At 57.1% G+C, this 230,686-nt stretch carries 196 protein-coding genes and 1 tRNA gene (1 of these 197 running past the window's edge); 105 read left to right on the top strand and 92 right to left on the bottom strand.

All coding sequences use genetic code 11. The features are described 5' to 3' along the window. The 5 genes in view from ACR0AG_RS09175 to ACR0AG_RS09155 are tightly spaced (at most 21 nt apart) and all read right to left on the bottom strand, a layout consistent with a single transcriptional unit that may run on beyond the window. On the bottom strand, window positions 1–582 hold the 5' portion of the coding sequence (locus tag ACR0AG_RS09175; RefSeq protein ID WP_480838011.1) for an HlyD family secretion protein. It extends 402 nt beyond the left edge of the window; only the first 582 of its 984 coding nucleotides appear in the window; its start codon is at window positions 580–582; the stop codon falls past the left edge of the window. Window positions 583–603: 21 nt separating this feature from the next. Then, window positions 604–930, bottom strand: coding sequence for a cytochrome o ubiquinol oxidase subunit IV (locus ACR0AG_RS09170; protein WP_480838009.1), 327 nt, complete (start codon window positions 928–930; stop codon window positions 604–606). Further along, window positions 923–1,555: a cytochrome c oxidase subunit 3 gene (locus ACR0AG_RS09165; protein WP_480838007.1), complete on the bottom strand. Its 633-nt coding sequence runs from the start codon at window positions 1,553–1,555 to the stop codon at window positions 923–925. The genes ACR0AG_RS09170 and ACR0AG_RS09165 overlap by 8 nt, the downstream gene beginning before the upstream one ends. Continuing rightward, on the bottom strand, window positions 1,552–3,642 hold the full coding sequence (locus ACR0AG_RS09160) for a cbb3-type cytochrome c oxidase subunit I (protein ID WP_480838005.1): 2,091 nt from the start codon (window positions 3,640–3,642) through the stop codon (window positions 1,552–1,554). Before ACR0AG_RS09160 ends, ACR0AG_RS09165 begins: the two co-directional genes overlap by 4 nt. Continuing rightward, window positions 3,639–4,502 (bottom strand): cytochrome ubiquinol oxidase subunit II, encoded by an 864-nt coding sequence (locus ACR0AG_RS09155; protein ID WP_480838003.1) that lies wholly within the window; start codon window positions 4,500–4,502, stop codon window positions 3,639–3,641. The genes ACR0AG_RS09160 and ACR0AG_RS09155 overlap by 4 nt, the downstream gene beginning before the upstream one ends. Here ACR0AG_RS09155 and ACR0AG_RS09150 point away from each other — a divergent pair. The 9 genes from ACR0AG_RS09150 to ACR0AG_RS09110 all read left to right on the top strand — a co-directional run bounded on the left by ACR0AG_RS09150 (window position 4,501) and on the right by ACR0AG_RS09110 (window position 15,607). Then, window positions 4,501–4,722 carry a hypothetical protein gene (locus ACR0AG_RS09150; protein ID WP_480838001.1) on the top strand — a complete coding sequence of 74 codons (222 nt, stop codon included), beginning with the start codon at window positions 4,501–4,503 and terminating at the stop codon, window positions 4,720–4,722. The two genes, ACR0AG_RS09155 and ACR0AG_RS09150, sit on opposite strands and share 2 nt — an antisense overlap. Before the next feature lie 33 nt (window positions 4,723–4,755). Beyond that, on the top strand, window positions 4,756–5,991 hold the full coding sequence (locus ACR0AG_RS09145) for a lytic murein transglycosylase (protein ID WP_480838157.1): 1,236 nt from the start codon (window positions 4,756–4,758) through the stop codon (window positions 5,989–5,991). A gap of 366 nt (window positions 5,992–6,357) precedes the next feature. Then, entirely contained in the window at window positions 6,358–7,986 is a 1,629-nt protein-coding gene (locus tag ACR0AG_RS09140; protein WP_480837999.1) for a peptide ABC transporter substrate-binding protein, read from the top strand. A gap of 66 nt (window positions 7,987–8,052) precedes the next feature. Next, window positions 8,053–8,976: an oligopeptide ABC transporter permease OppB gene (oppB, locus tag ACR0AG_RS09135; protein WP_480837997.1), complete on the top strand. Its 924-nt coding sequence runs from the start codon at window positions 8,053–8,055 to the stop codon at window positions 8,974–8,976. Between the two features lie 13 nt (window positions 8,977–8,989). Next, the gene (locus ACR0AG_RS09130) at window positions 8,990–9,919 is read left to right on the top strand and encodes an ABC transporter permease subunit (protein WP_480837995.1); all 930 of its coding nucleotides are present in this window, start codon (window positions 8,990–8,992) and stop codon (window positions 9,917–9,919) included. 1 nt (window position 9,920) lies between these two features. After that, window positions 9,921–11,726 carry an ABC transporter ATP-binding protein gene (locus ACR0AG_RS09125; protein ID WP_480837993.1) on the top strand — a complete coding sequence of 602 codons (1,806 nt, stop codon included), beginning with the start codon at window positions 9,921–9,923 and terminating at the stop codon, window positions 11,724–11,726. Window positions 11,727–11,994: 268 nt separating this feature from the next. Next, the gene (galU, locus tag ACR0AG_RS09120) at window positions 11,995–12,888 is read left to right on the top strand and encodes a UTP--glucose-1-phosphate uridylyltransferase GalU (protein WP_480837991.1); all 894 of its coding nucleotides are present in this window, start codon (window positions 11,995–11,997) and stop codon (window positions 12,886–12,888) included. A 59-nt stretch (window positions 12,889–12,947) separates the two neighbouring features. Next, window positions 12,948–14,384: a mannose-1-phosphate guanylyltransferase/mannose-6-phosphate isomerase gene (locus ACR0AG_RS09115; protein ID WP_480837989.1), complete on the top strand. Its 1,437-nt coding sequence runs from the start codon at window positions 12,948–12,950 to the stop codon at window positions 14,382–14,384. 146 nt (window positions 14,385–14,530) lie between these two features. Further along, window positions 14,531–15,607: a DUF2793 domain-containing protein gene (locus ACR0AG_RS09110; protein ID WP_480837987.1), complete on the top strand. Its 1,077-nt coding sequence runs from the start codon at window positions 14,531–14,533 to the stop codon at window positions 15,605–15,607. A 34-nt stretch (window positions 15,608–15,641) separates the two neighbouring features. Here ACR0AG_RS09110 and ACR0AG_RS09105 read toward each other — a convergent pair whose 3' ends face one another. The 3 genes from ACR0AG_RS09105 to ACR0AG_RS09095 are packed head-to-tail and all read right to left on the bottom strand — an operon-like array spanning window position 15,642 to window position 18,051. After that, window positions 15,642–16,721 (bottom strand): helix-turn-helix domain-containing protein, encoded by a 1,080-nt coding sequence (locus ACR0AG_RS09105; protein WP_480837985.1) that lies wholly within the window; start codon window positions 16,719–16,721, stop codon window positions 15,642–15,644. Window positions 16,722–16,780: 59 nt separating this feature from the next. Continuing rightward, window positions 16,781–17,518: a hypothetical protein gene (locus ACR0AG_RS09100; protein ID WP_480837983.1), complete on the bottom strand. Its 738-nt coding sequence runs from the start codon at window positions 17,516–17,518 to the stop codon at window positions 16,781–16,783. After that, window positions 17,515–18,051, bottom strand: a complete 537-nt coding sequence (locus ACR0AG_RS09095) for an RNA polymerase sigma factor (protein ID WP_480837981.1) — start codon at window positions 18,049–18,051, stop codon at window positions 17,515–17,517. Before ACR0AG_RS09095 ends, ACR0AG_RS09100 begins: the two co-directional genes overlap by 4 nt. 86 nt (window positions 18,052–18,137) lie before the next feature. Between ACR0AG_RS09095 and ACR0AG_RS09090 the strand changes: the two genes are divergently transcribed. Continuing rightward, window positions 18,138–18,716 (top strand): YceI family protein, encoded by a 579-nt coding sequence (locus ACR0AG_RS09090; protein ID WP_480837978.1) that lies wholly within the window; start codon window positions 18,138–18,140, stop codon window positions 18,714–18,716. Here the strand turns inward: ACR0AG_RS09090 and ACR0AG_RS09085 are convergent. From ACR0AG_RS09085 to ACR0AG_RS09075, 3 genes are all read right to left on the bottom strand, one after another. Continuing rightward, window positions 18,713–19,375 carry a GntR family transcriptional regulator gene (locus ACR0AG_RS09085; RefSeq protein WP_480837976.1) on the bottom strand — a complete coding sequence of 221 codons (663 nt, stop codon included), beginning with the start codon at window positions 19,373–19,375 and terminating at the stop codon, window positions 18,713–18,715. The two genes, ACR0AG_RS09090 and ACR0AG_RS09085, sit on opposite strands and share 4 nt — an antisense overlap. A 1-nt stretch (window position 19,376) precedes the next feature. Then, the gene (locus tag ACR0AG_RS09080) at window positions 19,377–20,399 is read right to left on the bottom strand and encodes a trans-3-hydroxy-L-proline dehydratase (RefSeq protein ID WP_480837974.1); all 1,023 of its coding nucleotides are present in this window, start codon (window positions 20,397–20,399) and stop codon (window positions 19,377–19,379) included. 73 nt (window positions 20,400–20,472) lie between these two features. Beyond that, window positions 20,473–21,444 (bottom strand): dihydrodipicolinate synthase family protein, encoded by a 972-nt coding sequence (locus tag ACR0AG_RS09075; RefSeq protein WP_480837973.1) that lies wholly within the window; start codon window positions 21,442–21,444, stop codon window positions 20,473–20,475. Window positions 21,445–21,586: 142 nt separating this feature from the next. Between ACR0AG_RS09075 and ACR0AG_RS09070 the strand changes: the two genes are divergently transcribed. The 4 genes from ACR0AG_RS09070 (at window position 21,587) to ACR0AG_RS09055 (ending at window position 26,142) form a co-directional block, all read left to right on the top strand. Next, entirely contained in the window at window positions 21,587–22,486 is a 900-nt protein-coding gene (locus tag ACR0AG_RS09070; protein ID WP_480837972.1) for a haloalkane dehalogenase, read from the top strand. Between the two features lie 176 nt (window positions 22,487–22,662). Beyond that, a complete protein-coding gene (locus ACR0AG_RS09065; protein WP_480837971.1) occupies window positions 22,663–24,507 on the top strand; it encodes a family 1 glycosylhydrolase in 1,845 nt (614 codons plus the stop codon). Between the two features lie 26 nt (window positions 24,508–24,533). After that, a complete protein-coding gene (locus tag ACR0AG_RS09060) occupies window positions 24,534–25,460 on the top strand; it encodes a carbohydrate kinase family protein (protein ID WP_480837970.1) in 927 nt (308 codons plus the stop codon). 16 nt (window positions 25,461–25,476) lie between these two features. Continuing rightward, window positions 25,477–26,142: a D-lyxose/D-mannose family sugar isomerase gene (locus ACR0AG_RS09055; protein ID WP_480837969.1), complete on the top strand. Its 666-nt coding sequence runs from the start codon at window positions 25,477–25,479 to the stop codon at window positions 26,140–26,142. Window positions 26,143–26,316: 174 nt separating this feature from the next. Here the strand turns inward: ACR0AG_RS09055 and ACR0AG_RS09050 are convergent. Next, a tRNA-Leu gene (locus tag ACR0AG_RS09050) sits at window positions 26,317–26,401 on the bottom strand. Window positions 26,402–27,138: 737 nt separating this feature from the next. On the opposite strand from ACR0AG_RS09050, the gene ACR0AG_RS09045 reads away from it, so the two are divergent. The 12 genes from ACR0AG_RS09045 to ACR0AG_RS08990 all read left to right on the top strand — a co-directional run bounded on the left by ACR0AG_RS09045 (window position 27,139) and on the right by ACR0AG_RS08990 (window position 43,030). After that, complete coding sequence (locus ACR0AG_RS09045) at window positions 27,139–27,558, top strand: hypothetical protein (RefSeq protein WP_480838155.1); 420 nt, start codon at window positions 27,139–27,141, stop codon at window positions 27,556–27,558. Between the two features lie 3 nt (window positions 27,559–27,561). Further along, a complete protein-coding gene (locus ACR0AG_RS09040; RefSeq protein WP_480837968.1) occupies window positions 27,562–29,574 on the top strand; it encodes a dynamin family protein in 2,013 nt (670 codons plus the stop codon). 7 nt (window positions 29,575–29,581) lie between these two features. After that, entirely contained in the window at window positions 29,582–31,228 is a 1,647-nt protein-coding gene (locus tag ACR0AG_RS09035) for a dynamin family protein (protein WP_480837967.1), read from the top strand. A 53-nt stretch (window positions 31,229–31,281) separates the two neighbouring features. Beyond that, window positions 31,282–31,683: a hypothetical protein gene (locus ACR0AG_RS09030; RefSeq protein ID WP_480837966.1), complete on the top strand. Its 402-nt coding sequence runs from the start codon at window positions 31,282–31,284 to the stop codon at window positions 31,681–31,683. A 26-nt stretch (window positions 31,684–31,709) separates the two neighbouring features. Continuing rightward, the gene (locus tag ACR0AG_RS09025; RefSeq protein ID WP_480837965.1) at window positions 31,710–32,576 is read left to right on the top strand and encodes a hypothetical protein; all 867 of its coding nucleotides are present in this window, start codon (window positions 31,710–31,712) and stop codon (window positions 32,574–32,576) included. 69 nt (window positions 32,577–32,645) lie between these two features. Then, window positions 32,646–34,688 carry a dynamin family protein gene (locus tag ACR0AG_RS09020; protein ID WP_480837964.1) on the top strand — a complete coding sequence of 681 codons (2,043 nt, stop codon included), beginning with the start codon at window positions 32,646–32,648 and terminating at the stop codon, window positions 34,686–34,688. Beyond that, window positions 34,685–35,968, top strand: coding sequence for a dynamin family protein (locus tag ACR0AG_RS09015; RefSeq protein ID WP_480837963.1), 1,284 nt, complete (start codon window positions 34,685–34,687; stop codon window positions 35,966–35,968). The genes ACR0AG_RS09020 and ACR0AG_RS09015 overlap by 4 nt, the downstream gene beginning before the upstream one ends. A 340-nt stretch (window positions 35,969–36,308) precedes the next feature. Further along, a complete protein-coding gene (locus tag ACR0AG_RS09010; RefSeq protein ID WP_480837962.1) occupies window positions 36,309–38,540 on the top strand; it encodes a serine/threonine protein kinase in 2,232 nt (743 codons plus the stop codon). Between the two features lie 201 nt (window positions 38,541–38,741). Continuing rightward, window positions 38,742–39,815, top strand: coding sequence for an FHA domain-containing protein (locus ACR0AG_RS09005; RefSeq protein WP_480837961.1), 1,074 nt, complete (start codon window positions 38,742–38,744; stop codon window positions 39,813–39,815). After that, window positions 39,815–40,594: a PP2C family protein-serine/threonine phosphatase gene (locus ACR0AG_RS09000; RefSeq protein ID WP_480837960.1), complete on the top strand. Its 780-nt coding sequence runs from the start codon at window positions 39,815–39,817 to the stop codon at window positions 40,592–40,594. The genes ACR0AG_RS09005 and ACR0AG_RS09000 overlap by 1 nt, the downstream gene beginning before the upstream one ends. Before the next feature lie 22 nt (window positions 40,595–40,616). After that, entirely contained in the window at window positions 40,617–41,879 is a 1,263-nt protein-coding gene (locus tag ACR0AG_RS08995; protein ID WP_480837959.1) for a type 2 periplasmic-binding domain-containing protein, read from the top strand. A gap of 47 nt (window positions 41,880–41,926) precedes the next feature. Further along, window positions 41,927–43,030, top strand: a complete 1,104-nt coding sequence (locus ACR0AG_RS08990; protein WP_480837958.1) for a LysM peptidoglycan-binding domain-containing protein — start codon at window positions 41,927–41,929, stop codon at window positions 43,028–43,030. Between the two features lie 360 nt (window positions 43,031–43,390). Here the strand turns inward: ACR0AG_RS08990 and ACR0AG_RS08985 are convergent, their stop codons facing one another. The 16 genes from ACR0AG_RS08985 to ACR0AG_RS08910 all read right to left on the bottom strand — a co-directional run bounded on the left by ACR0AG_RS08985 (window position 43,391) and on the right by ACR0AG_RS08910 (window position 59,948). Further along, a complete protein-coding gene (locus ACR0AG_RS08985) occupies window positions 43,391–45,604 on the bottom strand; it encodes an NADP-dependent isocitrate dehydrogenase (RefSeq protein ID WP_480837957.1) in 2,214 nt (737 codons plus the stop codon). Between the two features lie 241 nt (window positions 45,605–45,845). Further along, the gene (locus tag ACR0AG_RS08980) at window positions 45,846–46,985 is read right to left on the bottom strand and encodes a tetratricopeptide repeat protein (RefSeq protein ID WP_480837956.1); all 1,140 of its coding nucleotides are present in this window, start codon (window positions 46,983–46,985) and stop codon (window positions 45,846–45,848) included. 62 nt (window positions 46,986–47,047) lie between these two features. Continuing rightward, window positions 47,048–48,025: a sensor histidine kinase gene (locus ACR0AG_RS08975; RefSeq protein WP_480837955.1), complete on the bottom strand. Its 978-nt coding sequence runs from the start codon at window positions 48,023–48,025 to the stop codon at window positions 47,048–47,050. Continuing rightward, window positions 48,013–48,690, bottom strand: coding sequence for a response regulator transcription factor (locus ACR0AG_RS08970; RefSeq protein WP_480837954.1), 678 nt, complete (start codon window positions 48,688–48,690; stop codon window positions 48,013–48,015). Before ACR0AG_RS08970 ends, ACR0AG_RS08975 begins: the two co-directional genes overlap by 13 nt. Next, on the bottom strand, window positions 48,671–50,137 hold the full coding sequence (locus tag ACR0AG_RS08965; RefSeq protein ID WP_480837953.1) for a DUF4153 domain-containing protein: 1,467 nt from the start codon (window positions 50,135–50,137) through the stop codon (window positions 48,671–48,673). The genes ACR0AG_RS08970 and ACR0AG_RS08965 overlap by 20 nt, the downstream gene beginning before the upstream one ends. Before the next feature lie 101 nt (window positions 50,138–50,238). Then, a complete protein-coding gene (locus ACR0AG_RS08960) occupies window positions 50,239–50,493 on the bottom strand; it encodes a hypothetical protein (protein ID WP_480837952.1) in 255 nt (84 codons plus the stop codon). A 177-nt stretch (window positions 50,494–50,670) separates the two neighbouring features. Next, window positions 50,671–50,880, bottom strand: a complete 210-nt coding sequence (locus tag ACR0AG_RS08955) for a hypothetical protein (protein WP_480837951.1) — start codon at window positions 50,878–50,880, stop codon at window positions 50,671–50,673. Between the two features lie 200 nt (window positions 50,881–51,080). After that, a complete protein-coding gene (galE, locus tag ACR0AG_RS08950) occupies window positions 51,081–52,106 on the bottom strand; it encodes a UDP-glucose 4-epimerase GalE (protein ID WP_480837950.1) in 1,026 nt (341 codons plus the stop codon). A gap of 100 nt (window positions 52,107–52,206) precedes the next feature. Beyond that, complete coding sequence (locus ACR0AG_RS08945) at window positions 52,207–52,947, bottom strand: proteasome-type protease (protein ID WP_480837949.1); 741 nt, start codon at window positions 52,945–52,947, stop codon at window positions 52,207–52,209. An 11-nt stretch (window positions 52,948–52,958) separates the two neighbouring features. Next, window positions 52,959–53,756: a transglutaminase family protein gene (locus ACR0AG_RS08940; protein ID WP_480837948.1), complete on the bottom strand. Its 798-nt coding sequence runs from the start codon at window positions 53,754–53,756 to the stop codon at window positions 52,959–52,961. Window positions 53,757–53,759: 3 nt separating this feature from the next. Beyond that, window positions 53,760–54,701, bottom strand: coding sequence for an alpha-E domain-containing protein (locus ACR0AG_RS08935; RefSeq protein WP_480837947.1), 942 nt, complete (start codon window positions 54,699–54,701; stop codon window positions 53,760–53,762). A 3-nt stretch (window positions 54,702–54,704) separates the two neighbouring features. Beyond that, on the bottom strand, window positions 54,705–56,123 hold the full coding sequence (locus ACR0AG_RS08930; RefSeq protein WP_480837946.1) for a circularly permuted type 2 ATP-grasp protein: 1,419 nt from the start codon (window positions 56,121–56,123) through the stop codon (window positions 54,705–54,707). 146 nt (window positions 56,124–56,269) lie between these two features. Further along, window positions 56,270–56,674, bottom strand: a complete 405-nt coding sequence (locus ACR0AG_RS08925) for a hypothetical protein (RefSeq protein ID WP_480837945.1) — start codon at window positions 56,672–56,674, stop codon at window positions 56,270–56,272. A gap of 11 nt (window positions 56,675–56,685) precedes the next feature. Beyond that, on the bottom strand, window positions 56,686–57,387 hold the full coding sequence (locus ACR0AG_RS08920) for a hypothetical protein (protein ID WP_480837944.1): 702 nt from the start codon (window positions 57,385–57,387) through the stop codon (window positions 56,686–56,688). Then, window positions 57,357–58,928 (bottom strand): caspase family protein, encoded by a 1,572-nt coding sequence (locus ACR0AG_RS08915; protein ID WP_480837943.1) that lies wholly within the window; start codon window positions 58,926–58,928, stop codon window positions 57,357–57,359. Before ACR0AG_RS08915 ends, ACR0AG_RS08920 begins: the two co-directional genes overlap by 31 nt. A gap of 66 nt (window positions 58,929–58,994) precedes the next feature. Next, window positions 58,995–59,948, bottom strand: coding sequence for a dihydrodipicolinate synthase family protein (locus ACR0AG_RS08910; RefSeq protein ID WP_480837942.1), 954 nt, complete (start codon window positions 59,946–59,948; stop codon window positions 58,995–58,997). A 161-nt stretch (window positions 59,949–60,109) separates the two neighbouring features. Between ACR0AG_RS08910 and ACR0AG_RS08905 the strand changes: the two genes are divergently transcribed. The 3 genes from ACR0AG_RS08905 to ACR0AG_RS08895 all read left to right on the top strand — a co-directional run bounded on the left by ACR0AG_RS08905 (window position 60,110) and on the right by ACR0AG_RS08895 (window position 63,402). Then, window positions 60,110–60,889, top strand: a complete 780-nt coding sequence (locus ACR0AG_RS08905; protein ID WP_480837941.1) for an aspartate dehydrogenase — start codon at window positions 60,110–60,112, stop codon at window positions 60,887–60,889. Window positions 60,890–60,900: 11 nt separating this feature from the next. Further along, window positions 60,901–61,848 (top strand): LysR substrate-binding domain-containing protein, encoded by a 948-nt coding sequence (locus ACR0AG_RS08900; RefSeq protein WP_480837940.1) that lies wholly within the window; start codon window positions 60,901–60,903, stop codon window positions 61,846–61,848. 123 nt (window positions 61,849–61,971) lie between these two features. After that, window positions 61,972–63,402 carry an NAD-dependent succinate-semialdehyde dehydrogenase gene (locus ACR0AG_RS08895; protein ID WP_480837939.1) on the top strand — a complete coding sequence of 477 codons (1,431 nt, stop codon included), beginning with the start codon at window positions 61,972–61,974 and terminating at the stop codon, window positions 63,400–63,402. An 11-nt stretch (window positions 63,403–63,413) separates the two neighbouring features. Here ACR0AG_RS08895 and ACR0AG_RS08890 read toward each other — a convergent pair whose 3' ends face one another. The 10 genes from ACR0AG_RS08890 to ACR0AG_RS08845 form a co-directional block, all read right to left on the bottom strand. Beyond that, window positions 63,414–63,821, bottom strand: a complete 408-nt coding sequence (locus ACR0AG_RS08890) for a universal stress protein (RefSeq protein ID WP_480837938.1) — start codon at window positions 63,819–63,821, stop codon at window positions 63,414–63,416. Between the two features lie 107 nt (window positions 63,822–63,928). Beyond that, complete coding sequence (locus ACR0AG_RS08885) at window positions 63,929–65,110, bottom strand: UxaA family hydrolase (protein WP_480837937.1); 1,182 nt, start codon at window positions 65,108–65,110, stop codon at window positions 63,929–63,931. A 12-nt stretch (window positions 65,111–65,122) separates the two neighbouring features. After that, a complete protein-coding gene (locus ACR0AG_RS08880) occupies window positions 65,123–65,413 on the bottom strand; it encodes a UxaA family hydrolase (protein WP_480837936.1) in 291 nt (96 codons plus the stop codon). An 18-nt stretch (window positions 65,414–65,431) separates the two neighbouring features. Next, window positions 65,432–66,412 (bottom strand): zinc-dependent alcohol dehydrogenase, encoded by a 981-nt coding sequence (locus ACR0AG_RS08875; protein ID WP_480837935.1) that lies wholly within the window; start codon window positions 66,410–66,412, stop codon window positions 65,432–65,434. Next, complete coding sequence (locus ACR0AG_RS08870; protein ID WP_480837934.1) at window positions 66,409–67,173, bottom strand: SDR family NAD(P)-dependent oxidoreductase; 765 nt, start codon at window positions 67,171–67,173, stop codon at window positions 66,409–66,411. Before ACR0AG_RS08870 ends, ACR0AG_RS08875 begins: the two co-directional genes overlap by 4 nt. Further along, entirely contained in the window at window positions 67,166–68,473 is a 1,308-nt protein-coding gene (gene hisD, locus ACR0AG_RS08865; protein ID WP_480837933.1) for a histidinol dehydrogenase, read from the bottom strand. Before hisD ends, ACR0AG_RS08870 begins: the two co-directional genes overlap by 8 nt. An 8-nt stretch (window positions 68,474–68,481) precedes the next feature. Continuing rightward, window positions 68,482–69,810: a TRAP transporter large permease gene (locus ACR0AG_RS08860; protein WP_480837932.1), complete on the bottom strand. Its 1,329-nt coding sequence runs from the start codon at window positions 69,808–69,810 to the stop codon at window positions 68,482–68,484. A 10-nt stretch (window positions 69,811–69,820) separates the two neighbouring features. Further along, the gene (locus tag ACR0AG_RS08855) at window positions 69,821–70,336 is read right to left on the bottom strand and encodes a TRAP transporter small permease (protein WP_480837931.1); all 516 of its coding nucleotides are present in this window, start codon (window positions 70,334–70,336) and stop codon (window positions 69,821–69,823) included. Window positions 70,337–70,434: 98 nt separating this feature from the next. After that, a complete protein-coding gene (locus ACR0AG_RS08850) occupies window positions 70,435–71,580 on the bottom strand; it encodes a TRAP transporter substrate-binding protein (RefSeq protein WP_480837930.1) in 1,146 nt (381 codons plus the stop codon). Window positions 71,581–71,610: 30 nt separating this feature from the next. Further along, on the bottom strand, window positions 71,611–71,790 hold the full coding sequence (locus ACR0AG_RS08845; RefSeq protein ID WP_480837929.1) for a hypothetical protein: 180 nt from the start codon (window positions 71,788–71,790) through the stop codon (window positions 71,611–71,613). Between the two features lie 147 nt (window positions 71,791–71,937). Between ACR0AG_RS08845 and ACR0AG_RS08840 the strand changes: the two genes are divergently transcribed. From ACR0AG_RS08840 to ACR0AG_RS08820, 5 genes are all read left to right on the top strand, one after another. Further along, window positions 71,938–73,002, top strand: a complete 1,065-nt coding sequence (locus tag ACR0AG_RS08840; RefSeq protein WP_480837928.1) for a LacI family DNA-binding transcriptional regulator — start codon at window positions 71,938–71,940, stop codon at window positions 73,000–73,002. A gap of 192 nt (window positions 73,003–73,194) precedes the next feature. Continuing rightward, complete coding sequence (locus tag ACR0AG_RS08835) at window positions 73,195–75,291, top strand: hydantoinase/oxoprolinase family protein (protein ID WP_480837927.1); 2,097 nt, start codon at window positions 73,195–73,197, stop codon at window positions 75,289–75,291. Further along, a complete protein-coding gene (locus tag ACR0AG_RS08830; protein ID WP_480837926.1) occupies window positions 75,291–76,946 on the top strand; it encodes a hydantoinase B/oxoprolinase family protein in 1,656 nt (551 codons plus the stop codon). Before ACR0AG_RS08835 ends, ACR0AG_RS08830 begins: the two co-directional genes overlap by 1 nt. Next, on the top strand, window positions 76,943–78,010 hold the full coding sequence (locus ACR0AG_RS08825) for a pyridoxal phosphate-dependent aminotransferase (protein WP_480837925.1): 1,068 nt from the start codon (window positions 76,943–76,945) through the stop codon (window positions 78,008–78,010). Before ACR0AG_RS08830 ends, ACR0AG_RS08825 begins: the two co-directional genes overlap by 4 nt. Then, window positions 78,007–78,744 carry a maleate cis-trans isomerase family protein gene (locus ACR0AG_RS08820; protein ID WP_480837924.1) on the top strand — a complete coding sequence of 246 codons (738 nt, stop codon included), beginning with the start codon at window positions 78,007–78,009 and terminating at the stop codon, window positions 78,742–78,744. Before ACR0AG_RS08825 ends, ACR0AG_RS08820 begins: the two co-directional genes overlap by 4 nt. Window positions 78,745–78,768: 24 nt before the next feature. Here ACR0AG_RS08820 and ACR0AG_RS08815 read toward each other — a convergent pair whose 3' ends face one another. The 8 genes from ACR0AG_RS08815 to ACR0AG_RS08780 form a co-directional block, all read right to left on the bottom strand. Then, window positions 78,769–79,827, bottom strand: a complete 1,059-nt coding sequence (locus ACR0AG_RS08815) for an ABC transporter ATP-binding protein (RefSeq protein ID WP_480837923.1) — start codon at window positions 79,825–79,827, stop codon at window positions 78,769–78,771. After that, complete coding sequence (locus ACR0AG_RS08810) at window positions 79,827–81,074, bottom strand: MGH1-like glycoside hydrolase domain-containing protein (protein WP_480837922.1); 1,248 nt, start codon at window positions 81,072–81,074, stop codon at window positions 79,827–79,829. The genes ACR0AG_RS08815 and ACR0AG_RS08810 overlap by 1 nt, the downstream gene beginning before the upstream one ends. A gap of 5 nt (window positions 81,075–81,079) precedes the next feature. After that, a complete protein-coding gene (locus ACR0AG_RS08805; protein ID WP_480837921.1) occupies window positions 81,080–82,288 on the bottom strand; it encodes a carbohydrate ABC transporter permease in 1,209 nt (402 codons plus the stop codon). Beyond that, window positions 82,288–83,520, bottom strand: coding sequence for a carbohydrate ABC transporter permease (locus ACR0AG_RS08800; protein ID WP_480837920.1), 1,233 nt, complete (start codon window positions 83,518–83,520; stop codon window positions 82,288–82,290). The genes ACR0AG_RS08805 and ACR0AG_RS08800 overlap by 1 nt, the downstream gene beginning before the upstream one ends. 66 nt (window positions 83,521–83,586) lie before the next feature. Beyond that, window positions 83,587–84,912 carry an ABC transporter substrate-binding protein gene (locus tag ACR0AG_RS08795; RefSeq protein WP_480838153.1) on the bottom strand — a complete coding sequence of 442 codons (1,326 nt, stop codon included), beginning with the start codon at window positions 84,910–84,912 and terminating at the stop codon, window positions 83,587–83,589. A 48-nt stretch (window positions 84,913–84,960) separates the two neighbouring features. Then, window positions 84,961–86,091 carry a LacI family DNA-binding transcriptional regulator gene (locus ACR0AG_RS08790; protein WP_480837919.1) on the bottom strand — a complete coding sequence of 377 codons (1,131 nt, stop codon included), beginning with the start codon at window positions 86,089–86,091 and terminating at the stop codon, window positions 84,961–84,963. Window positions 86,092–86,238: 147 nt separating this feature from the next. Next, a complete protein-coding gene (locus ACR0AG_RS08785) occupies window positions 86,239–86,781 on the bottom strand; it encodes a hypothetical protein (RefSeq protein ID WP_480837918.1) in 543 nt (180 codons plus the stop codon). Window positions 86,782–86,801: 20 nt separating this feature from the next. Then, on the bottom strand, window positions 86,802–87,710 hold the full coding sequence (locus tag ACR0AG_RS08780) for a LysR family transcriptional regulator (protein ID WP_480837917.1): 909 nt from the start codon (window positions 87,708–87,710) through the stop codon (window positions 86,802–86,804). Between the two features lie 90 nt (window positions 87,711–87,800). On the opposite strand from ACR0AG_RS08780, the gene pobA reads away from it, so the two are divergent. From pobA to ACR0AG_RS08765, 3 genes are all read left to right on the top strand, one after another. Then, entirely contained in the window at window positions 87,801–88,970 is a 1,170-nt protein-coding gene (gene pobA, locus ACR0AG_RS08775) for a 4-hydroxybenzoate 3-monooxygenase (protein ID WP_480838151.1), read from the top strand. 221 nt (window positions 88,971–89,191) lie between these two features. Next, complete coding sequence (locus tag ACR0AG_RS08770; protein ID WP_480837916.1) at window positions 89,192–90,976, top strand: vanadium-dependent haloperoxidase; 1,785 nt, start codon at window positions 89,192–89,194, stop codon at window positions 90,974–90,976. A 236-nt stretch (window positions 90,977–91,212) separates the two neighbouring features. Continuing rightward, complete coding sequence (locus ACR0AG_RS08765) at window positions 91,213–92,355, top strand: Hint domain-containing protein (RefSeq protein WP_480837915.1); 1,143 nt, start codon at window positions 91,213–91,215, stop codon at window positions 92,353–92,355. A gap of 30 nt (window positions 92,356–92,385) precedes the next feature. Here the strand turns inward: ACR0AG_RS08765 and ACR0AG_RS08760 are convergent, their stop codons facing one another. Further along, window positions 92,386–92,922, bottom strand: coding sequence for a winged helix-turn-helix transcriptional regulator (locus ACR0AG_RS08760; protein WP_480837914.1), 537 nt, complete (start codon window positions 92,920–92,922; stop codon window positions 92,386–92,388). A 39-nt stretch (window positions 92,923–92,961) separates the two neighbouring features. Between ACR0AG_RS08760 and ACR0AG_RS08755 the strand changes: the two genes are divergently transcribed. Beyond that, window positions 92,962–93,339, top strand: coding sequence for a VOC family protein (locus ACR0AG_RS08755; protein ID WP_480837913.1), 378 nt, complete (start codon window positions 92,962–92,964; stop codon window positions 93,337–93,339). 60 nt (window positions 93,340–93,399) lie between these two features. Here the strand turns inward: ACR0AG_RS08755 and ACR0AG_RS08750 are convergent, their stop codons facing one another. The 4 genes from ACR0AG_RS08750 to ACR0AG_RS08735 form a co-directional block, all read right to left on the bottom strand. Next, window positions 93,400–95,322, bottom strand: a complete 1,923-nt coding sequence (locus ACR0AG_RS08750; RefSeq protein ID WP_480837912.1) for a reverse transcriptase family protein — start codon at window positions 95,320–95,322, stop codon at window positions 93,400–93,402. A gap of 316 nt (window positions 95,323–95,638) precedes the next feature. Continuing rightward, complete coding sequence (locus tag ACR0AG_RS08745) at window positions 95,639–97,291, bottom strand: hypothetical protein (protein WP_480837911.1); 1,653 nt, start codon at window positions 97,289–97,291, stop codon at window positions 95,639–95,641. Beyond that, the gene (locus ACR0AG_RS08740) at window positions 97,288–100,128 is read right to left on the bottom strand and encodes a hypothetical protein (RefSeq protein ID WP_480837910.1); all 2,841 of its coding nucleotides are present in this window, start codon (window positions 100,126–100,128) and stop codon (window positions 97,288–97,290) included. Before ACR0AG_RS08740 ends, ACR0AG_RS08745 begins: the two co-directional genes overlap by 4 nt. 427 nt (window positions 100,129–100,555) lie before the next feature. Continuing rightward, window positions 100,556–101,815 carry a replication initiation protein gene (locus tag ACR0AG_RS08735; RefSeq protein WP_480837909.1) on the bottom strand — a complete coding sequence of 420 codons (1,260 nt, stop codon included), beginning with the start codon at window positions 101,813–101,815 and terminating at the stop codon, window positions 100,556–100,558. A gap of 580 nt (window positions 101,816–102,395) precedes the next feature. On the opposite strand from ACR0AG_RS08735, the gene ACR0AG_RS08730 reads away from it, so the two are divergent. The 6 genes from ACR0AG_RS08730 to ACR0AG_RS08705 all read left to right on the top strand — a co-directional run bounded on the left by ACR0AG_RS08730 (window position 102,396) and on the right by ACR0AG_RS08705 (window position 110,060). After that, window positions 102,396–103,781 carry an AAA family ATPase gene (locus ACR0AG_RS08730; protein WP_480837908.1) on the top strand — a complete coding sequence of 462 codons (1,386 nt, stop codon included), beginning with the start codon at window positions 102,396–102,398 and terminating at the stop codon, window positions 103,779–103,781. Further along, window positions 103,774–104,835 (top strand): ParB/RepB/Spo0J family partition protein, encoded by a 1,062-nt coding sequence (locus tag ACR0AG_RS08725; RefSeq protein ID WP_480837907.1) that lies wholly within the window; start codon window positions 103,774–103,776, stop codon window positions 104,833–104,835. The genes ACR0AG_RS08730 and ACR0AG_RS08725 overlap by 8 nt, the downstream gene beginning before the upstream one ends. Window positions 104,836–105,414: 579 nt before the next feature. Next, window positions 105,415–106,767 (top strand): oligosaccharide flippase family protein, encoded by a 1,353-nt coding sequence (locus tag ACR0AG_RS08720; RefSeq protein WP_480837906.1) that lies wholly within the window; start codon window positions 105,415–105,417, stop codon window positions 106,765–106,767. 14 nt (window positions 106,768–106,781) lie between these two features. Next, window positions 106,782–107,762, top strand: a complete 981-nt coding sequence (locus ACR0AG_RS08715; RefSeq protein ID WP_480837905.1) for a glycosyltransferase family 2 protein — start codon at window positions 106,782–106,784, stop codon at window positions 107,760–107,762. Window positions 107,763–107,862: 100 nt separating this feature from the next. Then, the gene (locus ACR0AG_RS08710; RefSeq protein WP_480837904.1) at window positions 107,863–109,068 is read left to right on the top strand and encodes a glycosyltransferase family 4 protein; all 1,206 of its coding nucleotides are present in this window, start codon (window positions 107,863–107,865) and stop codon (window positions 109,066–109,068) included. A gap of 134 nt (window positions 109,069–109,202) precedes the next feature. Further along, on the top strand, window positions 109,203–110,060 hold the full coding sequence (locus tag ACR0AG_RS08705) for a polysaccharide deacetylase family protein (RefSeq protein WP_480837903.1): 858 nt from the start codon (window positions 109,203–109,205) through the stop codon (window positions 110,058–110,060). 123 nt (window positions 110,061–110,183) lie between these two features. Here ACR0AG_RS08705 and ACR0AG_RS08700 read toward each other — a convergent pair whose 3' ends face one another. Together ACR0AG_RS08700 and ACR0AG_RS08695 are read right to left on the bottom strand one after the other, a co-directional pair. Next, on the bottom strand, window positions 110,184–111,080 hold the full coding sequence (locus ACR0AG_RS08700; protein ID WP_480837902.1) for a glycosyltransferase family 2 protein: 897 nt from the start codon (window positions 111,078–111,080) through the stop codon (window positions 110,184–110,186). A gap of 137 nt (window positions 111,081–111,217) precedes the next feature. Continuing rightward, entirely contained in the window at window positions 111,218–111,955 is a 738-nt protein-coding gene (locus tag ACR0AG_RS08695) for a hypothetical protein (protein WP_480837901.1), read from the bottom strand. 411 nt (window positions 111,956–112,366) lie between these two features. Here ACR0AG_RS08695 and ACR0AG_RS08690 point away from each other — a divergent pair, with 411 nt between their 5' ends. Next, window positions 112,367–113,713 (top strand): hypothetical protein, encoded by a 1,347-nt coding sequence (locus ACR0AG_RS08690; RefSeq protein WP_480837900.1) that lies wholly within the window; start codon window positions 112,367–112,369, stop codon window positions 113,711–113,713. Window positions 113,714–113,847: 134 nt separating this feature from the next. Here the strand turns inward: ACR0AG_RS08690 and ACR0AG_RS08685 are convergent, their stop codons facing one another. The 3 genes from ACR0AG_RS08685 to ACR0AG_RS08675 are packed head-to-tail and all read right to left on the bottom strand — an operon-like array spanning window position 113,848 to window position 117,360. Continuing rightward, the gene (locus ACR0AG_RS08685; RefSeq protein WP_480837899.1) at window positions 113,848–114,672 is read right to left on the bottom strand and encodes a CpsD/CapB family tyrosine-protein kinase; all 825 of its coding nucleotides are present in this window, start codon (window positions 114,670–114,672) and stop codon (window positions 113,848–113,850) included. 13 nt (window positions 114,673–114,685) lie between these two features. Further along, the gene (locus ACR0AG_RS08680) at window positions 114,686–116,242 is read right to left on the bottom strand and encodes a GumC family protein (protein ID WP_480837898.1); all 1,557 of its coding nucleotides are present in this window, start codon (window positions 116,240–116,242) and stop codon (window positions 114,686–114,688) included. After that, window positions 116,239–117,360 (bottom strand): ExeA family protein, encoded by a 1,122-nt coding sequence (locus tag ACR0AG_RS08675; RefSeq protein WP_480837897.1) that lies wholly within the window; start codon window positions 117,358–117,360, stop codon window positions 116,239–116,241. Before ACR0AG_RS08675 ends, ACR0AG_RS08680 begins: the two co-directional genes overlap by 4 nt. 867 nt (window positions 117,361–118,227) lie before the next feature. Here ACR0AG_RS08675 and ACR0AG_RS08670 point away from each other — a divergent pair. From ACR0AG_RS08670 to ACR0AG_RS08655, 4 genes are all read left to right on the top strand, one after another. Next, window positions 118,228–118,824: a polysaccharide biosynthesis/export family protein gene (locus ACR0AG_RS08670; RefSeq protein ID WP_480837896.1), complete on the top strand. Its 597-nt coding sequence runs from the start codon at window positions 118,228–118,230 to the stop codon at window positions 118,822–118,824. Window positions 118,825–118,844: 20 nt separating this feature from the next. Next, window positions 118,845–120,257: a porin family protein gene (locus ACR0AG_RS08665; RefSeq protein WP_480837895.1), complete on the top strand. Its 1,413-nt coding sequence runs from the start codon at window positions 118,845–118,847 to the stop codon at window positions 120,255–120,257. A 144-nt stretch (window positions 120,258–120,401) separates the two neighbouring features. After that, window positions 120,402–121,835, top strand: coding sequence for a hypothetical protein (locus ACR0AG_RS08660; protein ID WP_480837894.1), 1,434 nt, complete (start codon window positions 120,402–120,404; stop codon window positions 121,833–121,835). Window positions 121,836–122,106: 271 nt separating this feature from the next. Then, entirely contained in the window at window positions 122,107–122,367 is a 261-nt protein-coding gene (locus ACR0AG_RS08655; RefSeq protein WP_480837893.1) for a glycosyltransferase, read from the top strand. Between the two features lie 47 nt (window positions 122,368–122,414). Here ACR0AG_RS08655 and ACR0AG_RS08650 read toward each other — a convergent pair whose 3' ends face one another. Continuing rightward, on the bottom strand, window positions 122,415–123,446 hold the full coding sequence (locus tag ACR0AG_RS08650; RefSeq protein WP_480837892.1) for an endonuclease/exonuclease/phosphatase family protein: 1,032 nt from the start codon (window positions 123,444–123,446) through the stop codon (window positions 122,415–122,417). A gap of 257 nt (window positions 123,447–123,703) precedes the next feature. On the opposite strand from ACR0AG_RS08650, the gene ACR0AG_RS08645 reads away from it, so the two are divergent. The 7 genes from ACR0AG_RS08645 (at window position 123,704) to ACR0AG_RS08615 (ending at window position 133,091) form a co-directional block, all read left to right on the top strand. Next, entirely contained in the window at window positions 123,704–126,493 is a 2,790-nt protein-coding gene (locus tag ACR0AG_RS08645) for a bifunctional aconitate hydratase 2/2-methylisocitrate dehydratase (RefSeq protein WP_480837891.1), read from the top strand. Between the two features lie 197 nt (window positions 126,494–126,690). Beyond that, entirely contained in the window at window positions 126,691–127,704 is a 1,014-nt protein-coding gene (locus ACR0AG_RS08640; RefSeq protein ID WP_480837890.1) for a GlxA family transcriptional regulator, read from the top strand. A 100-nt stretch (window positions 127,705–127,804) separates the two neighbouring features. Next, window positions 127,805–128,947 carry an aromatic ring-hydroxylating oxygenase subunit alpha gene (locus ACR0AG_RS08635; protein WP_480837889.1) on the top strand — a complete coding sequence of 381 codons (1,143 nt, stop codon included), beginning with the start codon at window positions 127,805–127,807 and terminating at the stop codon, window positions 128,945–128,947. Window positions 128,948–129,027: 80 nt separating this feature from the next. Continuing rightward, window positions 129,028–130,569 (top strand): choline-sulfatase, encoded by a 1,542-nt coding sequence (betC, locus tag ACR0AG_RS08630; protein ID WP_480837888.1) that lies wholly within the window; start codon window positions 129,028–129,030, stop codon window positions 130,567–130,569. Next, the gene (locus tag ACR0AG_RS08625; protein ID WP_480837887.1) at window positions 130,566–131,360 is read left to right on the top strand and encodes an SDR family NAD(P)-dependent oxidoreductase; all 795 of its coding nucleotides are present in this window, start codon (window positions 130,566–130,568) and stop codon (window positions 131,358–131,360) included. Before betC ends, ACR0AG_RS08625 begins: the two co-directional genes overlap by 4 nt. Window positions 131,361–131,373: 13 nt before the next feature. After that, a complete protein-coding gene (locus ACR0AG_RS08620; RefSeq protein WP_480837886.1) occupies window positions 131,374–132,153 on the top strand; it encodes an SDR family NAD(P)-dependent oxidoreductase in 780 nt (259 codons plus the stop codon). Continuing rightward, window positions 132,153–133,091, top strand: coding sequence for a 3-hydroxyacyl-CoA dehydrogenase NAD-binding domain-containing protein (locus ACR0AG_RS08615; protein WP_480837885.1), 939 nt, complete (start codon window positions 132,153–132,155; stop codon window positions 133,089–133,091). Before ACR0AG_RS08620 ends, ACR0AG_RS08615 begins: the two co-directional genes overlap by 1 nt. 9 nt (window positions 133,092–133,100) lie before the next feature. Here the strand turns inward: ACR0AG_RS08615 and ACR0AG_RS08610 are convergent, their stop codons facing one another. The 5 genes from ACR0AG_RS08610 to ACR0AG_RS08590 are packed head-to-tail and all read right to left on the bottom strand — an operon-like array spanning window position 133,101 to window position 136,361. Next, window positions 133,101–134,474 (bottom strand): DUF4384 domain-containing protein, encoded by a 1,374-nt coding sequence (locus ACR0AG_RS08610; protein WP_480837884.1) that lies wholly within the window; start codon window positions 134,472–134,474, stop codon window positions 133,101–133,103. Further along, entirely contained in the window at window positions 134,474–134,884 is a 411-nt protein-coding gene (locus tag ACR0AG_RS08605) for an ExbD/TolR family protein (RefSeq protein WP_480837883.1), read from the bottom strand. Before ACR0AG_RS08605 ends, ACR0AG_RS08610 begins: the two co-directional genes overlap by 1 nt. Beyond that, a complete protein-coding gene (locus ACR0AG_RS08600; RefSeq protein ID WP_480837882.1) occupies window positions 134,881–135,309 on the bottom strand; it encodes an ExbD/TolR family protein in 429 nt (142 codons plus the stop codon). Before ACR0AG_RS08600 ends, ACR0AG_RS08605 begins: the two co-directional genes overlap by 4 nt. A gap of 11 nt (window positions 135,310–135,320) precedes the next feature. After that, a complete protein-coding gene (locus ACR0AG_RS08595; RefSeq protein WP_480837881.1) occupies window positions 135,321–135,941 on the bottom strand; it encodes a MotA/TolQ/ExbB proton channel family protein in 621 nt (206 codons plus the stop codon). 3 nt (window positions 135,942–135,944) lie between these two features. Then, on the bottom strand, window positions 135,945–136,361 hold the full coding sequence (locus ACR0AG_RS08590; RefSeq protein ID WP_480837880.1) for a hypothetical protein: 417 nt from the start codon (window positions 136,359–136,361) through the stop codon (window positions 135,945–135,947). A 122-nt stretch (window positions 136,362–136,483) separates the two neighbouring features. Between ACR0AG_RS08590 and ACR0AG_RS08585 the strand changes: the two genes are divergently transcribed. The 22 genes from ACR0AG_RS08585 (at window position 136,484) to ACR0AG_RS08480 (ending at window position 163,718) form a co-directional block, all read left to right on the top strand. Then, a complete protein-coding gene (locus tag ACR0AG_RS08585) occupies window positions 136,484–136,729 on the top strand; it encodes a hypothetical protein (RefSeq protein WP_480837879.1) in 246 nt (81 codons plus the stop codon). Window positions 136,730–136,785: 56 nt separating this feature from the next. Further along, window positions 136,786–137,817 (top strand): type VI secretion system protein TssA, encoded by a 1,032-nt coding sequence (gene tssA / locus ACR0AG_RS08580; protein ID WP_480837878.1) that lies wholly within the window; start codon window positions 136,786–136,788, stop codon window positions 137,815–137,817. A 66-nt stretch (window positions 137,818–137,883) separates the two neighbouring features. Then, window positions 137,884–138,399: a type VI secretion system contractile sheath small subunit gene (tssB, locus tag ACR0AG_RS08575; protein ID WP_170574844.1), complete on the top strand. Its 516-nt coding sequence runs from the start codon at window positions 137,884–137,886 to the stop codon at window positions 138,397–138,399. A gap of 3 nt (window positions 138,400–138,402) precedes the next feature. Beyond that, complete coding sequence (tssC, locus tag ACR0AG_RS08570; protein WP_170574843.1) at window positions 138,403–139,899, top strand: type VI secretion system contractile sheath large subunit; 1,497 nt, start codon at window positions 138,403–138,405, stop codon at window positions 139,897–139,899. Window positions 139,900–139,993: 94 nt separating this feature from the next. Next, window positions 139,994–140,488 carry an Hcp family type VI secretion system effector gene (locus ACR0AG_RS08565; RefSeq protein ID WP_480837877.1) on the top strand — a complete coding sequence of 165 codons (495 nt, stop codon included), beginning with the start codon at window positions 139,994–139,996 and terminating at the stop codon, window positions 140,486–140,488. A gap of 78 nt (window positions 140,489–140,566) precedes the next feature. Continuing rightward, window positions 140,567–141,388 carry a type VI secretion system accessory protein TagJ gene (locus tag ACR0AG_RS08560; RefSeq protein ID WP_480837876.1) on the top strand — a complete coding sequence of 274 codons (822 nt, stop codon included), beginning with the start codon at window positions 140,567–140,569 and terminating at the stop codon, window positions 141,386–141,388. Then, window positions 141,381–141,875: a type VI secretion system baseplate subunit TssE gene (gene tssE, locus ACR0AG_RS08555; protein ID WP_480837875.1), complete on the top strand. Its 495-nt coding sequence runs from the start codon at window positions 141,381–141,383 to the stop codon at window positions 141,873–141,875. The genes ACR0AG_RS08560 and tssE overlap by 8 nt, the downstream gene beginning before the upstream one ends. A gap of 5 nt (window positions 141,876–141,880) precedes the next feature. Next, window positions 141,881–143,758, top strand: a complete 1,878-nt coding sequence (gene tssF, locus ACR0AG_RS08550) for a type VI secretion system baseplate subunit TssF (protein ID WP_480837874.1) — start codon at window positions 141,881–141,883, stop codon at window positions 143,756–143,758. After that, window positions 143,722–144,792 carry a type VI secretion system baseplate subunit TssG gene (gene tssG / locus ACR0AG_RS08545; protein WP_480837873.1) on the top strand — a complete coding sequence of 357 codons (1,071 nt, stop codon included), beginning with the start codon at window positions 143,722–143,724 and terminating at the stop codon, window positions 144,790–144,792. The genes tssF and tssG overlap by 37 nt, the downstream gene beginning before the upstream one ends. A 2-nt stretch (window positions 144,793–144,794) precedes the next feature. Continuing rightward, a complete protein-coding gene (gene tssH, locus ACR0AG_RS08540; RefSeq protein WP_480837872.1) occupies window positions 144,795–147,512 on the top strand; it encodes a type VI secretion system ATPase TssH in 2,718 nt (905 codons plus the stop codon). A 63-nt stretch (window positions 147,513–147,575) separates the two neighbouring features. Continuing rightward, window positions 147,576–148,823 (top strand): hypothetical protein, encoded by a 1,248-nt coding sequence (locus ACR0AG_RS08535; protein ID WP_480837871.1) that lies wholly within the window; start codon window positions 147,576–147,578, stop codon window positions 148,821–148,823. 29 nt (window positions 148,824–148,852) lie between these two features. Beyond that, on the top strand, window positions 148,853–149,707 hold the full coding sequence (locus ACR0AG_RS08530) for an ion transporter (protein WP_480837870.1): 855 nt from the start codon (window positions 148,853–148,855) through the stop codon (window positions 149,705–149,707). Beyond that, on the top strand, window positions 149,700–151,313 hold the full coding sequence (locus ACR0AG_RS08525; protein WP_480837869.1) for a type VI secretion system contractile sheath domain-containing protein: 1,614 nt from the start codon (window positions 149,700–149,702) through the stop codon (window positions 151,311–151,313). The genes ACR0AG_RS08530 and ACR0AG_RS08525 overlap by 8 nt, the downstream gene beginning before the upstream one ends. Window positions 151,314–151,347: 34 nt before the next feature. Further along, entirely contained in the window at window positions 151,348–153,483 is a 2,136-nt protein-coding gene (locus ACR0AG_RS08520) for a type VI secretion system Vgr family protein (protein ID WP_480837868.1), read from the top strand. A gap of 12 nt (window positions 153,484–153,495) precedes the next feature. After that, window positions 153,496–154,107: a DUF6931 family protein gene (locus ACR0AG_RS08515; protein ID WP_480837867.1), complete on the top strand. Its 612-nt coding sequence runs from the start codon at window positions 153,496–153,498 to the stop codon at window positions 154,105–154,107. A gap of 2 nt (window positions 154,108–154,109) precedes the next feature. Beyond that, complete coding sequence (locus ACR0AG_RS08510; protein ID WP_480837866.1) at window positions 154,110–154,415, top strand: PAAR domain-containing protein; 306 nt, start codon at window positions 154,110–154,112, stop codon at window positions 154,413–154,415. Between the two features lie 10 nt (window positions 154,416–154,425). Continuing rightward, window positions 154,426–155,859: a type VI secretion system-associated FHA domain protein TagH gene (tagH, locus tag ACR0AG_RS08505; protein WP_480837865.1), complete on the top strand. Its 1,434-nt coding sequence runs from the start codon at window positions 154,426–154,428 to the stop codon at window positions 155,857–155,859. Between the two features lie 38 nt (window positions 155,860–155,897). Further along, window positions 155,898–157,238: a type VI secretion system baseplate subunit TssK gene (gene tssK, locus ACR0AG_RS08500; protein WP_480837864.1), complete on the top strand. Its 1,341-nt coding sequence runs from the start codon at window positions 155,898–155,900 to the stop codon at window positions 157,236–157,238. A gap of 78 nt (window positions 157,239–157,316) precedes the next feature. Further along, window positions 157,317–158,744 (top strand): type VI secretion system protein TssL, long form, encoded by a 1,428-nt coding sequence (gene tssL, locus ACR0AG_RS08495; protein ID WP_480837863.1) that lies wholly within the window; start codon window positions 157,317–157,319, stop codon window positions 158,742–158,744. Continuing rightward, entirely contained in the window at window positions 158,744–162,313 is a 3,570-nt protein-coding gene (gene tssM, locus ACR0AG_RS08490) for a type VI secretion system membrane subunit TssM (RefSeq protein WP_480837862.1), read from the top strand. Before tssL ends, tssM begins: the two co-directional genes overlap by 1 nt. Beyond that, window positions 162,313–162,999 (top strand): type VI secretion system-associated protein TagF, encoded by a 687-nt coding sequence (gene tagF / locus ACR0AG_RS08485; RefSeq protein ID WP_480837861.1) that lies wholly within the window; start codon window positions 162,313–162,315, stop codon window positions 162,997–162,999. Before tssM ends, tagF begins: the two co-directional genes overlap by 1 nt. Then, window positions 162,996–163,718: a PP2C family protein-serine/threonine phosphatase gene (locus ACR0AG_RS08480; RefSeq protein WP_480837860.1), complete on the top strand. Its 723-nt coding sequence runs from the start codon at window positions 162,996–162,998 to the stop codon at window positions 163,716–163,718. Before tagF ends, ACR0AG_RS08480 begins: the two co-directional genes overlap by 4 nt. An 18-nt stretch (window positions 163,719–163,736) precedes the next feature. On the opposite strand, the gene ACR0AG_RS08475 is transcribed toward ACR0AG_RS08480, so the two are convergent. Continuing rightward, the gene (locus tag ACR0AG_RS08475) at window positions 163,737–165,938 is read right to left on the bottom strand and encodes a serine/threonine protein kinase (RefSeq protein WP_480837859.1); all 2,202 of its coding nucleotides are present in this window, start codon (window positions 165,936–165,938) and stop codon (window positions 163,737–163,739) included. A gap of 36 nt (window positions 165,939–165,974) precedes the next feature. Further along, window positions 165,975–166,544, bottom strand: a complete 570-nt coding sequence (locus ACR0AG_RS08470) for an OmpA family protein (RefSeq protein WP_480837858.1) — start codon at window positions 166,542–166,544, stop codon at window positions 165,975–165,977. 175 nt (window positions 166,545–166,719) lie between these two features. Here ACR0AG_RS08470 and ACR0AG_RS08465 point away from each other — a divergent pair, with 175 nt between their 5' ends. From ACR0AG_RS08465 to ACR0AG_RS08450, 4 genes are all read left to right on the top strand, one after another. Then, window positions 166,720–167,556: a M15 family metallopeptidase gene (locus ACR0AG_RS08465; protein WP_480837857.1), complete on the top strand. Its 837-nt coding sequence runs from the start codon at window positions 166,720–166,722 to the stop codon at window positions 167,554–167,556. Between the two features lie 161 nt (window positions 167,557–167,717). Then, complete coding sequence (locus ACR0AG_RS08460) at window positions 167,718–169,433, top strand: ShlB/FhaC/HecB family hemolysin secretion/activation protein (protein WP_480837856.1); 1,716 nt, start codon at window positions 167,718–167,720, stop codon at window positions 169,431–169,433. 37 nt (window positions 169,434–169,470) lie between these two features. Beyond that, window positions 169,471–173,022 (top strand): two-partner secretion domain-containing protein, encoded by a 3,552-nt coding sequence (locus ACR0AG_RS08455; RefSeq protein WP_480837855.1) that lies wholly within the window; start codon window positions 169,471–169,473, stop codon window positions 173,020–173,022. A gap of 54 nt (window positions 173,023–173,076) precedes the next feature. After that, entirely contained in the window at window positions 173,077–174,978 is a 1,902-nt protein-coding gene (locus ACR0AG_RS08450; protein ID WP_480837854.1) for a caspase family protein, read from the top strand. A 1-nt stretch (window position 174,979) separates the two neighbouring features. Here the strand turns inward: ACR0AG_RS08450 and ACR0AG_RS08445 are convergent, their stop codons facing one another. After that, on the bottom strand, window positions 174,980–176,035 hold the full coding sequence (locus ACR0AG_RS08445; protein ID WP_480837853.1) for an OmpA family protein: 1,056 nt from the start codon (window positions 176,033–176,035) through the stop codon (window positions 174,980–174,982). A 205-nt stretch (window positions 176,036–176,240) separates the two neighbouring features. On the opposite strand from ACR0AG_RS08445, the gene ACR0AG_RS08440 reads away from it, so the two are divergent. Further along, entirely contained in the window at window positions 176,241–177,659 is a 1,419-nt protein-coding gene (locus ACR0AG_RS08440) for a caspase family protein (protein ID WP_480837852.1), read from the top strand. Between the two features lie 28 nt (window positions 177,660–177,687). Here ACR0AG_RS08440 and ACR0AG_RS08435 read toward each other — a convergent pair whose 3' ends face one another. Continuing rightward, window positions 177,688–179,097: a pyridoxal phosphate-dependent decarboxylase family protein gene (locus ACR0AG_RS08435; protein WP_480838149.1), complete on the bottom strand. Its 1,410-nt coding sequence runs from the start codon at window positions 179,095–179,097 to the stop codon at window positions 177,688–177,690. Between the two features lie 96 nt (window positions 179,098–179,193). Further along, window positions 179,194–180,087 (bottom strand): GlxA family transcriptional regulator, encoded by an 894-nt coding sequence (locus tag ACR0AG_RS08430; protein WP_480837851.1) that lies wholly within the window; start codon window positions 180,085–180,087, stop codon window positions 179,194–179,196. 122 nt (window positions 180,088–180,209) lie between these two features. Here ACR0AG_RS08430 and ACR0AG_RS08425 point away from each other — a divergent pair, with 122 nt between their 5' ends. Genes ACR0AG_RS08425 through ACR0AG_RS08415 form a run of 3 tightly spaced genes read left to right on the top strand, consistent with a single transcriptional unit; the run spans window position 180,210 to window position 184,171 of the window. Further along, window positions 180,210–181,370, top strand: coding sequence for an acyl-CoA dehydrogenase family protein (locus ACR0AG_RS08425; RefSeq protein WP_480837850.1), 1,161 nt, complete (start codon window positions 180,210–180,212; stop codon window positions 181,368–181,370). Between the two features lie 2 nt (window positions 181,371–181,372). Then, window positions 181,373–183,388, top strand: coding sequence for an acetate--CoA ligase family protein (locus tag ACR0AG_RS08420; RefSeq protein ID WP_480837849.1), 2,016 nt, complete (start codon window positions 181,373–181,375; stop codon window positions 183,386–183,388). A 3-nt stretch (window positions 183,389–183,391) separates the two neighbouring features. Further along, window positions 183,392–184,171 (top strand): carnitinyl-CoA dehydratase, encoded by a 780-nt coding sequence (locus ACR0AG_RS08415; protein WP_480837848.1) that lies wholly within the window; start codon window positions 183,392–183,394, stop codon window positions 184,169–184,171. A gap of 5 nt (window positions 184,172–184,176) precedes the next feature. Here ACR0AG_RS08415 and arsB read toward each other — a convergent pair whose 3' ends face one another. Genes arsB through ACR0AG_RS08395 form a run of 4 tightly spaced genes read right to left on the bottom strand, consistent with a single transcriptional unit; the run spans window position 184,177 to window position 188,283 of the window. After that, a complete protein-coding gene (arsB, locus tag ACR0AG_RS08410) occupies window positions 184,177–185,196 on the bottom strand; it encodes an ACR3 family arsenite efflux transporter (protein WP_480837847.1) in 1,020 nt (339 codons plus the stop codon). Continuing rightward, complete coding sequence (arsJ, locus tag ACR0AG_RS08405) at window positions 185,193–186,458, bottom strand: organoarsenical effux MFS transporter ArsJ (protein ID WP_480837846.1); 1,266 nt, start codon at window positions 186,456–186,458, stop codon at window positions 185,193–185,195. Before arsJ ends, arsB begins: the two co-directional genes overlap by 4 nt. Beyond that, a complete protein-coding gene (locus ACR0AG_RS08400) occupies window positions 186,455–187,453 on the bottom strand; it encodes an ArsJ-associated glyceraldehyde-3-phosphate dehydrogenase (protein WP_480837845.1) in 999 nt (332 codons plus the stop codon). The genes arsJ and ACR0AG_RS08400 overlap by 4 nt, the downstream gene beginning before the upstream one ends. Beyond that, complete coding sequence (locus ACR0AG_RS08395) at window positions 187,450–188,283, bottom strand: arsenate reductase/protein-tyrosine-phosphatase family protein (RefSeq protein WP_480837844.1); 834 nt, start codon at window positions 188,281–188,283, stop codon at window positions 187,450–187,452. Before ACR0AG_RS08395 ends, ACR0AG_RS08400 begins: the two co-directional genes overlap by 4 nt. 273 nt (window positions 188,284–188,556) lie before the next feature. Between ACR0AG_RS08395 and ACR0AG_RS08390 the strand changes: the two genes are divergently transcribed. Further along, window positions 188,557–189,843, top strand: coding sequence for a TolC family protein (locus ACR0AG_RS08390; RefSeq protein WP_480837843.1), 1,287 nt, complete (start codon window positions 188,557–188,559; stop codon window positions 189,841–189,843). A gap of 175 nt (window positions 189,844–190,018) precedes the next feature. Beyond that, the gene (locus tag ACR0AG_RS08385; RefSeq protein ID WP_480837842.1) at window positions 190,019–191,275 is read left to right on the top strand and encodes a glycerate kinase type-2 family protein; all 1,257 of its coding nucleotides are present in this window, start codon (window positions 190,019–190,021) and stop codon (window positions 191,273–191,275) included. 7 nt (window positions 191,276–191,282) lie between these two features. Here the strand turns inward: ACR0AG_RS08385 and ACR0AG_RS08380 are convergent, their stop codons facing one another. The 14 genes from ACR0AG_RS08380 to ACR0AG_RS08315 all read right to left on the bottom strand — a co-directional run bounded on the left by ACR0AG_RS08380 (window position 191,283) and on the right by ACR0AG_RS08315 (window position 205,216). Beyond that, window positions 191,283–191,705, bottom strand: a complete 423-nt coding sequence (locus ACR0AG_RS08380; protein ID WP_480837841.1) for a MarR family winged helix-turn-helix transcriptional regulator — start codon at window positions 191,703–191,705, stop codon at window positions 191,283–191,285. Window positions 191,706–191,722: 17 nt separating this feature from the next. Then, the gene (locus tag ACR0AG_RS08375; protein ID WP_480837840.1) at window positions 191,723–192,307 is read right to left on the bottom strand and encodes an amino acid synthesis family protein; all 585 of its coding nucleotides are present in this window, start codon (window positions 192,305–192,307) and stop codon (window positions 191,723–191,725) included. Continuing rightward, window positions 192,304–192,885 carry an amino acid synthesis family protein gene (locus tag ACR0AG_RS08370; protein WP_480837839.1) on the bottom strand — a complete coding sequence of 194 codons (582 nt, stop codon included), beginning with the start codon at window positions 192,883–192,885 and terminating at the stop codon, window positions 192,304–192,306. The genes ACR0AG_RS08375 and ACR0AG_RS08370 overlap by 4 nt, the downstream gene beginning before the upstream one ends. Continuing rightward, entirely contained in the window at window positions 192,872–193,735 is an 864-nt protein-coding gene (locus ACR0AG_RS08365; RefSeq protein ID WP_480837838.1) for a UPF0280 family protein, read from the bottom strand. Before ACR0AG_RS08365 ends, ACR0AG_RS08370 begins: the two co-directional genes overlap by 14 nt. Beyond that, window positions 193,732–195,216, bottom strand: a complete 1,485-nt coding sequence (locus ACR0AG_RS08360) for a 6-hydroxynicotinate reductase (RefSeq protein WP_480837837.1) — start codon at window positions 195,214–195,216, stop codon at window positions 193,732–193,734. Before ACR0AG_RS08360 ends, ACR0AG_RS08365 begins: the two co-directional genes overlap by 4 nt. Beyond that, window positions 195,213–197,948 (bottom strand): molybdopterin-dependent oxidoreductase, encoded by a 2,736-nt coding sequence (locus ACR0AG_RS08355; RefSeq protein WP_480837836.1) that lies wholly within the window; start codon window positions 197,946–197,948, stop codon window positions 195,213–195,215. Before ACR0AG_RS08355 ends, ACR0AG_RS08360 begins: the two co-directional genes overlap by 4 nt. Beyond that, on the bottom strand, window positions 197,945–198,775 hold the full coding sequence (locus ACR0AG_RS08350) for an FAD binding domain-containing protein (RefSeq protein ID WP_480837835.1): 831 nt from the start codon (window positions 198,773–198,775) through the stop codon (window positions 197,945–197,947). The genes ACR0AG_RS08355 and ACR0AG_RS08350 overlap by 4 nt, the downstream gene beginning before the upstream one ends. A 144-nt stretch (window positions 198,776–198,919) precedes the next feature. Beyond that, the gene (locus ACR0AG_RS08345; RefSeq protein ID WP_480837834.1) at window positions 198,920–199,981 is read right to left on the bottom strand and encodes a 3-carboxy-cis,cis-muconate cycloisomerase; all 1,062 of its coding nucleotides are present in this window, start codon (window positions 199,979–199,981) and stop codon (window positions 198,920–198,922) included. A 9-nt stretch (window positions 199,982–199,990) separates the two neighbouring features. Further along, complete coding sequence (locus ACR0AG_RS08340) at window positions 199,991–200,833, bottom strand: 3-oxoadipate:acetyl-CoA acetyltransferase (protein ID WP_480837833.1); 843 nt, start codon at window positions 200,831–200,833, stop codon at window positions 199,991–199,993. Between the two features lie 7 nt (window positions 200,834–200,840). Continuing rightward, window positions 200,841–201,461: a protocatechuate 3,4-dioxygenase subunit alpha gene (gene pcaG, locus ACR0AG_RS08335; protein WP_480837832.1), complete on the bottom strand. Its 621-nt coding sequence runs from the start codon at window positions 201,459–201,461 to the stop codon at window positions 200,841–200,843. Then, a complete protein-coding gene (gene pcaH, locus ACR0AG_RS08330; RefSeq protein WP_480837831.1) occupies window positions 201,461–202,189 on the bottom strand; it encodes a protocatechuate 3,4-dioxygenase subunit beta in 729 nt (242 codons plus the stop codon). Before pcaH ends, pcaG begins: the two co-directional genes overlap by 1 nt. A 30-nt stretch (window positions 202,190–202,219) precedes the next feature. After that, complete coding sequence (gene pcaC / locus ACR0AG_RS08325) at window positions 202,220–202,597, bottom strand: 4-carboxymuconolactone decarboxylase (RefSeq protein ID WP_480837830.1); 378 nt, start codon at window positions 202,595–202,597, stop codon at window positions 202,220–202,222. A gap of 57 nt (window positions 202,598–202,654) precedes the next feature. Beyond that, window positions 202,655–203,425 (bottom strand): DeoR/GlpR family DNA-binding transcription regulator, encoded by a 771-nt coding sequence (locus ACR0AG_RS08320; protein WP_480837829.1) that lies wholly within the window; start codon window positions 203,423–203,425, stop codon window positions 202,655–202,657. 168 nt (window positions 203,426–203,593) lie between these two features. Further along, window positions 203,594–205,216 carry a thiamine pyrophosphate-binding protein gene (locus ACR0AG_RS08315; protein WP_480837828.1) on the bottom strand — a complete coding sequence of 541 codons (1,623 nt, stop codon included), beginning with the start codon at window positions 205,214–205,216 and terminating at the stop codon, window positions 203,594–203,596. A 339-nt stretch (window positions 205,217–205,555) separates the two neighbouring features. Here ACR0AG_RS08315 and ACR0AG_RS08310 point away from each other — a divergent pair, with 339 nt between their 5' ends. From ACR0AG_RS08310 to ACR0AG_RS08280, 7 genes are all read left to right on the top strand, one after another. Beyond that, window positions 205,556–206,725: a M24 family metallopeptidase gene (locus tag ACR0AG_RS08310; RefSeq protein WP_480837827.1), complete on the top strand. Its 1,170-nt coding sequence runs from the start codon at window positions 205,556–205,558 to the stop codon at window positions 206,723–206,725. After that, a complete protein-coding gene (locus ACR0AG_RS08305; protein WP_480837826.1) occupies window positions 206,722–207,435 on the top strand; it encodes a maleate cis-trans isomerase family protein in 714 nt (237 codons plus the stop codon). Before ACR0AG_RS08310 ends, ACR0AG_RS08305 begins: the two co-directional genes overlap by 4 nt. 132 nt (window positions 207,436–207,567) lie before the next feature. Then, window positions 207,568–208,668 carry an ABC transporter ATP-binding protein gene (locus tag ACR0AG_RS08300; protein WP_480837825.1) on the top strand — a complete coding sequence of 367 codons (1,101 nt, stop codon included), beginning with the start codon at window positions 207,568–207,570 and terminating at the stop codon, window positions 208,666–208,668. Window positions 208,669–208,770: 102 nt separating this feature from the next. Continuing rightward, the gene (locus ACR0AG_RS08295; RefSeq protein WP_480837824.1) at window positions 208,771–209,862 is read left to right on the top strand and encodes an extracellular solute-binding protein; all 1,092 of its coding nucleotides are present in this window, start codon (window positions 208,771–208,773) and stop codon (window positions 209,860–209,862) included. A gap of 71 nt (window positions 209,863–209,933) precedes the next feature. Beyond that, window positions 209,934–211,208: an ABC transporter permease gene (locus ACR0AG_RS08290; protein ID WP_480837823.1), complete on the top strand. Its 1,275-nt coding sequence runs from the start codon at window positions 209,934–209,936 to the stop codon at window positions 211,206–211,208. Window positions 211,209–211,213: 5 nt separating this feature from the next. Further along, entirely contained in the window at window positions 211,214–212,425 is a 1,212-nt protein-coding gene (locus ACR0AG_RS08285) for an ABC transporter permease (protein ID WP_480837822.1), read from the top strand. A gap of 160 nt (window positions 212,426–212,585) precedes the next feature. After that, window positions 212,586–213,797 (top strand): aminopeptidase P family protein, encoded by a 1,212-nt coding sequence (locus ACR0AG_RS08280; RefSeq protein WP_480837821.1) that lies wholly within the window; start codon window positions 212,586–212,588, stop codon window positions 213,795–213,797. A 26-nt stretch (window positions 213,798–213,823) separates the two neighbouring features. On the opposite strand, the gene speB is transcribed toward ACR0AG_RS08280, so the two are convergent. Next, window positions 213,824–214,798: an agmatinase gene (speB, locus tag ACR0AG_RS08275; RefSeq protein ID WP_480837820.1), complete on the bottom strand. Its 975-nt coding sequence runs from the start codon at window positions 214,796–214,798 to the stop codon at window positions 213,824–213,826. Window positions 214,799–215,068: 270 nt separating this feature from the next. Here speB and ACR0AG_RS08270 point away from each other — a divergent pair, with 270 nt between their 5' ends. The 4 genes from ACR0AG_RS08270 to ACR0AG_RS08255 all read left to right on the top strand — a co-directional run bounded on the left by ACR0AG_RS08270 (window position 215,069) and on the right by ACR0AG_RS08255 (window position 219,335). Further along, the gene (locus ACR0AG_RS08270; protein WP_480837819.1) at window positions 215,069–216,616 is read left to right on the top strand and encodes an alkaline phosphatase family protein; all 1,548 of its coding nucleotides are present in this window, start codon (window positions 215,069–215,071) and stop codon (window positions 216,614–216,616) included. 215 nt (window positions 216,617–216,831) lie between these two features. Then, on the top strand, window positions 216,832–217,737 hold the full coding sequence (locus ACR0AG_RS08265) for a LysR substrate-binding domain-containing protein (protein WP_480837818.1): 906 nt from the start codon (window positions 216,832–216,834) through the stop codon (window positions 217,735–217,737). 99 nt (window positions 217,738–217,836) lie between these two features. Beyond that, complete coding sequence (locus tag ACR0AG_RS08260; protein ID WP_480837817.1) at window positions 217,837–218,994, top strand: aromatic ring-hydroxylating oxygenase subunit alpha; 1,158 nt, start codon at window positions 217,837–217,839, stop codon at window positions 218,992–218,994. Window positions 218,995–219,095: 101 nt separating this feature from the next. Next, entirely contained in the window at window positions 219,096–219,335 is a 240-nt protein-coding gene (locus tag ACR0AG_RS08255; protein ID WP_480837816.1) for a hypothetical protein, read from the top strand. Between the two features lie 120 nt (window positions 219,336–219,455). Here the strand turns inward: ACR0AG_RS08255 and ACR0AG_RS08250 are convergent, their stop codons facing one another. Together ACR0AG_RS08250 and ACR0AG_RS08245 are read right to left on the bottom strand one after the other, a co-directional pair. Then, a complete protein-coding gene (locus ACR0AG_RS08250; RefSeq protein WP_480837815.1) occupies window positions 219,456–220,208 on the bottom strand; it encodes a sulfite exporter TauE/SafE family protein in 753 nt (250 codons plus the stop codon). Window positions 220,209–220,256: 48 nt separating this feature from the next. Further along, entirely contained in the window at window positions 220,257–221,093 is an 837-nt protein-coding gene (locus ACR0AG_RS08245) for a nitroreductase family protein (RefSeq protein ID WP_480837814.1), read from the bottom strand. A gap of 192 nt (window positions 221,094–221,285) precedes the next feature. Between ACR0AG_RS08245 and ACR0AG_RS08240 the strand changes: the two genes are divergently transcribed. The 6 genes from ACR0AG_RS08240 to ACR0AG_RS08215 are packed head-to-tail and all read left to right on the top strand — an operon-like array spanning window position 221,286 to window position 226,056. Next, window positions 221,286–222,005, top strand: a complete 720-nt coding sequence (locus ACR0AG_RS08240) for a succinate dehydrogenase/fumarate reductase iron-sulfur subunit (RefSeq protein ID WP_480837813.1) — start codon at window positions 221,286–221,288, stop codon at window positions 222,003–222,005. Further along, window positions 221,998–222,330, top strand: a complete 333-nt coding sequence (locus ACR0AG_RS08235; RefSeq protein ID WP_480837812.1) for a succinate dehydrogenase — start codon at window positions 221,998–222,000, stop codon at window positions 222,328–222,330. Before ACR0AG_RS08240 ends, ACR0AG_RS08235 begins: the two co-directional genes overlap by 8 nt. Next, a complete protein-coding gene (gene sdhC / locus ACR0AG_RS08230; RefSeq protein ID WP_480837811.1) occupies window positions 222,327–222,668 on the top strand; it encodes a succinate dehydrogenase, cytochrome b556 subunit in 342 nt (113 codons plus the stop codon). The genes ACR0AG_RS08235 and sdhC overlap by 4 nt, the downstream gene beginning before the upstream one ends. Before the next feature lie 3 nt (window positions 222,669–222,671). Next, window positions 222,672–224,435: an L-aspartate oxidase gene (locus tag ACR0AG_RS08225; RefSeq protein WP_480837810.1), complete on the top strand. Its 1,764-nt coding sequence runs from the start codon at window positions 222,672–222,674 to the stop codon at window positions 224,433–224,435. After that, window positions 224,432–225,391 (top strand): fumarate hydratase, encoded by a 960-nt coding sequence (locus ACR0AG_RS08220; protein WP_480837809.1) that lies wholly within the window; start codon window positions 224,432–224,434, stop codon window positions 225,389–225,391. Before ACR0AG_RS08225 ends, ACR0AG_RS08220 begins: the two co-directional genes overlap by 4 nt. After that, entirely contained in the window at window positions 225,388–226,056 is a 669-nt protein-coding gene (locus ACR0AG_RS08215) for a fumarate hydratase C-terminal domain-containing protein (protein WP_480837808.1), read from the top strand. The genes ACR0AG_RS08220 and ACR0AG_RS08215 overlap by 4 nt, the downstream gene beginning before the upstream one ends. 13 nt (window positions 226,057–226,069) lie before the next feature. On the opposite strand, the gene ACR0AG_RS08210 is transcribed toward ACR0AG_RS08215, so the two are convergent. The 4 genes from ACR0AG_RS08210 to ACR0AG_RS08195 form a co-directional block, all read right to left on the bottom strand. After that, window positions 226,070–226,813: a sulfite exporter TauE/SafE family protein gene (locus ACR0AG_RS08210; RefSeq protein ID WP_480837807.1), complete on the bottom strand. Its 744-nt coding sequence runs from the start codon at window positions 226,811–226,813 to the stop codon at window positions 226,070–226,072. A gap of 4 nt (window positions 226,814–226,817) precedes the next feature. Next, window positions 226,818–227,711 (bottom strand): LysR family transcriptional regulator, encoded by an 894-nt coding sequence (locus ACR0AG_RS08205; RefSeq protein ID WP_480837806.1) that lies wholly within the window; start codon window positions 227,709–227,711, stop codon window positions 226,818–226,820. A 455-nt stretch (window positions 227,712–228,166) separates the two neighbouring features. Then, complete coding sequence (locus ACR0AG_RS08200; protein ID WP_480837805.1) at window positions 228,167–229,552, bottom strand: zinc metalloprotease; 1,386 nt, start codon at window positions 229,550–229,552, stop codon at window positions 228,167–228,169. 130 nt (window positions 229,553–229,682) lie between these two features. Then, window positions 229,683–230,645 carry an ATP-grasp domain-containing protein gene (locus tag ACR0AG_RS08195; RefSeq protein WP_480837804.1) on the bottom strand — a complete coding sequence of 321 codons (963 nt, stop codon included), beginning with the start codon at window positions 230,643–230,645 and terminating at the stop codon, window positions 229,683–229,685. Between the last annotated feature and the right edge of the window lie 41 nt (window positions 230,646–230,686).

Raw genomic sequence — 230,686 nt, 5'->3', positions numbered from 1 at the left:
TTTGGCCCACGCAAGATCCGCCTTGGCAATCTCAAGCTGCGCCTTTGAGGACAAAACGTTGTCCTCTCTGGCTTCAAGCCCGCTTTGCAGGGCTGAAAGCTCGGCGCGGCTGGTCGTCAGGCGAGCCGTGGCCTGCGCAAATTCAGAGGTGGTCTGGTCCAATGATGCCTGCGCTAAGTCGCCATTGGAGAACAGCGCCTTGGCCCGTTCCAGATTTTTCTGCGCTGTTTCAAAGGATGACTGACTGCTGTCCACTGCGGCTTGAGCGGCTGTGATCTGACGCGAAAAGGCCTTGGCCTGCTGCGTAGCGCTGTCCATATTGGCTTGCGCCTGATCGACGGCTGCTTTGAATTGTGTCGGATCAATCAAAAACAGCAGATCACCTGCTTTGACGTATTGATTTTCAGCCACCAAGACCTCGGACACCTGTCCGGTGACCTGAGCGGCCACGTAGATGATATTGGCCCCGACATACGCGTCGCGGGTCGACGGATACCGCTCCTCATGCCGCCAATATAATGTAAGCCCAACCGCGATGGCGGCCAGCAGGCCGATGGCGGCGACCAGTTTCAGAGATTTCATAGCGATCTCCTTCTTTGGCGATCACATTGCGTGCATATGCATCCGAATGGCCAGATTGCCCAAGATCCAAACGGTACCAAGGATGATGATCAGCAGCACAAGCGTTGAAAACAGGACCAGATCCAGATCTTCGCGGCTGCTGCGTCGCCGATCGATATGCAGAAAGTAAACCAATTGCACGATCAACTGCGCCAGCCCCAAAAGGCCGATGGTCAGATAAACGCCGGGTGTTTCGATCCCCCATCGATGGGCGATGAAGAACACGCACAGCGTCAAAAACAGGGAACCGCCGTACCCGATGATGTATCGGCGCCGTTCGCGGCGGTGCATCTCGGTCCGTCTATCCATAGGCAAGCCCTCCGAAATAAACGATGGTGATGATGCCGATCCAAATCAGGTCGAGAAAGTGCCAAAACAGAGCCAAACGCACTACGCGTGAGATAACCAGGTCCGTCATGCCCATGACACGCAGCTGAATGCCCAGAACGATCAGCCACAGACACCCGGCGGCGACGTGCAGCCCATGCAAGGGCACAAGACCGTAATAGGCCGATAAAAAGCCGCTGCGCTGGGGAACACCACCTTGTGCCGCCATGTTCATGAAATCCCGGATTTCGAGCACCAGGAAACAGATGCCCAAAACAAGCGTAACCCCGAACCACAAAATGATCCGGGCACGTGGCAGGTTGTATTTAAGCGCCAGCATGGCCAGACCAACCGTCAGGCTGCTGGTCAACAGGATCATTGTCTGGGCAAAGATACTTTTCAGATCGAACAGCTCATGGGGGCCTGGGCCGCCCGCCTGTGCATCGATCATGGTGATATAGATGGCAAACATCAGCCCGAAATAGACCAGATCGCTCATCAAAAAGACCCAAAAGCCAAAGGTCACAACCTCGGACACTTTGTGGGCACTGGCGTGGCCTTCACCCAGATTGATGCCGGGATAGCTGTGGGTCGGCGCGCGTTTCATGTCACAACCTCCATATCCGGGCGGGCGAGGCCGACATTTTCCGGCGCCTCTTCGTGATCACGGTCAACAGCCCGAGCCGCGTGCACAAGGGCTAACCAGGCCTCGTGTTCTTTTCGGACATCCTCGGCCGGGATGATGATTTCGTTGCTGGTGTCAAAACTCCACACGATGATCGACAGAATGATCAACACGGTCATCAACGCGGCCAACCACCAGATCCACCAGACCAGCGCAAACATCCAGACACCGCTGAGGACACACAGGATGAAGCCAATCCCGGTGTTGCGCGGCATTTCGATATCTTCGTAGGCATCGGGGGTCGGGTAAGCGTCACCGCGTTCCTTGGCGGCAGCAAAGTCATCGCGATCCGTCACCTTGGGAATGATGGCAAAATTATAGGGTGGCGGCGGCGCTGGGATCGACCATTCCAAAGTGCGCGCATCCCACGGGTCGCCCACAGGGACGCGGGTCTTCTCGCGGTCTCGAATGCTGACCCAAAGCTGTACCAGCACAGACAAAAGCGCCGACAGAATGACCAGCGCACCCAGCATCGCAACGATCATGAAGGGGTGGAAGCTTGGATCCTCCCAGCTAAACGACCGACGCGGCATCCCCATGAGGCCGACGAAATACAAGGGCAGGAAGGTCAGCATGAAACCAACCGTCCACAAACCGACGCTGACGCGACCCCAGAACTCGTTCAGGCGGAAGCCGAATGCCTTAGGGAACCAGTAGTTGTATCCAGCCAGCAAGCCAAACAGCACACCCGGCAGCAACACATTATGGAAATGGGCCACAAGGAACAGGGTGTTGTGGACCTGATAGTCGACGGTCGGGTTTGCCAGGATCACACCGGACAAGCCGCCAATGACGAACAACATCAAAAAGGCAAGACCATACAGCATCGGAACCGTGAACCTGATCCGCCCGCGCCACAGGGTCGCCATCCAGTCATAGACCTTCACACCGGTCGGGATCGCAATCAGCATCGTTGCAATCCCGAACACCGCATTGATCAGGGCGCTTTGACCCATCGTGAAGAAATGGTGCAGCCAAACCGTAAAGGACATCACCGCAATCGACATGGTCGCGATGACCAGCGAATTGTAACCGTAGAGCCGCTTGGCCGAGAAGGTCGCGAATATCTCGGAATAGATCCCATAGGCGGGCAGGACCAACAGATAGACCTCGGGGTGACCGAAGAGCCAGAACAGGTTGGCATAGTTCATCATGTTGCCGCCAAGGTCATTGGTGAAGAAGTGGAAATCCAGATAGCGGTCGGCGGCCAGTAACAGGGCCGCAACGCCCAAGGGCGGCATTGCGAACACGATCAGGATCGAACTGCAGATGATCGTCCAGCAATACATCGGCAGCCGCATGAATTTCATGCCCGGTGCCCGCATCTTGTAGATCGTGACCGCAAAATTGATCCCTGTCAGTGACGTGCCAACACCGGATACCACGATAGCCCAAATCCAGTAATCCGGCCCGACACCCGGGTTGAATGCGGCACCGGTATAGGGCGGGTAAGCTGTCCACCCGCCGGTCGAGAACCGCCCTACGACCAATGACACCATCAACATCATCCCCGCCGACACCGTCAGGCCCAGGCTGATCTGGTTCAAGCGTGGAAAGGCCACGTCGCGGGCGCCGATCATCAACGGAACAAGAAAATTGGCCACTCCAAAGACAAAGGGAACAGCCACGAAAAATATCATGATCGTGCCATGGGTGCTGAACAGCTCAGCGAAGTGTTCAGCTTCAAGAAAACCATCACCGGGACCGGCGGCTTGCTGGGCGCGCATGACCACGCCCTCCAGCACTCCACGGGCCAGCATGACGATCGCAAATACGACATACATGATGCCGATCTTCTTGTGGTCGACGCTGGTCAGCCAATCACGCCAGAGCGGCCCCCAAAGCCGAAACCAGCTGAGCAGCCCGACAACGACAACAACGCCGACGATCACAATACTGGCCGCCACATTGGCGACGATCTCATTGGCGTTGGGGTCCTGGATCAGCCCCGCCATCGGGAACGCATCCCATGTCAGGCGACCAAAGATCCCGCTATCTGTGGATGTCATTGGCTGACTTCCTTCCCGAATTCAGGGGTTCCTGGCTGTTCGTTCAGAGGCAACGGTGTTCCGCTGTGATATCTGTGAAGAATGCTGTGAAACAAATCGCTGTCGTCCAGTTTGAAATACAAGGCGTTATCCGGCATTTGCGCGGTTCCCAATGCGGCTTGAACCTCATCCTGGTCGCTGCGCATGGCCAGCGTGCGATAGGTTGCGTCGTCCAGCGCGATGGCGTTGGCACGCACCTTTTCAACCCATGCCTCAAAATCCGCGCCGGTCATGGCCAGGGTCTGGAATTTCTGCTTGGTGAACCCACGCCCGTTATATTGCGTGTTTTCGCCCTGCATTGTGCCGGTCTCATCCGCAACCAGATGCAGCTGCGTGGTCATGCCGGGCATCGCATAGATCTGCCCTGCCAATGCCGGGATCATGAACGATTGCATCACCGTGTCCGTGGTCAGCGTCATTGCCACCTGCCGTTGGGTGGGAATGCCCAGTTCTCCGACACTGGCAATGCCCAATTCGGGATAGATAAACAACCATTTCCAATCCAGTCCGACAACCTGCACCTGCAAGGCAGGGCCTTCACCGAAGGATGTGGAATAGGGATCCAATCGGTGCGTCGACTTCCACAGGTAAAACGACAAGATCGCAACGATAAGAACCGGCACGCCCCACATTAGAAACTCCAGAGGTGCGGAAAAATCCCACCTTGGCGTGTATGCGGCGGAACTGCCGGTCCGTCGCCGATACCTTATGGCAAGCAACGGGACCAGAACCAACACAGGAACCACAGCCAACAGAATCAAGAAAGTCGCCCGGATCAGGTGCGACTTCTGGACAGCCGCAATCGGCCCTTGTGGGTCCATGAAACTGTCGCTGGCAAATGCGAACTGCGTCGTTGCAAAAAGAGTTAAGAGCACTGCCCCCACGACTTTAGATACAGGACCTATCCTGAATGCGATCACGCCTGCTCATCCTCTTGTCTGGTCGGTTCAGGTCAACTATCGGCAGAGTCATACAAATTCTCAAGGAGTTTTGCGACAGGTCATGTTTTCTGCAGTCACAACCGGCACCAAAGATGGTTGACTTGCCAAAGCTTGCAACCGAATGCTGAAGTTGATGATCAAAGCCCTGCTCACCTTCCTGTTCTGCGCGTTCGCAACAACCACCTGGGCGCAAAACCGCGCGGCGGTCGAACAACAGTTTCGGCAATGGCTGGAACAGACGGTCTGGCCCATGGCCCAAGCCCATGGCGTGTCGCGGCAGACGATGGATCAAGCCTTAGCCGGCGCTTCACTAAATTGGGACCTTCCGGGGTTGGTGCCCCCCGGGACCAAAGGCAAGACGCCCAAAAAGCAGAAACAAGCCGAATTCGGCGCGCCCGAACGGTATTTCAATAAGGGATCGGTTCAAGGCGCGACCTCTGTCGGGCGCAAAATGGCCAATCGCCACAAAAATGTGCTTGCTCAGGTCGAGGCAAAAACTGGCGTGCCCGCACGCATTCTTCTGGCTATTTGGGGCCGGGAAAGCGGCTACGGCCAGGTGCCGATCCGCCACGATGCGTTCGAAGTTCTTGCAACCAAGGGGTTTATGAGCACCCGTTCGGCATATTTTACCGAAGAACTGGTCGCCGCCCTGCAGATCGTGCAGGCGGGCCATATATCTAACACAAGGATGAAAAGCAGTTGGGCGGGCGCTTTGGGTCAGCCTCAGTTCATGCCGTCCAGCTTTCTCACCTATGCTGCGGACGGGAATGGCGATGGCCGGGCCGATATCTGGGCCTCGCCCGAAGACACACTGGCGTCCATCGGCAATTACCTGGCTCAACACGGATGGGTTGAAGGCCGCGATTGGGGATTTGAGGTCCGTGTCCCCGACACGATCTCATGTGCCTTGGAGGGCCCTGATCAGGGCCGAGCGATCCGCGATTGGGTCGACATGGGCATTGAACGGGTTTCCGGCCGTCCCTTCCCGGATCACGAATTCAACGCCGAAGGGTATCTTTTGATGCCGGCAGGTCGGCATGGACCCGCCTTTATAGTGACGCCAAACTTCTATGTGTTGAAAGACTACAACACCAGCGACCTTTACGCGCTGTTCGTCGGTCACGTAGGGGACCGAATCCAATACGGTGTTGACGACTTTGCCGAACGATGGGGCGAAATTGACGCTCTCTACCGGTCTGACATTGCCAGCATGCAGCGCGCCCTTGAACAACAAGGGCACGATGTCGGAGGAGCGGATGGTCTGCCGGGGTTCAAGACCCGCCGTTCGATCGGCAGGTGGCAAGAGGCCAGCGGCCTCGCACCAACCTGCTTTCCCAAAGCCTCGATGAAGACGCAATTGATACCGTAAGCAAGGTTGATTCGGTCCCGGCGACCAAATCCGCTCAACCCTGGCATGTGGGCCCGCTTGGCAATCATGATGCCTGCGCCAAAGGTTTCACAACTTTGTTTCATAGAAAAACGCCGTTACGTTTTTTCTGGCAACCGACCAATATTCTTGCGTCGAACGCTTCCCCAAGTCTCAAAAAGATGCAAACTTTGCGACAGTGAAAGCTAAATTTCGCAATTGGTTCTCCGTTTCAGTGCCGAGTGTTCGCGGCCTCAAATGATCTGTCTGCCGTGATCCTGATCAATAAAACGACCCTAATTTTGTCTTAAGCACAAAAGCGGTTTTTTTGCTGCAATGGCCAGAACCTACAACTTTGGGAGATCAAAAATGAACAGAACAATCCGAACATCGCTGGCAGGGCTCTTGTGCTCGACCTTTATTGCTGGTGCAGGCTTTGCGGCGGGCACGCATCCGAAAACGGGCGAAGCCCTGGCTGACGACCAGACCTTCACCTACCGAATTCTTGACGAACATACGTCGGTCGATCCACAGGTTGTCGAAGACGTTTCCGGTGCCGAAATCGTACGCGACCTGTTTGAAGGTCTGATGAACCAGGATGAGAACGGAAACCTGGTTCCTGGTGTTGCCACCGAATACACCGCCAACGATACCAAAGACGTTTACACCTTTACTTTGCGCGACAACGCCAAATGGTCAAACGGCGATCCGGTGACCGCGGGCGATTTCGTCTATGCCTGGAAACGTGCCGTCGATCCTGAATTATCTTCGCCCTACGCCTGGTTCATGGAACTGATGTCGATCGAAAACGCCGCCGACATCATTGCTGGCGACAAACCGATTGATGAGCTGGGCGTCAAAGCGATTGATGACCACACCTTGGAAGTCCGCCTGAGCGCGCCGCTGCCGTACTTCCCGCAGATGACCACTCATTCGACCACCTTCCCTGCACCGCAGAAAGTGATTGAGGCGCATGGTGATGCCTGGACCCGTCCCGAAAACATCGTCTCGAACGGTGCCTATGTCCTGACCGAACATCTGCCGCAGGAACGCTCGGTTCGTGAACGCAATGAGATGTACTGGGACAACGACAACACCATCATCGACAAAGTTGTTTCTCTGGTCATCAACGACGAAAACGTGGCTTTGACACGGTATTTGGCGGGTGAGTTGGACCGCACAGAGATACCAGCAGGTCAGTACCCACGGCTCAAGCAGGAACACCCGGAAGAAGCAATCAGCTTCCCGCGTCTGTGCAACTATTATTACACCTTCAACCTGACCGAAGACGGCCCCGAAGCCTTTAAGGATCCGAATATTCGCCAAGCTTTGTCGCTTGCCGTGGACCGGGCCATCATCACCGAGAAAGTGATGGCCGGCGGGCAACCCCAAGCCTACACGTTTGCGCCCGAAGCAACAGCTGGCTTTACCGTGCCGGATGTTGAAATGGCGTCGATGTCTCAGGCCGAGCGGGACGAGTTGGCCAAAGAACTATTGGCCGCTGCAGGGTACGGCCCGGATAACCCGCTGAGCTTTGAGATGGTGTACAACACCTCCGAGAACCACAAGAAGGTCGCCGTAGCGCTGAGCCAGATGTGGAAACAGAAACTGGGCGTGAATGCAGAACTGGCCAATATGGAATGGAAAGTGTTCCTGGAAGAGCGCGGCAATCAGAACTTTGATCTGGCCCGCGGCGCATGGTGTGGCGATTACAACGAAGCGTCCACCTTCCTTGACCTGCTTCAATCCGATTCCGGATATAACGACGGCAAATACAACAACGCCCGCGTGGACGAGCTGTTGGCCGAGGCCAAAACCTCGGACGATCCGGCGCCTCTTTACACCGAGGTTGAGCGGATCATCGCACAGGAAACCCCTGTTATCCCGATCTACCACTATGCCGGTGTCTATATGATGGACAGTGATGTCGGGAACTGGCCAGTCAACAATGTCGAGCAGAACTGGTACTCAAAAAACCTCTACAAGCTCGCCGAATAATCGTCATTGGACCACGCTCTGTCCCGGATCTTACCGGGGCAGAGCCAATAAATATGGGGGCATGAAATGCTTGCCTACAGTATCCGGCGATTGTTTGTTGCCGTTCCGACGATCCTTTTGCTGATCATCGCCTGTTTTTTTCTGATGCATGTCGCGCCTGGCGGCCCTTTCACCTCGGAGCGACCCCTGCCGCCGCAGGTTCTTGCCAATATCGAGGCGCGTTATGGGCTGGACCAACCGCTGTGGAAACAGCTTTGGGACTATCTCTACAATATCGTCGTGCATTTTGATTTTGGCCCGTCCTTCAAGTTCAAGGACCGGGATGTGAATGACATCATCGTGCAGGGCTTCCCGATCTCGCTGACCTATGGCTCGCTTTCGTTTCTGTTTGCGACCGCCGTTGGCGTCGCGCTGGGGATTGCCGCAGCAATCAAGCACAACAGCTGGATTGACTATTTTGCCGTGGGTCTGGGGATCGCGGCACAGGCGCTGCCGAACTTCATCATGGGCCCAATCCTGATCCTGACCTTCACGCTTTGGCTTGGATGGCTGCCGGGCGGGGGCTGGCATGGCGGACAATGGCAATATCTGGTCATGCCGGTCATCGCTCTTGCAACTTCTTACATGGGGTCGATCGCACGTATAACGCGGTCTTCAATGTTGGAGGTTCTGAACTCGAACTTCATCCGCACGGCACGCGCCAAGGGTCTGCCGACCAGAACCGTGATCTGGCGCCACGCACTCAAACCGACGCTGTTGCCGGTTGTGTCCTATCTTGGACCGGTCTTTGTCTATGTCCTGACCGGCTCGGTCTTTGTTGACATCTATTTTTCGACCGGCGGGTTGGGGCAGGCCTATGTGAACTCGGCGCTGTCGCGGGACTATTCGGTGCTGCTGGGGGTTACGATCCTTTATGGAGCACTGACCGTCATCGTGAACCTGCTGACCGACCTGGCCTATGCCTGGTTCGATCCGAAAATCCGGTACTGAAGGGAGGCTGATCATGCTTGGAAGATCTCAAAAAGCCGCTCATCTGGCCGAAGACGTCACCGACTATACCGTCATTCAGGGCCGTTCGCTGTGGCAGGACGCGCGGATGCGGTTTGTCCGCAACAAGGCCGCCATGGCCAGCGTGTTCATTCTGGGGGCGATCGTTCTGTTTACGATCATCGGCCCCTACTTTGCTGTCTGGAACAACGAAGAGATTGACTGGAACGTCATGGGTGACGTGCGCGGCATGGGCATGCCCTCGATCGAGACTGGACACTATTTCGGCGTCGATGATCTGGGGCGTGACCTTTACAGCCGCGTCATTCAGGCGACGACGACATCGCTGTTGGTGGGGCTGATCGGGGCGGCAACGGCGCTGATCGTGGGCACCTGCTATGGCATTGCCGCCGGTTACATTGGCGGGCGCACAGACAGCGTCATGATGAGGTTTGTCGATATTCTGCTGGCGATCCCCGCGACGTTGGTCATCATCCTGTTGCTGGTGGTCGCCGGGCGATCCTTTTTCATGCTGTTCATCGCGCTTGGCGCGGTGGGCTGGCTGACAATGGCTCGGATCGTGCGCGGCCAGACCCTGACCCTGAAAAACCGCGAGTTCATCGAAGCCGCCCGTGCCGCCGGTGTCAGCGAATTCACCATCATGTACCGCCATATATTACCGAACCTGCTGGGGGTGGTGATCGTCTATGCCTCGCTTCTGGTGCCCGAGATGATCCTGACTGAAAGCTTCATTTCGTTCCTGGGGCTTGGCATTTCGGAACCCTACACCTCACTCGGTCGTCTGATCGCCGAGGGGGCCGGCACCATGAGCTACGGCACCCTGTGGCAATTGCTGTACCCCCTGACCTTCTACGTCGCGATCATCATTTCCATGTTCTTCATCGGTGATGGTTTGCGCGACGCCCTGGACCCGAAGGATCGCTGACATGAGTTTGTTTTCCGTAAAAGACCTACATGTTCAGTTCGACACTCCGGATGGTGTGATCGAGGCGGTCAAAGGCACCAGTTTTGACATTAATCCCGGTGAATGCCTGGGCATCGTGGGCGAAAGCGGGTCAGGCAAAAGCCAGACCTTCATGGCGGCGATGGGATTGCTGCCGCCAGCCGGGTACGCATCCGGTTCGGTCCTGTTGAATGGGCATGAGATTCTGAATCTGCCGGTGAACAAGCTGAACCAGATCCGCGGCAGCGACGTTGGTATGATCTTTCAGGATCCCTTGACGGCGTTGACGCCTCATCTGCGGATCGGCCAGCAAATGCGAGAGGTGCTGCAGGTTCACGAGGGGCTGCAAGGCAATGCGGCCCGCGCGCGGTGTCTGGACTGGCTCAACCGTGTCCGCATCCCCGAAGCCGCGCGTCGGCTGGATCAGTACCCGCATGAGCTGTCGGGCGGGATGCGTCAGCGGGTGATGATCGCCATGTCGATGCTGTGCAATCCCAAACTGCTCATCGCGGATGAACCGACCACAGCGCTGGATGTGACGGTTCAGGCCGATATCCTCGACTTGATGGTGCGTCTGCAAAAAGACGAGGGGACAGCGATTGCCCTGATCACCCATGACATGGGCGTTGTTGCCCGCATGTGCGACCGCATTCAGGTAATGCGCATGGGAGAGTTTGTGGAGGCCGGAGATACCAGCGACATCTTCCGCGCGCCCAAACATGACTATACGCGGGCACTGCTTGAGGCGATGCCCCGCATTGATGCGGGTGATGCACCGAAGGCCTTGCAACAGGATGACGCTCCTCTGTTGAAGGTGGACGATGTCAAAGTGCACTTCCCCATCCATATCTCTGGAGGTTTGTTTGGCCGCAAAGTGCCGTTGAAGGCCGTCGATGGTGTCAGTTTCGAGATCCAAAAGGGGGAAACCCTTGGTGTGGTCGGCGAATCCGGGTGCGGCAAATCCACTTTGGCGCGGGCGGTTCTGCAACTGATCGAACCCAGCGCCGGGAATGTAAGCTGGCTGGGCAATCCTATCGTTGGACTTGGACGATCCGAGTTGAACAAGTACCGCAAGGACTTGCAGATCGTGTTTCAAGACCCCCTGGCCAGTCTTGATCCGCGTATGACGATTTCTGCGTCGATTGCCGAGCCGCTAAAGACCTACCGCCCCGATCTGACGGATCGGGAGCGCAAGGCTCTGGTGTCGGAAATGATGGAGCGGGTAGGCCTGAGCGCCAACATGATCAACCGCTACCCGCATGAGCTGTCCGGCGGTCAGAACCAACGCGTCGGCATCGCGCGGGCCATGATCAACAAACCAAAGCTGATCATCTGCGACGAGGCTGTCTCGGCCCTGGACGTGTCCATTCAGGCGCAGATCGTCGAATTGTTGCGAGAATTGCAACAAGAATTTGGCCTGTCGATGATATTTATCAGCCATGATTTGTCCGTCGTGCGCGCCATTTCGAACCGCATCATGGTGTTGTATCTGGGCCGTATCGTCGAGCTTGGCGATGGCGAGGTCATCTGCTCGGACCCGGTGCATCCCTATACGCAATCGCTGATCTCGGCAGTTCCGATACCGGACCCCGAAGTTGAGCGCAGCCGAACGCGGATAAAACTGCCCGGAGAGCTGCCCTCGCCCATGGATCCAAAGGCAGCACTTCGCTTTCTTCCCAGTCGCTTGTCGGCGGGGCAGACGGACTATGTTCCCAAGCTGAACGAGGTGGCGCCAGCGCATTTCGTGGCCGAGCATGATCCGCTGGAAAAAATCATGGCAAGCGCGTGAGGCAGGCATATGCAAAACGGGCAGCGGGCAAGTGTCGTTCAGGGTCGGCCTAGGTGGCTCAGTGGAGCTGTTCACAGACATTGCCGTCCCAGCTTGTTAACCGGGTGCATGTCACTTGTGCTTTTTTGACTCTGGCATCCGGGGGTGGCATTTTTATTCCTGAACTTGTCGCGCCCCACAGGAGCGGTTGATTGCCCGGGATTCGCGCCGTAAGACACGAGCGCCAAAGGCTGCGACTTGTTCCAGCACGATTGAATTGAGAGGTCACATGACACGCAAGGTCACCAAGGCGATTTTCCCCGTAGCGGGGCTGGGCACACGGTTTTTGCCGGCCACCAAATCGGTTCCGAAGGAAATCATGACATTGGTCGACCGTCCTCTGGTTCAGTACGCCATTGACGAAGCCCGCGCGGCAGGCATCAAAGAGTTCATCTTTGTCACCTCGCGCGGGAAATCGGCGTTGGAAGACTATTTTGACCACAACCTTGTGCTTGAGCAGGAGTTGAAGGCCAAAGGTAAGGACGAGTTGCTGGAAACGCTGAACGCGACAAATATGGAAAGCGGCGCGATCGCCTATATTCGCCAGCACAAAGCCCTTGGCCTTGGCCACGCGGTCTGGTGTGCGCGGCGTCTGATCGGAGATGAGCCCTTTGCGGTCATGCTGCCCGACGATGTGATTGCTGCCGATACTCCGTGCCTGCAACAGATGGTCGAAGCCTATCAGCAAACCGGCGGCAACATGGTCGCTGCGATGGAGGTTTCACCTGAGCGCACAAGCTCTTACGGCGTTCTGGACGTCGATCAGGACATGGGCGCAGTCGTGACCGCCAAAGGCATGGTCGAAAAGCCAAAACCGGAAGAGGCCCCATCAAATCTGGCCGTGATCGGGCGCTACATTCTGGAACCTTCCGTGCTGGAAAACCTGAACCAGATCAAAGAAGGCAGCGGTGGTGAGATTCAGCTGACCGATGCCATTGCCGAAGACATCAACGGGGGCAAACCGGTTTTTGGATACCGTTTCAAGGGCGAGCGTTTTGATTGCGGTTCAAAATCCGGGTTTTTGCAAGCCACCGTGGCCTTTGCCTTGGCACGTAATGATCTGCGCGATGATTTGAACCAGTTCCTGCACGACATTGTCGCCTCGGATCGGGCCGCCCAATAGGCCAGAGGTCCTTTCGTGGAGCACGGGAAATTTGATAGCGGTCACAAGGGTAAGGCAGGATGAGCAAAGTCTACCCGGTCATTCTGTGCGGCGGATCCGGTACCCGTCTGTGGCCTCTCTCTCGCAAGAGCTACCCCAAGCAATTTGTACCACTGATTGGTCAGACAAGCCTGCTGCAGCAATGCGCGCAGCGACTGGTCGGGCCGAAATCCGCCCCCTATGCCAAACCACTGGTTCTGACCAATGAGGCGTTCCGCTTTATCGTCCCGGAACAACTGACTGCTGTTGGAATCGATCCCGGCCCGGTGCTGATCGAACCCGAAGGCCTCAACACTGCGCCTGCCGTGTTGGCCGCAGCGCTTTATCTGCAAAAGCAGGATCCTGATGCTCTCATGCTGGTCGCGCCTTCGGATCACGTTCTGCCAGACACAGACGCCTTTCACGACGCCGTCACCAAAGGCTTGCGAACAATCGAGGAACGCGGTGATCTGATTACCTTTGGCATCACACCTGACCGCCCCGAAACGGGATACGGGTATCTGAAACTGGAACGATCCCCGGACACGGCGGGAAATGCCGTGCCCTTGGAGCGGTTTGTCGAAAAACCCGATCTGGAAAGCGCCAAGGACATGATCGCCCAGGGCAGCTATCTTTGGAATTCCGGCATTTTCCTTTTCGCTGTTCGGGACATCATCGCCGCTTTCGAAACCCACGCCGCCTCGCTGATAGAGCCTGTCGCACAAGCTGTTCAGGAGGCCAAGTCTGATCTGGGCTTCCTGCGTTTGGATGCTGCGGCTTGGGGAACGGTCGAGGATATCTCGATTGACTACGCTGTGATGGAAAAAGCAAGCAACCTCAGCGTGATACCCTATGGTGCCGGATGGTCGGATGTTGGCAGTTGGTCGGCAGTGCAGGAACTCAGCCAACCGAATGCCGATGGTGTCGCGACCGCTGGCGAAGTGACGGCGATTGACTGTCATAATGTGTTGGTGCGTTCGGAATCCCCTGCTCAGGAAGTGGTTGCAATGGGTTTGGAGAACGTGATCGCCGTGGCCATGCCCGACGCGGTTCTGGTCGCCAGCATGGACCGCGCGCAGGACGTCAAACAGGCGGTCACTGCGCTGAAGGCGAAAGGTGCGCTGCAGGCCGAGGCTCTGCCCGTAGACCATCGCCCGTGGGGATGGTTCGAAAGTCTTGTCATCGGGGAACGGTTTCAGGTCAAACGCATCCACGTGCATCCCGGCGCGTCGCTGAGCCTGCAATCCCATCACCACCGGGCCGAGCATTGGATTGTTGTCGAAGGCACCGCCGAGGTGACAATCGGCGACAAAACGCAATTGGTGTCGGAAAACCAGTCTGTATATGTCCCGTTGGGCGCGGTGCACCGCATGGTGAACCCCGGTAAAGTTCCTATGGTGCTGATCGAGGTGCAAACCGGCAGCTACTTGGGCGAAGACGACATCATTCGTTACGAAGATGTCTATGCCCGGGATTGACGCCTCAACAGGCCGCCTCAGGACACAGCCAAAAAGTTAACAACCTTTCCCCCGGGGCGTCCGGTCCGGTCAGCAGAGATTTACCCAAAAGGATACAGGGTGGCGCTCAATCTCAGTCTGACCAACGATCACATGAGGATGCCCCTGTGTCACAGAATTCACCCCGTCTGAACCTGCCCTATCTGCAACCTGCTCAGGCGCAGAAACATGTCACCCATAACGAAGCGTTGCGTCAGCTGGATCTGACTGTGCAGCTAAGCCTCGCTTCGGTTGACGCAACAACCCCGCCTGCCGTGCCTGCACAGGGTGAGGTTCACGCGCTTGGTGCGTCTCCGTCAGGGGATTGGAGCGGTCAGGCCGGTATGTTGGCAGCGTGGCTGGACAATGGTTGGCACTTTTTTGCACCGCAACCGGGTTGGCGCGGGTGGGACATCGAAAATGCAAGATTGAAAGTTTGGGACGGGTCGGATTGGATCGACCCCCCGGTCGAGCTCAGCAATGTGGATGGCGTTGGGATCGCGACGGGATATGACGCGACCAATCGGCTGGCGGTGCGTGGACCTGCCACTTTGTTGACGCATGAGGGCAACGGGCATCAGTTGAAAATCAACAAGGCAGACGCCGGGGATACGGCCTCGGTCTTGTTTCAATCCAACTGGACCGGACATGCCGAGATGGGCCTGTCGGGCAGCACAGGGTTTACTGTCAAAGTCTCACCAGATGGGGGAAGCTGGACCGAGGCGCTCAGCATTGACCCGGTGACAGGAATGGCGGGGGGCGCAGCCGTTCAGGACAGTGCGACGGACACAACCACCGGTCGCTTGATGCGCGCAGATTATGGCTATGGGCCGGGCAACCTGATCGGCGCTGTCGCAGAAAGCGGCGGTACGCCAACCGGCGCCGTGATCGAGCGGGGCAGCAACGCCAATGGCGAATACGTCAAATTCGCGGATGGCACCCTGATCTGCCAAGCCGCGCTAAGTGCAACGGCCTGCACCACTGCCGAGGGCGCGCTGTTTGCCAGTGCGGACCAGACCTGGACGTTTCCGGCTGCTTTTGCTTCGGGCACAGTGCCATCGGTCAGCGGATCCGGTGGAGCTGTATCGCGTTTTCTGGGGTTGGGAACCGCAACGGACAGTGATGTGACGGTCAGAGCTTTGTCCACACTATCGGACAGTTCTACCAACGCGCCCACTGTTTGCGCGGTCGGGCGCTGGTTCTAAACTCCCCCGGTTGCCTTCATGGGGGATGGCGGGTCTACAGATCCGCTGTCCAAACCCGGTAACGCCCCTGCCCCGTCACCTCGCGGATCAACCCGCGCTGCGTGAAGGTAATCAGGTTCCGCTGAACCGTCGCACGGGATGCCTCGGTCAATTCTTCGGCCAAGGGGGCGGAAACCATCGGCCACGCCGTCAGGACATCGATCAACAAAGGCGGCGTGCGACCGGACAGGTCCTGCGTCTTTTCGCGCGCACGATTTTCCCAGGCGCTGACCCGATCAAGATGCAGCAATGCCGCAAGCGAGGCCTGCCCTGCCCCCTGAATCCAGGCTGCCAGCTTTTCCTCCGGCTCCCCCGATCCTCTGAGCGCGCCCGGTCCCGATAAAGCGAGCGGCATAAACAACGCCCCACCGCGGCCCATCGATGCGGCGTGCCGAGCGGCGATCACAGCCGCCTCGGTATCGTGGCCAACCCCCTCGGACAGAGCACGCCAGGCGTGAAACGCGATTGCAGCCTGTGTCACCGGATGCTCGCCTGCGGCGTTCCGCATTACTTCGGCCAGATCGGCAACAGCTTCGGGGACGTCTTCGCCACCTTGCGCCTGACGATCCAGAAATGCCGTCAATCCGATATCCCACCCACCGTCGGAGGGCACAGCACCACCGGTCAGACGCCGCACCGCCCAACCGGCCCGAAACAAGGCCTGAACATCATCGCTAGTGGACCCAATTCTAAGGCCCGTCCAAAGGGCAAGACGATCAACACCAATGCGATCCCCGGTCCACCATCCCAAATCCGAGACATCCATCAAGGCCAGCCGATGGCCCCAGCCTTTTGGCCCTGCCCGCAATCTTTCGTCCAAAGCCCCGAATGTCAGCGTCAAATCGGCCAATTCTGACGACAAATCGGCCTGCGCCCGACGCCAATCACGCGGATCGAACAACAATTGCCGGTCAACCCGAGGCCCCGGTGGCAGAAAATCATCCTGATTGCCCGCGTCTTCGGGAGGCATGAACCACAGATCGTCATCGTCCGCAGGGTCGACATCATAGATGCTGCGTTGCCCCAGATCGAGGTCTTCGGCGTCCGGATCAGAAGTGGCAGTTTTTGGCTTCATGCGGTGCATTCTTCGGCCAAATGCATCGGTTCACAAGCTATTTCCGATGCTCTGCCCCGTCAGCTGGTGAATGCACCCTGCAGAATTTCCAGTTCACTGTTCAAATCGGTCTGATCATCGCCACCCAGAACCATATAGCCATAGCCATCCTGCGCCCAGGTTGCCGTGGCCAAGCCACTGAGCACGGCTTGCTTGACGTCCTTTGCCGGGGCTCCTGCGCCTTGGCGGATGACACAGAATGCAAAGGGCTGGCCCATTTCATCTGCAAAAACGACCTGAATCAGCGGCTTGCCCTTGAATGACAGAACCTGCGCACGTTTCAGCTCTAACCCTGGAAGATTTGCCAGTACGTCACGGTTCAGAGACCGGCCCAGGCTTTCTTCGGCCATGGCAAATTGCTTGTCCAGCGATTGCGGTGACGAATCCAGTGAAGCAATAGTGTCCGGCACGTAAAGCGACTGGTAAATCGCCGCCTGCTCGGCCCAGCCCATTTCGGCAGGGCGCGTTGCCCAGAAGGTCGCGGAAACCGCAAGCACCGCGACCGAGGCTGCCACGGCAAACAAACGCCCAAGTCCCATGGATGACTGCACAGGTTCAGCTGCCGGCAGTTCCACCTTTGGCTCATCCGCCGGAATGGTCTGAAAAACCTTCTGTACCATTGGCGCAAACGGATCGAGCGCCATCATGCGGCTTTCCAAAGCGGAATCCTCGGCCACCGCGTCTTCGAGAGCGCGGGCCGCTGCCTCGTCCAAGGTGCCTTCCAGATAGGCCAGAAGCGTATCGTCAGAATACTTCATTTGCCACTCCGTTGCGCGGGGTCAGCCGCGTTTTCCTGCATCAGGGTCTTCAGTTTCTGCCGGGCATTGGAAAGCCGGCTCATGATCGTGCCGATGGGAACGTCCAGCATATCAGCAGCTTCGCGGTAACTGTAGCCTTCGACAAAGACAAGCATCACCGTTTCGCGCTGCGCTTCTGGCAGTTCCATCACTTGTTTAAACACCTGAGTGGCGAAAATATTCGTTTCTGAATCGGTTCCGGGTGCAATTAATTCTGCTTCGGGCGTCACCGACAGGGCCTGCGCCTTTCGAACTGATCGCGAACGCACCTCGTTCAGCCAGATCGACCGGCAAATTGTCATCAGCCAACTGTCCAGCCGTTCATGCGACGTAACCTGATGATGACGTTCAAGTGCGCGCAGGCATGTCGCTTGTAACAGATCGTCTGCAATATCGGACGCCCCGGACAGGCCCAGACCAAACCGCCAGACCCGCCGCGAGTGGGTTTGGATTGCGCCGCGCACGGCCTGTTCAGAGTTCATTTCGGCAGCCATCGAATAAAAAGCGACCCCTGTGTGTTTGTCATCCAGCGGGACCAAGTCCGCCTGGTCTGAAATGACATAGCCTTAGGAGGAAAGAAATGAAAATGCTACGAGCAATCACAATTGCGTCGGCTTTGATTGCATCGCCGGTGCTGGCGGCTGAGTGGACGCTGGAGTCCGATGCCTCGCATCTGGCCTACGGAACGGTCAAAATCGGTGACATTGGTGAGGTGAATTCTTTCAAATCGCTGTCCGGTCACGTCAGCAAAGACGGCAAGGTCGAGATCGATATCGACCTGTCTTCGGTCGAAACGAATATCGACATCCGGAACGAGCGCATGATCGAATACGTCTTTCGTAAGGCACCTTCTGCCACTTTGACCGCGCAGATCGACATGGCCGCGCTGTCTGGGCTGGAAGTCGGGGCATCGTCCGTGATGGAAGTGGACGCAGCAGTGTCTTTTGTCGGGACCGACATTGAGTTTTACACAGATATGTTCGTGTTGCGTGTGGCCGAGGATGTCGTGATGGTGTCCACCAACGACATGGTCTTTGTCAGCACCGAGGACGCGGGCGTCTCAGACGGTGTCGACAAGCTGATGGAACTGGCGCAACTGCCCGAGATTACGCGCACCGTGCCCGTGACGGCCCGGCTGATGTTCCGGCACGAGGGTTAACGCGCGGCCATGAACCCCATTAATTCCTGTTTGGTTCGGCCGATATGGTCCGCCAACAGCGCACAGGCCTGGTCGACCTGCCCGGCCTGTGCAAGGTTCAACAGCTCTCGGTGTTCGTGCCTGGCAACATCGCGCTGATGCATGACACTCAGGTGAATGCGCACATAGCGATCTGATTGCAGCGACACCCGATGCAGTAGATCGTTGGTCAGGCTGCGATCGGCAGCGGCATAGAGCGCTGCGTGAAACTGATGGTTCAATGCCCCCCACTGGCCCACGTCATTCGCATCATATGAAATCTCCATCCGGGTCAGAATATCCTGGCAGAGCGACAGGTGATCCGGGGTCATGGCAGGGATCGCTCGCCGAAACAAATCGACCTCCAATAGGGTGCGCAGGTCGAAAATTTCGGCGATTTCTTCGGCCGAGTGCTGCGTGACCGTTGCACCGCGATTGTTGGTCAATTGAACCAGCCCTTCGGATTCCAGCTGTTTCAGCGCGTCACGTATCGGCATGCGCGAGACATCATAATCTGCGGCCAGCGCCTCTTGCCGAATGGTTTCCCCTTCGGCCAGATCACCGCTGAGGATGCGTTCACGCAGATCATTTGCGATGACGTCTGGCAGGCTTTGCCGAACTATGGCGCGCTGGGGGGACACCTCAGGCGCCCCAGGTGTCGCTTAGGCGATAACCACCGGGCCATGGATCGTCCGGGTCCAACATGTGTTGATGCGTGCCGGTGATCCAGCCGCGCCCGGATAGCTCTGGCATGATCATGGCGCAGCCATTCACCGTCTCTTCGCTGACAATGCGGCAGCGGAATTCGCTGCCGATTACCGAGCGTGCATGATAGCGATCAGACAGGCTCATGACGCCTTTTGCATGCAGGACCGCCATCCGGGCCGAAGCGCCGGTGCCACAGGGTGATCTGTCCAGCTTGCCGGGTTTGATGGCCACTGTGTTGCGCCCGGTCAGTATGTCGCCCTGCCGTTCAAGAGGGCCTGCAATCTGACAGAAAGTGATTTTGTTCCAGCCATTGGCAGGGTGACTAAAGCCAAGCTGTTCGTTGGCCGCGTCGGTTATGCGCGCGCCGGTTCTGGCCAGATCCGCCCCTTCATCCGGCGTGATCGCAAACCCCAGATCTTCGGCGTCGACGATGACAAAACTATCCCCGCCATAGGCCGTGTCCACACGCAGGGTTCCCAGACCCTCGACCTCGATCCGGGCATCCAGCCGATCGGCAAAGCTTGGAACGTTTTGAACAAAGACCCTCTGCGCTTTCCCGTTGCTACATTCGACCCTGACGCGCACCAGCCCTCCGGGGGCTTCGAGTGTCAGATGCGTTTCCGGCTCGCTCATCGGAAGGATGCCGCTGTCCAACAGCACGGTTGTCACACAGATCGAGTTCGACCCGGACATGGGTGGCGTATCTTCCGGCTCCATAATGATAAAAGCGGCGTCCGCCTCTGGGTTTTTCGGGGGGACCAGCAGATTGATGTGGCGAAACACACCGCCGCGCGGTTCGTTCAGCACAAAATTTCGCAGGGTTTGGTCCTGATCGATGAAACTGCGCTGCTCCCAAACTGTCTCACCGGGCGGAGGGGCAACACCCCCGACGATAACGTCGCCCACCTCACCTTCAGCGTGGGCCGAAACGACGTGAATTACCTTACTGCTGCGCATGGGATCCCCTGTAGTGCTAGGTGCCGCAAAAAGCTGTTGGAAGAGTGTATTTGTGTGCAATCTCCGAAAGGCATCACACTTGGCCCGCCAGGCAATCGGCTATGACACCGCCCTTGCGTGACCAATCGGCAAACCAGTTACGGAAAAGGTCATATTGCTGCTCGCAATAGACCCGCTGCGCATCCGTTAAAGCGTCTGTTTCATTGAAATGCCGCTCATACTCGGCCTCGCCGTTCTGTACCAACAGATGCTTGTAAAATAGGACCAGGTCAGGCCCTTCATCGAAGCTGGACAGGACATGCAACGCCTCGGTCAGCTCAACGGCACGCGCACGGGCTTCGGCATGCCCCTCTGCCGCCTTTTGCGACAGCGCCGCCAGCAACAAGGCCTCTTGAGGTAATGCGGTTCCAATCCCGGTGATGGATCCGGTGGCACCGCAATTGACGATGCCATGATAGACCTCGGTATCGACGCCCACCATCAAGGTCACCTGATCGTCCTGGCTGGTGATGTGTTCGGCGGCATATCGCAGGGCGTCCCTGCCTCCGAATTCCTTGAAACCGACGAGGTTTGGATGTTCGGCGCGCAAGGCAAAGAACAAATCCGCGCGGGTTTCAAAGCCATAATGCGGGCTGTTATAGATGATGGCCGGAATGTCTGGCGCGGCGGACAGGATCGCCTTGAAGTGATGCCGCTGGGCCGTCGCAGAGCTGCCGCGTGACAGGACCCGCGGGATGACCATCAAACCCGTGGCCCCCATCCGTTGCGCATGGTCCGCCAGCGCCACCGCTGATTTCGTGTTGATTGCCCCCGTTCCGACCACAACCGGCACACCTGCCTCGATCAGGCGTTCAACACCCTTCATCCGCTGCGCGTCCGTCAACAGCGGCCAATCCCCCATCGAGCCGCAATAGACCACCGCCGACATACCCGCCGCGATCATTTCCTGGCCCTTGCGCACAAGGGCCGGGAAATCCGGCTCTCGGCTCTCGGTGCAGGGCGTCATCAAGGCTGGCATTGTCCCATGAAACACAGTCGCCGACATATCTTGGTTCTCCGATGAAGTGATCTGAATCGTAGTTATCGGATATTGGATCCAAAATCCACACCGAAATTCGATCTCATCTGTTGCCAGATTGTGATGTTGGGGCCATGGTTGCACAGCCGCCAGCCGGAAGGGTCTGAAAATGGATACGCTCAGAACGCCTGATGATCGCTTTGCCGACCTGCCGGGGTACGATTTCACACCCCACTACATTGACGATCTCAAAGGGTACGAGGGGCTGCGTGTGCACTATCTCGACGAAGGCCCCAAAGACCGGCAGCGCACTTTCCTGTGTCTGCCGGGAGAACCGACATGGGCGTATCTATACCGGCACATGATACCTGTTTTTACACGATCCGGCGCGCGCGTGGTCGTGCCAGACTGGTTGGGTTTTGGCAGGTCTGACAAGCCGGTCGACGACGCAGTCTATACCTTCGATTTCCACCGCGACATGATGATCGCCCTCATCGAACGGCTGGACCTGCGCAACATCACACTGGTGGTTCAGGATTGGGGCGGCATTTTGGGCCTGACGCTTCCCATGGACATGGCCGAGCGGTTTTCGCGACTTATCGTGATGAACACAGCAATCCCCATTGGCGAAAGCGTGGGCAAAGGGTTTCAGGGCTGGAAGGACTATGTAGCGGCCAACCCCGACCTGGATTGCGGCGCCCTTCTGAAACGCGCCTGCCCACATTTGAGCGGCGACGAAGCCCAAGCTTATGAGGCCCCGTTTCCCGATCAAAACTACAAGGCGGGTGTGCGCAGGTTCCCTCAGCTGGTCATGATCGAGCCGGGGATGGACGGCGTGGAAACTGCAAAACGAGCCCGGGCGTTCTGGCAAAACGATTGGCGTGGCGAAAGCTTTATGGCGATCGGCGCGCAGGACCCGGTGCTGGGCGTGCCGGTCATGAACGCGTTGCGGACCACGATCAAGAATTGCCCCGAACCGATGATCATCGCCGAGGCCGGCCATTTCGTGCAGGAATGGGGCGAGCAGGTGGCCAAGCAGGCCCTGCTGCATTTCGGCGATTTGAAATAGGTGAATTCAGGAATTCGATGGTCGGATCGAGCTATCTGGGGGCACGGCGCGACAATTCTGACCATAAGAAAATAGTTGAGATCGCCGCATTCTGGGCTCGTGATCAAATAAATTGATAACGCTAACATAAACTGCTAGGTGGCGGGCGGCAGGTCTCGCCGCAAACAGGTAGCAACATGAACTTCACCCGCACGGATTTTCCACCTCTGTTTCAATTCGGCCTTTCATCCACTGATGCCAAAGCTGAATTGGACGTAGGAGGATTCGACTGCTACCGGGTTCTGATACCATGGCGCGATGACGCCTCGTTGGATTTGTGCAAGACACAGATAGACTCTATGCTGAAACAGGGCGCGCGGCCCTGCGCGGTTCTGGATCAATCCACCCTCCCCCAACACGCAATCGATTGCGGCGGGTGGAGCAACCGGGACACCGCAACACAATTTGCCGCGTTTTCCGAAACTGTCATGGAGCAATTGGGCGACCGCCTGTTTTCGGTGGCCGCTTCGCCGGGTTACCCGGAACCCCATCCGCCAACGACGCGCGCAGCGGTGCGCGGGCTGCATCACCAACTGCTTGCGCACGGTATGGCCGTCCATGCCATGCGTGGTTTCGGGATGGCCAATATCGGGGTCGAACTGAAACCCGAAAGCGCCACCCTTGTGTCGCACGCTCTGTTCCAGAATTCCTATCCGGCAAGCTGGCTGGAAGAGCATCTGCCACACCTACCGGATCGGTGGGATGAAGATCTGAAAACGACCGCAGCGCCTCTGGACTGGTGCGGTGTGTCAGCGGTTGACCCAAACGGGTTGGACCTATTGACGAGCTTACCACAGAGCATGTCCGCTCAGATAACTGTCGAGGCAGCGGATAAAGCTGACTTTGCCGCTCAACTGACGCATGTGAGATCCGCGGTTGGGCAAGGCCTGCCAATCCGGGCGCTGTTTCTGAAATCCCAAGATCGTGCGTTGATCAAAGGGCTTCGGGAAAAGCTCAAAAGTTCGGGCATGGCCTCCGCCTGGACGCGGCCGGCTGCAACGGTTCGCGCGCATTGGAACCTTGTTGCGGATATCGGCGGCACCAATACGCGGCTTGGCGTGATTGTCGATGGCGAGCTGACAAGCCTGCACAAACATCCAACCGGAACCCTGGCGGATCTGCACGCCGCGTTACATGACTTGCGAGTGACCCAGGGTACACCTCCGCGCGCGGTCGTTGCGGCAGGCGCAGGGCCGGTTCGCGACGGGACAATTCACCTTACCAACGCGCATCTCAAACTGTCCGAAACCGAATTGGCCGAGGCAACGGACTCTGAACATACCTATGTGATCAACGATTTCACGGCCGCCGCCTGGTCAGTCGCTGAAGTGACCGACAAAGATGTCGAACCGCTGCAGGGGGCATCTTCGCCGCCAAACGGCACACGTCTGGTGGTGGGTCCGGGAACCGGTCTTGGCGTCGGTGCGCTGATTTATTCCGAGGGGCATTTTCACACCGCATCCGGCGAAGGCGGGCATATGGGCCTCGCCCCGCGCCACAAGGATGAGGTTGAAGTCTTCGCCGCCACAAAAGATCTCGCGCCTGAGTGTTTCTTTGGTGACAGCCTTGCACTTGAGGCGGAGATGTTTCTCAGCGGCACGGGCCTGCCGATCCTGTACCAGGCCATCGGTCTTGCCTCGGGTCAGACCAAACCGCAGGTTAAAACCGCCAAAGACATCTTGCAGGCAGCGCAGGACGGCACGGACGCCTGTGCCGTCAGAGCCGCGCGAATGTTCACCGAACACCTGGGGGCGATCATGGGTGATTTGGCAGTGGCGCTGGTGCCCAGAGGCGGCGTATTTCTGGTTGGCGGGGTTGCGGAAAAGAACCGCTGGCTCTTTGGTCAGGACTTTCTGGATGCATTCAATGCGGGCGGACGGTTCAGTGAGTTGCGCCAGGAGATGAACCTTTACATCTCACAACAGGATGAGTTCGGCATCGTAGGAGCCAACAATTTCTGCAAGAACGCCCTTGCCCATTGAGGCAGCTATAGGAAAGGAAAACTGGGATGATCCTGTGCTGCGGTGAGGCGCTGATCGATATGATACCCGAGGCAACCGTTTCGGGCAAAGACGGTTTTGTTCCCCATTCCGGTGGTGCGATCTTCAACACGGCCATCGCCCTGGGGCGTCTGGGCACCCCCGTGGGGCTGCTGAGCGGTGTTTCAACGGATATGTTCGGCCAACAACTGATCGCCGACCTGCAGGCCAGCCATGTCGATACAAAACAGATCGTTACCAATGACAGACCCACAACACTGGCTTTTGTAAAACTGGCGGACGGGCACGCCACCTATACCTTCATTGACGAAAACTCCGCCGGGCGCATGTTGACACCAGACGACATGCCAAAGCAGCTTTCAGGGATTTCAGCGCTGTATTTCGGCGGGATCAGTCTGGCCTGCGAGCCCTGCGCAGATGCCTATGCTGATATGCTGGACCAACACGGCTCGGACCGCGCGGTTATGATCGACCCCAATATCCGGCCTAATTTTATTCAGGACCAGACCCGCTATCGCGCGCGTTTGAACCGCATGCTGGCACAGGCGGATATCCTCAAAGTTTCGGACGAAGATCTGGATTGGATCATTCCCGGGCCAGAGCCGATGGACCAGAAACTGCCCCTGTTGCTGCAGGCCGGACCCTCTGTGGTCATCGTGACACGCGGTGCCGACGGTGCGACTGGCTATCTGGCCGATGGCTCAAGCGTCTCGGTTCCTGTACAGCCGGTCGAGGTTGTGGATACCGTCGGTGCCGGTGATACATTTAATGCGGGCGTTCTTGCGAGCCTTGAAACCACTGGATGCCTGAACAAAACGGGCTTGCGCAATCTATCCGCCGACACGCTGCAATCCGCCTTGAGTTTTGGCAGCAAGGTCGCAGCAATCACCGTATCACGGGCCGGGGCAAACCCGCCGTGGAAAGATGAGCTTTGAAAATAAGGGACAGAGCATGAAGAGATCCGAAATCAACCAGATCAAAGCCGACGCACAGTCCTTTATCCGATCTTTCGGTGCAGTTTTGCCACCTTTTGCGGATTGGTCTGCCGACCAGATGCGCGGACCGGATGCGGCAGGCATCCGCGAACGCGGCCTTGGCTGGGACATCACCGACTATGGTCAGGAAAAATTTGATGAGCTTGGACTGTTTCTGTTCACCCTGCGCAACGGCAATTTTGACGATCTGAGCAAGGGTCGCGGGATGCTTTATGCCGAAAAACTGCTGATTTCACGCGACAAACAGCTTTCGCCCATGCACCGCCATATCCTGAAAGCCGAAGACATCATCAACCGCGGCGGCGGCGATCTTGTGATGGAGATTTATGCCTCGGACCCTGACGGTGGGATTGACCGCGACACCGCGGTCACGGTTCCCAGCGATGGATGCCCCGTGACGATCAAACCGGGTGAATTGCTGCGTCTGAAACCAGGTCAAAGCGTCACCCTGATGCCCGGCATCTGGCACGCCTTCTGGGCCGAGCAAGGCGATTGTATGATTGGCGAGGTATCCACCGTCAACGATGACCGCACCGACAACGTCTTCGAAGATCCCATCCCACGTTTCGCGACGATCGAAGAAGACGCAGATCCAGAGTTTTTGCTGGTTGCGGACTATTAACAACTGTTTTGGACCGCGAGCTTTGCGGAAAGATGTACTGGGTGCGGCGCAATAAAAACCGAAGACACCGGGTACAAAATTGGTGCGTTTCGATAAAGGGTTAACCGTCGAATTTTGATTGTTCGGGGCAGTTCCCAAAGACCAAAAGGGAACGACTTTCATTGACGATTGGAATGGTGCGGGTGGAGGGACTTGAACCCCCACGCCTTGCGGCGCCAGAACCTAAATCTGGTGCGTCTACCAATTTCGCCACACCCGCGTCCCGGGATCAATCTCCGGAATGTCGCGCTCAATACCAAAGCTTCCGAACAAGCGCGAGGGGTAAATTCGACGAAACGACAAGAAATTTGCGGACGATCAGACGCAGTGTTGCGCCTCTTTGCGTCGGGTTATGTCAAAGTCGTGGCGTTACGCTTTTAATATGGCCGCGGCACTTATCAATCAGGGCGACTGACATGCTCCGCTCTATTTATCTTGCTCTTTGATGCCCCATTTTTGTTTCTCATGACGCTACAATATACCCTAAATGTTGCTGAAAATAGAACTCTTATAGGTTGTGTCTCGTTATGCTCAAGGTAACGTCGTTTCTTGGTCGGTTGCGTGGCGCAATATTCGAACCGTAATATCTCTACTAAATTCGGTTCAATAAGTGACGTTGGAGAGAAAATTTTTCCGCTCATTTTCAATACCCTATTAGAAGTTCTAGCCCTATTTCTCCCAAACTCCGCCCTGGCCAGTCCCGAAGGATAGCAGCGTCAGGGCCGGTCAAAATCCTTGGCAGACCTCTGAATTTCACCTATAGGTTGAGGCAATAATGCGAATATGCCTCCACAATTGCGCCACAATTCAACCGCCAAAAAATCTTATTCGCGTCAAAATAACACCGCGGTGATCGTAATTTATTGGGGGCCAAGGAGTTAATGAGTCTTTTTTGCCATCCGGCACATTTCTGAGTTCCTGCTCAACTCCAGAACGAGGGTCTTTGTCGTGACCAATATGATAAATATCGCTGCCTGCGAACAAGACGCTGTCGGTCTTGCGCGTGAAAGCTTTATCGGCGAGCTGAAAACTCTGAACAGTCAGCATCCCGGCACCGGGTTCGGGATCGCTTTGAAAACACATTCTGGCAACCGCTATCTGCTGGCCAATGCGCGGATGCCGCTGCCCGAACATAAATCACAGGATTTCCCGACCGGTCGCCGCGTTGCGTGCCTGGAAAATGGCGAGCATTTCCGCTCGATCGAAATCCTCGCCGACTCAATGGCTTACGAATCGATCACGCCCGGAAATGAGGCGGCGATTCTGGGGAATGCGCTGGATCTGATCGCACGCATTGACACCCTTGCTGGCGAAACGGCTGATGCTTTGTCACGCGGGGCGCAATCGCAGATCGCCGCAACCGGTACCGGAGGTTAATCCATGGCGCGTAACGACCACCTTCTGTCAGTAGGAAATGAAGCCCTGGCCCCGATGACCGAGGCGATGGCTTCTCTGACGACTCAGATCGATCAATTGACAGAGGTGGCGGATGCGCGCTCGACCGCACGTCTGGCCACGCTCAAGACCAAAATGGAAAACTTCTCGGCAAGCGTAACGCTGGTGGGGCAGGTCAAGGCGGGCAAATCGTCCATCGTGAACATACTGGCAGGCCGCCCGAATCTGCTGCCGTCAGATGTGAACCCGTGGACTTCGGTGGTCACGACGTTGAACATCAACGCCCGGACTGAGGGCGATACCCGTTCAAAATTCACCTTCTTCGAGCAGGAAGAATGGGACAATCTGATGGTCGGCGGCGGCCGCCTTGGCGAATTGGCCAACCGCGCAGGTGCTGACGACGAGATGGAAGATATCCGCATGCAAATTGCGGAAATGAAGGCTAAATCCGAAGGACGTCTTGGCCAGCATTTTGACCTGATCCTGGGTCAAAGCCACCAGTACGACTATTTCGACGAAGAGCTGATCCAGCGCTATGTCTGTCTGGGGGATGAGGATGATCCCGACATCAACCCCAAGACAGGGCGCTTTGCGGATGTCACAAAATCCGCAGAGCTGTACATGGACATCCCGCAATACCCGATTGCGTTGAAACTCTGCGACACGCCCGGTGTGAACGATACATTCATGGTGCGCGAGCAGATCACACTTCGCAGCCTGCGGGGATCTGAGGTTTGCGTTGTCGTGCTGGCCGCAAGTCAGGCCTTGACCACGATGGACATGGCGCTGATGCGGATCATCGCGCAGTTCGAGAACCGTCAGATCATCCTGTTTGTAAACCGCATCGACGAACTGTCCGATCCGGTCAATCAGGTCCCTGAAATTCGCGACCGGATTCAGGACACGCTCAAACAGAACAACATCGATACGGAAACCAGCATCGTGTTTGGCAGTGCCCAATGGGCCGAGGCTGCTCTGACCGGCAACCCCGATATTCTGACTGAAGAATCGCGTGAAGCGCTGAACACATTCTATCTGGCCGCCGGTTTTGGAGATCAGGCCGCGTCTCTGGACAAGATCTGGGCGCTGTCCGGGCTTCCTGATCTGCTGTTGGCAATGAACGAACGCATCGCGGAAGGTGCAGGAAATCGCCTGCTGGACAAAGTACGCCACCGCGCCCGCAATATCGCCAGCCAAATTCGCGCAACCTCTGTCGCCAAAACGCTGTCTGGCAACGAAGGCGTTGTTCGCGATCTGGATGGCGTATCACCCGAAGATGCCATCGCCACGGTATCTGCGGAATATGAAAAGAAAGTTGCAGAGCTGACGGCCCGGTTGCGCGAAAAGGTCCTGGACCGGCTTGCGGCGGCCGAGGGCAATTTTGTCAAACGCGCGACGGATTCCCTGATCGCGCATCTGGAACAAAGCGGTGAGCAAGGCACATGGCAATATGACCCTGCCGGACTACGCACTTTGCAAAAGGCCGCCTATTTCAGCTTTGGCCGTGCGATGCGCAAAGAAGCGGGTGAACTTTATGGTGCAGCGGCGGCGGATATCGGTGCCCTGTATCACAAACTGCTTGGCAACCATCTGGGTGAGTTCAACATCGAAGCCCCCATCGTGCCGCGGGTTCCGCCGCCGCTGGGCATCGGCCGCACCATCGCGCTGGACCTGCAAAGCACCTGGTGGAAGCGTTGGTGGCACAAGCGCAAAGGGTTTGAGGCCTATGCCGCCGACTACACCCGTCTGATCGCGTCCGAGGCAAACTCGATCACCAAGGATATCGAGGAAAACCAGATTGCGGCCGTATTGGAAAACGTGCGGGCCGGAATGGCAGATTTCCTGTCCGAACAAAGGGATACCCTGCTGAATATCGCCCAATCTGCGGAAAGCGATCCGTCGCGGAACGCAGCACTTATGGCTGGCCTCCAACCACAGAAGTCGCGTGACGACATCCTGGGCGACATCCTCAAAGACCTTAGCAACGAAGCAGCATAAGAGAACCATGGCAAAAGATTCACATACCCGCTTCGTCTCTCCCAAAGCATTGGACCGCATCGAGCAGTGGTCTCGCCGCAAACCCGTTTTTGCGCTTATGGGAGAATTCAGTGCCGGCAAATCGACGCTGATCAACTTTCTTCTGCGCACACAGGCTTTGCCGACGCAGGTAACGGCAACGCAGCTGCCGCCTGTCTGGTTCAGCTGGGGCAATCGCTCGGCCTATGTGAAAGGCCACGATGGCAGCACGCAGGACATAACGCTGGACCAATTGGAACAGGTTGGTGTCAATGACGCGCAATTCATTCGAATTTTCCTAAAGGCTGACATTCTGGAAGCAGTCGATCTGATCGACACACCCGGTATTTCGGACCCAAAAATTTCGACGGACGTGTGGCAACGCGCTGTGGGCCAGGCCAATGGTGTCTTGTGGTGTACTCATTCCACCCAAGCCTGGCGCGAGACCGAACGCGCCACCTGGGTTTCGCTGCCAGAACGTCTCCAGACCAATTCTCTGTTGCTGGTCACCCGCGCAGATGCGCTGGGTCAGAAGGATCGCCAGAAGGTACTGCGCCGGGTCAACCGCGAGGCAGGCCATCTGTTCAACCGGTCCATTCTGTTTTCAGCGCGCGACGCCATTGAGGCACGGGACACAACCGGAGATGCCGAGCTTTGGGCCCGCAGTGGCGGTGGCAAGATGGTCGACAGTTTCCTTGAAATTACGGAACAGATCATGGCCAACCGCAAAACCCAGTTGGCCAGGTATCAGGTCGACCGTGCGATGTCCGGTGAACCCAAGATTTTGCCCAAACGCGTCAAGTCAAAAACGGAAACCGCTGAGCCGACACCGCTTCAGCTGGTCAACCCGATGGATGATGCGGTCGATGACGTTGTCACGAGCTTTCCTATTCGTCCCACACGCGTTGAACCCAGTGTCGAAGACAGGGATCGCCCCCGGATCGAGGCCGACGAGGCGGACCGCCTGCGCACGGAAATGACCCCCGAGGCAGACAATTCCGAAGAGGAGTTGCGTGCCTTTTTCCGTGATACTCAGGAAGACTCGCTGAAACTCGCGTCTGTGCCGGATGCACCGGAACAGGTGAAGGACGTCGATTTTGACGATTTCGCCGATGACGACACCAGCGAGGCTGAGCTGATCGTTCTGGGCGTCGAAGAGGACATGCCGCAGGATGAGGTCGAAGATATCTTCGCCGAAGACAACAGCACCGCCAACAATATCGAGCAGTCGGTTTCCTCGATCACGGCCCTGTTGTCCGAACAGTCGGACGGGTCGGATGACGATTACGAGCCCGAACCGGAATCCAATGCGCTGACCGCTGCAAGCGTCACAACGATTGATGATGTGGAAGAGGCCGACATTGAGGAAGAGGTCGACGATCTGTCTGCCTCAACGCTCGAACACCTGCTGAACGTACCCATGGGATCCCCGCTGAGTGCATCGGCCCTGTGGCGCGAAATCGTCGCGACCGAGAACCTGCCCGACGACGCCACAGGCCTTCAAAACGCCTTCGCCGCTTTCTTGAACGAGTTCGACCAGATTGCCCTGGAACATAGTGCACGTGCCGATAAAGAGGCCATGCAACCATTTCCAAACGCCAACAAAAACGGCGGGGCAGAACGACATGCATTGTAGCCTGATCCCGGATATGCGACGGCCTGAGTATTTCGAAAGAGACAGGTCGCCGAATGTCGATTGAAACCGCGATCCGCACTGCAATGAGTGCCATACCCGACTGCATCGCAGCCGGGTATGTCGATATGGAAACGGGAATGTTGCTGAGCGTGGATGCAGCGGACCCTGACGACGCAGAGGCGTTGGAAAACCTGGCTTTGGCTGTTTCAAACCTGTTTCAGGGGCGCGGCATCAAGGCATTTGAAGACCTGTTGCGGACGGCGGGTCTGGAAGATTCGGATCATCCGGGATTTGGGGAAATCGCGGTGTTCTCGAAAGACCGGCTGTATATCTTTCTGCGGACGCGGGAATATCCCGATCACGTAGTTTGTTATATTTGTCGCGACAGTGCCAATATCGGCCTGGCTCTGACCAAATCACATCTGAGCCTGGGTTCGGTGGCAGCAGCAGTTTAGACGGGACCAGAGGGGGTCACGGAGATATGGAAACAGAAGTCATTGAGATGCTGGGCAATATCAGCCGCAGCTCGGCAGCGCGCCTGTCTCCGGCGATTGATCTGGACGGTGACACTCCCGGTGATCGCCGGGCATCGGTGCTGTCCTCCATTCGCGGAACCATCCTGCCGCGCAGGCTTGAATTCACCGCCGCCAACGGGGCGAGCCTTGCCATCGAGGTCTCCAGTTCGCGGATTACAGACGTCTTCCGTTGCGTCGAGGGCCCGGTGCCTGATTTTGAAACGGAAACCCGAGAAGACCTGACAGAAAAGATGGCGCGGCTGCTAACCGATATCGCGGCAGCGCCCGGGCCATTGACCCTCGCCTCGCTCCGCCCCGACGTTGTTCTGGAAGCTGACGATGTGGGCCTGACCTTTTCCGAGGTTGAAACGGCCTGCAACCAGATCGAAGTTTCCGATGCCCCGTCAATCGCGATTGTGCCTGATCAGCCAGACCCATCCGATGCTGTCGAGCCCGAGGATGAGAAACAGCCCGCCCTTGCTGCAGGACCCGCGACCTTGTTCTTCGGAGGTTCTGAAAAGGTCGCTCTTGGGCGATTGCTGATGGGGGAACAGGGCGCGGCAACGGTCGAGCCCGAAGGTCTTTTCGCCGCCGGGCAACCGGTGCAGGTGGATGATGCGCTGCTCAAGCAATTCGCCCGTGATCTTTCCGGATGGCATGCCGAAAGCGGGACCGATCTGCCTCAGCTCATCGTCGTGCGGCCCTCTGAAGGTCAGGGGTCGGGGCTTGCCGTTCTGAGCGATGGCGCGCAGACAGCCACCGTTCTGCATGAAAGCCGCAAGCTTGGGGCCATCGTCAGCCTGTGGAAATCCCTGAAGAAAGCCGTCGAATAACCCTTTTCCTGCCCGATAGTGTCCATTTTGCATAGTTAACGAAAAAGACGAGTTACCAAGGTACATCTAATGAGTGAACTGAATCGCCACGAACTTATTCGCATCGCCGAAGATATGAATGAGATGAGCAATGACGAAACCCGTCATTTCCTCTCTCGTATTGTCGACGACCTGTCGAACCTCAAGCCCTCCATTGCTTTCGTCGGCCAGATCAAGGCGGGTAAATCGCGCCTGATCAACGGGTTCACCGGCCAGGCCGAATTTCTGCCCTCTGACGTAAACCCTTGGACAACCGTTATCACCGATATGCATTTCGGCCATCCCAATGGCCGGACTTCGGGGGCTGAATTTCACTTCTTCGACAACCGCCAGTGGCAAGCGCTGATCGCCGAAGGCGAAGAGCTGCGCAACATGTTCCCCGATGATGAGGACAGCTATAAGCGCGAAATGATCGAAGAGCAGGTCGAAGCGATGAAAACCCGCGCGAAACTGCGCTTGGGTGAAAGCTACAAACACCTGCTGGGTCAGCACCACGATCTGGACGAGTTGAATTCCGAAGATCTGGCCCGGTATGTCTGCGCGGGCGACGATCCCACCGAAGAAAGCGAACACGATCCCGGATCAGATCGTGGGCTCTACAGCGATATTACCCGGAAGGCCGAAGTCTATTTCGACATCGGCCATTTCCCGTATCCGATCACCGTCACTGACACACCCGGTGTGAATGACCCGCTTTTGATCCGCGAAGAAATCTCGCGCCAGTACCTCAAGGAATCCGACTTTTTCGTCGTTGTCCTGTCAGCCCATCAGGCGCTGTCACGCGCCGATCTGAAACTGTTCCGCCTGATGCAGGCCCTGGAACTGGGACAGATCGTTGTGTTCATCAACCGTGTCGACGAGCTGGGTGGTGGCGCTGAAGATGCGGGAAAGGTTCGTGCAGACGTGCTGCACGGACTGGAAAATGCGCTTGGCAATTCGGACGTGGACGTTCTGATGGGCAGCGCTCAATGGGCGCATTATGCCCTGACCGGTGATGAAACCGGCGTGGACCACGATCAGGTTCTGGCCTGGCTGCGGGCACATCCCGAGCAGATGAAGCAGTATCTGGAAGGCGTGGAAGAGATCAAACAGGGCCCCGGCCCGATCAGCCGCGAGGCCGTTCTGCGCTTTGCTGCGATGATTGCCTCCGGCCTGCCCGATTTGCGTCGTCACGTCACCCGCGCCCTGACCGAGGGCCCACGCCGCGAACAGCTGCAAATGGCATGGCAGCACCTCAACAGCTTTGCACAAGGTGAGCTGGATCGCAGCACGGCGCGTCTGCGGGCACTGGATGAACAGGCCGGCCCGAACGAAGAAGACACGGACGTCAACAACAAGACACTTGCAGACCTGCGCGCCCTGATTGCCGAAAAGACCGATGCCATCACCAATGACATGGATGACGTTCTGGCCAATCTGCGCGGTGTCATGGATGACACAGTTGCCGAGGCGGTGTCGATCGTTGTGCGCGGTCCGGACAAGCAGTCTCCGTTATTGGCGAAAGGTGGCGAAACCGAGCTGAACTTTACACCTCTGCGCGAACGCATGCGCGAGCTGGTTCAGGGCGCAACACAGGTCATCCGTCAACGCATGCTGAGCGAGCTCTATGCTGTCGACATGCAAAGCAACGCGGCGCTGCGTGCCCTTCCGGGTTGGCGGGAACCGGCGGACAATCGCATGAACACAAGCGCTGTACGCTGGTTTCGGCCGAATACAAGCGCTCTGACACGCGGTATCACGGTCGAATTGCGCGTGACATGGTTGTCACGGCTGATCTCGCGCCGTAGCGTTGTAAACAGAGCCGAGCGTATGATCGTTCAGGAATTCGAGATGATCGGGGACGACCTGATTGATACGGCCCGCAACGATCTGTCCGAAAGGATGCAGACCGTCGTGGACCACTATCTTGCATTGCTGACCGGCCATCTGGAACATCGCGTGGGCACATCGGGTTCCAACCCGCGAACCCAGGCACAACAAGACGTTGATCGCGCCCGGCGCATCACTGACGAGCTGAGCTCGGTCCTTGGCCCGGCACAGGCGCATGATCTACAAGCAGAGGCTGCAGAATGATTGAATTCCCCGGAACCGAGCAGGAAGTGCGAGAACTGGAGCGCTTTCTGACGGCAACCGAAAATGCGGACCCTTCGCCGGAATTGGGCGCGCTGCGTACACGTGCGCTGGCCCATGCCGAGCGGTTGTCCAATGCGGTGTCGATCGGATTTGCCGGGGAATTTGGTGCAGGCAAATCAAGCCTCGCGAACATGCTGGCGGGCGCCGATATTCTGCCAACGGGCCCTCAGCATCTAAAACTGCCTCTGGTCATTGTCGCCTGTGCGGATGAGCCCGAGACAACTGTCGGCTGGTGGAACAAAGACCCTAAGGTCTATTCCGGCATTGCGCTGGAAAAAGCCGCCGCGGATGAGCCGGATTTCATTTCGGTTGGGCTGAACACCCCTGCCCTGCGCGAGATTTCCTTGTTCGATCTGCCGGGATCGGGTGCGCTGGATGACACCTACAAAGAAACGCTTGATCTGCTGGACTATGTCGATTGCGCGATCTGGTGCACCAACGGCACCAATGCATGGCGCGAGACCGAGCGCCATCTGTGGCGCCAGGTGCCCGAAAAGCTACGCGGCAACGCTTTGTTGGCCGTTACACACGCAGATCTATTGCCGGATCAAGACGCTTTGAACCGTGTGGTTAAACGTTTGGACAAGGAAAAGGACGGGCTGTTTCAGGCCGTAGTCCCAATCGGTACGCCGGTCGCGGTGCGAGCGATGGCACAGGAGCCTGAACCGGATTTCGATCTGTGGGAATCCTGTGGGGGCCAGAACCTGGCGGAGCAGGTTCTGCGTGCTGCCGCCGAACACCGCCGCAAAGATCTGGAAGCTGCAAGGCAGGACTTGTCCGACAACCTGCTTCCGTATCTCGCAACCATCTCGGCAGATGAGCCGGCCAGCCCCGCCGATGAGACGCCCGTTCAATCTGGCCTGACTGCCGCACTGCCCGAGCTGAACAACCCTATTCTCGAAGACTGGCTGGCCGCGATTGCCAGCATTTACGACGATCTGCGGGCGTCGTCCGATATGGACCCCGCCACCTTCCTGCAAAACTGCCAGGAAATTGTCGAAGACTTTGCAGAAAGATTGGAGTCCGGTGCGGAAATCGATCCCAGTGCCGATTGGATTCCAGCCGAGTTTGAGAAGGCCACGGATCTGCTGCTGCTCTTGCAGTTTGAAAGCGGTGACACCCCTTTGAAAGACGCTGTCAGCATACTGGCGCAACTCAGTGACAACCTTGCATGGGCCGGAAGCACGGTGGCTGATGCGCCGTCCAAAACCGGCACCTGATCTTTTCCCGCTAAAATTGAGTCACATTTCTCCGAATCGGCGTGTCAAGAATCATGCACCGATTGTTTCGATTCCGTTGACCAAGCGCTAAAAACCAGAGAATAAGACTCCGGTCAATTGACCCCATAACACAATATATTGTGGTTCATACCACCCAATGATCAATATGTTCGATTTTAGAAAAATTGATCCATAGTGAAGCCATGCGGCGGCCCCATTAAAGTCAAATTTGAACCGTCTAACCGTTCTTAAGTGTCCTGCGGTTGTGTTTGGTTGTGAGTTCGTAGGCTTTGAGCCGTGTTATCCATGCCGCAAAAACGAGTAGAATGGGCGGGAAGAAATGAGCCACAACCAGGCTGTCGGCACTACGCACGACGAACCTCAGATTGAAGGACTACAATCCGGCGCAAAGCTTTTGCGCGGGCAGTATGAGATCCTTCGTTTCCTCAGCAATGGCGGTTTTGGCATCACGTATCTGGCGCGTGACAGCCTGGATCGTGACGTGGTGATCAAAGAGTGTTTTCCTGGCGCGCTTTGCCAGCGCAATGGCGACCTTGTCGAGGCGGCCAACCCCGATCACAAGGACGATCTGCGGGCAATCATCAACCTGTTCATTCAGGAAGCCCGCAATCACGCGCGACTGGTCCATCCCAATATCGTAGATGTTCATCAGGTATTCGAAGACAACAATACCGCCTATATCGCAATGGATCTGATCCGTGGTTGCGATCTGCTGGATTATATCGAAAACCCGGATAACAACGCCGGCCCTGACTTTATCGTTCAGGTCACCGAAAAGATGTTGTCTGCTGTGTCATTCATTCACCAAAGCGGAATGCTGCACCGGGACATTTCACCCGACAACATTCTGATCGATGAAAACGGCGAGCCGGTCCTGATCGATTTTGGCGCGGCGCGCGAGCAAGCGGCAAACAAATCGGCCGCGCTGCTGACGTTGCGCGTGATCAAGGACGGCTATTCCCCGCACGAGTTCTATGTTCGCGGCGCCGAACAGGGCCCAAGCAGTGACCTCTATGTTCTGGCGGCAACCCTGTATCATGCGATCAGCGGCGAACGCCCGATTGATGGGCAGTCGAGGCTGAACGCATTCAACAACGGTCAGCCTGATCCCTACACACCACTGACAGGTCGGTTCAAAGGCTATCCCGAGGATTTTCTGGAATCGATCGACAAAGCGATGGAGGTGCATGCCACCGACCGTCTGCAGTCTGCGCTGGATTTGTTGCGCATGTTCCGTGGCCCGGATGTGATGTTCGACACGTTTGAACACCGCCCGATCTCGGTGATTGTCGGAATGGACCGCAAGGACAAGAAGGCCGAGAAAGAGCGTATCAAAGCAGAAAGTGAAAACGCCGAAGCGGTCGTGACCGCGCTGTTGGCAGGAAACGCCGATCTTGCGCTTGGGAACGAAGAAAAGACCGACCGCGAACTGGCAAAATTCGCACCGGAAGATGAATTGCCAGCCGCCAAGGACACCGTTGTCAAAAGCGGTTCAGGCGGCAGCAGCAAAGCTATTGTACTGGGGCTTGTCGCTGTGGCGGCATTGGCCGCAGGTGGTTATTTTGTAATGTCGGGCAACACCACTTCGCCCGAAACGGCACCGGTAACGGCGCAAGTTCCGGAAGCTTCGGATACAGTCGTGCCAGCACCGGAACCCATCGAGCAAACCGCAGAGGCACTAACAGAGCCGGAACAGGCCGAGCCGATTGCGGTCACAGAAACGGACGTGGCAGACACGCAACCTGTCGAGCAGACATCAGCAGAGCCACAAGACCCGATTGTTGCAGAGGCAAATGAAGACGTTCTTCCTGTTGAAACAGAAGCGGTAGAGACGCCCGCAGAAGAAGCTGTTGCCGAACTTGCACCGGTCGAAGAAGCTGAACCCATTGCAGAGGTGGAAACACCTGTCGAAGCCGTCGAACCTGTTACAGCAACGCCTGTGAATCTTATGGACAACCAGGTGGCGTTTGCACATTGGGACATTGGTATGCCGTTCACCGTCTCACAACGGCGGACCTCGACCGGCAGCACATTTGTGGTCCAAAGGGTCTATGACGGACAGGACCTGTCAGTCATCGGCGACTGGGTCAAGCGCGATACTTCGATCTTTACACTCAATGGCTCGCCTGTGCGGTCCGACGCCACATTTGCCAGCCAGGTTCTGAACAATTTCTCGGTCGATCCGGATGGGTTCATCCGCGTCGCCGTCCGCTATCGTCCGATGGGCGAAACGCGCCCCCAAAATGGGCTCCTGGCGCTTCCTGCCAAACGCATGTTCGGGCTGGAAAACGGTGTGATGCTGGATGCCCAACATGTGGGTGACGCGGGATGGCAGACCGTGGTGGCTTCGGTCCCCGAAGGCGGCGCAGGTGACCTGCGGCCAGGCGATATCCTGTTGCGCGAAACACAGACGGAAACAGCGATCAGCGAAAGCGAAAGCCTGGATCAGGCTCTTACGGCATTGGTCTCAGAGAACCTGCCAGAGGCACGTTTCACAGTGCTGCGCAACGGCAGTGAGACATCTGCGGTTCTGCCGCTGGCACAGGAGTAAGTTTTACCGGTCGTATCAAAACCGCCAGCGGGTATGTGCTGGGATCGGTGAGAGCATCACCTTTCTGACGGGGGCCGGCCCGTTGCGGAGAAAATCAGTGGCCAACCCGGCCCGTCATCAGTTTCGCTGTGAAGAACACACGGTGAATTTTAGCAGCCCCGCGGGACGTTCCCCGCACCAGAATGAAAAGGTGTCGACACCATGTTTAAATATAAAAGCCCTCTCAGCCGGCTTCTCGAAGGTGCCGGCAAAACCAAAGAAGATGAGTCTGCCGAACTGGCCGCAGACACCGTTGCAGAGGCGGAACAGGATACGCAGCCAGAACCCATTGCCGACTTTAACGCCCTGCGTCAGGCTTTGGCCGGTGGCAACATGGCGTCCGAGACCTATGAGGAAGAAGAGACCGACGATCTGACCTCGGATGAGGCGATGCCAGGCTTCGAGGATGAGGTTCGGGAAGAGGTTTCCGCAACCGAAGAGCTTGAACAGCCCGAGGTCGAAGAGACCGCACCCGAAGCGTCGCAGGATGCGGACGAACAAATCGTAACCCTGCACCTGACACCAGCGGATTATGTTGATCCCGATATTCGCATGATGTCCGCGGTTGCGCACTCGGTCGAAGAAGAGATCAACGAAGAAGCTGCAGCCGAGATTGAGGCCCCCGAGCCTGAGGCCGTCGCTGAACCTGAAATCGTTGCGGTCGAAGAGACGCCCGCTGTGACCGAGCCTGAGCCGGTCGTGACCGAAGAACCGGTCGCCGAGACCCCGGTGGTGGTGGAACCAGCACCCGAGCCGACGCCCGCCCCTGCAGCAGCGCGCAGCTCGCGTGTGAAAACAACCTTCCTGGGCTTTGAACGTGCGGATACGCATGTTCAGGACATGATTGAGACCGCCGAGCCTGTGGCGAAAACCGAAACCGCCCAGCAGACCTTCCCGGTTGGCTGGCTGGTTGTAACATCTGGCCCCGGTCGCGGATCCTCGATCACGTTGACCGAAGGGTTGATGCAGATCGGTCGCAACGACGATCAGGCCATTCAGCTCGACTTCGGTGACACCGGAATTTCGCGCAGCAACCATGCCGTGATCGCTTATGACCCCGAAGACCGCAAGTGTTACCTGGGTCATGGTGGCAAAGCCAACCTAGTCCGCCTGAATGGCAAGCCTGTGCTCAGCACGGTGCCTTTGACCAGCGGCGACCTGATCCGCATCAGCGAAACCTCGCTGCGGTTTGCAGGCTTCTGCGATGATGGCTTTGACTGGAGGGATGCCGACTAATGCTGGCGACCCCTGCATATGATATCGCTCTGATCCTGGATCAGGGTCAGCGCGACACGCAGGAAGATGCGATTGCGGCGCGTGTCTCTGACACAGCCAACGCAGGCTATGTCGTCGTGGCAGACGGAATGGGCGGTCACGATGCAGGGGAAATTGCATCGGAACTGGTCGTCTCGGCCTGGCGCGACGCAATGGATACCCAGCTGGATGGTCCCGAGCTCAGCAAAGCCGGTCTGCTCGACGCTTTGCCAATGGCAGCAATGCAAGCCAATGCAGCCATAGCCACCCATGGAGAAGACCATGGGGTCAAGCTCGGCTCCACCTTGCTGGGTATGCTGATGCTGGACCAGCAGGTGTTCTGGATTTCGATTGGCGACAGCCCATTGTTCCTGTTTCGGGACGGCAAGCTTTCGCAGATCAACGAAGATCACTCAATGGCGCCCGCATTGCAGGCACAGGTCGAAGAAGGAACACTGAGCGCGCAAGAGGCCAAGACACATCCCGACAGAAACCAGCTGACATCAGTCATTATGGGTGCACAAATCCCCATGGTCGATTGCCCGGAAACGCCGCTCGATCTGACATCATCGGACATTCTGGTGCTTGGCAGCGACGGGTTACAATACCTGGAAAACACCGAAATCGAAGACCTCCTGACCACCCACGCGGCGGCACCGGCACGCGACATTTCTGATGCGCTGCTTCGGGCGCTGATCGCCAAGGGTGACCTTGATCAGGACAATATTTCTATCGCCGTCGTTAAGCCGGCTCACACATAAAATAGGCAGAGAAACAGGACCAATGAGAACCCATCTGATCATTTCCAGCCTGGCCTTAGCGGCAGCAACAGGTGCGGCTTCTGCGCAAGAAGCATGCTCAACCTACGAGATCCAGCGTGGCGACAGCCTGCGGGAACTGGCAATTGCCGCTTATTCCACGGAAAACTACAGCTTTTTGTACGACGCCAACCGAGAGATTATCGGCTCGAACCCGAATATCATCCGCGTCGGCGACGTTCTGACCTTCCCGTGTCTTGAGGATGTAGGCCGGGCAGCGCCGGAACCGGAGACCGAAGCCGAACGCATCGCTGTGGAAATGGCCTCGGAGCTTGTGAAAGCTGCGGAAGAGCGGGCCGAAAAGGCAATTGCTGCAGCCGAAGAACGGGTTGCCGCGGCCGAAGCCGAGGCGAAGAAAGCAAGCGAAGACGCTGTTATCGCCGCCCGTGCCGACGCACAGAAAGAGATCGAAGCCGCGCGCGCAGAGGGTGCCGCTCTGATCCGGAATGCGGCAAGCAGCGAACGGCCTGAAATTCGTGATCGGCAGCTGTTGCTGATTACAGGCGGAAACTACGCACCGTTTACCGACGAAGCACTGCCAAACCGCGGTCTTTATACGGCTTTGGTGGAAACAGCGTTTCTGCGCGCGGCCCCCGAACAAGGCTACAAGATTCAGTTCGTCAACGATTGGTCGTCACACCTGGACCTGTTGATGCCAACTCTGGCTTTCGACGGTACATTCCCGTGGTCGCGCCCGGATTGTGAGGTTGCGGATACACTGTCGGAAAGCGACCGCAACCGTTGCGAAACCTACAACTTCTCAAACCCGTTTTACGAGGTTGTCGATACCTTCTTCTCAAAAGAGGGATCGGGATACGAAACCTCGCTCAGCTATGCTGATTTTGTGGGTACAACCATCTGCCGCCCTGAAGGTTGGTCATTGTCCCACATGGATGCGGTCAACCTTTACGAGCCTGTCGTTACCCTGATGAGACCAGTGTCACCTGATGACTGCTTCCACGCCGTCATGAATGGTGAGGCTGACCTCGTGGCGATCGAGGCCCACCTGGCGGAAGACGCCATCACGCGGCTCGGGTATCAGCATCAGATCATCGAAAACCCCAACCTGGCGGCCATCAAACCGCTTAACGTCATGACCCACAAAGACAATCCGGATGGGGAAGCGATCCTTGAGACGCTCAACCAGGGTCTGGCGATCATGCAGCAATCCGGCGAATGGCGCGACATCGTTTCGACCGCCCTGCGCTATCAAATGGAAAACGGATAAGGTCCGAACAGGCCTGAAAACAAAATCTTCTGGAGGAAGTGGACATGATGAATAACAAACTGAAGAAAGCAGTACTGTCAGCCAGCGCAATCACGGGCCTTAGTGCAGGTGCCGCCGCAGCGCAAGAAGCGTGTAGCAATTATACAGTTACCGACGGTGACACATTGGCTACCATCGCAATCGCGGCCTATGGCACCTCGAACTATCAGCCTATCTTTAACGCAAACCGCAACGAAATCACCAACCCGGGCAACCTGCAGCCCGGCCTTGTTCTGGCCCTGCCCTGCGAAGATGGCAGCCTGCCCAACGGTCAAAGCGCGCAAGAACTGATTGCCGCTGAAGAACAGCGTGCAGCAAGCGTCAAGCGTTCGAATGTTTACGCTCCTCCGATCAAGATGGTCGCAGGCAATGGATGGGAGCCCTTTACGACCGAAGCATTGAACGGTGGCGGCATCATGACGCGCCTTGCGACAACCAGCCTACAGCGCGCAGGCAACAGCCGCGACTACTCTGTCAGCTTTGTCGACGACTGGAGCTCGCACCTGGACACATTGTTGCCGCTCGGCGCATTCGACATCTCGATCGCATGGACGGTTCCTGACTGTACCAACCGTTCGTATGAGTGGTCTTCGGAAACCGAAGCCCGCTGCACACAGTTCGTGGCTTCCGTGCCGGTTTATGACATCGTCGGTGGTTTCTTTACTCTGCCGGAAAGCGAATATGCCAACGCAACCGATTTTTCGGATTTTGAAGGCTCAACCATTTGCCGCATGGCCGGTTGGAGCATGGTGGTTCTTGAAGAGGTTGGCCTGAACCGAAAAAATACTTCGGTGGTTCAACCGAACACAGCCCGTGAATGCCTGGACGCAGTTTTGACAGGAACGGCAGATGTTGCAGCTTTTGAAGTCGAACTCTTTGCGTCGAACATGAAAGAAATGGGCCTGACATCCTCGGACATCGTCGAGAACCCATATGTCTCGACTCTGTCGTCGATGAGCTTCCTGGCACATCGCACCAATCCGTTTGCGCGCGAGTATATTGCGATGATGAACAAGGGCCTGAACGAAATGCGCGAGTCGGGTGAGTGGTACGCCATCATCTCAGACACCCTGCGTGAACAGAATGAAAAACTGAACGCCGCGTCGAACTGATCCCTCGGTTCACGACGTATCTATGGGCTGGTCTTCGGACCGGCCCATTTTATTGCGCCGGTATAGAGATTCGAAAACGGGCGGTTCTGCCGTTTCCCCGGTTTTGTATGCATAAAAGGCCCATAAACTACCGTTCAATGACAACAAATCGGGCCCGACTACGGGAATCCCCTAATATCCAAAGCGAGCACTGGGAGTAAGATGAAATTAACTACACCGGTAGGGCGTATGCCCCGCCACTCACTCAGAAAAAGGCTGGCTATGGGGGTCAGCCTTTTTCTAATTCCAAAGACCAAAAAAGCCGGCCCTTTCAGGCCGGCTTTCGTTTTTCAAAACTCACTTGAAGCGCTGGATCAGACGCTAGTCGATAATCGCATTCAGCGTTGCACTTGGACGCATGACCGCAGCAGCCTTTGCGGGGTCAGTATGGTAGTACCCCCCCAGATCTGCGGCCGCGCCTTGCGCCGCTGCCAGCTCCGACAAAATCTGCGCTTCGCCGTCGGCAAGCGTTTGGGCCAAGGGTGCGAACTCGGCAGCCAGATCGGCATCATCTGTCTGCGCGGCTAGGGCTTCGGCCCAGTAACGGGCAAACCAGTAGTGGCTGTCGCGGTTGTCGGGTTGCCCGACCTTACGGCTGGGTGAGCGGTTGTTGTCCAGAATGCCCTGAGTTGCCGCTTCGGCTGCGGCACCGAGAACCCCCGCCTTGGCATTGCCTTTGCTATCGGCAAGGAAGCTCAGCGACTCGCCCAATGCGCAGAATTCACCCATGGAATCCCAGCGCAGGTGGTTTTCTTCCACCAGTTGTTGGACGTGTTTCGGGGCAGATCCGCCCGCCCCGGTTTCAAACAAACCGCCACCCTTCATCAGCTTGACGATGGACAGCATCTTGGCCGATGTCCCCAATTCGAGGATCGGGAACAGGTCGGTCAGATAGTCACGCAGCACGTTACCGGTGATCGCGATGCTGTCCTTGCCCGCTGTGATCGTCTCCAGCGATTGACGGGTCGCCTCGCGCGGGGCAATGATCTGGAACTTGTCGGCCACACCCGCCGCCTCAAGCGCAGGTTTGACGTATTTGATCAGCTCGGCGTCATGCGCGCGGTTCGCATCCAGCCAAAAGATCGCCTCGGACCCTGTCAGGCGCTGACGATCCATCGCCAACTGGATCCAGTTCTCGATCGGCGCCTTCTTGACCGTACAAGCGCGCCAGATGTCATCTTTCTCGACCTCATGCGCGTGCAGCACGTCGCCATTGGCCAGAACGATGCGGATGGTCCCATCAGCAGGTGCTTGGAAGGTTGTCGGGTGCGAGCCATATTCTTCGGCCTTCTGCGCCATCAGGCCCACATTCGCCACGGCACCTGCGGTGGCCGGGTCCAACGCCCCGTTGGCTTTGAAGAAATTGACCGCCTCGTCATAAACCGACGCATAGCAGCGGTCCGGGATCACGCAATTGGTGTCACCCTTCGCACCTGTTTCGTCCCAACCCTTGCCACCAGCGCGGATCACCGCAGGCATCGAGGCGTCGATGATCACATCCGACGGCACGTGCAGGTTGGTGATGCCCTTGTCGCTGTCGACCATATACATGGACGGACGGTCACCCTTCAGCGCATTGATGGCGGCGACGATATCGGCGTTGTCCTTCACCCGCTCAAGCAGATCACCCAGGCCAGAGTTTGGGTTCACACCCAACGCATCTAGCTCGGCACCGAAAGCTTCGAACACGGGCGCCAACCAGGCCCGCACGGCATAACCAAAGATGATCGGGTCGCTGACCTTCATCATCGTGGCTTTCAAATGCAGCGAGAACATGGTGCCGTCTTTTTTGGTATCCTCAATGGCTTCCGCCAGGAACTTGGACAGCGCCTTTACAGACATGAATGTCGCGTCGGCTACAGTGCCTTCTTCCAACGGCCAGCCGTCTTTCAGAACCGTGACACTGCCGTCTTTACCCACAAATTCGATCTTTGCATCCCCGGCCTGCGCCGCGGTGATGGTGGCCGATTTCTCATTGGCGTAGAAGTCGTTGCCCGGCATGGACGAGACTTTGGTTTTGCTGTCCGAGGCCCACGCACCCATCGAATGAGGGTTCTTCTGGGCATAGTTTTTCACGGCTTTGGCAGCGCGCCGGTCACTGTTACCCTCACGCAGAACCGGGTTCACGGCCGAGCCTTTGATGGCATCGTAGCGTGCACGCACGGCTTTCTCTTCGTCTGTCGAAGGCTCTTCGGGATAGTTCGGAATGTCATAGCCCTGGCTTTGCAGCTCTTCGATGGCCGCGACAAGTTGCGGGACCGAGGCCGAGATGTTCGGCAGCTTGATCACATTGGCATCCGGCGTCTTCACCAACTGGCCCAGGGCGGCCAGATCATCGGTGATACGCTGCGCTTCGGTCAGCTTTTCCGGGAAGGTGGCAATGATGCGCCCGGCCAGCGAAATATCCTTGGTGCCAACGCTGACACCCGCGGCCGAGGCGAACTTGCGGATGATGGGCAGGAAGGACGCGCTCGCCAGCTCCGGCGCTTCGTCTACAATGGTATACAATATATCGAAGTTCGATTTTTCTGCCATATTCCCTTACCTTTTTTAAGCCTTTCGGGGCGTGCGATCCAAGAGTACGTGCCACATGCAATTCGGGCACCGAGCCGTAACGGAGCAATAACGCCCCACCGGAGACTCTGATTTGACAGGGCCTCCCTTAAATCAGGATGCGCCCGGGATCAATCATCATTCGGGGCGCATTTTGACACGGGGGACGGGACGTACACGATTGATGTTTCCATAGTGAGATAAAACCTAACCTTCCAAAACGTCAGGAGTCCGACAGCTGTGGAAGTGAATACAGTGTACCGAAGTCTGTTTTTTTAAACATATGGTTCACATAGTCTGAAATAGCTTGGTTCAGATGCTCCTCTGATCCGGTGTCTGCTAGTTGGCTAACGGTGACGCCTTCTTTGCGAACGATGTGTAGCAGAAACTTTCTGCCATTTGTGCCAGCGGTTCGCAGAAAGTTATGCATTTCATTCCGCGCGAGCTCCTTTTGGCCGAACTTCGAAAGTAATATTGCCCGCACAATCCATTCCGAGTTTTGACCGACGACTACCCAATTCGAAAATCGTTCGAACCACCCGTCTACAAAGGCCATTTCGGAGTACCTCTTTGCCAAATTCAGCTTGGCGTAAAAACCAACATTCTCTATTCCTCTTTCGTCGTCCCCCAAAGCGAAGTGAATAAGCGCGAGAAACAAACGCCCATCCTGAGAGGAAGGCATTTTCTCGACATATGCTTCAGCGATTTGTAAGGCTACAGGAAGATCTTGGTCGCCTTTGAGAAAGGAGATTATGCTGTATTCGTATACCCAATCACTGTCGGGCCACCTTGTCCGCGCGACAACCAACATCTCGCGAACACTCTCGTAGTCTTCCTGCCCGTAGCGTAGGTTCACCAGATCATCAAAAGCATCCTGGTGGTCTGGGTCAATCTCCAGAGTTTTCTCATAGTCCGCTATCGACGCATCAAAATTCCCTTGAATGCGGTGCAACTTGGCCTTGTTATAGAGGACGTAAGTGTTGTCATCATCAATCTGCAGCGCCCGCTCGACGTCTTCCAGAGTAGCGGTCTGATTATCCAGCGCATTGTTCGAATAAGCGCGCCAAACTAGTGTTCGAGTACGCTCTGGGTAAAATGTTAACGCAAGGTCCGCATCCTCAACAGCACGAGCGTATTGGTTATTTCGATGAAGCGCTTCAGCGCGTGTCGCATAGAACAAGAAACGAAGGTTTTGTGGCGTCTCGCTGGCATTGATCAGAGTTGTGCAAGCAGCAATTGCATCCGCCGAATCTGATTTTTCGCTTATACACACACCCGCCAAATCCTCAGACTTGAGCGGCTCTGTGTACCAGAGCAACGCGGCGGCACATATGGTAATCAAAGCGGCAAGGCGGATCTTCATTCAAACTCCTGAAACTAAAAAATACTCATCTATAGGTAGTGATGCGCGAGGTTGTTTACAAGTTAACTGCCTCCCGGCCCCATCGGAAAGCGAATCTCAAAACGTGCCCCGACATCCGACTGCGCCAGCGAAATACTTGCGCCATGGGCACTCAGAAGATTGGCCGCAATGGTCAGGCCCATCCCGGTGCCGCCCGTCTCGCGCGTTGTGGTGAAGAACGGGTTGAAAATGCGGTCGCGATTGCCCTCGGTCACGCCCGAACCGTCATCGTGAACGATCAGCACGCCGGGCAAGGCGGTCAGTGTCACATGGCGCGCACCATGACGACCGGCGTTGTCCAAGAGATGCTGCAGCACCAAACGCAGACCCGTGGCCGCAAGTGGCAAAGCCTGGTCCGGATGCTCGACGTGCAAATCCAGATCCGGAAACCCGTCGCGCAACTCATCGGTCAGTGCCGATAGGCGGGTTTGGCCATGATGCTCTGGCGCGCGGGCCGCTGCGACATGGTTCAGCGCACTCAATTGGGCCTGCATCTGGGCATTTGCGCCTAGGATTTCCGTTAGCAACTTACTGTCTTGCCAGGACAGAGAGCCCGCATCCTGCAACAATTCCCCAGCCGCCTGAATGGCCGTGACCGGTGTCTTAAGCTCATGCGTAACATGGTCGGCAAATGTACGGATGGATGCCTCGCGCCGTTGCAATGTGTCGGCCATCTCCAGAACCGAACCCGCCAATTGCGACAGCTCTTGTGTGCCATATTGGTCCGGCGGATCAGCCGGTTCTCCGTGCTGCACCGACGCCGAATACCGCGCCAGCGCTTTGATCGGGCGCAGCAGCAAACGGACAAGCAGATAGCCCAGGACACATGTCGCAAGCCCTATGCCTACAGCCAGCAGGGCTGCGGCATTTCGAAAGCCGACCTCGGGGGCGAGATATCGCAATGCGATCAGTCCCAACAGAGACAAGGCCAAGGTTCCGGCCAAACCGCCGCCCAGAACGAACCCCAGGGTCGGGCGCCATTTGCCTTTCACGTTGGCCATTCGCCCATCCGCAAACCGATGCCGTGTATGGTTTCAATCGCGCCAGACCATCCGCTGTCTCCCAGCTTGCGGCGCAGATTTCTGAGATGGCTGTCAAGCGTGCGATCCGCAACGGCGCTCCCTGCGCCGTAAATCGCATCCAGCAATTGCGGGCGCGAAACGATGGCCTCGGGCGTTTGCATCAGGCGGCGCAGGATGGAAAGTTCTGTCGCGGTCAAGGCCAAAGCCGCACCGTTCACGCGCACGGAATGCCCGGCGACATCCAGTTCAAGCGGCCCGTGACGCAGTTGGATCGCCGCCCCGCGAGAGGTGCTGCGTTTGAGGATCGCCTTGATCCGTGCCACCAACTCACGCGGGCTGAAAGGTTTGGTGACGTAGTCATCGGCCCCCAGTTCGAGCCCCAGAATTCGGTCGATCTCATCATCTCGGGCCGTTAGAAACAGGATCGGCACATCTGATCGGGCCCGGATACGGCGGCAGACCTCAAGCCCGTCGAGTTCGGGAAGACCGACGTCCAATACGATCAAGCCCGGGTTGTCGCGCATTGCGCAGGTCAGTGCCATCTGCCCATCCCGGGCTGTGATCACATGATATCCCGCACGGTCCAGAGTGATGGCAACCAGTTCGCGCAGGCGGGGGTCGTCATCAACGACGAGAATTTTCATGACCTGTCTCCGCATTGCGCACTGCCTGCAGATTACGAAGGACGCGATCCGCACGAAACCCCCATTCCCGCCAGTTTTCGACCTTTGGAGCCTCGATCCGGCACCCGACCGAACGGGGCGAGGTGGCAATCTGGGCTGCAGCCATCGGGCCAAGCTGGCACACATAATATTCATCATATCGCGCTGTGTGACGCAGGTTCTCGCGCGCAATCAATGCTGCAAAATTGATGAAACAACAGGCATAGAGAACGCCGACCCCAAGTCCGGCTGACCAGATCATCAGCCAGCGGTTCGATTTTCGCCGCACGATTTGCCACCCGGTCAGGCACAGCCCGGCGGCCACCAGCCCCATCCAAATCGCAGCATGGACCCGCAGATAGGTCAGCCCATAGGCCTCGACATACAAAGACAGACGCAACAGGGACGAGATAACCAGAAGGACATTCTGCGCCAACCATGCCGCCATCCACAGTTTCAACCCTCTGCGCTGGTCCAGATAGGGACGTGCGGCCAAGGCAAATGCCCCCGCCAGCAGCGCCGTGACAACCAGCGGGTAGGCCCCGCGATGCGCGTATTCCGCATGGCTCATGCCATCGGGCAACTCGGCATTGCCCCACAGGTAGAGGACGTCCAGAACCGTCTGCGTGCCAAGCAGCAGGTTAAACAGGACCAACGCATTGGCGACAGATTGAGCGTTCAACCCGAAACGAGGGATCATGCCTGGCAGGCGCGGCCCTTGTTTTGCGGCAAGCAGGTCGGGCCGCATCGAAACGGCCAGAACCGGCCAAATCAGCAAGGCGGTTCCGATCCAAAACAGAACACGCTCGAACCGGAAATCGAAAGTCCAGATCTGGTCAATCAACTCGGACAGGATCGGGTTTGCGGAAATCAACAGGCTGGCGAGAACCAATGCTCCACCTGCCGGAAAAGCCCAACTGCGCCAAAAGCGGGTTTTCTCTTCTTTCTGGTCCGCAAAAGCAGGCGCATTCTGCGCGGCCCAAAGGATGTACCGGATCCCCAGCTGCGGCACCAACGCCAGAAACCGCCTGACCGTCGACCCATCACGATATCCACTCGCGGCCCAGCATAAGGCGGTGACAGCGCCGGCAAGCAGGATGAGGACGGACAAGGTTTGCACATAGTCCATAACCGGCAGCAGGCTGAGGAACACCAGGCCGGCTGGTCCGGTCAACTTTGAAGGTTCAGGCACCAACAAGACCACAGCACCTGCGACCGCTGCTGTATAGATCGCCAGCGACACGCCGACCGAATGGCCAAAGAACAAGAAATCCGCCAAAAGCACCAAAGCCAGCAACAAGCCTGCGGCTTTACCAGTGGCTCGGCGCGAGGTTTTCTTTTCTCGTGGTTCAGGCTCGTCGCTGGCGCCAATCCACCAGCTGTCCTGCAAGATCGAGGTGGGAACACCCCGTACTACAAACTGTCCCATGTACTGCTCCTTCATTATGTCCGAGCAGTTTTTGGCGACAGAAGATGCAGATCGTTACACAGGAGTTGTGCAGGTTTTGTGCAGTCCGAGGATTTAAGGCGTCAGATCCGGCTGTCTGTTTCCGATCCACCGGAAGAGCGTTTGGGATCAATCCCGAACATCGACACGCGGGATCCGTCAGCTTCCGCTTTTCTGCGAGAAATAAGAAAATACAGCAGGCTGACAGCCAGAACAGAGATAGATCCGACAACGCAATAGGCCAGCAAAGCAAGCAGCAGCCCATACCCGAAGATGAATACCGCAGCACCCGCAAGCGCGCCCAGAATGACACCTACGATGATCGCTCCAACGAACATTATGCTCCTGACCTGCACTCAACCCAGACGAAACCGGGTGCGATGCCCTACACCTCAATCTAGATCATGCACCAGTTAATTCGAGCTTGCACATAGAAACAGGCAATTGCCTGCTTAGAACGGGCAGAAACTTGCCAAAAACACCCAAAAATAGTCCGGTTTTTGCCGGTCTGAGGTTCAACCGTCTTGCGACGTGGTCAGCAAACGCGCGTTGGGGTGCTGTCTGGCGCTACTGCGAACGGCAACCGCGCCAGCGGCCGCCAGGATCCAGACCGTGCCAACCGTTGCATAAAGAGCAAGTGCAGCCAAAAATGACGCGCCCGAAACCATCCCGATGACAGCGGCCAAAGTCGCGGCAAGAATTCCCGAAAAAACCAGACAAACCATAAACTCGCTGCATCCCTGTATGCGTGACAATGAGGCCATTTTGACCCGTAAGCGTTAACCAAAAGAAAACGCGCAAAAATGGCGAAAATTGGTCTGTGTTTATGGCTTTTTTGGACTGAGCGACGTCAAAACCGGGCGGCTCTTGTGTATTTGGTCAAATATCGAAGAACTTCTATTGGCACGCAATAACCGAGCCAGTCTCAGCCCTGATCTTGGGATTTCGCGCTGCCGGTCTGAATCCAGTGCCAACTGGATTCGCACATGTCATCAAGATCGCGCTTTGCTTCGAAGCCCAGCACAGTACGGGCTTTTTCCGGGTCAGCATAAGAGGCGGCAGGATCACCGGGTCGACGTGGTGAAATGCGATGCGGGATGGCGTGACCACAGGCCTTGGAATAAGCGTTCAGCATCTCAAGTACCGAACATCCCCGCCCTGTTCCCAGGTTGACAAGATGGCCCGCATCATCCCGGAACAGCGCCGCAAGGGACAGCACATGCCCTTCGGCCAAATCGCAAACATGGATGTAGTCACGGACACCCGTGCCATCCGGCGTCGGATAGTCATTGCCAAAAACTGAAAGTTCAGCCAACTCGCCCACGGCGACTTTGGCAATATATGGCATCAGGTTATTGGGAATGTCCCGGGGATCCTCACCAATCAACCCCGAAGCATGCGCGCCAACGGGATTGAAATAGCGCAACACACCGATCGACCAGCGCGGATCGGACGCGCAAACCTGTTCAATGATATCTTCGCCAACAATCTTGGAATACCCATAGGGGTTTGTGTGGCTCCGCGGTGCTGTTTCCGGGATCGGCAGTATGTCGGATGCGCCATACACGGCGGCCGAGGATGAAAATACCAGCTTGTAGACACCGGCTGACTTCATCGCCTGCAACAGGCTCAGCAATCCGCCGATATTGTTTTGCGCATAGTCCAAAGGGTTCTCGACGCTTTCGGCCACCGCCTTATGCGCCGCAAAGTGGATGACGCCGTCAAACTGATATTGCGCGAACAGGGCTTGCAGTTGCTTTTGATCCTGAACGTCCATCTCGACCACGTTGGCGGGACCGCCGGTGATGTCCTCAAGCGCCTTTGGAACACGGCGGAGGGCGTTCTGGAAATTGTCGAGGATGACAACCTCATACCCGGCCTCGATGAGCGCCACATAGGTATGAGATCCGATATACCCGGCACCGCCGGTCAAAAGAATGCGTTTGGCCATGCGCCCAACTTCTAGAGGCTTGGCCCGCCAAGCTCAAACCGAAAGGTGAATCGCACGCTTGAGCTTTGCGAATGTCGGGGCGATGCCCGGGGATGGGCCCTCAGTCACCACTCGCGTCATATTCCGGCAGCTTGGCCAGGGCGGATTTCAGCGCGTCACCCCACCCTTCGGATATGGTACGAAAATAGGGATCATCACCCTCAAACCGGGTGCGGGTTCCCGGTTGCAGGCTGTCTTCGTCGTAAAGGAACAGGTCCAGCGGCGTTCCAACCGACAGGTTCGCCTTGATCGTCGAATCAAAACTGACCAGCAGCAGCTTGACGGTCTCGGGAAAGCTCATGTCAGGGTCGTAGGCGCGCACCAGAATGGGGCGGCCATATTTCGTTTCACCAATTTGAAAGAACGGCGTGTCGTCCCCCGCTTCGATGAAGTTGCCCTCGGGATAGATCAGGAACAATCGCGATGGCCCGCCCGCGATCTGCCCCCCAAGGATCAGGGTCGCGTGAAAGGCGCTGTCGGCTTGCTGACCCGAGCGCGCGTGTTGTTCGATGACATCGTTGAGCGTCTCGGCCACCAATTGGGCGACCTGAAACATGGTCGGTGCCTCATGGATGGACGGAGCGCGATCCGCCGGGGCTTTGGTGCGTTCTTCCAGCAGGCTGATCGTGGCCTGCGTTGTTGCCAGGTTGCCCGCGGTCAAGATGGTGATCGAACGATCCCCTTCGACCGTCCAGTTGAACATCTTGTTAAAGGTAGAGACATTGTCGACCCCCGCATTGGTGCGCGTGTCAGACATGAAAACCAGCCCGCGATTCAGCCGCATCCCCACAGCGTAGGTCATTTATCTCTCCGTTATTGCTGTGCGACCTGCAATTGCACCGTCAACTGCTCGCCCGCGGCCCCTATTCGGCTTCCTATTACCGGTGCAGCCTGCGCATAGTCCAGACCGGTGGCGACGCGAACGTAACGATCATCCGGAGAAATTCCGTTTGAGACGTCGAACCCAACCCACCCGAGCCCGTCCAGATGCACTTCGGCCCACGCATGCGTGGCGTCCTGCAGCTCGGTTTCGTTCATCATCAGATAGCCCGAGACATACCGCGCCGGCAGACCCATCTGGCGCGCCGCCGCAAGGAACACATGCGCGTGGTCCTGACATACCCCGCAGCCGGCATCGATGGCGTCTTCGGCGCTCCAATCCGGGCGCGAGCTGCCAATTTGGTAGGTCACGCGTGCCCGAATGGCACCGGACAAGGCATGCAATTGCGACAAGTGATCGTCATGGGGAAGGGACTTGACCAAATCGGTCACGCCTTTTCCGGGCTTGGTCTGGCCAGTGCTGCGCTGAAACAGCCAAAGCGGCGTCGACCCTGCGTGTCGCCCAAGAACGCCGTTCGCATCTGTGACGTCAACAACGCCTTCAGAGGTCAGAGAGACCGATTGAGTGTTGGTCTTGAAACTGATCAGCTCAACCGTGTTACGGTGATAATCCTCAAAGCTCAGCTCTTTCTGGCCGCCCGTGACTGTAGTGGTCCAGCTTAGGATCTTTTGGTTGCGAAAGGACTTGGGCGTCTTTCTCAGCTGCTGCAGGCCAAAAGCGACAGGGGCGTCGAAATCATATCGGGTTTCGTGTTTGATGTGCAGTTTCATGGGCTACTCATAAAACCGATAATCAATTTCTATCTGACGGCTCAGATCGCCAAGGTCATTCAGAAACTCTTGGATATACTCGTGCAGGCCAAATTCGAATATGTCCGAAATCGACCGTTCAAGATATTTCTCGTACAAGACACCGGAAGCCTCGCAGGATGGACCAGAGAACCCGTAGTCTTTTTTCAGATAGGCCAGGTTTTCCTGAATTTTCCGACAACAGAAATGCAGACTGCGCGGCATCCGCTGATCCAGGATCAAAAACTCGGCAATGTCTGAGGGCGATGTTTTCTGTCCATAAGTCAGACGGTACCCGCCGCCCGCGCCGACAGACCGCAGGATGCTTTCCCATTGGATGTTGTCCAGCGAGGATCCAACCGAAAACGCCGTGGGCAGCAGCACATAATATTTGACGTCCAGAATGCGCCCGGTGCTGTCGGCGCGTTCGACAAACGTACCAATCCGGGTGAAATCAAAGATCTCGTTGCGCAGCATTGTGCCCAGATTTGCCCCACGCACCAGCGCCGCCTGATGGCGGACGAGTTCCAGCATACCGGGCAAGTCTCGCTCGTTCACGCGGCGTTTGAGGGCCTCGTCAACCTGCATCCAGGTGGCGTTCACCGCGCTCCAGACGTCATGCGTCAGCGCGGTGCGCACCAGACGTGCGTTATCCCGGGCCTGTTTGATCACCGACCTGACCGAAGACGGGTTATCTGAATCCCGCAAAAGCCAATCAATCGCGTCGTCTTTGGTGACCTCTTCAAACTTGGCAAGGTAACCATCAAACACGCCGGCGGTTTTCAGAACCGATGACCATTCCTCGACCGAGTTCTTGGTTCGGGTCAGCGCCATACGCTGACCGGTTTCCAGCAATCTGGCCGTGTTTTCTGCCCTTTCCAGATAGCGGGACATCCAGAACAATCCGCCAGCAGTTTTTCCCAGCATGGATCAGTCCTCCAGAACCCAGGTGTCTTTGGTGCCGCCACCCTGGCTTGAGTTCACCACAAGGGATCCCTTTTTCAGCGCCACGCGGGTCAGACCACCCGGCGTGATCTTGATCCCCTCGGGAGACACAAGAACAAAAGGGCGCAAATCGACATGTCTGGGGGCCAGCCCGGACCGCGCAAAGATGGGAACCGTCGACAGAGACAGGGTCGGCTGGGCAATGTAATTCGCCGGTCGCGATTTGAGCTTGGCGCGGAAGGCCGTGATTTCCTTTTTGCTTGCTGTAGGCCCGATCAACATCCCATAGCCGCCGGAGCCGTGCACCTCTTTCACTACAAGATCGTGCAGGTTATCCAGAACATAGGCCAGAGACTCCGGGTCGCTGCACCGCCATGTCGGCACGTTCTGCAACAGGGGTTTCTCGCCCGTGTAGAATTCGACAATTTCGGGCATGTAAGAATAGATGGCCTTGTCATCAGCAATACCGGTTCCAGGCGCATTGGCGATTGTGATGCCTCCGGCTCGATAAACATCCAATATCCCCGGCACGCCAAGGGCGCTGTCGGGGTTGAAGTTCAACGGGTCCAGAAACTCGTCATCCACACGGCGATAGAGCACATCGATCGGGCGGTACCCCCGGGTCGTCCGCATGCATACGCGCCCATCAACAACGCGCAGATCATGCCCTTCAACCAGTTCGACCGCCATCTGATCCGCCAGAAAGGCATGTTCATAATAAGCCGAGTTGTAAATCCCCGGCGTCAGAACCGCGACGGTTGGCTCACCTTCGGTCCGGTCAGGCGCGCAAGCCGCCAGAGACCGTCTGAGGTTGCGCGGATAGTCCGAGACATTACGCACATTTGTGGCGCTGAACAGCTCGGGGAACATCTTCAGCATCGTCTCGCGGTTTTCGAGCATATAGCTCACGCCCGACGGCGTGCGCGCGTTGTCTTCCAGAACGTAGAATTCGTCAGGACCCGTGCGCACAAGGTCTATCCCAACGATATGGGTATAGACCTGACCCGGCGGCGAAACGCCCAGCATCTGCGGCAGGAACGCTTCGTTGTTCGAGATCATTTCGACGGGCACGCGGCCCGCGCGGATAATCTCTTGCCGGTGATAGATGTCGTGCAAAAAGGCGTTGATCGCCCGGACACGCTGATCGATGCCACGCTCCAGCCGCTGCCATTCGCGGGCCGAAATAACGCGCGGCACGATGTCAAACGGAATCAGCCGCTCTTCAGCTTCGGATTTGCCATAGACGTTGAATGTGATGCCGGTCAGCCTGAATACTTCTTCGGCTTCTCGCTGCTTGGCCCTGAGTCTGGAAACATCTTCTGCGTTCACCCATCGGCCGATTTCTTCGTAGGGGCCCCGAAGTGATCCGTCGCCGTGGAACATTTCGTCAAAATACTCACTCATTCAGAAAGTTTGACGAAGACGTCAGACTTTGCAAGGGAATGGCGCAAAGAAAACCGGCAACGCGCCAGTCGCTGCCGGTTTTTGAGGCGAATGTATGAAACCCACTAGGTCGGCCACCCGTTTCAATTGGCACGCAGTGGGGTGCTCTAGCCAGAGAGCTTTGCCAGATCGGCGCTTAGGGCGCGGGCCTCGGATATGCTGCGTTGCAGGGCCGCCAGTTTGGCCTCGGGTGTCGCACCGGCGGGGGATGCGTTCAGCACCTTGTCGATCCGAGCCGCCGTGGCGGCATCGCCGCCTCCGATCGCGTCCCTCTGCTGCAGAATTTTCAGCTTGAGCTGCGCCAGTTCGGATTCCGAATTTCGCAACTGAGCGGCCAATGCATCATTGCGGGCCTGAGCGGTTGCAACATCCGCCTCAGCCGTTTCAATCCGCTGATCATACGCCCCTGTGGCGATGCCCGAAACGCCCGAAAAGAACCCGCCTTCCGCCGGGTCCGTCGTTGTCTGACAGGCGGTCAGCGCGACGCAAGGCAATAGAAAAAACCGTTTCATGATCCACCTCGTCACAGCGAAGACGCAAGATCACCCGCGATCCCGCGCATCTGCGAAATCTGGTTCGACAGGGCCGCTAGATCACCGTCGATGGGCGAGGCCGTTTGGCCACGCGCAATGGTCAGGTTTCTGGCTTCGTTGAACTCGGCCTGCCGCTTGGTCGCGCCGTCAATTGCCAGCTCCATCTGCGCGAGGTTTCCATTCGCCTCGGACAGTTCCCGCTCGAACGCAACGGGGTCAACCGTTCCCGCGGCCACTTGGGATTTGAGCGCATCAAGCTCGGCCTTTTGTGCGGCAAGAACCTGGTTCATCACATTGATGGTCGTCTGCATTTCGGCCGCGTTTTGATCCAGATCCTTGCGGACCTGACGCAGCCGCGCCTCGCGCCCCGCATAGTTGCGCTGCACAAACGCAACGTAGGTTCCAGCCAAGGCCCCGGCCCCCAGCCCCAGCGAAATGCCCGTTCCGATATCATCGCTTCCGCCCAGGCCAAACCCGATGGCGCCGCCCGTGACGCCACCCGCGATCGCGCCCTGCAGAATGGTCTTTTGCATGGCCGCTGCTTGTTTCGCCAAATCAGCTTCGGCCTGCGACGATCCACCGGTCGCTGCAGGTGGCGCGGCCTCCTGACTGGTGTCACCGCAAGCCGCAAGCGCCAGTGCAGCCGAGAGCATGAGCGCGCTCAGCTTGGAGGAATGAGGTCGGTTAGCCATTGGTAACTTCCTTTTTTGCTATCATCCGCCTCTTCCACATGGCGCAGAAACAAGGCGGCATCTTCGGTCAATTGTGCACTGGCAAAGCCAAGGTCGCGCGGCTGGCTTGCGCCGCTGATGATCGACACGTCAACATCCGGCGGAAAGAATATCACCGCGCGGCCCAATAACTCATCGTAGTAGCTGCGGCTTTGATCCAACCGGCGCAGGATGACCCCGCGTGAGCCGTAAATGTCATAGACATCATTTCGCGCCTGCTGCAGCACGGGCAGCGCATCTGCGTTTTCACGGGCGATCTCTTCGATCTGGGCCAATGCGTCTTCGGCGATGTCCAAGGTCCGCTCGACACTACGCAAGGCAACAATATCGGTCCGAACGCGTTGCAAAGTCGTTGCCGCCAAAAACACCGAAACCTGTGCTGCGTCCTCATAAAGCTGCTGGGCGGTGGCGGCGCTGCCGCTGGGCAGTCCACGGCTGTACTGGGCCAGAGCGCCATCAAGATCACGGGTCGGGCCAGCGCCCATAAACCCCAATGCCGTCAAAGCCGCAGCCACCCTGTCGGGTTGCGCCTCACTCAGCGAAGGTGCCAGCTGCTCTGCGCTGCCGGTACCCACACCACCCAGCGCCTTCAACCGGTCGCGTGCAAAAGGCGCGAACAGCCCGTCGGGATGAATTTGAAGATAAGTTTCAAAATCATGTGCAGCCGCGCTGGAGGAAATCCTGCGCCAATGCGCCATATCCGCGGCCGTTTCGTCCTGTTCGGTAGCCGGTTTCAGACCCGGCGCGAAACTGTGTTCGTCCAGCACAGATTCCTCGACCCACGGCACTTGCCGCCCGCCCGTATCCAGCACCACCTGCTGGCGGACCCGCCCCAGCATCAGGCGTATGTCCAGATCCGGGGTAGCAATATGGTCCAGCAAACTGGCGGTGAAGGCGCTATTGTCGCCCACACCATCATACGCAACGTTCCCGGGATCCGTGGCATACGCGATCAAAAGACCCGCGCCACCCCGGGTTCGCACCAACCCCTGTGCAACCATCCCGGTTTCGGAAAACGGATTGTTTCGGCATGCATCCAGCAACAGGACCCCAACCTTTGGCCCGGCCTTAGACATCACGTCCCGCACACGGTCCATGGTCAACGAATTGCTGCGCAATGCGTCAAGGTTATTGCCCTGAAACTCCGTGCCGATCAGGTGGTTTTGTCCACCAATCTGAACGCCGTGTCCGGCATAGAAAAAGACAGCCATTTCGGCGCCGGTCGCAGCTTCTCCGAAGCTTGAAACCGCCCGATCCATAGCGGCTGCGTTTTGGTCCAGAACCTCAGTGACCATAAACCCCAATTCGCGCAGGGCCGCGCCAAGGGCTGTGACATCGTTGACCGGGTTGCGCAGGGCCATATCGGGCTGAGCATAGGCGGAGTTTCCGATCAACAAAGCAACGCGATTTTGCGCCGCCACATGACCCGGCATCAGGGACAGGGCCAGCAGCGCTCCGACAATGATACCCACACAACGTTGAATGAAACCGGGACAACTCATGGGCGCAGTCTAAGACGAACCCGGGCGGTTACACAATTGATGCTGTCGGACGACCGGAGAATTCGATTAAAGCTTTAGACCACAGCTTTCAAAGGCCGCGCGCGTGGCGGCCTTTTCAGCGTCGGTGAGTTCCAGCATGGGGTGGCGCACCGAACCACCGACCTGCCCCAGCAGCTCCTGCCAGTATTTTCCATGTGCGGTCGGCTTTCCCGCCGGTTTTGTGCGCTTTATCGCATCCCGCACCGGGTCTAGACTGTCGCGCACCTTGCGTGCCTCGGCAAACCGGCCCGCAAAAGCCAGCTGAGTGTATTCATGCATCCGCTTGTCGTTGCGCGTCTGCAGCTGGTAGGGCGGCGAAGAACACAGGTAGAGTTTCCAGTTCAGCTCTTCGATATTGTCCAGCCAATCATCTTCAAGCGAGGTCGAGACATGGATCTTGTCCCCAACCAAGTGGCTGAGACGCACATACATCTCGCGCGGGACCGAGTACTTTATAGCGACGATATTGGGTAAGTCCGCGATCCGGGCGCATGTTTCGGGCTCCATCAGGTAACCGCTGTCAGGATGCGACCACATTGCAATGCCGATATCCAAGCGGTCACACAGGTGCTTGTAATAGTTGTACAACAGCGCGTCGCGATCGTGGCAAAAGCTGAGCATGGGCGCGTGAACGACAACGTAGTCAGCACCGCACTCCTGCGCGTGCCTTCCCAGTTCCAGAACCGTATCCACATTCTGATCCGAGATGGACATGATCGTGCCAGCCGTGCCCCGGCATTCATCAGCCGCAACGGTCATGTTGTGTTTGCGTTCGTCCAGAGACATGGCCCAGAACTCACCCTGTTTTCCCGCAATGAACAGGCCCTGAATGTCCAAATCGTCGACCCAGTGTCGAATGTTGCGACGCAGGCCTTGTACGTCAAACGCGCCGGACGCATCAAACGGGTTCAGGGCCGCGGCCCAAATCCCTTGCATGTTTTCCCGCGCATATTCCTTGGCTTCGTGTTTGGAATAGTGCAACCGACCGCTCCTCATGCCTTTGGGCCATTCATCTGTTCAGCAAATCTCAGCAGGAATTGCGGAAGAAGATCAAATTCAATCTTCGCAATCAGATATCACGAAAGCGAATGGCGGCGCAGGATCAATTCGATTATCAATAAGGCAATCGACGTGAGGCACCCATGAACATCGCTTTCATCGGCAAAGGCGCCATGGCAGGTTTTGCCACCCGGCACCTGGAAAACCTTGGACACAAAGTTGTGGCCTATATCGTGCGCCCCGGCAAAAGTGCCGGCCCAGACGGGGCGCTTTGCGTGACAAATATTGCCGATCTGCCCGCTGGTATCGATCTGGTTGTCGATTGTGCCGGGCATCAGGCGCTGGCCACCCATGGTGTCGAGGCTTTGCAGGAAGGGCTGGACGTGATCACCGTTTCACTGGGCGCATTGGCGGACGCAGAACTTGAGGCGCAGCTTTTTAAGGCCACGCAGCTCAGTGGCGCCACGCTGACACTGGTACCCGGAGCGATTGGCGGGTTGGATGCTTTGCGTTCGGCACGCGTTGGGGGCCTGAAACGCGTCCGCTATGTCGGGCGGAAACCGCCCAAAGGTTGGAAAGGCAGCCCGGCTGAAAACACGCTGGATCTGGAGGCAATGACAGACCGGCCGATGACCCATTTCAAAGGTACAGCGCGCGAGGCCGCCAAGGCCTATCCCAAAAATGCAAATGTCGCCGCAGCGGTGGCTTTGGCCGGGATCGGAATGGATGACACACAGGCCGAACTGATTGCTGATCCGACCGTGACATCAAACATTCACGAGGTGATTGCCGAGGGTGACTTTGGCCAGTTCACATTTCGGATCGAAGGCGCGCCCTTGCCGGATAACCTAAAAACATCTGCTCTTGCCGCCATGAGTGTCGTCAGCGCTATCTGCGACGGCGAAAACCTGATCCGGTTCTAAGGAGGTTCCGCGTGATTTCCGGCCATGCCCGCATTGTTGACCGCGTCACATCGCGGCTAAAGCTCAAGCAGTTGCGCCTCTTGGTGGCGGTTGGCAAACATGGCAACATTCAGAACGCCGCGCGCGAGCTGAACATCTCTCAGCCGTCGGCCACCAAGATGATCCAGGATCTGGAACTGGATTTTGAGGTTCAACTGTTCGACCGAACCAATCGCGGCGTTGTGCCCACGCCCTTTGGAGAGGCTTTGATCCGGCATGGCAAGCTGATCTTTGCCCAAATCTCAAACGCCGCGCAGGAACTGGACGACCTGAACGAAGGCAGCAGCGGGCGGGTTGTGATCGGAACGCTTCTGGCGGCCTCCTCTCATTTGCTGCCCATGGCGATCGAGCGTGTTCTGGATGAACGCCCGAAACTGTCGATCAAGGTTGTCGATGGCACCAACGAGGTGCTCATGCCCGAGTTGCGTTCGGGCGAAATAGATCTTGTGGTCGGGCGATTGCCCACGCACCGGCACCGAAACGAATTGGTGCAGGAAAAACTGTTCAGCGAACAGACCCTGATTGTGGTCGGCAAACAGCATCCTCTGGCAGGGCAATCCTCGATCACGTTCGAGGACTTGAAGGATTTCGGATGGATTCTTCCCCCTGTGGAAACCACTTTGCGGCGGCAACTGGATCAGTTCTTCCTCAAACAAGACCACTATCTGCCGCCGGTCGCGATGGAATCTGTTTCGTATCTGACCAACCGCAGCCTGCTGCAATCGCGCGACTTTATCGGCCTGATGCCTGCGCATGTTGCAATGCAGGATTTGTCCCTTGGCATTCTGGAAAGAATTGACCTTGAACTGCCTTTTGCCGCAGGGCCGGTCGGGGTGAGCTATCGCAAGCAAGGCCCGTTGTCGCCCGCCGGAATGGCCATGCTGGACGCGCTGCGTGAGGCGGCGAAACACATGAACTGACCAGATGGCCCGGACCATTGGATATTCAGATTCGAGATAACGGCATTCCTCCAATTCACTTGAACGGGTATGCTCCCGCACGCGATGTTTCCTGAAACGGTGGCAAATTCGGGAAATGCGCAAATGTATCCAGACCTGAGACTGTTCATTGATGGCGCGTGGCGAACCACATCTGAAACCATTCCCGTCACCAACCCCGCCACGGATGAAGTGATCGGCAGGCTTCCCAAAGCCACACGTAACGATCTGGACGACGCGCTTGCCGCCGCTGTCAAAGGGTTTGAAACCTGGCGCAAGACCGCGCCAAGGGACCGCGCCAATCTGATCCGCCGCGCCGCCGCCCTGATGCGGGAACGCCAGGAAGAGATCGCATATGCGATCACGCTGGAACATGGCAAAACTCTGAACGAAGCGCGGCTTGAGGTCATTCGCGGGGCCGAATTCTTTGAATGGGACGCAGGCGAAGCGATGCGGACCTATGGCCGCGTCATCCCCTCAAAACCGGGTGATACGTTCACGGTTCACCACCAGCCAATTGGCGTGGTGGCGGCTTTTTCGCCCTGGAATTTCCCGATGAGCCAGCCTGCGCGCAAAATTGCCGGGGCGCTTGCCTCGGGCTGTGCGGTCATCATCAAGGCGGCAGAAGAAACCCCCGCCGGGGCAATTCATATCGCCAAAGCCTTCGAAGACGTCGGGTTGCCGCCCGGTGTTCTGAACCTCGTCTTCGGAGATCCGGCAGAGATCTCATCCTATCTGATCCCGCAGGACGCAATCCGATTGGTCGCTTTCACCGGGTCCACCGCTGTCGGGCGTCATCTAACAACGCTGGCCTCGGAGTATATGACCTCGGTTCTGATGGAATTGGGCGGGCATGCGCCGGTCATTGTGTGCGAGGATGCCGACCCGCGCCGCGCCGCTGTCATCAGCGCGACCCGCAAGTTCCGCAGCGCGGGGCAAGTTTGCACTTCGCCCACCCGTTTCTTTGTCCACGACAATATATTCGATGAATTCCTGGATACATTTGTTGCTACAACAAAAGGCATCATCGTGGGCAATGGTCTGGAAGACGGCGTGCAAATGGGGCCGACGGCCAATCCGCGCCGCTTGGAAACGCTGACGCGGATGGTAAAGGACGCCTGCGCAAAAGGTGCAAAACTGATGACAGGCGGGGATCGCATCGGCGACACGGGCTGTTTCTTTCAGCCCACAGTCCTTGCATCTGTGCCCGATGATGCGGTCGTCATGTCCGAGGAACCCTTCGGCCCGCTGGCAATCGTCAACCCCGTCACTTCGCTGGACGAGGCTATCATGCGGGCGAATTCGGTAGAATATGGTTTGGCAGGCTACGCGTTTACCAACCGCGCCGACTATATCGCGCGCCTGACGGATGAGATCCAAGTTGGGAATTTCTCGGTCAATACGCTTGAGGCCTCGATGCCCGAAACACCGTTTGGTGGCGTTAAATCCAGCGGTTACGGGCGTGAAGGCGGCAGCGAAGGGCTGCATCATTACCTAACGGTCAAGAATGTGTGGCACGCCCATTCAATGACTTAACGGGTAAAGCCTTACCTCACGATATAGACGGAACAATCCGCCCGCCGTGCGATCCTTGATGCGGTCGAACCCAAAAGGTACCCCGTCGCCCCCGGCTTTTGCGACCCTACGATGATCAGGTCAACACCCGCCCGTTCGGCATATTCAGGCACGCGAACACCCGCCTTGCCCGAGATGACGTCGATCGAAATTTCCGGCGCGTCGGCGGCAATCTCGGTCAGTTTTACCTTGATACTTTCCGTCAGGTGGTTGGTCTCTTTTACGGTTACGAACTCCGCGACAAACCCGGGCACGTCCTCAAGAACAGTCAACAAAGTAATCCGACCGCCGTCTGCCAGCAGCTGGCGTGCAACCTCAAGCTTTTGCTGCGCCATGTTTTCATGATCCAGCGCGACGGGGATTAGGATATGATTGGGCATGTTCGGTTCCTTCTTGTAGGGGCCGATTTTATGAATAGGCCCTGAAGCGGATCATCCATCGACCCGGAGGTTGTGCCGGGCGCCCATTGGAACGCCCGGCAAGTTCATCACGCACTGCGATAAAGCTTGGTCATCGAGAACTCGCGATGCCCAAGCGCTTCGGCAGCGGTGTTCCGGCCGTTTGCCGTGCGGCAGATCATGTCGATCAAGGCATCCCCGGCCTCATCAATTGTCATGTCGCGACGCAGGATGCCCGAAACATCAACATCGATATGCTCGCTCATGGTGCGCACGGTACGGGGGTTGGCGGTGATCTTGATGACCGGCACAATCGGGTTGCCCACAACGTTACCCTGCCCTGTCGGGAAGGTGTGGATCACCGCGCCACCTGCCGCCATCAGCGTCACGCATTCCGCCGCGGCAGAGGAGGAATCCATGAAATACAGTCCCTTGCCCGATTGCGGGGCTTCGGCCGGTTCAAGGATGTCGATGTATTGCGAGGTACGCCCGATCTTTTCGAGGTTGCCCAATGCCTTTTCTTCGATGGTGGTCAGACCGCCTTCGATATTGCCTTTGGTTGGCTGGCTGTCGGACAGGTCATCGGTCTGATGGGCAAAAATCACATCGTCCTGATAGGCTTTCCACATCTTGTACCACCGCTCGCCGACCTCTTCGTTCACGGCGCGTTTCTGACAGATATGTTCTGCCCCTGTGATCTCGGAGGTTTCGCCAAAAAAGCCGGTGATCCCTTCGGGTAGAAGTTTGTCATACATGTTGCCCACGGTTGGGCAGGACCCCAGTCCGGTGGTCGTGTCGCTTTCGCCGCATTTCGTTGAGACCCAGAGCTCGGAGATGTTGCATTCTTCCCGCTGCAGTTCCGTGGCCCAGTGGACAAATTCCTTGGCCTTCCAGCTTGCGGCACGGATTGTTTCAAAATCGCCGTTCTGTTCAATGGAAAACTCGGCCACAGGTTTGCCGGTCTCGCGAATGCCGTCCGCGATACGTTTGGTCCAGCCCGGTTCGATCCCGATCACCACGACGGCGGCAACGTTGGGGTTGGCCCCGGTGCCAATCATGGTGCGGAAATGCAGTTCAAGGTCTTCGCCGAACTGCAACCGGCCATAAGCGTGCGGCAAAGCCATTGTGCCCTTGACGTTGTTCGAGACCGCTTCGCAGGCCGCGTTCGAGATATCGTCGACTGGCAGAATGACCACGTGATTGCGCACGCCGACGCGGCCGTTTTCCCGCCGGTAGCCCTTGACGGTCATGTTGGAATATTTCGATGCCATCTTGCGCGCTCCTTACCAGCGTTTGGTTTTGCAGTTGTGGGTGTGCACGTGACCGCCTTTGGGGATGTCGGCGATGATTTTGCCGATGTCCTCGCCATATTTGGTCGCCGTGTCGCCGGTCTTCAGATCCGCCAGTGCGATCTTGTGGCCGATGGGTACATCTGCGCCTGCGGTCATGCGGAAGGTCGAGTTGTCATGGGTTATACAACACAACATGTCGGTGCCAGCGGTCAGCCCTTCGACCACCACCACACCGACATTGTCGTTGTGTTCATGCACAAGAAGGTGCGGGATTTCTGCCATTGGAGGTCTCCTTAAAGCTCAGTCATTTGGAAAAAGTATGATCTTGGGCGCGGCGATGGCGCCGGATCTGATGTGCTGGAACGCCGACGCGCCCTCGGACAGGGGGCGGTGTTCGACCCAGTCCAGCGGCCCGAGATGGCCGTCAAAAAGCGCCGCACATGTGTCGCGAAAATCCTGCACCGTATAGGTATAGGTGCCGATAAACGTGATCTCTTGCAGGGTCATGCGTCGGATGTCCAAACCGCCCGTGTCTTCGCCCAAACCGATATGGACAATGACCCCACCCGGAGAGGTCATGGCCGAAGCCACCGCGCGGGTAGCAGCATAGCCCACCGCATCTACGACCAAAGGCGCGGCCTCAGTCGCCTGCTCCACGGCATCGACACCGCAATGATCGATCAGATACCGACAGCGCGTTTCGTTGGGTTCGACAACAGTCACGTCTGCGCACCCCATGGCCCGCAAAGCCAACGCCGCGGCAAGCCCGATCGCGCCCCCGCCGATGATCACGGCGCGCCGCTCGGACGCAGGGTGCAGCACCTGCAAGCCCAGCCGCGCGGCGTGCCAGCTGACGGCAAGCGGCTCGGCCAGTGCCGCCTTGGCCAAAGGCACATGATCCGGCACCGGGATCAGATTGTCGTCGGGCATCTTCACAAATTGCGCAAAAGCCCCCTCTCGGGGCGGCATGGAAATGATCTGGCGGTGCGGGCACAGGTTCTCGCGGCTGGCCTGACAGGCAGGGCATTTGCCACAACTGACCAGCGGATTGATCGTCACCCGCGCCCCATCGCGCACGCCTCCGATGATCACGCCCGCGGCCTCGTGCCCCAGAATCAGCGGGGCCGGACGGCGATCATCGTGACCCAGATAGGCATGCATGTCCGATCCGCAGATGCCAACCGCATCGACGCGAATAAGCTGCTCACCTATGTCCGGAACAGGATCCGGGGCATCTTGGAACCCCAGTTTTTCGGGGCCTTCATACACAAGCGCCTTCATTTCGCAGTATACCCCCCGTCCAACATCAGCACCTGCCCGGTCACGAATCGCGATGCGTCCGAGCACAGGAACAGCAAGGGACCATCCAGATCTTCCGGCTCACCATTTCTGCCGATGCAGGTTTGCGCCGCATTACGCGCCGCGCGCTCCGCATCTGCAAACACCGCAGCCGTCAGTTCGGTTTCAAAAAACCCAGGTGCCAGTGCGTTGACGTTGATGCCTTGCGCAGACCAAGCCTGCGCCATCGCGCGTGTCAGTTGCGCGACACCCCCTTTGCTTGCGCCATAGGCCAAGCCCCCTGGGAACGCGCGAAAGGATTGAAGAGAGGCAAAATTGACGATCCTCCCCCAACCTTTCCGCTGCATCGCGGGCGCAAACATTTGGCTCAGAAAGAATGGTGCAGTCAGGTTCACGGCTATGGTGGCGTCCCACCCTTGCGGGGTCACGTCATCCGCAAACTCGCGCGTATTCAGACCGGCAGCGTGCACCAGAATATCCGGAGGACCGAACGGCGCGGAAACCCGCTCCGCCAACCCTTCGATCTTGTCTCGATCAGACACGTCGGCCTGCACCGTCGCGCAGTCACCTTTCATTTCGTCCTTCAACGTTTCCAGCGCATCGGCACGGCGGGCGACGCCTACGACCGACGCTCCGCCCTTGGCCAGAACCTGTGCGGCGCGGCGTCCCAGGCCCGAGCTTGCGCCAGTTACACAGGCAACGCGTCCGGCCACACTGAAACGATCAGAAGGCTCGCTAGCCATCGGCTGACAGGTCAAAGTTTTCTCCGGGGAAGTATTTCTTCAGCCGGATATCGGCGGTGCGCGCATGGCCTTCCATCCCCTCAAGCCGGGCGATCCGGGCGGTTGCCTCGGCCACCGGCTTGGCACCTTCGCGCGTTGCACGCTGCCAGGTCACGATCTTCATGTACTTGTGCACACTCAATCCGCCGGTATAGCTGGCTGCACCCGAGGTCGGCAGCACATGGTTGGTGCCGGACGCCTTGTCACCAAAGGCAACGGTTGTCTCTTCACCCAGAAACAACGAGCCATAGCAGGACAGCCTGTCCAGCCACCAGTCCAGATCTGCGGCCTGAACCGTCAGGTGTTCCGGGGCATAGTCATCCGAACAGGCGGCCATCTCTTCGCGGTCGCCACACAGGATAACCTCGGCATAGTCCCGCCATGCCGCGGCAGCGTTGTCACGGTTGACCTCTGGCAGATCATCGATCAGCACCGGAACCAGACGCATCACCTCTTCGGCGAGATCGCGATCATCGGTTACCAGCCAAACGGGCGAATTGTACCCATGCTCGGCCTGCCCGACGAGGTCAGTTGCAACGATCATCGCATCTGCTGTGCCATCCGCAAGGATCAAGCTGTCGGTCGGGCCCGCGATCATGTCGATACCCACGCGTCCGAACAGCATCCGCTTGGCCTCGGCCACGAACTGATTGCCGGGGCCCACGAGGATATTTGCCTTGGGCAGCCCGAACAGGCCAAAGGTCATCGCGGCGACGCCCTGAACACCGCCCATGGCCAGGATTTTGTCCGCCCCGCAGACATGCGCGGCATAGATAATCGCGGGCGCAACCCCGACACCGGGCCGAGGCGGAGAGCAGGCGACAATGTTCTGACACCCAGCGACCTTGGCTGTGGTCACCGTCATGATCGCGCTGGCGATATGGCTATAGCGTCCACCGGGCACATAACACCCGGCTCCCGCGACGGGGATCGCCTTTTGCCCGGCGATCAGACCGGGGACGACCTCGATCTCGAAATCAGCAACGGTTCCCAACTGCGCTTGCGCGAACTTCTTCACGTTTTGATGCGCGAATTCAATGTCACGACGCAGCTTGTCCGGCACCTGAGCTGCAGCGGCCGCTATCGCCTCGGGCGATAGTATGATCTCGCCGTCATATTGGTCGAATTTCGCCGCGTATTCCAACGCTTTGGCATCACCTCCGGCCTCGATATCATCAAGGATCTCGCGAACGATTTTCTTGGTTTCCGAGGCATCGCTTTTGGACGTCAGCGTCGCTTTCTTGAGGTACTCTCTCGGCATGGGCGGACCTATTTATAGATGTCAGGAAGGAAGACGGTTGAAATCGTGGGCACATAGGCGATGAACAGCGTCACGATCAGCATGAACAGCACGAACGGGATGGCCCTGTAGGCGATCTTTAGGATGGATTCGCCCGTAAGCCCCGACACCACGAACAGGTTGAGCCCTAGGGGTGGCGTGATGAACCCGACACCCAGCGCAGTGATCATCATGATGCAGAACTGAATTTCGTTCATTCCGACATTGTCGGCCAACGGCTTGAGGATCGGTGCGAGGATCACGATGTTCGGCGTCGTCTCCATCACGCATCCCGCGGCGATCAGGATGAGGATCATCATTAGGATCAGCACCCAAGGCTCTTCGCTGACGGACGTTGCGGCGGCGACAAAGCCTTGGGGAACACCCAGAATGGCCAGCGCCTGCGCCAAAGGCAGCGAGAATGCGATGATCGGCAGGATCACCCCGTTCACCTTGGCGGAGCTCACCAGCATTGACGGGAAATCGCTGAGTTTCAACGTGCCCAGAATGAACCCCATGATGATGGTCACGACCACAGCGGTCGCACCAGCCTCAGTCGGGGTCAAACGGCCCGAGAAGATGCCGTAGAAGATGATCCCGGGAACGATAAAGGCGTACCAGCCGGATTTCAAAGCCTTACCGAGACGCGATAGGTACTCAGACATTCCGATATTGCCGCCACCTTCCCAACCATAAAGCCGGTTCATGATGATGTTGGTCACAAGGATCGAGATCAGAATGGCAAGGCCGGGAATGACAGCCGCCAGGAACAGGGTCGAGGCGGAAATACCCAACACAAGGCCGATGATGATGTAGGCGATCGAGGGTGGGATCAGGATGCCGGTACAGGCACCGGCTGCGACCAGCGCACAGGCATAGGGGCGTGGATAGCCCGACTCGACCAGTCGGTCGATGGTCATACGACCCACGGCCGCAGCACCCGCCGCGTCCGAGCCCGAGATCGCAGCGAACATGCCGCAGACCAGCACGGTGGCCGAACCAAATCCGCCCTTGGCGAATTGCGTCAAGGCTTCGGCCACATCCAGAAACTTGCGGCTAAGCCCGGTGCGCACCAGCACGTCACCGGTCAAGATGAAAAGCGGAACAGCTGTCAGCGCGAAGTGGTCGATGCCATGGAACAGGCTTTCACCGACCAAAGAGAGCGGCAACGCGCCCGACAGGATTAGCATTGCGATGGCCGCCGACCCGATGGCCGCCCAAACGGGCACGGCCAGAGCGACAAGGACAACGAAAATCAGAACCGGGCCGTAAAAGTCCCAGCCGAGTTCGACCGTTTGATTGAGTTGATTCCAGAGCATTGCGATCTCCTCAATCGAACAGCTTGTCGCCTTCGTAGACGGGGCGTCCGTTACGAAGATCGTTGAAATCGCGGATGAAGGATTGGATCAGCCTGACGATGACCAGACCAAACCCAATTGGAACGGCAGACAGGAACCAGACCTGGCTGATCCGCAGACCATGGGTAACCGATCCAAACTTTGCCGAGACCAGAACCGTCTCAAGCGACCAATAGAACGCTACCAACGCGACCGCGAACATGATGAGGTCGCCGAAGATGTAGAGGACAGCCTTGGTGCGCCAGCCGACATATTGCATGATCACATCAATGCGGATGTGCCCGCGTTCACGCACAGCGGCAGCGGCACCGATCCAGGCCAGGTATATGAAAGAATAGCGGACGATCTCTTCGCCCCAGATCGAGGAATAGGCCAGCACTTCGCGGCGCAGAACCTCGATGAACATGGTCGCAACCAGCATTGTATAAAACACCAGCAACAGCCAGCGCTCGGCGTTCTGGTCGAGAAGTCGAAGTATCCGCGACATGTAACTCTCCCGTCTGTCGGACGCGTTTCAGCACCCGGCGGTCCGTATTTTCCAAAAAGGACGGAGGGGCGGCGCGAACGCCGCCCTTGTGTCGTGCTTTAGGCGTCGTGGACGTAGTGGCGGCCCATGGTTCCGGCGGCCTCTTCCAGCTTGGCAAAGTTGTCCATCGAACCTGCAAGCTCGACCTTGAACTCATCCCAATCGGGCAGCTGATAGCCACCGGCAGCCTGCCATTCGGCCAATTGGTCATCCGACAAGCTGTGGAATTCGACACCTGCCTTGGCCAGCTCTGCCATCGCGTAGGTACGCGCCGACGGCACTTTGGCCAGGTTCTGGTCAGTGGTCATCTCGCCTGCCCATTCGATACCTTCCTGCACATCGGCAGGCAGGGAATTGAACCATTCCAGATTCATCGAATAGACCTGACTGTCCGGAACAGCCTGTGTAAACGTCACGTGGCTGAGGATGTCCTTGAAGCCAAACACAAAGAGCGCGCCAACCGACGGGTCAAGCGCATCTGCAACGCCCTGCTTGATGGCCGAGGGGGTCTCACCCCAGGCGACAGGCGTCGGGTTTGCGCCAACCATGCGGTAATATTGCTGCAACATCTTCGAACCGGGAACGCGGAATTTCACGCCGTCCAGATCGGCAGGCGTAAGCACCTTGTTGCCGCCCTTGCGCACAGCCACAACGCGGGGGTCGATGACGACGTAGAACAGCGCCTTGAAGCCTGAGGCTTCGATCTTTGGATGCACTTCGGCTTTCCAGGCATCCGACCCAACAAGGTTGGTAAAACGCTGATTGGAGCCGCAGAAATACGGCATGTTGATCAGGTCAACCGCGCTTGCAAACGGCGCGAAGTTCGACAGCGAGTGCTGCGCGCATTGGATCGTGCCGGTCTGCACCGCCTGAGCAAGTGCTCCGCCAGCGCCCAGCTGTCCGCCAGGTGCGAGTTTGACATAGACCTTGCCGTTGGTGGCGTTCTGGATGTTTTCCTTCAGGTCCAGCTGCATGATCGGATAGCTGCGCGACGCGCCCAGAACATAGGCTGTGGCCAGGGTCATCACGTGATCTGCGGCTGCCTCTCGGTCTTTTTCTTCCTTGGCGGTTTGCGCGGCTGCTTCGCTTGACCAAAGCAATCCCCCTGCCCCTGCGACAACTGCGGCTGTGAAACTGCCGGTGCTTGCCAGTTTCAGGAAATTGCGCCGCTCCTCCGAGGCCAATCCCATTTTTTCACGGTCCATGTCTTCCTCCCTAAACGACACGATTTTTGGTTAGTCGGTCTTCTTTGCTGCCTCCTCCCGGCGCAGAACTGCGACAACAAATGCGATGGATGCCGCGAACAGCGTCACCATCTCACCGATGTCACCAAGAAAGGGGGAACCGTCGAACGCGCCGATTGCCACATTCGCAACGTAGACCAAGAACAAAACAATCGCTGTGCCCAGATACATTTGTCCCTCCCATCTTATTTGATTCGGAACAAATGTAAGCGCTTACATAGTTTCATGCAAGCGCTTACATTTGTACCCGTGATTGTTGTTTGCTAGAGGTAGACGGCAACATGGTTACCTGATCGACAACAAAGCCGGACGACATCAGTGCTGAAGAAGACGCCCAGAAAAAGACGCAGCGCACAGCCCGGCACCCCTCCGACGCTGGAGGATGTGGCTCAACTGGCCAAGGTGTCCACGGCGACGGTTTCGCGCTGCCTGAATGACCCGTCGCGGGTCAGCGAAGCAACTCGCAATCAGGTGATGGAGGCTGTTAATCATCTGGGATATGCCCCGAATTTTGGCGGTCGCGCCCTGGCCAGCAAGCGGACCGATACCTTCGGGGCGATCATCCCGACGATGGAAAACGCCATCTTTGCACGGGGTTTACAGGCATTTCAGGAAGAGCTTGAAAAGAACGGCATTACTCTGCTGGTTTCCAGTTCGTCCTACAGCCCAGAATTGGAAGAAAAGCAGATCAGGGCCCTGATCGCACGCGGTGCGGATGCCCTTTTGCTGATCGGCCACGACCGAACACCGCAGAGTTATGCGATGTTGGACAATATGCACATACCGCACGTCATCGCCTGGTCGCTGGGCGAAGGCACCGGCCGCACATCTGTCGGTTTCGACAACCGCAAGGCCATGCGGGCCCTGACGACCGAAGTCCTTCGATTGGGGCACCGAAATCTGGCGGTAATTTCTGCCCACCGGGCGGGCAATGACCGGGCCCGGGATCGGTGTCAGGGCGTTCTCGACGCTATGTCGGAACATGGCCTGGACCCCAAATCTGTGCCTATCCTTGAAACACCCTATTCGATTTCAAACGGTGCGGCAGCGTTCGAAGCCCTGCTTGATACAGATGATCCCCCGACTGCGGTCTTGTGCGGCAACGATGTTCTGGCAGCGGGTGCGTTGATGCGCGCGCGTGAAAAGGGGTTGCGGGTTCCGCAGGACATCTCGATCACCGGGTTCGATGATATCGAAATCGCACAGATATTGTCCCCCGGATTAACCACGGTCCATGTGCCGCATCGCAAGATGGGCCATATCGCTGCATCGATGCTGATCGGGATGAGGAACGGTGACCTCGGTCTGACCCAGTCAGAAGACACGGAACTGGATGTCCGCATATCATGGCGTGGCTCCCTTGGTCCGGCACCAACGCCATAGCCGAGTCGGCAGCAAAATGTCGCAAACAGGCTTGCCCGCGCAGTTTGGGCCGGTCACACTACTCTCATGACTTGTGTTCCAAATCCAATGGACCGCCGTGCAACCGGCTGTGATCTGGTGATCATACAGTGATCCATCGGGCCTTTGGCCCTGCTGGTTTCTCACGCAATCCCGGACAAATCGGACACGTTCATGACATCTCAAGCCTTGCGTCTGGCCATCGACATTGGCGGCACCTTCACGGACACGGTTCTGGTCTCTGGCAAGGAGACCATTCTGGCGTCGACAAAGACACTGACGACCCATGACAACCCCGCCGACGGCGCCATGGAAGGCGCGCAGCGCGTGATGCAGCAAACCGGTTGCCAGTTGCAGGACGTGACCGGCTTTATCCACGGCACGACGCTGGCCACAAATGCACTGATTGAACGGCGCGGGGCTGTTGTCGTGACAATCACCACCGAAGGGTTCCGCGACATCCTGGAAATCGCGTATGAGCGGCGATATGCGCAATATGACATAAATCTGGAAAAACCCGACTTCCCGGTTCCGCGTGAGCGTGCCCTGACCGTTCGGGAACGCATGTCCGTCCATGGCGACGTTCTGATCAAACTTGAGGACACAGCGATTGAGGCGCTGTTGGCCGAGATCGACGCCAGCGGTGCCGAGGCGGTCGCAATCTGCTTGCTGCATGCCTATGCAAATCCAGCGCATGAACGACGATTACGCGATGTATTGGCCCAAAGGCGCCCGGGTCTGACGGTCTCGATCTCATCCGATGTCAGCCCCGAAGCGCGGGAATTCGACCGCCTCTGCACCACGGTCGCCAACGCTTATATCCAGCCATTGATGCAGTCCTACTTGCGCCGTTTCGCTAAGCAGTTCAGTGCCCAAGGGGTAGCCTGCCCCATCCTGATGATGACAGCAGGGGGCGGCATGTGCACGGTCGAGACCGCCGCCCGGTTTCCGATCCGTCTGGTGGAATCAGGGCCTGCAGGCGGTGCCATTCTGGCCGCGCGCATCGCAGCGCAAGCCGGGTTGGATCAGGTATTGTCTTTTGACGTGGGTGGCACAACCGCCAAGCTTTGCCTGATCGACAATGCCCGTCCACAAACATCGCGGCAGTTCGAAATCGCGCGTGCCGCTCGGTTCATCAAAGGATCAGGGATGCCGGTACGCATTCCGGTGATCGGGATGATCGAGATCGGGGCGGGCGGCGGTTCGATCGCAGGGGTCGACCGGTTGGGGCGGCTGACTGTCGGGCCAAAATCCGCCGGATCCCAGCCCGGCCCCGTGGCCTTTGGGCGCGGCGGAACCGAGCCAACAGTGACAGACAGCGACATCGCCTTGGGCTATATCGACCCAGGCACCTTTGCCGAGGGGCATATCCCGCTTGATCCCAACGGCGCGCGGCACGCATTGCAGGAAAAGGTGGGACTTGCGCTGAACACCGACGCCACAGGGGCAGCCGACGGGGTCAGCCGCATCGTGGATGAAAGCATGGCCAGCGCAGGCCGGATGCATGCGGTGGAATCCGGCAAGGACCTTGGACAACGCACCATGATTGCGTTTGGTGGGAACGGACCCTTGCACGCCAGCCGTGTGGCACGATCCGCCGGTGTCACGCGCATCCTGATCCCTCCCAATCCCGGTGTCGGGTCTGCGGTGGGTTTCCTGTTTGCGCCAGTGTCGTTCGAGATCGTGCGCTCACGCTATTCCATGCTGGACGATCTTGACCTTGAGGCGGTCAATGACCTTTTCATCACCATGATCTCAGAGGCGGCGGATGTCGTTGCACAGGGGGCGGGTAATGCACCGACCGAGACCCGGCGTGTCGCGTTCATGCGCTATCACGGGCAAGGGCACGAGATCGAAATCCCCTTACCTGACCGGGCCCTTACATCCTGTGATATTGCGCCGCTGACCGAAGCATTCGAGCGGGAATACCAAAAACAGTTTTCGCGCCCCGTGCCCGGGATGAAAATTGAAATCCTCAATTGGGCTGTTCGTGTGGCGACCTTCGAACAAGTGGTGCCAACTCTGGCTAGTACACCAGACCAAAGATCGATCACTGCGTCGGATACGCGCTCAATTACCTGCGATTTGGATGGCGCAACAAAACAGGCGGGTTTTGTCGCCCGATCTGATCTGCGCCCCGGGGATCACCTACACGGACCAGCGCTGATTTATGAGCCGCAAACAACCACGCTGGTTTCAGCGGATTTCTCGGCTCATGTGGATGCCATTGGTAACCTCGTACTGGTTCAGGACCAGAAAGGAGGGCTGTGATGACAGCCACGAAAAACTCTGCCGCACGGTTGCAGGTGATGTGGAACCGTCTGTTGGCCGTAGTCGAAGAACAAGGTCAAACTCTGATCCGCGCGGCCTTTAGCCCGATTGTTAGGGAATGCGGGGACATTTCCGCCGGGATTTTTGATGCCCAGGGGCGTATGCTGGCGCAGGCCGTCACCGGTACGCCGGGGCACATCAACACGATGGCCAAAGCGGTTCAGCACCTGCGTGCCGCCTTTCCGGTGCAGGATATGCAGCCTGGTGACATCTACATGACCAATGATCCGTGGTTGGCTTCTGGGCATCTGAACGACTTTCTCCTGATGATGCCTGCCTTCCGGAATGGCAGGGTTGTGGGCTTTACCTCCTGCACGTCGCATCTGGTCGATTTGGGTGGCTTGGGCATGGGGCCCGAAGGGTCGGATATCTTCGATGAGGGGTTGCTGATCCCCCCCTGCAAACTGGTCGAAGCCGGAGCGCCAAATGCGCTGTTGCTGGATATCATCCGCGCTAATAGCCGCGAACCGGTTGCAAATGAAGGCGACATCTATGCGCTGATCGCCTGCTGTGAGGCTGGCACGGAGCGTTTGCTTTCGATGATGAACGAGTTCGGCCTCGACGATCTTGAGGAGATCGGGACCTATATCATCGACACCTCACGCCGCGGTACATTGCAGGCCATCGCCGATATCCCTGAAGGCGTCTATCGCAATATGCTGAAGATGGATGGCTATGAGGCCGAGCTTGAACTGCACGCGACGCTAACTGTCGCAAAGTCCGGAATGCATGTGGATTTCAGCGGCACATCCGGATGCTCGCGCAAAGGCATCAACGTGCCCCTGAACTACGCAACGGCCTACACCGTCTTTGCGCTGCGCTGCATTGTCGGCCCCGACATTCCCAACAATGCCGGATCGCTGGAGCCAATCACCGTGGATGGGCCAGAAGGCTGCATCCTGAACGCGCCACGCCCGGTGCCGGTGGCGATGCGGCATACTCTGGGTCAGGTGACACCTGATCTGGTTCTGGGGTGCTTGCATCAGGCGGTGCCGGACCGGGTGCCCGCCGAGGGTGCAAGCTGCATGTTCGACCTGCCCATGCGACACGCACCCGAAGTGGCCCGCGATGGCGGGCGCGAATTTGCTGTGGAACTGGTTCACAATGGCGGCACGGGCGCGCGGCCAACAGCCGACGGATTGTCGGCAACGGCCTTTCCGTCGGGTGTATTCGGCAGCCAGGTCGAGATCACCGAAAGCGTGGCCCCCGTGACGGTCTGGCGGCGTGAACTCAGGCCCGACTCGGGCGGTGCCGGGCAGTTTCGCGGCGGCTTGGGACAGCGGATCGAAATGAGCGCGGCGAATGCGGCACCGTTTCTGGTTTTTCTGTCGGTTGAGCGACTGAAATTCCCTGCCCTTGGCCGAATGGGCGGCAAACCCGGCGCACCCGGTCGCATTCGGATGCGCGATGGTAGGGCCGACATACCCGGCAAAGGCGAACTGCGGGTCGAGCCCGGCGACCACCTGATCTTTGATACGCCCGGCGGTGGCGGGTTCGGCGATCCTGCCGCCCGCGACCCCGCAGCCTTGGCGCAGGACCTCAGGCAAGGTCTGGTCAGCGATCAGGGTGCGAAACTTTACAGAGGTGACACATGATCAAACCTGTCGCTCATGTTGCCGAGATGGCAGCTTATGCGCTGGCCGATCTGGGCGGTGCACAAACGATTTCGCTCGCCCAAAACGAAAGCGCCTTTCCTGCCAGTCCTGCCGCGATTGCCGCCGGCCGGAAAGCGATGGCGGACATGCCGCTTTATCCTGACCCCGAATGGCCTGAAATGCGTGCTGCGATCTCGGAAATCCATGGTCTTGAAGCGGGTCGTATTCTATGCGGCGCAGGGTCAATGGAGCTCATCGGCTGCCTGATCTGCGCCTATGCGGGACCGGGTGATCAGGTGTTGGGTACGCAATTTGGCTATGCCTTTGTCGCCTCCGCAACAGCACAAGCGCGGGCAGATTATGTCGCGGCACCCGAGGTCGATCTGACCGTTTCAGTCGATGCCCTGTTGGCCGCGGTGACCGGCGCCACGCGGGTCGTCTTTGTCTGCAACCCCGGCAACCCCACCGGAACCCTGATCCCGAATGCCGAGATTACTCGCCTGCGCCAAAGCCTGCCGAAAGACGTGCTGCTGGTCATTGATCAGGCCTATGCCGAGTTTGCTGACAGCGCACATGATCCCGCCGAAATATTCCGACTGGTTGATCGCGGTGACACGGTGATTACGCGGACATTCTCCAAAGCTTTTGGTTTGGCCGGAGCGCGGGCGGGATGGGGCTATTTTCCTGCAGAGATTGCGACGGAGATGCGCAAGCTGCTCAACCCCAATAACATTTCCACAGCATCGCAGGCAGCCGCTGCGGCGGCGATGCGCGATCAGGACCATATGAAGGATGTGGTCGCGCGAACAGCGCGCGTTCGCGACCGGTTCGCCCAGGGCTGCCGCGACATGGGGCTGCGGGTGCCGCAAAGTCACACAAATTTCGTGCTGATCCGCTTTGAATCCGAGGCTCAAGCCCAACGAATTGACACCGCCCTGCGCACCAACAACCTGTTGATGCGCGGGATGGGCGGCTATGGCCTGGCAAACTGTCTGCGCGCAACGGTCTGCACGCCGGATATCATGCAAAAGGCCCACGACGCGATGAAGGAAGCCTTGAAATGACCGAGAGCCGTACAACCGCCAAGATCGGGGTTCTGGTGCCTTTCACCAATACCAATCTAGAGCCTGATATGGAACTGCTGCGCCCACCCGGCACGACCGTTCATTTCCAGCGATTGGGGGGATACGACGTCGATGAAATCCCCGGCTCGGACCAGATGGCCGGGTTGGGGGCGTCGGACATTTCACACGACTTGCGAATGATCAACGGGGTCAGGCCGGATATTGTGCTTTATGGCTGTACCTCTGCAACGCTGACCCACGGCCCAGCTTTTGACGCCGACCTAGCGCAACAGATCAAATCCGCGTCAGGGACGATTTCCTTGACCGCTGCCGGGTCATTGATCATGGCAATCAAAGCGCTGGGGGCACACAAAGTGGGCTTTGCCTCACCTTACCTGGGCGAGGTCAACACTCAGGCCCTCGACTTCCTTTCGGCCAACGGTATCGAAACAGTTCAATGTGCCGATATCGGGCGGGCGCTGGGGAACTACGGACAGGGTGAACTGACACCTGTCGAGGTCTACGATCTGGCCTGTCGGGCCGATCACCCGGACGCACAAGCCATCGTGCTGAGTTGCACCGACATGCGCGCGGTGGAAGCGATCGAGCGGATCGAGGCGCGGTTGGGCAAGCCGGTTGTGACCTCCAACCAGGCAATGGTGTTTTGCCTGATGCGTGCGTTGAAATTGCCTCGCCACGACAATGCACAAGGACGACTGTTCGACGCGCTGTGACAAAGCGGCAGCGCGTCGATTTTCCTATTTGCCCCTGTCCAGGGCCTGACCGGACGCGTCAAAGAAGTGCAGCATGTCCTGCGGGAACTGCAGCCCGATCTTTTCGCCCGGTTGCAGGTCCGTATCACCGTTGAGCCTGACGGTGACCTTATCTTCCGCACCACAGTCGACGATCAGGAACGTATCAGCGCCCAGATATTCGATCACTTCGATGACGCCATCTGTTTGGCCGCCACCGGCCTCGACCACACCGATATGTTCGGGGCGAATTCCCAGTTTGGTGGCGTCGGATGACAATGCAAAATCACCGCTGCCGCCATTTTCCAACGTATAACGTCCGCCTTCAGTCGTGCAGGGCAAGATGTTCATTTTCGGGCTGCCAATGAACTGAGCGACAAACAGGTTCGCCGGGTGTTCATAAAGCTCGCGAGGAGTCCCCACCTGCGCAATGGTTCCATATTCCAAAACCACGATCCTGTCGGCCAGCGTCATCGCTTCGACCTGATCGTGGGTCACGTAGATCATCGTGCGTTTGAGGTTCTGGTGCAGCTTTGCAATCTCGTACCGCATCTCGACCCGCAGGGCCGCATCAAGGTTCGACAAGGGCTCGTCAAACAAAAACGCAGTCGGGTCCCGTACGATGGACCGGCCAATGGCCACCCGCTGACGTTGCCCGCCGGACAGGTCCTTGGGCCGCCGTTCCAAATATGGACCCAGCTTGAGAACCTCGGCGGCTTTACCAACCTGTTCGCTGATTTCGGCCTTCGGAACACCGGCAACCTTGAGCGAAAAACCCATATTCTCGGCAACCGTCAAATGCGGGTAAAGCGCGTAGGACTGGAATACCATCGTCAACCCACGCTTTGAGGGCGGATGGTCGGTGACATCGCTGTCATTGATCAGCAAGGACCCGCGAGAGATATCTTCGAGCCCGCCAATCATGCGCAGCAGAGTGGATTTCCCGCAGCCCGAGGGACCGACAAAGACGATGAACTCGCCCTCTTCGATCTTGAGGTCGACACCCTTGATGACCTGTGCCGAGCCGAACCATTTTTCGACGGACTTTAGTTCGATGCTACCCATTAGCCCCTCCCTGCCCAATGAAGCCAGACGGCTGCTGTCCATGTGAATGAATTGCCACCGGCGGGGCTGCCGGTCAGCGGATCATAATATTCGGCAAAGCCACTGGCTGCGATCAGCTGCGCTGTTCTTTGCCGCAACGCCTCCGCCTCAACCCCGTGCCCCATGTCATCCAGCCCAAAGCCGATGAGCATATTCATGAAGCCCCAGGTTGGGCCCCGCCAATATCGGCGCTGATCAAACTTCGGCATCGCCGGATCATAGCTTGGAACCGGATAGGGAACGGCCTCCAAAGCGGATTGAAGACGAGTGAGCATAGGCTCGGATTGCAGACCGGCATACCAACACAGGTAAGATGCGTTCGACACACTCTCGGCCCATGCGCCGGAATGGGCATCGCGCGAATCGAAGGATCCCAGATCAGAGTTCCAAAGGGACTGCGCCCCACGTTCCAGCGTGAGAATGTCATCGCTTAGTCCCCCGGCCGAGATGTCGAGCTGCTCAGCCACATGCAACAAGTCCCGCGCCGCGCGCAGGGTGATGAAGGTCATGGTGGGATCAGCGACCCGGAACGGATTAAGGGTCAGCAGTTTCTGTTGATCCCAATGCACTCCGCTGCCGATCTGGACCAGCTTGATGTAGCGGTCATAGTCGTACTTGGTTGGCCGGTCGGCGCTGTTAACGTGGCCTGTGTCCCGGCGCTGGTACTCACCGACGCCCGAAGGATCCACGCCTTCCATGGCGCTGTCCCAGTCTGGTGCGTTGTCGCGACCGGCCTCCCACGGATGGGTCGTGCAGACAGCCCCCTGATCGTCCAGCCGCCACTTCATGATCCAGCGGTGCCAGGCAAGCAACCCGGGAAACAAGGCGCGCATCCGCGGTTCGCCCAAGGTTGGATCGTTTTCCCAGATCTTGCGGGCGACGGTGGCCGCGACCGGTGGTTGGATAATTCCAGACGAAGGAATGGGCCCATGGCCCCCCCAGACATCCGGACCGGGAAAATAGCCGTCATCGTTTTTGTGGAACAGAATATGGGGCATCATGCCGTCGTCCCATTGGCCCGAGAACAAAGTCTCAAGCTCGACCCAGGCGCGGTCAATGTCGAACTCGGCAAAGCCAAGGGCGGCAATCGCGCTGTCCCAGTTCCATTGATAAGGATAGAGCCCCTCGGTCGGGATTGTGTATCCGCCGCGGTCATTGGCGATCAGGATATTGCGCGCCTCTCGATCGGGATTTGTATGTTGGTTCATGTGTGTCATCCTTTGACGGACCCCGCAGTCAGGCCCTTGGTCATGAAGCGTTCGAGCCCCAGGAACAGCGCCATGATCGGAACGGTTGCGATTACCGCACCGGCCATCAGGTGCTGACGGGGAATTTCAGACGAGTTCAACATCGTGACCCCTCGGGTCAGGGTGAATTTCGAAGGATCATCCAGCAGCATGAAAGCCAGAAGGAATTCGTTCCAGGCGATCATGAAGACATAAAGCGACACCGAGGCAAGCGCCGGCAGGCTGAGTGGCAAGGTGATCTTCCAGATCACAGCCAACCGCGACAGACCATCCATCAGACCGGCCTCTTCCACCTCGGTCGGCAGACCTCGGAAATAACCTTGTAGCATGTACAATGCGACAGGGATCGTGGTCACTGGATAGATCATCACGATGCCGAGGATCGAGTTGCGCAGCCCGGTCAGCGAAAACGCGATATAGATCGGCAGTGCCAGTACGATCATCGGCACCATGTAGATCAACAGGATCGACCGCGAGAAGGCCTTTTGCCCTTTGAACCGGAACCGTGCTACGGCATAGGCGCCCGGCACGCTGAACAGCAGCGTGATGAACACGGTCAGCACCGAGACATAAAGCGACGTCCAGAGATAGGTGCCGAAATTGAAATCCCGAAACAGCTCGGTATAGCTGCGGAACAGCGCCATTCCCTGGTCCAGATCCAGCGAGAAATCCAGAGGGTTCTGTAGCAACGCCTGCTGCGATTTCAGGCTGGTCATGACCATGACGTAGAACGGGATAACCACGATCGCGGTAAAGAAGATGTAACCGAAGCCGGTGCAGAACCGGATCACCGCATCTTCGAACTCGTGCCGGGTGAGCGTACCAAACGGGGTGTCCGTTAGGATAGCCGCCATCGACAGATGCATGACGATGGCCAGACCCAGCACGGTAGTGGCTGTCGCCAGCACAGATGTTTCGGAACCGATGAGAACCGGGCCAAGTACCGTCAGGCAGGACAATCCCAACAGCGCGGACACCACCAGCCGGGCCGGAGCGTGCCTGTCAGGAAAGCGGACATAGACCAATCCGGCTGCCGCGCCCCAAACAAGGCCCAACAGAACCTGAGGCCGAAAGGCGGCACCCGTCGAAAAGGACATTGTGATTGCGACGGTGGTTGCAATCACCACCAGCCAAAGCGCACCCAGAACCGGGCCTGTTACAAACCCATTGCGCATCACAAACCCTCCTCTCGGCTGATGAAGCGGAAGAAGAAAAAGCTGAACGTGATCAGGCACAGCAGGATGACCACGGCCACCGCCGCCCCTGCCCCGATGTTTGAGATCGCAAAGGCCTGTTCATAGACATTCACAGTGAGCGTGCGGGTGCCGGCATTGCCACCGGTCAGCAGGAAGATGTCGTCGAACTTGTTGAAGGTCCAGATAAAGCGCAGCAGGAACAGCACCGACAGGATGCCCAGCAGTTGCGGTATACTCAGCAGCCAGAACTTCTGGAACGGAGATGCACCATCCATATCCGCAGCCTCATACATGCTGCTGTCGATGGATTGCATCCGCGCCAGAATGAACAGGAATGACAGCGGGAAATAGCGCCAGATTTCAAATACCGTCACCATGATCAGCGCCAGTGGGCGTTCGCCAAAGAAATTGATCGGCTCGTTGCTGAGGCCCATCTGCACCAAAAGCGCATTGGCAGAGCCAGAGAAGGGATCAAACAGCGTTACCCACGTGAACGCCACCGCAATGACCGGGGCGACATAGGGGAAAAGATAAAGCCCTCGGATGAACCCCTGCCCCCGGAAGCTTTTGTTCAGCAACAAGGCGGCAAACAACCCCATGACCAACGCGCCAATGGTGCCGAACACGGTATAGAACAAGGTCACCCACAGAACGCCCCAGAATTCGGACCCGTCAAAGACACGGGCATAGTTTTCCAGGCTGAATTCGAAATTGGTCAAAACACTTGGCCCGGCCCCGGTCAAATCCGGTTCGGACCCTTCGATGGCGTCCTCAAAGGCGTCGGGATCTCCGTCCACCGAAACAGGAATACGAATACGTTCGCGTTGTCCCCCTTCCAAGGTGCCAAAATCGCAAAACAAGTTCTGGCCATCCAGCACACAAGGTGCCTCGACCCCGGCTGCGGTCACACCTTCAGGAAGAAGGTCCGTCAGAGTAACGCCCGTGACAGCTATTTCCTGGCTTGAATTGCGGACCCGGTATTCGATCCGCAGATCATCACCCGATCCACGCAGACTTTCGCGCACGACAGGCGCGGGTGGGCGCAGGTCGGACAAGGTAAAGGGCTTGAAGCTGATCCAGAAGATCGCCAGCAGCGGTAGGATCACCACAAGCGACACACTGATCACCGTGGGGGCCAGCAGCGTCCAGGCCAGACGCGCTTCGCGTTTGGCTAACGCTCCGGTCCCGGTCGGAGGGATGGCCGAAGACATGAGAAACCTCAGAAGGTTGGGTGCAGCGACACGTGTGCCGCTGCAGGTGCCGGGTTGAACAGAAGGTTACTGAACTTTCGCCAGCTCTTCATTCATGGCTGCAACCGCTGCGGCCGCATCGATTTCATCATCGATATACTGTCGCACAACCCGGTTGATGGCCTGACCGTTGATCATCTTGGACGCAAGCGCCAGTTGACCTTCGGACACACCCCAGCGTTGCGCCGCATCCAGACCGGCAACGATTTCGTCGATCATCGCCTGTTCATACAGCTCACCCAGCGGTGCTTTCCGGTCCACCCCAACCGGCAATTCTGCCCAGGCTTCGGAAAAGGCGGTCGGGTTGTCCGCATTGCCACGCCGCACCGGGAACTTGCCTTCAGGCGCGATTGCCAACGTCTGGGTATAGCCGTCATCCATCGCGAATTTGACGAACTCCATCGCCGCATCGGTATCCGCATCGTTGGTGATGCCGAAATACCGAACGTCACCCCAGGCCGCTCCGTCGGGATTGGACGGGCCGGAGAAGGTCGTCACGATCCCCGTCTTGCCCGCCAGATCACGCGAGGTCGGGTCGTCGTTGATGGTTGGCGGGGCGCTGTCGCGCAGGCCGGCCAGTTCGTCCAGAATGAACGGCGACCAAATGATCATCGCGGCCTTGCCATCGAAATACAACTCACGCGACTGCTTCCAGAACAGCTCACCCGGAGGGGACGCTTTGGAGATCGCTTTGTAGAAATCCAGCACCTCGGTGGTTTTGGCTTCGTCCAGCGGTTGGAACCCGTCCGGGCCCACCGGGCTGACGCCGTTGGCAAGGAACACGTGCTCCAGAACCTGGCTCATGAAGTTCTCGTCAACTTTGGTGGCGGCAACGAAACCGTACATTTCCGGTGGATTGTGCAGCTTGTCCAGTGCCGCCAGAACGTTGGCATAGGTGTTCGGCGCGTCCAGCCCGGCCTCATCGAACAGGTCCTTGCGATAGACGACCATCTGGGTCCAGCCATCCACGGGAACCGACGCGGTTTCGCCGTTGAAGGCGGCCATTCCCAAAGCGCCCGGGGCAAAGGTATCGGCGCCCAGCTCTTCGATCACTTCGGTCGCGGCTTCGGTATCCAGAATACCAGCCTCGGCCCAGGGCAGGGCGTATTGCAGCGGGTGATAGACCACATCCGGCAGGTCGCCGGCGGCAAAGGCTGCGGTGGCGCGTGTGCCCAGATCGGTTTCGGTTACCGGGATCACTTCGACCGTGGTGCCGGTTTCAGCTTTGAATTGATCCGCCATTTCCTGTTGCTTGGCAAGACGCTCGGGCTGTTCCTCGGTCGTCCAAAAGCGGATCGTATCCGCATAAGAAGCGGTTACGGTCAGAACCAGTGCCAAAGAAGTTCCCAGCATCAATCTGGCAGTATTTGGTATGCGTTTCATCGTCGGTTTCCTCCCCGGTTACGATCGATTTATTTTTTCGGCCAGCTCCTCACTGGACAAAACTGGTGGCCCGTCAGACGCGCGTTCAATCAGAACCGCGTCGCTGATTTCGCGTAGGCTGGATGGTGCGTCCCCGCGGATCTGGCGGATCAGCAAAGTGGCAAGGCGTTTGCCAGCATTCTGGGAATCAACACTAAAGGTTGTAAGGCCGGGGTGGACGTACTGGCATTCGGGTATGCCGTCATATCCGATGACCGAAACGTCGCACCCGACCTCCAGGCCCAGTTCGACCGCCACAGAATAAAAGCCCAACGCCGCAAGATCGGTGGCAAAAACAATGGCAGTCGGCGGTCGCTCCAGGCGCAAAAGAGCCCGCGCTTCGACCGCACCCTCATCTCTGGTACGTGCGCCATCGCGGATCAGATCAGGATCCCGTTCCAGGCCCGCTGCACGCAGCCCTTCCAGATAACCATCGCGGCGCAGGTGGCTGTAATTGAATTTCGGGTCACTGCCGACATAGCCGATACGCGTATGGCCCAGACCTGCGAGACGTCCGACCGCATCCCGCGTCGCGGTTTCGCCGGAAATGTCAAACCACGAAATCTCGTCCTGCGGCTGCGATTGTCCGTATCCCGTGCGACCGTAAAGGATAAACGGCACCTTCAGATCGCTGAGATACCCAACCCGCGCGTCGTCAACTTCGGTCCGGGGTAGGATAAATCCATCGGCTTTGCGTTCGGCAACCAGTCGACCCAGAACATCAAGCACATCCTTGCCGGATTTTGCAGTCGAAATGGTCATTGTCCAATCCAGCGCACTTGCTGCTTCGCAAGCGCCAGCCAGAAAGTCCTGCAAAAACGGATTATGCCGATCCGGCTCGTCACTGTTTAAGACCATGGCAATGGCGCGCACCCGCCCCGTACGGATTGCCTGTGCATGGCTCAGGGGACGATACCCCATCTTCTGGGCGGTACGCTCAACCCGTTTGCGGGTGCTGTCGGAGATATCGGAATACCCGTTCAAAGCACGGGACACAGTGCTTTTGGACAGCCCAAGATGATCGGCCAACTCATTGAGCTTTACACGACCCGCCCCGGGGACATGCGGGCGCACCGATTCGCGCTTTTTATGCTCAGAGTTCGTATTCATGCTGTCTGTTTTCAGTTCCGAAACCGGTTTCGGCAACGAAAAAATTTGGATTGTTTCCCAAACGGCCAATTCCGGCGACATTCGACGATGGGGTTACGCGCGCTTCAGCCCTACTGGTACGCCCGCCGCGCATTCATGGGCAGACGCCTAGTTTTCAAAGCAGGATGCCACGATTTCCCGGTCTGCCGAGATGTCCTGACCAAATGTCGTGAACAGCTCGAGAAACGGGTTTTGACCTTGATGGCTTGCCAGAAATTCGCGCAAGGAACCGAGTTGAGGATGCTCGGCCAGTTGGTCATTCAAAGACAAAAGCCGTTCTTCCGTGGCCGCATTTTCCGAGTTTTCGGCAAGCCAAGCCGCCATATCCTCGTCGCGCCAATCCAACACCCAGATGTCATTGGCAGAGGCAAACCTGCCCGGATCCACGGCCCAAAGCCAGGTGATCCGCTCAAGACGTATTTGAAAGTTCTCCTTGGTCGCGGCTGCTGCGACATTGGCGATATCAGTGAACTCGGGGCGTTCCGCACCGATCAACGCCGCCAGCTCATCCTGAAAGGTCAACTTGCGCGTCAACTCATCGGACAAGGCGGGCGCAAGACAGTCCCAGCTTGCATCTGCCAAAGCAATCGACGCTGACATGGCCAAAGCTGCGGTCGTTGCCGCAATACCCAGAACCGTTTTCTTCGCCATTAAGCTGTCACTCCCATCGATCAGGATTGTGCAAATTCATCTATGATCAACTTGCGCAACCACGTACAGGCCGGGTCTGTTCCCGTCCGATTATGCCAGACCAGTCGCACGGCGGACTGAATATCCTCTTCAATCGCCACAGGCAGTATACGAATGCCAGCGGACGCTTGAAGCTGTTTGGTAAACAAAGCGGGCAGGAACGAGACAAACGGGAACTCGGTCAACACCGGGACCAGCGCATCAAAATGCGCCAAACGGACTTGGACGTTTTCCGCAAGTCCGTATTTTGGGATCAGCTTGTCCATGTCCTGTGCATAGCTGCCGCCTGGAACCGAAAGCGCAATCCGCTGTTGCCTCAGGTCGTCGATGGACGCGGGGTCCGTCGCAAGACCGCGCCCTGCGACCGCCACGTAGCGGTCGCGAAACAGATCATGACTTTGCAAACCGGGTCCTTTGACGTCCAGCAGGCCGAGCGCAAGGTCAAGGCTGCCGCGGGCCAGCCCTTGCTGCATTTCTTCGCTGGGTGTCGCCAGATTGCAAAGCCCGACCCCGGGCGCGGTCGCCAATAGCCGCTGCAGGAGACGCGGCAAAAACACCAACTCTCCAACCCCGGACAACGACAGGTTGAAGCGACGCGCGCTTTGGGCCGGTTCAAACGTACCGTGACCTTCAAGGCTGTTCAAAAGCCCATTGAAATGATGTTCCACCACGGGCAGCACCTGCAACGCAAAGGCTGTGGGCACCATCCCTTGTTTCGTGCGGGTGAATAGCTGATCGCCAGTGGCGCGGCGCAACCGCGCCAACGCGTTGCTTGTTGCAGGCTGACTCAGGCCCAGTTGATCCGCCGCGCCAGAGATCGAACCACATGTCCAAACCGCCAGAAAAACCCGCAACAGGTTCAGGTCGAGAGAGCGAAAGTTTATTTCCATTGTGAATAGTGAACATTCGCAAATTAAAGTGGATCAAATATCTTGTTCTCCTTTAGCTTCGTCAAGACCATGACAGAGCGAACAGAATTCATGCAGACACAAGTGGCAATTATCGGAGGTGGCCCGTCGGGATTGTTGTTGTCGCAACTGCTTAACAAGGCGGGGATTGAGACGGTTATCCTGGAACGCAGCGCGCGCGCGCATGTTCTGTCCCGCATTCGTGCTGGCGTATTAGAGAACGGCACCGTCGACATGCTGCGCGAGGCTGGCGTTGCTGATCGCATGGACCGCGACGGCATTGCCCATGCGGGTTGTTATCTGACCGACGATGACCTGATGGTGCGCATCAACTTTCAGGAGCTGACGGGAAAATCGGTGATGGTTTACGGCCAGACCGAAGTGACCGCGGACCTTTATGCAGCTCAAGACGCCATGGGTACGACAATCTTGCATGACGTGTCGGATGTCGTGATCGAAGGGGCTGATACGACGGACCCGCGAGTGCATTTCACCTGGCATGGTCAAAGCAAATCCCTTAGCTGCGCTTATGTCGCCGGATGTGACGGCTTCCACGGCGTCAGCCGCGAGACGATCTCGCGGGACAAACGCCGCGCCTTTGAACGCGCCTATCCTTTTGGCTGGCTTGGCGTCCTGTCCCAAACAAAGCCCGCGAATAATGAGTTGATCTATGCCAACTCCACCAACGGATTTGCGCTGGCCTCTATGCGCAGCGCAAGCCTCAGCCGGTACTACGTGCAGGTTCCCCTGACCGACAAGGTCGAAGACTGGAGCGATCAGCGGTTCTGGGACAAGCTGCAAAGCTGCCTGCCACAGCCCATAGCCCAAGGGATGGAAATGGGGCCATCGATTGAAAAATCCATCGCACCGCTGAGGTCCTTTGTCAGCGAGCCTTTGCGCTGGGGCCGTTTGTTTCTGGTCGGCGACGCGGCGCATATCGTGCCACCGACCGGGGCGAAGGGCCTCAACCTTGCGGTGTCGGACGTGCATTATCTGCATCTCGCATTGATAGATGCCATCAAACGGGGCGATGATACCGGGATCGACCGCTACTCGGGTCGCGCTCTTGACCGTATCTGGAAAGCCATGCGGTTCAGCTGGCAGATGACCACCATGCTGCACCGGTTTGATGGCGAAGACAGTTTTGCGGCGCAGATGCGCAAAGCAACGCTGAGGCATTTGTCACAATCCGAAACCGCCCGGAAAGACCTGGCAGAGAATTACGTGGGATTGCCGTTCTAGCCATCTTGGGGTGTGACCGAAACTGACAGGACGGCCCTTGTGTTGACGCCTGCTTCGATGGGCATTTCGCCCTTGATTCAACGTGGATTGGCAAAAAACCGCGCGTGCTCCGCTTTTGCGTGAATTAGATCATATTGTCTAAGCAAAACGATGGTAAACTCTCGTTTGTGCTGTTTATTTTGCACGCTCATTTTTATTACAACTTATTAGGAGTGCCAAAAATGGCAATCAACCGTCGTAACTCTGCGTACGAAGTCCGTCTGCAAGCTGCTGAAATGGCGAAGGATCGGGTACACCCTGAACACCTGGCCAACGGGGACGAACAAAGGTGGTCATCGGCAAACTACGCCATGAGCTTTACCAAGGGGCTGCCGCATCGGTCCCGTCACGGGCTGATCGCGGACCCACAGGATTTTGAGGCCTTTCGCAGGGCCATTGACGAAGGCTTTATCGATGCCTTCAGCACCAGTGTTCCGGTCGCTGTTGGTGGCCCAAGCATGCAACCTTTTGCCCGCCGTCAGTGGGAGGCGCCGACCGCAGGCGTCAGCTATGACCTTGAAGGACCCGACCCGCAGGCGGTGACCATGGCCCCTGCCCCGGCGCTTGGGTCCGATGAGCTGGCCTATGAAATGGCCGAGGTCTACGAGTTGGCCATCATTCGCGACGAGCCCTTCACGGCCCTGGAACAGGGCGGCGGAAATGCAACCGTTCAAGGCAGTATCAGCCGCCTGAACGCCCTTGCCTATGATCCAACCAACGGCAGCGGCAGGCCCCGCAAGGTCGACCCGGCAACCAGAGACTTGACCGAACAGACGGTGTTCCGCGGATCGGCACCGGGTGTTGAGGTCGGACCCTATTTGTCCCAGTTCATGCTGATCGGCAACGCGGATTTGCGTGCCGGAAATGGGACCGACAGCGTATCCAGCGGCCAGATCGCCTTTGGCGCACACACGATTGATCAGCGTGTGGCCGTCGCAGACACCCAGAACTGGATGACCACGCGCAGCGACTGGTTAGAGGTTCAACGCGGTGGAAATGTGCGCGACAATAACACCTTGTTCACCAACGCGCCGCGGCGATTCATTACCACACCACGTGACCTTGCCACCTATGTGCATGATGATGCCCTTTATCAGGCTTACCTGAACGCGTGTCTGATCCTGCTGAGCATGGGTGCACCGTTTGATCCTGCATTCGACCAGCTTTCGGGCGGTCGCGGGCCGTTCCAGTTGCAGCCCAACAACGTTCATGCGGGCCTGAACCCGCAGGCCGCTGGCTTTGCGCTCTATGGCGGGCCCCATATCCTGACCCTGGTGACCGAAGTCGCAACCCGCGCGCTCAAAGCCGTTCGGTATCAGAAATACAACGTTCACATGCGCCTGCGGCCCGAGGCTTTGGCCGGTCGGATCGAATATGCCGCCGACCCGGACATGATCAACGAATTTCCGCATGCAGCCGAAGCCTTTCAGGCGCTGGCCGCATCGATTGCTCCCACGGTAGCCGAGATTCAGGCCATCAATGCTTCGGGAACCAGCCTGCTGCCGATGGCCTTCCAAGAAGGCTCGCCCATGCACCCGGCCTATGGCGCGGGTCATGCGACCGTTGCGGGTGCCTGTGTCACTGTGTTGAAAGCGTTCTTTGACACCAGTTCTGCATTCGTACGTCGTGGAAGCACCGAAACCTTTGATCGTCGTCAACCCGGTGATTTGCCCTTGGCATACACGCCTAACGACGCGGCGGGCAGCCTTGGTGACAGCCTGGTGCCGTCCACCTCGGGTGATTTCCTGACCCTTGAGGGCGAGTTGAACAAGCTTGCGGCCAACATCTCGATCGGTCGGAACATGGGCGGCGTCCACTATTTCACCGACTACTACGACAGCCTGCGGATGGGCGAAGAGATTGCGATAGGAATGCTGGAAGAACAGGCCATCTGCTATCCAACCGACCCATTCATCATGACCCTTCCTACATTTGATGGCGGTGTCCGCAGAATTGGGGCCCGCTAAAGGCGGCCATGGCGGCGTGTTGATGCAAACGCGCCGCCGCTTACCGGCTTCGACGATCTACCTGCCTGGAAATCGGGCACTTTGCCCGCTGTTGCTGAACGGGCCCGACGTTTCTTTGTGAAGCCTTAAGCGTTCGAAGATCTTATTGCCCCGAAATGAACAAAGTTCTGGTTCGGATAAAACAATATTTCAGGCCTACATGCGGGTCGGAACGTGCACCACAGGGCGGGACTTGAATGGTAGATTTCAGCATTGCAAACGGGAACTCCGTCGCATTTGTGGATACGACGCCCGAAGACGGCTTTATCATCGACTTTGACACGCTGGACAACAGTTTCAACCTACAGATCAACGGTGTTGATCTGTTTGTTGGTGGCCCAGCAGGGGCACCAAACGAACTGCAGTTTCAGATCCCAGGCACCGCGGGACAAACGGTGCGGTTCGCAGATGGCGACAGGTACGAGATCAACACGCCTGCTGTCTGGCAGCTGGGAAATACGAATGGCGAACCCGTTGTCCGACTGATCGTCAACTCGGATGGCACCATCGAGCTCTATGGTGTGAAAGTGGCCAATGGCCCCCTTGAACCGCTGGAGTTGTTCAATGGGCTGACAGTGAACACAGATGCAATTGCAGCCGCCTGGAACGATGCTGGCACCAATTCGGTTGTTCTGGATCAGTCCATAACGGGGCCCACAAACGCAGCGGGTGAGTTTGATGACGTGCCCTGCTTTGCCCGAGGTACGTTGATCGAAACCCGGGATGGCCCGAAGCGTGTCGAAGACCTTGAAATCGGGGACAGCGTTCTGACCTATGACAACGGGCATAAACCGATCCGCTGGATCGGATCGTGTTACATTGGCCCGGAACAGTTGTTCGCGCGCCCGCGTCTCAAACCCATTCTTATTCGCGCCGACGCATTGGGGGCCGGCTATCCACGCGAAGATCTTGTTGTTTCACCGCAGCACCGGATCCTTGTGTCCTCGGCCATCGCCCGGCGCATGTTTGACTGCGATGATGTTCTCGTTCCGGCAAAAAAGCTCTTGTCATTGACCGGTGTTGAAACTGTGGATACCAGTTCTGAGGGTGTTGAGTACTTCCACATCCTGTTCGATCAGCATGAGGTGATCTGGTCCAACGGAACACCAACTGAAAGCCTGTTTTTGGGGCCAGAGGCGCTGAAATCCGTATCTTTTGAGGCGCGGCAAGAAATCACCCAGTTGTTTCCCGAATGCGCCTGCCCCGATTTCTACCCACTTTCCGCGCGGCATATCCCAAAACACGGCAAGCGCGTCCTGAAACTTGTGCAGCGACACCAGATGAACCAACAACCTCTTTTCAATGGCTCCGCGGTGCACGAAGTTTCGCCCGGCGTGTGAACACAATTTCAGCCGCAAGACCGCGTCGGTTCAGATCAAGACAGACGTTGCAGCCCTGCTGATCAGGGCCCCGGCATTCACCGCTGAATAGACAGACCTGGGCGGCCGCGCAGCCATGGATATGTTGCGGCTGACCCAGTCTTTGGCCTCCATGGACTTCAAAGACTGCGACAGGGCTCTGTCCGTTATCGCGCCTAGATTTCTGCCTATTTCATTGAAATGACAGGGGCTGTGAAGCGACGCCAGAATCGGAACAGTCCATGTGCGGCGCAGCAAGGGCTGATCATCATCCTGCGTGACGTTCCGGATCTTATAGGCAATCTCAGCCACCTGCTTTCCCGTAGGCGTCAGACGGAACTCAGGTCGCAAAGGATGACCATGGCCGGGGTTGCGTTCAATCAGCTGGATTTGAAGAAGATGGTCCAGGCTTTGCCCAAAGGCCGTTCTGCTTGCCCCGGTCGCAGTTAATAGTGCCGCTTGCCGCCCCGGCACACCGGAATGAAAGCTTGCCAGAATGGGCAAGGCCCACGCACGCGAAGTGATATTGACAAGCAGATTTATGTCCATAAAGTATAGTTAGTATATTTTCTAACGAATGGAAAGACGATGTCCCTGGTTTCTCTACAAAACACAATCACAATTGCGCTGTCAGTTGCCGACCGCCATGCAAGCGCTGAATGGTACTCATCCATGCTGGGGTTTGAGGCCAGTTATCATGCAGATGAAGCGGGCTGGTCCGAGCTCAGCACAATGACCAATGGTGTCACAATCGGACTGGGCGAGCACACGGAACCTGTGCCGGGAAATTGTGTGCCGGTCTTTGGGATCGACGATCTCGATACTGCGCGCGCAAAGCTTGAACAGGCGAATGTGAAGTTCGATGGCGAAACGATTGTGGTCGAGGGTATGGTCAAGACCGCCACATTCTACGATCCTGACGGCAACGCGCTTATGCTTGCAGAAGATCTGACCGGCGCGTCCTGATGGTTTGGTCAGAAGGGTTCCGAGAAAAGGCATCAATGGCCCTTGCAAGAAATTGCAGGATCAATATCGCAAGACTATCAACGCGGACCAAACCAAATAGTCGATCGCAAACAAGTAGACCACGATCTTTACGACCAGAAACACCTTTCCCACAATGCTTGATCCAGGTTGGCCCTTTCGGGGTCGCCAGATGAAATACAGCGCGATGACTGCAAGCGGAAAGCCAATCGCTGGGACAAGCTGCAGGAAATAGGCGACAAGAGATTTGAACCACCTGAATTGGGGACGCGTTTCTTCAGATGTCGACGGTGTTTGGCGCCCACCCCAAACGCGGTTTGACCGGGCCAGCGCGGCACGCGTTCGGGCCTCCTGCCCCGGTCTTTCCAGTGCAGCGGGGGCTCGCCTTGTGCGTGTCCCTGCCTTGGGGATCGCGCTTTGAACGTCTTTCCTGTCCTGATCCTTGCGGTCAAACGCCGGCAGCGGGATGGGTTCGAGCGGTTGCGGATCAGCAGGTTGCCACCAATCGGGATGAGGCAAACGTCCCTCGCCACTTGCCGCCCGAAAGGCGCTTGCGCGTTCCACTTCATCGGCGCGGACACCGGTCTGCCGCCCAAGCAGCATCCAGGCACGTTCTGCCAGCGCCAAGCTTTCGGTGCCGCCAACCATATACAGAAACGACGCATAGCCCTGCCCGCTTGTCACCGGGTTGCCAGCGCGGAAGGCGTGCATTGGTCCACCATTTTTTTCAACCTGATGCAACCATGCCCGAAATTTGCGCCGCTCGGACCGGGGGACCGAGACCTTGTCGTTCACCGTCAGGCCGGTCACTTCCTGCCGTCCGCCCCGCCGCATAAATCGGGTTTTGTCGGGATGCAGTGCAAATCCTTCGTCTGCGGTGATCGCACGCACCGCCGCATGGAAAGCCTTTAGTCCCTGATCCCCGGGGAAGTCCCCTGAAAAGGTCAAATCATCTGCGTAGCGCGTGTAGGAAAATCCAAACCGTCGCGCCAGACCTGACAAACGACGATCCAGCTTTCGGGCCACCAGATTGGCGATCGCCGGACTGGTTGGTGCCCCCTGCGGTGTAGCGCGAGGGCCCGTCGCCACATGCCAGGTGGTTCCGTCCACATCAATCGTTTCCCGCGGAGCCTCGGTGCTGATCAGCGCCAAAAGGGCAGCGTCCGACTCAGCATAGCCCATCGCGGCAAACAGCCCCTTTACCCGGCCATAGGTGATTGTCGGGAAGAAATCCCGCAGGTCCATATTGACGACCAGCTCTTGACCGACATGCGGGGTGGCGTTTGTGAGGATCGAACGCCCGGCCCTGAATCCGTGGGCAGCATCATGGGGAGCCACGCAGGACAGAATATTTTCCATCACCCAATATTGCGCCCGTTTCATACGTGGCTTGGGGGCTGAAATCACACGTACCCCGCCTGCTTTTTTGGGAATCTCGAAGGTCTGATAATGGGTGACGCGGGCAACCTTGCGGTCATGGGCCAGGAATTTAAGTTCCGGCAGACCGATGCCCATCGCCTCGGAAAGCGCAATCGCGCCCTCAATTACGGGCAGCCCCTGCTTGGCCAATCGCTCAGTATCAGCCTCTTTCCACAACAGCGGCGCCGAAGACACATCACCTAGCGAGATCACCTCAGCCCGTTTACGTGCATCGAACGCTGCGGCGCGGGCATTGCGAGTCTCAATCGCTTTGCGTTTGGTCTCGACCCGCTTCAGACGCGCCTGGCGCATCCGTTCTTTCATCACGGCCTGTAGCGCTTTGTCGGGATCGGCCAGACGCCGGTCGCGCGCCAGAATATCGGCGATTTCAGCCTGTAACGCGGCGCGACGTTCAAAGAATTCCGCGGGCATCTCGCCAATTTCCGCGCCCCGGTCCCAGAAACCATGGCGGATCATCTCTTCCAGCACCACCTGGTCGAGCGAACTGTCTGAAATACGTGTCCGAAGGGTGTTTACGCTGCTCATCGCGCGCACCCCCGCGCGGCAGGGAAGGAAAGCAAGAGGACCGGGGCCTTCGAACAGCTCTCGGGGCTGGATCGATCAACTCCCAGCGACCCCGCCACCCCTATGCGCCTTGAGTTCTGCGAACTCAAACGGCAAGCGCATAGGGGTGGCTGGGGTCGCGTTGTGAAGATTGAGCCAGCGATGCATGTGCAGTCGTTTGGCGCGGACGGCGAAACACCGCCCAAAATGCAAGGCTCCCAGCCTCTTGCTTTGGGGGTCAGGCTAGGCGCGTTGCGAGACACGCGCAAGCCTGAAACGGGTGCGGAAAGACCTAATTTCACGACGGGCCTCCCGGAAATTGGATCAACTTTGAGCTGTATTTTTTAGCCTCTGCCGCACGGCGCAACGCAATCATGTGCGGGCATGGCCCCTTGCGCAAAGCGTTCTGCCGGAAATGCCAGCAGGTACAGTTGCCGCCCTTGATGCGTTCGTCCGCATCAAGCGTCAGCGACACATCGTGTTGGCGGCCATCTTCGGTCACGCGCCCGGCAAGGCGGTTGGGCGCCATGGTTTCCAATTCAACCAAATTTGCAGCAAACAACCGATCGGCCAGACGCTCTGTTTCATCCGAAAAGCGCAGGTCCGCAAGGGCCAGAGGCTCTTGTGTCAATTCGCGCAAACGCCAGAACCTTTTGTCGAGATCGAACATCACCCGCCCCGCCTGCGCCAACGCGGTCAGGGACGAGGCAGCATCACTGGGATCAGCCCCAACCGCCCGCGCAATTTCATCCCCCGTTCCGATCCAGTTGCCCCGAAGGTGGTCAAGGATAGAGCGACTTAAGGTCGACGGCACACGACGGCGCGGCGCCAGCAAGTCAAAGTGACCCGCCTGCCCCCAATCATTCGATGTCCAGCCGGACAAGCCCAGGGTAAACCGCATCGGCCCCAGATCAGCGAGCACAAAGCTCGGCATTCCCGATCCAAAGAGATAGAGATCAAAATGACGCGCAATTGGCACCATGCGTTCTAGGATGCGCAACCGACGGCGCCCCCACAGACGAATTTCGCCTTCTTCTTCCACATGACAGATTGAGCGTGGACACTGCAGAATTTCGTTCCAGGGTTCAAAAACGACCTCAACCGGGGCACCGGGGCAAAGCCTAAACCGTAGCGAACGCGGACCGTGGGTTTCCTTTCGGGCCCGCAACCGCGCGCAGATGTTATGCATGTCCATCGGATGCAGTCGCACCTTGGACATGGGCAACGTCATCGCCGCGCTGACTTGCAAAAAACCACGCATCCAGCTGTCGGGTAAGTCTATCTTGGCCTCGAACACTTCCTGTCCGGCCTCGATATCCGCAGCAAAACCTTCGGGGTTTACGCGCAGCTCGGCCCGGCTGTGGCTGCGCATCTGCTGAAACGCATCGTAAAGGCGCTGGCTATAGTCGACATTGGTCACACCAACTTGGAATTCCGAGATATCCTCGAACATTTCCAGATCCACGCTCAGACGGCCATAGACGCTTTCATCTTCTGAGAAGCATTCAAAAGACAGCTCATCCGGGTGAACTGCGACAACCGGGTCCAGAATGTACCAAGCCGCACGATCTACTTTATAAAGCCAATCGAAATAGGACTGTTCAGCGCGGCGGTAAGCACCCAGGGTCTGTTGTTCTTGCTTGCGGAGCTCGGTCAGTTCAGTTCGGAGTTCCCTGAGCCGTGCGCCGTCTTTTTCCCGTTGCGTCTGGGCCTGGGCCAAAAGCTCCGCCCGTTGCCCCTGAAGCCACCGGAAATAGGCATCTTTATTGGTCGGCTTCGGCCTCAGATCATGTGTCACGACCTGATGCAGAACCGAAATCGACTCTCGGAATGCAACGGTATTGCCCAGTGTTCCGACGAAGTATGTAGGTTCCCGCCCCAGATCGGGCGCAAAGCTGAGGGTTCCACCCGAGGCCGAAGACTGACCGGCATAACGATGCGTCACCTTCATGATGTCACCTCGGCGCTTCCGTAGCGGTGCAAGGTCATCAAGGCTGCGATGGCACGATCCCGGTCCGCGCGAATGACCGAGGCGGCCATGTCAGTGACCAACGGTGTCAGAGCTATGCGGGTCGCATCGGTTCCATTGCAGATACGGTCTTCGATATAGCGCCATAACTGTTCCTTGGCGGCGCGGCTGGCATGCACGCGCTGCAGCATTCGGCGCATAGCCGGGATCAGGCTGCGCAAGCGCGCCGGATCATCCCCTGCATAGTCCCGTATCAAACGTGCGATGGTCAGACGAAAGGCCGGTGCCGGATGTTCAGCCAGCCGCATCAAAAAGCCCGGGGCGGCCTCGGGTGTCATGCGCCGGGCCAAAAGCTCGCGCCCAAAACCCTGTGCTGCAGCCGTGGTGCAATCACATAAGGCCAAAACAGCCTCGTCCGGCCAGTCATCAGCCCCGGTTTCCCGGATCAGCGCGTAGGCCGCATCTCGGCTATCGGCCCAATCGCCATCAAGCAGAGCGAATGTGTCCTGTGGATTTCGGGTGACCTCTTCCAGGCGCAGGCGCAAAGCACCAATGGCCCAGTCGCGCGCGATCTTCTGATCCGAACAACCGATCCGGGCGATCTTGCGCAGCGTGAACGACGTTGGCGCAATGGATGGCAAAACCGCAGCCCCCAAGCGACGTGCCAACCCAACCCTTGCACGTATCAAGCTCCAAACTACGTTCGGGCCCATGTCAGCGACCGCCTGGCGCAGGACCTTCGCGGTTTCTGTGTCCGACGCAGGATCTGATAACCCCCAAAGGTCCGCAAGAGTGTCATGCACACCTTCGTGCGGTTCCTCGTGATAGGTTGCATCCAGCAAAGATGCCAAAAGCACCGGCCTGCCCTCTTTATCTGCCGCCAGCCGTTCAACAGCCAGGGACGCGTCGGCGCGTGCGTCCGGGTTTGGGCCCAACAGCAAAGCGCACACAAGACCGACGGACGAGATCAGAACCTGGGTGTCTGCACCCGCAACAAGCGCCGCTGCGCTGGCCTGCAGATCACCATCTTCGGTTTCAGCCAAAGCTTGGGCATCAAACAAAGTCGCCCCGTCCGGGCGCAAAGCCGCAAGGCGTATTCCCATCAGACGGTGCAGCGGATCAGGGTGCTGCGACAGGGCAATAAAAACCTCTGCCGGTGCCGCAATGAACCCTGCCTGCAGACTGGACCGCAAAGTGTTTGCCAGACCCATCGCCTGTGCTCGTGTCAGCGCGACGGGTGAATTGGTCTCTTCGAGACGACCAAGAATAGCGTTTGCCGTGCCTTCAACATCCAACGGTGCGGCGGGCAGGAAAGTGTCCAACCAAGGATAATGTTCGGGGTGAATGGCAAGCAAAAGACGCGCCGCATCCTCTGGATCTCGCAACCAACTCTCGGGTGCGAGGTTCAGGGCGGTGCGCACTATAGTTTGCGCGGCCTCCAGCGGCTGAGCGGCCAAAATGCACAGCAGATCGATATCCATCTGCCCATCAGCCGCGCGACGTTCAGCTATCCAAAGCGCCAGGTTCTGTGCCGCAGCGACGGGATGCTCAAACAGCCCCTTCAGAACCGATAATCGAATACGCGCGGTATAGTCGGAGTCTTTGCGCAACAAATTCGCTGCGAATTCGACTGTACGCCGGTGATTGCTGTATTGAACGATCTCCAACAGATGCCCCGGAGACGCTGACCACAGATCGGCAAAATCCTCGCCCCAAGACAAAACCATTTCCCGGGCCGGAAAGATGCTGGCAGAGGCGGGCAACCCAAATCGCTGATCCATCAGGCAGGTCGCTGCCAAATCCACAAAGCTATTGCGCCCAAACCCGGCCTGGCTGCGCAAGTGGCGCGCAACCCTTCGGTTCAGATAAGACTTTGTTGCGCCGGTAAATACCCGTTGTCGGCTGTAATATTGCGGCTGCACGGGCTCGGCAGCAAAACGTTGGGCCAGCAACCCAAAGGTCAGCGCATCGTCAAACGCCTCGGCAGCCTTGAAAACCCGACGCACCGTCCGAAACCCGCCCTTTGAGAACGGCAACTTAGCAAGCACTTTCAGACAGAATTTCGCGGCTTTCGGATCGTGTAGCCCGGTAGCGTACAGCGCCAATGACTGTTCGTGAAACCAATTATCCCCGCGCCTCATCGCGGCTATCCAATCCTCAGCGGATTCTGTTTCGAGCTGGGCCTGCATCTCGGCGGCCATGGTCAGAACCGGCTGGCCTTGCAGTTTTCCCAACACCAATTGCGCGGCCTCGGATGTGGCAGGGTCGGACGACCGCGCGAGGTCTTGCAACACTTCTTGGCGATCGCTGTCCCAGTCCGGATCTCGCAGTCGCCAGATGACATAGGGCAATGCCCGGCAGGTCGCAGGATGTTGGGCAGTATCAAATCCACCCGCAGCGTCGAGCACTCGAGGCAGAGCGTCAACCACGCGCCGCAACCCCAACGACCAAAGCAGCTTAGCCGATTGCCTATCATGCAATCCCGGCAAATGCTGGAGGCGATGCAACATCACCCGATCGTAGGGATCACCCGTCGTTTCGGTTACCTCAACCGGCGAAAAGGGAGGAACACCTGATGGCACATCACCCTGTTCAAAATACCCGCGTTCCGTACACGACAGCACAAGGCTATCGATAATTCGATCCGCCTGATCCCTTGAAACGGGATCCGGAGTACGCGTCCCGTCATCCAGCGCGGACCCTTCCCAGCCATAGCGATAGTTGACCAAAAACAGCCCGTTCGTTTCGATCAATTCGATTTCATAGAGCCGATTGCGACCGGCGGGTTTGATCAGAGTTCGCTTTGAAACCAGACGCATTAATTCGGGGAAAATCCTAATCGTTATTCTTCGAATACAGCTGCACTTTTTCCGTATCGGCAGAAGACGTCAAGACCTTATGCACGTTAAAATTGCGTAGTTTTCGAAGCCCATCCCAGTGAGCTCACACTAGGGAACAGGCGCTGCATCACAAACTATCGGGAACCTTGGATGAGGGCGCAAAGGCCCCCTGCCCTCCAAGGTCAGCACTCCTGCCCTACGTCCTAAGCGCTCTGAACCTTAAGAACGGATATAAACTGAGCATCTTTCACTTGTAGCCAAATACCTAGTCGACTTCTCACTGCACCAGTTATGGGCCACAGACCTTATCTGTGCAAAATATTAACATTATGAACAGCACTTGATTCATCAGCCCAGCCTAAGTATGAGGCAAGATGTTCAGGTCGCACCTCTTTAGGTTCGGCCGTTACTCAAAAGCCTCCGGCTCAAGCTCTTGCCAGAATTCGAATATTGCCGAGGCATTCAATCCAGATCGCCATCCGTGAGAACGGAAGTGCTCTCGGTCAAGGTCATCTTTGAGGCTTGCCAGAAATAGTCTTTTGTCCGCATCTCGCTGCGTTGGGTTTCGCCGCGAAACCAGCGTTTCTACAATTGACAGCCTACGCGAGCGGTCTTCGCGCTCGGCAGACCTCACCTCAAAAGCTTCGTCTTCTTTGGCTTTTTCTTTGGCGCGTTCCTTGGCGGCTGCAATCGCTTCGGGACTCGGCGGCGTGGCCTCACTTATGTTTGCCGGCCGATAATCATCGCGCAGCGCTGCAGATAAGTAACCGACGGTGGATTTAATACCCTTTTGCTCCGTGACGTAGTCCAGCTTTTGCTGAACGTAGTCCTCACCATGTTCGGAAATCCATTGCCGGGCCAGCCTGTCAGACACACCCTGTCTGCGCAATGTCGCGTAAACCGGAAGACTACGAACACCATCACCGTCATCTATTTCGAACATCGCCATTTGAGGGTTCGGCTTGATCACAAATCTGATGTCCGTCACAGAACGGCCTTTCTTTTTGAACTCGGGCTCGATCAGAATATCCGAGCTTTTGTTCACTTCGGCCACGGCAGGTTTGATGATCTTCGCATTCAGGTGTTTGAAGATCGTGTAGTAGTCGCTCTCATCAACTCCCATGAGTTTGCGAAACACATCAAGCGTCCACCAGCCCGTCGATCCAGTTCTGACAAACCGATAGCAATTCTCGTAAAGAGCCAAGCCATGCCCCGAACTGAAGTTCCGCTGTATGTGCACATTGATCAGCGCGTAAATCTTGGGATCATAAAGCTTTTGCGCCAATGCAGGCGAATACGCGTATTCGCAGACCCCCCCTTTCAGCTTGGCAAAACTCAGCAATGAGGAAACACCCCATTCCTGTTTGCCCTGCTCGTCCAGCATATCCCACTCGGCAACGGTTTCTGCCAAGGCCCTCAGACTGGCGCGGAGCGTGTCGAAATCGTTCGAGTTGTACCCGACCATCATGGCCAGGGTACGCGCATCGATCGTATGCGTTGTTGCTGTCGTCAGCATGTCATAGGCGTTCAATAGAAGAACATTCGACAACTTGCGCTGAAGCAAGGTCAACTTGCCACTGATGTGAATCGCGGCAACGTTCTTTCTGACTGACTCTCGGCGCAATGCTCCGGTCAGTTGATCCATGTCCAACTTTTTTTCTGGCATGATTCTGCCTGACTGCTCTTTTTCGGATAGTGTGCACAATAGGTACCTGCGTTTCAATACCTATTAGGTGCCCAAATACAGGACAACGCCAATCCCGTAACCAGGCACCTTACATCCTTACCCACAGAGTTATCCCCAGAAAAAGCATGATGACCCTTCAGGTCGTCTCTCTCGCAATCTCCATTGGCTCTGAGATGTCGTTATTTAGGCTCTCTATTCAGCGCCGTTCGGTCAATCCTGAGAATCGGCACCACATCTACCGGATTCAGTAACCCTTCGTCCTGCGTATGGGTCCCTAAAGACCCGTAAGCTGGTACCTTTTAACCTGTCTTCGGGCACCCTATTGAGCGCAGGATATTGATACAAAACAATAAAATACAGCCAAATATCTTAAACTAACTAAATCAATAAAACAGTTTTTGTGCCTCTTCATCTGAGAAAAGGGTGGTTTCGTCGCGAAACGTTCCCTGTTCTCCACTGAAATCGTATAAGCGCACAATCTAAGTAAGCGTTGACGAAATATGTGCGGTATAATACCGAATATACTAAACAATGACGAACATTTCTTGAGGCAAAGATTGTGAGCAGATCACCCCAACCTCCAGTTCCCCCATATCTGAACCTGAACCCACAGGTCGCGGCATCCAAGTTACCAGATCCTATTCAAACGTCTCGATTCGCAAAAGCAGCAGCTTTCTGTGCTAAAGGCAGAGAAGACCTCGCGCGCAGAGGCTATGCTCCTGACGGCGAAAAGAGGCTTAGAAAATTCTCCATCTGGGAAATTACCAAATACCTCATCCCGATTGCTCCAGCCCATCTACGCCGTGTCCTCAAAAGCAATCCCTCCCTGCCCCAGGGCGAGGGAGAGGCCGGATCAAAATGGTTTACCTTGGAGGAGATCCTAGAGCTGCGACAGTTCTTTGCGGCCGAAGGTGTCAGCACAAAAGAATACCTACCCTACCGTCCCGAAGGTATGCCGGCCAAGGTCGTCTCTGTGGCCAATTTCAAGGGAGGTGTCGGAAAGACTTCCACGGCGGCCCATTTGGCAATGTCCGCAGCCCTGGATGGATATAAAGTTCTGGTCATCGATCTAGACAGCCAAGGGTCAATGACATCAATCCTGGGCGGTAAAGTAGCAGATGAGTGGCAAACTGTATTTCCGTTGATCGCAAAAGACTATGCGCGGGCGGTTCAGGCGGAAAATCAGGTGCGTTCCGCGGCGAAACAACCGGAAATCCCGCTCGATGAGACGCTCCGCGAAGCATTAACCACCCTGCCCCATGACGTTATTCAAAAAACGCATTGGCCCAATATCGACCTGATCGGCGCACAGTTGAACCTGTATTGGGCAGAGTTTCAGATTCCGGTTTGGCGCATGGGCCTGCGCAGCTGGCCCCTCTGGGATGGGCTGACTAATTTCCTCGAAGATGAAGGCATCCTGAATGATTACGACATTGTCTTCCTCGATACGCCTCCTGCACTTGGGTACCTAACGATAAACGCTTTGGCCGCGGCGGACATTTTGCTGGTACCCTTGGGGGCGTCGTTTTTGGAGTTTGACTCGACCGGCCGGTTCTTTGACATGCTCTACACCACCTTCGCCAGTATCGAGGACGGTGAAAATGCAGCGCATCGAGCGGCGGGCCTGCCGGAACTTAAGTTCGAGTGGGACGTTGTGCGCGCGATTATCACGCGATTTGACGCGAGCCAGCAGACCGACATGGCGAATGTCATTCAGGCCTATTTTGGCGATTTCATGAATGCGTATCGACAGGACTTTACCGCGTTGGTGGGGCAGGCGGGTGAGCAAGTGAACGGGATCTACGAGGCGGATTACCGAGACTTCAACCGGGACACCTATGTGCGCGGTCGCGAAACCTTTGACCGGACATACGCCGAATTCAAAGAAGTTCTGATTGGTTGTTGGTGGCGCGACGTCCAGATGGCAGGAGAGGCAAATGGCTAAACGCAGACGATTGAAGGCCCCGGACGCGACGGATCTGGAACAACTCGAAGCCGGTTTCGCCGCGAAACCCTCGCTCAACCCATTCGACGGGCATTCTGCCGCTCCGCCGATTGCGCAAGTCGCTGCTGAGGCGGCGGCGTTGTCAGGTATGGCCGCAGTGACCGACCGCGTTTCGATGGCGCAGGACCAATCTGACGCGGCCCTTTGGAGGGATGCGCAGGCTGACGGTTTGGTGGTGCAAAGATTGCCTTTGGACGCGATCGCCGCCGATTTCATTCGCAGAGACAGAATGAAAGACGACGAAGAAGCGATGGAAGAATTGCTGGCCTCATTGCGCGAACACGGTCTGCGAACGCCAATCGAAGTCACACCATCCGCCGACGGTTATGGTCTGATCTCAGGCTTCCGCCGTCTGAACGCCTTTCAGCGTTTGGCCGCCACGGATCCTCGGTTCGACACGATCCCGGCTTTTGTCCGAGAGGCCGGGACAGGGCAGGGCGCCTACGTTTCGATGGTCGAGGAGAACGAGCTTCGCTCTAATCTGACGCCCTATGAAAGGGGGCGCATCGCTGTGCTGGCCGCAGGGCAGGGGGTGTTTCCAAGCTCCGATGCCGCCGTCGACGTGCTGTTTGCTGCGGCATCCAAAGCCAAGCGATCAAAAGTGAGAGGGTTTGCCAAGGTCCACGAAGCCCTGGGCGACTTGCTTCAATTTCCAATAGCACTTTCCGAAAAGGCAGGTCTGCGATTGGCCGCGGCTTTGCGCGACGGATCTCAAGCCCGATTGCGCGAGGCGTTGGCTGAGGCGAATGTGGCAGACGCCAAATCTGAATGGGCTGCGCTGGAGGCAGCTCTAAACACGGCTCCCAAAAAATCATCGTCTCGCGGCGGTCGTCCGAGTGAAGTTAAACATCTCCCGCAGCGCCAGCTTGAGAACGGAATTCAAGTTAAGGCAGAACTGGCGTCGGGAGAAATGCGGCTGAAAATTTCAGGGAAGGAGTTTTCGCCAGAAAATGCGGACGCGCTGCTAGATCACATCTTGGGCGCTTTGAAGTGAGCGAATTATGGAAGTGTTTGTGTAGTGGTCAAAAAGAGTATTTATTGACTATTATAGGTGCTTCCTTCAGCATAGTTCTATTTTTTCACGTCCCGCACAAACCCCGAAGGTGCACTGGTGAACCTATGTCCTTCTATCTGTGACGATTTCTAAACCGTGCATCGAGCATCTCTCCACGCTTTCGATGCAGTGCTCGACGGCACCAAAAACAAACCGGTTATAGGAGACTTGTTGTCGGCCAACTTTGCGGCTGTATGTCGTGCGCAAACTAAATGAACGAGGAGCCGCCATCATGGATTCTGCCCCGCGATTCAACCTATGTGAGGAAACTCATTCGGGTTCGAAAAACGGCGTGTTCGCGTTTCGCGACGCTAGTATCAGTCAATGTGCGAGGCTCGAAGCCGCAATAGATTCTACTGGCAACGCAAAAATCCTGTCAGCGTGACTTCCGGCTTCCGTATATCCGTTGACATTGTGAAATGGAAATCTCCCGGTGCCACATTTACGTCCCAGGAATGAGTGTATTACTATTTTGCAGTACCGTAACCAGCGCCAAGCTTCTTAAGGCGAATGAAGTAAATGATTGCAGTTCTCAAAAGCTTTTCAGGAACTCAGCTAAAGGCGCGTTTTCTGAGGAGTTCATTCTGGACGTTTTCTCTGCAATTGGTAACTCAGGCGCTTCGCCTCGGAACCAACTTAGTTCTGACACGTATCCTATTTCCCGAGGCATTCGGCTTAATGGCCTTGGTTATGGTTTTCATAGTCGGGTTAGAGATGCTCTCAGATGTGGGCATCGGCCCCTCAATCCAGCGAAGTGAGCATGGGGATGATCCAGATTTTTTGAACACCGCATGGACAGTGCAAGTTATCCGCGGTTTTTGCCTTTGGGTGTTTTGCTGTATTTTAGCGATTCCCATTTCTAGCTTCTACAACGAGCCATTTTTGGCTGCGGCGCTACCGGTAGCCGGAATTTCGCTGATCTTCTCAGGGTTCAGCCCGACGCAAATGCACAGTGCGGTTCGGCATCTCAGTGTTGGTAGGCTCTCACTGCTCACTGTGACCTGCCAGACTGTCATGGTACCTATCGTTATTGCTATGTCTTGGGCTTTGAACTCGCCTTGGGCATTGGTTTTCGGAAACGTAATTTCCTCAGCAATTTACCTAATTGTATTGACTGTTTTTCTTCCCGGTCCGTTGAATCGTTTTTGTTGGAATAGAACGGTGTTGCGTGAACTAATCACATTCGGTTTTTGGATTTTCTTGAGTACATTGTGCGGGTTCTTAGTTACACAAGGCGACAAGGCAATCTTGGGAAAATACTTGAGCGCAAGTAGCTTAGGTATCTACAATATCGGATTTGTTTTAGCGACTTTCCCCATTGGGCTGGCGGCATCCGTGACCAAAACCGTACTTTTGCCACTGTATCGAGAACGACCACCTGCAGCTTCCACGTCCAATTTTTTAGCCCTTCGAAAAATGAGAATTGTCCTAACGGTCGGGATTTTTTTTCTTTTGTCTCCTTTCATGTTTTTTGGGCAGGAAATTGTGAACTTTCTGTACGATGATCGGTTTGTTACCGCAGGGGCTGTCGTTATTGCCCTCGCCTGTATGCAGGCGCCCAGTGTCATCAGTTTTACCTATGAGCCATCGGCGCTGGCTGCGGGAAACTCTCGCAGTTTCTTTTTTCTACAGGCCTATAAAGCAATGATATATATCTTTCTTATTTGGGTAGGGGTAGAAACTAACGGGTTGATGGGCGCACTTTTCGGCATGGCGGCGTATCACCTTCTAGCGTATCCAGCAGTCGTTGTTTTGGCAGTCAAGAATGGTTCATGGGACGGGTGGCATGATTTGGCAGGATTTTGTTTTGGCTACCTAATCAGCTTTTGTGCATTTTGGATGAATTATGAGTATTTGGTGGCACTGTCTTGAAAAGCCGGGATGCAATGGTGAAATCAACTCCTACTGCTGTCGTAGTGATCGGTCGCAATGAGGGCGAGCGTTTGCGCAGGTGTCTTCTGTCTATTCCCAAAACCATAAAACCGGTGGTTTATGTCGATTCCGGTTCAACTGACGACAGCGTCCGCACTGCGAGGGACGCGGGTGCAGAAGTTGTTGACCTTGATATGTCGTCGCCATTCACGGCGGCACGGGCGCGCAACGCAGGTTTTGAAGCGCTGACAGGGAAGGCCGCGCCGGACTTTGTTCAGTTTGTAGACGGTGACTGCGAGTTCAACACCAATTGGTTCAATTCAGCCGAGGAATTCCTGTGCACTCATCCGAAGGTTGCCGTGGTGTGTGGTCGTCGTCGCGAGAGCTTCCCCGAGGCCACAGTGTACAATCGTCTTTGTGATTGGGAATGGAATACGCCGGTTGGTCGAGCCAAGTTTTGCGGTGGCGATGCCATGATCCGTGCAGACGCCTTTGAACAGGCAGGAGGCTTTCTTGATACAATGATCGCGGGCGAAGAACCTGAGCTGTGCGTTCGCATACGCGCATTGGGGTGGGAGGTTTGGCGATTGGACGCAGAAATGACATCGCATGACGCGGCAATTACGCGTTTTTCTCAGTGGTGGAGACGAACCCGGCGCAGTGGTCATGCTTTTGCAGAAGGTGTTGCGCTACATGGTGAGCTGCCAGAACGTCATGGTGTCTCTGATGTGCGACGACTTCTTAGGTGGGCAGTGTTCATACCTTTGGCCATAGCATCTTTGGCTGTTTTTGCCTCCCCTTGGGCCCTGCTGCTTTGGCTTGTGTACCCACTTCAGGTATTGCGGTTGGCCTTCAGGTTTGGGGTCAAAAACAGAGTGAGTTGGGAAGTCGCGTTCTTCCTGACATTGGGCAATTTTCCTGAGGCATTGGGCTGGTTTGAGTATCATTGGCGTCGATTTAGGGGGCATAAAGCGAAGCTGATCGAGTATAAGTGAGCGGCAACAATCCCAAGGTCCATGATTTTGCCATCTACTTCTGCGAGGTTTCGCAGACCCACGTATCAGTCTTTCCAGAACCAAATGAAGATGTTCTTCTATGCGCGTTGCTTATCTGATTAACCAGTACCCTAAAGTCAGCCATACATTTATCCGGCGTGAAATTCTGGAAATGGAAAGGCAAGGCATCGAGGTCGAGCGGTTTTCACTGCGTGGCTGGGATGCCGAGGTTGCAGATGCGCAGGATAAGGTAGAGCAGGAAAAGACCCGATATACTTTGCAGGACGGGATGCTTTCACTTGCAAAAGACACGCTCAGACAAGCAGCCAAAAACCCAAAAGTTTTTTTCCGAGCGTTGAAAACTGCGTTGGCGTTGTCTCGCAATTCGGTTCGCCCATGGCCTTACCATTTGATATATCTGGCTCATGCTTGCCGGATCAGGCGTTGGCTGGATGAGAAGCCTGTATCCCATCTGCATGCGCATTTTGGTACGAATTCTGCCGAAGTCGCGCTGCTTTTGAAGCTGTTAGGGGGCCCAGAATTTAGCTTTACAGTTCATGGTATGGACGAAGCCGACAACGCCATCAAGCTTGGCTTTGAACACAAGGTCAAAGAGGCCTGTTTTGTTGTTACGGTCAGTGCCTACACACGCAGCCAACTTATGCGACACATCTCTGCGGATCTATGGCCCAAGCTGAAAGTTGTCCATTGTGGCCTCGAGTCGTTTGCTTTTTCGGATTGCACACCAATCGACGCTTCATCGCCTCCGGTCTTTTTGTGTATCGGGCGAATGAGCCCTGAGAAGGGTCATTTGATCCTTATCCCCGCTTTTAAAAAGGTGCTTCAGAACTATCCAAATGCTCGTTTGGTACTGGCAGGCGATGGCGATATGCGATCCAGGATTGAAGATGAAATAGATGCACTCGATTTGTCCGCCGCAGTTCGGATCACCGGGTGGATCGACTCCGATCAAGTCCTTGATGAAATTCGTGCCTGCTATGCCCTGGTGCAGCCCAGTTTTATCGAAGGGCTGCCGGTTGTAATCATGGAAGCAATGGCGCAGGAGCGTCCTGTAATTTCTACCTATGTCGCCGGCATACCCGAGCTGGTTCAGGACGAAAGAACCGGTTTTCTTGTTCCCGCGGGCGACACTGACGCGCTTTCAAGCGCAATGTGTAAGATGTTGGAACTCTCTGGTGACACGCTGTCTCAGATGGGAGAAGTCGCACGGGAACGCGTGCATCAGCGTCACAGCATTCAGAGTGAGGTAGAGAAGTTGCGTGGATTGTTCGCCGAGGCGCAATGAACAGGCTGGTCAAGAATTTCGCCACGTCCATGTTAGCGTCCGCACCCATCTACGGGGTGTTAAAGCGCAGGGTTTTAGGCGGAAATCCTATTACAATTCTTTGCTACCACACTCTAGGCGCGGACTCTGAACCGATGGACTCCTGGACCGTTTTAAGCGTTTCCGATTTTCGTCAGCAGGTGCAGGTATTACGTCGTCACTATGATGTGGTCAGTTTGGATCAGGCATTAGAGCCTTCCAATGTATGTGACCGACCCAAAGCGGTGCTAACCTTCGACGACGGCGACGTTGGCTTGTACGATTTTCTACTCCCGGTTTTGCGCGCCGAACTGTTGCCGGTCACGATCTATGTCGCAACAGCGCAAATTCAAACCGCTCAGCCCTATTGGTTTGATCGCGTTATCAACGCCCTGCAAAACCTAGATGAATTTGAGATGGATTTAAGCGTGGGTGGGCTCGGTCGGGGTGTCATACCGGCAAGTAGAGGAACGCCAAAAGATCCTGAACGGTGGCTGGCCATTTCAAGCATACTTGAACGTCTGAAAACTCTGCCCCCGAAAGAACGCGAAGCTGTATCCGCCAGAATTTCTCTTGCCGCGACGGGTTCAGATACTCCCAAAGGTTCCCTTCATCCTATGACGCTGGACCAGCTGAGGACATTGTCTGAAAATCCAAATGTCACCATTGGGGCGCACAGTCATTGTCACAACCTGCTGGACCAGATTCCTATTGAAGACGCCAAAGCCAGTATCCTTACGTCCCGCCAGTTGTTGCAGGAATGGACCGGGCAGGAGGTCCGCCACTTTGCCTATCCCAATGGAAACCACAATCCAGAGGTAGAAGCAGCCGTGGCAGCGGCCGGCTTTTCGTCCGCGGTTGTTTTGGATGATCAGTTGCTCGCCCACGCAAATGATCAATACACTTTGTCGCGCATAGGTATTGGTCGGTATGATGATACGGCGCGATTTAAGCTGCGCCTTTTGGGAATGTAGGGGTAATTGGCAAACAAGTGGCTTTTTTGCAGGGCTGACAGCTCAGCATTTTGTGTCTGGCTTGTTCAACACTTGAGTGAGTGCGGGATGTCATCGCGGAAGCATCCGCCAGTCTTGCGGACATTACCGCCCCCGTGTCCACTCCGTGTTGGCAGGTTGAATGCGCACCAATAGATGCACGAATGCGTAGATTACGAAACCAATGGGTTCTTTAAGGAGCAACCCAAATAGTGCAGGCGCGGTCATCGGGCTTTTGCTATTGTTTTTGTTCAGCTCGGGATAGAGCCGAAAGACTTCTTCTACGCCAAGGTCCTGGCGTTTGCGTACACGCACAAGGTTGGAAAGGCCCTCGACCATGGGCCACTGATAGAGGGCAGGTACTTCTTTGCGTTCCGCCGGGCTAAATTGCAGTCTTACGAAAGTGTCATCTGAAATGATGTCTGGAAACGCCCCCCACCGGGATCGACCGGCCGCGTTTACGGCAAAAAGACCCGCACCTGCGGCACCTTCTTGCATAAAGGGCAGTCGAATCCATACTCTTGCATAGTGCCTTGTCACCCAGCTTTCGGCGCGAGACATTTGCAGTTTCCCGGTTGCATAAGTCGCTTTCGAATTTGAGAGAACCTCGCGAAGCTGACCTACGATATTCGGGTCGCAGATCACGTCCGCGTCCAGATAGATACGTGGGCTGGCCGAGGATTCTTGATCTATATAGTGATCAGCCATGTTGAGCGCATTCAACTTCCCGGGGCTCTCAATCTCTAGCAGCTCTGTCTTCCAACCTCGCTGAACAAATCGCTCCTCACAGCCCGCGACGATTGCCACAGTTTGATCGGTACATGCATTTGCAGCCACAACAACATGAACCAGCCCGGCGCGGTCGTCTTGATTGATCAAAGCCTCAAGGCATCTGCCGATATAATCTTCTTCATTGTGGGCGGCGATGACGATAAATACTGGACGCTGTGAAACTGGCTCATCACCTTTCGCGCTGGGTTCGTATTTACCTGAGCCGCTCATACTCTTTCACATCAATATATGTTCTCGAATTGCTTTGGTTTGATGCCAGAGATTCCTAGCATTGCAAAGATTTTTGAGCATCTGATCGCCGCGCAACGTTTTGCGATTACGTAACTGCGCTGTAGGTCAAACGCCACTTAGTCCGCTGGAACTCCGGTGCGCCTGCTGTTTTTGACCACATCCCAGACCGTTTCCTGCATCAACTGCGCCGCTTCCGGTCCGGGGCTGAGTGCTTCTGTGCCATCAGCTTTCAGCAGCTCATGCGGCAGTCCAACCGGAGACTCCTGATAAAGCACCGCGTAGTGGGTCAAAGCGACCAAATAACTGCCCAAGTCACTGAGATGGATGTTGTCGGAAAACAAATCGTTACGGTCGGCGATTGGACCAACACCACCACGACTTTCAACGTCTCGGACGAATTGAGCCATGACTTGGCCTGCTGGAATCAGATAGATGGGTTCCGGATCGCCCTCATATGCCATCGCGCGGCGCAAGATTTCTTTTTCCCAATATCGGTCCAAGTCCTTGTCAAGGCGGTCAAGCCACCCTTCTTCGTCATCCAACGGGTGCCAAGTTTCATAGAAATATATGCGCATGTCTTGGTTCGACTGTCTTCCAAGCTGCCACCATTCATGTAGATATTTGGCGCTGTCGAAGTATTTGATTGCGTCGCGAATTTCGACCATCTCGGTCATAATAAACGTATTATAGTCTCCGGAAGATATCGCTTCCGAAGCGTTGTTGAAGCTTTCGGGCATATTGCGCAACTCGAACCCGTTGATCTCCTCTTCGGGTTCCCAATGTGCTTTCAACGTCGTACCCCAGCCCAACTGGCTGCTATAGTCGTGCTCGCCCCCGGCCAATTGCTTCAGCATAACCGGAATGTCAGGCCCGACGAGACTGTGCCCAAGGTGAAAAACAGTTTGCGGCAGTGTTGGCGCAGGCGCAGGCGCGTCATAGAGAGTTTCGAAGGTGTTGATATCGATTGGTTTTGTGGATCCAAATCGAACAAAGCCAACGATCGCCGCGGCAACAATCGGAATGGAGGCAAGCAGATAACGTTTCATCTCAGCAAACTCAGACCCTCGTGAACAAACTCTACGATACGCATATCAGCCCTTAGCGCATAGCCAGTAGATGCGATGTAGTTGGATCAATGAGAAATTTGACTATGGGTTTGAAGCTGTTGTGCGCTACGCTCTATCTAGTGGGTTAAAGTCAAAATACCATCCGCAAGTATCCAGTTCTGTGCTTCTGAACACAGTAGATTTTTCATGAGGGTTGATATGCAATTCGGGAAAGTGCCTTTTCGAAACTTGAAGGTCGCTGAACGCAGACGCGGTGGGGTTCCTTTGTTGGCTGTACTCGTAGGTCTTTTTGCGTCCCATCTTGCGGTGACAGACTGGACAGCCAACGCTTCCAATTCAGAACACATTTCGATTCCGGGTGTTCATGTGCCCTTGGGACAAGTGTCACTTGCGATTTCAAACGACACTCTTCAATCGGGTTTGAATTGTTCAAGCGCCTATTCGACCGAGAAGCCCTTCGTTGAATTATTCAAAACTTCGATGCCATGGCAGAATTTTGCCCGGCTTGCGCAGGCTGATGTCGTTGCTAAAAACGGTTGGATTAATCGAATTCTAGATGGTGACGAAATTAGCAGAACCGGTACAAACGCAGACTATTTCCGAAATATCTCGGTCGCACGTGCGATCAGTCTTGCTTCACCCGAATTTACAAGAGAGCTCGCCCAATACACACTTGCAAAAGAGACAACACATACCGGTTATGATTTAGATGTCAGACAAGTTCATAGCGGCCATAGCTTAACAGATTCCCACACTAACTCTTGGTGGGAGTTGGGCAACATGATCAATAGCTTTGGTAGGAAAAAAGACAGGGTTGCGCGCTCAACCATTCCGGGAAGCGAAATGCGTTGGCGTCGCGAATCAGTGGACTCCGCTTTCTATGGGAACCCTAATGCTTGGAAAGATATCGCTGATTTTGAACTTTTGGTCATTACCGAACGAAATGACATCTATCCGGAAGCACTTTATCCGACAGGACGCAAAGCGGAATACAGGCTGGAAAGGCGCGAAGAGTTTTCAAGGTGGGTTAATCACGCTTGGCGCAATGGCAATGACGGAAACGGCGCCGCTACCATGCTTTTCTCCGTGTGGACCGATTTAGAGGTGTCTGATCCCGGTTTCCGAGAGCGTTTGGACATTGATGGCGTTGAATGGGAAGCAATGGCGGACTATGCCAACGAGAAGCGCCCTTCGGAAGCTCCACCGGTTGTTATCATTCCAGGTCATCGCGTTATGGCGCGGCTTTACGATGATATCGAGCAAGGGCTTGTTCCCGGCGTTGCAAACATCCAGGAATTTTTTGGCGATGATGTTCACCCAAATCACTTGGGTGGCTACATGATATCGCTTTTACACCTTGCAGCAATCCACCAGGTCGATTTGACAAATGTGCCGACCAGGTTTGGAGGAGGCTCCGATCGGCAGCCGCTTGACTTGGTTCCGAGCCCCGAAATTGCGGCATACCTAAAGCTAATGGTGCAGGACGTTGTTACAAGCTATCAAAACAGCAGAGGATCAGATGTTTACACCTCGGATGACATCTGAGCCATCGACTGACCTGAGATGTGATTTCATGCCAAGCCATCTTCAGCGAGATGGAAATGGCTACGTGGGAGAGCCGCTCGCTGGCCCTTAATTCGAAAGTTGAATGGGGAATTACTTACAGTATCTAGGATTCATCAATATCCGTATCCGCCCACTTTTCCCAGGTGACGGCACTTGTTCAGAACCACACCGAGAGAGTTGGTGCGCCCGGCAATTTCGCGTTCGCACTTATCAATTTCTTCGTAAGTGGTTTTGCCGGCTTCGGCTACCAGAACGACGCAATCGACTTGATCAAAAAACGCGTAGGCGTCGTCGCAGGCCAACATGGGCGGCGAGTCGAAAATCATCAGGTCCGGTTGATAGCGCTCTTCAATTTGATCAATAACCCAACCGGTTTCGCGTTCTTGAAGCAGTTCTGATGAGTTCGAAATCGGGGTGCGGTTCGAAGCGAAAATCAATCTGTCATTGTAACAAACCATATGTTCTTCTGCTGGTGCCGTACCTTCAAGCACCCTAGAGAAGTTCTGATTATTCGGAATGTTCAATGTTTTGGCAATTGAAGGGCGGCGCATGTCAAAATCGATGACAATGCTTGATTGGTCACGCAAGCGCAAAGTGCTGAATGCCAAGTTAAGACACAACGTCGTTTTTCCACAATTGGATTCCGGCGACGTGACAAGCACGCGCCGCCAGCTGTTGGCTTTCATTTGATGCAGCAGGCGAGTGCGGAGAGTGTCGAAGGGAACTGCGTCAACATTAGAGGACTCAGAAACAATTCGCGCTTTGGTCAGGGAACGCCTGTTGAGCTGCAGCTTTGGCAATGACTTCCAAAGTGAAGAAACGTCAGAGCCACCTTCACGCGCCGGGCTGCGTTGTTCTGTAGACGCAGAAGAACGAATATCAGTGTTTGCATTTCGGTCAGCCCGAGCTTTTTGTATTGCCGATTGAATGCGTTCCATCGATTTCTTTCCTTTACCCGAGACCAAGTTTTTCCAGAGCGTCCTCAAGCCCCAAGCGGTTCGTGAGATCCTCTATCAAAAGGTCAACGGGTGTCTGGTAGGTATGGACAAAATAAATTCCAATGGCTGCGACAAGAATAGGCAACAGGATGAGTGTCGCAACCAAGGTTCGGCGCGCTGCGGCCTGGCCAGGTGTCTTGAGGTAAGGAACAGTCGCGAACGTAGTGATATTGAGACGGCGCTCAAGTTCGACTGTCCTGCGAATGGTGTTGTTCAACAACTCAAGCAACAGGAAAATCCCGGCGGCCAAACCAACGCCGCCCAGAAACCCACCGGCAACCATTAGCTTTCTGTTCGGACTGGCTGGTTCAGTCGGGACATCTGCCTGCTCGGTAACCGTTATGCGCTGCCCGCGGGATTGGGCTTCAATTTGATTGCCCGTCCGGGCTTCGGCCAGGCTAGAGGTTGCTTGCGCATACTGAAATCTCAGGTTCTCATAGTCGCGTTCCAGCGTGCCCAGAGCAATTGCATTTGTTGGCGTATCTTCTATGGAAGCGGCGAGTTCATCCAATTCAGAATTTATGATTTCCTTTTGTTCTTCAATGAAGTCTATCTGACCATCAATGTCAGAAATCTGAAGCTCGAACGCCGTGAAATTTGGAGCAGTTTCCGTTCCCAAACCCAGTTTGATGTTTGCAGCTTCCAGCGCTGCTATTTGGCCATCCAGAGACTTTATCTGTGGGTGATCTGGGGAATAGATGACAAGCGCAGAAGCCCTTTCATCTTGCAGCTGCCGCAAACGCCGTTGTTCAGGTGTTAGACTTTCACCCGCCAGATCGGAACGCCCGGTGCGCTCATAGACCTCAACCAACCGTGCGCGGCGGTCTCTGAGCCCCGATAATTCCCGGTCCAATTGCAACAACCTCTCCTGTAGGGAGGACTGTCGGTTTCTCCGATAGTCGAGGCTGTCGGGCAGCGCGTCTTTGTGAGCTTCTTGAAACTCCAGGATTTTGGATCCCTGTTCGGCGAGTTCGTCATCCAGACGCTGAACTTCCTGCGTAAAGAAGTCGAGTGTTTGCCCCGTGGCGCTTGTTCTCATGGCCACGTTTTCTTCGAGAATCTGTGCCACCAGTTCGTTGGTAACCTGCGCAGACATTTCACCGGTGGGCGCGGCAAAAGAGACTGTAACAAATGACGCCCTGTTGAACGAGTGAGGAGGAATTTGCATCTCAATTCTCGATCGCATGTTAATCACGATCGCGTCCGGTGTCACATCAGGCACATTTGCGTAAACATCGAATTGCTGAGCCAAGTTCAAAAGATTGGCCCGGGTTAGAATACGCTGCTGCGTCACCTCCAGGATCTCAACAACACTTGCCTGAACTGTTGACGACGCAAGTTCGCCAGGAATCTGGGGCGATTCAACTACAAGCGTGGCTTCGGCCTTGTAAGTGGGCTGTAAACTAAAGGCGACAAAAATGCTTGCGGCAGTGCAACCCAGAACAATGAAAGTCATGAGCGGCAACCGCTTCAGAAACAGCGAAAAGTAAAACCGCACTTCGTTCATCATGATGAGTGCCTAACTTGATCAGGAGGTAAACTTGCTGCGAAAAAAGCGCCATCGTTCAAAACCATCTCTACGGTATTTCTCACAACGCCCTGTAACCCTCGGGTAAATGCATAGACCATGGCCAGATCGCAAATCTGGTTGACCAGCCGCGGTACTCCGCCCGTCGCTTCAAAAATGAGGTCGGTCGCAGCAGGGCTGAAAAAATTCCGTTCCGCGCCCGCGATTTCAAGCCTGTGGCCAATATATTTTCTAACGGTTTTGGAATCCATCGCCCTCAGGTGGAAACTTGAGGCAACCCTTTGCGCAAACTGGCGCATTTCAGGACGGCGAATAATCTCCTGCAATTCTGGCTGTCCGACGAGAACCAGCTGCAACAGCTCATCTTTGTTGGAATTGATGTTCGTGAACATTCTAAGTTCTTCAAGAGACTCTGCGCTTAGATTCTGGGCTTCGTCAAATATCAGAATAACCCGATGCCCCAGCGCGTACTCCTCAATCAGGTGCTTCTGAAAGGTTGCGAAGAGATCAACATAAGTCGCATCAGCCGGGGCGGGTTGATCCAGCGCCATTAGAACCCACCGCAACAGCTCTCCGCGGTCGCCGTGTGCGTTCGACACAAGGCCAACTTTCACGTCATCGCCGACCGATTTGAGCAGATGGTGCATCAGCGTCGTTTTGCCGGTACCCACCTCTCCAGTGATGACCGTGATCGGCGCGCGCGTCAGGATGCCGTATTCCAGCATGGTGTATGCCCGCAAATGCGCTTGTGACCAGAACAGAAATTCCGGGTCAGGCACCAACGAAAATGGCCGTTCTTTGAGGCCAAAATGTGCGGTATAAATGTCAAGAGAGCTGCCCGTATTTGGCGGTCCGGGCATCTGGTCAGGTCTATCTGTCAAGTCCTTGCTCTTATTTGCGTTTGAAAGGTCTTTTGAAACACTGGTGGGCATCGTCCTTTTGCCGTTCGTAATAGGACCTTGTGCCGCGTCGTCTGTCAAATTTCTGTTTTTTTGGTGTGGTTCGAGAATATCCCCATCGAAGCTGGCCTGCCTCCATTTGCGCCTCTGGATTTGACGCGATGGATTATTTTCATTGCCAGGCAAAAGCTGAGGGGGCATCTGACTTAGATTCTCCTGACCAAGTGGTGCTTGCGACCCAATACAAACAAGTCGCCGCACCTTGAAACCAAAACAAGACCCGAAAATGATCAGAACGGGCCCTACTACTCTTACTACGATTCCTATCTAGCAATTCACCCGCGGCAAAACAATTCTTTGCGCGCTCTAGCACGCGTATGCGTTGAAAATGTTTGCAGAGTCTCGCGTTTCGGACGTTTTCGAACAAACGCTCCTATGTGGAAGCCTGACCGAACGACCCCTAGCTGCATAGAACAATGAGGATATTCGAGGCTTCTCTGTATTAAGATTGTATTTTTAGGCAATTCCTTACACATCGGCACTTCTTGGTTTGCCTGCTTAGTTTTCCAATCGCCAGTCGTTCGAAAGGCGCCCAAACTACAAGAAGTCATCTTAGAGTTGCGCTTGAACCGTTCTCAATTTTGTGTGTTCCCACTTTGAGGTCAGCGAATCTTTGGATGTGTCTGTCGGTTCTTGTTTGGAAACAATAAATTCACCGACTGAGCATTGATTTATTGCTTTGAAAGTCGGCCGGTCTTTGGGCTGAGGTTGTGAGCAGATCGATATATAAGGCAGCGTCCTGCTGGACCTGCATTTTGCCAAAAATCTTAATACCTGAGAAACAAACCGAGGGGACAAATACTTACACAAGAATGCCGAATGCGACTCGTAGGCGGCAACTGAATACATGCAGCGTAACCCATCTGCGTCAGTGTTGGGTATTTCTGATACAGCTCAGAAGAAATCATAGAATTCTGGCGCGAACATCGTAAGAATGATCCGGTAAGGGGTATCTGAGTCTGCGCCGGATGGGCGTGAAAGGCTCGTGTCAAAATGGAAGAGTCGAATATGAAATCTATCGTAGCGCTACTCGTTTCAATCGTTCTAGGCGTCGTGGCAAACTCAGCCGCGGCGCAAGGTTATCGCATTCAATCCGGTGATACTTTGCGAATTGAGGTTCTCGAAGACGAAGGCCTGAACCGCGAAGTTTTGGTGCGTCCTGATGGCCGGATCAATGTCCCACTGGCCGGTTCACTGCGGGCGGGTGGCAGAAGCGTTGAACAAGTCAGTGATGAACTGGCGAGGTTGCTGGCGCCGAACTTTGCCTCACAACCGAATGTCTTTGTATCGCTGGGCGCGCTCAATGAGCCCCGGGAACCCTTCCGAAGCACTATCGATGTGTTTGTCATAGGCGAAGCCGGAACACCTGGTCGGCACACACCGGAACGCGGCACGACACTTCTTCAGTTTTTCGGAGAGATGGGTGGATTTTCCAGGTTTGCTGCGACCAAGCGCATCATGTTGCGCCGTACCGACAAAACAGGCAAAGAAACTGTGTATCAGTTTAACTACGACGCGATGTTGGACGGCACGGGAACCGGGGGATCGACAAGGCTGGCCGACGGTGACGTTATTGTCATCCCCGAACGGCGCTTGTTTGAATAAGCCCGAAGAGGGGCACAGCCGTGAAACTGAATTCAATACTAAAAACATCGGTGTTTGGCGCCGTTTTTCTGGTCGCCAACCTGAACGATCAGGCCGTCGCACAAGACGTGGACCTTGATCCCGGCGGGACTCAGATAACTTTGGGTTTCGCACAACGCATAGAATCCGGAGAAAACCTGACCCTTGATGTACCGGAAGAGGGCCATGGCACGATCGCATCGACCATTTTGTCCTTTGGATTGTCCAGCGAAACGCCGATCCAAAGCATAAGTCTTGATGCCGTCACAGCGCTGCGTTGGTCTGACTTGCCGGACAGAGGAAATGAGTTCGACTTCGGGGATTCAATATTTAATTTCGGTTACGTTCGTGAAGGTGCCAATGCAGGGCTGGATTTTGGCGCTGACTTTTCCAGCTATGACATTGGATTCTCTCGGTCACTTCGGACGTTCATAGATGAAGATGGCGTTCTTGAGATCCCATCCGATTTCCCGGACCTGACCGGCGATGGCACACGCCAGGAATACAGCCTCGCATTCCAGATGGATTTCGGGCGGCGCGATCTTATCGGTTATTATTTTGAGCTGGATGCGCGCGAGCTCAGATATATAGATCAAACGAGCCCAACATTGTTTGACAATAGCACGGTTGGTGCCGGGGCAGGGGTCAGCTTCACCCTTTCGCCAATTACAGTTGCCACGTTGGACTTTAGCGCGGAACGCTTTCAGGAAGACGATGAAGATCAGCGTGATCGCCGAACCAGCGATGTCGTGTTGGGATTAACACATGAGTTCAATTCCCGTACGCGCGCAGAATTTGGGTTTGGGTATACAGATATTGATGATCGACGTGACGTAGCGGGCGATGTCAGGACAACTGGTCCAATAGGCCGAATAGGCCTTGAGCGCGATACGCCAAACGGCACCGCGACCTTCGACATCGAAACAGAACTGGCGACTGCCGGGCGCTTGAACAGAGCTTGGATAGGTGGCAGCCGAGATGTCCTCGGCGGGAGCTTTTCTGCGACGCTTGGGGTGGCCCATACGGACGGCGGTAAGACAGAGCCAATCGGCTCGCTAAGTTATGCGCAAGTATATGGCGAAAACGAGCTCCAGTTCTTTTTCAATAGGGATGTCGCCATTACAGATGACGATGTATTTCGAGATGAGTATATTTTGGACGTCGTCTATATCCTTGGACTTGGCCCCGCATCGCGTTTGGGGTTTGCTGTTACCCAAGTGCTTACCGATGAAACAGACGTTGACCCGCGCGTAGAGCGTACTGATTTAAATGCGGTCTACAGTTATGAGCTAGAATCTGAATGGATTTTGAATGCGGGCCTTAACTATCGGATTAGGGACGAAGACGGTGTGGGTCGTTCAAGAAGTCCACTTGTCTTCTTTTCTATCGGTAGGGAGTTTGCGTGGCGACCCTGACATAGGTCGTACATGGCTACAGCTGATTGACACTTGAAGATCGCGGTGCCCTTGGAAGGCCCAAATCATGACCAAAACCTACTGCCTTTCAGACTACGCTTCGGCGGTGACGGCAACTAGCGCGCCTAAATTCAGGGGCTGAGGATGTCGCCCAATATTATTGCATATTGCGCGTTGTTTGGGTGGCCGTTGGTTGTTTTCGCGCTGTTTAAGTTGTTGTCGCGCCCGAACGCGGCGATCTGGTCGATTTTAGCTGGCTACTTGTTTCTTCCTCCAAGATTTGGTGTGGATTTTTCCGTTTTACCGCAACTTGACAAAGCTTTCATGCCCAGTGTCTTCGTGGTCATTGCGGCTTTTGTTTTTAGAGGTGGTGGCGACGAAACGACAAATCCTCATACTCATAGAGCATCAAAACTTCTGATATTCTTAGTCGTGCTTTTGTTGGTTGGGCCTTTCATTACTGTCCAAAACAACCCCGAGCCGATCGTATTTCCGGGACGGTTTATTCCTGGGCTTACACTTTATGATGCCTTAGGAGTATTTCGTGATCTAATGGTTGCCATGCTACCGTTTTTTATCGGTCGGAGACTGCTGGCAAACCAAGAAGGCCACGCGCTTCTACTACGGGCATATGTTTTGGCCGGACTTATTTACTCTTTTTTGATTCTAGTCGAAGTGCGCTTGAGCCCACAGCTCAATACTTGGGTTTACGGATATTTCGCTCATAGTTTCGAACAGCATATTCGCGATGGGGGGTTTCGCCCAATTGTGTTCTTGTCTCATGGGTTGTGGGTTGGTTTGTTTATGGCCACAGCTACTCTTGCGGCAGCTTCCGTATGGCGGCAAAAGGGAAAGAAAATCAACAGTCTGGTTTGGCTATATTCAACCCTGTGGCTGTTTTTTGTTCTCTACCTTTCCAAAACGCTGGGAGCGTTCGCTCTCACTGTTCTCCTGCTACCTTTGGTGCTTTTTGCGAGTGGACGCGTCCTACGACTTACAGCCGGTGTGGTCGCTGTCTGTGTCTTGGTGTACCCGGTACTAAGAGGCGCTGACTTGGTCCCGGTTGATGTTGTATTCGACTTTGCATTGAGCATAAGCGAAGATCGCGCCTACTCATTCAAAACCCGACTCGACAACGAAGATGCACTCCTTGCTCGCGCGCTTGAAAAGCCGATAACCGGTTGGGGTCTTTGGGGGCGAAGCAATCTATTTGACCCTGAAACCGGTCAAAGCACTAGTATCACTGATGGTGCTTGGATCATCGCTCTGGGGTCGTTTGGGTGGCTGGGCTACATCGCTCAATTCGGGCTGTTGTGCTTGCCACTCTTTTTCTTAGCTTCAAAGCGTGGGCAAGAAATTCCCTTCGCTACAAGCGGTCTATGCATTCTATTAGCGCTTAATTTGATTGACTTGATCCCCAATGCAACGCTCACACCGTTGACCTTTCTAACCGCCGGGGCGTTGATGGGATTTTGTGAACAATTTGTACGACCAAAGCGCAAACAGAGTAATTCTCGTGGCCCCAAAGAAATGACATTGTTCCCGGGATCACAGGCGCAGCGTAAGAAACGCAGCTGATGATTTTTTTATTTTTTGCACCTAATTTCGGCTTAGGTGTTGGCAAATGTCTGTTCGTTGACAAGTGAGAAACTAGGCGCAAGGCTATTAGTCTGTAGTTAACGAGTGCGGCAAGAGCGATTGTTCAAAGACAATTGAACATTTGTCATGTTGGGATGCCACGCAGCTCCTTTCTTTTACCCACCATACATTATCTCAATGCTGGTGCTGCGTTTGTAACAGCGCTCACCGTAGCGGACGGTTGTTCTGTGCCGTCTACACTTGAGGTTTTGTGGGCTTATCGCCAACAATAGGAACAGACGCCGGGGGCGTGGCTGAACTTATCGAGAACAACAAAGACGGGCTACTTGTCCCTGCGAACGATCTCGATCCGTTGGCCGAAGCAATGCGTCGCGTCATGACAACGCCAGAGCTGCGCGCGACACTTGGAAAGAAGGGACGGGAAACCATACAGAACCGCTTTGCGTCCACCCGCAGTGCCAAACTGTTGGCGGATTTGGTAAATGGTCAACGCGGTGCGCCGAACCGATAGGTCGGACGAATTGTGTGGCCGACTGAAAGCGTCTGGTCAGATTTGCTTTAACTTCCTGCTGCCGGTTTCCACTTGAAACCAACGCGCACGATTCCGTGGTCGGTGCTGCCGCTTTCTTTGTGGTCGTCGTGGTTCAGGTGGTCGTTCTGGACCAGCATTTCATCGAACGCCCACAAACGCTTCTTGGAGTTGTCGTAAAACTCCTGGCTGAACAGGATATGATCCAGGCTTTCGCGTTGACCCTTGTAGACGTGGGTGTAGTAGACATCCCGGATCGAGCGGTATTCCTGCATGGTCTGCGCAGTGTATAGCGCATTGTCTCCGCCGCCTGTGGACAGCGGCGACAGATAGGTGGGCTGTTCCGACAGGACATTCAGCGTGTTGCTGGCTTTGCCGTCGTTCATGTCGCCGATCAGCACCACAGGTGTGTCGGTCTTTTTGATCAGGTTTGTGATGATGACCCGCAGCGCGGCGGCCTCGGCGGTTCTGCGCACGGTTGATATGGCGTAACCAAGGGCGTTTGCGTGTGGTCCGTGAATGTCCTTTTTGTACCAAACCCGTTCGCGCCAGATTTGGGCAGGGCGTCGGGATTTGAAGTGGCATACAAAGACGTGAATTACCGGCGTGCGGCGATCGGGGCGGACCTTCAGGTGCATCACGGGCCGCGAAAACCCCTCCAGCAAGACTGAGATATCAGGCTGCTGCGGGTCGTCTCCGGTTGAGCGCAGGACAAACTCTTCCGGGAAGTCCTCGATCCATTCCGGCTCGTCCACCAACATGTCAGAGCGGACGGCAGCGGCGCAGACAATCTTGTTGTCAGTATGGTTGTCCGGAACCAAAAGTTCGTGCGTTCCTGCAAGTGCGGAATTGTCCAAAGCGGGCTGCAACGCGTCTTTGGCCCAGAGCTCTTGAAACCCGATGACGTCCGCATCAAGGCGCGTCAGCATGTCGGTCGTATAGTCGAGCTTTTTCTGATAGGTATGTGCGTCCCAGCCGTCGGTGTCACCATATATTGCCCGTCCCGGCAGGTGGAAATTCAGCAAATTGAAACTGGCAAAAGAAATGTCGCGGGCACCCATGTCATTCTCCGAAAAAATCTATAGCTAATCCGCGCAGCATAGCATGGATTGAATCCAGTTTGTGTGACAAAGGGCGAGAGGGGTCCGGTTTGGTGAACGAGGGGGCAGACCCGGACAAGGTTTCGCAATGGCGCTTTGATCTATTGTCAATTCGATCCGAATAGTATACCGCGGCATACAAATGGCGTTTTAGGCGGGTTTCTTCCCTTTGCCTCTGATGCCAACGCTTGATCAACTGCCAATTCGCCGGGATAGCCATGAGCCTGTATACAGACTACCTAAATGAGATTGCAACACGCAAAGAACAGGGCTTGAATCCCAAGCCGATCGATGACGGCGCACTGGTCCGTGAAATCGTTGATCAAATCAAAGATACAAACAGCCCGCACCGCTCAGGCGCTTTGGATTTCTTTATCTATAACACGTTGCCAGGCACGACCAGCGCGGCGGGTGAAAAGGCCAAATTCCTGAAAGAGATCGCCCTTGGAAACGTTCAGGTCCAGGAGATTTCGGTTGCGTTTGCTTTTGAGTTGCTGTCGCACATGAAGGGCGGGCCTTCGGTCGATGTCCTGCTTGACTTGGCCTTGGGGGAAGACGCGGGTATTGCCGGGCAAGCTGCCGAAGTTTTGAAGACTCAGGTGTTCCTCTATGACGCGGATACGGATCGTCTTGCTGACGCCTACGCCGCTGGGAACGCGACGGCGAAAGAGATCCTAGAAAGCTATGCCAAGGCAGAGTTTTTCACCAAACTTCCCGACATCGAAAAAGAGATCGAAGTCGTGACATATGTCGCGGCCGAAGGGGACATCTCGACCGATTTGCTTTCACCTGGAAATCAGGCGCATTCGCGATCTGACAGGGAACTGCACGGCAAGTGCTTCATCTCGGAAAAAGCACAGGCGGAAATTCAGGAATTGCAGCGTCAGCATCCTGACAAACGCGTCATGCTGGTTGCTGAAAAGGGCACGATGGGCGTTGGGTCCTCGCGCATGTCCGGTGTAAACAACGTGGCACTTTGGACTGGAAAACAAGCCAGCCCCTATGTGCCCTTCGTGAATATCGCGCCGGTTGTGGCGGGCACCAACGGTATTTCCCCGATCTTCCTGACCACGGTTGGGGTGACCGGGGGCATCGGTGTCGATCTGAAAAACTGGGTCAAGAAGGTTGATCAGGACGGCAAGGCGATCCTGAACAACGACGGAAACCCGATCCTGGAGGAAAAATACTCGGTCGCCACAGGCACCGTGCTGAAAATCAACACCGAAGACTACAAGCTGCTGAGCGAGGATGGCGACGAATTGGTCGATGTATCCTCGTCGTTCACTCCGCAAAAAGTGGAGTTCATGAAAGCCGGCGGGTCCTACGCCATCGTGTTCGGTAAGAAACTGCAGACGATTGCGGCGGAAACTTTGGGCGTCGAAGCCCCTGTGGTTTTTGCCCCATCGAAAGAGATCAGCCACAAAGGCCAGGGTCTGACCGCGGTTGAGAAGATTTTCAACAAGAATGCCGTTGGAACGACGCCCGGCAAGACCCTGCACGCAGGCTCGGACGTTCGGGTCAAGGTCAACATTGTCGGCTCGCAGGACACGACCGGTTTGATGACCATGCAAGAGCTTGAGGCGATGGCCGCCACGGTTGTGTCGCCCAGCGTCGATGGTGCCTATCAGTCGGGCTGTCACACGGCCTCGGTCTGGGATGCGAAGGCGCAGGCCAACACGCCGCGTTTGATGAAGTTCATGAATGAGTTTGGCCTTGTTACCGGTCGCGACCCCAAAGGTGTTTACCACGCGATGACCGATGTGATTCACAAGGTGCTGAACGACATCACCGTGGATGACTGGTCTGTCATCATCGGCGGAGACAGCCACACACGCATGTCCAAAGGCGTCGCCTTTGGTGCGGACTCGGGGACTGTCGCGTTGGCTCTTGCGACGGGTGAAGCCTCGATGCCGATCCCGGAATCGGTCAAGGTGACCTTCAAGGGCAATATGGCCGATCACATGGATTTCCGTGATGTGGTTCACGCAACGCAGGCGCAGATGCTGGAACAGCACGGCGACAACGTATTTCAGGGCCGCGTGATCGAGGTGCATATCGGGACGCTGCTGGCCGATCAGGCCTTTACCTTTACCGACTGGACGGCCGAGATGAAGGCCAAGGCATCGGTCTGTATCTCGAATGACGAAACCCTGATCGGTTCGCTGGAACTGGCGAAATCGCGCATCCAGATCATGATCGATAAGGGTATGGAGCATGAAAACGGCATGCTGCAAAAGCTGATCGACATCGCAGATGCGCGGATTGCTCAGATCAGATCCGGTGAAAAACCTGCGTTGCAACCAGACGACAATGCGAAGTATTTCGCCGAGGTTGTCGTCGATCTCGACCAGATCGTCGAGCCGATGATTGCCGACCCGGATGTCAACAACGCCGATGTGTCCAAACGCTACACGCACGATACCATCCGCCCGATCTCGTACTACAATGCCGAAAAGCATGTGGATCTGGGCTTTGTCGGTTCGTGCATGGTGCATAAGGGCGACATCAAGATCGTGGCTCAGATGCTGAAAAACCTTGAGGAAGAAACCGGCAAGGTTGAATTCCAGGCCCCGCTGGTGGTTGCTGCCCCGACCTACAACATCATTGATGAGTTGAAGGAAGAGGGCGATTGGGAGGTGCTTGAGAAATATTCGGGCTTTGAATTTGATGACCTGTTCCCGAAGCAGCAGGCGCGTACCGAGTATGAGAACATCCTGTATCTCGAACGTCCGGGCTGTAACCTCTGCATGGGCAACCAGGAGAAAGCGGCAAAGGGGGATACGGTTCTGGCCACATCGACCCGCCTGTTTCAGGGTCGCGTCGTGGCCGATGCGCCGGACAAGAAAGGCGAAAGTCTGCTGGCATCGACCCCGGTTGTCGTGCTGTCTGCCATTCTCGGCAGAACTCCGACAATCGAGGAATACAAGACCGCCGTCAAAGGCATCGATCTGACCAAATTTGCACCTCTGGCTGACAAGCCAGCGACGACGAATTCGGCGCATTTCTAAGGATTTAACTGGGTCGAATGACCCCTGAGCTAAGTTGAAACGGCCCGGTATTTACCAGGCCGTTTTTTCATGTGCCATGCTCGGAGCGCAGAGCACAGGACGCGCATATCATCGTCAGCCTGTTTCATTCGTTGTTGTCAAACTGCGATCTGTTTTTTTATTTTTGGACATCTGTTTAACGCCAACGGACGAAACCGGTGACCCAACCCCACCCGCTGCATTTGCGCATTATCGTAACGCCAAGTTTCAATCTGTCTGCCACCATGAGTTTCGTGGACCCGTTTCGCGCAGCAAATTACCTGGAAGGGCAAGCGTTGTTCAGTTGGGAGTTTGCTTCGCAAAACGGAGGGCTTTGCCGCGCAAGCAACGGGGCCAGTATCGAAACCCTCACCCTGCCAGAAACCGCGCAACGTCCGGCGGATTTCCTGATCGTATCGTCCAGTTGGACGCCCGAGTTGCATGATACATCCACGATCAGAAAAGAGCTTAGGCAAGCGGCATTGCGCAGGATCCCGATTGGCGGCCTGGATACTGGCGCTTTCATAATGGCAGCTGCAGGATTGCTCGATAACCGCCGCGCGACCGTTCACTATGAACATATTGATGCTTTTCGAGAGCTCTACCCAAAGGTCGATTGCACCGAGGCGTTGTTCGAATTTGACGACGACAGGCTGACCTGTTGCGGTGGGTCGGCATCAACGGATTTTGCATTGCATATTCTTCAGGGCACGCATAGCTATGCCGTGGCGAACGAGGCCGCGCGTTATGTGTTTCATCCGACTCTGCGGGATCGGGGAACGCCGCAGAACCCTCAGCTGATCGAGCCTTTGGGTGGGAAAATCCCGGATGCGGTGCGCCAGGCGATCCAGGCCATGGAACAGCACCTTGAGGAGCCGATGCCAATAGCGCGGATATGCGAGGTTGCTGGAATTTCTCAACGCCAATTGAGCAGGTTGTTCGCGCAATACCTGCGAAAAACACCAGTCCTCTATTACCGCGATATCCGGTTGGATCGCGCGCGGGGGCTGGTGACGCAAACCTCTCTCCCGCTGTCCGAGGTTGCCTTTGCCTGTGGTTTTTCCAGCCATGTCCACTTTAGCCGGGCCTACAAAGAGCGTTTTGGCTTGCCACCGATCAAGGACAGAACCGAAGGTCGCATTCCGTTCGAATTTCGCGCATGGCCCATGCATCGGAAAGGTGGGGTGATCTGACCAATATTGTTAAGTTCTTGGCGACCAATGATAAGAAATAGCACAACAGCGATGCCAGAATACACCTGCATCAGCCATTGTTGTTTGGATGAGGATCACGATGACGCAATTGCCAACTGCCCAGGAATTTGACGCTATCGCAAAAGGCTATGACCCGAACCCGTCGCGATCGTTTTCTTTGCGAAAAGAGGCTTATGTCGAATTCCCCTGGTACAATGCCGACATCGAGGCGGTGATGGCGAAGACGTGGCAATGGGTATGCCATGTGGAAAAGCTGCGTGAGCCCGGATCTTTCGTGACAGCCGACATCGCCGGGCGTCCGATCGCCATTGTGCGGGATCGAGACGGCACGCTGCGCGCATTCTACAACGTCTGCAAACATCGCGCGCATGAGCTGTTGTCGGGCGAGGGTCAGACGACCCGGATTATGTGCCCCTATCACGCCTGGGTCTATAAGCTGGATGGTCAGCTCGTTCGCGCACCTCACACCGAACAGCTTGAAGCATTTGACCCCAAAGAGATTTGTCTGGATCAGGTTCGGGTCGAGGAGTTCTGCGGGTTCATCTATGTGAACCTCGATCCGTCGGCAAAACCCCTCCGAGAGCTTTCGGGTGATCTGGAAACCGAGATACGCCATTGGGCGCCGGACATCGAGGATCTGACATTTGCGCATCGTCTGACCTATGACATCAAGTCGAACTGGAAGAATGTCGTCGACAATTTTCTGGAATGTTACCACTGCCCAACCGCGCACAAGGATTTCTGCGAGCTGGTAGACATGGACACCTACAAGGTGACCACTTACGGCATTTATTCCAGCCATATGGCGGATGCGGGCAATAACGCGGCCAACAACGCATATGATGTGTCGAACGCCACCGTGAAAACCCATGCGGTTTGGTGGTTGTGGCCCAACACTTGCATCATGCGCTATCCGGGGCGGTCGTCGATGATCATTTTGAACATCATCCCCGCCGGCCCTGATCGCACGCTTGAGACCTATGACTTTTTCCTGGAAACGCCCGAGCCCAACGACATGGAGCTTGAGATCATCAAGTATCTTGATGAGGTGTTGCAGGTCGAAGATATCAATCTGGTAGAAAGCGTGCAGCGGGGCATGAACACTCCGGCCTTTTCGCAGGGGCGCATTGTAGATGATGCGGATGGGTCCGGTCAGTCGGAACACGCGGTGCATCACTTTCATGGCCTTGTTCTGGATGCCTATAAGGCCGCGGCCAGATGACCCCGGGGCAGCGATCCAAAACCCCGCCGCGTTTGTTGTAAGCGTACCAGCACATGCTGGCAGGATCACGGAGGGTCCAGATGCCGCAACACCCCAATATCGTCATCATCATGGCGGATCAGCTTGCGCCGCATTTCTGCGGGGCCTACGGGCACAAGGTAGCCAAAACCCCGCATATCGATACGTTGGCGGAGCGCGGAATGCGTTTTGACGCGGCCTATTGCAACTCGCCCTTGTGTGCGCCGTCACGGTTTTCATTCATGTCCGGGCAATTGATCAGCCGGATCGCGGCATATGACAACGCGTCCGAGTTCAAGGCCTCGGTGCCGACCTTTGCGCATTACCTCAAGGCGCTAGGCTATCGTACTTGCCTGTCCGGAAAGATGCACTTCGTCGGGCCCGATCAAAAACACGGGTTCGAGGATCGTTTAACCACCGACATTTACCCGTCCGATTTTGCCTGGACCCCGGATTGGGAAGCCCCGGATGAGCGGATCGATAAATGGTATCACAATATGCAGACGGTCAAGGAAAGTGGCGTCGCGGTGGCCACGTTTCAGACCGATTACGATGATGAGGTTGGATTTGCCGCGCGGCGGTGGCTGATTGACCGGGGTCGCGATCAGGCCGCAGGCGATGACGCGCCCTTTGCCATGGTCGCCAGTTTCATCCACCCGCACGACCCTTATGTAGCCAAGCCCGAGTGGTGGGATCTCTATTCCGATGAAGACATCGCCCTGCCGGATTTCACCCTTTCGCCAGCGGACCAGGACCCGTTTTCGCGCCGCCTGATGGACGGGATTGAGGCCAGCTATGTGCCTCTGACGGATAAGGAAGTGCGCCGCGCGCGCCGCGCCTATCTGGCAAATGTCAGCTATTTCGACAGCAAGGTCGGTGAAATCATCAAAACGCTGACGGAAATGGGCGTTTTGGACGACACAATCGTAATCGTGACCGCCGATCATGGGGATATGCTGGGTGAGCGTGGTTTGTGGTACAAGATGAACTTTTTCGAACCCTCGGCCCGCGTGCCCCTGATCATGGCAGGGCCGGGGATCGTGCAGGGGGCAGCTGAAAATGCATGTTCGCTGGTTGATATGCTGCCTACGTTGATCGACATCGCGGGTGGCGATGCCTCAATGCTGGGAGAGCCCGTCGACGGGCGCAGCCTGATGCCTCTGGCGCGCGGTGAAGCGGACCCTGTCGATGAGGCAATTGGCGAATACTGTGCCGAGATGACGCCCAGCCCTGTGTTCATGATCCGACGTGGCGCTTTGAAATACATTCACTGCGACGCGGATCCCCCGCAACTTTTTAATCTGGCGCGCGACCCGCAGGAAAAGAACAACGTCGCATTGGATCCGGCCTATGCACAAGCCGCCGACGCGTTCGCGGCCGAGGTCGCGCAGCGTTGGGACAGCGCACAAATGCGCAACGCGATCATTGCAACGCAGCGGTCCCGACGCGCGTTGCATGCCGCGATGGAGGCCGGCGCGGGAGAGGCGTGGGACTATAACCCGCCATCGGATGCCTCTCAGCAATATGTGCGCAACCACATGGACTGGACCCTGGCCGCGGCCAGATACCGATTTCCGCCGCTCAAGGAAGGACAGGATGAATGAAATTGCAGGGTAAATGCGCTCTGGTCACCGGAGGGCGCGGCGGAATTGGCCGCGCGATTGTCGCGCGTTTTTTGCGTGAAGGCGCCACGGTTTATGCCGCTGACCTGAGCGAACAGGGCTCGCTGGCCGAACATGACGATGACGGCAGCCGGTTTCTGCCCATGGACGTGGCGGATGAAGGGGCTGTGAAGGCCGGTATGAACAAGGTACAGGCCGATTGCAGCAAGTTGGACATTCTGGTCAACGCGGCAGGGATCGAGATTGAAAAAACAATCGAGGATACCTCGCTTGAGGAATGGAACCGTTCTTTTGCGGTGAACTGTACCGGCACGTTCCTGACGTCAAAATACGCCCTGCCTTTGATGCGACAGGCGGCCCGGTCCTGCACCAGTGCGTCGATCATCAATTTTGGTTCATATGACGGATTTATCGCGGATCCCGGGCTGGCGGCCTATTGTGCCACCAAAGGTGCCGTTCACGCGCTGACCCGCGCGATGGCCTGCGATCACGGGCCCGAAGGCATCCGTGTGAACGCCATTTGCCCCGGATATATAGACACGCCGATGCTGCAGAGCTTTTTTGAAGGCGACGGCTCGGGTGCGGGCGGCAAGACCATCGGGCAATTGCAGCAAGCGGTGCGGGACGTGCACCCGATGCGCACCTATGGCACGCCCGAAGACATCGCCAATCTGGTCAATTGGCTTGCCAGCGACGAGGCGCGTTATGCCAGCGGACAATTGTGGGTTCTGGACGGCGGCCTGTCGGCCCAGGTCCAGCAAATGAAGCTCTGACAAGGGGGGCGCCATGCAGGTCATAACTTCAAACCCGGGCGAACGGGTTGAGAAATCGGCAATTGTCACCGGTGGAAGCCGCGGTATCGGCCGCGCCATTGTGGATCAACTGGCAGCCGAGGGATATTCGGTTGCCACCTGTGGACGAGGCATGCGACCCGAGGATCTTGATGAACAGGTCCTGTGGCTGACCGCCGACGTATCCGTCCCCCATGATGCCGAATATATCGTGACCGAAGCGCGCAAGGCCTTTGGCACCCTAGTTGTATTGGTCAACAATGCTGGGGTTCAGGTTGAAAAAACCGTTGCGGATAGCAGCGATGAGGATTGGGATCAGGTCATCAACGTGAATTGTCGCGGTGTTTTCAACATGTGCCGCGCCGTTCTGCCCCAGATGCAGGATACAGGCGGGAACATCATCAATATCGGGTCGATCTCGGGCGTTGTCTCTGACCCATCCATGGCGCTTTACAATGCGTCCAAGGCCTTTGTGCATGGCCTGACGCGTTCGATTGCGGTGGACCATGGGCCAAAGGTGCGATGCAATGCGATCCGGCCGGGCTGGATCATGACAGAGATGGCCGAGGATGCGTTTGCACTGGCCGATGACCCGGACCGCGCGATGGCGGATGCTCTGGCGCGCCATCCGGTTGGCCGGTTCGGAGAGCCGCAGGACATCGCCAATCTGGTGACGTGGCTGGTATCGGACAAGGCCTCTTTTGTCAGCGGCGAGTGCTTCACGGTTGACGGTGGTATGACCGCCGCATCGCCCCTGAACCCGGGGTTGTTCTGATGCTTGGTTTTCCCCATACCGCCTGCCTTGGTGGTGGTGTCATCGGGTCAAGCTGGGCTGCTTTGTTCCTGGCTTCGGGCCGTTCGGTTGCGGTCTATGATCCCTCACCAACGATAGAGAAATCGGTGCGGGATTACGTCCAGATGGCATGGCCCACTCTGTCTGAACTCGGCCTGACAGAACACGGAACACCGGATGCGATCACTTTTCACAACAGCGCCGCCGAGGCAGTTGAAGGCGCGGATTTTGTGCAGGAGAACGTGCCAGAACGGCTGCCGATCAAGCATGCAACTTTTGCCGAGATTGAACCGGTTCTGAAGCCCGATGCGATCGTGGCAAGTTCAGCATCCGGGCTGATGCTGGGCCAGATGCAAGAAGGATGGACCAACCCGGCGCGTTTTGTTCTGGGTCACCCGTTCAACCCGCCGCATCTGATTCCGCTGGTCGAGCTGATGGGCAACGACAGAACCGAGGCAAGCGCCGTTGAGGGGGCTGAACGTTTCTATGAATCGCTTGGAAAAACCACCATTCGCGTGAACAAGGAAAAACCCGGCCATGTCGCCAACCGCTTGCAGGCCGCTTTGTGGCGCGAAGCGATCAGCCTTGTGATCGAAGGCGTGGCCAGTGTTGATGACGTCGATAAGGCGGTTTGGGCCGGGCCTGGTCTTCGCTGGGCGGCGATGGGGCCTACAATGCTGTTTCACCTCGGCGCAGGGCAGGGCGGTCTGGCGGGTTTTTGTGATCACTTCTCAGACACGTTCAACGGGTGGTGGGACGATATGGGCGAGGTCCATCTGGACCAAGACGTCACCGATCAATTGGTCGCCGGGATAGAGCGGGCGGCCAATGGGCAATCCGCGGCTCAGATGGCGGAGAAACGGGATGCGTTGATCCTAGCGATGCAAAAGGCAACTGCACCTTTGCGCGACAAAGGGTGAGGAACCTGCTTAACGCTCCGCGGTGGTTATGAAGAAATAAACCCACTCTCCCTTGAAATCCTGCGACCTGGCGCGTGCCTCGGCAACCCGGGTTTTGAGGAATTGCAGGTAAGGTTCTGCCGGTTCGACTAGAGGGCGCGGGTCGTCGAACAAAGGTTCTGACGCGGCAAATGCCACGGCGATTTCCTGTCCGTAGGGGGGACCGATTGTAATAAACAGACCGGGATCGCCCTGATTTTGCGCGCCCACGCGCAGCGCGGATTTGGCAGGCACCAATTCCAACGGCACCGAGTCGTTCGGGCTGAGATGGATTACCTGTCCGTCGGCATCGAAATAATCGACATAAATAAAGGCGTCATAATCTGCACCCGTCAGTTCCAAGACCAGTTGTTGCCCCTGCGTGTACTTGAAGGCGCGGGCATGGACGTCTTCGCCCACCAAAAGCGGGTTGGTGATCTGGTCGGTGGATTGGGGCAGGCCGACATTCCCAATCCCGCTCAGCGCGCCGCATTGCGGGCGCGGCAGGATCAGCAGGTTGTCGGCAACCCGGATGTTGTTGCCCATTTGCGTCTGCAGAGCCTGCAACACAGGGGCACGCAGCCCGTCTTCCGGGATATGCCCGATCAGTTCAAGCGTGTTGGTTTCCGGCTGGAACTGCACCTGAAGGCGCGCGCAGGGCACTTGGTCCAACAGCCCGTCGATCCCGTCGCGCAGGTCCTGGGCGCTCTGCCCGGCATTCTCGGGGTTCATGAAGCTTTGAAACGCCGCCAGGCTGACCGGATCGATGGTGGACCCATCGCCTGCCGAAAACACGTCTGACGCTTTGGCAACCGGGATGTCAGGGACTGTTTGGGTCAAAGCCACGGGCTCTGCTTCAAGCGCCATGGCGACCTGCGTTGTGGGACGGGCAAGTGCCACGGCCTGAGTGGGGGCAGGAGTCACCGACAGGTTCTCGGCTGCAACCGGTGTCGAGGAAACGGTTTGAGGGCTGGCGCTGATGGCTGTCGCAATCTGAGCCGTGGCCTCAACTGCGGCGATCTGCGCCCCGGGTTGCTCAACGGCTGCAACGGCAAGCCCCTCGGGCTCTGCTGCGGTCAGTTCCTGTGTGGGCGGCGGTGTCTCGATCGCTTGTGAGCGGGCGATTGTGTTTGCGCTCAGCCGGGACCCTTCGGCGTTTTCTGTCTCGGCGGCTTCAAGCTCTGGCTGCGCCTCTGCCGCTTTGCTCTGCTGGACCTGATGAGCCGACAACTTCATCTGCGTTTCGGGGACCGGCTGGTCATTCACAGGCTCTGGGTCTACGGACCAGATCAATGCCGCGCCGACAGCGCCATGCAAACCAAGTGAGCACAGCCCGGCAATCACCCATGTCAGCGGCGACCGCATCAGGGGCCCTGCCCGGGCGGAGTGACAACGAGTACGACATCACGCGCGCCCAAAGCTTCGAACTGCGCGATCAGGGGCAGAATATCGCGCAGAACTGCTGAGTGATGGGCATTGATGCGGATCAGAACATCGGGGTCTTCATTCATCGCTTGTTCAATCTGAGCCGGCACCGCATCGCGGCCCAGACCGATCCCGTCCAGGGCCAAATCGCCAGACGCGCTGACGGACAGGGTGATGCCGCCTGCCGGCATGTCTGCGCCGGTCTGGGCCACCGGGGGCGTGACCTCGAACGGGGCGGTGGCATCCATGCGCCCGATCAGCATGAAGAAGACCAGCAGGAAAAAGACGACATCGATCAGGGCGATGATCGTTTCGGGCTGATTGCGCGGGGCGGGGCGGGTGATCCTCATGGCGCGCCCTCCAACCGGACCACGCGCATGTTTGTGATGCCTGCGCGCGTCACCAGATCCATCACGGTGACCAGCGCCTGAATATTTGCGCTGCCTGTGGGCAGGATAATGACCTGGGTGGCCGGGTCCTGTTCGATCTGATCTAGCAAAAGGCGGGTCAGGTCTTCGGCCTGAAGCGCACGACCGCGATAATAGGGGGCGCCATCGGCGCCGACGCGGATCAAAAGAGGGGCTGTCGCCTCGGTGCTCGATACGCCCTGCGCCGGGGCATCGGCCCGCGACAGGGCCGGGATCATGTCGAGGTTCAGATAGGTCGAAGTGACCATGAAAAAGACCAGAAGGATCAGCATGACATCAATCATCGGCACGAGCGATATGAGCGCGCGTGCCGGTTTACGTCTGCGCAGGCTGAGTTCGCTGGACATGACCGATCCCATCACTGCGCGCCGCGTTCCTCGATCACCATCAATCGACCAACGGCATCTTCGATGGATTGTGCCCCGGTCTCGGCCCGACCGGACAGAAGCGATGCGCCTACGGCTGCCGGAATTGCTACCAGCAAACCGGCGGCGGTTGTCAGAAGCGCCTGCCAGATACCACCGGCCAGGACGGATGCGTTGGCCGCACCCTGTGCCAATTCCAGTTCCTGAAACGATTGGATCATCCCGGTGACGGTCCCAAGCAGACCCAGCAAGGGCGAGATCATGGCGATCAGCTCAAGCACTCTGATCCAAGTGGTCATCGCCGCGAATTCTTGATTCCCGCGCCGCGTCAGTTCCGCCATCAATGCCGGGCCCTTGAACCCATCGATCAGGGCCTGCATGGCATAGGCGCATACCCGGTCGGCTGGCGCCTTGCCCGCAGCGACCGCAGCTTGCGCGGGCGCCCGGTCGCCGTTGGCCCACTGAACGAGGGCTGCGTCGCGCGTGGCGATCCCGGATCGTACAGGCGCGAGTTGAATGATCTTGACGACGATGAGGGTCAGAGACAGCAGTGACAACAAGCCAAGTACGGCGATGATCGGGCCACCGGTGCCCAGATTTTCGATCCCCGGCATGATCTACTGCGCCAGTCTTGCTTCGGTTTTGCTGCCCAGTGTCAACAGCGGGAAGCAATCAATCGGGTCGGCATTCTGCGGTTTGCACGCCGGTAGATCATGCAGAAGAACTTCGGAGATATTGGTGCAATCGATTTGCGGTATCTCGAACAGCTTCAAAACCGTGCGCTGTACCGGCAGCGGAGAGGCGTCGATAGACAACAGGCGATCGATCACGCCGTTTCCATCCAGAACCGCAAGGGACATTTCAAAATTTTCAAAGCTGTTGTCGGTGCGATTCCGGAACAGAAAAAAGGCTCGGCAGCCGCCTTCCTCACCGGGTTCGAACTTGTTCAGTTCTATGGATAATTTGCCCTCATCCGCCAGCGCAGCCCAGGCTGAGAATAACAGCGCAATCACGCTAATTATGCCATTTCTCATCGTTTTTTCCCCCTTGTTCCCTTACGTCATCCTGCTCAACTGTTGGACGAGTTCAATTGGTAATTGGTAAGATGACACACACGTTTGTTGCCACAAAAACCCGCGATCTGAGTGACGCTTGCATGATCATTGCAGGTTCGGGTCTCGTCAGCAAAGACGAAAAAGCAGGCAAGCCCGCTTTTGTTGCTGAAACTCGGGATGAATTGTGCGCTGCCGTCGTCTTTCAGGAAAATATGGTCGAGGCGAATAGGTTTGACTTTAATGACCCGGTGCGGCTGATTAAGCACATAAGCGATGTACAAATCGCAGAAGTTTTGCCACCTTCACAGGCGTGTGAATTAATTCATACACAAAGCTGCAGAAGCTGAGATAACGAAGAAAAAACAAAAGCTGGCAGCTGAAAAAAGTAGGCATTGGGGAGAACATGGATCTAACAGCATATATAGAACCCAGGGCGGATGAGCCTCCGAGTGGTGAGAACATGGAGTATGATCCAGAGTTCACCGACCTGGAGATTGCCGCACAACCAGGTGAAGAGCGCCAGATGGGCGACGAGGTTGTTGCCGCGCAAGAACAGGACTGGGGCGACGTCGAATCAAAGGCGCTGGTCGTCATGGACAAAAGCCATGATGCGCGCGCCGCCGTTTTTCTGGCCGAGGCGGTCTTGCACACCAAAGGGCTGCCTGCCTTCGCAGCTTCCGTTGAATATGTGAAAACACTGTTGGAAGACTTTTGGGATACCTGTCATCCAGAGCTGGACGAAGATGATGGGGACGCCACGATGCGGATCAACGCGGTGCGTGGTTTGGCCTCGACGGATCGGATCGTTCGCGCTTTGCGGCGCACCGCCCTGACCGACAGCCGCACGTTTGGACGTATCAGTCTGCGTCACCTGGATGTGGCAGAAGGCCGGATCAACATGCCTGCGGATATGGACGACGCCCCGGATTCGACAAGCGTTGGGGCTGCCTTCAAGGACACGGATGAAGAGGTGCTGACCCAGAACGCCCAGGCGGTGTCGCAAGCGCTTGACCATGTTGCTGCGATTGATGCGGTGTTCAGCGAAAAAACGCCGGGTGAGGGGCCTGATCTTGATCCCTTGATGACCGCGCTGAAAACCATTCAGCAGGCGATGGCAAAATACGCGGATGTTGGCGAGGTTGAGCCCGACAGCGCCGACGATGGCGATGGGTCCACTGCCGCGCCCGCTCAGGCGGCGGCTGCCGGGGCAACAGGTGGGGGTGCGATCAATACGCCCAATGATGTGACCATGATGCTGGACCGTATCATGGACTACTATGCGCGGTGCGAGCCTTCGAGCCCGCTGCCGATCATACTGGAAAGGGCAAAGCGCCTTGTTAATGCCGATTTTCTGACGATTATCGAAGATATGGCGAAAGAAGGTCTGGACGAAGTCCGCCAGATTGGCGGTCTCAAAGAAGACGACGATTATTGATCCTGTCCGGCGGTGCCGGGCAAAGGGTTGAAAAGAAACACTGATGGATGAATCGAGGAGCATCAGATGGCCGATAGTTCACAAAAATTCATAGCCCGTAACAGGGCACCGAGGGTTCAGATCGAATACGATGTGGAGCTTTATGGTGCTGAGAAGAAAGTTCAGCTGCCGTTTGTCATGGGCGTCATGAGCGACCTTGCAGGCAAATCCGAAGTGGAACAGCCCGCGGTTGCAGATCGCAAGTTCCTTGAGATTGACGTCGACAATTTCGACGACCGGATGAAGTCGATGGCTCCGCGCGCGGCGTTTACCGTGCCGAACACGTTGACCGGTGAAGGCAACCTGGCGGTCGATATCACCTTTGAAAGCATGGATGATTTCAGCCCCGCTGCGATTGCCGCCAAGGTCGAGCCGCTGAAAGAGCTGCTGGATGCACGCACACAGCTGTCCAACCTGATGACATATATGGACGGTAAAACCGGCGCCGAAGACCTGATCGCAAAGGTCATGCAGGATCCCAGCCTTTTGAAAACACTGGCAGCGCAGCCCAAGCCGGGCGACGAAGCGTCCGAGGAGGAATAAGAGATGGCCGAAGAAGAAGCCCAAGTCGAAGCCGCAGAAGGCGCAACATCCTTTGGATCGTCAGATTTCGAAGCCCTTCTGACCAAGGAATTCCGTCCCAAGTCGGATCAGGCGAAAACCGCTGTTGAAAGTGCTGTCAAGACACTGGCCGAGCAAGCTTTGGCCAATGCCGGACTGATTTCGGACGACGCGCTGCGGTCGATCGAAGGTATCATCGCCGAGATCGACAAGAAGCTGACCGAGCAGGTCAACCTGATCCTGCACCACGAAGACTTCCAGCAGATGGAAAGCGCGTGGCGCGGTCTGCATTATCTGGTGAACAACACCGAAACCGACGAGATGTTGAAAATCCGCGTGATGAACATCTCGAAAAAGGACATGCACAAGACCCTGCGCAAGTTCAAAGGGACCGCATGGGATCAGTCGCCGATCTTCAAAAAGCTCTACGAAGAAGAATTCGGCCAGTTCGGTGGTGAGCCTTATGGTTCGCTGGTGGCGGATTATCACTTTGACCACAGCCCGCAGGATATCGAGCTGCTGGGCGAGATGTCCAAGATCGCTGCCGCAGCCCATGCGCCGCTGATCACGGGCGCCAAGCCCAGCCTGTTCCAGATGGACAGCTGGTCGGAACTGGCCAACCCGCGCGATCTGACCAAGATCTTCCAGACGCCGGAATATGCGGCCTGGCGGTCGCTGCGTGACAGCGAAGATGCCAAATATGTCGGTCTGGCAATGCCGCGCTTCCTTGGCCGTCTGCCCTATGGCTCCAAAACGGAACCTGTTGAGGCCTTCGCGTTTGAGGAAGACACCAGCGGTGCGACCAGTGACAAGTACAACTGGGTCAACGCAGCCTATGGGATGGCGGTGAACATCAACCGTTCGTTCAAGGAATATGGTTGGTGCTCGCGTATTCGCGGCGTGGAAAGCGGCGGCACCGTCGAAGGTCTGCCGGCCCACACCTTCCCGACCGACGATGGCGGCGTGGACATGAAGTGCCCGACCGAGATTGCGATCTCGGACCGGCGCGAGGCGGAACTGGCCAAGAACGGTATGATGCCTCTGATCCACCGGAAAAACAGCGACTCGGCGACCTTCATCGGCGCGCAGTCCCTGCACAGCCCGGCCGAATATGACGATCCGGATGCAACCGCGAACGCCAACCTGGCAGCCCGTCTGCCATACCTGTTCGCGACCTGCCGTTTCGCACATTACCTCAAGTGTATGGTGCGCGACAAAGTCGGTTCGTTCAAAAGCCGTCAGGACATGGAATCCTGGCTGCAAGACTGGATCAACCAGTATGTCGACTTCAACGCCGACATCTCTGCCGAAGCGGAAAAAGCGCGTAAGCCGCTTGCCTCGGCCGAAGTCGTGGTTGAGGACGTAGAAGGGAACCCGGGCTACTACACGTCCAAGTTCTTCCTGCGTCCCCATTACCAGCTGGAAGGGCTGTCGGTTTCACTCCGACTGGTCTCGAAGCTGCCGTCAGAAAAGGCGGGATAAGCTCTCACACACAAAATGTGGCAGGTGAACTCATTGCCTGCCGCGAAAGACCTAACCCTAAACTTCTGAATTCCAAAACTAGAGGAAACGTAAAATGGAAAATGCATTTGCAAAGATGGACTTCCCGGGCGAAGCCCGCGAAAAACAGCATACCGACTGGATTGCGATCAAGTCTTTCTCTTGGGAAGTTGCCCGTACGCTGGACATGGCGGATATGGGAACCACGCAGCGTGGTTATGCCAACGCCAACTTCGGCAAGGTGACCCTGTCAACTGAACTCAGCAAGGCGTCGGCAAAGCTGATGACCTACGTGGCATCCGGCAAGTCCAACGGTGAAATGATCATTCACCTGTGCCGGGCGGGCGATGATGAGAAGAAAGGCATGGAGCCTTACCTGATCATCACGCTGACCGACGCTATTGTCGACAGCTATTCGGTTGAAGGTGGCGAAGAGTCGATCCCGACGGAAAACTGGACCGTCGCGTATCGCCGTATCTCGATCAAATACAAGATCGCAGACTTCAAGACCGGCAAACTCAGCGACGAAAACGAGTTCCTGTGGAACCTGGAAACCGGCGACGTCAGCTGATTTCGTATCACCATTTGGCTCTGGCGGCATGATCGCCAGAGCCTTTACTGTTTTTTATCCTGACTGCGCGAGGGTTTCATGACGCCGGAAGAGCATCTCAAATCAGGCGATTTGGCGGCCACATTGGCGGCGTTGCAAGACAAGGTTCGCGCCAATCCCGCGGATGCCAAGCTGCGGATTTTTCTGTTTCAACTGCTCTGTGTCATGGGCGATTGGAAGCGCGCCATCACGCAGTTGAAGTTAAGCGCCGAGATGAACGAAGAGGCCACGATGATGGCCAAGACCTATCGCGAGGCCATCATTTGTGAGGTCTATCGCGAAAAGGTTTTTGCGGGTGAGAAAACACCCATGATTTTTGGCGAGCCCGAGGAATGGCTGGCGCATCTGATCGAGGCGCAGAAACTGACCGCAGGCGGACATTTTGATCAGGCCGCCGAATTGCGTGGCAAGGCTTTTGAAGAAGCGCCCGCGACCTCGGGGACTGTGAACGGCGAAGCTTTTGAGTGGATTGCAGACGCGGATATGCGGCTGGGCCCGGTTCTGGAAATCATCGTGAACGGTCGCTATTTCTGGCTGCCGTTCTCGCAGATCGTGCGGCTGGATATCGAAGAGCCCAGCGACCTGCGCGATGCGGTTTGGACGGCTTGCACCTTGACGGTCGCCAGCGGTGGTGAACTGGCGGCGTTGATCCCGACCCGATATGCCGGGACCACCGAACAGGGCGATGATGCTGCACGTCTGGCGCGGGCGACAAGCTGGCAAGATGCAGGGGCGGGCGCCTTCGTTGGTCTGGGGCAACGGTTGTTGACCACGGATCAGTCCGACGTCGCCTTGCTCGACATTCGCGAACTTGTTCTGGACGTGGAGCCTGCGGCCGGGGAAACGGCGGGAGATGGCTGAGAAGACGCTTGCGGAACGTCTGCAGCCTTCCCTTCTGGACCGGCTGACAGACAACGCACCTGAGGACAAGAAAGAAGGCCGCGATGCGCGGGTGATCGATGTCGGTCGTTTGCGCGAGATTATTCAGCGCGATCTTTCGATGCTTTTGAACACAACGGACCAGTCGGATCTGATTGATGAGGATACCTATCCCTATGCCTCGAAATCGGTGCTGAACTACGGCATCCGGGAAACTTCGGGTTCGTTTTCATCTTTGCAACAGGCGCAGCGCATTCAAAAGTCGATCTCCGAGTCAATCGAAGTGTTCGAGCCTCGGATCGTGAAAGGTTCGGTTGCGGTTGACTTGCGGTCTAAAACCCGTTCGGGCGAGATGCATGTCGAGTTCGATATTCGGGCCGTGATGTGGGCACAGCCAATGCCGCTTGAGCTGTATTTGCGCAGCCGGGTCGATGTGACCACTGGCGAAGTTGCGATTGAGCGGAGCTAGGCGGCATGGATACTCGACTGCTCAAACATTACGAAACAGAATTGGCTTTCCTGCGCGAGATGGGCGCCGAGTTCGCAAGCGCCTATCCAAAGATTGCGTCGCGCCTGGGCATGGAAGGGATCGAGGTTGTCGATCCTTATGTCGAACGGTTGCTTGAGGGCAGCGCTTTTCTGGCCGCGCGGGTGCAACTGGAACTGGAAATGCAGTTCCCGACGTTCACCTCGAACCTGCTTGAGATCGTATATCCACACTACCTGGCGCCCACGCCGTCGATGATGATCGCGCAGCTAGAGCCGGATGTGGGCAATGCAGCTTTGAAGGAAGGCTATCCCATTCATCGTGGAACGTCTTTGCGGGCCCATCTTGCCGAAGGTGAGCAGACAGCTTGCGAATTCACGACCTCAGCCGACCTGACGCTTTGGCCGGTCGAAGTGTCTGAGGCCGAATACATTGACGGGCGCGGTGAGCTGGTCGCTGCCGGGGTTGCGCGTGAAACCGATGCAAGGGCTGGCATTCGGTTGCGGCTGCGGCGTACCGATGGCGAGCCGATGGCTGAGCTGGAGATGGACAGCCTTGTTCTGCATCTCGACACGCAAAGCGGCAAAGCCTGGTCCTTGCACGAGTTGCTTTGCACCGAATGCGTTGGTCTGACCGGCAGGTCGACCGACCGTCGCGCCGATTGGACGGTTCGGCTGGACGGTGCTGATGTGCTGCCCAAGGGGTTCTCTGCGGAAGAGGCGCTGCTGCCGACGCCGCGCCAGTCCTTTGACGGGTACCGGCTGTTGCAGGAATATTTTGCCATGCCCGAACGGTTTCTGTTCGTCGAATTGACGGGTCTGAAACCGGCCCTGCAGCAGGCGGCGGGTGAGGATGTCGACATCTACATCCTGCTACGCGAAGGCATGAGCGACGTGGCGCCAGCGATCACTCCAGCGGCTTTTGCCCTGAACGCCGTTCCCGCAGTGAACCTGTTCAAACGCAGATGCGACCGTGTCCACGTCACGCAAACGGACACGCATCATCACATTGTGCCAAACCGCACGGCAGGTCTGGATTATGAGATATTTTCCATCCAGCGCGTGACCGGCATTCAGTCGGAAGACGAAGGCGACATTCGATTCAGGCCGTTTTACAGCGATACGGATCTGACCGCGGCAGGGGACAACCATTCAGCCTATTATACGGTCAAACGGCGGATGCGTCAGCGCAACGAAAAAGAACGTTTGCGCGGTGTGCGGACGTCATATCTGGGGTCGGAAGTGTATCTGACTCTGGTCGACCGGGCCGAAGCACCCTATCCCGGATCTTTGGATCAACTGGCTGTCGAGGCGCTGTGTTCCAATCGCGATCTGCCGATGCTGCTTGCAGCGGGGGGCAGTGACGTGTTTCACCTGCCGGACGGTGGGCCCGTCAAATCCGTGCGCACGCCTGTCACGCCCACACGGCCACACGCAACGCTGGCCCAGGGCGACGCTGCGTGGAAGCTGATCAGCCACCTGAGTCTGAACTATCTGTCTGTTGCGGGCGAAGGCGCGGAAGGTGGTGCGGGCGCGCTGCGCGAGCTGCTGGGCATCTATGCCCCGCTTGGCAATCGAGTGACGGAAAAACAGCTTGAGGGCGTCGTCTCGGTCTCAAGCCGCCCGATTGTGCGACGGATGAGCGACGAAGTGCTCAGCACCGCGGTACGAGGCCTGGAAATCACTCTGGGCTTTGACGAAAGCTTCTACGAAGGCACCAGCGTCTATGTGCTGGGTGCCGTTCTCGAACGGTTCTTCCGCAAATACTCGACGATCAACAGCTTTACCGAAACGGTTCTGAAAACCGAAAAACGAGGAGAGATTGCCAGATGGCGACCAGCGGCCGGTCTGGGCAGGATCATTTGAACCTGCTTGCCGCGCTGGCGGCGGACCCTGAAAGACATCATGTCTTTCAGGCGCTTAGAATTGTTGAAGCGCATTATGCGGATGCGCCCAGGCTAGGTGAATCGCGCAGGCCCCGCGAAGACAAGATCCGTCTTGGTCAGGACGTTTCGCTTGCTTTTCCACCCAATACGCTGACGCGGTTCACACCCGCTACGGATACGCAGCCGGGGCGGTTGAACAACCTGTTCTTCGGGTTCTTCGGACCTCAGGGACCGCTGCCGCTGCACCTGACCGAGTTTGCACGCGACCGGCAACGCAACCATCGCGATCCGACGTTCGTTGCCTTCGCAGATATGCTGACGCATCGGCTGATGAGCCTGCTCTACCGTGCATGGTCTGCGGCGGAACCAGCCCCAAGCTTTGATCGCGGGGATGATCCGTTTGAACAACGCGTCGCAGCATTGGCTGGGTTCAAAGGTCGGAATTACTCGGACAGGGACGAAATGCCCGACATGCTGCGCCGGTTTTTCGCCGGGCATCTGGGGTCGGGCCCGAAGACGGTCGAGGGCCTGATTTCGATCCTGTCCGACTATTTCGGAGTGACCGTCCATCTACAGCAATTTGTCGGCTCCTGGCTCGAGCTTGAACCGGATGACACATGGCAACTGGGCGGGCTCGCGCGTCTGGGTCAATCGACAAGCATTGGCAGCCGCGTCTGGTCCAGGTCGGCCAAATTTCGCATCCGCATCGGACCTTTGTCGCTGGAAGATTACAAACGCCTGCTGCCTGGCGGCGTGTCGCAAAAGCGGCTTGAATCGATCGTTCGCACCTATGTGGGCGACACGCTGGATTGGGAGGTCAATCTGGTTCTGGCCGGTGACGAAGTTCCGCGCGCCTCGCTGGGCGGGACGACACAACTGGGTCACACCAGTTGGATCAAAACCCGTGATGACCCTGATGCAGATCGTCCCGATGCGGACGACCTGATCCTGTATCCTGCCTATATGGCACAAGAATTTGAGGCCGACGCAATGGCCCCCAACGAGAGGTATTGAAGATGACGGAAATCAGCCGCGTTTCGCTGTTTGGCAAGCTGAACAAGCTGGGCTATCAGGCGATCGAAGGGGCCACCGTGTTCTGCAAGATGCGGGGCAATCCTTATGTCGAGGTTCAGCATTGGCTGCACCAGATCCTCAACGGCCAGGACAGCGACATCCACCGCATCATCCAGCACTACGATCTTGATCCCGGCAAGATCGCCTCGGAATTGACGCGCAGCTTGGACATGCTGCCGCGTGGGGCGTCCTCGATTTCGGACCTGAGCGATCATCTGATGGATGCGATGGAGCGCGGTTGGGTCTGGGGCTCGCTGCTTTATTCCGACAGCAAGGTGCGGACAGGGTATCTTATCCTTGGCATGCTCAAGACGCCTGCGCTGCGCAACATTCTGGCCAGCATGTCGCCAGAACTGGCCAAGATAGGTGCCGATGATCTGGCTGACAGCTTTGGTGAGGCCACCGATGGCTCGCCCGAGGACACATTAGGCGCGCAGGATGGCTCGAACGTGGGTGGTGGCGCGGAGCCCGGCGAGGCCAGCGGTGCAATGGCGCCCGGCGCGATGGGCAAAGGTGAGGCGTTGGAACAGTTCTGCACCGACCTGACTGAACAGGCCCGCAATGGCGAGATTGACCCCATCGTGGGTCGGGACGAGGAAATCCGCCAGATCGTCGACGTTCTGATGCGCCGGCGCCAGAACAACCCGATCCTGACCGGTGAGGCCGGTGTGGGCAAAACCGCCGTGGTCGAAGGTTTTGCCCTGCGCATCGCGCGCGGGGACGTGCCGCCAGCCCTGAAAGATGTGCGCCTTCTGGTGCTGGATGTGGGCTTGTTGCAGGCCGGTGCGTCCATGAAGGGTGAATTTGAAAACCGCCTGCGTCAGGTGATTGACGAGGTGCAGGCCAGCCCGACACCGATCGTGATGTTTGTCGATGAAACCCATACTCTGGTCGGCGCAGGTGGTGCCGCCGGAACCGGCGATGCGGCCAATCTGCTGAAACCCGCCTTGGCGCGCGGCACGCTGCGCACCATCGGGGCGACGACTTGGGCCGAATACAAGAAATATATCGAGAAAGACCCGGCCCTGACGCGGCGCTTCCAAGTGGTGCATGTGGAAGAACCCGACATTCCCAAGGCGGTTCTGATGATGCGCGGCATCGCTTCGATGCTGGAAAAACACCACCGCGTGCAGGTTCTGGACGAAGGGATCGAAGCCGCGGTAACTCTGTCGGCTCGCTACATCCCGGCGCGGCAATTGCCGGATAAGTCGGTCAGCCTGCTGGATACTGCTTGCGCGCGGGTTGCAGTGTCTCAGCACGCGGTTCCGGCGGAGGTGGATGACAGCCAGCGCCGGATTGAGGCACTGACCACTGAACTGGAAATCATCGAACGCGATGAGACCGCAGGCTATGACGTTGCCGACCGGCGCGAGGCGGTGAACGCCGCTAAAGAGGCGGAAGAGGCGCGGTTGGCCGAACTCAATGGACGCTGGGAAGCCGAGAAGAAAGTGGTCGAAGAAATCCTCGACCTGCGGGCCAAGTTGCGCGCTGGCGGGCAGGAGGTCGAAGGCACCGGCACTGCCGAAGGCGAAGCCGCGACCGAAGAAGCGCCGGATGCGCAGCCCATCGATCGCGAGGCGCTTTTGGCCGAGTTGAAGGCCAAAAACGCAGAGCTGGAAGAGGTACAAGGCGACAGCCCCCTGATCCTGCCCATCGTCGATCATCAGGCCGTGGCCAGTGTTGTCGGCGACTGGACGGGAATTCCCGTGGGTCGGATGGTCAAGGACGAGATCGAGACAATCCTGAACCTTGAAGATCGTCTGGCTAAACGTGTGATCGGACAGGACCACGCGATGAAAATGATCGCCAAGCGGGTTCAGACCAGCCGGGCAGGGCTGGACAATCCGAACAAACCCATCGGGGTCTTCATGCTGGCAGGCACCAGCGGCGTCGGCAAAACCGAGACCGCGCTGGCTCTGGCCGAAGTTCTCTATGGTGGCGAACAGAATGTCATCACCATCAACATGTCCGAATACCAAGAGGCACACACGGTCAGTAGCCTGAAAGGGGCCCCTCCGGGCTATGTCGGCTATGGCGAGGGCGGTGTGCTGACCGAAGCGGTGCGGCGCAAGCCCTACTCGGTGGTGCTGCTGGACGAGGTCGAAAAGGCACACCCGGATGTGCACGAGATCTTTTTTCAGGTCTTTGACAAAGGGGTCATGGAGGATGGCGAAGGTCGTGTAATCGACTTCAAGAACACTCTGATTCTGCTGACTTCGAATGTTGGCACCGAGATGATCATGGACATGTGCGCTGACCCTGATCTGATGCCAGACCCCGAAGGCATGGCCAAGGCGCTGCGCGATCCGCTGCTGAAAGTGTTCCCGCCCGCATTGCTTGGCCGTCTGGTAACGATTCCCTACTATCCGCTCAGCCCCGATATGCTGGGCGAGATCACCAAACTGCAACTGGGCCGCATTCAGAAACGCGTCAGCCAAGCGCACGGCGTGCCGTTCGAATACACGGATGCCGTGGTCGAGGAGATCGTCAACCGGTGTCAGGAACTCGACAGCGGTGGCCGTATGATCGACGCGATCGTCACCAACACGATGCTGCCCGATATCTCTGCCGAGTTCCTGAAAAGGATGATGGAAGGCGAAGAGGTCTCAAAGGTGGTGATCGACGTGAAAGACAACGATTTCACCTATGGGTTTGACTGACCGAAAAGGTCGGGCCACCCCGCCTATCGTATTTGAAATTTATGCCAGCTGAGGAACGCGCAAATGGCAAAGACAACAGTTACAAAACACAAGTTCTACGTCGTCGATCTGATACGGAAGAAACCGAAGCTCGAATATATCGAGATCCCGAAATACCGCGTCGATGTTTCGTTTGAGATCACGACCAGCGGCAAGCTGAGGAAACCTGATCCGGTTCCCTCGACGGCGCTGAAACGTTTCGAAGCGGCCGGCATGAAAGAGCTGGAACGCTACGAAAAGATCATTACGGAAGAGTCCGTAAAGCTCGACAAGAAGATCGGCGTTTTGATGAAAACGCCGGGCCCCAAGGCGCAGGCGGAGGCTGAAAAGCTGATCCAGGGCGTCAACATGTCGATCAAGAATGCGCTCAATTCGGCAGAAGGCGCAGCGCAGGTCGCGATTCAGAAGCAGATCAAGGTCGAGTCCAACAAGGACAAACTGCTGAAAGAGGCGCGGGTCAAAACCACGCTGAAGGTCACATATACCGCGATCAAGATCAGCCTGAACACCGCGCGCCTTGTTGCATCCAGCGGTGCAGATGCCGATGCCTGGAAACGCATCGCCAAAGACCTGTATTCGTTGGGCAAAGAGCTGCAGCAGCAGCTGAAAGGCGAAGAAAAGCTGCGCAAGGAACTGATCAGCGCGATCCAGAAATATATTGATTTGCGTGGCACCGCGATCATGCAGGCCGCCGAGCGTCAGGGCATAACGGACACTTCGGGTATTTCGGTTAAGCGTCCGATGGAGGCGTTCAAAAAGTTCTCGGATAAACTGCAGGCCATGGGGGATGAGATCAACCTCGACAAAAATGGCAAGCCGAAAGACCCCAAGAAGGTCGCAAAGGACATGCTGGATTTCACCATCAAGGCGGTGTCTTCCTACAACAAGGACGCGGATAAGAAACGTAAGTTCTACCGCGAACACACAACCAAAACCCGCCACAAGGTGGATTCGCTGGGTTTGACGGCGGACAAGCTGATGAAGTCGGCCAAGGCGCAGAAAACGCTGAAGGACGGGATCCGGATCGGTGCCGAATGCATGTCGGTGAAACGCACCGCCAGCGCCGTATCGGCCAAGCTGGAAGAGCGTCAGAAATTCCTGGCCGAGATGGAGTCTCTGATGGTGGCAAATGGGCTGAAGGTGGATGACACCACCTTTGTCGACAAGGTCAAGAACCTGGACAAGATGACCATCATGAAAGAAGCCAAAAACACGGTCACGTCGGTCAAGGGCATCTACAAGCTCGTCGACAAGCTGAACGACGCGATTTGATAAGCGACTGAAACTTAAGGGAGGTTGCAGTGGAAACACGGTCTGAAACGCAAGAAACGCTGCGCGACGCAGTGCGCGCGTTTGTCGAGCGCAAGGCCGTGACAAACACCATCCTCGGCGTGATCATCTTCAATGCAATTACGCTGGGGCTGTCCACGTCTCCGGCGGTTCGGGAAAGTGTCGGCCATGTTCTGACGGCATTCGACCGGATCGTTCTCGGCATCTTTGTTGTCGAGCTTTTGTTGAAGTTCTTTGCCTATCGATTGGCGTTCTTCAAAAACGCTTGGAACATCTTTGATCTGGTGGTGGTTGCATTGGGGCTGCTGCCAAATCGCGATGGCCTGTCGGCGTTGCGGGGGCTGCGGGTCATTCGCGCCATGCGATTGCTGTCGGTTATCCCGCAAATGCGCGCCGTGGTTCAGGCCTTGCTGAATGCGTTGCCGGGCATGGGCGCGGTGATCATCATGATCTCGATTGTGTTCTATGTCTTCTCGGTCATGGCGACGCTGATGTACGGACCGGACTTTCCGGAATGGTTCGGCACGCTGGGGCGGTCTTTGTACACCTTGTTCCAGGTGATGACCCTGGAAAGCTGGTCGATGGGCATCGTGCGCCCGGTGATGGAGACGCATCCAACCGCCTGGATTTTCTTTGTTCCATTCATCGTCATCACGGCGTTTTCGGTGCTGAACCTGTTCATCGGCCTGCTGGTCAACACCATGCAAACGGCTGTGGAAGAAGAGGCCGAAGAAGAAGCCGCGAATTTGCAGGATGTCATGCGTGCAGAATCCGAACGTGTTGACGCACATGTCCTGCAATTGATCGAAGAGGTCAAAGCCCTGCGACTGGAAGTGGCCGAACTGAAAGGGCAGGGGCATGGCTGATCGGTTCCGCATTGCAATCCTTGGCGACTTCACCGGGCGTTCTGCCCGGGGTCAGCTTGAGATCGGAGCGTCCCTTGCAGCACGGCGCGCGATTTCTCTGGATGTGGACACGATCGAGGATGTGATCCAAGGATTTGCGACCACCTTGGTCCTTCCGATTGGCAAGGACGGCGCAGGTGTTGAAGTGAGTTTAAACGAACTCGACGATCTGCATCCTGATGAGCTTTTTGAGAAGGTCGCCCTGTTTGAAGGCTTGCGCAACCTCAAGCGTCAGTTAAGCGCCGGTGCGACTGCCGAACATGCAGCTCGTCAGCTCAGGGACTGGGGTCAGGCGCATGGCCAAATGACACAGCCGCCCCGCAAATCATCTGCGGGCAGCGCCGTTCGGACCGACGTGCATCTCAGTGAGTTTCAAAAGCTGATCGGGGACACGGGCGCTCAGCTGGCGCAGGCTTCGCCAGTGGAAGACTTGCTGAAACGTGTGGTTGGTCCGCATATTCGCCAACTGCCGGATCCGGACATTTCAGCCATGAACGCGGCCATTGACGAGGCAATCAGCTCGGCAATGCGGATGGTTTTGCACCATCCTGAGTTTCAGGCCATCGAAGCCCAGTGGCGTAGCCTTGACCTGATTGCACGACGCGTTGAAGACGATGTAACGCTGGATGTGACTCTGTTTGACGTATCCGCGGATGAAATTGCGGTCGACCTGTCAACGACGAATGTTCTTTCCGAAACCGGGCTGGCGCAGTTGCTGAACCGCAGGGCAGAGGGCGACCCGCGTGGCGGGTTCTCGGCCATTGTTGGTCTGTATACCTTTGAGGAAACGCCCACACATGCCGATATTCTGGCACGAATTTCCCGTGTCGCGGCCCATGCCGGTGCCCCGTTCATAAGTGCCATCGCACCCACTTTCCTTGAAACGGATGAGGCTGAAGGCGCGCAAGAGGTGATCAATGCGTGGGACGCCCTGCGCGCGATGCCCGAAGCTGCGTATCTGGGGCTTGCCAGCCCACGGTTTTTGCTGCGGCGGCCTTATGGTCCGAAAAGCGAGCCGATCTATGAATTTGAGTTCGAAGAGTTTACCGAGGCCGAAGGTCTGCGCGGTATGCTTTGGGCCAATCCGGCTGTTTTAGTGGCGATATTGCTTGCCCGGTCATTCAAGGCGCATGGCCTGCAGATGAACCTGGGTTCGATCATGAGCCTTGGGGAAATGCCCTATCATATCGTCCGCGACAGGTTCGGCGATCAGGTGGCACTGCCATGTACGGATCGGAACATAACGCTGGCCAAACATGAACAAACGATCCAGCGAGGCTACATGTCGGTGATTTCGGTCAAGGGGCGCGATGAGATCCGGCTTGGGTCTTTCAATTCAGTTGCGGGCCCCGAGATCAAGGGGCCGTGGTCGGCTGATGCAGTGCCAGGTGCACCGCCAAGCATCCCCTCGCTGGAGATGAGTTTTGCATTTGGAACGGCCAGCTCGGGTGTTGATCCCGTCGTCACGACCCGGATCCAAACTGGCGATCAACACAACGACATTGACGAAGACATGAAGAGTAAAAAAATGGACCCGGGATTGGCGGCCTTGTTGGCCGATTTATGACGGGTATTTGTGCGAGATTTGGAAGGAACGGTAAATGGCAATAAGTCAGCAAAGCAAAGATTGGCCACTTCGGATCACCGGAACTTATTCCGGCAAACAGGAAGACATCGTCATCCGACGCGCAATTGTTAAGGAAAAACTCGGCGAACTTACCGAAATTCAGGTCGAGTTTCTCTCGGCAGACAAATCCGTTTCGCTGAACGGTTTCCTGGGAAAGATCATGACAATTCATGTCGCGGCAGAAGATGGCGCCGTCCGAAAATTCACAGGCACAATTGTCCGCATCGAACGTTTGGCGCTTCGTGACGGATATGTGCAATTGTTGGCCGAAGTGCGCCCGTGGCTGTGGCTGCTGAAACACACGAAACACAGCAGGATCTACCAGGAACAAACGGCTGTCGAGATCATCGAGGACATCCTCAGTAACAAGAATGATTTTTCGGATTACAAGAAAGTCCTGACCGAGACTTACGAGCCCCGAACCTATTGCGTTCAGTATCGAGAGTCCGATTTCGACTTTATCTCGCGCCTTATGCAGGAAGAAGGCATTTACTATTTCTTTGACTATTCCGGAGCGAACGATTCGCCGGAAAAACTGGTTCTGTGCGATGGGTCTTCGGCGCACAAACCCATCGAGGGGAATGCCAATGTCGAATACCGCAGCGGTGACGATTACAAACAGCGCCTTGGCGATTATGTAACCGAATGGGCCATGTCCGAGACCATCGTTCCGGGGGTTGTATCCCTGGTCGACTACGATTTCGAAAAACCGAAGGCTGCGCTGGGTGTGCGGTCCAAAACCTCGACCAAGGCCAAACACGGGTTCAAGGACCAGCTCGAACTTTACGACACGCCCGGCCATTACCTGGAGACCCAGGACGGGGAAAAGCGTTCAAAAGTCAGCCTGACGGCGCATGACGCGATGTTTGACCGCCGTCGTGGTCGCGCCTCGGTCCGGTCACTGGCCACCGGGTCTGAGTTCACTTTGACCGACCATCCGGACAAGTCGCAAAATGCGGATTACCTGATCACCGGCGCGACCTATTACCTACAGACCACCGAAGGGTATGGGTTCGAAAAGAACGACAAGGATCTGGACACCGGCGCGCTTGAGTTTCCCGACGACAGCAATGAGATGTTCATGGTCGAGTTCGACTCGCAACCTGCCAAAACCGCGTTCAAGTCACTTAAAACTGTACCGTGGCCCGAAATCTCAGGCCTGCACACGGCGATCGTGACCGGAAAATCAGGCGAAGAGATCTGGACTGACAAATATGGTCGGATCAAGGTTCAGTTTCATTGGGATCGTGAAGGCAAGAAGGATGAAAAGACCACTTGCTGGGTGCGGGTTGTGACACCATGGTCAGGCAAGAACTGGGGTATGGTCAGCATACCGCGGATCGGGCAGGAAGTGGTAATCCAGTTCGAGGAAGGTGATCCGGACCGGCCTATCTGTACCGGGATGCTGTATAATGCGGATACGATGCCGCCCTATGCTCTGCCTGCCAACGCGACGCAGTCGGGCATCAAAACCCGATCCTCCAAAAAGGGCAGCGCAGACACGTTTAACGAGTTGATGTTCGAAGACAAGAAAGACGCTGAACTTGTGCGGTTCCAGGCGCAGAAGGACCACGAAAAGCTGGTCAAGAACAAATCGACCATCACCATCGGATACGACAAGCTGGACAAGGGTGGCAATGGTGGCGACGGGTGTCTAAGCCAGGTGGTCAAAAAGAACGTGGACGAGACGATCAAAGAAGGTGACCACACGTTTACGATCGAAAAGGGCAACCAGACGATCAGCATCAAGACGGATCAGACGGAAACCGTCGAAGGTAAGTCGACACGGACTGTGACGGGCAATGATACCGAAACCATCAAAACCGGGAACATGACCACCAATGTCAACAGCGGCAACAAGACAACCACGGTCAAGATGGGCAACATTCAGGTCGACGCCAAGGCTGGCAAGATCACCATGACTGCGATGCAATCCATCGAATTGAAGGTCGGTGGCTCTTCGATCAAGCTGGACCCGGCCTCTGTCACGATCAAAAGTACGATGATCAAGGTCCAGGCCAACGCCAAACTGGACGCGAAAAGCCCGATGACGACCGTCAATGGTGATGCCATGCTGACCCTCAAGGGCGCTCTGACGTTGATTAACTAGGGGTATTGAAAGATGACTGAACGGTTTTCAGGAATGGTCAAAACTCCGCAAGTGCCCGCAGCGCGCATGTTGGTGGATGCCAGTGCACGGCTTGCGACAAAGCTTGATGCGCCGGCAAGTGCTCCGCTGGATGTTGTGCTGGCGGAACTGGACGAAAAAGGCGCCACCATTGACATGTTGCGGATGCTGGGCGTTGCCCTGCCAGCGCGCGAACGCGTTTGGTGGTCATGTCTTGCCGCGCGGGACTATATTGGCGAGGCGCCGGATAACAACACGCGATCTTTGGCTGCGTCCGAAGAATGGGTGTTCCGCCCGACCCCGGAAAATCGGGAAAAGGCGGGTGCGACCATAGAGCTCGCCGATCCCGATGATGAGACGGTGAACTGCGCCATGGGCGTGTTATACTCGGACGGAACGTTGGGAACCGGCGAACTGGCATCCATTCCATCGCCACCCGGCGCAGCGGAAACCGTTGCATTCGCGATGAACGTGGTGGCGATGGGCAACCATGAGGGCGACTTTGACGCGTATGTGCAGTTGCTGATTGATCGTGGCGTCGATATTGCTCGGGGTGGGAACGGTAAGCTGGACCGTGAGGATGCCGGTTCCGAGACGGAGGGTTAAGCATGAAATTTCCACAAGCCCGGGTGACCGATTTACACGCTTGTACCTTGCCGGCCCCGCCGCCTGCGCCGCCGCCACCGGCCCCTGTGCCGATGCCCATCATGCCGCCTTGCTGCCTGACAGTTCTGGTTGCAAAGCTTCCGGCGGCGCGTGTGACGGATTTAGCAACGCCCGCATTCCCGCATCCGATCGTCAAAGGGTCGGCGACCGTGTTGATCGGCAAATTGCCGGCGGCCCGGGTCATGGATACATGTGCCTGCGGTGGGCCGATCGTCAAAGGCGAATTAACCGTTGCCGTAGGAGGTTAGTGACGCAAACATGACGGTCACGCTGAAATTTCAATCCACCGGCATCGTGCCGGGTGATGGGCGTCCTGTTTCGATGAAAGGGGGCTCGTTGACCGTTGGGCGCGGCCTAAGCAACGACCTAGTTCTGCCGGACCCGGAAAAAACGCTCAGCAAAAGCCATTTTGTGATCGAGGATCACAACGGAAATGTTCTGATCGTGGATTTGTCGACCAACGGGACCTTTCTTAACTATTCCAAGATTGCACTTGGGCGCACGCCGACACCGTTGAACAATGGCGATGTGCTGACCGCTGGTGGGTATGAAATGGTGGTCGAGATCGGAGCTGATCTGCCATCTTTCGAAGAGTCGATTCCACAGCCGATGCAACAGGCGGGCGTGTCACCCGGTCAGTCGCAAAACGCGCCTGATCCTTTGGCCTTGCTGGACGACGCCGGACCAGGCGGGGACTTTCTGGATGATTTGCTTGGGGGTGATGCGCCCAAAGGGCCCGGCCAGATATCAACGCCGGATCCGATGGATGAATTGCTGCCGCCCTTAGACGATGATGACCCGTTTTTTGCCAAGCCGAAAGATGTGCATGAGGACATGGGAGGGAGCGATCCGCTGCATAATCCTTCGCCCACGGATGCGTTTTCGGCACCTCAGGCCAGCGGTGGGGCAAACCTGATCCCCGATGATTGGGATGACGATTTGCTGTCGCCATCCGGTGGCGCGGGCTCGGACCCATTTGCCGAACCGGCGGATACAAAGCCTGACCCGGCGCCTGTGGCCAAACCTTCTCCGGGAACGCAACCGGTGCAAAGCCCTGCGCCAGAAGCGACCAAGCCGGATACACCGACCCCGGTTGCGGCTTCGGGATCTGATCACGCAGCCGCGCGCGCATTGCTAGAGGCGCTTGAGGTTGACGATCTGCAGATTGAAGACGCGGATTTGCCAGCAACGATGGGCCGCATGGGCCGCGTGCTGCGGGCCATGATCTCGGGGCTGCGGGAAATCCTGATGACGCGCACTTCGATCAAGTCCGAGTTCCGGATTGACCAGACGATGATCAATGCAGGCGGGAACAACCCGCTGAAGTTTTCGATCAGCGCGGAACAAGCCATCGAGGCTTTGGTTAAGCCGCGCGTCAAAGGGTATCTGGCCGCGGAAGAGGCGACGGAACAGGCGTTGAATGACATCAAAGCTCACGAGGTCGCCATGGTCACGGGGATGGAGGCCGCGCTCAAAGGCGTGCTGGCCCGGCTGGACCCGGAAATCCTTGCGGGCAAAATTGAAGGTTCCGGCAAACTTGGGTCACTTTTCAAAGGTAAAAAGGCCCAGTACTGGGAAGTTTATGAGAAGATGTACGCAGAAATTTCGGATCAGGCCGAGAACGATTTTCACGATCTCTTCAGCCGGGAATTCGCGCGTGCCTATAAAGAACAGCTGGAAAAGCTGAAATAGCGCCCTTTTAGGGCAGCAAGAGCAAGGGAGGGCAGCCATTGTCCTGGGACAGCAAAGTGCTTTGGACCGAAGGGTTGTTTCTGCAGCCCCATCACTTTCAGCAGGCGGATCGGTATACCGAGTCGCTGGTTGCCGGTTTGGCACGTCGGGTGACCCCTTATGCATGGGGTCTTGGCGCGCTTGAGATTGATGACGAGGTTCTGAAGGTCGGGCAGTTTGCGCTGAAATCCTGTTCCGGTCTGACACCGGACGGGCAGGTGTTTCGGGTGCCGCAGGCAGACGATCATCCCCCCGCTTTGGAAGTGCCCGAAACGATCAAGGAATGCATCGTTTACCTGACGGTTCCGCAGCGGCGGCAAGGTGCCTCCGAAGTGGACCTGAGCGGAGCTGAGCAATCGGTCAGCCGTTTGCGCCCGGCTGAACAGGAAATCACGGATGTGATGAGCCAGCAGAAAAAGCCGGTGACCTTGGGTGTGGGCAAGTTGCGGCTGCAATTCGCGCTTGAGGTTGATGATCTGGCCGACAAGCTCGCCATTCCGATCGCGCGGATCATCGAGGTGCGCCCTGACAAAGAGATCATTCTGGATCGGGGCTTTATGCCGTCGGTGCTGGACGTGCGCGCGGCATCGGCGCTGGCCGGTTTCATGAACGAATTGGAAGGGATGCTGTCGCACCGGATGCAGGCCCTTGCTGGCCGATTGTCCGAAGGCGGACCCGCAAAGGGCGCTGCTGAGATTTCGGACTTTTTGCTGTTGATGGTGATCAACCGCAACCTGCCGGTCATCCGCCATTTTGCCAATATCGAGAATGTGCACCCCGAGCTTGCCTATCGCGTCTGCGCCGCACTGGCCGGCGAGCTGGCCACATTCATGAGCGCAGAAAAGGAAGCAACGCAATTCCCGGCTTATCAGCATGATAAACTGACCGAGTCGTTTGCCCCGGTCATCCGCACTCTGCGTCAGTACCTTAGCTCGGTTCTGGAACAAACGGCGGTGTCGATTCCGCTGGAGGCGCGGAAATACGGCATCAGCGTCGGCGTGATCGCAGATCGCAAGCTGATCGGCAATTCGGGCTTCGTGCTTGCGGTCAAGGCCGACATACCGGCTGAAGATGTGCGCCGTCATTTCGCAGGCCAAGCCAAGACCGGCCCGGTCGAGGAAATTCGCCAGCTGGTAAACTCGGCCCTGCCCGGGATCACCTTGCGTCCGTTGCCGGTTGCTCCGCGCCAGATCCCCTATCACTCGGGCGTGGTCTATTTTGAGCTTGATGCGGCAAGCCCGTATTGGGGCAAGATGACAACCTCAGGCGGTATCGCGGTGCATGTCTCGGGGCAGTATCCGGGGCTGGAGATGGAACTATGGGCGATCCGGAACCAGTAGAATTAATGGTAACATCCGGCTTCGCTAAAGTATGATGATTGGCATCTTGCAGGGTGCCTTGAGGAAACAGGTCAAAACATGTCCGACAATGATCCATTTGCTGAACCGGACGATACCGACAAGACGGTGATCCGTCCCAATCCGGGCGGTCGGCGTCAGGCGGGAACGGCTCCTCAGCAACCTGCGGCACCGCAGGGCTATCCGGATCCGATGCAACCACCTCCGCCCGCGGAACCGGCTCAGGGTGGTGGCCCGGCATATGGCGTACCTCCGGCGCAGACCCAGCAGACCGCACCGCCGAAAGAAGGCGGCGAAGCTGTTGCAGTGACGGGGATGAACCGCCTGAACGCATGTGCCGCATCGCTGTTTTCATTGATCAGCCGTATCCGCAACCGGGCGCAGCACATGGACCCGGACAAGCTGCGCCAAAGCGTGGTGGCCGAGGTGCGCGCGTTTGAAAACGCGGCCCTGCAAGCCGGGATCCCGGCGCAGACGGTCAAAGTGGCGCGCTATGCGCTATGTGCGACGTTGGACGATGTAGTTCTGAACACCCCATGGGGCGGGCAATCCAGCTGGGCCACGCAGTCCTTGGTCGGCACGTTCCACCGTGAAACTGTTGGCGGTGATCGGTTCTACGACCTGTTGGCGCGGCTCGAACAGGACCCGGCCAATAACATCGAGCTTTTGGAATTCGTGTACATGTGCCTGTCCCTTGGGTTCGAAGGGCGATTGCGTGTCGAACAGGGCGGACCCGACAAGCATATGCAAATCCGGCAGGGTCTGGCGCGGATTATCAGGGCACAGCGGGGTGACGTCGAACGCGATCTGGCACCGCATTGGGAAGGCGTCGATAAGCCCTATCGCGCGCTCAGCCTTTGGAAACCGGTCTGGATCGCGCTGGGTGTGACAGCCCTATTGCTGATGATCGAATTTGGCGGCTTGTCCTATTTCCTGTCTAACAAGACCGAAAACCTTGTCGGCCAGATGTCGGTGATTGATGCGGGCCCCGTGGCCGAGCTGCAACGCCGCGCTCCGCCGCCGCCACCTCCGCCACCGCAGGCCCAACCGCAGGTCGAAAAAGTGGTCGAATTCCTGAAACCAGAGATCGACGAAGGCTTGGTTGAGGTGTTCGAAAAGGGCAATACGCTGATTATTCGGATCAAAGGGTCTGGCATGTTCGGGTCCGGGTCGGATCACCTGCAGGACAAGTTTCAGGAACCTGTGCGCCGCGTGGCCGTCGCGTTGAACGAAGAACCCGGCTCGGTCATCGTGGCGGGACATTCGGACAATGTGCCGATCCGGTCGTCGCGGTTCCCGTCCAACCTTGCGCTGTCGCTGGCGCGGGCCAAGTCGGTGATGAACCAGATGGCAGGCGAATTGACCAACCCCGACCGGCTAAGCGCCGAAGGTCGGGCCGACAGTGAACCCATAGCTGATAATGCGACCAGAGAAGGGCGGGCGGCAAACCGCCGGATCGAAGTCTTGCTGGTTCAGGAGCAGAACTGATGGCTTTCTTCAGATTTTTGAAAAACGTGTTCCTGTCGATTTATTTCGTGCTGTTCTTCACGGCCACGGTTCTGTCGCTGTGCCTCTACTATCTGGGGCCGCTGATCGGATCAGATGAGTGGCGGCCGCTGGACGGGGTAGGCACGCGCCTGATCTGGTGCTCGGGCATCTACGCTTTTTTCCTGATCATCGCGTTGATCATTTTTTTCGTGCGCCGTAGCCGCGACAAGAAACTGGCCGAAGAGATCACGGAATCCGTCAGCGACGGCGGCGACATGATCGACAGCGAAATCTCGGAGCTGCGCGGCAAGTTGAAAACCGCGATGGCCGCCTTGCGCAAATCCAAGAACGGGCGTCGGCATTTGAACGAATTGCCCTGGTACGTAATGATCGGCCCGCCCGGTGCGGGCAAGACCACGGCCATCGTGAATTCAGGCCTGAACTTTCCGCTGGCGGATGAGATGGGTAAAACCGCAATCGGAGGCGTGGGCGGCACGCGAAACTGCGACTGGTGGTTCACCGAAAACGCCGTGCTGATCGACACGGCCGGGCGTTACACGACGCAGGAAAGCGACGCGCAGGTCGACAATGCGGCCTGGATCGGCTTTTTGAGCCTGCTGAAAAAGTACCGCAAACGACAGCCGATCAATGGTGCGATGATCGCGATCTCTCTCTCGGATCTGTCGCTGCAGGACGAGATCACGCAGAAAGAGCACGCCAAAGCCGTGCGTCGCCGTTTGGAAGAGCTGCGCGAGAAACTGGGTGTTCGCTTCCCGGTTTATATCCTGTTTACCAAAGCTGACCTGATCGCCGGGTTTGCCGAGTTCTACGACAATCTGGGCAAGGAAGACCGCGAGCAAGTCTGGGGTTTCACTCTGCCGCTGGACAAATCCCGTTCGGAACAGTCGCCGGTTGCGGCCTTTGACGAAGAATTCGCCCTGCTTCTGGGCCGCCTGAACGCGCAATCGCTTGAGCGGATGCAAACCGAAACCGACCCTCAGCGCCGTGCGCTGATTGCGGGTTTCCCGATGCAGGTCGCATCAGTGCGCAAGGTTGCCCATGAGTTTTTGACCGAAGTGTTCCAGGACAGCCGCTATCAGCACCGCCACATGCTGCGCGGTGTCTATTTCACATCCGGCACGCAAGAAGGTACCCCGATTGACCGTCTGATGCTTGGCATGGCGCGTACCTTTGGTATTGGTCGTCAGGCCATCGGGTCGGGTCAGGGCTCTGGCCGGTCATACTTCCTGACGCGTCTGTTTGATCAGGTCATTTTCCCCGAGGCTGGATTGGTCAGCGCCGATGACAAAGTTGAGCGGCGCTATAAGATCACCAAATGGGTCTCAATGGCTGCGACCATTCTGGCTGCGATTGGTGTGGGCGCGTTGCTTGTGCGCAGCTTCATGGGCAATTCAGATCTGATCGCCGAGGCGCAGGAGGGCGTGTCAGCTTATCAGGCAGCCGCTGCAACTCTGCCACCCAGCCCGGTGGGCGACACAGATCTGGTTCCGGTTGTGCAGGCGTTGAACACGTTGCGCGACCTGCCTGCCAACCCGACGCTCAGCGACCCAGACCCCGAGACGCGCCTGACCTATGGTCTGTATCAGGGGGATGTGATCGGCACGCAGGCCGCCCAGACATATCGCGCGGCGTTGAATCAGCGATTCCTGCCGCGGCTGTTGCTGCGTCTCGAAGAACAGATGAGCGCGAACATCAACAACCCGGATGTGCTGTACGAAGCGCTCAAGGTCTATCTGATGCTGGGCCTGCAGGGTCCGATGAATCAGGATCTGGTCAAGGAATGGATGAACATCGATTGGTCCGTTTCCTTCCCCGGCCCCTCGCGCGAAGACTTCCGCACGGACCTGAACGATCATCTCGACGCACTGCTCAGCCAGCCGATGCAAGAGGTGGCCCTGAACGGCCCGATGGTCGAGCAGATACAGGGCATCCTGTCGGAACTGCCACTGGCGCAGCGGGTCTATAACGGCATCATCTCCAGCCCCTCGGCCACGGCGTTGCAGGAATGGCGGATCACCGAGGTGGGCGGCCCGGCAGTGGGCCGTGTTCTGGTTCGCTCATCGGGCAAGCCGCTCAATGACGGGATCGAGGGGATCTTTACCTATAACGGCTTCAATACCGTCTTTTTGGGTGAAGCTTTGGGTGTGGCCAAACGTGTTCAGAAAGAAAGCTGGGTGTTGGGCCCGCGCGGCGAAGCCGAACAAACCGAACAGGCCCTCGCGGCGCTCAGCCGAGATGTTCTTGACCTCTACTACAACGACTACATCGCCCGCTATGACGCGATGCTGGGCGACATCGACATCGTGCCCATGGAAAGCCTGAGCCACGCGGTCGAGGTGACGAATGTCTTGTCCGGTCCCACATCGCCCATCGTCAATATCCTGAATTCTATTTCAGAAGAAACCAAACTGACAGAGGATCGGACGGTTCTCGGCAATGACGAGGTCAATGACGAGGTTTCCACCCTTGTTGGGATCGAAGTTCAGTCTTCCATGTCGGCCCAAACCCAGTTGCTAATAGAAGCTCTTTCCGCGTCCAGCGCAGCGTTTTCGGACGAACCAGCTAAGGCACCGGGTGAATATGTCGAGGATCGGTTTGACTGGTTGCACCAGTTGGTTGAACGCCCCGATGGCCAGTCTTCGCAACTTGATCTTTTGATGGGTTCGCTGACCGAGGTGTATCAGGAACTGAACAAGATGTCCTTCAGCGGCGTGTCTGGCGGTGAGACCGGGCAGGCGTTGCAACAATTCCAGCAGGAAGCCGCGCGTATTCCCGGCCCGATGGAACGCTGGGCGGTCCAGATCATCGATGGCTCATCCGGTATTACGTCGGACAGCACGCGTTCGTCGATCAATACGCGCTGGCAATCCAACGTGTTGCCGTTTTGCGAACAGGTGGTAAGCGATCGTTATCCGTTCAACAAACGCTCTGGCGCCGATGTGGCGATGGGCGATTTTGCCAAGCTCTTTGGCCCGCAGGGTCTGATTGACACATTCTTCACCACCAATCTGGCGAAGCATGTGGATATGCGCACGCGCCCTTGGTCGTGGAAGTCCGGCGTGAACGAGACCGATCTGGGGATCAGCCAGGCTGTTCTGACGCAATTCCAGAACGCGGCCGAGATCAAGGAGGCGTTCTTTGCCAACGGTCCAACACCTCAGATTCAGTTTCAGATCATGCCCGAAGCTTTGGATCCCAAGGCCAAGGGCGTGACTCTTGAGATTGATGGTCAGTCGCTGGAGTTTCGCCATAAGGGCGGTCTGCCCTCTCCGCTGGCTGTCACTTGGCCCGGGTCGGTAGGACTGGCGCGGGTGACGTTTGAACCGCAAAAACGCAACATAGAAAGTGTCCTGTCCAAGGACGGCCCATGGGCCTGGTTCCGCCTGCTGGATGCGGCCGAGGTGCGCCGGACAAATGTGTCGGACCGCAAAAAGGTCATCTTCAACGTGGGTGGGCGCATTGCGATCTTCCAACTGCAATCGGGGTCGGTGATCAACCCGTTCGCGCTGCCGGCACTGCAAAAGTTCAGCTGTCCTAAGTCGTTCTGATGCAGCAAGCAGGGTTTGGCGCATTTGGCAAGATGCCGTCAGTGGGTGACTTTTTCCGGTTTGGAGTGTCACCTGCCTTTGTCCAGCACTGGGACGAATGGATTCAGCGCAGCATGCTTGAGGCCTCGCAACTCCTGGGCCCTGCCTGGGATGAGCACTATATGTCCGCCCCGATCTGGCGGTTCTGCCTGTCCCCCGGGCTGGCTGGGCCGCAAAAGATGTTCGGCGTTCTCATGCCGTCTGTGGATCGCGTGGGGCGTCGCTTTCCGTTAACGTTGGTGGCCGGGCTGTCAAACGAGGGTTCGGCGGTTCTGGCGCATTTTCGGGCGACCGAAACCTATCAAAAGCTGGAAGAGATCGCGCTGGCCGCGCTGGAAGACGACATGACCAAAGAGAAGCTAGAGGCTGATTTGGCAGAGCTTCCGGTTCCGGTTCAACAACCCACTGCGCCCGTCAGGTCCAGCGGAACGACCACTGTGCTGACACGGGGCGAGGCGTCGGACAGTTTGTTGCCCGACCTTGCTGCGGGATTAATGTCGCAAAGATATCGCACCCCGAGTATTTGGAGCACCGAAATCGGGCAAGTGCCGCGGATGATGGTCTGCGAAGGTTTACCGGTTGGGGCAAACATGCAAGGCTTGTTCAACCTGAACTCCGCACTCTGGACCGAGGCGAAACCACTATGAACTCAAGTCACCGCGTCCGGTACAATGCGCGCAGCCATGTGGGGCTCAAGCGTAAGATCAACGAAGATGCGGTGCTGGCATTGCCCGAAGAAAGCCTTTGGCTTGTTGCCGATGGGATGGGCGGCCACGAAGCGGGTGACTATGCCAGCCGCCTGATTGCGGACATGGTGGCCGCGATGCCGCCAGGTCTTGCGCCTTCGGATCGGTTGGCCGCTTTGCGCGATGTTATCCAGAAAGCCCATCAGGTGATCCGGCAAGAGGTCGAGGCGCGCGGCGGTAGCACAATCGGCAGTACGGTGGCCTGCCTGATGCTCGCTAACGGGCATTTCGTCGGGCTATGGGCTGGTGACAGCCGTATCTATCTGCTGCGGGATCGCACGATTCAGATGCTGACTACGGATCATTCCGTGGTCGCCGATCTGGTTCTTGCAGGTCAGATGAGCTGGGATGAGGCCGAACAACATCCCCAGTCTAACGCCATTACGCGGGCCGTTGGGGTCGGAGATGAGCTTGAGCTCGACAAGATCCGGGGCGAAGTCCAGCAGGGGGACCGGTTCCTGATCTGCTCGGACGGGCTGAGCAAATATGCAACCTTCGCCATGCTGGAAAAGGCGCTGACCGAAATGCCGATTGAAACGGTGGCTGATCAACTGATCCAGATCGCCTTGGACGGAGGCGGGGCCGACAACATCACGGCGGTTGTTGTTGACATTTTGTAATTCGTTGGTGATGACAGATTACTGCGCCAGAGTGGTCAATATCCGGCTGTCCAGTGACAGAATCTGAGTTGCAACGTTTCGATCTTGCTCGCGCAACGCTTCGGCATAGCCAGCCGCAGACTCTGTTGTCGGCCGCAATGTGCTGAACAGTTGATTGTCCGTATGTAGAACGATCACCTTGCTTTTGCCCAAAGTACTGTCGTCAACCTGAAAGGCGATGCCCCCGTTTTCTTTGCTTTCCGGTATCGAATAAGCCACACGCACCGACACAGGCCCCTCGTCACCGTTTCGCAGAGTGGCAATGTCATTCTCTTGCCGCGTCACATTGGGCAACAAGTGAAAAACGTTGCCAGAAACGTCCAGAACAGAAACCGAAAGATACCCGTCCAGAACATGGTCCGGTAAGTCGATGTCGATGACTGGGTTTTGGCCTACAACATAGTCGCCAGTCGGGTTAGGTGCATCGTTCTGTTCGCCGTTGTAAAAGGCAATCGCGATATCGCTGGGCGGCGCTGCCGGCAGAAAGTTCTCGATCAGGCAGAGCGTGGGGTTTAACAAAACGACTTGATCGAGATTCAAGGGACGGGCGCCCGCAAGCGCCTGCAACGCGGTTTCCAGTCCAATCAAGCTGTCGCGAGAAGCCAGGGTGCCGCTAACGACGATGGGCGTTTCCAGCCCATAACCGGTGGTTGGGGCATTGACCAATTCCAAGGGTCCGCAATCGGCAAGACCTGAAAGAATTGGTTGAACCGCGGACGCAGGCAGAAACAAGGGAACAAGCTCGATCTCGGCAGAACCATCCAGCCCGGCAGGCAGACCGGCGGAGTAGAGCTGTTCGATCTCGGTATGCAGCGCCTCATTCGTTGTTCGTCCGGTCAGCCGGGCGGTGTTGCCGTCTGCAACAAATCGCCACTCATCCAGATCCATGGCCGATCCGATGACATCGCCAACCGCGCTGCCCCAGTTCTCGGCGATATCGCCAGAGGCCAGGGTCAGATCTACCTCGCCACCCTGTGACGTGATCTCGCCGGTCAGCGTATCCCGCGCGGTCTCGGATGGAACGAACCCGACAATGCGCGGGGGCAGACCCTCTCGCTTGTCGGCAACAAGGGTGTAGGGGTTTGCAACCGGATAGCTGGGGCCAAGCAGGCTGTCGAACGCTCCCGAAACATAACCACCGACACCCGCGGCAAGTACCGCAACAACGGCAACAACACCGATCAGTCCCGCGCGCGATTTCTTGGGTTCAGGTTCGGATTTGCGCGCAGACGGTGTGGGGCTTGGGGTTGCGGCAGGTTCCGGCTGTGGTGTGGCGGGCGCAGGCGATTTGCTTTTGGGTACAATGATTGTGGCATCATCGTCGGTACTTTCGACCGGTTGAGCCGGGGTTCCAGCCCGGGCCGAAGCAAGGGCACGCAAAACCTCACTTGCGGATTGATACCGGTCATCGGGGTTGGGGGCCGTCATCTTGTCGATGATCGACTTCAAGGGCTCTGGTACCCCTTCGGTGTCCAGCGGCCCTTTCTTGCTTTCGACAACCTCAAGCAGGTTGCTGCCCGCATCCGCCTTTTTCCCACGGAAATTGGCCAATAGCAGCGCGCCAAGCGAATAGATGTCGGTTCGCGGGTCGGTTTGGCCCGACAATTGTTCCGGGGCTGCATAGGCGTATTTGCCCGCGAACTCTCCGCCCACAATGGTTTCAGCACCCGGGTTGGTGTCTTTGGCGATGCCGAAATCGATGATCACCGCTTGCGCCGGATCACCATCGCGCAGGATGATGTTGTCGGGGCTCAGATCCCGGTGGACGATGTTGCGGGCATGTGCGGCCTCAAGCCCTTCGCAGACACGTTTGCACACTGTCAGCACATCGCCCGCGGGCATCGGCCCCTGTTTCAGCTTTTGATCAAGACCGGGGCCGTCCACATAGTCCATCACCAGATAGACATGACCATCCGCCGTCCGGTTGTTTTCTGAATAGCGCACAACCGCGTCGTGACGGATATCGCGGATCTCTTCCTCGCGGGTCAGCAGGACGAGGTAATCTTCGTTGCTGGAAAACTCGGACTTGAGCACTTTGAGGGCCGCAAGACGCCCGGAGATTTCTGAGCGCGCCCGATAGACGTCAGATGTACCGCCCCGCCCAAGAATGGCTTCGATCCGGTAGGTATTGTTAACCAGATCGCCCGGTTGAAACAGGTCGCCTGCGCGGGATTCAGTCATGCTGCCCTCACGTTCTTATTGCTATCGATTGCGTGCTTAGCCCAGGGCCTGGAACTCCACCCGGCGGTTTTCATCCGCGCGCGGGTTTTCCTTGTTCAGCGGCTCGGCCTCGCCCACGCCCAGCACCTCAAGACGTTCTTCGGCAATGCCGCAATCGCCAACCAGATAGCGTTTGACCTCTTTGGCGCGCAACAGGGACAGGTTCTGATTGTATTCCGCAGACCCGGCGCTGTCGGTGTGGCCGATGATTTGGAACACGTTGACATCGACCGAGTTCATCGCCTGGCACAGCGACGCCAGTTTTGGTTTCTGATCGTCGCGCAGAGCGGCCGATGCAAAGTCAAAGCTGACCTGAATATTGACCTGATCTTCTTCGGCCACAGGCTGGTATTCCGCTGGCGCTGCGGCAACAGTGGTGTCCGTGGCGTCAGATGCCGCGCTTTCGGATTGTTGCGAGGGTACGATCACCAGCCCGCGTGTCTTTTGCTTGTTGAAGGCGTCGGTAATTTCGTCAGCCGTCAGTTCCTGAGCGAAGGATGGCTGGATGGCAAGAAGTGCCGCAAAGGACGACGCGCCGATAAGTTTGATTGCAGAAATTCTGAACATGAACATATTCCCTACCTGTTTGGTCAATAGACTAACCTTGCCTCGGTGCAGCGACAATGAAGAAAGTAAATTCTGGCATGCAGGATGGACATTTTTCGGGCAAGCGCGTGACATCTTTGGCATCCGCACTTAGGCTTTGTCGCAAAGATGGCAGGAAACAGGAAATCCCAACGATATGCGCGTCGTTCCAGCGATAATTCTGGCGGTGGCGATTATTCTCGCCCCGATCATTTGGTATGTGTTTCCGCTGATCATTCCGATCGAAGACAACTATGAAGGGCCCGCAATCGACTCGGGCGCCCGGATCGAGATCGAAATGCTGAGCCAGCAGGTCGAAGACATGCGCAATCAGATTGAACAGCTCTCGCTTGAGCTGACGCGTTCACAAAGCGGTGGATATGTGCCACAGGGCGCGGACGGGGCGGATGATTTTGGGTTCGACAGCAACAGCCCCAATGAGATCATCGATGCCTATGCGCAGGTGGTCCTGATCGCCAACCGCAACAACGTGAACAAAGATCTTGAGCTGGCGGGTTCCTCCTTTCTCAAGTCGACATTTGGCCTTCCGCGGGAAGATCTGACGGATGAATGTCAGTCAATGACAAACCCGCGGCTAGAGGAATTGCTGGTTTTGGAGGAGGTTGGCCCGGTGCGCGTTCGCATGCTGAAACCGGCGGTCGAGTCCCTGCGTACCGTTTTTGAAAACATTCAACGGACGGATCCTGACCTTTACGCGCGCATCAATACGGCGGGATCCTTGTGTGTGCGCCGGATTCGGGGCGCGACCTCGTCGGCCTCGGCCCATGCCTATGGTCTGGCCGTGGATCTGAACATCGATGGTGTTCTGGACACATTGGGTGATGGAAAGACTCAATTGGGTCTGACCATTTTGGCGGATTTCTTTCGCGAAGAAGGATGGGTGTGGGGCGCAGCGTGGGGTCGCGAGGATTCCATGCATTTCGAGGTCAGCCGCAACAAGATCGAAGAATGGATTGATCAGGGTTTGCTGTGACCATCTAACAAGAAATTCGACCGCTTGATCCGCGTGTGAGGCTTTTCCAACAACGTCAGAAATTCGGCGTTGCAGACCTTGCGCTGTAAAGTCGTTTAGGATTTGTTTGCTTTAAATAAATTTATTTTCACGGTCGGGTAAAAGTTGGGGCACCGCAGAAAATGACCATTATCCGACAGCTATCCTGTCTGGCGTTTGTCGTTGCTGTTCTTTGTACAAGCTTTGCACAAAGGGCCGAGGCGCAAAGTGCCTCGAACCTGGCGCCTTCGACCTTTCAGCCACAGAATCAACGCAGTACTGGGCCGGTAACGGTTGCACGTGATCCGGGTGCTGCAGCCCCGCGTGGCGCCGATCAACTTTTCGTGACAATTGGCGCGGTTCAGATCGAAGGCGCGCTGCCCCAGATGGAAGCCGCGAATGCCGGGTTCTCGGAGCGGCTGACCGGAAAGCGCGTCGCGGTCTCCGAAGTGTTCGCTGCGACCAGCCAGCTGGAAAGCGCCTATTCGAACGCGGGCTTTGTCCTTAGCCGCGTGGTTTTGCCCCAACAGACCCTGCGTGATGGGGGTACCCTTCGGATTGTCGTGATCGACGGGTTCATCGAACGGATCGATGCCAACAAGGTTCCGGATCAGGCAAAGGCGCGGGTGGTCGAGATCACAAAGCCGCTGATCGGGCGAAAAGGCATCAAGCTGCAGGAAATCGAGCGGGCCTTGCTGTTAGCTGGTGACACGTTCGGTATTCGCCTGGCCTCGACCCTGACAGCAGGCGATGCGCGGGGTGGCACGGTTCTTATTCTGGACGGACAATTCAAGCAATACACAGGCTCTTACGGGTTCGATAACACGCTGTCGGACGAGCTTGGCCCGGTTAACCTGAGCCTGGGTTTTGAGGTCAACGGCGCGCTGGAGTTGGGTGAAACTTTCTATTTCCGCGCGGGCGGATCGCCTGTGCGCTATTTCTCGGACGATGCACAGTATCGCATCCTTGCAGCGGGGGCTGTGTTCCCGATCGGCTATGATGGATTGACGTTCAACGCAGAATTGACCTCAAGCAAGGCGCAACCGGATACCGATTTCATCCCGAATGAAAGCACTTTCGAGCGGTTTTCGCTGCGTTTGTACTATCCCTGGATCAGGACACGTCGGCTGAATTTCTCCTCGCAGCTTATTCTGGACCGGGTCAGCGACTCGCAGGATATTCTGGCGCCGACAACGAACCTGCCGGTCTATGACGATGATCTGAGCGTTCTGCGCGCCACGGCGGACGCCAGCTGGAACTACGAAAACGGTGGTTTCTTCCGCGCCGGCGCGGTGCTGTCCCGCGGTCTGGATGCCTTTGGTGCCAGCACATCGATTGGCCCTGGCGACACGCCGTTGTCGCGTCAGGGGGCCAGCGCGGAATTCACCAAACTTGTTCTGTCGGCGCAGTATCAGCGCCCATTGAGCGCAAACTGGTCCCTTTCAGTGAACGGGCGCATTCAGGAAAACTTTGGCGATCCGCTGGTGACATCGGAACAGTTCAGCATCGCCAGCTCGGGCGAGTTGTCCGCCTTTGATGCAGGCGCGCTGCGCGGCGATGACGGATGGGTATTCCGCACGGAACTGGGCCGGTCGCAACAGGCTGAAGTTTCTGGGTTCCCGCTGATTTTCAAGCCGTATTTGTTTGGTGCGTATGGCGTGCTAGGGTTGGAGCAGCCAACTATTTTTGAACAGAGCACCACGAAAGCCTATTCGTATGGTGTTGGTATTGATTTGTTTTCAGTTGAGGACTCGGCCTATCGGTCAGGGTCGCTAAGGCTGGAGTATGGGAGAGGTGAACGCGATGATCTGGGCGAAGACGGAGATAGGTTCAGCATCGTTGCAAGCCGCCGCTTCTAAGCGACCTTTGGCTGCGACAGCGGTTTTCAGTTTTGTCGTGTCGGCGACGGCGGTGCTGTGGGCGACCACGGCATTGGCCCAGAACCTGCCAAATGGTGGCAAGGTTGCCTCGGGCAATGTCAACATATCCAAGCCGAACAGCAATCAGTTGAACATCAATCAGGGATCGAACAAGGCGATCGTGAACTGGAACGGGTTCTCGATCGGCAGCGGATCTCAGGTGAACATTCGCCAACCCAATTCCGACAGTGTCATTCTGAACCGGGTGACCGGGGATACCAGCAGCCAGATCCACGGTCAGCTCAACGCCAATGGTCAGGTGCATCTGGTCAACCCTAACGGGATTTTCATCGGTCCTACGGGGCATGTCAGCGCATCGGGTTTTGTGGCGTCGACCCTGGATATCACGGACGAAGATTTTCTGAACGGTGCCTATCGCTACAATGGCAACGGCCATTCGCAAACTGTTGAAAACGCCGGCGTCATCTCGATTGGCCGTGGTGGCTATGCCGCACTTATCGGTGGGCGGGTCAAGAACTCGGGCCTGATCCGGGTTCCGTTGGGCAAGGTTGGTCTTGGAGCGGGCGAGCAGGTGACACTGGACGTGTCCGGCGACGGGTTCCTGCAAGTGGCGGTGCCCTCAGACAGTGACGATGAGTCGATGGAAGCGCTGGTCACAAACTCTGGCCGCATCGAAGCGGATGGCGGCATTGTCCACCTGCAGGCCGCCAGCGCCCGCGATGCCGCGCGGCAGGTCATCAACATGTCCGGTGTGATCGAGGCCCGCACCGTCAGTGGCGTTTCAGGCGCGGTCGTTCTGGGCGGCGGCGGTGGCGCGGTTGAGATCAGCGGTAGCATTGATACCTCCGCGGCGGAAACGCTTGTGACCAGTTCTCTCAGGCCAGTTGCGCGTCCACAAAGGGGTGGCGACATTACGGTGACAGGTGAGGCGATCACCCTGACCGGAGCCACGTTAGACGCCAACGGATCCGGCGCGGGTGATGGTGGCTCTATCCGCGTGGGTGGGGATTATCAAGGCGGCGGCGACCTGCAAAGGGCGCAGACGACAACCGTTGACGACGCAAGCGTTCTGAGAGCCGACGGCGGCGAAACCGGAAACGGGGGTCGCATCATTGTCTGGTCAGATGTGTTCACCGAATTCTCCGGCACCAACTCGGCGCGTGGCGGTGATTTGGGCGGCGATGGCGGCTTTGTCGAAGTCTCAGGCAAAGAGAGCCTGCGCTATGCGGGATTTACCGACACACGGGCCCCGAATGGCGAAGCGGGCACGTTGCTGTTGGACCCGACAGACATAGTGGTGTCCAACGATCCAACGGCAACGATTGATGTTGCCACGATTCAGACAAACCTTGCAGGCGGCAACGTGACTTTGACGACCGCAGGCGCAGGCGCGATCATCAGCTTTGACGGCACAACGTCGTTGGGGGGTAACGACACCGAAGTCGGCAATATCACGATTGATGACTCGATTTCCTGGGCCAGTGGCTTTGATTTGATCCTGTTGGCGGACAATAACGTGGTCATCAACGCCGCGATCAACGGCCCGGCTGGCGGCTTAGTTATCGACGCGGCGGGTATCATCACCACCGGACCGGCGGGTACAGTAAATGTTGGGACCTTCACACTGATCAATGGGTTCTGGCAGCAGGTCAGCAGTGTCTTGCCCGCCTTCGCTGCCGGTGATTTCACGATCGATTCCGGGGCGAATTTCCTGCGGGCAACCGGTGGCAGCGGGTCTGCCAGCAACCCCTATCGGTTGACGGATATCTACGGTTTGCAGGGCATCGGCGGATCCAGCCTGAACGACCTGAATTTTGAGCTTGTGAATGACATTGACGCGTCCGAAACCTCGGGTTGGACCAACGGTTTTGAACCTCTCAATTTCAACGGAACGCTTGAAGGCAACAGGCATTCAATTGACGGGCTCTTTATCGACACGTTCAATTTCGGCGGGCTGTTTGAATTCCTCGATGGCACGGTCCAGAATCTGAGCGTCACCAATGCGAATGTGACGTCAGATGGCGGCGGAATTCTTGCGGGTTCCAGTGACGGGACGATTTCGGGCGTCATGACATCGGGCAGCTATACCAGCCGGAACTTCGAAGCAGGCGGTCTGGTTGGCACCAATTCGGGAACGATTGTCGACAGCTTTTCTACCGCTACGGTCACCGTGGTGACCACCGAAGCGGATTTTGTTTTGGCGGGCGGCCTTGTGGGCGAGAACACGGGCACAATCCGGCGCTCGCACAGCACAGGATCTGTGGCAGGCCTTACTGGCGGTGACTTTGACGTTGGCGGTCTGGTTGGCGAAAACTCCGGCCGTATCATAGATTCCTATTCGCATTCGGATGTTTCCGGTGTGAACCAATCCAGCGCGCCGGGTGATGATCTGCGGTTCGGTGGGCTGGTCGGTTTCAACAATGGCGGGACAATCACGCGCACCTATTCAACGGGCTCGATTGACTATTCCGGGCTGGGCACGCCCAATACCGGCGGGCTGGTCGGGGTCAACACCGGCAGCGTGAGCGCGTCGTTCTGGGACAGAAACACCTCGGGTGAAAGCAGCAGTGCGGGGGGTACGGGCCTCAGCACATCCCAGCTGCAAGATACCGAAAGCTTCTTTAACCGCGCCTCGCGGCAGGGTTGGAATTTCCGCACGACCTGGGCACCGGGCAACGGCAGCACCTATCCGGCGAATTACACGACCTCGCCCGTGATTTTTGTCATTCCGGACGAAATCACCACGACGGTCAGCGACGTGTCGACCGTAACGGCCACAGGTACGGTTTACGGCGGTCCGTCGGTCTATCGGTTCGGCCCGTCAGGCGATTCGCTGAACACCGACTCTGTGTTCGGAACCTTGAATTTTGCCAGCACGGATGCAGGAACGACGACCTTTACGCTGAACGACGGAAATCTGGTTAGCGCAGATGGGCAGGTCTATGTTGTCTCGGCGCTGCCAGGCACGGCCGTCATCGTCGAGGATGACATCGATATCGGTATCCCGCCAACCCCGACGGTTGAGATCACGCCAACTGTCGATACCACGATCAACAGCGGTGGCGGCGGCGGAACCGCGGTCACGACCGTGTCTGACGCCGAGGCGGCGCTGGCCACGGTTGAAAACGCGTCGCAGGAATTTGACAGCGAAATTGCCGCCTGTGCAGAAAACGGCGAAGACATCAGCGCCTATATGGCCTGTCTGGCCGAAGCAATGGACGACTATGCCGCTGATCTGGACACAATCGTCAAGGGCCTGCCCGCGGGGCTTGAATCTGTTGGTGATATCATCCGCGGGGCAAGCGCAGGTGTTCGCGCGGCAGGTGAAGAAGCCAACCGCCGCCTTGCGCTTGCCACAACTGCCGAGGAGCGCTCCGCGATCCGCCGCGAAGCCGTTCAGCAGGCGCGCCGCGAGATTCGACAAGCGCAACGGGAGATCCGCAAAGCCATCACTTTGATAAGAGCGACCGATCCCGAGCTTGTCAGCATCCAGAACGAGCAGGTAGAAACCATAGTGGCGGCTGTTGGTCAGGCTGAGATCGGACTGACGCGCGCGATTGGTCTGTAACCCTTTCAGAGGCTTGTAACAGTGTCATTGCTTCGGGTTTTTGCGGTATTTCTGATGACGGTCCTGGCCGCTGGTGTGGCCTGGGCAGACAAGCGTGTCGCTCTGGTCATCGGGAACTCGGACTACGAGACGATCAACCCGCTTGATAACCCGATCAACGATGCCTCGGATCTGGCGATTGCGTTGGAAGGGCTGGGGTTTGATGTCTTTCTGGGCATCGACCTGACGCGCGAGGAAATGCTCTCGCTGGCTGAATCCTACGGGGCAACGGCCGCGGATTCGGATGTGTCGCTGCTGTTTTATGCAGGTCATGGATTTCAGGTGGATGGGCGAAACTATCTGGTGCCCGTAGATGCTGCGTTGTCTTCGGCGGCGGATATTCCGGACCAGACCATCGCGATGGAAGAATTTGTGGGCCGGATGGAGCGGTCCGATGGCATTCGGCTGGTGTTCTTGGATGCCTGCCGCGACAACCCGTTTGAAGATACCGGGATCGATGTGGGCGGCGAAGGTCTGGCCCGTGTCGGCAGCGCGGCGGATTTCATGTTTGCCTATGCCACGCAGCCAGACAATGTGGCCTTTGACGGCACCGGTCGAAACAGCTTTTTCACCGAAGCTTTGCTGAGCCACATTTATACGCCGGGTCAGGATATCTCGGACCTGATGATTTCGGTCCGCAAGGACGTTCTTGCATCGACCGGCGGGCGCCAGATCCCGTGGGACAATTCCTCGCTGACGCGGCAGTTCCGTTTCGACAACAGTCCGGTTACCGCATCGGAAGAGACACTGCTTTGGCAGGTTGCCTCGAATGCGCAGGATTCCTCGCTGATGCAGCTTTATGCGGATCGGTATCCGCAGGGCGCGCATATGAACGAGGTGATGGCATTTCTGGACCGGGCCGGGCAGGGCGAGACCCTGACGCGTGCCCTGGATGTTGGGGAACAGGACGATCAGGCTGAACGGCTTTGGAAACTGGCTCAACGCAGCAGGATGCGGCCATTGCTGGAGTTTTATCTGGAGCAATACCCGAACGGATCTCATGCCGTGCAGGCGCAGCGGCTGATCGATTCCATTCCAAGGCCCGAAGACAGTACCCCTGGCGGCATATGCGAGCGTCTGGCGACGCATCCCAGGGATCGGACGGCCAGCATCCCCGGCGTGCCGTTCACGCGATTGCAGGAAAACGCGATGACGGCGATTCAAGCGTGCAGCGCGGCGGCGGCGCAATCTCCGGACCTGTCGCATTATGTTGCCCTGCTGGCGCGCGCAACGATTGCCGCAGGCGATGTGGATCGGGCGGTGACCTTGTACAAACAAGCGGCGGCGGAGGGCGACCTGCGCGCCATGGTTTCGCTGGCGCAGCTGCACGAAAGCGGGACCGGTGTTCCGCAGGATGTGAACCGCGCGTTGGAACTTTATGAACTGGCCGCCCAAGGCGGCAGCGCTGATGCAATGATCAACCTTGCGGTAACGCTGTTTGAAGGGCAGGTCCTACCCAAAGACGATACCCGCGCGATTGCCCTTTTGCAGCAGGCCGCAGACGGCGGGTCGGCCAAAGCAACATTCAACCTCGGGGTTCTGGCGCAGGACGGGATTACCGGCCAGCCATCGGATGCGTTGAGCTATTTCCAAAGGGCGGCCCGTGACGGAGAGTTTCAGGGTTATCTTGCTGCGGCCATCCTTCTGGATGAAGGACGTGGTGTTCCGAAGGACCCAGCCGAAGCGGCGCGCACATTGCTGCGCGGTGCGGCTGAGGATGACGGTGCCATCATTGACCAGTTATCGCTGGCGTCCGACCAATGGTCACGCGAGACGGTGACCGAAGTGCAAAAGCTGCTGCAAAAGGCCGGGTATTACGACAGCACAATTGACGGGTTGCCCGGACCGAACTTTATCTCGGCGCTGCAGAAATGGCGCAGCGGCGGGTTCGACCCGGTCATTCTGGCGTCGAACTGAGCTAGTTCACGGGCACAAATTCGATACGGCGATTGCGCCGTTTTCCGTCCGCAGTGTCATTCGACACCACCGGACGGCTTTCCCCGTACCCAACCGTCACCAACCGTTCCGGCGCGATGCCCTGATCCACAAGGTAGGTGTTCACGGCCTGCGCGCGACGTTGGCTCAGCGTCTGGTTTGCCGCATCCGACCCGTCGCTGTCCGTATGTCCGCCAATCTCGATCTTCAGGTCCGGGCACCGGCTGACGATGTCATGCAGGTTGGTCAACAAAGGAATGGAGTCCTGCGTCAGGCGCGCACTGCCCGAGTTGAAATAGATATTGCCGGTGCGCGACAGAATCTCCATGCGCCCTTCACAGGCCTCTCGGTCCAGATCCCCTTTGGTTTCCAGCGCCGCTGCCCCAGGTGTTGCCGCGGCCAGTTCAAGCTGCGGCGGTGTGCCCGCCTGCGCCCTGTCAAAGACAAACCCAAAGCTGACAAATCCAAACGGCAGGATGTCAACGCCTGCGGCTTCTTCCAGCTTTGCGCGCCCTTCCTCAAGGTTGAAATCCGGCAAGGCGATTGCGATGGGTGTGGTGTTGGACACGGATACCCGGTCGTTGTCGATCAGCGAAATCGCAACCTGCGCGACCCGATCCTGCGACAGACCGTGCAGTTGCAGGGTATAGGGCAGCTCAATTATCTTGTGCCGGGTCTTGTGCAAGTCCACCAGCTCATCGGCTGGCAGCTGAGTGGTGATTACGGCTTCGGGGAAGTTGAAGGTCTCGAAGAACAAAAACCGCATCCGCACGTTTCGCAGGTCGATATTGGTGTCGACACTGTCCATCTGAATGCGCACTTCGGCTGCACCTTCAGGGCTGATCACGCCAGAAAAGGTGGCAAAACCGCTGTTTTCGGCGACGGAATTCTTTTTTACCGACAAAAACTGCAATTCCGAGGCCTCGGCATCCAGTTTCCAGCCATGTTCAAACGGGTCCGCGCTTTGAGCAAATGCACCGGTTGCGTGCGCCAGCAGGCCTATGGCAAAAATGTTTCGCACTACGGTTGAACGCGGCATTGGCGGCCCTCTCTCTGCTTGAACCCACCTTCGGGATATGTCAGGCGAAGGTCACAAGAAAGCCAAAATGGACGAATAGAACAAAACGAAAGCACATGATGCGCGTGGGTCACGGGCGTCATTGATGCAAGGCAGAGGATCAGGCGTGTCAGGAATATACAGAGTTTTCTGTGTCGTTTTTTCCATTTTTTGGGCTGCGCAAGCGGTGGCCGAACCGCGCATTGCGTTGGTCATCGGCAACTCTGCTTACGGGTCAGTTTCCGCGTTGGACAATCCTGTGAATGACGCAAAGCTGATCAGCGAAAAACTGAGAGAGCTCGAGTTCGACGTTCGTCATCTGTCTGACAGCAACCAGATCGAAATGAAGCGGGCGATTGCGCAATTCGGCCGTGATCTGCGGAATGGCGGCGAAACGGCAATTGGCCTGTTCTATTACGCCGGACATGGGGTTCAGTCTTTTGGTTCCAACTACCTGCTGCCGGTGGATGTTTCGCTGAGCGATCCCGCCGATCTTGATTTGATGGCGGTTGAGGCGCGCTCGGTCCTCCATCAGATGGCTTCAGCCAAGAACCGGACCAATATCGTGATTCTGGATGCCTGCCGGAACAATCCGTTCGAACATCTCGCCGACATGGACGACAACGGTTTGGCGGAAATGAAGGCACCGACAGGGACGTTCCTGGCCTATGCGACGGATCCGGGTGGTGTCGCTTTGGATGGCGAAGCCGGCAACAGCCCCTTCACGCTGAGCCTTGCGGAACATATCAGCACGCCGGGCATGGCGATTGAGCAATTGTTCAAGAAGGTTCGCGTTGACGTGTTGGATGAGACACGGGGCCTTCAGACGCCTTGGGATACCTCGTCTTTGACGCAGGATTTCGCCTTTGCCATTGAAACGGAAACCAAGATCGTCGCCGCGCGCACCGAGGCGGAGCACTGGCAAGAGGCCATAACCTCGCGCGATCCCGTTCAGATCATGATGTTCCTGCGCAGCTACCCCGAAAGCGCTCATGTTGACGAGGCGAACGCGCTGTTGCAATCGGTCCTGGCGGAATCCTTCGGCACCGTTTTGTCCGGAACGCCCGCCGCGGAACCCGTGCAAGAGCCGGTGCAGGAAGCGACCGAAACAGATCGACTGATGTATGAGTTGGCGCAAACGGATGACACGATCCATTCATACGAAATCTACTTGCACAGTTTCCCGAACGGGGCCTTTTCAGAGGACGCAAGCGAACGGTTGGCTGCGTTGCGCGACCAGGCGGGGAAAGTGACGCGAAAGGCCGAGCCCAGCGGCGAGGCCGCCCAGCCGGATGAGACTGAACAGGCCAGCGCCGTCACGCTGCAATCTGTGCTGACGTTCGGAAACAAGTACGTGCGCGGCAAAACAATCGAACAACTGGTTGCAAGCTCTCCTCAATTCCCACCGATTGACGGGTTGCCGGACGAGCTTTGGAAAGGTCAGTCCTGCGCCAATTGCCATCAATGGACCTCCGAAGCGCTGTGCGATCAAGGCCAGACCTATATTCAGCGTCCAGCTGCGGGGAATGTCACCAAACAGCATCCATTCGGAGGTGGGCTAAAAGTCAACCTGCGCCGATGGGCTCTGGACGGGTGTCAGGGCTGAAACCGGGGTTAGCGCTTCTCCGCAGGTGTCAAAGCGTCTGAGGTTGAATGTTTTGCCAGATTTCCTGAATCACATTCGGGGCCATCAAGACATGGTCTCGGGTCGTGTCGAATTGCCCAACGGTAAAGCGGATCACCTTTTGGCCCTGGAACATCCCTTGTGTCAGATAGATGCGCCCATCGTCATTGATCGCGTCCACCAGACGTTGCTGCATTTCGTCATCACCGGGGCAGCGAAAGCTGAATAGGCTCAGGATCGGTTCGGACGTGATCGTGAACCCGTCGGTGGCGCGCAGAATCTCGCAGACCTCATTGGCCCAGGTCACATGGTTTCGGATACGGTTGCGCAGCTCTTCCAGCCCGTATGAACGCAGCAAAAACCAGATCTTCAACGCACGAAAGCGGCGACCCAGCGGGATGGTCCATTCGGAATAGTTGGTGACCTCGGCCCCGGTTGTCTTCAGGTATTCGGGTTCGATTTTTAGTGTGTTGAGCTGCGGCGTGGCGTCCGCCAAAAACTGAATGGCGCAGTCGAACTGCGCACCCAGCCATTTATGCGGATTGAAGACAATCGAGTCGTATTGATCGGCGCCTTGCCAAAGTGCTTCGCGAAACTCTGGGCAGATCATGGCCGATCCGGCCCAGGCGGCGTCCAGATGCGTGTAGAGATCATATTTCTTTGCGATCGCATTCACAGCCTGCAGATCATCACAGGCCCCGATCCCGGTTCCGCCGGTAATGGCGATGATTCCCGCCGGGACGTGACCGGCGGCCAGATCGGCCTCAATCGCGGCTTCCAATTGGGCAGGCTCCAGCCCGTGTGTCGGGCCCGACGTGTCGATCTTGACCAGATTGTCCTGCCCGATACCAGCGACCCAGCAGGCCCGATCGATTGAGGAATGCACCTGATCTGAGCAATAGATGCGTAACGCGCCCTTGTTGCTCAACCCCTCGCGATTGCCGGTAAATCCGGTCGCGCGTTCCCGCATCGTCAGCACAGCAGACAACGTTGCCGAAGACGCGCTGTCCTGGATCACTCCGGTCATGCCGTACGGTAAACCCAAGGCCTGACGCAACCAATCGACCATGACGCCTTCGACCTCGGTCGCGGCGGGTGAGGTTTGCCACAACATGCATTGCGCGGCGACTGTGGTGACCAGCATCTCTGCCAACATCGAGGGTGGCGCGGCATTGGCTGGAAAGTAGGCAAAGAACCTTGGGTGCTGCCAATGTGTGATTCCGGGCATGACGATTTGTTCAAAGTCGGTCAGGATGGATTGCATATCCTCGCCGCCTTCCGGCGGAGCGGCGGGCAGTTGCGCCGCGATGTCGCCGGGCGCGGTTTGCGCGCGAACAGGGCGATCGGCGATGGTCTTGTGATAGTCGGCGGCCCAGCGACTGATATGCTGCCCCCAATGCGAAAACTCATCCCAATCCATGATCACCTCGTCGCGATTTTCCTTGATCCACATCCATAATTGTTAACGAAGCAACTATTTAAGGTCCAGACATTCGTTTTAGGCCGGATACAAACGTTATCCTAAATTACGATAAGCGCTCGGGGTCTGTCCAAATTCGGCTTTGAACGCGCGGGTCATGGCGCTTGCGTTTTCGTAACCGCACCGGTCAGCGATTTCGGTGATAGAGTGATCCGTTTCTTCCGTAAGCCGACGGGCAAGGTTCAGGCGCAGGCGACGGTATAGGGCTTGTGGTGTCATTTTTAGCTGAATCCGCACGCGTTTCTCGATTTTCTTTTGCGAAAGTCCGATTTGTTGTGCGATTTCCTGGATTTTCAGCGGCGTTTCCAGATTTTCCTGCATCAGAGAAAGGGTTTTGTTCACCACTGAATCCTCAGTGCGCAAGGGACGCTTGTTCTGATCTGTCGCTCCGCGACTCATCAGAAGATGCGAGACCTCCATCGACAACAAGGCCCCGTGATCCGCGCTGATCAGTGCGGTGGAAAGATCAAAAGCGGCCATGGCACCAGAGCAGGTGACCCGGTCGGCATCGATGACAAAACGGTCCCGAACCGCGTCCACGTTGGGAAAGGTCTCTTCGAACCGCGATAGCTCATCCCAGTGGATGGTGGCGCGGTGGCCGTCTAAAAGCCCCGCCTGGGCTATCAGCCAGCTTCCTGTATCCAGCCCCGCCACTTGTTTGTGACGCTGCGCAGCCGCACGGATGGCGCGCAAGGTGCTGGCGGTTCCAAGCTGCAAATACCCGTAGGACGGCATGATCACCAGGAAATCGCCGGTCTCCGCTCCCAACGCGGCATGAGGCGAGACCTGCAACCCGCTTGAGCTTTGCACAGGATCTTGGGTTGGGGCAAAGAAACGCCAGGCATACAGCTCTTTCCGGGCAAGTGTGTTTGCTGCGCGCAGCGGCTCGACCAAGTTGGCCAGGCAGTGGTTCGAAAACCCGTCAAACAAGAGAATGTTGAATATGCGTGGCAAAATTTTCCTAACTCTGCACAAGAAACGGCGAAGTCTGCACGCCAATTTCTAGTTACCTGCTGTTTCATCCGTCAACCACTCTTTCAAGGAGCCGCCCGATGAATTTTGGCCTGTCCGACGAGCAAGAGATGATCGTCTCTACCGTGCGCAGCTTTGTCGAAAACGAGATTTATCCGCACGAGGCTGAGGTTGAGCGGTCAGGGCAAGCGCCCCATGAACTGGGGCAAGAGATCAAGCAAAAGTGCATCGATCTGGGGTTTTACGCCTGTAATTTCCCCGAAGACGTAGGCGGTGCTGGCCTGTCGCATCTCGATTTCACGCTGGTCGAGCGCGAGTTGGGACGCGGTTCCATGGCGTTGACGCATTTCTTTGGGCGTCCGCAGAACATTCTGATGGCGTGCAACGAAGACCAGCGCGAGCGCTATTTGCTGCCGGCGGTGCGTGGCGAAAAGATGGATGCCCTTGCGATGACCGAACCGGATGCGGGATCGGATATCCGGGGCATGAAATGTCAGGCCGTTCAGGATGGCGGCGATTGGGTCATCAATGGCTCGAAACATTTCATCTCAGGTGCCGAGCACGCGGATTTCTTCATCGTTTTCATCGCGACCGGCGTGGATGAGACCCCGAAAGGACCCAAGAAGCGGATCACCACCTTTCTGGTCGATCGCGGTACACCGGGGTTCGAGGTGCGCGAAGGGTATAACTCCGTCAGTCACAAGGGCTACAAGAATTACATCCTTTATTTCGACAATTGCCGTCTGCCGGATGCGCAGGTTCTGGGTGAGGTCGATGGCGGTTTTGCCGTGATGAACGAATGGCTCTATGCCACACGCCTGACCGTCGCCGCGTTCTCTGTTGGTCGGGCGCGTCGCTGTTTTGACTACGCGCTGAACTATGCCGCCGAGCGCAAGCAATTTGGCCAGCCCATCGGCAAGTTTCAGGGCGTCGGGTTTCAGATTGCCGACATGATCACCGAAATAGACGCCGCCGATTGGCTGACCCTATCTGCAGCCTGGCGTCTGGATCAAAACCTACCCTCAAACCGTGAGATCGCATCAGCCAAGCTTTACGCGTCCGAGGCGCTGGCGCGGGTTACGGATGCAACCTTGCAGATCTATGGCGGGATGGGCCTGATGGACGATTTCCCGATTGAGCGGTTTTGGCGGGACGCCAGGGTTGAACGTATCTGGGACGGGACCAGCGAAATTCAACGCCACATCATCAGCCGTGATCTACTGCGTCCTTTGGGGGCTTGAGCATGGCGAAAGACCTCAGCCGTCTTTTGCGTCCTGCGTCCATCGCGGTGGTCGGTGGCGGCGCCTGGTGTGAGCAGGTTGTTCGTCAATCCGAACGGATGGGGTATTCCGGCCTTATCTGGCCTGTCCATCCGAAAGCTGCCGGAGTTGCAGGCCACGCGGCTTTTGCGGGTATCGAGGATTTGCCTGCGGCCCCCGACGCGGTGTTCATCGGCATCAACCGCCGTGCCACGATTGAGGCGGTAAAGCTCTTGTCCGACATGGGCGCGGGTGGAGCTGTGTGCTTTGCCTCCGGCTTTTCAGAGGCTGCCGCTGAGGATGACAGTGGTGACGGTTTGCAGGCGCAATTGGTCTCGACGGCGGGGGATATGCCGATCCTTGGGCCAAACTGCTATGGCTATATCAACGCGCTCGACGGGGCTTTGTTGTGGCCCGATCAGCACGGTGCGGTGCCGGTGGACAAAGGCGTTGCGATTCTGACGCAAAGTTCGAACATCTCGATCAATTTGACCATGCAGCAACGGGCTCTGCCAATTGCTTACATGGTCGCTTGTGGCAACATGGCCCAGACCTCGCAGGCCGAGATCGCAGCGGCACTGATCGACGATCCGCGTGTTACCGCGGTTGGCCTGCATATCGAAGGGTTCAGCGATCTGCGCGAGTGGGAGGCGCTGGCGGCAAAGGCGTGGGACAAAGGCGTGCCGTTGATCGCGCTCAAGGTAGGGGCGTCAGAACAGGCGCAGGCTGCCACTATTTCGCACACAGCATCGCTGGCGGGCAGTGACGCAGGCGCGCAGGCGTTTCTGGACCGATTGGGCATCCCGCGCCTGTCATCCTTGCCCGAACTTCTGGAGACGCTGAAACTGTTGCACTGCTATGGTCCCTTGCCGGGCAGCAATATCGCCTCAATCAGTTGTTCGGGGGGCGAGGCCAGCTTGATCGCGGATATGGCGGTCGGAACCGGGCTGCACTTTCCGGACCTGACAGATGACAAGACAGACCGTCTGCGCGCCGCACTGGGACCCATGGTGGCACTCAATAACCCGCTGGATTATCACACATATATCTGGCGCGACGCGGCTGCGATGGCCGAGGCCTGGTCCGGCATGACGGGCGACGATATTGATCTGACCTTTTCCATCGTTGATTACCCCACAACCGACCCGACGGACTGGACGTGCGCAACCCAGGCGGCCTTGCAGGTTCGAAAAAATACCGGCGCCCGCTTTGCCATCGTGGCGACCCTGCCTGAATTGTTGCCGGTTGAGGTTGCAACCACTTTGATGGAAGGCGGCGTTGTGCCGTTCATGGGCTTGCAAGAGGCGCTTGCGGCGGTCCGTGCGGCTGGTCAGGTTGCGGCCCCTTCCGCGTTGCCGGTTTGCCTGCCGGGAAAGCGCGACGCCAAACAAACGCTGACCGAGGCTGCGGCCAAAGAGGTGCTTGCTCAATACGGCGTGCCGGTGCCCAAAAACCTTGAGGTCAGGAGCGCAGAACAAGCTTTGGCGGCGGCGCAGACGCTTGCTGCGCCCTTGGCCGTCAAAGCTGTCGGATTGGCGCATAAATCCGAACACGGCGCTGTCCGTTTGCACGTGCCCGCCGCACAAGTTGCCGAAGTTGTCGCGCAGATTGACACGGATATATGCCTGATCGAGGAAATGGTAACCGACGCCGTGGCCGAGCTGTTGATCGGCGTCATTCGTGACCCAGCGCACGGTTTTGTCCTGACGCTTGGCGCAGGGGGCGTGTTGACCGAGGTTCTGCGCGACACCGTTTCCCTATTGGTTCCGAGCTCCGATGATGACATCCGCGCTGCATTGGCTCGGTTGAAGATCGCCCCTTTGCTGTCAGGCTATCGCGGCCAACCGGCGGCTGATATGGATGCGATACTGCGCGCTGTGCAGGCAATTCAGGCCTATGTCCTGCAACATGCCGATACGCTTTGCGAAGTCGAGATTAACCCGCTTCTCTGCACGCCGGAAAAGGCTGTTGCGGTGGATGCCCTGATCCGAAAGGCCTGAGACATGGACCCGATCAAAATCCGGCGCGAGGGCGCTATTCTTGAGGTCACACTGGACCGGCCCAAGGCCAATGCGATTGATCTGGCGACCAGTCGGGTCATGGGCCAGGTCTTTGCCGAATTTCGGGATGACCCCGAATTGCGTGTCGCCATTCTGACCGGTGCCGGCGACAAATTCTTTTGTCCCGGATGGGATCTGAAGGCCGCAGCGGATGGCGACGCGGTAGACGGCGACTATGGTGTAGGTGGTTTCGGCGGCCTGCAAGAGCTGCGCGATCTCAACAAGCCAGTTATCGCAGCTGTTAACGGAATTGCCTGTGGCGGCGGGTTAGAGCTGGCGATCTCTGCCGACATGATCCTGGCGGCGGATCATGCGACATTTGCCTTGCCGGAAATTCGCTCAGGCACAGTGGCCGATGCGGCAAGTGTCAAAATCCCCAAACGCATCCCCTATCACATCGCGATGGAGCTGCTGTTGACCGGGCGCTGGTTCGATGCCGAAGAAGGCCACAGATGGGGATTGGTCAATGAGATCATCCCAGCCGATCAACTGATGGACCGCGCTTGGGAGCTTGCGCGTCTCTTAGCCTCCGGCCCGCCGCTGGTTTACGCGGCCATCAAAGAGATTGTGCGCGACGCCGAGGATTCCAAGTTCCAGGATGCCATGAACCGCATCACCAAACGGCAGCTGCGCAGTGTCGATGTTCTCTATGCCAGCGAGGATCAACTGGAAGGCGCGCGGGCTTTTGCGGAAAAGCGGGATCCTGTCTGGAAGGGAAAATAGCCCGCTCAGGTCGCGGGTTCCGGAAATCGGGATCGTGTGCGGTTGGCGAAAGCCACCAGCGACAGCATAACCGGAACCTCGACCAGAACACCGACAACCGTTGCCAAAGCCGCCCCCGAGTTCAGCCCGAACAGGCTGATAGCGACGGCGACGGCCAGTTCAAAAAAGTTGGACGTGCCGATCATGGCGCAGGGGGCCGCAATCCTGTGAGGGACCTTCAGCATGAACGCGGCCCCATAAGCCAGTGCAAAAATGCCGTAGCTTTGGATCAGGATTGGCACCGCGATCAGGACAATGACCAGAGGTTTTGCCAAAATCGTCTGACCCTGAAGACCAAACAGAATGACAACTGTGGTGATCAACCCGATAATCGAAAGGGGTTTGACGCGGGCCGAAAACGCCTCGATCGCTTGTGTCGAGCCCAGTTTTCGGCGTGTCAGCAATCCGGCAATCAGCGGCAGGACCACATAGAGCACGGTTGCCAGAACCAGGGTCTGCCATGGCACCGATATCTCGGTGACGCCAAGCAGGAACGCGACGATGGGCGCAAAGGCGACAACCATGATCAGGTCGTTAACGGACACTTGAACCAGCGTATATGTCGCGTCGCCCTTGGTCAGTTGTGACCAGACGAAAACCATTGCGGTGCAGGGCGCGGCACCTAACAGGATCAGACCCGCCGTGTATTGCGCGGCATCTTCGGGCTGAATCCAGGGCGCGAAGACGTAGTCGAAGAACAGCACGGCCAGCAGAGCCATGGAAAAGGGTTTGATCAACCAATTGACCACCAGCGTGACGATCAGGCCGCGCGGTTGTCGTGCCACGCCTGCGACCGCTCTGAAATCAACGCCGACCATCATCGGATAAACCATGGCCCAGATCAGCAGCGCTACGACAAGGTTCACGCTGGCAAGCTCAGCCGACGCGACCAATCCGACCAGCCCCGGGGCCGCCAACCCGATCAGAACGCCGCCGATCATCGCAAGTCCAACCCAGACGGTCAGGTATCGTTCAAAGCTACTCATGAAATGGCCTCGGCAGGGTCAGCGGCGAGTTTGCCTGTGGTCAGCGTGGCCAGGGCGATCATGATGGCGGCCGTGGACAGAACCAGAGGCAAACCGCCAACCTGATAGGTCAAGCCGGACAAGAGGGTTCCCACAAGCCGTCCCGTCGCGTTGGCCATATAGTAGAATCCGACATCCATCGTGACCCTTTCCGATTTGGTAAACGTCAGGATCAGGTAGGAATGCAGGGATGAGTTGACCGCAAAGATGGCGCCAAATCCCAGCAGGCCTAAAACCAGAGTAACCGTCAGCCAGGTCTGTGGCCCGCTTGAAAGCCAGACCGCTATGGCCAATGCGGCGGGTACGCAGAACAAGGCCGCCGCCCAGCTTTTGGTGGCCTGGATCAGGTCGCTCTCGGTCCGTTCAGAGGCGTGCAAAAGCCTTGGGGCGTTAGCCTGAACCACACCGTAGAGGATGACCCAAACGGCCATAAACGTGCCGATCATGAAAAAGGCGGCGCGGTTGCCCTCTGCGGTGCCGTTCGACAGGACCGCGTAGAAATAGATCGGGATACCCACAACGAACCAAACATCCCGCGCCCCGAACAGAAAGACGCGCGCGGCGGACAGCCAGTTGATGTTGGCTGATTTTGAGAACACTTCGGAAAACTTGGCCCCCTTGCGCCCTTTTGGCAGGCCAGGTGGCATGAAGATCATGACCGCAATCAGGATGAGGCCCAGAACAATTGCCATGGACAATACGGCCCAGGTGAATCCGAACGTGGCCAAAAGGGCGGCGCCGATCAAAAAGCCAAAGCCTTTGACTGCGTTCTTTGACCCGGTCAGGATTGCGACCCAGCGGAACAGCCCGCCACCCTCGGACGGTGCCAGCAATTTGACGGCGGATTTCGAGGACATCTTGGCCAGATCCTTGGCCACGCCGCTTGCGCCCTGCACGATCATGACAAAGGCCACAGACGCGCCAATTGCCCAATACGGGTCCAGTTGCGTTAAAGCCAACAGTGCTACGACCTGCAGACCCAGCCCCGCATACAAGGTTGAGGTCAGGCCAAACCGCGCGGCGATCCAGCCGGCTGCCAGGTTGGTGATCATCCCGGCGATTTCATAAAGAACAAACAGATAGGCTAGTTGGACCGGTGAAAAGCCCATCATGTGAAAATACAACAGCACCAGCATCCTGAGTGCCCCGTCGGTCAGCATAAAGGCCCAATAAGCCGCCGTAACGGCGATATAGGCCGACAAACCTTCGGGGCGGGTCGTCATACCGATGCTCCGACCATCAGCGCAACATCCACAAGCCGGTGCGCATAGCCCATCTCGTTGTCATACCAGGCATAGATTTTGACCTGGGTTCCGTCCACAACCATTGTCGATGGTCCGTCGACGATCGAAGACCGGGTGTCGTTGGTATAGTCGGTGGACACCAGAGGGCGGGTTTCATACCCTAGGATGCCTTTCATCTCGCCTTCGGACGCAGCCTCGAAGAACCGGTTTACCTCGTCTGGATTGGTCACACGCTCGACCTCAAAAACGCAGTCGGTCAGGGATGCGTTCAGCAATGGCACCCGGACGGCGTGCCCGTTCAAGCGCCCTTTGAGTTCGGGGTAGATCAGCGTGATTGCCGTGGCCGACCCTGTGGTCGTCGGGATCAGCGAGTTCAAAGCCGACCGCGCACGGCGCAGGTCCTTCGCCGGTCGGTCCACGATGGTTTGCGTGTTGGTCACGTCATGAATTGTGGTGATCGAGCCATGGCGGATGCCCAGATTTTCATGAATGACTTTGACCACCGGGGCCAGGCAATTGGTTGTGCACGAAGCTGCTGTGACGATCTTGTGCTGGTCAGGGTGGTAAGTGTCCTGATTCACGCCATAGACGATATTCGCCGTCGGCCCGTCCTTGACGGGCGCGGATACAACAACCTTCTTCACGCCCGCGGCAAAATAGGGCGCCAGTTTCGCTTCGGTCTTGAACACGCCGGTGCAGTCGATCACAACATCAACCCCGTCCAGCGGTAGGGCATTCAGGTCCTTGGTGCCAACGAACGGCAGTCGCGTTCCGTCGATTGTCACGCTGTCACTGTCGTAATCGAAAGTGGCGTCCCAACGCCCATGTATGGTGTCGAACTCCAGCAAATGTGCGTGCATTCCCGGGTCGCCCACCGCGTCATTGATCCAGGCGATTTTTGCGCCCTTATCCAGCAAGGGTTTAAGGGCCAGTTTTCCGATCCGGCCCAGACCATTTATGGCATAAGTTGTCATGACGGTTCCTTGGCTGTCGTGCGGCCAATTTCATCCACGGCGGATTGCAGGGCGATCCGGTCCAGGCTTTCGACAGGCAAAGACGTGAAGGCTTCGATCCTGCGCTTGAGCGCGCCATAGGCGTTCTGGAAGGCCAGGCTTTTCTCGGCATCCGTCCCGGTGGCTTGCACTGGGTCGGCGATACCCCAGTGCCCGCTGATGGGTTGCCCTTCCCACGCGGGGCATTCTTCATTTGCGGCCTGGTTGCAGACGGTAAAGACGAAATCCATCTCGGGCGCATCCGGGCCGGTGAACTCTGTCACATTTTTCGACCGCAACCCGGATACGTCGTGGCCCTTGTCCCTCAGGACCTGAACGGCAAAGGGGTTGAGTTCTGAAAAATGCCGGATACCCGCAGAATAGACGTTGAATTTGTCTGCGGCGATCGATTGCAGCAGGGATTCTGCAAAAATCGAACGTGCGGAATTACCGACGCAGATGAATAGGACGTTGAATTTTCGATCCGCCTTAGCCTCATTTCCCGTTGCAAAGGGCATGCAGATGTCTGGGCGACCCCGGCAACAATCGACAACCAGATAGTCGAGCATTTGCTGCACGTTTTTCATGTCGATGGAATACAGCAGCGATGTTCCCGATCTTTGCTGAGCGATCAGCCCCGCGCGCTGCAACGCGTTCAGGTAGTTCGACAACGTACTGGGCTTGAGATCCAGCCCGGATGCCAGCTCTCCGGCGGGCACGCTGTCGGGAAACCGTCGCATCAGCATTCTGAACACGAGAATGCGCTGCGGATGGCCAAGAGTGGCAAGTTGTTCTGTGATCGAATCTAGCATAATTCATGAAATATAGAAATATAGATGAGTCGGCAAGCGATCTTTGGTCAGACCGCACGACCCAGACATTGGCAAGCAAAGCACCGGTGGTATTTAAGCAAAATCTTAAGGGTTAGGCGGTTAGCTGACGGCGTCCAAGACAAAGAAGTTGTTTAAGGCGACGGTGCAGCGATGGTTTTGACCTCTACACATTTTGCGTATTTATCAATTCTGCATTTGTCGGTGTTAAGGCTTGCGACAAAGCACCTGATCGCAGGGCTTTGTTTGACTGCGATGACCGGTTTGGTCGGGTGCAGCGATACTTTGCCAAAGGGGCAGGTCTCTCGGTCGCCGGCAACGATTCCGGTGCAAACCCCAAACGCGGCCGGCAATCTGGCAAGTACGGTTGCGCAGACTGAATTCGCCCGGCTGATCCGCGACAGCGTAGCCAGCGCGCCTTCAACAGCCGCTGGTGCAGCCAGTCTTGCTGCGTCCCAGTCGCGCATTACCGCTGAAAAGGGCGCGTTTCTGCCGCAGCTAAATGCGGAAACCTCTCTGACATCACATGGCGATACGGTTCCGATCCTGCGCCTGAGCCAGATTATCTATGACGGGGGAAAAACGTCAGCGCGTGTCGGGTTGCGCCGGGTTGAGGCGGAACAGGCCTGGCTCACCGAACTCTCGGAGTTGAGCGCGCTGAGTTTCCAGGCCGTCGAAACAGTCATCGATCTGGATCGAAACCGCAGGCTTGAGGCGCAGGCGCAGCAGAATTTGCAACGAACCACTGCCCTGGTCGCCGATCTAAAGGCCCGTCACGACGCAGGTGCGGGATCGGTGGCGGATTTCCTGACCGGGCAAGCGCGGCAATCAAATGCGGAAACCGAACTGGCGCAAGCACAAACAGAAGTCGCCTTAGCAAGTGCAAACTGGGTCGAAATCTTCAATGTTCCGCCGGGACAAACGCCTGCCATCCCCCCTGCGCCGGGTTTGGGGCGGAAAATCTCCGCCGCGCTGATCGACAGCAGCCCCCGATTGCGGACACAAGTGGCCGTCAGCAGGCTGCGCGCGCAAGAGGTACTGATCGCAGAACGCGCAACCAGGCCAACGCTGTCCGCGATCCTGGAAACGGATTTCGATCAGGGAAGCATTCAGGACGGTGCTCAGGCTCGGTTGGGTGTAGATATTCCGATCTATCAAGGCGGAACCGCCCGCGCCAATATTCAAACGGCCCGGGCGAACCTGCAACAGAGTGAGGCGGATGAGGATGCACTACGGCGTGAGCTCCAGCGCAGTCTGACCAGGGCATTGGAAGAAACCAATTCGATCCAGCAGCGTTTGTCCACAGCCCGCCGTGCGGTCGGGATCAGTGAAGACGCGCTGAAAGCCGCCCAAAGCCAGTTCGAGATCGGACGCAGCAGTTTGCTGCAAATTCTGGATGCGTTGCAAGAGTTGAACACGGCCCAAGTACGCGTCATCCAGCTTGAGGCGCAGGCCCGCCGCGCAGAATACGCAGTGCTGGCCGTCACAGGCGACATCCTCCAAGCGCTCGGGGTGCGCTTGCCGAATGACCCATCGCTGTGATGGTGGCAGATCCGCTTTCGACCACGTTCATTTTGGGATCAGAAATCGTTTTGGTTTGACTTCCGCTGCGTATCTGTCAGGGATGCAGACCAAGCTGACGGGCTGCGCCAAACAACCAAACACTTGGGCGCTCAATGGCCCGCCTTGAATATTGTGATTTGGATACCGGGTTGTAATGGAAGACAAAGCTTTTCTGACTTCGCTGTTTCAGGCCGCGGTGGATGCTGCGGATCCTGTCCAAGCCCTTAAGCCGCAGCTGCCAGATGCACCAAAAGGGCGGACGGTCGTTATCGGGGCCGGAAAAGGAGCGGCGCAGCTTGCGCAAGCGTTCGAAGCACTCTGGCAAGGATCCTATTCCGGTGTCGTTGTCACGCGATATGGGTATGGCGCCGAGTGTCGGAATATCGAGGTTTTGGAAGCGTCTCATCCCGTACCTGACCAAGCCGGAATTCAGGCGGGCAGGGCCCTTGCGCAACAGTTACAGGGATTGACCGAGGATGATCTGGTCATCGCCCTGATCTGCGGCGGCGGCTCATCCCTGCTGCCTTCTCCGCCGGGTGATCTGAGCCTGGCGGATGAGCAGGACATGAACCGGGCTCTGCTTGCATCCGGGGCCCCGATCTCGGTGATGAATGCGATCCGCAAACATGTCAGCGGTCTCAAGGGTGGCCGCCTTGCGGCCTTGGCGCATCCGGCGCGTGTGGTGTCGCTTGTGGTGTCGGACGTGCCCGGCGACGACCCGGCTCAGGTCGCATCGGGGCCAACGGTGCCAGACCATGTGACGCGCGCAGATGCCTTGCGTCTGATTGCCGATCACCGCATCGAGTTGCCAGATGCGATCATGCGGCATTTGCAGAGCGAAGAGGCGGATGCCCCTTCGCCCGATGCTGCCGAGTTTGAGGGCAACGTGGTGCACGTTGTCGCGTCGGCGGGTCTGTCGCTTGAGGCCGCTGCCGCGCTGGCCGAAGCGCAGGGCATCCCAGCCGTCATTCTTTCTGACGCGATCGAAGGCGAAGCCCGCGAAGTCGCCCGGGTTCACGCTGCCATGGCGCGAAACGTCTGGCACAACAACCGCCCCTTCGAAAAACCCGTGGTTATTCTGTCTGGCGGTGAAACGACAGTGACCTTGCGGGGCCAGGGCAGGGGTGGTCGAAACACGGAATTTCTGCTGTCGCTGGCGCAAGAGATAGACGGAGAACCGGGCATTGTCGCTTTGGCCGCAGACACCGATGGCATCGACGGGTCCGAGGATAACGCGGGCGCTTTTGTCGACGGCACCAGCTGTACCCGTATGCGGGAGGCAGGGCGCAACCCGGCGGCGGATCTGCTCAACAACGATGCCTATTCGGCATTTGAAGCGATAGGGGATTTATTTTCCCCGGGCCCAACCGGCACAAACGTCAATGACTTCCGCGCGATCCTGGTGCGTTAGCGAGGCTTCAGGCGATCTTTCGAAGCAGATCGAGCAACATCTTTTGTTCGGTTTGTGTCAGGGGCGCCAGGGTTTCTTCCGAGATTTGAAACCCGTCCTCGTAAAGCTGGTTCATCAGGTCTTTGCCGGATGAGGTCAGGGAAATGATGGACCGACGCTTGTCATCCGGGTCTGCGGCGACCTGCAGCAACCCCTTGGCCTTGAGACGGTCAACGACACCTTTGATCGTCGCGATGTCCATGGCCGCAAGACGTCCCAGTTGGTTTTGGCTGACGGCCCCCTGTTCCGCCACCCGCACCATTGTCGAGAATTGTGTCGGCGTCAGCCCTTGGGAAATCCGATTCTGAAAAACAACGGCATGCCGTTGACTGGCAAGCCGGAGAAGATATCCGACCTGTTCACTCAGGCGATAACCGGTTTTCGAATCCAAGATGCATTTTCCTTGATTTAACGAAGACCGTCTTTGCCCTCCGCGTCTTCGTGGGTCAAGCCCCCGACGCGGGGCAGGGGGCGGCCACTGTCGGTCACGGCGACTGCAACCATGATCTCATTGGCGCGCGGCGCGTCGTTCAGGCTGACTTCCATTCCGTCGAAATGGCTGCGCACATACGCTGCATCTTTATGGCCCAGGGGCACATCCAAAACCTGCCCCGGAGATCCCATTTTCTTGGAAGACGGCACCAGAGCCGCGCCCTTTTCCACTTCTTTCCGCAATGGCGCACCAAGCTTGGGATGCAGGATCGCGGCGGCGTGCTCCAACTCGCCGTTTTCGCCGACCATCGCGGATTTGCCATAGCTTTCCGCCTGTTCCGGAGTGATACCCAATGCCTGAACGCATTTACGCCCCAGTAACGCGCCCAACTCGGCGCCGATATCCATCAACGCGCTCAGATCCTCCTGATACTGACCTGCAAAAGGGTTTTCGATGACGGCGACGGCGACGGCCTTGCGCGTGGCAGGCGCGATCTGACGCCCAGCTTCGATATGGGTTTCTTCGATGTTGACTGCGATTTTGCGGATCTTTGCGTTCATCTCAGGCCATCCTTTCCGATGATGTCTTTGGCAGCCAGACCGCCCATCCGGTCGTGGATGCGGGCACCGGTGCTCATGACCAGTATCAGGGCCAGTTCGCCCGCCTTGGGCGCGTCGTTCAGGCCAACTTCCATGCTGTCGAAATGACTGCGGACATATGAAGCGTTGATATGAGTGATCGGCACGTCCAGCCGTCCACCGACGCCGGAGACCTTTTTGGTCGACGGTACGATCGCGTTGGAATCGTTCAGAATTTCACGCATCGCATAGCCGCCCGGAACATGCCAGAGCGCGCCATGCTCCAGCTCTCCGGCGACGCCGACAAGGGCTCCCTTGCCATAGCCTTCGATCTGATCGGCACCGCCTAGAACCTCTACCAACCGGGATGCCATCTGCAGGCCCAGGGGTTTGAGGTCTTCCATGAACCACTGGATTTCGGGTTCATACCGACCGGCAAACGGGTTTTCGATCACCGCGATGGCTGCCGCCCGGCGCAGCGGAATGTCCGCGGTGGGACCGCCTTCGTGAAAGATCTCTTCAACCGAATAAGCGGTCTTGCGAAGATTATAGTTTGGCATAGTGCGTCTCTGGTAAGGAAAGGTCGGGGAAAGGGCCGGTCATCTCGGATTGGCCCTGCAGGAACAGAGCTGACGCAGTGATCAGCCCTTGGTTTCGGAATGCCGCCGCGCATTTGCGGCCAGCTGACAGGGCACGATTTCGATCTTCTGAGCTGAGCTCAGCGCACCCGGTGACAACCGGCAGATCGCCCAGGTCGCTATTGTCATCCAGATCGCACGCCGGTTCACGCGTAATTGCCGGGTGACCGGGCAAATCCACCGCATTCGCGATCAACGTGGCGGCGACATCTGCCTGTGCTGCTGTGCCCGCCAGTGTGGTGACGCTGTCGGCGATGCCAAGGGACAAGCTACGCCCGTGGCGACCCGAGGTTGCGATACCGCCCACACCGTCGTCCGCTGTCACTTTGATCCGACCCAGGTCGGTGCCGTCATGGCCTTTGATCGCGGTTGCAAAAGATGTGCCTGGGCTCAGATGCAAGGCGATATCACCGCCATTGTTGACATAGGCCCGGTTGACCTGAGCGTTGCGAACCATTGCGTCCAGAACCTCGTCCGCAATGCTTCCTGCAACCGAGGCCATCCGCGTGAGGAATGTGGTTCTGGCGAAAGGAACGCAGGCGTCGTGCATACGCCGAGCAACAACACCCTTGGGCGGTGTGCTGAACGGTGACAGCATTTGCCTTAAAGCTTCAAACTCTTCCACGACCTCCGCAATGATGGTCTGAAACCGAAGGGTAGCTGCGGAATACGCGTCTTGCCGCGCACCTTCGGCCCAAACGATCAGGTCGCTGGGACCATGCTGCAGGTGCAGACGCTGCCCGTCGGGTAGAAGATGGGCAACAGGTTTCATCCCGGTCCGACTTTCCAGCGATAGTTTCCGCGATCCATCGGGTCGCCTGCCTTTGGGTTAGGCGGGACGTGACGGGCCGCGTCTGAATTGATCTCGCTGACGCGCTTCATCTGATCCACATGGCCGCCCAGGGCTGCATAGTCGCTGACCCGCAAGGTGAACTCAATCGGTGCCACCAGCGCTGGGGTGGGGACATAGCCGAACGAGTTCGTGGGCATGTCCAGAACGTCGACCATCACGGTGATGCCGCCACCGGGCCATACGTAAACGTTAGCACCGCCGCAGGACACATGGGTCAGCGCCTCTTTGACGGAGCGGGTCAGGCGCACGGGGTTTTCGGTGACACCGGCGCGTAAGGAACCGCCCGCACCCCCCATGAACAGCACCGAACACACTGAGGGTTCGCAGTTTTCGGCAATCAGATTGGCCGAAGCGCCAAGGGCTGAAGGAATTTCTTTGGGTTGTGGCACCAGATCGTCGTCCAGTTCAAAATAGGCAGACTGTTCTCCGGTTGTAGATACCATGAACAAACGCAATCCGGGCCACGCGATGTCGGGCTTGAAATCGCCCAGAATGACCAGCGGGTCGTCAATGTCTGTCCCGCCCCAGCCGGTGCCGGGATTGGCGACCTGGAAATAGCGCCCGGGGGTCGAACGTCGGCCCTTGATCCGGATGCCGGTTGGCGGGACGTCCAATTGTTTGCCCGTCTCATGCTCGGACAGAACGCCGGTGATATGGTCGTCGACCACAACCACTTCATCCACGTGCCCGATCCATTGTTTGGGAAACATCCCGATTGTGGCCGAGCCGCAGCCGACGCGCATCAGATTTTCCGTCACGCCATTGATGATCGGCGGCTGACCGGCGGCGACAACGACCTCGGTGGTGTGTTCGCCCTCGCCGATCTGCATGGTGACGGCTTCGCGATTGCACAGGCGCAGCAGCGCGTCGCAGGTGACGCGCCCCTCTTTCTTGCTGCCACCGGTCAGGTGTTCGACACCGCCCAACGACAGCATTTTCGAGCCATATTCCGATGTCATCACATGGCCAATCGGCTCGCCGTCCACGCGAACAACATCCCGTTCATGGCCGATGTGGCGGTCGGTGTCGATTTTGACCTTCGCCCCGCAATAGCTGAAGATGCCTTCGGTCACGACGGTGACCATGTCGACCCCGTCGACCTCTTGGCTGGCGATGAAGGGCGCGGGTTTATAGTCGGGATAGGTTGTTCCCGCGCCCACAGCAGTCACGAAAGGTCGGCTGCCTTTGATGATGTCGCCATCCCATTCATCCGACGCGCCTTTGCCCATGAAAGGCACAAGATCCTGTGCGCCCTGAATGATGGTAAGCGGATCCAGTCGCACCAGATCGCCGCCATGATTGGCATAACGATCACAGGCTCCGGCCTTGCCATCGGCGATGTAACACATGACGGGGCACGCATCGCAGCGGATCTTTTCCGGTTTTGCAGTATCGTTCATTGCTTGGCATCCCGGATGGCCGCGAAAACGGCGCTAGGGGTCGCCGGTAGCTTGCGCGGGCGCACGCCGATAGCGCGTCTTATGGCGTTCAGCAGCGCGGGTGCGGTTGGGATCAGCACATGTTCACCCAGCCCTTTGGCCCCATAAGGCCCATGGGCATCCTTGTCTTCGATGATGATCGTCTCGATCGGGGGGATATCGCCGATGGTCGGGATCAGATAGTCGTGCAGGTTCTCGGTGCGTCCGGGTATGTATTCCTCCATCAGCGCCATGCCGAGGCCCTGTGCGATGCCGCCGTGCACCTGACCCTCGACCAGCATCGGATTGATGGCCTGCCCTACATCGTGCGCGGCCACGAACTTTACGGGTTTGACGGTGCCCAAGGTCGTGTCGACCTCAACCACCGCCAGATGCGCCGCATAGCCAAATTGGGCATAGGGGTGCCCCTGTCCGTTCTGATCCAGCGGCTTTGTCGGCGGGTCATATGTCTCTGCCGCGCGCAGGACAAATCCATCGGCATCGGGGGTTAGCGTGCCAAGCTCCAGCACCTGCTCTCCGGCCGCGTCTTGCGCAACAATCCTGCCATCCGTGAACCGCAAGTCCGCGTCTTCGGCGACGTTCAGACGCTCTAGGATCGCCGCGCGCAGGGCGAGACCGGACAGGCGCGCGGCATTGCCCGAAACGAAGGTCTGGCGTGAGGCTGAGGTTTTTCCCGCATCCGGCGTGACATCGGTGTCCGCGCCAACCAGTTCGATATCGCGGGCATCCACCCCAAGCGCCGTGGCAAAAACTTGTGTGATCACCGTATTGGCGCCCTGACCAATATCCATTGCGCCCTGATGCATGACCACGGTGCCATCTGCGCGAATGCCGGACTTGATTGTCGATGGGTTGGGCAGCGAGGTATTCCCGCAGCCATACCAGCCCGTTGCCAAACCGACGCCCCGTTTCAAGGTTGGGTTCTGGGCGTTGAACGCTTGCGCAGCGGCGCGCTCGGAAGACCAGGCTGGACGCAGGGCCTCAAGACAGGCCTTGATTCCGACACCCTGATCAAAAACCTGCCCGCAAACGGTTGGCACACCGTTTTCAAGGGCGTTCAGAATGCGAAATTCCAGCGCGTCCATCCCAAGCTTGTCGGCCAATTCATCCAGCAGGGTTTCCTGCGCCAGGGCGGATTGCGGCACGCCAAAGCCCCGGAATGCGCCAGCGGGCGGGTTGTTGGTGTAAACGCCCGTCGCCTCGGCCAGGTAATGGGTTACATGATAGGGCCCCGAGGCATGAACCGGCACGCGGTTGGCCACGGTCGGCCCCCAACTGGCATAAGCGCCGGTATCGAATATCCCGCGAAAATCGAACCCGCAAATCTTGCCGTTTTCATCGGCTCCGATCCTTAGGGAAATGTCCGAGGGGTGGCGTTTGGTCGAGCTTTGCATGGATTCTGCACGTGTCAGGCACAGCCTTACCGGTTGCCCGGTCTTGAGCGCCGCCAGCGCCAGATAAGGCTGCACCGTCATGTCCAGTTTTGCCCCGAACCCGCCGCCCACAGCAGTGGGCACGATGCGGATCTGCGATCTGTCCAGGCCCAAGATGCGTTCCAGGCTATCCAGATCCATGACCGGCGCCTGCGTGCAGGCATGCAGTTCCAACCTGCCGTTGACGATTTCGGCAAAGCCTGCCTCGGGCTCGATATAGGCGTGTTCCACGAATCCGCTTTCAAAGCGGCCTTCGACCGTGACATGTGCCTTTATCAAAGCACCTTCGGGGTCGCCGCAGGTGACTTTGCCGCTGCACATGATGTTGTTTTCATGCCCCTCATGCAGCTGGCTGGCGTCCGAAACCTGCGCCGCCTTGGCATCCTGAACGGCTGGCAACTCGGTCCAGGTGATAGGCAGAGTTGCTGGGTCCAGAGATCGCAGCGTCTCGCGCGCGCCGACAAGGGCTGCGACTGCTTCACCCCGAAACCGCGTTTCCGTTTCTGCAAAAACGGGTTGATCTTCAAACCCGGGAATTGTGCCATAGGTCTTTTCGCCCTTTACATCTGCCGCGGTCAGCACCGCGGTCAGACCGGCCTTTTGCGCAAATGCTTCCAGGTCCCCCAACTCAAATGCTGCCCGTGCAAAGGGCGCGCGGATCAGCAGAACCTCAAGGCACCCCATCGGGGCCACATCATCCCCATATTGCGTGGTGGCCGAAATCTTGGCGTCGCCGTCCAGATGCCGGATCGCATCGCCGATCCGACCGTCCAAACCTTTGGCAACAGCGGGTGCATCCATGACCGCATCAATGATCTTGCGATAGCCGGTGCACCGGCACAGCACACCGCCCAATGAGTCTTTGACTTGTGTCTCATCCGGCTCCGGCGTTTCACGCAGCAGCGCCACGGCTGAGATCATCATGCCGGGCGTGCAAATCCCGCATTGCGCGGCGCCGTGATCCAGAAAGCTCTGCCCCAATCGGGCCGCGACGGGATCGGTTTTGGCAAGGCCCAGCATCGTTTCAACCGACCGGCCCGCGACTTGATGGGCAGGTGTCAGGCAGGCGCAGACCGGCGCGCCATCGACCAGAACGGTACATGCGCCGCAATCGCCTGCGTCGCAACCGATCTTGACGTCACGCTGCCCCAGGCCTTCGCGCAGCAGGTCTGACAGGCGTTGCCCGGGCGAGGCAAGCGGGCTGGCCTCTGCCCCGTTCAGGCGAAATGAGATCGGTGTGCCTGGTACATGTCGGTTCATGCGCGCACCGCCTTTCCGATGGCGCGGCGTATCTGCTGTATTGCAGCCTGCAAACGGTAATCCGCAGTTCCACGCACATCATCAATTGGGTTCAATTGCCCTAAATGTTCGGGCGAGATCAGAAGCTCCGCGGGGTTTTGGCCTATCAGATCCGTTTCCAGGTCGTGCAGACGCTGTGCCACGGCCGAGCACGACCCAACGGCCACGCGCGCGGTTGCGATGCGACCGTCCCTGTCCAGCACGATATTGGCCGCCGTCATGGCGATTGAGATCACCAGGTATCGTCGGCTGCCCAGCTTCTCAAATCCTGAAACCATGCCCGCAGGTGCATGGGGCACCAGGATGGCGGTTACCATTTCGTCCGGTTGCAAGGCGGTCTGGCGTATCCCGGTTATGAACTGCGACAGCGGAAGCATCTGCGTGCCACGCTTTGCGCTTTGCAATTCGACCTGTGCCTCAAGCGCGAGCAGCGGCGGGACCCCGTCTGCGGCGGGCGAGGCGTTGCAGATATTTCCCGCCATGGTGCCCGCGTTCTGAATTTGCAGGCTGCCAACCTCACTGGCGGCCTGTTTCAGGGCGTCGAAAGCGGGCGGCAGGTCGGCATGCACGACATCGGACCAGGTCACCGCTGCGCCAAAACGCGTGAAGGCTTCCGCTTGGGAGATCACGGTCAGGTCGTCGATGCGTGTGACATCCAGATAGGTGTTCGGGTGCTGCCAGGTCGGCGTTGAGGGATAAATATCCGTCCCACCGGCCACGATACGGGTGCCGGGCTGCGCCAAAAGGCCAAGTGCGTCGGGCAATTCGGTTGGTTGGGAATAGTTCATCCGCAAAGCCTGCCTTCGTTAGTGTGCTAACGGTAGTGAGGGGCCTTTGCCAAAGTCAATCAAAATATGTTGGCGATACCCCGATCGCGCGCTCTGTTGATGACGTCGAGTGGAGCCGAACTTTGGACGCCTTGGTTCAATGGCTCAGGTGCTGCCGAGGCTCTGCACGCTTTCCAAAAGTGCCTCAGCCAATGTCAGGCCCCGCCCGGTGGTTTGCAGCATTCCAGGCAGCAGCATCCATTCCAAGCTCCACATCGCGCCTGAACGTTCCTGCTCGTGAAGAAGGGTTTGATGCATTCCGCCGATCTGTGCGGCGTTGTAGTGGGCCAGGGTGACCAGCAGCTCGGCCTTTATCGGGTTTTGCTTGTGCGGCATGGCCGAGGATCCACCGGCACCCGATAGCTTGACCTCATCCACGCCCTGCTGCGCCATGAGTGCGATATCCTGACCGATTTTGCCAAGGTGGCCGGAGACCATCGAAAGCCAGTTCGCCAACGACACAAAAGCTGTCCGGTCAGTGTGCCAGGCCTGCTTCGGGCCTTCCAGCCCGAGGGCATTGGCCATATGGGCGGATATCTGATCGGCCAACGGGCCAAACGTTTCTCGGTTGCCGACCGGTCCGCCCAGTTGCAGCCGCAGCAATTTGCTTTGCAGTTCATCCAGACCGTCTTGCAGTCCAGACAGCGGGTCACGCCAGACGCGGATACGATCTGCCACCCGGATTGGCAGGGCCAGCTGCATCCGGGTTCGTCCGGTCATCTTGGCCGTGCCAAAATTTTGTTCCAGTTGATTCAAGACAGACGAGAGGTTGATCAACCGTTGCCTCAGAACCTCAAGGATCGGACGCAATGCCAACACAAGGCTTGTGTCGATCACATCTTGCGAGGTCATGCCCGTGTGCAACGCTGAGTGTAAGTCATCCGGCAAATGACGCTTGAGCAATCGTACCAGAGCGGGAACCGGCATCCCATCTTGCTCGGTACCTTGCCGCAGATCGTCCGGAGAAATGGGTGCGGCCTCAATCGCGCGTGCAGCCTGTTCGGCCAGCGTTGCGTCAACGTTACCAACCGCCCCTAGCGCTCTGGCATAGGCAGCCTCGACCGTCAGCATATGGGATAGCATCGCAGGTGCGCCGATCAATTCGGCTATCTGCGCATCGCCAAAAATCGCGCCTAACCAGGGATGAGAGAAAGGGTCCGCCGTCATCGCCCGACCTTAGCCCGCGTCGCCTGGCATCGGTAGCCCCAGGATCTGCCGTGCCTGCTGCCAAGTGGCGACAGGACGTTCATGCTTGTCACACAGGTCAACCGTGCGCCGCACAAGTGCTGCGTTGGAAGGGGCCAGAGTGTCCTTGTCCAGCCGCACATTGTCTTCAAGCCCGGTGCGGCAATGACCACCTTCGGCAATACACCATTCGTTCAGCGTGATCTGGTGCCGCCCGATACCCGCCGCGCACCATTGCGCGTCCGGGGCCAGCCGCTGAACCGTTTTGATGTAAAAGTCGAACACCTCACGGTCCACGGGCATGGCGTTTTTGACACCCATGACGAATTGCACATAAAGCGGCCCGGAAATCCGGCCATCCGCGCGCATCAACGCAGCTTGATGGATATGGCTGAGGTCGAAAGCCTCGATCTCGGGTTTTACCCGGTATGTCTGCATCTCAGCGGCCAACCAATCGACCAGATCCGGCGGGTTTTCGTAAACGCGGGTCGGGAAGTTGTTTGAACCTACGGTCAGGCTGGCCATGTCTGGCCGCAAAGGCAGCATCCCACCCCGTTCCTGCCCGGCGCCCGAACGCCCGCCGGTCGAGAATTGCACGATCATCCCAGGACAGAGCTGATGCAACCCCTCCAGCAAGCGGGCGAATTTATCGGGGTCAGATGACGGTGTCTGATCCGCGTTGCGCACGTGGCAATGGGCGATGGTAGCGCCTGCCTCAAACGCCTCATGCGTACTTTCGATCTGTTCTGACACGTCAATGGGAACCGCCGGGTTGTCTTCCTTGCGGGGCACAGAGCCTGTGATGGCGACGCAGATAATACAGGGTTTGGTCATTGCGGACTCAGATATCAAAAAACACGGTTTCGTTTTCGCCTTGAAGACGAATGTCAAAGCGATACACCACCTGACCATCCCGTTCCGTCCGGCGGGCGATCAGGGTATCGCGACGCTTTTCCCATTCGACAAGGTTGATGATGGGATCGTTGGCATTGGCCTCTGCCTCGTCATCGAAGTAGAGCCTTGTGTTCAAGCCAACATTGATGCCGCGGGCGACGAGCCACAGGTTGATATGCGGTGCCATCAGCGTGCCATCACGGCCGGGAAGAGCGCCCGGTTTGACCGTGTCAAACCCCCATTCGCCGGTTTCGAAATCGGTGATCACGCGACCCCAACCGCGAAACCCGTCCTCGACCGTTCCGGGATGTTCGGGATGGGCGTAGACACCTTTCGCATTGGCTTGCCACGCCTCTAGCAGAACGTCCTTGACCGGGCTGCCGATACCATCGATCACCAGCCCTTCGATACGAATACGCTCACCCTGAGCATTTGGCCCCGCGATGTCATGGCCCAATTCTTCGCGATAGATGTCAAACCCTGCGGCGCCGGGGGCCAGACCGATATGAACAAAAGGACCGGCGGTTTGAGAGGGGGTTTCTTTCAGATGTTTTGGCGCGTTGTGCATCAGTTCCCCTCCGGCCGGTTTTCAAACAGGGTCGAGCGGCGACCGCGAAGAACGATGTCGAAATTATAGGCTAGACAATCCAGCGGGACGCTTGCGTTCATGTCCAGCCGGGCAACCAGCATGTCGATGGCATCCGGATCAGAGATGGTGTTCACGATCGGGCATTTCGCGATCAGCGGGTCACCTTCAAAATAAAGCTGCGTGATCAGGCGTTGCGCAAAGCTGCTGCCAAAAACCGACACGTGAATATGCGCCGGGCGCCAGCTGTTGATCCAGTTGCGCCAGGGATAAGCTCCGGGTTTGACTGTCCGGAAAAAATAGTAACCGTTCTCGTCGGTCAGCGTCCGCCCGCAACCGCCAAAGTGCGGATCTATCGGCGCAAGATAAGTGTCTTTGCGATGGCGATAACGCCCCCCGGCATTGGCTTGCCAAATCTCGACAAGCGTATTGGGCACAGGGCGCGCGTTTTCGTCCAGAACTCTGCCGTGGACAATGATCCGCTCGCCTATCGGGCTGCTGCCGGGCTGTGCATAATTCACCAGCAGGTCATTGTCGTGTTCGTCGATGTCCTGATGGCCAAAGACCGGCCCGGTGATTTCGGATGCCGAGTTTTCAAGGCTGATCAAAGAATACTGCGGCGACCGGGCCACCGAGGTTTTATAGTCGCGATCCAGAGCTGGAGGATGCCATTGGCGATCCCTTTGGTAAAAGTCACCGAATTTGGTCATCTAAGGCTCCTTCCTGCGGGGCAATCGCATTCATTCTGCATCCATTTCCACATATGTCTGCTTGGCCAGCTTCAGCGCATGATTGGCGCGCGGAACGCCGGCATAGATCGCCACATGCTGAAACGCTTCGATCACGTCCTGCTTGCTTGCGCCGGTGCGGGCGGTGGCACGGATATGCATGGGAATTTCTTCAAAATTGCCGGTGGCAGCCAGCAGAGCCAGGGTCAGCATCGATCTTTCACGCAGGCTGATGCCGTCGCTGGCCCAAACAGTGCCCCAAGCCGCCTCGGTTATTAGGGATTGAAAGGGCAGGTCGAGCTCGGTCTTGGCGGCTTCGGCCCGATCCACATGGTCATCGCCCAGCACCGTGCGGCGTGTTTGCATACCGGTTTCAAACCGATCCGACATGTTTCCCTCCGTCAAAATACGATCCCGGTTCCTGAAAACCCGTGACCTTACCTGTATTTAGCCACGCCCGTCAGCGATGACGATCTTTGTTTGGACCTCGCGGCAGAATTCCACACATCTGGGCGGCGGCGCGCGGTCGGTGAAAATCGCATCCAGATCAGACATCGACGCGATCCGCGCCGGGGCCTTGCGTTCGAATTTCGACGCGTCAGCAACAAGGAACACCTTTTCGCTGCGGCTGAGGATCGCCTTGCTGACACCCACCTCTTGCGTGTCAAAGTCCAGGATATCTCCGCCCTCGTGCAAGGCCGAGCATCCGACCACAGCGAAATCGAACCTGAACTGAGAGATGACGTCGCGCGTAATCTCTCCGATCATCCCCCCGTCGCTGCCACGCAGATTGCCGCCGGCTACGATGACGTCAATATCCGGGTGACCGGACAGGTTAACCGCAATATTGAGGTTGTTTGTAACAACCAGTAGCCCTCTGTGATTGGTCAACTCTGCGGCGACGGCCTCGGTTGTGGTGCCGATATTCAGAAAGACTGAGCTGTCATTTGGTATGTGCTTTGCGCATTCCCGCGCGATATCCACCTTGGAGATGTGGTTGAGCCGCCTGCGTTCGGCATAAGCGATGTTTTCCGTGTTTGACGGCAACATCGCCCCGCCATGGATGCGTTCCAGCTGTCCTGCTTCGGCCAGTTCGGTCAGGTCGCGGCGAATGGTTTGGGGCGTGACGCCAAAAACCTCGACCAGAGACTCGACGCTGACCTTGCCCTCTCGGCGGGCAATGTTAATGATTTCCGGCTTTCGCAACGCTTGGGTCAATTCGATACACTCGGGCTTTCGGCTTCTGAGACCTTTAACCGGAGATCGCCGAAATTCACAGATGTTATCGCCAGGTCGCGCCGTTACGAGTCATCTGGCCTATAGAGCCCAGTTGCCAAGTGGCACTGATCAAAGAGTTTTATCCCGACACCGTTGGTCGGTGTTTCCTCAGATCCGCATCCGGGGCACGTCGTGCGGATCCAGGTGCAGTTCGATCAGGAACGGCCCCTTGCGATCCTTGACCGCGTCCAGTGCGGCTTCGAGGTCTTCTTTGGTTCGAACCTCAGCACCTTCGGCGCCCAGCGACTTTGCAACCCCGGCAAAAGACGGCCAGTCGAATTCGGACAGGCCAGGGTCCATCCGCCTGTCGATGAATTGGATATGTTCAGCGCCATAGGCCGAGTCATTTGCAATGACCACGATCAGGTTGAGCCCCAGTCGCACAGCGGTGTTAAATTCATTGATCCCGCCCATCATAAAACCGCCATCGCCACAGAACAGAACGATGGGGCGATCCGGTTCGGCCAGGGCGGCGCCTATCGCCTCCTGCACGCCCAGCCCGATTGAGCCAAAGTTTGCGGTTGGCACAAAGCTTTTTGGGTCAGGCACGGACAAGCGGCACCAGACCTCTGTCATAAAGCGTCCGCCATCGGTGACCATGATCCGGTCTTTGGGCAGTTCAGCCTCAAGCCGGTTCAGGGCGTGGATATAGTTGATCCGGCCCTCAGCGGTTTTGTCGGCAGGTTCCGGGTGCGCGGTCAACGACGGCACATCCAACTCGCGCGTAAAGCCACTGGCCGGGATTTCTGCTTCGTCCAGCCAATAGAGAATGGTTTCAGCCGCAAGCCCCGCATCCGCGATCAGTGCGGCATCTGGGTGCAGTCCACCACCAATGGCCGAAGGTTGTATGTCAATTTGTACAACCCGTTTGTTCTTCATCAGCTTGCCGCGATCCGTTGTGAAATCGTGCAGCTGAGCCCCGAAACAGATGATGCAATCGGACTGGGCAATCAGCTCGTATGCGGCAGGGGTCGACAGGGTGCCGAAGATATCGATGTTGTAGGGATGATCGTTGAACAGGCCCTTTGCCTTGAGGGTTGTGGCAAGCGGGGCCTCAAGCCGGTCGGCCAGTTTGACGATCTGGTCCTTGGCTGTAACCGCGCCCGCACCCGCTAGTATAAGGGGCCGACGGGCCGAAGCGATCATCCCGATCGCATTGTCCAAAACGTCACTTTCGGCAACACCCCTTGGCGCGTGATAGACATTCAACACGCGGGTTTCGTGCGTGACCTCCTGCCACATGAAATCGGCAGGCATATTCAGAACAATAGGGCGGTGTTCCACCTGGGCGCGGTAAAATGCTCGCGCAACGTCTTCGCCAATGGTTTCGGGACTGCGCATTTGAACGAAACCTGCACCGGTGACTTTCACCACTTCGCGCTGGTCGATGCCCTGCAGGTGTCTTGGGTAGCTGACAGGCGTGTCGCCAGCAAGCACAACCATCGGGACATTGCCTCGCACCGCTTCGATCAGAGCGGTTGTGCAATTGGTCAGAGCCGGTCCGTGCGTCACGGTCGCGACACCGACTTTGCCTGAGATATAGGAGTAGGAAAGCGCCATCAGAATCGAGCTGGCCTCGTGCGCCGCGCCCACGAAACGTCCGCCGCAATCCCGCACATAGCTGTCGACCATGAACAGATTGGCATCACCCATCAAACCAAACATTATGTCGACACCGTGCTCGTGTGTCGCTTTGGCGATTGCTTGGTAGGCATAAGAAGGGTTGGCCATCTGCGGTCCTCGTATTCTGCGGCAGTCAGCAACAGCTATCAGATTCCCCAAGCGCAGACGCCGCATTGTTTGAGTAAAATTTCAAAAATATGCGGGAGAATGCCGATTTTTAGCTGCCTCATGCGGATATGTCGCATGAATGCCAGTCACGGCATTTCCCGATACGCGCGAGAAACCGACACTGCGCGGCCTGATTTTTTTGTTGGTCGCCGGGCAATTGCCGCTTAACGTCCGAGTTCAGCGCAATCTCAAGAGGCGCTGAAACTCTTCAAAGCAATACGGCAGACCGCCCAGCAAACACATGACTGGGTCGGTCGCGGTCAAACTCACGGGCGGTACATGCAAGACACTATCGAAAGCGAAACGAGAGGGTTCCTCGAGGCCGAGTTTCAGGCTCGTACCGAACGCGCGCAAAGCTTGATGAGCGCCCACGGGTTGTCAGCGCTGTTGTTGACGACCGAAACCGACGTTCGTTATTTCACGGGCTTTTTGACCCGGTTCTGGGAAAGCCCGACCCGTCCCTGGTATGTTATTTTGCCTTCCAGCGGCAAACCTGTCGCTGTGATCCCGTCCATTGGTGCGGCTTTGATGGCGCAGACCTGGGTGGATGACATCCGGAGCTGGAGCAGCCCTGACCTTGCCGACGATGGGGTTTCCCTGTTGGCCGATACCTTGGTCGATCTGACCCCGGACGGGGCCGCTATTGGCTGCCCGGATGGGCACGAGACCCATGTGAGGATGCCGCTGGCAGATTTGAAACGCTTGCGATCCATGATCGGAGCCCGAATGGTTGCCAGCGACAACGGAATTTTGCGGTCGCTGCGGATGGTGAAATCCCCGGCAGAAGTTGCCAAGATACGCGCGGCTTGCGACGTCGCTGCGCGGGCCTTTGCGCGTGTGCCTGAAATCGCCGCTGCGGGTGTTCCTCTGGACAATGTGTTCCGGCAGTTTCAGATGCTTTGCCTGGATGAAGGGGCCGATTGGGTGCCTTATCTGGCCGGTGGGGCTGAACCAGGGGGATATACGGATGTGATCTCACCGGCGACGCAATCGCCCTTGCGGCCGGGGGATGTCTTGATGCTGGATACCGGGTTGGTTCGCGACGGGTATTTTTGTGACTTTGATCGGAACTGGTCGATAGGTCCTGCCAGCGCGCCTGTGCGCGATGCGCATGCCCGGTTGGTCGAGGCCTCGGATGCAGCCTTTGAGCAGGCGCGTCCCGGCGCCACGGCATCGCAGTTGTTTCACACCATGAATGACATCCTGACAGACGGTGGGGCTGGCACGGATGCCGGGCGTTTGGGTCACGGATTGGGCATGTCGCTGACTGAGTGGCCCTCGCTTATTCCGAACGATCACACAACGTTGCAGCCGGGTATGGTGCTGACACTAGAGCCGGGGATCGCCGTCAACGACAAGATCCTTGTCCACGAAGAGAATATCCTGATCACCGACGGTGCACCTGAATTTCTAAGCCCCCGTATCGGGCAGGAGATCGCTGAACTATGACAACCTTGCCTTATAGTCTTGACCAGGACGATCCCGCCGCCGTGCCGATGGGCCTGATCGTATTGCAAACGGATGAAACCATTGAACCCGAGTTCCGCTCGCTTTTCGCAGATGACAAAAGCCCAATCTATGTCAGCCGCATTCCCAGCGGGGCCGAAGTGACGACCGACAGCCTTGCGCGGATGGAGACGGCCCTCGCCGCCTCGGCGGACCTTTTGCCCAAAGCCAGGCCGTATCGGGTGGTGGGGTATGGATGCACCTCAGCCAGTTCGGTCATCGGGTCAGATCGTGTTGCCGAGATGGTCAAACGGACCTGCAATACAGCCGAGGTTACCAATCCTCTGCGAGCTGCGGTTGCATGTGCCGCGAATCTCGGCGTCTCGAAATTCGCTTTGATTTCACCGTATATTGAAGAGGTCAGCAACGCGTTGCGGGCAAAATTTCAGGAAAGTGGAATCAGCACGGATGTTTTCGGCACGTTTGGCGAATCCGAAGAGTCGAAGGTTGTGCGGATTTCGACGGACTCTGTTGTCGAGGCCGCGATCCGATTGGGGTCAAGCGCTTCAATTGACGCGGTTTTTTTGAGTTGCACGAATTTGCGCACGCTGGACGCGATCCCACGGATCGAAGCGCAGATCGGCAAACCCGTCCTGTCGAGCAACCAAAGCCTCGCGTGGCATATGCGGCACCTGAACATGTCGCAGAATTAAATAAATGAGACGTAATTGGCGGCTCACCAGCTTTACGGGCTTGAAACCTTTTGTTAGCCTCGGCAACAATGTTCGAGATGATCAATGAACTCCGGACCAACCGGATAATCAATTGACGCAACAGGGGGTCTTGTGACCGACATAAATAACGACGCCGCGTTTGTTGAATTTCAGCGCGTTCAAAAGTCTTATGATGGCGAGAATCTTGTCGTCAAAGACCTCAACCTGGCAATGCCAAAGGGCGAATTCCTGACGATGCTTGGGCCGTCCGGCTCTGGTAAAACAACCTGCCTGATGATGCTTGCCGGCTTCGAAACCGCCACCCATGGCGAGATCCTCTTAGATGGCAAACCCATCAACAATATCCCGCCGCACAAGCGCGGCATCGGCATGGTGTTCCAGAACTACGCCCTGTTCCCGCACATGACTGTGGCCGAAAACCTCTCATTCCCGTTGGAAGTCCGCAATATGGACAAATCCATGCGTGAAGAGAAGGTCAAGCGTGCCCTGGACATGGTGCAGATGGGGGCCTTTGGCAACCGCCGCCCGGCACAGCTTTCGGGTGGTCAGCAGCAGCGCATCGCCCTGGCACGGGCGCTGGTGTTTGAACCGGAACTGGTTCTGATGGACGAACCGCTGGGCGCGCTGGACAAGCAGCTGCGCGAACATATGCAGTTCGAGATCACGCGCCTTGCGCATGAGCTGGGCATTACCACCGTCTACGTGACCCACGACCAGACCGAGGCGTTGACCATGTCGGATCGTGTCGCGGTGTTTGACGATGGTCGCATTCAGCAGTTGGCCCCGCCGGATCAGCTGTATGAAGAGCCCGAGAACAGTTTCGTGGCGCAGTTTATCGGTGAAAACAACACCCTGGAAGGTGTGGTGAAATCCATCGACGGCGACACCTGTCTGGTGCAATTGGATGACGGTTCGGAAATCGACGCGGTGCCGATCAACGTGCACAATGCGGGCGAACGCACCAAGGTTTCGATCCGGCCCGAACGGGTGGAATTCAACAAGGATCGTCTGCATGCCGATGCGCATACGCTGAAGGCGACGGTCAAGGAATTCATCTATATGGGCGACGTGTTCCGCTTTCGCATGTCGGTTGCGGGCAATGACGAGTTCATCGTCAAGACACGGAACGCCCCCGATGCGATCCGCCTGCAACCGGGCCAAGAGATCGACATCGGCTGGCTGGCAAAGGATTGTCGTGCGCTTGACGCATAGACCAAACCGCGCGGCACAAGCGCGGTTGTACAGAGGGACCGGCTGGCGAAAACCCGTGCGTCAGCTGACCAAACAACAAACGGGAAGTACTGGGAGTAACACATGAAAACTACCAAAACACTGCTGACAGCGGCTGCTATTGCGACAGCGGCTGGCGGCGTTTCTGCCGAAGAGATGACCATCGTCTCGTGGGGCGGCGCCTATTCCAAATCGCAGCTCAAGGCCTATCACGAGCCCTATTCGGAAAAGACCGGCGTCACCATTCTAAACGATGACAGCTCGGCCGAAGCGGTGGCCAAACTGCGCGCGATGAACGAGGCGGGCAACATCACCTGGGACGTGGTTGACGTTGTGGCGGCGGATGCGATTCGCCTGTGCGACGAAGGCCTGGCGATGGAAATCGACTTTGACACGCAATTGGCCGCGGCCCCCGACGGCACGTCAGCCTCGGACGATTTCGGCGATCTGCTGGTCAGCGACTGCTTTATTCCTCAGATCGTTTATTCGACCACATTCGGCTATCGTACCGATCTAGTGGGCGACACCGCGCCGACCGATATCTGCGCTGTCTTTGACCTCGAAACCTATCCGGGCAAGCGGTCGCTGGAAAAGCGTCCGATCAACAACATGGAATGGGCTCTGTTGTGTGACGGCGTGGCCAAGGACGACGTTTATGACGTTCTGGCAACTCCGGAAGGTCAGGATCAGGCGCTTGCCAAGCTGGGCACCATCAAGGACAGCGTTGTCTGGTGGTCTGCCGGTGCCGACACGCCGCAGTTGCTGGCCGATGGCGAGGTCATCATGGGCTCGACCTATAACGGTCGTCTGTTCAGCGTGATCGAAGAGCAGAAACAGCCCGTTGCCATGCTGTGGGACGCGCAGGTGTTCGATCTGGACGGCTGGATCATCCCGGCGGGTCTGAGCGAAGAGCGTCAGCAGCGCGCGCTGGACTACATCATGTTCGCAACCGACACGCAGCGTCTGGCGGATCAGGCCAAGTGGATCTCGTACGGTCCGGCCCGTGCCTCTTCGGCTCCGCTGGTGGGACAGCATGCCGAACTGGGTATCGACATGGCACCGCATATGCCGACCGACCCGGAAAACGCCAAGAACACGTTCCTGTATAACTACGAGTTCTGGGCCGACTATCGCGACGATATCGACGCGAAATTCCAGGCGTGGCTGGCGCAGTAAGCGTCTGAATTCATGACAGAACCCGGGGGCGCTAGATCGCCCTCGGACCAAGGAATATCCAAGGGGCACCGATGACTGACGCAAGCCAAAACGCAGGGCCCATGCTGGCCGCGGACGGGACGCCACTCAAACAATCGCTGGCACGATCCTTGCGACGGCAAAAGCTGCGCGCGTTGATGTTGGTGGCTCCTTTGCTCCTGTTTGTCCTCTTCTCGTTCATCGTGCCGATTGCATCAATGTTGTTCCGGTCGGTGGAAAACAGCATCGTGCAGGAAACTCTGCCTCTGACGGTTGAGGCGTTGCAGAACTGGGACGAAAACAGCGGCGAGTTACCTGACGAGGCTGTCTATGACGCCTTTGTCCGCGACATGGTTATCGCCGTGGATAGCAAGACCCATACCCGGTTGGGCTCGCGCCTGAATTACGAAGAAACCGGCATGTCCTCGATGTTCCGCCGCTCGGGCCGGAAGATGGGCAAGCTGGATCCCGAAACCGACGGGCCGTTCAAGGATCAGGTGATCGAAATTCACGAAGGTTGGGGGGATCCCAACACCTGGGCGGTGATCAAGACGCATTCGCCTGCCGTGACCAACGGGTATTTCCTGAACGCGGTCGATATGCGCCGCACGCCCGAAGGCGCGCAGTCGCAGCCCGAAGACAAGCAGATCCTGATCAAGCTGTTCGGGCGCACGCTGTTTATGTCTCTGGTGATTACTGCATCCTGTATCCTGTTGGCCTATCCGGTCAGTTACCTGTTGGCGACGCTGCCGATGCGGGTGTCGAACCTGTTGATGATACTTGTGCTTTTACCCTTCTGGACATCGCTTCTGGTGCGCACATCCGCGTGGAAGGTGATGTTGCAGCAACAGGGCGTGATCAACGAAACGCTGGTCTGGCTGGGTCTGGTGGCGGATGATGCACGGCTGGTGATCATCAACAACCAGATCGGTACGATCACGGCGATGACGCATATCCTGCTGCCCTTCATGATCCTGCCGATGTATTCTGTGATGCAGACCATCCCCGATTCCTACACCCGTGCGGCGAAATCCATGGGAGCGACGAACTGGACGACCTTCTGGCGCATCTATTTCCCGCAATCCATTCCGGGCATCGGCGCGGGCTCGATCCTCGTGTTCATTCTGGCGATTGGCTACTACATCACGCCGGAAATCGTCGGCGGGACCAAGGGTGTCTTCATCTCAAACCGGATCGCCTATCACATTTCGTCCTCGCTGAACTGGGGACTGGCGGCGGCACTGGGGACGATCCTTCTGGGCGTCGTGCTGTTGCTCTACTGGGTCTACGACAAGATCGTCGGCATTGATAACGTGAAGCTGGGATAATCGACATGGCCGCACTTACTCCGATATCCCGCAAACCCATGTCCATGGTCCTGCCCAGCGTCGCGCTGGCAGGGGCCTTCGCCGGTGTCTTTGTCGGCGCGGGCAATGGATCGGTCTTTGTCGGCATCCTTGGCGGAGCCATTCTGATCGCCGCATTGGCCTGGGTCTATATCACCGTCCTGAAGAACGAGAAGCTGGCCCGCTGGATCACCATCCTTGGCTTTGGCATCGTGGGCTTCCTGATGTCCGGCCCGATGGGCGGTGTCCTGGGCCTGTTGGGCGGCTGGTTCTTCGGCTGGTTCATCTACTGGCTGTATGAAGGTCGCTATCGCCGCAAATTGCTGCCCTATCTGACCGCCAAGCAAGTGTTCTATCACTATCTGTTCCGGGTGATCTGCGGTGCGATCTTTGTCTTCCTGATCACGCCCATCCTTGTGGTGCTGCCGCTGTCGTTCAACGCGCAGGACTTCTTTACCTTCACGCCCGAAATGCTGCGGCTGGACCCCGAAGGGTATTCGCTGAAACACTACCGTGACTTCTTCACCAACAATGAATGGCAGCGCAGCTTCAAGAACTCGCTGATCATCGCGCCGATTGCGACGATCATCTCGGTCTCGCTGGGTACGCTGGCCGCCATCGGCCTCAGCCAGAGCCACGTACCGGGACGTCGCGCCATCATGGGTATCCTGATCTCGCCCATGATCGTGCCGCTGATCATCTCGGCCACCGGCATGTTCTTTTTCTACAGCGATATCGGACGCTTCCTTGAGGGGACGCTGGGCATGAACAAGAATTTCGTGGGCTATCTGAAGGTCATTCTGGCCCATGCGGTTCTGGGCATTCCCTTCGTCATCATCACCGTGACCGCCACGCTGGTCAGCTTTGACCGCTCGTTGACACGGGCGGCGGCAAACATGGGCGCGGGGCCAGTGCGAACCTTCTTCAAGATCCAGATGCCGCTAATCCTGCCGGGCGTGATCTCGGGTGGTTTGTTTGCTTTCATCACCTCGTTTGACGAGGTGGTTGTGGTGCTGTTTGTCGGTTCGGCCAGCCAGAAAACGCTGCCGTGGCAGATGTTCACTGGCCTGCGCGAACAGATCAGCCCGACCATTCTGGCGGTGGCAACGATCCTTGTGGTCCTGTCGATTGCGCTGCTGACCACGGTCGAACTGCTGCGCCGCCGGTCCGAGCGTCTGCGGGGGCTTTCCCCCGCTTGACGCAAGCGCACGCCTGATCTAACGATTTAACCGTTCATCCCAGCCGCGATGGCGTCGCGGGCGCACTGGGATGATCGGCTCTCGGACCCCGAGACCGCCTGTCCTGAACGCCGGGACAAGTGGCCGGGTTTGCCGCCCGGCAATGATGAGAGACCTGAATATGACAAATCGCCCAGAATTCTTCACCTGCCACAATGGCGACAAAGCCGCCCTGCCGTTCAGCAAGGGTGAATATGACCGTCGTCTCGGCAAACTGCGTGCCATCATGGCGGCGCGGGATATCCCTGTGGTCCTGCTGACCTCGATGCAGAACATCGCCTATTATTCCGGCTTTCTGTATTGTTCCTTTGGCCGCCCCTATGGCTGCGTCGTAACGCAGGATGCCTGCACCACCGTTTCGGCCAATATTGACGCGGGGCAGCCGTGGCGGCGCTCGGTCGAGGACAATGTGATCTACACCGACTGGAAGCGCGACAATTACTGGCGCGCCGTGGCCAGCCTGATTGGCGGGGCCAAGCGGATCGGGATTGAAAGCGACCACATGACACTAGCCGCGCGCGACACAGCGCTGGCCATGCTGGGCCAGCCCGAACTGATCGACATCGCGCCCGACACCATGGCCGCACGGATGGTGAAATCGACAGAAGAGATTGAGCTGATCAAAGGCGGTGCGCGTACCGCTGATGTCGGTGGGGCTGCCATCCATGCCGCCATCCGCGAAGGTGCAACCGAGATCGAGATCGCCATGGCCGGTCGCGACGCGATGGAGGTCGAGATTGCCCGCGCCTACCCGGATGCCGAATACCGCGACACATGGGTTTGGTTTCAATCCGGTCTCAACACTGACGGTGCGCATAATCCGGTGACCAAACGCGTGCTTCAAAAGGGCGATATCCTGTCCCTGAATACATTCCCGATGATCTCGGGCTATTACACCGCGTTGGAACGTACCCTGTTTTTGGGTGAGCCCGACGCCGACAGCCTGCGCATCTGGAAGGCCAACGTTGCCGCGCATGAGCTTGGCCTGAGCCTGATCAAACCCGGCGCGACCTGTTCCGGCATCACGGCCGAGATCAACAGCTTTTTTGAAGATGAGGGCCTGCTGCAATACCGCTCGTTCGGTTATGGGCATTCCTTCGGCGTGCTCAGCCACTACTACGGGCGCGAGGCCGGTCTGGAACTACGCGAAGATATCGACACGGTTCTGGAACCCGGCATGGTCGTTTCGATCGAGCCGATGTTGTGGATCCCCGAAGGTCAGCCCGGCGCAGGCGGCTATCGAGAACACGATATCCTTGTGGTCGGCGAAGCCGGGGCCGAGAACATCACCGGTTTCCCCTACGGTCCCGGCCACAACATCATCGGCGCGTAAACAACGGGTGGGGCGAATAGCCCCACCTAGGCCCGCTGGGCGCGTTCGTGAAAGATAAAACCCAGGAAGTTCAGCAATAGCTGAGCCGCCAGAACCTGGGTGCTTTCGGTCGGGTCATATGCTGGTGCAACCTCAACTAGGTCAATGCCCACCACATCCCCGCGCTTGGCCAGGCCCTGCAGAATCTCCAGCACATCGTAATAGAGGAACCCGCCATGGCTGGGCGTTCCGGTGCCTGCGGCAATCGAAGGGCAAAAGGCGTCAATGTCGATCGTCACATAATACCGCGCGCCTTCGGGGATACGCGCCAATACAGCTTCGGTTCCCAGCTTGCGCACCTGACGCACCGACAGGATATCCGATCCGCGGGCCCGTGCATCCTCATAGCCCTCCTTCGCCGTGGATGAGACGTTGCGAATGCCCAACTGCGTCATGCCCGAGACATAGTCTTTTTCAATCGCGCGCCGCATCGGGTTGCCATGACCGGCGGTCACGCCGTGGCGTTCATCAACAAAATCCAGATGCGCATCGATCTGCACCACATGGATCGGTCCGTTCTGCGCGCAATCCTCGGCAAAGGCGTTGATGCAGGGGATATTGATCGAATGATCACCGCCTATAACCAGGGGCAGTGCCCCGGCCTTCAGTATTTTGCCAACGCCGGAGGCGATGTTGTCATGGCTGGCCCCGGTCTTGGTATGGACGATATCCGCATCCCCCAGGTCGGCAATGCGAACCGAGCTGTCGAGATAGGTGACATCATCTTCGTGATCATAAGCGCCTGCATGGCCAAAGCTGAACAATGTCGATGCCTCGCGCACAGCCCGCGGCCCAAAACGCGCACCGGGGCGCCATTGGGTTCCAAAGTCAAACGGAGCCCCCAGCACGCAGACATCCGCATCCAGCTGGTCCCAATCCGCCACGTAAGGTGATTTTGCAAAGGTCGAAATGCCGACAAATGGCAGGTTCAATCGTCCGGTTTTGTACTGCGCATCATCCATGGCCGCCACTCACTCTCTGATCGGTGCAATTTCCGCGTAAGGGGTACTTGATTTTGGGGGCCGTTGAAAGTGGATGTGCGCTTATGGGGCATTGAAGCGACCGCCGAAAGCCGACCGCAACGCGACGTATCCAAATCCGCGCGAACAGACCGAGCACCCGGAGAACGTAACCAAAGTTCTGCCAAAGGGCAGTTGCACTCTGGCCCTTTGTCAAGAAGTGCAGCAAAAAGAGGGCAAAAGACCCTTATGCCTATTTGAAAGGATCACATTATGCCGGTGAGCCGCCCTTCTCCCAGAAATGTTCTTTTCATCATTATTGATCAATTGCGGGCCGATTGCGTGTTTGGCGATTTGGCGGAACATGTTGAAATGCCAAATCTCAGGGCGTTCATGAATGAGGCTGTATCCTTCAACCGGCATTTTTCTGTGACGAATCCATGTGGTCCTTCGCGCGCTTCGATTCTGACGGGGCAGTATGCGATGAACCACCGCTCGGTCCGTAATGGAACACCGCTGCGCCATGACATCCCGAATATCGCAATGGAAATGCGCAAGGCCGGGTATCTACCGATGCTGTTCGGGTACACGGACACATCACAGGATCCGCGTGTCTTTGACGCGAATGATCCGGCATTGAAGACCTATGAATATCCTTTGAACGGATTTCACGAAATGACCGAGATGCGGCTGGAGATGTCCTATCCCTGGCAATCGCATCTGATGAAGCAGGGCTATGAATTCGAGGACTATTGGGACGTCTACAAACCCGTTTCACCCGATGGTGGCAAGCCAAAGCTGAACGATCCCGCGCTCTATTCGGCAGAAGACAGCGACACAGCGTTTCTGACCAATTCTTTTCTGGACACCATGCCGGCCTATCGCAACCAAAGCTGGTTTGCGCATCTGACATATATTCGCCCGCACCCGCCAATGGTGGCACCCGCGCCCTACAATCGCATGTACGACCCCGCGCAGGTTCCGCTGCCCCAGCGTCTGAGCGGGCCGCAAGCGGAATGCGAAATTCATCCATTCTTTGACCCGACGTTGCGAAAAAGCACCGTGGCGGGTTTTGTCAAAGGCTTTCCCGACCTTGAGCCAACGGATGAGAACATCGCGACGTTGCGGGCGGTTTATTTGGGGCTGGCGACCGAAGTTGACCATCACATCGGGCGGGTTGTGCAATTCCTGAAGGATACGGGCCAATACGACAATACGATGGTGGTTATCACGGCTGACCACGGTGAAATGCTGGGCGACAGGCACGCATGGGGCAAGATGACCGTCTATGACAGCGCGTATCATGTTCCGCTGATCGTCCGCATCCCGGGTAACACGCAAAATGCAGGCTCAGCAGTGGGCCAGATCACGGAATCCGTGGATGTGACGCCCACGATCCTGGATTGGGTCGGGCAAGAGGTTCCGAATTCGATGGACGGGCGATCATTGTTGCCTTTGATCCGGGGAGAGAAAATCGAGGACTGGCGTGAATATTCCTTTTCGGAATTGGATTTCTCCGAACCGCTTGAGCCGACACTTTGGCAACAGGTTTTGGGTACAACCTCAAGCGACAGCAGTTTGGGCATCGTGCGGGATGATCGTTTTACGTTGGTTGAGTTCGCTGCGGATTTGCCGCCAATGCTATTTGACGCCGAAGGGCAGGGCGAAATGGAGAACGTGGCAGAAAGGCCAGAATATTCCTCGGAGCTCAACCGGCTGACCCGTTTGATGCTGCGCCATCGGATGAGGAATATGGATCACACCCTTTCCCTGATGACCATCACAGAGGATGGGGCGCAGAGCACCAAGCGTTTCACCTAAGGCGCCGCCTTTTTGCAGAAACTCGGCTGCGCATAGTCTTTGACCATTCGAACCTCGAAAGCAGTGCGGTTTCTTCGTGGAAAGCTCTCGGGCCATGGCGGATTGAGATGTTCTTTTGATTGCACGCGCCTGTGAAAGCGGGCGTTTCCAATTGCTATTTGCCTCGCTTTGGGATGAATTGATTTCAAGCCAGTTCAACCAGCCAAGCAGACCCGATGTCACGACGCCACTACAACCTACCACCGCTCGCGTCGCTGACCGCTTTTGAGGCAGCCGCACGGCACCTGAGTTTCAAGGATGCCGCAACAGAGCTGTCTGTGACATCCGGCGCGGTCAGCCATCAGATCAAAGCGCTGGAAAATGAGCTGTCGGCGGCTTTGTTTGTGCGCAAGCACCGTGGCGTAGAGCTGACCGATTACGGGACCGCATTGAACGAGGTGCTGGGCACATCCTTTACGCAGATATCGAAAGTTCTGGAGCAAATTCGTAGTGGTGATCCTGAAAACCACGTCACGGTCGGGTCAACAACCGCCGTGGCCGCGCTTTGGCTGTCTCCTTCGGTCATTCGGTTCTGGCAGGATTATCCGCATGTGAAAGTAAACCAGACGGCGCAGGACAAGGCTTTTTCTGACAGGCCCGATCTGGATTTCTTTATCCGCTATGGCCGTGATCCAAAATCACCTCTGCCGCATACGCAGCTTTATCGCGATACGCTTACTCCGGTGTGCAGCCCCAAGGTCGCAGAAGAATTGCAAGGCGCCACGCTGGAAGAGCTGACGCATCAACGCCTGATTCATCTTGAAACCGGTGACAACACCTGGACCACCTGGGCGTCGTGGTTTCACGAGCTTGGATTTACGGGTCACATACCGGTGCAATCCAGGGTGAACAGCTATGCGCTGGCCTTGCAATTGGCCCGGAAGGGGGCGGGTCTTGCATTGGGTTGGAAACGGCTGATCAAGCCAATGCTGGCGTCGGGAAAGCTTGTAACTTTGGAGCAGTTCAGCATTCCCGCACCAAACAACTTTTATCTGGTTGGGCGACCCGAGGATCAGCTTTCCGAGGGGGCGTATTGCCTCAAGAAATGGCTCATCGATGAGGTTCAGGATGGTTCGGTTTAGTACAACTCACTTCTGGGTTAGAATTTTCAATATTGAAGCCGCCCCTTTGCCGCTGCCATGGAACACTAACTCACAGATATCAGATCTCAGGAGCGACCGATGAACAAGCACACACCGCTGTCTTCTGTTTTGAACCCGCTGAACACCGCCAAGGGTTTGCCGAATGAACACTACATCGATCCCGCGATTTTCTCCGAGGAACGCGAGGCGGTTCTGTTTGCCAATTGGTCCGGAATAGGTTTCGGCAAAGACATTCCCGAGGCCGGTGATGCCTACCCGATTGATTTTCTGGGCATGCCGCTTTTGATGGTGCGGGATCGCGATGGTCAGATCGGTGTGTTCCAGAATACCTGCCGCCACCGTGGTATGATCCTGGTCGACAAACCCCAGAATATCCGAGGGGCCATTCGCTGCCCGTATCACAGCTGGTGTTACAACCTGAATGGCGAGCTTCGCACCGCGCCACATGTCGGCGGCCCGGGCAAGAACAAACACGAAGATCTGGATTTCAGCGAGTTGGGTCTGTTCCGTATCCGGTCCTATATATGGCGTGACGTGATTTTCGTTAACGTGGATGGCAACGCACCTGCGTTCGAAGACGTCCATGGAGAGTTGATGGAGCGTTGGAAGGATTTTGATCAACCGATGTACCACGGCGGTGATGGTGCATCCGTCCGGTTGGAGTTGGACTCGAACTGGAAATTGGCGGTTGAGAACTTCTGCGAAAGCTATCATTTGCCCTGGGTCCATCCTGGTCTGAACAGCTATTCGCGACTGCAGGACCACTATAACATCAATGAGTTGGGCAAGTATTCGGGCCAAGGCACCTATGTTTATCGCCAGTTCGAAAGCGAAGATGGCGGTAAGCTGGACGATTTCAAAAACCTGAGCGAACACTGGAACGAAGGTGCAGAATACATCGTGGTCTACCCCAACACCCTGTTGGGCGTTCAGCGTGACCACGGCTTTGCGTTTATTATCGACCCGATAACCCATGAACGCTCGAACGAGCGGATCGAACTGTACTATGCCAAGAAACCCGAGGATGCGCCCGAACACGAAGCACTGCGCGCCCAAAACGCCGCGCTTTGGAAGGTCGTGTTCGAGGAAGACGTCTTTGTAGTGGAAGGCATGCAGAAAGGCAGACATGGTGTAAAATTCGACGGAGGCCGTTTCTCACCTGCAATGGACGGCCCGACCCATTGCTTCCACCATTGGATTGCAACGCAAATCGAAAAGGCGCGGGCAGAAGGATGAGGCCCGCGGGCCGAAAGATGACAGGTCTGGATGAATTCGCCCAGTTTTGGCGAGTGACTGGTACACCAGAAACAGGTCGATCTTGTTGAAAGGCTAATAACTTGGATCTGGTCGAACTGGACGCACAACTGCTAAGGGCGCATGCACAGAAGGACATACCCGCTCTGATCCGGCTTTATCGTGAGGCGGCGGCAGACGCAGAACGACGGCAGGATCACGAAGCAGCCTGTTTCTATTTGACCCACGCCTTTGTTTTTGCGCTGGAATATGGCGCGCCGGAGGCGGACGAATTGAATCGCATGTTACACGAACGTGGTCGCGCGCATCGCTTGACATTCTGACCCACAAAACAATTCATCTGCATTGTTGGACGCCGTCGAAAAGGATGTGTTTCGGATCAATGATGGCTTGGCAATGTATTGCGTGAAACCAGTTCGGCCACCTATGGCAAGTTGCTGTTATCACAGCATTGCCCGCCTGATCATGTTCAGCCCCATCAGGAAAAAGACCGCCAGAAAGACCTTTCGGAAAGACTGCTGATCAATCCGGTTTCGCACGGACTCGCCCAGCGAGTAACCAAGGAAGGTCGGGATCAGCAGCAGGGATGACAGCAGCAATACCTTGGCGTCTATCAATCCTTGGGCAACATAGCCGCCGCCAAGTGGCAGGCTGCCGAGAAATATCAACAGGCCCGAGGCCCGAACAAATTCCGTTTTATCCACCCCTCTGGCCGTCAGATACATCGCCATCGGAGGGGCCCAGACCGAGGTCAGCCCTCCCATAACGCCAGCGATCGTCCCCATGACGATCTGGGCGGCTGTCACCAGACGATCCGGAATCACGGGGGCCCAGCTGGTCACGCTTACGATCACAAAAACAACAATGGCCGTTCCCAAAACAGCCAGCAGGATGTGCTCGGATACATCGGCCGTCAGGCTGATCGTCACCCAGACACTGAGCATCAGGGCCAGAGTGAAGGGTAAATAGCGTATAAACGCCTGTATGATCTCGCCGGACCGGTATACCTGCCAGGCGTTTGAGACGATCATCGGGATCAGGATATACGCGATTGCCTGACGCGGGCTTGTCGATAGTGTCATGATCCCCAACGCGGTGGTTGGCAGGCCCAGGCCAATCGTGCCCTTGACCGTCCCGGCAATCAAAAGCGCCAGAAAGGGGATGATCAACTCCGGCAGGCTAAGCGATACGCCCATCATGCGGGCATACTGTCGCCGCTGGACGCGTTCAGACGCGCGGGGGTGTCACAGCTTGAACCCTTTGGCGCGAACGAAGTCGCCAAATCCCGCGCGTTCACCAACGCTGTATTGGCGCGCTTTGTCGAGGCTCCAGCCATAGGTGTCGCTCCTTCCATAGCGGTCCGAAAAGCGCTGATGTTCATAGGGTTGTGTTTGTGCCCGGTCGCGATCATAGGCGCGCACCACGTCTTGTAAATCACCTTCTTGGTAGCGGTCAGTGTGTACCGTGACCGAAAGCGGCAGGCGCAGGCTGTTTTGCGGTTCCGCCGCTTTGGGATATCCCAACGCGAGCCCCGCAAAGGGGAACACATGATCGGGCAGGGACAGCATATCGCTGACCTTCTGCGCATGGTCCCGGATTGCGCTGATCGGGCAGCAGCCAAGTCCGACAGAATCCGCCGCCGCGCAGAATGCTCCCAGCGCTATGGCCGCGTCGGCAGTGGCATTAAAGAATGCGTCGAGATGATCGTTGGCGAAAGGTATGTTTTGCCAATCATGCAACAATCGTTGCCGCCGGTTGTTCCCGCAGAAAATCAAAAGATGTGGGATATCCAGCGTCCAACTCTGATGCGCAACCAGGGTCAGCAACTCGGATTTAAGTGCCGGGTTTTCGACAACGATAATGTCCCGTTGTTGCAGGTCGCTTTTGGTCGGGGATGCAAGCGCCGTCGCGCACAGGATATCAATGGTCTGTCGCGGGACAGGATCGGATGTAAACGCCCGGCATGATCCTCTGTCGGCAAGGTGGGACAGTGCGGACAGGTCCAGATCAGTTTGGGCCGGCAGCGAGTCCTTTCCAAACTTGGCGCGCAGCGCCTGCAATACGGTGTCATTGTTACTCATAAATGGCTCGGCAAAAAAGGCGGTTGCAGAAACTATGGGCATTTGGTGACGCATTCCAAGGCTGAACACTGATTGTCAGATTTACTTACATAAAATATAAACAAATCTAAATTTCGGTTAGAAAAACTCATGGTGTATAGCTGATCTGAAGGCGGTCGCAATCCAAAGGTCGATTTGAAAAGGACGGATCAGGTGCATCTTGAGGTCACCGTTCAGCGAAGTGGGGAAGGCGGCGGCAAAGCCGAGGTGTTTGATGTTCCCGCGCATGAAAACCAGACGATCCTCGACGTCGTGTCGTGGATCCAACAGTACAGCGACCCGACTCTGGCTTATCGGTTTGCCTGTCGCGTCGGCATGTGCGGCAGCTGCGCGATGATGGTCAATGGTGAGCCGCGCTGGACCTGTCGGACGCATGTCAAAAAAGTACTGGACGGCAACAAGGTGCATCTCGCGCCCCTTCGCAATTTGCCTGTGATCAAGGATCTGGCGGTGGACATGGACCCGTTCTTTGACAAATGGGTGGCTGCAGAAGGCAAGCATCACCCCAGCAAAACGCGCGAGGATGAGATTGCGCGGATCGATCCCAATAGCGCCGAGCGTGCCGAGGCCGATGCCGGGATCGAATGCATCAACTGTTCTGTCTGCTACGCGGCGTGCGACACGGTTGCGGGCAATCCCGATTATCTTGGTCCCGCCGCGCTTCAACGGGCCTGGACGCTGTTCAATGACACAAGGAATGACAGCCAGCAGGCGATGTTGGACGCAGTTTCTGGCGTGGCAGGATGTCATAACTGCCACGCGATGGGCAGTTGCACGCACTATTGCCCGAACGACCTGGACCCGATGGCCGCAATTGCCGGTTTGAAACGGGAAACGGCAAGGTCCTTCTTCAAGAGACGCAGGAATGCTTGATCTGAGGCTCTATCTGGCGCAGCGGATCAGCGCGATGGTCATGGCTCCGTTGGTGCTGGGCCACATCGCCGTAATGATCTATGCGATACAAGGCGGTCTGAGCGCGGCGGAGATTCTGTCGCGGACGCAGGGTTCAATCTTTTGGTTTCTGTTCTACGGGCTTTTTGTCATCGCGGTGTCGATACACGCGGCGATTGGCCTGCGTGTTGTCGCGCATGAATGGTTGGGCTTGCGCAGGAATACGCTGCAGACGCTGACTTGGGGTGCCGGTCTGGGTCTTCTTTACATGGGGGGACGCGCCGTGATGGCCGTGACAATGGTATGAGGCGTCCCGCGCGCGCTCATCCCCTGTGGCTGGCCTTTGTGCTGCACCGAGTGTCAGGCGTGGTGCTTGCGCTGTTTCTGCCGGTGCATTTCTGGTTGTTGTCGTTGGCGCTGACCCAGCCGCAGCGGTTGGACGGCCTTTTGCAATTCGCCGACAACCCTTTGGTCAAAATTGCCGAATTCGGGCTGGTATTCCTGCTGTCGGTCCACATGTTCGGCGGGCTGCGCCTTTTGGCGCTGGAGTTCCTGCCCTGGAGCAACCGGCAGAAATCACTGACCGCAAGTGCGGTTGGCCTGTCGCTTTTTGTGTCCGGTATATTCTTTTTGCAAGCGATCTGAGCCATGGCAGTCAAACCCCAGATAGACAGGCATGACACGGATATCCTGATCCTTGGAACCGGAGGTGCAGGGTTGTTCGCCGCCCTTCACGCGCAGCAATCGGCCCCGCCAGGTACAAAGATCACGACTGCCGTCAAAGGTCTGATCGGGAAATGCGGTTGCACGCGGATGGTGCAGGGCGGTTACAACGTTGCCCTTGGCGGGGGCGACACGGTCGAGCGGCATTTTATGGACACGATCCAGGGCGGCAAATGGCTGCCCAATCAGGACATGGCGTGGCGGTTGTGCGAACAGGCGGTCGTGCGGGTGCGCGAATTGGAAAATGAGGTCGGTTGTTTTTTCGACCGCAATCCAGATGGCACCCTTCATCAAAAAGCGTTTGCCGGGCAAACCGCTGACCGGACCGTGCACAAGGGCGACCTGACAGGGATCGAGATCATCAACCGTCTGATGGAACAGGTCCTGTCCCAACCCGTGGAGAAGATGCAGGAACATCGCGCCATCGGTTTGATTCCAACCCGCGATGGTGCGGCCTTGGCAGGCGTGCTGATGATCGATATGCGTACCGGACGTTTCAGGTTTGTGCGCGCAAAAACCGTCCTGATGGCGACGGGCGGTGGCCCGACCATGTACAAGTATCACACCCCCTCCGGTGACAAGACGATGGACGGGTTGGCGATGGCGCTGCGTGCAGGGTTACGCCTGCGCGATATGGAGATGGTGCAATTCCACCCGACCGGACTGCTGGCAGGGGATCACACCCGGATGACCGGCACCGTACTTGAAGAAGGCTTGCGAGGAGCCGGGGGTCAGCTGATCAACCATGCAGGTCAGCGGTTCATGTTCGACTATGATGGGCTGGGCGAGCGCGCCACGCGGGATGTGGTCAGCCGCGGCATCTATGCCGAGATGCGCAAGAACAACAACCCCAAGCAGGAGGGCGTGTTTATCTCGATGTCCCATCTGGGCCCGGACAATGTGCGCAAGAAGTTCAAGGGCATGGTCAACCGTTGCGCCGACAGTGGCTTTGATCTGGCCGCCGATAAGGTCGAGGTTGTGCCAACGGCCCATTACTTCATGGGCGGAGTTGTCGTCGATGTGGATACTCGCACGGGCCTTGAAGGGCTCTATGTGGCGGGTGAGGATGCAGGCGGGGCGCATGGGTCGAACCGATTGGGCGGTAATGGGGTTGCAAACTCGACCGTCTATGGTGGGATCGCAGGTGATACGATGGGCGCTGATATTCGCAAGATGGCCACGCTGCGCGACCCGGATGAGGATGTTCTGGCGGCTGAAATCGAACGCGCTTGCTATCCGCTGGGCAAAACGCCCGCGCCAATTCAACCTCTGCGCCGAACCTTGCAGGACGTCATGTGGGACGATGTGGGTGTCATGCGCACCAAAGCCGGGATGGAGCGTGGATTGGGCCAGATCGCAGATATCTCGGACGAACTGATGGAGATCGGTGTCGCCGCAGACAATTTGGCGTTCAACCTGACTTGGCACGACTGGCTGAACATGCGGTCGCTTTGTGATATATCCGAGGTGATCACCAAGGCGGGTTTGGCCCGCGAAAACTCTCGCGGGGCGCATTTCCGCGAGGACTTCCCAGAGCCGGGCGATCTGGATGCCTCGTATTTCACTGTGGCACGGCAGCAAGAGGGCGCGGTTCAGGTCACGCGGCAGCAAGTCGATTTTTCCATCGTTCGCCCGGGTGAAAGCATCCTGACCGACGGCGAACCCGAAACACTGGTAACGCAACAATGATAGCCATCGATCTGATTCAGAAGACAGCTGAAACCCTTATGGACAAGGCGGCCATTGAAATCCCCGAGGACTATCTGGCCGGGCTGAAAGCTGCGTCCGCGACCGAAGATGGCGACCTTTCATCCTTTGTGCTGCAAGCGATGTTGGAAAACTATGAGGCCGCGAAAGAGGACCGTCGCGCCATGTGTGGCGATACCGGCGTACCGCGCTGGTTTGTCAAAATGGGCAACGAAGCCCGGGTCGAAGGCGGCATGTGCGCACTGGAAACGGCCCTGCGCCGGGCCACGGCCAATGCCACCAACGGTGTGCCGCTGCGGCCAAATCGTGTGCATCCCTTGTGGCGGACTGACCACAACAACAATGTGGGTATTGGCGCGCCCGAGATTGAATATGGGTTCGAACCGGAAGGCGACTGGATTGATCTGATCACCGTGCACAAGGGTGGTCTGTTTGGAACGGACTACCGTATGCTGTTCCCCTCGGACGGGATTGAGGGCATCAAACGGTTCTATCTGGATTGTCTGGTGGCGTTTGGCAAACGCGGGTTGGCGTGTCAGCCTGCGATCATCGGTATCGGGTTGGGTGGTTCGAAAGACACCTGCATGGTGCTTGGAAAACGTGCCGCAACGCTGCGCACGGTCGGCAGTCGCAACTCGGACCCCAGGATTGCGGCGCTTGAGGATGAGTTCAAAGAGCTGGGCAACTCGATCGGCATGGGCGCGATGGGTTTTGTCGGCAAGAACATGGTGATCGATTGCAACATCGAGGTGGGTTATTGCCACACCGGCGGGATGCAAATGTCGGTTCACGCGTTCTGCCTGTCTTCACGCCGTGCAGTTGCGCGGCTCTGGCCCGACGGGCGGGTTGAATTCCGCACCGATCCCGATTGGTTCACCCCCTATCAGCGACGTGAAACCGTCGATTGGATGCCTGAGGCACTGGAGGCGACAGCATGAAACTGCGAGAGGTCCGCCTGTCCACAACTCCGACCGCGGAAGACATTGCCAACCTGAAGTTGGGAGACATCGTCTATCTTGACGGGTTGCTCTATACTGCGCGCGAAGGCGTGTATATGCGGGCGTTGGAGGACAAGGCCAATATCCCGATGGAATTGCCCGCCGAGTCAGCCGCGAACTTTCATTGCTCCCCTGCTGCTACCATCCGCACCGATGGCAGTTTTGATATGGGTGCCGTGACGGCCACGGCCTCATTCCGGTTTGCCAAATGGCTGCCTGAATGGATGGCCAGGACGGGTGCGAAACTGATCGTTGGCAAGGGCGGGATGTCGTCCAAGGACTACAAGGAGTATTTTGTTCCTAACGGTGCGGTCTATCTGTCCACCGTTGGCTATGGCACCGGCGCGCTGCTGGGGCGTGGGGTCGAAAACGTCGAAGCCGTGCATTGGAACGAAGAGCTGGGACTGGCGCAGGCCATGTGGGTGATCCGATGCAACAAGATGGGGCCTTTCATCGTCGCCTCGGATCTTGAGGGAAATTGCCTGTTCGAGCGCGAAAACGAACGGATCAGCGAAAACCTCCGCCGCGTCTATGAAGGCACAAGGCCAGCCGTTCTCAAGCGGTTCGGCGAAACCGATGATCGGGGTGATGAGCTTATCGGGTGACGTGTCTGCTGTCCTACAGCAGCTCTCGCGCCATCAGGATCAGGCCAGAAACAAAACACAGAACGATCAGTAGACGTTGAAACACCCTGTCCGGCACAAGTTTGAAGACGATGATGCCGAGTTGGGCGAACACTAACGCTGTAGGTATAGCGATCATTGCATAGCGCAGGGTTTCGGGCGTGTACGCCCCGCGCAAGGCGAGAAACACCGCGCTTAAGCCCAGTACGCACAGGTTGTAAGGTTGCAAAACCGCCCGCGTTTCCGCCTTGGGCCAGGACCGCATGGAACACCACATGGTCGGCAGCGCACCTGACAGCGAGGCCAGCCCACCAAGAAATCCGCCAAGGAAACCAACCGTTACATCGACGGTCGGCGTCGGTCGGTCAAACTTGGGCAGGTTGCGGCGTGCCATGAAGAAACCACCATAGATCAGCAGAAAACCGGCGATGACCAGTTTCAGCGATTGAACGTCCACATAGCGCAGGCTTTGAACGCCCAAGGGGATGCCGAAAAGCGCGGGCAGCAGAAATCGGCACAGGCGTTTGGGATTGTCCAGGATCGCCGCGCGAACCACCCAAATACCTTGCAACCCGGTTACGACGGACAAGAGCAAAACCAGCGCCACGGCCTGGGTGGGCGGCAACACGCTGAGGAAAAAGCCAAGTGCAAACAACGACGTACCGAATCCAGCCAGGCCATTGACGAACCCGCCCGCTGCAGCACCTGCCAGCACTAGAAGGTAATCCGGGGTATTCACGCAATCATGCTCCGGCTGGTGGGTCTATTTCGAGGCGGCCAATCGAAATGGCCTCAAGCATCGTGGCATGCAGCGCCTCAAGAATGCGGGTTCTCGGATTGTCAGACCGATAGACCAACACCAATTCCCGGCTGGGTGCCTTGTCACCTAACGGGATGCGTTTGATCGGCATGGGGTTTGAGCTTTTGACGCAGGTCTGCGGCACGATTGAGACCCCCAGATTGGCCGCAACCATGCTTGAAATTGCCTCAAGGCTTTCCAGCTCCATCGTTTCATTAACGCGCAAGTTCATGTCCTGCAGCCAGTTTTCTATCAGTTGCCCCACAACAGCGTTCCGGTTGAAGCGGATGAACGGGTTATTTGCGATCAGTTTTAGGGGATCATCATCGGGCGTGTTGAGCGCGGTCAGCAATTGCATCGGCTCTTCCGCCAGATACCTGGCTGTCAACTGTGCTGGCAGCGACGGTGGACGAGAGACAATCGCCGCATCCAGACGACCGCGTTCAATCTCTGCAATCAACGGCATGGTCAGGCCAGGATTGACGCGCACATGCAGGTGATTGAACTTTTTCTTCAACAGGTTGACCGACAGCGGTGCCAAACCTGTCAAACATGTCGGCAAGGCGCCCAGCGAAACGTCACCGCTCAGGCCCTCATCCCCAAGAACAGATGGCACGATATCGTCATAGGCACTGACAACCTCTTGTGCTTTGGCAACAATGGCCCTGCCGATGGGGGTCAGCTCCGGTGTCCGTTTCGACCGGTCGAACAGAGCCACTCCAAAATCATCCTCCAACGCGCGCATTTGCTGGCTAACGGCGGCATGGGTCACATGGACCTCATCCGCCGCGGCGCTGAAGGTCTGGTTTTTCTCAACCGCGATCAGGGTTCTGAGCATTCGTATGGACACTGCTTTTGGTTCCCTAAAGCATAAGCTGATCTTTCAGCATATGTCGAACAGGTACATCTTTGTTAAGCAGTGTTTAATATTTCTGAGAGCATTCGCAAGACTGCAAATATTGAGAGCCACAAAGCTCTACCATTTAGCACCCGTAGTTTTCCTGCGGCGATCGATCCGCCAATTTAATGCTAAGTCAGATCGGCAAGAGGGGCCGTTCCTTAACAACGGTCCTGTTTGTCACGTGCCGGATTGCAGTCGTTAGGAACTATGTTGGCTCTGGGAACAAACTCATAGGTTGCGGACAGACCGTCGATATGCTGCGGCTTCACCAATGTCTACTTTGGTGTTTCCGGATATGTCACAAACGGTTGTGTTTTCCGGTGACAAAACCATTTTGGTTTTGGTCAAATGGCACAGTGTGTGTTGTTGAAACAGTGAATGATCACTCGTCATTACAAGCCGAGTTCACCGCGGTCTCGAATAAGCGTTTCGTGCATGCGTGATACCTGTCCCTTTGTGAACATTACGGCGACGTTGTCGTCAGTGTAATCGAGGAAGTTCATAAACATGTCGCCAGCAGGGCCGTTATCACATGTAACACTTGGAAAGGCGGGAACCCCGAAATTAGGGCCCGCTTGGTTCGGTGTATCGTCAACGAAGTCAGAACCGGAGCAGCCATCGCCGTCGTCACCCCAAATGTGTCGGAGGCCAAGCCATTGAGCCACCGATTGCGTTGTTGCACGCCCCAGATGAAAGGGTTCCTGAACGGTACCTTCTGTGCCAAATGCCTGATGGGCAGTCACAATTCCGTCGGTTTCTGCCGGACCTCCGGGAAATTGCGCAGCACTGAGGAGGCCGCCGTTCAGGTCGGCCACCCATATGTTGAGGTAGCGGTCTCTGTCCCACGGGTCGGAGCCACCTGTTTTCGCAGCCTTTACGGCTTCAATGTCAAAAGATGCTCTGTCACTTTCGACCCGTACAATGCCGGTTGTGGGACGTCCGTTAGGGTCAACGCGAGCAAGTTCGAAAGCAAGTCGAGCGTTGCCAATTAACGGTTTGAACGGCTCCGGAACAGATATTAGATCAGCGTTTCGCGCTTGAAAATCCTCGTTAAGGGCGCGGATCTGACTAGAAATCTGCTGATCTGAAATATTGCCTTGGTTTCCGGTGTAAACAACATGGACCACTACAGGAATCGTCCTAAAAATTTCGTTACTGATTGTGTTGACCTGAGCAAACTCTGCTTGTGTTACCCTTATGCCGATCAAATACTCCCGGGTCTCTCGACCCTCGCTTTCGACACGTCTTCGCTCAGCTTCAATTGCTGCCAGCACCTCTTCAGCGCTTTCAGCAAACTCGCTAATCGTTTCTTCTTTCTCGTTGCGAACGGCCTGCAACTCAAGTGCAGCCTTTGTTCGAAACTCGACAACCGAGGCGATGACGCTGTCTGTGAGACCTGCGATGTCTTCTTCGCGCGCTTCAACCTCTCTCACGACGCGGTCACTCACTTTTTTATCGATACCCTCAATCGCTTCGTCTGTACGCTCTTGGAAATTCTCGATCACGTCCGTTACACGCGCCTCTAAGGTGAAATAGCCTCCGGCGGTCGCAACACCGACAAGGATCGCCAAAATCCAGAGAACCGTCTTTAGGTTGCCATAGAATTTTTCTTTGATCTCACGCGAGAGCTGAATCGCGAGTAATCTAAGCTCGGCGGATCCACTTTCTTCGATATGCTTTTTTAGCCCCGAAAGCTCTTTATGGAGGGCATCACGTTCTCCTCTCAGAGTATCACGCTCAACACGAAGCCGTTCGATTTCGGATTTCTGATTTGTCATGAAATCACCCAGAATGCCTCAAACACGTTATCGGCAACGATTGTGTGTGTCACTGCATTAGTTATTTCGGGCTCGAACCATCGACCAAAACCTGTGTGCCGAAACCAGCAAGAAAAATCTTCGACTGAACTCACCCAAGAGCTTCGCGGATAGGTGTTCGTCCGGCATTTCGGTCAAGCGCTGCGGCAATTGCTTGTGGGACCTTTTGGCCCGTTCGTTCAGCCGCAAAAAGATATTCACCGGCTGGATTGACCTCGAAGAACACATGTTCGCCTTCGGGTGTGACGCGAAAATCAACCGCCCCGTATTTTAGGCCAAAATGATCCATCAGTGCCTGCAGCCGAGTCGCAATGTCATCGGGAAGCGTATATGGGAACACCTCGGCGCTGCCGATACCGCTGCGGTAGTCAACTTCATACTCTGGTCTGCTGCGGAATGCGGTGGCGAACATCTCTCCATCGACGCAGGTCACGCGTAGATCGAGGGCAAGGGGAATGTACTCTTGAAAGATCACAGGGGCGAAACGCACGGCGTCCAATTGCGCGACCTCTGCAGGCCCAATTCTGAGGGTTTCTCGTGGCGCTTCGGGAATGTTGCGGAACGCTTTGCGAACGACACCTGCTCTTTCATGACGTGCGACAAACGCGCGGGCCTCATCCGGTCCGTTTGTGACGAGGGTCTCTGGCACGCGCAAACCAAGCCGATGCGCGACACGGTGTTGCGTGACTTTGCGTAGCGCCATCTCGTCGGCGGTCGGATGGTTCATCCAAAAGCAATCCATCGCATACCAAAGCCCGTTCACTGCTTCGGTTGTTTCAGACCATGCAAAAAGCCGCCCGGTGTCGTCTGAAATTGAAGGATCAATGTCGAATGCTCTGATCCGGCGATTCCAGACCGCGCCCACCTGATCCAGATCGATCCGACGGCCATCGGGCAAATCCAAATACAATGCGTCCATGGTCCCTCCTGCAGCGGCATGCATCCGGGCGCGCTGCGGGAAATCGGCCAGATCAAGCAAGGCATACGGCTGGGTGATATGCTGCAGCACTCGGTTCACATGGTCGTTGTTGGGAAACGTGATTATCAAGATCATGGTATTCACCAGAAAAGCAGAGTGGCTAGGAGCCCGGCGGC

The organism is Ruegeria sp. H6 (genome assembly GCF_056532975.1).
The sequence above is the reverse complement of the archived record's forward strand: the minus strand, read 5'-3'. Positions and strand labels throughout refer to the sequence as shown.

What these genes read in the sequence shown, in the direction of transcription:
- tssB (WP_170574844.1), top strand. Translation starts at nt 137,884, where the DNA reads ATGGCCGATAGTTCACAAAAATTCATAGCCCGTAACAGGGCACCGAGG.
- ACR0AG_RS08990 (WP_480837958.1), top strand. Translation starts at nt 41,927, where the DNA reads ATGAATAACAAACTGAAGAAAGCAGTACTGTCAGCCAGCGCAATCACG.
- ACR0AG_RS08525 (WP_480837869.1), top strand. Translation starts at nt 149,700, where the DNA reads ATGGCTGATCGGTTCCGCATTGCAATCCTTGGCGACTTCACCGGGCGT.
- ACR0AG_RS08915 (WP_480837943.1), bottom strand. Translation starts at nt 58,928, where the DNA reads ATGAGTTGTCCCGGTTTCATTCAACGTTGTGTGGGTATCATTGTCGGA.
- ACR0AG_RS08635 (WP_480837889.1), top strand. Translation starts at nt 127,805, where the DNA reads ATGACGCAATTGCCAACTGCCCAGGAATTTGACGCTATCGCAAAAGGC.
- ACR0AG_RS08860 (WP_480837932.1), bottom strand. Translation starts at nt 69,810, where the DNA reads ATGCTCTGGAATCAACTCAATCAAACGGTCGAACTCGGCTGGGACTTT.
- tssL (WP_480837863.1), top strand. Translation starts at nt 157,317, where the DNA reads ATGTCCGACAATGATCCATTTGCTGAACCGGACGATACCGACAAGACG.
- ACR0AG_RS08920 (WP_480837944.1), bottom strand. Translation starts at nt 57,387, where the DNA reads ATGGCTAACCGACCTCATTCCTCCAAGCTGAGCGCGCTCATGCTCTCG.
- ACR0AG_RS08835 (WP_480837927.1), top strand. Translation starts at nt 73,195, where the DNA reads ATGACATCTCAAGCCTTGCGTCTGGCCATCGACATTGGCGGCACCTTC.
- ACR0AG_RS08995 (WP_480837959.1), top strand. Translation starts at nt 40,617, where the DNA reads ATGAGAACCCATCTGATCATTTCCAGCCTGGCCTTAGCGGCAGCAACA.
- ACR0AG_RS09070 (WP_480837972.1), top strand. Translation starts at nt 21,587, where the DNA reads ATGGATACGCTCAGAACGCCTGATGATCGCTTTGCCGACCTGCCGGGG.
- ACR0AG_RS08285 (WP_480837822.1), top strand. Translation starts at nt 211,214, where the DNA reads ATGGCCGCACTTACTCCGATATCCCGCAAACCCATGTCCATGGTCCTG.
- ACR0AG_RS08725 (WP_480837907.1), top strand. Translation starts at nt 103,774, where the DNA reads ATGGCTAAACGCAGACGATTGAAGGCCCCGGACGCGACGGATCTGGAA.
- ACR0AG_RS08470 (WP_480837858.1), bottom strand. Translation starts at nt 166,544, where the DNA reads ATGTTCAGAATTTCTGCAATCAAACTTATCGGCGCGTCGTCCTTTGCG.
- ACR0AG_RS08265 (WP_480837818.1), top strand. Translation starts at nt 216,832, where the DNA reads ATGTCACGACGCCACTACAACCTACCACCGCTCGCGTCGCTGACCGCT.
- ACR0AG_RS08875 (WP_480837935.1), bottom strand. Translation starts at nt 66,412, where the DNA reads ATGAAGGCGCTTGTGTATGAAGGCCCCGAAAAACTGGGGTTCCAAGAT.
- ACR0AG_RS08615 (WP_480837885.1), top strand. Translation starts at nt 132,153, where the DNA reads ATGCTTGGTTTTCCCCATACCGCCTGCCTTGGTGGTGGTGTCATCGGG.
- ACR0AG_RS08720 (WP_480837906.1), top strand. Translation starts at nt 105,415, where the DNA reads ATGATTGCAGTTCTCAAAAGCTTTTCAGGAACTCAGCTAAAGGCGCGT.
- ACR0AG_RS08360 (WP_480837837.1), bottom strand. Translation starts at nt 195,216, where the DNA reads ATGAACGATACTGCAAAACCGGAAAAGATCCGCTGCGATGCGTGCCCC.
- arsJ (WP_480837846.1), bottom strand. Translation starts at nt 186,458, where the DNA reads ATGACGACCCGCCCCGAAGGTTTGTCGGCCTATATCGCCGTTACGGCG.
- ACR0AG_RS09020 (WP_480837964.1), top strand. Translation starts at nt 32,646, where the DNA reads ATGAGTGAACTGAATCGCCACGAACTTATTCGCATCGCCGAAGATATG.
- ACR0AG_RS09105 (WP_480837985.1), bottom strand. Translation starts at nt 16,721, where the DNA reads ATGAAGCCAAAAACTGCCACTTCTGATCCGGACGCCGAAGACCTCGAT.
- ACR0AG_RS09075 (WP_480837973.1), bottom strand. Translation starts at nt 21,444, where the DNA reads ATGTCGGCGACTGTGTTTCATGGGACAATGCCAGCCTTGATGACGCCC.
- ACR0AG_RS08905 (WP_480837941.1), top strand. Translation starts at nt 60,110, where the DNA reads ATGAACATCGCTTTCATCGGCAAAGGCGCCATGGCAGGTTTTGCCACC.
- ACR0AG_RS08675 (WP_480837897.1), bottom strand. Translation starts at nt 117,360, where the DNA reads ATGCCCCCTCAGCTTTTGCCTGGCAATGAAAATAATCCATCGCGTCAA.
- ACR0AG_RS09030 (WP_480837966.1), top strand. Translation starts at nt 31,282, where the DNA reads ATGTCGATTGAAACCGCGATCCGCACTGCAATGAGTGCCATACCCGAC.
- ACR0AG_RS08930 (WP_480837946.1), bottom strand. Translation starts at nt 56,123, where the DNA reads ATGAGTGAGTATTTTGACGAAATGTTCCACGGCGACGGATCACTTCGG.
- ACR0AG_RS08925 (WP_480837945.1), bottom strand. Translation starts at nt 56,674, where the DNA reads ATGAAACGGTTTTTTCTATTGCCTTGCGTCGCGCTGACCGCCTGTCAG.
- ACR0AG_RS09005 (WP_480837961.1), top strand. Translation starts at nt 38,742, where the DNA reads ATGTTTAAATATAAAAGCCCTCTCAGCCGGCTTCTCGAAGGTGCCGGC.
- ACR0AG_RS09015 (WP_480837963.1), top strand. Translation starts at nt 34,685, where the DNA reads ATGATTGAATTCCCCGGAACCGAGCAGGAAGTGCGAGAACTGGAGCGC.
- ACR0AG_RS09160 (WP_480838005.1), bottom strand. Translation starts at nt 3,642, where the DNA reads ATGACATCCACAGATAGCGGGATCTTTGGTCGCCTGACATGGGATGCG.
- pcaG (WP_480837832.1), bottom strand. Translation starts at nt 201,461, where the DNA reads ATGCACAACGCGCCAAAACATCTGAAAGAAACCCCCTCTCAAACCGCC.
- tssM (WP_480837862.1), top strand. Translation starts at nt 158,744, where the DNA reads ATGGCTTTCTTCAGATTTTTGAAAAACGTGTTCCTGTCGATTTATTTC.
- ACR0AG_RS08650 (WP_480837892.1), bottom strand. Translation starts at nt 123,446, where the DNA reads ATGGGTGCCCGCGACATTTCTTTTGCCAGTTTCAATTTGCTGAATTTC.
- galU (WP_480837991.1), top strand. Translation starts at nt 11,995, where the DNA reads ATGACACGCAAGGTCACCAAGGCGATTTTCCCCGTAGCGGGGCTGGGC.
- ACR0AG_RS08890 (WP_480837938.1), bottom strand. Translation starts at nt 63,821, where the DNA reads ATGCCCAATCATATCCTAATCCCCGTCGCGCTGGATCATGAAAACATG.
- ACR0AG_RS08715 (WP_480837905.1), top strand. Translation starts at nt 106,782, where the DNA reads ATGGTGAAATCAACTCCTACTGCTGTCGTAGTGATCGGTCGCAATGAG.
- ACR0AG_RS08945 (WP_480837949.1), bottom strand. Translation starts at nt 52,947, where the DNA reads ATGACCTACGCTGTGGGGATGCGGCTGAATCGCGGGCTGGTTTTCATG.
- ACR0AG_RS08420 (WP_480837849.1), top strand. Translation starts at nt 181,373, where the DNA reads ATGGCGAAAGACCTCAGCCGTCTTTTGCGTCCTGCGTCCATCGCGGTG.
- ACR0AG_RS08605 (WP_480837883.1), bottom strand. Translation starts at nt 134,884, where the DNA reads ATGAGGATCACCCGCCCCGCCCCGCGCAATCAGCCCGAAACGATCATC.
- ACR0AG_RS09130 (WP_480837995.1), top strand. Translation starts at nt 8,990, where the DNA reads ATGCTTGGAAGATCTCAAAAAGCCGCTCATCTGGCCGAAGACGTCACC.
- ACR0AG_RS08850 (WP_480837930.1), bottom strand. Translation starts at nt 71,580, where the DNA reads ATGGACCGTGAAAAAATGGGATTGGCCTCGGAGGAGCGGCGCAATTTC.
- betC (WP_480837888.1), top strand. Translation starts at nt 129,028, where the DNA reads ATGCCGCAACACCCCAATATCGTCATCATCATGGCGGATCAGCTTGCG.
- ACR0AG_RS08885 (WP_480837937.1), bottom strand. Translation starts at nt 65,110, where the DNA reads ATGGCATCGAAATATTCCAACATGACCGTCAAGGGCTACCGGCGGGAA.
- ACR0AG_RS08595 (WP_480837881.1), bottom strand. Translation starts at nt 135,941, where the DNA reads ATGCCGGGGATCGAAAATCTGGGCACCGGTGGCCCGATCATCGCCGTA.
- speB (WP_480837820.1), bottom strand. Translation starts at nt 214,798, where the DNA reads ATGGATGATGCGCAGTACAAAACCGGACGATTGAACCTGCCATTTGTC.
- ACR0AG_RS08805 (WP_480837921.1), bottom strand. Translation starts at nt 82,288, where the DNA reads ATGCGCAATGGGTTTGTAACAGGCCCGGTTCTGGGTGCGCTTTGGCTG.
- ACR0AG_RS08370 (WP_480837839.1), bottom strand. Translation starts at nt 192,885, where the DNA reads ATGCCAAACTATAATCTTCGCAAGACCGCTTATTCGGTTGAAGAGATC.
- ACR0AG_RS08780 (WP_480837917.1), bottom strand. Translation starts at nt 87,710, where the DNA reads ATGGAAATAAACTTTCGCTCTCTCGACCTGAACCTGTTGCGGGTTTTT.
- ACR0AG_RS08750 (WP_480837912.1), bottom strand. Translation starts at nt 95,322, where the DNA reads ATGAGCAGCGTAAACACCCTTCGGACACGTATTTCAGACAGTTCGCTC.
- hisD (WP_480837933.1), bottom strand. Translation starts at nt 68,473, where the DNA reads ATGCCGAGAGAGTACCTCAAGAAAGCGACGCTGACGTCCAAAAGCGAT.
- ACR0AG_RS08295 (WP_480837824.1), top strand. Translation starts at nt 208,771, where the DNA reads ATGAAAACTACCAAAACACTGCTGACAGCGGCTGCTATTGCGACAGCG.
- ACR0AG_RS08765 (WP_480837915.1), top strand. Translation starts at nt 91,213, where the DNA reads ATGGTAGATTTCAGCATTGCAAACGGGAACTCCGTCGCATTTGTGGAT.
- ACR0AG_RS08940 (WP_480837948.1), bottom strand. Translation starts at nt 53,756, where the DNA reads ATGAAACTGCACATCAAACACGAAACCCGATATGATTTCGACGCCCCT.
- ACR0AG_RS09065 (WP_480837971.1), top strand. Translation starts at nt 22,663, where the DNA reads ATGAACTTCACCCGCACGGATTTTCCACCTCTGTTTCAATTCGGCCTT.
- ACR0AG_RS08755 (WP_480837913.1), top strand. Translation starts at nt 92,962, where the DNA reads ATGTCCCTGGTTTCTCTACAAAACACAATCACAATTGCGCTGTCAGTT.
- ACR0AG_RS08215 (WP_480837808.1), top strand. Translation starts at nt 225,388, where the DNA reads ATGAAACTGCGAGAGGTCCGCCTGTCCACAACTCCGACCGCGGAAGAC.
- ACR0AG_RS08975 (WP_480837955.1), bottom strand. Translation starts at nt 48,025, where the DNA reads ATGGCCAACGTGAAAGGCAAATGGCGCCCGACCCTGGGGTTCGTTCTG.
- ACR0AG_RS08710 (WP_480837904.1), top strand. Translation starts at nt 107,863, where the DNA reads ATGCGCGTTGCTTATCTGATTAACCAGTACCCTAAAGTCAGCCATACA.
- ACR0AG_RS08475 (WP_480837859.1), bottom strand. Translation starts at nt 165,938, where the DNA reads ATGACTGAATCCCGCGCAGGCGACCTGTTTCAACCGGGCGATCTGGTT.
- galE (WP_480837950.1), bottom strand. Translation starts at nt 52,106, where the DNA reads ATGGCCAAACGCATTCTTTTGACCGGCGGTGCCGGGTATATCGGATCT.
- ACR0AG_RS09100 (WP_480837983.1), bottom strand. Translation starts at nt 17,518, where the DNA reads ATGAAGTATTCTGACGATACGCTTCTGGCCTATCTGGAAGGCACCTTG.
- ACR0AG_RS08415 (WP_480837848.1), top strand. Translation starts at nt 183,392, where the DNA reads ATGGACCCGATCAAAATCCGGCGCGAGGGCGCTATTCTTGAGGTCACA.
- ACR0AG_RS08510 (WP_480837866.1), top strand. Translation starts at nt 154,110, where the DNA reads ATGAAATTTCCACAAGCCCGGGTGACCGATTTACACGCTTGTACCTTG.
- ACR0AG_RS08590 (WP_480837880.1), bottom strand. Translation starts at nt 136,361, where the DNA reads ATGAGAAATGGCATAATTAGCGTGATTGCGCTGTTATTCTCAGCCTGG.
- ACR0AG_RS08785 (WP_480837918.1), bottom strand. Translation starts at nt 86,781, where the DNA reads ATGGCGAAGAAAACGGTTCTGGGTATTGCGGCAACGACCGCAGCTTTG.
- ACR0AG_RS08565 (WP_480837877.1), top strand. Translation starts at nt 139,994, where the DNA reads ATGGAAAATGCATTTGCAAAGATGGACTTCCCGGGCGAAGCCCGCGAA.
- ACR0AG_RS08660 (WP_480837894.1), top strand. Translation starts at nt 120,402, where the DNA reads ATGTCGCCCAATATTATTGCATATTGCGCGTTGTTTGGGTGGCCGTTG.
- ACR0AG_RS08435 (WP_480838149.1), bottom strand. Translation starts at nt 179,097, where the DNA reads ATGGATTGGGATGAGTTTTCGCATTGGGGGCAGCATATCAGTCGCTGG.
- ACR0AG_RS08310 (WP_480837827.1), top strand. Translation starts at nt 205,556, where the DNA reads ATGCAAGACACTATCGAAAGCGAAACGAGAGGGTTCCTCGAGGCCGAG.
- ACR0AG_RS08515 (WP_480837867.1), top strand. Translation starts at nt 153,496, where the DNA reads ATGACTGAACGGTTTTCAGGAATGGTCAAAACTCCGCAAGTGCCCGCA.
- ACR0AG_RS08205 (WP_480837806.1), bottom strand. Translation starts at nt 227,711, where the DNA reads ATGCTCAGAACCCTGATCGCGGTTGAGAAAAACCAGACCTTCAGCGCC.
- ACR0AG_RS08600 (WP_480837882.1), bottom strand. Translation starts at nt 135,309, where the DNA reads ATGTCCAGCGAACTCAGCCTGCGCAGACGTAAACCGGCACGCGCGCTC.
- arsB (WP_480837847.1), bottom strand. Translation starts at nt 185,196, where the DNA reads ATGAGTAGCTTTGAACGATACCTGACCGTCTGGGTTGGACTTGCGATG.
- ACR0AG_RS08845 (WP_480837929.1), bottom strand. Translation starts at nt 71,790, where the DNA reads ATGTATCTGGGCACAGCGATTGTTTTGTTCTTGGTCTACGTTGCGAAT.
- ACR0AG_RS09080 (WP_480837974.1), bottom strand. Translation starts at nt 20,399, where the DNA reads ATGCGCAGCAGTAAGGTAATTCACGTCGTTTCGGCCCACGCTGAAGGT.
- ACR0AG_RS09095 (WP_480837981.1), bottom strand. Translation starts at nt 18,051, where the DNA reads ATGGCTGCCGAAATGAACTCTGAACAGGCCGTGCGCGGCGCAATCCAA.
- ACR0AG_RS08610 (WP_480837884.1), bottom strand. Translation starts at nt 134,474, where the DNA reads ATGCGGTCGCCGCTGACATGGGTGATTGCCGGGCTGTGCTCACTTGGT.
- ACR0AG_RS08970 (WP_480837954.1), bottom strand. Translation starts at nt 48,690, where the DNA reads ATGAAAATTCTCGTCGTTGATGACGACCCCCGCCTGCGCGAACTGGTT.
- ACR0AG_RS09150 (WP_480838001.1), top strand. Translation starts at nt 4,501, where the DNA reads ATGAAACTGTCGCTGGCAAATGCGAACTGCGTCGTTGCAAAAAGAGTT.
- ACR0AG_RS09145 (WP_480838157.1), top strand. Translation starts at nt 4,756, where the DNA reads ATGATCAAAGCCCTGCTCACCTTCCTGTTCTGCGCGTTCGCAACAACC.
- ACR0AG_RS08465 (WP_480837857.1), top strand. Translation starts at nt 166,720, where the DNA reads ATGCGCGTCGTTCCAGCGATAATTCTGGCGGTGGCGATTATTCTCGCC.
- pcaH (WP_480837831.1), bottom strand. Translation starts at nt 202,189, where the DNA reads ATGACCAAATTCGGTGACTTTTACCAAAGGGATCGCCAATGGCATCCT.
- pobA (WP_480838151.1), top strand. Translation starts at nt 87,801, where the DNA reads ATGCAGACACAAGTGGCAATTATCGGAGGTGGCCCGTCGGGATTGTTG.
- ACR0AG_RS09165 (WP_480838007.1), bottom strand. Translation starts at nt 1,555, where the DNA reads ATGAAACGCGCGCCGACCCACAGCTATCCCGGCATCAATCTGGGTGAA.
- tssH (WP_480837872.1), top strand. Translation starts at nt 144,795, where the DNA reads ATGACGGAAATCAGCCGCGTTTCGCTGTTTGGCAAGCTGAACAAGCTG.
- ACR0AG_RS08670 (WP_480837896.1), top strand. Translation starts at nt 118,228, where the DNA reads ATGAAATCTATCGTAGCGCTACTCGTTTCAATCGTTCTAGGCGTCGTG.
- ACR0AG_RS08445 (WP_480837853.1), bottom strand. Translation starts at nt 176,035, where the DNA reads ATGCCGCGTTCAACCGTAGTGCGAAACATTTTTGCCATAGGCCTGCTG.
- ACR0AG_RS08770 (WP_480837916.1), top strand. Translation starts at nt 89,192, where the DNA reads ATGGCAATCAACCGTCGTAACTCTGCGTACGAAGTCCGTCTGCAAGCT.
- tssF (WP_480837874.1), top strand. Translation starts at nt 141,881, where the DNA reads ATGGATACTCGACTGCTCAAACATTACGAAACAGAATTGGCTTTCCTG.
- ACR0AG_RS08685 (WP_480837899.1), bottom strand. Translation starts at nt 114,672, where the DNA reads ATGGAACGCATTCAATCGGCAATACAAAAAGCTCGGGCTGACCGAAAT.
- ACR0AG_RS08800 (WP_480837920.1), bottom strand. Translation starts at nt 83,520, where the DNA reads ATGTCTTCGGCCATCCCTCCGACCGGGACCGGAGCGTTAGCCAAACGC.
- ACR0AG_RS08245 (WP_480837814.1), bottom strand. Translation starts at nt 221,093, where the DNA reads ATGAGTAACAATGACACCGTATTGCAGGCGCTGCGCGCCAAGTTTGGA.
- ACR0AG_RS08740 (WP_480837910.1), bottom strand. Translation starts at nt 100,128, where the DNA reads ATGCGTCTGGTTTCAAAGCGAACTCTGATCAAACCCGCCGGTCGCAAT.
- ACR0AG_RS08350 (WP_480837835.1), bottom strand. Translation starts at nt 198,775, where the DNA reads ATGAACTATTCCCAACCAACCGAATTGCCCGACGCACTTGGCCTTTTG.
- tssA (WP_480837878.1), top strand. Translation starts at nt 136,786, where the DNA reads ATGGATCTAACAGCATATATAGAACCCAGGGCGGATGAGCCTCCGAGT.
- ACR0AG_RS09090 (WP_480837978.1), top strand. Translation starts at nt 18,138, where the DNA reads ATGAAAATGCTACGAGCAATCACAATTGCGTCGGCTTTGATTGCATCG.
- ACR0AG_RS08625 (WP_480837887.1), top strand. Translation starts at nt 130,566, where the DNA reads ATGAAATTGCAGGGTAAATGCGCTCTGGTCACCGGAGGGCGCGGCGGA.
- ACR0AG_RS08895 (WP_480837939.1), top strand. Translation starts at nt 61,972, where the DNA reads ATGTATCCAGACCTGAGACTGTTCATTGATGGCGCGTGGCGAACCACA.
- ACR0AG_RS08260 (WP_480837817.1), top strand. Translation starts at nt 217,837, where the DNA reads ATGAACAAGCACACACCGCTGTCTTCTGTTTTGAACCCGCTGAACACC.
- ACR0AG_RS08810 (WP_480837922.1), bottom strand. Translation starts at nt 81,074, where the DNA reads ATGAACCAACATACAAATCCCGATCGAGAGGCGCGCAATATCCTGATC.
- ACR0AG_RS08645 (WP_480837891.1), top strand. Translation starts at nt 123,704, where the DNA reads ATGAGCCTGTATACAGACTACCTAAATGAGATTGCAACACGCAAAGAA.
- ACR0AG_RS08820 (WP_480837924.1), top strand. Translation starts at nt 78,007, where the DNA reads ATGACCGAGAGCCGTACAACCGCCAAGATCGGGGTTCTGGTGCCTTTC.
- ACR0AG_RS08225 (WP_480837810.1), top strand. Translation starts at nt 222,672, where the DNA reads ATGGCAGTCAAACCCCAGATAGACAGGCATGACACGGATATCCTGATC.
- ACR0AG_RS08695 (WP_480837901.1), bottom strand. Translation starts at nt 111,955, where the DNA reads ATGCTGAAGCAATTGGCCGGGGGCGAGCACGACTATAGCAGCCAGTTG.
- ACR0AG_RS08815 (WP_480837923.1), bottom strand. Translation starts at nt 79,827, where the DNA reads ATGGGTAGCATCGAACTAAAGTCCGTCGAAAAATGGTTCGGCTCGGCA.
- ACR0AG_RS08220 (WP_480837809.1), top strand. Translation starts at nt 224,432, where the DNA reads ATGATAGCCATCGATCTGATTCAGAAGACAGCTGAAACCCTTATGGAC.
- ACR0AG_RS08280 (WP_480837821.1), top strand. Translation starts at nt 212,586, where the DNA reads ATGACAAATCGCCCAGAATTCTTCACCTGCCACAATGGCGACAAAGCC.
- ACR0AG_RS08375 (WP_480837840.1), bottom strand. Translation starts at nt 192,307, where the DNA reads ATGAACGCAAAGATCCGCAAAATCGCAGTCAACATCGAAGAAACCCAT.
- ACR0AG_RS09170 (WP_480838009.1), bottom strand. Translation starts at nt 930, where the DNA reads ATGGATAGACGGACCGAGATGCACCGCCGCGAACGGCGCCGATACATC.
- ACR0AG_RS08955 (WP_480837951.1), bottom strand. Translation starts at nt 50,880, where the DNA reads ATGGTTTGTCTGGTTTTTTCGGGAATTCTTGCCGCGACTTTGGCCGCT.
- ACR0AG_RS08395 (WP_480837844.1), bottom strand. Translation starts at nt 188,283, where the DNA reads ATGCTAGATTCGATCACAGAACAACTTGCCACTCTTGGCCATCCGCAG.
- ACR0AG_RS08480 (WP_480837860.1), top strand. Translation starts at nt 162,996, where the DNA reads ATGAACTCAAGTCACCGCGTCCGGTACAATGCGCGCAGCCATGTGGGG.
- ACR0AG_RS08870 (WP_480837934.1), bottom strand. Translation starts at nt 67,173, where the DNA reads ATGGCTAGCGAGCCTTCTGATCGTTTCAGTGTGGCCGGACGCGTTGCC.
- ACR0AG_RS08960 (WP_480837952.1), bottom strand. Translation starts at nt 50,493, where the DNA reads ATGTTCGTTGGAGCGATCATCGTAGGTGTCATTCTGGGCGCGCTTGCG.
- ACR0AG_RS08620 (WP_480837886.1), top strand. Translation starts at nt 131,374, where the DNA reads ATGCAGGTCATAACTTCAAACCCGGGCGAACGGGTTGAGAAATCGGCA.
- ACR0AG_RS08355 (WP_480837836.1), bottom strand. Translation starts at nt 197,948, where the DNA reads ATGAACCGACATGTACCAGGCACACCGATCTCATTTCGCCTGAACGGG.
- ACR0AG_RS08390 (WP_480837843.1), top strand. Translation starts at nt 188,557, where the DNA reads ATGACCGGTTTGGTCGGGTGCAGCGATACTTTGCCAAAGGGGCAGGTC.
- ACR0AG_RS08195 (WP_480837804.1), bottom strand. Translation starts at nt 230,645, where the DNA reads ATGATCTTGATAATCACGTTTCCCAACAACGACCATGTGAACCGAGTG.
- ACR0AG_RS08795 (WP_480838153.1), bottom strand. Translation starts at nt 84,912, where the DNA reads ATGCTGGGAACTTCTTTGGCACTGGTTCTGACCGTAACCGCTTCTTAT.
- ACR0AG_RS08200 (WP_480837805.1), bottom strand. Translation starts at nt 229,552, where the DNA reads ATGACAAATCAGAAATCCGAAATCGAACGGCTTCGTGTTGAGCGTGAT.
- ACR0AG_RS08400 (WP_480837845.1), bottom strand. Translation starts at nt 187,453, where the DNA reads ATGACAACTTATGCCATAAATGGTCTGGGCCGGATCGGAAAACTGGCC.
- ACR0AG_RS08305 (WP_480837826.1), top strand. Translation starts at nt 206,722, where the DNA reads ATGACAACCTTGCCTTATAGTCTTGACCAGGACGATCCCGCCGCCGTG.
- ACR0AG_RS08340 (WP_480837833.1), bottom strand. Translation starts at nt 200,833, where the DNA reads ATGACCAAACCCTGTATTATCTGCGTCGCCATCACAGGCTCTGTGCCC.
- ACR0AG_RS08560 (WP_480837876.1), top strand. Translation starts at nt 140,567, where the DNA reads ATGACGCCGGAAGAGCATCTCAAATCAGGCGATTTGGCGGCCACATTG.
- ACR0AG_RS09010 (WP_480837962.1), top strand. Translation starts at nt 36,309, where the DNA reads ATGAGCCACAACCAGGCTGTCGGCACTACGCACGACGAACCTCAGATT.
- ACR0AG_RS09040 (WP_480837968.1), top strand. Translation starts at nt 27,562, where the DNA reads ATGGCGCGTAACGACCACCTTCTGTCAGTAGGAAATGAAGCCCTGGCC.
- ACR0AG_RS08680 (WP_480837898.1), bottom strand. Translation starts at nt 116,242, where the DNA reads ATGATGAACGAAGTGCGGTTTTACTTTTCGCTGTTTCTGAAGCGGTTG.
- ACR0AG_RS08830 (WP_480837926.1), top strand. Translation starts at nt 75,291, where the DNA reads ATGACAGCCACGAAAAACTCTGCCGCACGGTTGCAGGTGATGTGGAAC.
- ACR0AG_RS08935 (WP_480837947.1), bottom strand. Translation starts at nt 54,701, where the DNA reads ATGCTGGGAAAAACTGCTGGCGGATTGTTCTGGATGTCCCGCTATCTG.
- ACR0AG_RS08735 (WP_480837909.1), bottom strand. Translation starts at nt 101,815, where the DNA reads ATGCCAGAAAAAAAGTTGGACATGGATCAACTGACCGGAGCATTGCGC.
- ACR0AG_RS09060 (WP_480837970.1), top strand. Translation starts at nt 24,534, where the DNA reads ATGATCCTGTGCTGCGGTGAGGCGCTGATCGATATGATACCCGAGGCA.
- sdhC (WP_480837811.1), top strand. Translation starts at nt 222,327, where the DNA reads ATGAGGCGTCCCGCGCGCGCTCATCCCCTGTGGCTGGCCTTTGTGCTG.
- ACR0AG_RS08235 (WP_480837812.1), top strand. Translation starts at nt 221,998, where the DNA reads ATGCTTGATCTGAGGCTCTATCTGGCGCAGCGGATCAGCGCGATGGTC.
- ACR0AG_RS09155 (WP_480838003.1), bottom strand. Translation starts at nt 4,502, where the DNA reads ATGGACCCACAAGGGCCGATTGCGGCTGTCCAGAAGTCGCACCTGATC.
- ACR0AG_RS08790 (WP_480837919.1), bottom strand. Translation starts at nt 86,091, where the DNA reads ATGAATACGAACTCTGAGCATAAAAAGCGCGAATCGGTGCGCCCGCAT.
- ACR0AG_RS08825 (WP_480837925.1), top strand. Translation starts at nt 76,943, where the DNA reads ATGATCAAACCTGTCGCTCATGTTGCCGAGATGGCAGCTTATGCGCTG.
- ACR0AG_RS08535 (WP_480837871.1), top strand. Translation starts at nt 147,576, where the DNA reads ATGGCAAAGACAACAGTTACAAAACACAAGTTCTACGTCGTCGATCTG.
- ACR0AG_RS08760 (WP_480837914.1), bottom strand. Translation starts at nt 92,922, where the DNA reads ATGGACATAAATCTGCTTGTCAATATCACTTCGCGTGCGTGGGCCTTG.
- ACR0AG_RS08745 (WP_480837911.1), bottom strand. Translation starts at nt 97,291, where the DNA reads ATGAAGGTGACGCATCGTTATGCCGGTCAGTCTTCGGCCTCGGGTGGA.
- ACR0AG_RS09025 (WP_480837965.1), top strand. Translation starts at nt 31,710, where the DNA reads ATGGAAACAGAAGTCATTGAGATGCTGGGCAATATCAGCCGCAGCTCG.
- ACR0AG_RS09035 (WP_480837967.1), top strand. Translation starts at nt 29,582, where the DNA reads ATGGCAAAAGATTCACATACCCGCTTCGTCTCTCCCAAAGCATTGGAC.
- ACR0AG_RS08270 (WP_480837819.1), top strand. Translation starts at nt 215,069, where the DNA reads ATGCCGGTGAGCCGCCCTTCTCCCAGAAATGTTCTTTTCATCATTATT.
- ACR0AG_RS09115 (WP_480837989.1), top strand. Translation starts at nt 12,948, where the DNA reads ATGAGCAAAGTCTACCCGGTCATTCTGTGCGGCGGATCCGGTACCCGT.
- ACR0AG_RS09140 (WP_480837999.1), top strand. Translation starts at nt 6,358, where the DNA reads ATGAACAGAACAATCCGAACATCGCTGGCAGGGCTCTTGTGCTCGACC.
- ACR0AG_RS08700 (WP_480837902.1), bottom strand. Translation starts at nt 111,080, where the DNA reads ATGAGCGGCTCAGGTAAATACGAACCCAGCGCGAAAGGTGATGAGCCA.
- ACR0AG_RS08425 (WP_480837850.1), top strand. Translation starts at nt 180,210, where the DNA reads ATGAATTTTGGCCTGTCCGACGAGCAAGAGATGATCGTCTCTACCGTG.
- ACR0AG_RS09125 (WP_480837993.1), top strand. Translation starts at nt 9,921, where the DNA reads ATGAGTTTGTTTTCCGTAAAAGACCTACATGTTCAGTTCGACACTCCG.
- ACR0AG_RS08985 (WP_480837957.1), bottom strand. Translation starts at nt 45,604, where the DNA reads ATGGCAGAAAAATCGAACTTCGATATATTGTATACCATTGTAGACGAA.
- tssE (WP_480837875.1), top strand. Translation starts at nt 141,381, where the DNA reads ATGGCTGAGAAGACGCTTGCGGAACGTCTGCAGCCTTCCCTTCTGGAC.
- ACR0AG_RS09055 (WP_480837969.1), top strand. Translation starts at nt 25,477, where the DNA reads ATGAAGAGATCCGAAATCAACCAGATCAAAGCCGACGCACAGTCCTTT.
- ACR0AG_RS08980 (WP_480837956.1), bottom strand. Translation starts at nt 46,985, where the DNA reads ATGAAGATCCGCCTTGCCGCTTTGATTACCATATGTGCCGCCGCGTTG.
- ACR0AG_RS08460 (WP_480837856.1), top strand. Translation starts at nt 167,718, where the DNA reads ATGACCATTATCCGACAGCTATCCTGTCTGGCGTTTGTCGTTGCTGTT.
- oppB (WP_480837997.1), top strand. Translation starts at nt 8,053, where the DNA reads ATGCTTGCCTACAGTATCCGGCGATTGTTTGTTGCCGTTCCGACGATC.
- ACR0AG_RS08690 (WP_480837900.1), top strand. Translation starts at nt 112,367, where the DNA reads ATGCAATTCGGGAAAGTGCCTTTTCGAAACTTGAAGGTCGCTGAACGC.
- tssG (WP_480837873.1), top strand. Translation starts at nt 143,722, where the DNA reads ATGGCGACCAGCGGCCGGTCTGGGCAGGATCATTTGAACCTGCTTGCC.
- ACR0AG_RS08855 (WP_480837931.1), bottom strand. Translation starts at nt 70,336, where the DNA reads ATGTCGCGGATACTTCGACTTCTCGACCAGAACGCCGAGCGCTGGCTG.
- ACR0AG_RS09000 (WP_480837960.1), top strand. Translation starts at nt 39,815, where the DNA reads ATGCTGGCGACCCCTGCATATGATATCGCTCTGATCCTGGATCAGGGT.
- tagF (WP_480837861.1), top strand. Translation starts at nt 162,313, where the DNA reads ATGCAGCAAGCAGGGTTTGGCGCATTTGGCAAGATGCCGTCAGTGGGT.
- ACR0AG_RS08385 (WP_480837842.1), top strand. Translation starts at nt 190,019, where the DNA reads ATGGAAGACAAAGCTTTTCTGACTTCGCTGTTTCAGGCCGCGGTGGAT.
- ACR0AG_RS08345 (WP_480837834.1), bottom strand. Translation starts at nt 199,981, where the DNA reads ATGACGGCGGACCCTTTCTCTCATCCCTGGTTAGGCGCGATTTTTGGC.
- ACR0AG_RS08450 (WP_480837854.1), top strand. Translation starts at nt 173,077, where the DNA reads ATGACGGTCCTGGCCGCTGGTGTGGCCTGGGCAGACAAGCGTGTCGCT.
- tssC (WP_170574843.1), top strand. Translation starts at nt 138,403, where the DNA reads ATGGCCGAAGAAGAAGCCCAAGTCGAAGCCGCAGAAGGCGCAACATCC.
- ACR0AG_RS08520 (WP_480837868.1), top strand. Translation starts at nt 151,348, where the DNA reads ATGGCAATAAGTCAGCAAAGCAAAGATTGGCCACTTCGGATCACCGGA.
- tagH (WP_480837865.1), top strand. Translation starts at nt 154,426, where the DNA reads ATGACGGTCACGCTGAAATTTCAATCCACCGGCATCGTGCCGGGTGAT.
- ACR0AG_RS09045 (WP_480838155.1), top strand. Translation starts at nt 27,139, where the DNA reads ATGATAAATATCGCTGCCTGCGAACAAGACGCTGTCGGTCTTGCGCGT.
- ACR0AG_RS08585 (WP_480837879.1), top strand. Translation starts at nt 136,484, where the DNA reads ATGATCATTGCAGGTTCGGGTCTCGTCAGCAAAGACGAAAAAGCAGGC.
- ACR0AG_RS08365 (WP_480837838.1), bottom strand. Translation starts at nt 193,735, where the DNA reads ATGAAACCTGTTGCCCATCTTCTACCCGACGGGCAGCGTCTGCACCTG.
- ACR0AG_RS08880 (WP_480837936.1), bottom strand. Translation starts at nt 65,413, where the DNA reads ATGGCAGAAATCCCGCACCTTCTTGTGCATGAACACAACGACAATGTC.
- ACR0AG_RS08965 (WP_480837953.1), bottom strand. Translation starts at nt 50,137, where the DNA reads ATGGGACAGTTTGTAGTACGGGGTGTTCCCACCTCGATCTTGCAGGAC.
- ACR0AG_RS08290 (WP_480837823.1), top strand. Translation starts at nt 209,934, where the DNA reads ATGACTGACGCAAGCCAAAACGCAGGGCCCATGCTGGCCGCGGACGGG.
- ACR0AG_RS08315 (WP_480837828.1), bottom strand. Translation starts at nt 205,216, where the DNA reads ATGGCCAACCCTTCTTATGCCTACCAAGCAATCGCCAAAGCGACACAC.
- pcaC (WP_480837830.1), bottom strand. Translation starts at nt 202,597, where the DNA reads ATGTCGGATCGGTTTGAAACCGGTATGCAAACACGCCGCACGGTGCTG.
- ACR0AG_RS08250 (WP_480837815.1), bottom strand. Translation starts at nt 220,208, where the DNA reads ATGGGCGTATCGCTTAGCCTGCCGGAGTTGATCATCCCCTTTCTGGCG.
- ACR0AG_RS08705 (WP_480837903.1), top strand. Translation starts at nt 109,203, where the DNA reads ATGGACTCCTGGACCGTTTTAAGCGTTTCCGATTTTCGTCAGCAGGTG.